Source organism: Candidatus Limnocylindrales bacterium (genome assembly GCA_035626395.1).
In the GTDB taxonomy this organism is placed as follows: Bacteria; Desulfobacterota; Binatia; order UBA1149; family CAITLU01; genus DASPNH01.
Genome location: DASPNR010000042.1, coordinates 576,054 through 806,739 on the forward strand (window position 1 = coordinate 576,054; position 230,686 = coordinate 806,739).

Annotated in this window: 191 protein-coding genes, 2 tRNA genes and 1 pseudogene (1 of these 194 running past the window's edge); 101 read left to right on the plus strand and 93 right to left on the minus strand. The window is 67.7% G+C overall.

Translation table 11 applies throughout. The features are described from left to right. Window positions 1-75: 75 nt before the first annotated feature. On the plus strand, window positions 76-795 hold the full coding sequence (locus tag VEC57_18130; GenBank protein HYC01059.1) for an outer membrane beta-barrel protein: 720 nt from the start codon (window positions 76-78) through the stop codon (window positions 793-795). A gap of 266 nt (window positions 796-1,061) precedes the next feature. Beyond that, on the plus strand, window positions 1,062-1,745 hold the full coding sequence (locus VEC57_18135) for an outer membrane beta-barrel protein (GenBank protein HYC01060.1): 684 nt from the start codon (window positions 1,062-1,064) through the stop codon (window positions 1,743-1,745). Window positions 1,746-1,847: 102 nt separating this feature from the next. Here VEC57_18135 and VEC57_18140 read toward each other — a convergent pair whose 3' ends face one another. The 4 genes from VEC57_18140 to VEC57_18155 all read right to left on the minus strand — a co-directional run bounded on the left by VEC57_18140 (window position 1,848) and on the right by VEC57_18155 (window position 5,359). Next, a complete protein-coding gene (locus VEC57_18140) occupies window positions 1,848-2,681 on the minus strand; it encodes an outer membrane beta-barrel protein (GenBank protein ID HYC01061.1) in 834 nt (277 codons plus the stop codon). Window positions 2,682-2,804: 123 nt separating this feature from the next. Continuing rightward, window positions 2,805-3,470, minus strand: coding sequence for a TetR/AcrR family transcriptional regulator (locus VEC57_18145; GenBank protein ID HYC01062.1), 666 nt, complete (start codon window positions 3,468-3,470; stop codon window positions 2,805-2,807). An 18-nt stretch (window positions 3,471-3,488) separates the two neighbouring features. Beyond that, window positions 3,489-4,352, minus strand: a complete 864-nt coding sequence (locus VEC57_18150) for a MaoC/PaaZ C-terminal domain-containing protein (GenBank protein HYC01063.1) — start codon at window positions 4,350-4,352, stop codon at window positions 3,489-3,491. 95 nt (window positions 4,353-4,447) lie between these two features. Beyond that, window positions 4,448-5,359 carry an SDR family oxidoreductase gene (locus tag VEC57_18155; protein ID HYC01064.1) on the minus strand — a complete coding sequence of 304 codons (912 nt, stop codon included), beginning with the start codon at window positions 5,357-5,359 and terminating at the stop codon, window positions 4,448-4,450. Window positions 5,360-5,427: 68 nt separating this feature from the next. On the opposite strand from VEC57_18155, the gene VEC57_18160 reads away from it, so the two are divergent. The 3 genes from VEC57_18160 to VEC57_18170 all read left to right on the plus strand — a co-directional run bounded on the left by VEC57_18160 (window position 5,428) and on the right by VEC57_18170 (window position 8,322). Further along, window positions 5,428-6,561 (plus strand): acyl-CoA dehydrogenase family protein, encoded by a 1,134-nt coding sequence (locus tag VEC57_18160; GenBank protein ID HYC01065.1) that lies wholly within the window; start codon window positions 5,428-5,430, stop codon window positions 6,559-6,561. Between the two features lie 31 nt (window positions 6,562-6,592). Continuing rightward, on the plus strand, window positions 6,593-7,789 hold the full coding sequence (locus VEC57_18165; protein ID HYC01066.1) for an acyl-CoA dehydrogenase family protein: 1,197 nt from the start codon (window positions 6,593-6,595) through the stop codon (window positions 7,787-7,789). An 80-nt stretch (window positions 7,790-7,869) separates the two neighbouring features. Next, window positions 7,870-8,322 carry a nitroreductase family deazaflavin-dependent oxidoreductase gene (locus VEC57_18170; GenBank protein HYC01067.1) on the plus strand — a complete coding sequence of 151 codons (453 nt, stop codon included), beginning with the start codon at window positions 7,870-7,872 and terminating at the stop codon, window positions 8,320-8,322. On the opposite strand, the gene VEC57_18175 is transcribed toward VEC57_18170, so the two are convergent. Genes VEC57_18175 through VEC57_18185 form a run of 3 tightly spaced genes read right to left on the minus strand, consistent with a single transcriptional unit; the run spans window position 8,279 to window position 14,180 of the window. Further along, on the minus strand, window positions 8,279-11,428 hold the full coding sequence (locus VEC57_18175; protein ID HYC01068.1) for a multidrug efflux RND transporter permease subunit: 3,150 nt from the start codon (window positions 11,426-11,428) through the stop codon (window positions 8,279-8,281). The genes VEC57_18170 and VEC57_18175 overlap by 44 nt on opposite strands. Then, window positions 11,425-12,735, minus strand: coding sequence for an efflux RND transporter periplasmic adaptor subunit (locus tag VEC57_18180; protein HYC01069.1), 1,311 nt, complete (start codon window positions 12,733-12,735; stop codon window positions 11,425-11,427). Before VEC57_18180 ends, VEC57_18175 begins: the two co-directional genes overlap by 4 nt. Further along, complete coding sequence (locus VEC57_18185; protein HYC01070.1) at window positions 12,732-14,180, minus strand: efflux transporter outer membrane subunit; 1,449 nt, start codon at window positions 14,178-14,180, stop codon at window positions 12,732-12,734. Before VEC57_18185 ends, VEC57_18180 begins: the two co-directional genes overlap by 4 nt. Before the next feature lie 197 nt (window positions 14,181-14,377). Here VEC57_18185 and VEC57_18190 point away from each other — a divergent pair, with 197 nt between their 5' ends. Then, the gene (locus VEC57_18190; protein ID HYC01071.1) at window positions 14,378-15,076 is read left to right on the plus strand and encodes a CerR family C-terminal domain-containing protein; all 699 of its coding nucleotides are present in this window, start codon (window positions 14,378-14,380) and stop codon (window positions 15,074-15,076) included. A 48-nt stretch (window positions 15,077-15,124) separates the two neighbouring features. Next, window positions 15,125-16,354 carry an acetyl-CoA C-acetyltransferase gene (locus tag VEC57_18195; GenBank protein ID HYC01072.1) on the plus strand — a complete coding sequence of 410 codons (1,230 nt, stop codon included), beginning with the start codon at window positions 15,125-15,127 and terminating at the stop codon, window positions 16,352-16,354. A gap of 49 nt (window positions 16,355-16,403) precedes the next feature. On the opposite strand, the gene VEC57_18200 is transcribed toward VEC57_18195, so the two are convergent. Beyond that, window positions 16,404-17,330: a glutathione S-transferase family protein gene (locus VEC57_18200; GenBank protein ID HYC01073.1), complete on the minus strand. Its 927-nt coding sequence runs from the start codon at window positions 17,328-17,330 to the stop codon at window positions 16,404-16,406. A gap of 221 nt (window positions 17,331-17,551) precedes the next feature. Here VEC57_18200 and VEC57_18205 point away from each other — a divergent pair, with 221 nt between their 5' ends. Both VEC57_18205 and VEC57_18210 read left to right on the plus strand, forming a co-directional pair. Further along, the gene (locus tag VEC57_18205) at window positions 17,552-18,472 is read left to right on the plus strand and encodes a TIGR03564 family F420-dependent LLM class oxidoreductase (GenBank protein HYC01074.1); all 921 of its coding nucleotides are present in this window, start codon (window positions 17,552-17,554) and stop codon (window positions 18,470-18,472) included. Between the two features lie 109 nt (window positions 18,473-18,581). Continuing rightward, window positions 18,582-18,980, plus strand: a complete 399-nt coding sequence (locus VEC57_18210) for a hypothetical protein (GenBank protein HYC01075.1) — start codon at window positions 18,582-18,584, stop codon at window positions 18,978-18,980. Window positions 18,981-19,072: 92 nt separating this feature from the next. Here VEC57_18210 and VEC57_18215 read toward each other — a convergent pair whose 3' ends face one another. Then, window positions 19,073-19,690 carry a hypothetical protein gene (locus VEC57_18215; GenBank protein HYC01076.1) on the minus strand — a complete coding sequence of 206 codons (618 nt, stop codon included), beginning with the start codon at window positions 19,688-19,690 and terminating at the stop codon, window positions 19,073-19,075. Between the two features lie 73 nt (window positions 19,691-19,763). Between VEC57_18215 and VEC57_18220 the strand changes: the two genes are divergently transcribed. From VEC57_18220 to VEC57_18230, 3 genes are read left to right on the plus strand one after another with little or no spacing between them, the layout of a single operon-like run. Beyond that, window positions 19,764-20,282, plus strand: coding sequence for a hypothetical protein (locus VEC57_18220; GenBank protein ID HYC01077.1), 519 nt, complete (start codon window positions 19,764-19,766; stop codon window positions 20,280-20,282). After that, window positions 20,279-22,006: a GMC family oxidoreductase gene (locus tag VEC57_18225; protein HYC01078.1), complete on the plus strand. Its 1,728-nt coding sequence runs from the start codon at window positions 20,279-20,281 to the stop codon at window positions 22,004-22,006. Before VEC57_18220 ends, VEC57_18225 begins: the two co-directional genes overlap by 4 nt. A 32-nt stretch (window positions 22,007-22,038) precedes the next feature. After that, complete coding sequence (locus VEC57_18230) at window positions 22,039-22,884, plus strand: 2-oxo acid dehydrogenase subunit E2 (GenBank protein ID HYC01079.1); 846 nt, start codon at window positions 22,039-22,041, stop codon at window positions 22,882-22,884. Window positions 22,885-23,059: 175 nt separating this feature from the next. On the opposite strand, the gene VEC57_18235 is transcribed toward VEC57_18230, so the two are convergent. Next, complete coding sequence (locus VEC57_18235; protein HYC01080.1) at window positions 23,060-23,473, minus strand: nuclear transport factor 2 family protein; 414 nt, start codon at window positions 23,471-23,473, stop codon at window positions 23,060-23,062. A 101-nt stretch (window positions 23,474-23,574) separates the two neighbouring features. Here VEC57_18235 and VEC57_18240 point away from each other — a divergent pair, with 101 nt between their 5' ends. The 6 genes from VEC57_18240 to VEC57_18265 all read left to right on the plus strand — a co-directional run bounded on the left by VEC57_18240 (window position 23,575) and on the right by VEC57_18265 (window position 30,523). Beyond that, window positions 23,575-25,476: a sialidase family protein gene (locus VEC57_18240; GenBank protein HYC01081.1), complete on the plus strand. Its 1,902-nt coding sequence runs from the start codon at window positions 23,575-23,577 to the stop codon at window positions 25,474-25,476. A gap of 90 nt (window positions 25,477-25,566) precedes the next feature. After that, complete coding sequence (locus VEC57_18245) at window positions 25,567-26,976, plus strand: OB-fold domain-containing protein (protein ID HYC01082.1); 1,410 nt, start codon at window positions 25,567-25,569, stop codon at window positions 26,974-26,976. A 40-nt stretch (window positions 26,977-27,016) separates the two neighbouring features. Next, the gene (locus tag VEC57_18250; protein ID HYC01083.1) at window positions 27,017-28,189 is read left to right on the plus strand and encodes an acetyl-CoA acetyltransferase; all 1,173 of its coding nucleotides are present in this window, start codon (window positions 27,017-27,019) and stop codon (window positions 28,187-28,189) included. A 163-nt stretch (window positions 28,190-28,352) separates the two neighbouring features. Next, window positions 28,353-29,039, plus strand: coding sequence for a transglutaminase-like domain-containing protein (locus tag VEC57_18255; GenBank protein HYC01084.1), 687 nt, complete (start codon window positions 28,353-28,355; stop codon window positions 29,037-29,039). Window positions 29,040-29,397: 358 nt separating this feature from the next. Then, window positions 29,398-29,598: a hypothetical protein gene (locus VEC57_18260; protein ID HYC01085.1), complete on the plus strand. Its 201-nt coding sequence runs from the start codon at window positions 29,398-29,400 to the stop codon at window positions 29,596-29,598. Window positions 29,599-29,761: 163 nt separating this feature from the next. Continuing rightward, window positions 29,762-30,523, plus strand: coding sequence for a crotonase/enoyl-CoA hydratase family protein (locus tag VEC57_18265; protein ID HYC01086.1), 762 nt, complete (start codon window positions 29,762-29,764; stop codon window positions 30,521-30,523). On the opposite strand, the gene VEC57_18270 is transcribed toward VEC57_18265, so the two are convergent. Next, a complete protein-coding gene (locus VEC57_18270; GenBank protein ID HYC01087.1) occupies window positions 30,486-31,178 on the minus strand; it encodes a nitroreductase family protein in 693 nt (230 codons plus the stop codon). The genes VEC57_18265 and VEC57_18270 overlap by 38 nt on opposite strands. 34 nt (window positions 31,179-31,212) lie before the next feature. Further along, window positions 31,213-31,476: a hypothetical protein gene (locus VEC57_18275; GenBank protein HYC01088.1), complete on the minus strand. Its 264-nt coding sequence runs from the start codon at window positions 31,474-31,476 to the stop codon at window positions 31,213-31,215. A gap of 110 nt (window positions 31,477-31,586) precedes the next feature. On the opposite strand from VEC57_18275, the gene VEC57_18280 reads away from it, so the two are divergent. The 7 genes from VEC57_18280 to VEC57_18310 all read left to right on the plus strand — a co-directional run bounded on the left by VEC57_18280 (window position 31,587) and on the right by VEC57_18310 (window position 38,623). Continuing rightward, window positions 31,587-32,390 carry a HEAT repeat domain-containing protein gene (locus VEC57_18280; protein HYC01089.1) on the plus strand — a complete coding sequence of 268 codons (804 nt, stop codon included), beginning with the start codon at window positions 31,587-31,589 and terminating at the stop codon, window positions 32,388-32,390. Window positions 32,391-32,432: 42 nt separating this feature from the next. Next, window positions 32,433-33,212, plus strand: a complete 780-nt coding sequence (locus tag VEC57_18285) for an SDR family NAD(P)-dependent oxidoreductase (protein ID HYC01090.1) — start codon at window positions 32,433-32,435, stop codon at window positions 33,210-33,212. A 15-nt stretch (window positions 33,213-33,227) separates the two neighbouring features. Beyond that, window positions 33,228-33,983 (plus strand): glucose 1-dehydrogenase, encoded by a 756-nt coding sequence (locus VEC57_18290; GenBank protein ID HYC01091.1) that lies wholly within the window; start codon window positions 33,228-33,230, stop codon window positions 33,981-33,983. A gap of 73 nt (window positions 33,984-34,056) precedes the next feature. After that, entirely contained in the window at window positions 34,057-35,157 is a 1,101-nt protein-coding gene (locus VEC57_18295; GenBank protein ID HYC01092.1) for a phosphotransferase family protein, read from the plus strand. A gap of 82 nt (window positions 35,158-35,239) precedes the next feature. After that, a complete protein-coding gene (locus VEC57_18300; protein ID HYC01093.1) occupies window positions 35,240-35,581 on the plus strand; it encodes a 4a-hydroxytetrahydrobiopterin dehydratase in 342 nt (113 codons plus the stop codon). A gap of 18 nt (window positions 35,582-35,599) precedes the next feature. Continuing rightward, window positions 35,600-35,980 carry a hypothetical protein gene (locus tag VEC57_18305; GenBank protein HYC01094.1) on the plus strand — a complete coding sequence of 127 codons (381 nt, stop codon included), beginning with the start codon at window positions 35,600-35,602 and terminating at the stop codon, window positions 35,978-35,980. A gap of 231 nt (window positions 35,981-36,211) precedes the next feature. After that, window positions 36,212-38,623: a hypothetical protein gene (locus tag VEC57_18310; protein ID HYC01095.1), complete on the plus strand. Its 2,412-nt coding sequence runs from the start codon at window positions 36,212-36,214 to the stop codon at window positions 38,621-38,623. Window positions 38,624-38,817: 194 nt separating this feature from the next. Here the strand turns inward: VEC57_18310 and VEC57_18315 are convergent, their stop codons facing one another. The 3 genes and pseudogenes from VEC57_18315 to VEC57_18325 form a co-directional block, all read right to left on the minus strand. After that, entirely contained in the window at window positions 38,818-39,453 is a 636-nt protein-coding gene (locus VEC57_18315; protein ID HYC01096.1) for a hypothetical protein, read from the minus strand. 53 nt (window positions 39,454-39,506) lie between these two features. Then, window positions 39,507-39,794 (minus strand): annotated as a pseudogene (locus VEC57_18320) (hypothetical protein). A 184-nt stretch (window positions 39,795-39,978) separates the two neighbouring features. After that, window positions 39,979-44,310 (minus strand): DEAD/DEAH box helicase, encoded by a 4,332-nt coding sequence (locus VEC57_18325; GenBank protein HYC01097.1) that lies wholly within the window; start codon window positions 44,308-44,310, stop codon window positions 39,979-39,981. Between the two features lie 181 nt (window positions 44,311-44,491). On the opposite strand from VEC57_18325, the gene VEC57_18330 reads away from it, so the two are divergent. The 8 genes from VEC57_18330 to VEC57_18365 all read left to right on the plus strand — a co-directional run bounded on the left by VEC57_18330 (window position 44,492) and on the right by VEC57_18365 (window position 51,933). Then, window positions 44,492-45,355: an MOSC domain-containing protein gene (locus VEC57_18330; protein HYC01098.1), complete on the plus strand. Its 864-nt coding sequence runs from the start codon at window positions 44,492-44,494 to the stop codon at window positions 45,353-45,355. A 51-nt stretch (window positions 45,356-45,406) separates the two neighbouring features. After that, the gene (locus VEC57_18335) at window positions 45,407-45,784 is read left to right on the plus strand and encodes a hypothetical protein (GenBank protein ID HYC01099.1); all 378 of its coding nucleotides are present in this window, start codon (window positions 45,407-45,409) and stop codon (window positions 45,782-45,784) included. 154 nt (window positions 45,785-45,938) lie between these two features. Beyond that, window positions 45,939-46,571: a hypothetical protein gene (locus VEC57_18340; protein ID HYC01100.1), complete on the plus strand. Its 633-nt coding sequence runs from the start codon at window positions 45,939-45,941 to the stop codon at window positions 46,569-46,571. Window positions 46,572-46,637: 66 nt separating this feature from the next. Next, complete coding sequence (locus tag VEC57_18345) at window positions 46,638-47,225, plus strand: TetR/AcrR family transcriptional regulator (protein ID HYC01101.1); 588 nt, start codon at window positions 46,638-46,640, stop codon at window positions 47,223-47,225. Window positions 47,226-47,351: 126 nt separating this feature from the next. Then, window positions 47,352-48,089 carry a lipid-binding SYLF domain-containing protein gene (locus tag VEC57_18350; protein HYC01102.1) on the plus strand — a complete coding sequence of 246 codons (738 nt, stop codon included), beginning with the start codon at window positions 47,352-47,354 and terminating at the stop codon, window positions 48,087-48,089. Between the two features lie 63 nt (window positions 48,090-48,152). Beyond that, on the plus strand, window positions 48,153-50,954 hold the full coding sequence (locus VEC57_18355; protein ID HYC01103.1) for a hypothetical protein: 2,802 nt from the start codon (window positions 48,153-48,155) through the stop codon (window positions 50,952-50,954). A gap of 44 nt (window positions 50,955-50,998) precedes the next feature. After that, the gene (locus tag VEC57_18360; GenBank protein HYC01104.1) at window positions 50,999-51,325 is read left to right on the plus strand and encodes a DUF3817 domain-containing protein; all 327 of its coding nucleotides are present in this window, start codon (window positions 50,999-51,001) and stop codon (window positions 51,323-51,325) included. Between the two features lie 74 nt (window positions 51,326-51,399). Then, window positions 51,400-51,933, plus strand: a complete 534-nt coding sequence (locus tag VEC57_18365) for a hypothetical protein (GenBank protein ID HYC01105.1) — start codon at window positions 51,400-51,402, stop codon at window positions 51,931-51,933. 1 nt (window position 51,934) lies between these two features. Here the strand turns inward: VEC57_18365 and VEC57_18370 are convergent, their stop codons facing one another. The 4 genes from VEC57_18370 to VEC57_18385 are packed head-to-tail and all read right to left on the minus strand — an operon-like array spanning window position 51,935 to window position 55,297. After that, a complete protein-coding gene (locus VEC57_18370; GenBank protein HYC01106.1) occupies window positions 51,935-52,387 on the minus strand; it encodes a nuclear transport factor 2 family protein in 453 nt (150 codons plus the stop codon). Further along, window positions 52,384-53,334 (minus strand): MBL fold metallo-hydrolase, encoded by a 951-nt coding sequence (locus VEC57_18375; GenBank protein ID HYC01107.1) that lies wholly within the window; start codon window positions 53,332-53,334, stop codon window positions 52,384-52,386. Before VEC57_18375 ends, VEC57_18370 begins: the two co-directional genes overlap by 4 nt. Before the next feature lie 11 nt (window positions 53,335-53,345). Next, window positions 53,346-54,329 carry an NAD-dependent epimerase/dehydratase family protein gene (locus VEC57_18380; protein HYC01108.1) on the minus strand — a complete coding sequence of 328 codons (984 nt, stop codon included), beginning with the start codon at window positions 54,327-54,329 and terminating at the stop codon, window positions 53,346-53,348. Next, the gene (locus VEC57_18385) at window positions 54,326-55,297 is read right to left on the minus strand and encodes a D-2-hydroxyacid dehydrogenase (GenBank protein HYC01109.1); all 972 of its coding nucleotides are present in this window, start codon (window positions 55,295-55,297) and stop codon (window positions 54,326-54,328) included. Before VEC57_18385 ends, VEC57_18380 begins: the two co-directional genes overlap by 4 nt. 118 nt (window positions 55,298-55,415) lie before the next feature. Between VEC57_18385 and VEC57_18390 the strand changes: the two genes are divergently transcribed. Next, window positions 55,416-57,371 carry a PQQ-dependent sugar dehydrogenase gene (locus tag VEC57_18390; GenBank protein HYC01110.1) on the plus strand — a complete coding sequence of 652 codons (1,956 nt, stop codon included), beginning with the start codon at window positions 55,416-55,418 and terminating at the stop codon, window positions 57,369-57,371. Between the two features lie 126 nt (window positions 57,372-57,497). Here the strand turns inward: VEC57_18390 and VEC57_18395 are convergent, their stop codons facing one another. Beyond that, the gene (locus VEC57_18395) at window positions 57,498-58,145 is read right to left on the minus strand and encodes a glutathione S-transferase family protein (protein HYC01111.1); all 648 of its coding nucleotides are present in this window, start codon (window positions 58,143-58,145) and stop codon (window positions 57,498-57,500) included. A gap of 14 nt (window positions 58,146-58,159) precedes the next feature. Continuing rightward, the gene (locus VEC57_18400; protein HYC01112.1) at window positions 58,160-58,858 is read right to left on the minus strand and encodes a helix-turn-helix domain-containing protein; all 699 of its coding nucleotides are present in this window, start codon (window positions 58,856-58,858) and stop codon (window positions 58,160-58,162) included. Window positions 58,859-59,141: 283 nt separating this feature from the next. Here VEC57_18400 and VEC57_18405 point away from each other — a divergent pair, with 283 nt between their 5' ends. After that, window positions 59,142-59,546 (plus strand): VOC family protein, encoded by a 405-nt coding sequence (locus VEC57_18405; protein ID HYC01113.1) that lies wholly within the window; start codon window positions 59,142-59,144, stop codon window positions 59,544-59,546. Window positions 59,547-59,552: 6 nt separating this feature from the next. On the opposite strand, the gene VEC57_18410 is transcribed toward VEC57_18405, so the two are convergent. Then, the gene (locus tag VEC57_18410) at window positions 59,553-60,035 is read right to left on the minus strand and encodes a hypothetical protein (protein ID HYC01114.1); all 483 of its coding nucleotides are present in this window, start codon (window positions 60,033-60,035) and stop codon (window positions 59,553-59,555) included. Window positions 60,036-60,188: 153 nt separating this feature from the next. Here VEC57_18410 and VEC57_18415 point away from each other — a divergent pair, with 153 nt between their 5' ends. The 3 genes from VEC57_18415 to VEC57_18425 all read left to right on the plus strand — a co-directional run bounded on the left by VEC57_18415 (window position 60,189) and on the right by VEC57_18425 (window position 66,887). Further along, on the plus strand, window positions 60,189-60,647 hold the full coding sequence (locus VEC57_18415) for a DUF3192 domain-containing protein (GenBank protein HYC01115.1): 459 nt from the start codon (window positions 60,189-60,191) through the stop codon (window positions 60,645-60,647). A gap of 436 nt (window positions 60,648-61,083) precedes the next feature. Beyond that, the gene (locus tag VEC57_18420; GenBank protein ID HYC01116.1) at window positions 61,084-65,184 is read left to right on the plus strand and encodes an FG-GAP-like repeat-containing protein; all 4,101 of its coding nucleotides are present in this window, start codon (window positions 61,084-61,086) and stop codon (window positions 65,182-65,184) included. Window positions 65,185-65,252: 68 nt separating this feature from the next. Further along, on the plus strand, window positions 65,253-66,887 hold the full coding sequence (locus VEC57_18425) for an acyl-CoA synthetase (GenBank protein HYC01117.1): 1,635 nt from the start codon (window positions 65,253-65,255) through the stop codon (window positions 66,885-66,887). Window positions 66,888-66,891: 4 nt separating this feature from the next. On the opposite strand, the gene VEC57_18430 is transcribed toward VEC57_18425, so the two are convergent. Then, window positions 66,892-67,650, minus strand: coding sequence for a dienelactone hydrolase family protein (locus tag VEC57_18430; GenBank protein HYC01118.1), 759 nt, complete (start codon window positions 67,648-67,650; stop codon window positions 66,892-66,894). A 38-nt stretch (window positions 67,651-67,688) separates the two neighbouring features. Here VEC57_18430 and VEC57_18435 point away from each other — a divergent pair, with 38 nt between their 5' ends. The 4 genes from VEC57_18435 to VEC57_18450 are packed head-to-tail and all read left to right on the plus strand — an operon-like array spanning window position 67,689 to window position 71,365. Then, entirely contained in the window at window positions 67,689-68,045 is a 357-nt protein-coding gene (locus tag VEC57_18435) for a hypothetical protein (protein HYC01119.1), read from the plus strand. 9 nt (window positions 68,046-68,054) lie between these two features. Then, on the plus strand, window positions 68,055-68,849 hold the full coding sequence (locus VEC57_18440; protein ID HYC01120.1) for a glycerophosphodiester phosphodiesterase: 795 nt from the start codon (window positions 68,055-68,057) through the stop codon (window positions 68,847-68,849). 18 nt (window positions 68,850-68,867) lie between these two features. Further along, on the plus strand, window positions 68,868-69,680 hold the full coding sequence (locus VEC57_18445) for a Rieske 2Fe-2S domain-containing protein (GenBank protein HYC01121.1): 813 nt from the start codon (window positions 68,868-68,870) through the stop codon (window positions 69,678-69,680). 2 nt (window positions 69,681-69,682) lie between these two features. Continuing rightward, window positions 69,683-71,365 (plus strand): adenylate/guanylate cyclase domain-containing protein, encoded by a 1,683-nt coding sequence (locus tag VEC57_18450; protein ID HYC01122.1) that lies wholly within the window; start codon window positions 69,683-69,685, stop codon window positions 71,363-71,365. Here the strand turns inward: VEC57_18450 and VEC57_18455 are convergent. From VEC57_18455 to VEC57_18465, 3 genes are read right to left on the minus strand one after another with little or no spacing between them, the layout of a single operon-like run. Continuing rightward, window positions 71,335-72,696: an FAD-binding oxidoreductase gene (locus tag VEC57_18455; protein HYC01123.1), complete on the minus strand. Its 1,362-nt coding sequence runs from the start codon at window positions 72,694-72,696 to the stop codon at window positions 71,335-71,337. The two genes, VEC57_18450 and VEC57_18455, sit on opposite strands and share 31 nt — an antisense overlap. 49 nt (window positions 72,697-72,745) lie before the next feature. Beyond that, window positions 72,746-73,729, minus strand: coding sequence for a fatty acid desaturase family protein (locus tag VEC57_18460; GenBank protein HYC01124.1), 984 nt, complete (start codon window positions 73,727-73,729; stop codon window positions 72,746-72,748). Further along, complete coding sequence (locus VEC57_18465; GenBank protein ID HYC01125.1) at window positions 73,726-74,595, minus strand: PaaX family transcriptional regulator C-terminal domain-containing protein; 870 nt, start codon at window positions 74,593-74,595, stop codon at window positions 73,726-73,728. The genes VEC57_18460 and VEC57_18465 overlap by 4 nt, the downstream gene beginning before the upstream one ends. 160 nt (window positions 74,596-74,755) lie before the next feature. Here VEC57_18465 and VEC57_18470 point away from each other — a divergent pair, with 160 nt between their 5' ends. From VEC57_18470 to VEC57_18485, 4 genes are all read left to right on the plus strand, one after another. Beyond that, complete coding sequence (locus VEC57_18470; GenBank protein HYC01126.1) at window positions 74,756-75,493, plus strand: N-acyl homoserine lactonase family protein; 738 nt, start codon at window positions 74,756-74,758, stop codon at window positions 75,491-75,493. A gap of 108 nt (window positions 75,494-75,601) precedes the next feature. Further along, a complete protein-coding gene (locus VEC57_18475) occupies window positions 75,602-77,521 on the plus strand; it encodes a hypothetical protein (protein HYC01127.1) in 1,920 nt (639 codons plus the stop codon). A gap of 160 nt (window positions 77,522-77,681) precedes the next feature. Continuing rightward, a complete protein-coding gene (ilvA, locus tag VEC57_18480; protein HYC01128.1) occupies window positions 77,682-79,262 on the plus strand; it encodes a threonine ammonia-lyase, biosynthetic in 1,581 nt (526 codons plus the stop codon). Between the two features lie 17 nt (window positions 79,263-79,279). Next, a complete protein-coding gene (locus tag VEC57_18485) occupies window positions 79,280-80,095 on the plus strand; it encodes a DUF2461 domain-containing protein (protein HYC01129.1) in 816 nt (271 codons plus the stop codon). A gap of 84 nt (window positions 80,096-80,179) precedes the next feature. Here the strand turns inward: VEC57_18485 and VEC57_18490 are convergent, their stop codons facing one another. Both VEC57_18490 and VEC57_18495 read right to left on the minus strand, forming a co-directional pair. Beyond that, a complete protein-coding gene (locus VEC57_18490) occupies window positions 80,180-81,169 on the minus strand; it encodes an alpha/beta hydrolase (protein HYC01130.1) in 990 nt (329 codons plus the stop codon). Continuing rightward, window positions 81,169-82,902: an acyl-CoA dehydrogenase family protein gene (locus VEC57_18495; protein ID HYC01131.1), complete on the minus strand. Its 1,734-nt coding sequence runs from the start codon at window positions 82,900-82,902 to the stop codon at window positions 81,169-81,171. The genes VEC57_18490 and VEC57_18495 overlap by 1 nt, the downstream gene beginning before the upstream one ends. Before the next feature lie 138 nt (window positions 82,903-83,040). On the opposite strand from VEC57_18495, the gene VEC57_18500 reads away from it, so the two are divergent. Beyond that, window positions 83,041-83,808: a 3-hydroxyacyl-CoA dehydrogenase gene (locus VEC57_18500; protein ID HYC01132.1), complete on the plus strand. Its 768-nt coding sequence runs from the start codon at window positions 83,041-83,043 to the stop codon at window positions 83,806-83,808. 66 nt (window positions 83,809-83,874) lie between these two features. Here the strand turns inward: VEC57_18500 and VEC57_18505 are convergent, their stop codons facing one another. Continuing rightward, complete coding sequence (locus VEC57_18505; GenBank protein HYC01133.1) at window positions 83,875-84,825, minus strand: Rieske 2Fe-2S domain-containing protein; 951 nt, start codon at window positions 84,823-84,825, stop codon at window positions 83,875-83,877. Between the two features lie 863 nt (window positions 84,826-85,688). Here VEC57_18505 and VEC57_18510 point away from each other — a divergent pair. Together VEC57_18510 and VEC57_18515 are read left to right on the plus strand one after the other, a co-directional pair. After that, on the plus strand, window positions 85,689-89,051 hold the full coding sequence (locus VEC57_18510) for an EGF domain-containing protein (protein ID HYC01134.1): 3,363 nt from the start codon (window positions 85,689-85,691) through the stop codon (window positions 89,049-89,051). A 25-nt stretch (window positions 89,052-89,076) separates the two neighbouring features. Continuing rightward, a complete protein-coding gene (locus VEC57_18515; protein HYC01135.1) occupies window positions 89,077-90,756 on the plus strand; it encodes a hypothetical protein in 1,680 nt (559 codons plus the stop codon). 72 nt (window positions 90,757-90,828) lie between these two features. On the opposite strand, the gene VEC57_18520 is transcribed toward VEC57_18515, so the two are convergent. The 6 genes from VEC57_18520 to VEC57_18545 form a co-directional block, all read right to left on the minus strand. After that, window positions 90,829-91,452, minus strand: coding sequence for a hypothetical protein (locus VEC57_18520; protein HYC01136.1), 624 nt, complete (start codon window positions 91,450-91,452; stop codon window positions 90,829-90,831). Window positions 91,453-91,465: 13 nt separating this feature from the next. Continuing rightward, window positions 91,466-93,085, minus strand: a complete 1,620-nt coding sequence (locus VEC57_18525; protein ID HYC01137.1) for an AMP-binding protein — start codon at window positions 93,083-93,085, stop codon at window positions 91,466-91,468. A gap of 124 nt (window positions 93,086-93,209) precedes the next feature. Continuing rightward, window positions 93,210-93,974 carry an SDR family NAD(P)-dependent oxidoreductase gene (locus VEC57_18530; GenBank protein HYC01138.1) on the minus strand — a complete coding sequence of 255 codons (765 nt, stop codon included), beginning with the start codon at window positions 93,972-93,974 and terminating at the stop codon, window positions 93,210-93,212. A gap of 58 nt (window positions 93,975-94,032) precedes the next feature. Further along, window positions 94,033-95,229 carry an amidohydrolase family protein gene (locus VEC57_18535; GenBank protein ID HYC01139.1) on the minus strand — a complete coding sequence of 399 codons (1,197 nt, stop codon included), beginning with the start codon at window positions 95,227-95,229 and terminating at the stop codon, window positions 94,033-94,035. A 215-nt stretch (window positions 95,230-95,444) separates the two neighbouring features. Further along, window positions 95,445-101,894 carry a hypothetical protein gene (locus tag VEC57_18540; protein ID HYC01140.1) on the minus strand — a complete coding sequence of 2,150 codons (6,450 nt, stop codon included), beginning with the start codon at window positions 101,892-101,894 and terminating at the stop codon, window positions 95,445-95,447. Window positions 101,895-102,171: 277 nt separating this feature from the next. Further along, window positions 102,172-102,930 carry an SDR family oxidoreductase gene (locus VEC57_18545; protein ID HYC01141.1) on the minus strand — a complete coding sequence of 253 codons (759 nt, stop codon included), beginning with the start codon at window positions 102,928-102,930 and terminating at the stop codon, window positions 102,172-102,174. A gap of 85 nt (window positions 102,931-103,015) precedes the next feature. On the opposite strand from VEC57_18545, the gene VEC57_18550 reads away from it, so the two are divergent. The 3 genes from VEC57_18550 (at window position 103,016) to VEC57_18560 (ending at window position 105,155) form a co-directional block, all read left to right on the plus strand. After that, a complete protein-coding gene (locus VEC57_18550; GenBank protein ID HYC01142.1) occupies window positions 103,016-103,435 on the plus strand; it encodes a CbiX/SirB N-terminal domain-containing protein in 420 nt (139 codons plus the stop codon). A 54-nt stretch (window positions 103,436-103,489) separates the two neighbouring features. Further along, complete coding sequence (locus VEC57_18555; GenBank protein ID HYC01143.1) at window positions 103,490-104,359, plus strand: LLM class F420-dependent oxidoreductase; 870 nt, start codon at window positions 103,490-103,492, stop codon at window positions 104,357-104,359. 127 nt (window positions 104,360-104,486) lie between these two features. Then, window positions 104,487-105,155 carry a TetR/AcrR family transcriptional regulator gene (locus tag VEC57_18560; GenBank protein ID HYC01144.1) on the plus strand — a complete coding sequence of 223 codons (669 nt, stop codon included), beginning with the start codon at window positions 104,487-104,489 and terminating at the stop codon, window positions 105,153-105,155. Window positions 105,156-105,221: 66 nt separating this feature from the next. Here the strand turns inward: VEC57_18560 and VEC57_18565 are convergent, their stop codons facing one another. The 7 genes from VEC57_18565 to VEC57_18595 all read right to left on the minus strand — a co-directional run bounded on the left by VEC57_18565 (window position 105,222) and on the right by VEC57_18595 (window position 112,750). Continuing rightward, entirely contained in the window at window positions 105,222-107,117 is a 1,896-nt protein-coding gene (locus VEC57_18565; protein HYC01145.1) for a glycoside hydrolase family 36 protein, read from the minus strand. Between the two features lie 52 nt (window positions 107,118-107,169). Next, a complete protein-coding gene (locus VEC57_18570; protein HYC01146.1) occupies window positions 107,170-108,102 on the minus strand; it encodes a cyclase family protein in 933 nt (310 codons plus the stop codon). Between the two features lie 63 nt (window positions 108,103-108,165). Further along, the gene (locus VEC57_18575) at window positions 108,166-109,404 is read right to left on the minus strand and encodes an LLM class flavin-dependent oxidoreductase (GenBank protein HYC01147.1); all 1,239 of its coding nucleotides are present in this window, start codon (window positions 109,402-109,404) and stop codon (window positions 108,166-108,168) included. Between the two features lie 9 nt (window positions 109,405-109,413). Then, window positions 109,414-109,890 (minus strand): VOC family protein, encoded by a 477-nt coding sequence (locus VEC57_18580; protein ID HYC01148.1) that lies wholly within the window; start codon window positions 109,888-109,890, stop codon window positions 109,414-109,416. Window positions 109,891-109,903: 13 nt separating this feature from the next. Then, a complete protein-coding gene (locus VEC57_18585) occupies window positions 109,904-111,178 on the minus strand; it encodes a hypothetical protein (GenBank protein ID HYC01149.1) in 1,275 nt (424 codons plus the stop codon). Between the two features lie 35 nt (window positions 111,179-111,213). Next, on the minus strand, window positions 111,214-112,341 hold the full coding sequence (locus VEC57_18590) for a homogentisate 1,2-dioxygenase (GenBank protein HYC01150.1): 1,128 nt from the start codon (window positions 112,339-112,341) through the stop codon (window positions 111,214-111,216). A gap of 10 nt (window positions 112,342-112,351) precedes the next feature. After that, window positions 112,352-112,750: a nuclear transport factor 2 family protein gene (locus VEC57_18595; protein HYC01151.1), complete on the minus strand. Its 399-nt coding sequence runs from the start codon at window positions 112,748-112,750 to the stop codon at window positions 112,352-112,354. Window positions 112,751-112,962: 212 nt separating this feature from the next. Here VEC57_18595 and VEC57_18600 point away from each other — a divergent pair, with 212 nt between their 5' ends. Next, window positions 112,963-113,619, plus strand: coding sequence for an O-methyltransferase (locus tag VEC57_18600; protein ID HYC01152.1), 657 nt, complete (start codon window positions 112,963-112,965; stop codon window positions 113,617-113,619). 14 nt (window positions 113,620-113,633) lie between these two features. After that, window positions 113,634-115,169 carry an aldehyde dehydrogenase family protein gene (locus tag VEC57_18605; GenBank protein ID HYC01153.1) on the plus strand — a complete coding sequence of 512 codons (1,536 nt, stop codon included), beginning with the start codon at window positions 113,634-113,636 and terminating at the stop codon, window positions 115,167-115,169. A gap of 201 nt (window positions 115,170-115,370) precedes the next feature. Here VEC57_18605 and VEC57_18610 read toward each other — a convergent pair whose 3' ends face one another. Further along, entirely contained in the window at window positions 115,371-118,073 is a 2,703-nt protein-coding gene (locus tag VEC57_18610; GenBank protein ID HYC01154.1) for a hypothetical protein, read from the minus strand. A gap of 180 nt (window positions 118,074-118,253) precedes the next feature. Here VEC57_18610 and VEC57_18615 point away from each other — a divergent pair, with 180 nt between their 5' ends. Together VEC57_18615 and VEC57_18620 are read left to right on the plus strand one after the other, a co-directional pair. Then, window positions 118,254-119,261: an LLM class F420-dependent oxidoreductase gene (locus VEC57_18615; GenBank protein ID HYC01155.1), complete on the plus strand. Its 1,008-nt coding sequence runs from the start codon at window positions 118,254-118,256 to the stop codon at window positions 119,259-119,261. Between the two features lie 298 nt (window positions 119,262-119,559). Further along, complete coding sequence (locus VEC57_18620; GenBank protein HYC01156.1) at window positions 119,560-120,870, plus strand: hypothetical protein; 1,311 nt, start codon at window positions 119,560-119,562, stop codon at window positions 120,868-120,870. A gap of 156 nt (window positions 120,871-121,026) precedes the next feature. Here the strand turns inward: VEC57_18620 and VEC57_18625 are convergent, their stop codons facing one another. After that, window positions 121,027-121,758, minus strand: coding sequence for a hypothetical protein (locus tag VEC57_18625; protein ID HYC01157.1), 732 nt, complete (start codon window positions 121,756-121,758; stop codon window positions 121,027-121,029). 7 nt (window positions 121,759-121,765) lie between these two features. Continuing rightward, window positions 121,766-122,602: a glucose 1-dehydrogenase gene (locus VEC57_18630; GenBank protein ID HYC01158.1), complete on the minus strand. Its 837-nt coding sequence runs from the start codon at window positions 122,600-122,602 to the stop codon at window positions 121,766-121,768. A 265-nt stretch (window positions 122,603-122,867) separates the two neighbouring features. Here VEC57_18630 and VEC57_18635 point away from each other — a divergent pair, with 265 nt between their 5' ends. After that, complete coding sequence (locus tag VEC57_18635; GenBank protein HYC01159.1) at window positions 122,868-124,091, plus strand: SDR family NAD(P)-dependent oxidoreductase; 1,224 nt, start codon at window positions 122,868-122,870, stop codon at window positions 124,089-124,091. A 109-nt stretch (window positions 124,092-124,200) separates the two neighbouring features. Here the strand turns inward: VEC57_18635 and mtgA are convergent, their stop codons facing one another. The 3 genes from mtgA to VEC57_18650 are packed head-to-tail and all read right to left on the minus strand — an operon-like array spanning window position 124,201 to window position 126,339. After that, window positions 124,201-124,908: a monofunctional biosynthetic peptidoglycan transglycosylase gene (gene mtgA / locus VEC57_18640; GenBank protein HYC01160.1), complete on the minus strand. Its 708-nt coding sequence runs from the start codon at window positions 124,906-124,908 to the stop codon at window positions 124,201-124,203. A gap of 25 nt (window positions 124,909-124,933) precedes the next feature. Continuing rightward, window positions 124,934-125,704 (minus strand): SDR family oxidoreductase, encoded by a 771-nt coding sequence (locus tag VEC57_18645; protein ID HYC01161.1) that lies wholly within the window; start codon window positions 125,702-125,704, stop codon window positions 124,934-124,936. Beyond that, window positions 125,701-126,339 carry a 2-hydroxychromene-2-carboxylate isomerase gene (locus VEC57_18650; protein HYC01162.1) on the minus strand — a complete coding sequence of 213 codons (639 nt, stop codon included), beginning with the start codon at window positions 126,337-126,339 and terminating at the stop codon, window positions 125,701-125,703. Before VEC57_18650 ends, VEC57_18645 begins: the two co-directional genes overlap by 4 nt. Before the next feature lie 66 nt (window positions 126,340-126,405). Between VEC57_18650 and VEC57_18655 the strand changes: the two genes are divergently transcribed. After that, window positions 126,406-127,173, plus strand: coding sequence for an NAD kinase (locus VEC57_18655; GenBank protein ID HYC01163.1), 768 nt, complete (start codon window positions 126,406-126,408; stop codon window positions 127,171-127,173). A gap of 24 nt (window positions 127,174-127,197) precedes the next feature. Here VEC57_18655 and VEC57_18660 read toward each other — a convergent pair whose 3' ends face one another. The 5 genes from VEC57_18660 to VEC57_18680 form a co-directional block, all read right to left on the minus strand. Then, a complete protein-coding gene (locus tag VEC57_18660; protein ID HYC01164.1) occupies window positions 127,198-128,751 on the minus strand; it encodes a PAS domain S-box protein in 1,554 nt (517 codons plus the stop codon). A gap of 306 nt (window positions 128,752-129,057) precedes the next feature. Continuing rightward, window positions 129,058-129,678, minus strand: a complete 621-nt coding sequence (locus VEC57_18665; GenBank protein HYC01165.1) for a choice-of-anchor V domain-containing protein — start codon at window positions 129,676-129,678, stop codon at window positions 129,058-129,060. 2 nt (window positions 129,679-129,680) lie between these two features. Further along, window positions 129,681-130,382, minus strand: coding sequence for a hypothetical protein (locus tag VEC57_18670; protein ID HYC01166.1), 702 nt, complete (start codon window positions 130,380-130,382; stop codon window positions 129,681-129,683). Window positions 130,383-130,442: 60 nt separating this feature from the next. After that, a complete protein-coding gene (locus tag VEC57_18675) occupies window positions 130,443-132,236 on the minus strand; it encodes an FAD-dependent oxidoreductase (GenBank protein ID HYC01167.1) in 1,794 nt (597 codons plus the stop codon). Continuing rightward, window positions 132,233-133,204, minus strand: a complete 972-nt coding sequence (locus VEC57_18680; protein ID HYC01168.1) for a Rieske 2Fe-2S domain-containing protein — start codon at window positions 133,202-133,204, stop codon at window positions 132,233-132,235. Before VEC57_18680 ends, VEC57_18675 begins: the two co-directional genes overlap by 4 nt. A 64-nt stretch (window positions 133,205-133,268) precedes the next feature. Here VEC57_18680 and VEC57_18685 point away from each other — a divergent pair, with 64 nt between their 5' ends. From VEC57_18685 to VEC57_18710, 6 genes are all read left to right on the plus strand, one after another. Further along, the gene (locus VEC57_18685; protein ID HYC01169.1) at window positions 133,269-134,048 is read left to right on the plus strand and encodes an SDR family NAD(P)-dependent oxidoreductase; all 780 of its coding nucleotides are present in this window, start codon (window positions 133,269-133,271) and stop codon (window positions 134,046-134,048) included. Between the two features lie 108 nt (window positions 134,049-134,156). Continuing rightward, entirely contained in the window at window positions 134,157-134,945 is a 789-nt protein-coding gene (locus tag VEC57_18690) for an enoyl-CoA hydratase-related protein (GenBank protein HYC01170.1), read from the plus strand. 64 nt (window positions 134,946-135,009) lie between these two features. Then, a complete protein-coding gene (locus VEC57_18695; protein HYC01171.1) occupies window positions 135,010-136,251 on the plus strand; it encodes an MFS transporter in 1,242 nt (413 codons plus the stop codon). A 68-nt stretch (window positions 136,252-136,319) separates the two neighbouring features. Then, window positions 136,320-137,942 carry a hypothetical protein gene (locus VEC57_18700; protein ID HYC01172.1) on the plus strand — a complete coding sequence of 541 codons (1,623 nt, stop codon included), beginning with the start codon at window positions 136,320-136,322 and terminating at the stop codon, window positions 137,940-137,942. Window positions 137,943-138,126: 184 nt separating this feature from the next. Beyond that, entirely contained in the window at window positions 138,127-139,002 is an 876-nt protein-coding gene (locus VEC57_18705) for a hypothetical protein (protein ID HYC01173.1), read from the plus strand. Further along, on the plus strand, window positions 138,986-140,146 hold the full coding sequence (locus tag VEC57_18710) for a hypothetical protein (GenBank protein ID HYC01174.1): 1,161 nt from the start codon (window positions 138,986-138,988) through the stop codon (window positions 140,144-140,146). The genes VEC57_18705 and VEC57_18710 overlap by 17 nt, the downstream gene beginning before the upstream one ends. Here VEC57_18710 and VEC57_18715 read toward each other — a convergent pair. From VEC57_18715 to VEC57_18765, 11 genes are all read right to left on the minus strand, one after another. Beyond that, window positions 140,086-140,799, minus strand: coding sequence for a TetR/AcrR family transcriptional regulator (locus VEC57_18715; protein HYC01175.1), 714 nt, complete (start codon window positions 140,797-140,799; stop codon window positions 140,086-140,088). The genes VEC57_18710 and VEC57_18715 overlap by 61 nt on opposite strands. Before the next feature lie 481 nt (window positions 140,800-141,280). Beyond that, window positions 141,281-141,829 carry an NADPH-dependent FMN reductase gene (locus VEC57_18720; GenBank protein HYC01176.1) on the minus strand — a complete coding sequence of 183 codons (549 nt, stop codon included), beginning with the start codon at window positions 141,827-141,829 and terminating at the stop codon, window positions 141,281-141,283. Window positions 141,830-141,926: 97 nt separating this feature from the next. Further along, entirely contained in the window at window positions 141,927-142,433 is a 507-nt protein-coding gene (tpx, locus tag VEC57_18725; GenBank protein ID HYC01177.1) for a thiol peroxidase, read from the minus strand. A gap of 30 nt (window positions 142,434-142,463) precedes the next feature. Beyond that, complete coding sequence (locus VEC57_18730; GenBank protein HYC01178.1) at window positions 142,464-143,993, minus strand: tetratricopeptide repeat protein; 1,530 nt, start codon at window positions 143,991-143,993, stop codon at window positions 142,464-142,466. Then, complete coding sequence (locus VEC57_18735; protein HYC01179.1) at window positions 143,990-150,508, minus strand: SpvB/TcaC N-terminal domain-containing protein; 6,519 nt, start codon at window positions 150,506-150,508, stop codon at window positions 143,990-143,992. Before VEC57_18735 ends, VEC57_18730 begins: the two co-directional genes overlap by 4 nt. Window positions 150,509-150,832: 324 nt before the next feature. Next, a complete protein-coding gene (locus VEC57_18740; GenBank protein HYC01180.1) occupies window positions 150,833-151,246 on the minus strand; it encodes a peptide chain release factor-like protein in 414 nt (137 codons plus the stop codon). A 115-nt stretch (window positions 151,247-151,361) separates the two neighbouring features. Next, window positions 151,362-152,969: an NAD(P)/FAD-dependent oxidoreductase gene (locus tag VEC57_18745; GenBank protein ID HYC01181.1), complete on the minus strand. Its 1,608-nt coding sequence runs from the start codon at window positions 152,967-152,969 to the stop codon at window positions 151,362-151,364. A 78-nt stretch (window positions 152,970-153,047) separates the two neighbouring features. Further along, entirely contained in the window at window positions 153,048-153,584 is a 537-nt protein-coding gene (locus VEC57_18750) for a hypothetical protein (protein HYC01182.1), read from the minus strand. A gap of 127 nt (window positions 153,585-153,711) precedes the next feature. Beyond that, on the minus strand, window positions 153,712-155,061 hold the full coding sequence (locus tag VEC57_18755) for a sorbosone dehydrogenase family protein (protein ID HYC01183.1): 1,350 nt from the start codon (window positions 155,059-155,061) through the stop codon (window positions 153,712-153,714). A gap of 113 nt (window positions 155,062-155,174) precedes the next feature. Next, window positions 155,175-155,789, minus strand: coding sequence for a hypothetical protein (locus VEC57_18760; GenBank protein HYC01184.1), 615 nt, complete (start codon window positions 155,787-155,789; stop codon window positions 155,175-155,177). A gap of 12 nt (window positions 155,790-155,801) precedes the next feature. Beyond that, entirely contained in the window at window positions 155,802-156,599 is a 798-nt protein-coding gene (locus tag VEC57_18765) for a hypothetical protein (GenBank protein ID HYC01185.1), read from the minus strand. A 116-nt stretch (window positions 156,600-156,715) separates the two neighbouring features. Between VEC57_18765 and VEC57_18770 the strand changes: the two genes are divergently transcribed. Continuing rightward, on the plus strand, window positions 156,716-157,351 hold the full coding sequence (locus VEC57_18770; GenBank protein HYC01186.1) for a hypothetical protein: 636 nt from the start codon (window positions 156,716-156,718) through the stop codon (window positions 157,349-157,351). Window positions 157,352-157,483: 132 nt separating this feature from the next. Here the strand turns inward: VEC57_18770 and VEC57_18775 are convergent, their stop codons facing one another. Together VEC57_18775 and VEC57_18780 are read right to left on the minus strand one after the other, a co-directional pair. Then, on the minus strand, window positions 157,484-159,106 hold the full coding sequence (locus tag VEC57_18775) for a DUF87 domain-containing protein (protein ID HYC01187.1): 1,623 nt from the start codon (window positions 159,104-159,106) through the stop codon (window positions 157,484-157,486). Between the two features lie 191 nt (window positions 159,107-159,297). Continuing rightward, entirely contained in the window at window positions 159,298-160,833 is a 1,536-nt protein-coding gene (locus VEC57_18780; protein ID HYC01188.1) for a tetratricopeptide repeat protein, read from the minus strand. 92 nt (window positions 160,834-160,925) lie between these two features. On the opposite strand from VEC57_18780, the gene VEC57_18785 reads away from it, so the two are divergent. The 5 genes from VEC57_18785 to rdgB all read left to right on the plus strand — a co-directional run bounded on the left by VEC57_18785 (window position 160,926) and on the right by rdgB (window position 165,294). Then, a complete protein-coding gene (locus tag VEC57_18785; protein HYC01189.1) occupies window positions 160,926-161,999 on the plus strand; it encodes a glycosyltransferase family 9 protein in 1,074 nt (357 codons plus the stop codon). Between the two features lie 169 nt (window positions 162,000-162,168). Then, the gene (locus VEC57_18790) at window positions 162,169-162,831 is read left to right on the plus strand and encodes a DUF4254 domain-containing protein (GenBank protein HYC01190.1); all 663 of its coding nucleotides are present in this window, start codon (window positions 162,169-162,171) and stop codon (window positions 162,829-162,831) included. 33 nt (window positions 162,832-162,864) lie between these two features. Next, entirely contained in the window at window positions 162,865-163,746 is an 882-nt protein-coding gene (locus VEC57_18795) for an alpha/beta hydrolase (GenBank protein HYC01191.1), read from the plus strand. A gap of 182 nt (window positions 163,747-163,928) precedes the next feature. Beyond that, window positions 163,929-164,651, plus strand: coding sequence for a ribonuclease PH (gene rph / locus VEC57_18800; protein ID HYC01192.1), 723 nt, complete (start codon window positions 163,929-163,931; stop codon window positions 164,649-164,651). A 19-nt stretch (window positions 164,652-164,670) separates the two neighbouring features. Then, the gene (gene rdgB / locus VEC57_18805; GenBank protein HYC01193.1) at window positions 164,671-165,294 is read left to right on the plus strand and encodes an RdgB/HAM1 family non-canonical purine NTP pyrophosphatase; all 624 of its coding nucleotides are present in this window, start codon (window positions 164,671-164,673) and stop codon (window positions 165,292-165,294) included. Between the two features lie 135 nt (window positions 165,295-165,429). On the opposite strand, the gene VEC57_18810 is transcribed toward rdgB, so the two are convergent. Both VEC57_18810 and VEC57_18815 read right to left on the minus strand, forming a co-directional pair. Then, a tRNA-Arg gene (locus tag VEC57_18810) sits at window positions 165,430-165,503 on the minus strand. A gap of 15 nt (window positions 165,504-165,518) precedes the next feature. Beyond that, a tRNA-Pro gene (locus VEC57_18815) sits at window positions 165,519-165,595 on the minus strand. 181 nt (window positions 165,596-165,776) lie between these two features. Here VEC57_18815 and VEC57_18820 point away from each other — a divergent pair. After that, the gene (locus VEC57_18820) at window positions 165,777-168,611 is read left to right on the plus strand and encodes a PAS domain S-box protein (GenBank protein ID HYC01194.1); all 2,835 of its coding nucleotides are present in this window, start codon (window positions 165,777-165,779) and stop codon (window positions 168,609-168,611) included. 161 nt (window positions 168,612-168,772) lie between these two features. Then, the gene (locus tag VEC57_18825) at window positions 168,773-169,177 is read left to right on the plus strand and encodes a hypothetical protein (protein ID HYC01195.1); all 405 of its coding nucleotides are present in this window, start codon (window positions 168,773-168,775) and stop codon (window positions 169,175-169,177) included. A 101-nt stretch (window positions 169,178-169,278) separates the two neighbouring features. Here the strand turns inward: VEC57_18825 and VEC57_18830 are convergent, their stop codons facing one another. Further along, window positions 169,279-169,755 carry a PaaI family thioesterase gene (locus VEC57_18830; GenBank protein HYC01196.1) on the minus strand — a complete coding sequence of 159 codons (477 nt, stop codon included), beginning with the start codon at window positions 169,753-169,755 and terminating at the stop codon, window positions 169,279-169,281. Window positions 169,756-169,843: 88 nt separating this feature from the next. Here VEC57_18830 and VEC57_18835 point away from each other — a divergent pair, with 88 nt between their 5' ends. From VEC57_18835 to VEC57_18855, 5 genes are all read left to right on the plus strand, one after another. Continuing rightward, window positions 169,844-171,694: a DUF4215 domain-containing protein gene (locus VEC57_18835; protein HYC01197.1), complete on the plus strand. Its 1,851-nt coding sequence runs from the start codon at window positions 169,844-169,846 to the stop codon at window positions 171,692-171,694. A gap of 163 nt (window positions 171,695-171,857) precedes the next feature. Continuing rightward, on the plus strand, window positions 171,858-174,989 hold the full coding sequence (locus VEC57_18840; protein ID HYC01198.1) for a hypothetical protein: 3,132 nt from the start codon (window positions 171,858-171,860) through the stop codon (window positions 174,987-174,989). Window position 174,990: 1 nt separating this feature from the next. After that, complete coding sequence (locus VEC57_18845; GenBank protein ID HYC01199.1) at window positions 174,991-175,665, plus strand: DUF3313 family protein; 675 nt, start codon at window positions 174,991-174,993, stop codon at window positions 175,663-175,665. A 34-nt stretch (window positions 175,666-175,699) separates the two neighbouring features. Then, window positions 175,700-177,163: a hypothetical protein gene (locus VEC57_18850; protein HYC01200.1), complete on the plus strand. Its 1,464-nt coding sequence runs from the start codon at window positions 175,700-175,702 to the stop codon at window positions 177,161-177,163. Window positions 177,164-177,474: 311 nt separating this feature from the next. Further along, window positions 177,475-178,389: an SRPBCC family protein gene (locus VEC57_18855; protein HYC01201.1), complete on the plus strand. Its 915-nt coding sequence runs from the start codon at window positions 177,475-177,477 to the stop codon at window positions 178,387-178,389. 201 nt (window positions 178,390-178,590) lie between these two features. On the opposite strand, the gene VEC57_18860 is transcribed toward VEC57_18855, so the two are convergent. The 5 genes from VEC57_18860 to VEC57_18880 all read right to left on the minus strand — a co-directional run bounded on the left by VEC57_18860 (window position 178,591) and on the right by VEC57_18880 (window position 182,508). Beyond that, window positions 178,591-179,973 (minus strand): NAD(P)(+) transhydrogenase (Re/Si-specific) subunit beta, encoded by a 1,383-nt coding sequence (locus tag VEC57_18860; GenBank protein ID HYC01202.1) that lies wholly within the window; start codon window positions 179,971-179,973, stop codon window positions 178,591-178,593. Then, the gene (locus VEC57_18865; protein ID HYC01203.1) at window positions 179,970-180,266 is read right to left on the minus strand and encodes an NAD(P) transhydrogenase subunit alpha; all 297 of its coding nucleotides are present in this window, start codon (window positions 180,264-180,266) and stop codon (window positions 179,970-179,972) included. The genes VEC57_18860 and VEC57_18865 overlap by 4 nt, the downstream gene beginning before the upstream one ends. A gap of 37 nt (window positions 180,267-180,303) precedes the next feature. After that, window positions 180,304-181,422 carry a Re/Si-specific NAD(P)(+) transhydrogenase subunit alpha gene (locus VEC57_18870; protein ID HYC01204.1) on the minus strand — a complete coding sequence of 373 codons (1,119 nt, stop codon included), beginning with the start codon at window positions 181,420-181,422 and terminating at the stop codon, window positions 180,304-180,306. A gap of 208 nt (window positions 181,423-181,630) precedes the next feature. Continuing rightward, entirely contained in the window at window positions 181,631-182,056 is a 426-nt protein-coding gene (locus tag VEC57_18875; protein ID HYC01205.1) for a hypothetical protein, read from the minus strand. Window positions 182,057-182,139: 83 nt separating this feature from the next. Beyond that, window positions 182,140-182,508: an RNA-binding S4 domain-containing protein gene (locus VEC57_18880; GenBank protein HYC01206.1), complete on the minus strand. Its 369-nt coding sequence runs from the start codon at window positions 182,506-182,508 to the stop codon at window positions 182,140-182,142. Between the two features lie 113 nt (window positions 182,509-182,621). Here VEC57_18880 and VEC57_18885 point away from each other — a divergent pair, with 113 nt between their 5' ends. Next, a complete protein-coding gene (locus VEC57_18885) occupies window positions 182,622-183,047 on the plus strand; it encodes a rhodanese-like domain-containing protein (protein HYC01207.1) in 426 nt (141 codons plus the stop codon). Between the two features lie 47 nt (window positions 183,048-183,094). On the opposite strand, the gene VEC57_18890 is transcribed toward VEC57_18885, so the two are convergent. After that, window positions 183,095-185,392: a DUF4215 domain-containing protein gene (locus VEC57_18890; protein ID HYC01208.1), complete on the minus strand. Its 2,298-nt coding sequence runs from the start codon at window positions 185,390-185,392 to the stop codon at window positions 183,095-183,097. 163 nt (window positions 185,393-185,555) lie between these two features. Next, window positions 185,556-185,996, minus strand: coding sequence for a PaaI family thioesterase (locus VEC57_18895; GenBank protein HYC01209.1), 441 nt, complete (start codon window positions 185,994-185,996; stop codon window positions 185,556-185,558). A 55-nt stretch (window positions 185,997-186,051) separates the two neighbouring features. Between VEC57_18895 and VEC57_18900 the strand changes: the two genes are divergently transcribed. From VEC57_18900 to clpA, 4 genes are all read left to right on the plus strand, one after another. Continuing rightward, window positions 186,052-187,020, plus strand: a complete 969-nt coding sequence (locus tag VEC57_18900; protein HYC01210.1) for an alpha/beta hydrolase — start codon at window positions 186,052-186,054, stop codon at window positions 187,018-187,020. Next, window positions 187,013-188,167: a GNAT family N-acetyltransferase gene (locus VEC57_18905; GenBank protein HYC01211.1), complete on the plus strand. Its 1,155-nt coding sequence runs from the start codon at window positions 187,013-187,015 to the stop codon at window positions 188,165-188,167. The genes VEC57_18900 and VEC57_18905 overlap by 8 nt, the downstream gene beginning before the upstream one ends. 203 nt (window positions 188,168-188,370) lie before the next feature. Continuing rightward, window positions 188,371-188,700 (plus strand): ATP-dependent Clp protease adapter ClpS, encoded by a 330-nt coding sequence (gene clpS, locus VEC57_18910; GenBank protein HYC01212.1) that lies wholly within the window; start codon window positions 188,371-188,373, stop codon window positions 188,698-188,700. Between the two features lie 109 nt (window positions 188,701-188,809). Beyond that, the gene (gene clpA, locus VEC57_18915; GenBank protein ID HYC01213.1) at window positions 188,810-191,155 is read left to right on the plus strand and encodes an ATP-dependent Clp protease ATP-binding subunit ClpA; all 2,346 of its coding nucleotides are present in this window, start codon (window positions 188,810-188,812) and stop codon (window positions 191,153-191,155) included. A 36-nt stretch (window positions 191,156-191,191) separates the two neighbouring features. On the opposite strand, the gene VEC57_18920 is transcribed toward clpA, so the two are convergent. Next, window positions 191,192-192,247: an NAD-dependent epimerase/dehydratase family protein gene (locus VEC57_18920; protein ID HYC01214.1), complete on the minus strand. Its 1,056-nt coding sequence runs from the start codon at window positions 192,245-192,247 to the stop codon at window positions 191,192-191,194. A 244-nt stretch (window positions 192,248-192,491) separates the two neighbouring features. Here VEC57_18920 and coxB point away from each other — a divergent pair, with 244 nt between their 5' ends. From coxB to VEC57_18945, 5 genes are all read left to right on the plus strand, one after another. Continuing rightward, complete coding sequence (gene coxB, locus VEC57_18925) at window positions 192,492-193,541, plus strand: cytochrome c oxidase subunit II (GenBank protein HYC01215.1); 1,050 nt, start codon at window positions 192,492-192,494, stop codon at window positions 193,539-193,541. Continuing rightward, window positions 193,538-196,078, plus strand: a complete 2,541-nt coding sequence (gene ctaD / locus VEC57_18930) for a cytochrome c oxidase subunit I (protein ID HYC01216.1) — start codon at window positions 193,538-193,540, stop codon at window positions 196,076-196,078. The genes coxB and ctaD overlap by 4 nt, the downstream gene beginning before the upstream one ends. Next, window positions 196,075-196,461, plus strand: a complete 387-nt coding sequence (locus VEC57_18935) for a hypothetical protein (GenBank protein ID HYC01217.1) — start codon at window positions 196,075-196,077, stop codon at window positions 196,459-196,461. The genes ctaD and VEC57_18935 overlap by 4 nt, the downstream gene beginning before the upstream one ends. Before the next feature lie 22 nt (window positions 196,462-196,483). Continuing rightward, on the plus strand, window positions 196,484-197,146 hold the full coding sequence (locus tag VEC57_18940) for a cytochrome c oxidase assembly protein (protein ID HYC01218.1): 663 nt from the start codon (window positions 196,484-196,486) through the stop codon (window positions 197,144-197,146). 77 nt (window positions 197,147-197,223) lie between these two features. Beyond that, complete coding sequence (locus tag VEC57_18945; GenBank protein HYC01219.1) at window positions 197,224-198,375, plus strand: c-type cytochrome; 1,152 nt, start codon at window positions 197,224-197,226, stop codon at window positions 198,373-198,375. A 33-nt stretch (window positions 198,376-198,408) separates the two neighbouring features. On the opposite strand, the gene VEC57_18950 is transcribed toward VEC57_18945, so the two are convergent. Further along, on the minus strand, window positions 198,409-199,218 hold the full coding sequence (locus tag VEC57_18950) for a hypothetical protein (protein ID HYC01220.1): 810 nt from the start codon (window positions 199,216-199,218) through the stop codon (window positions 198,409-198,411). A gap of 201 nt (window positions 199,219-199,419) precedes the next feature. On the opposite strand from VEC57_18950, the gene VEC57_18955 reads away from it, so the two are divergent. From VEC57_18955 to ilvN, 4 genes are all read left to right on the plus strand, one after another. Continuing rightward, entirely contained in the window at window positions 199,420-200,118 is a 699-nt protein-coding gene (locus tag VEC57_18955) for a VIT family protein (protein ID HYC01221.1), read from the plus strand. 103 nt (window positions 200,119-200,221) lie between these two features. Further along, window positions 200,222-200,389: a hypothetical protein gene (locus VEC57_18960; protein HYC01222.1), complete on the plus strand. Its 168-nt coding sequence runs from the start codon at window positions 200,222-200,224 to the stop codon at window positions 200,387-200,389. A gap of 110 nt (window positions 200,390-200,499) precedes the next feature. Beyond that, window positions 200,500-202,179 carry an acetolactate synthase large subunit gene (gene ilvB / locus VEC57_18965; GenBank protein ID HYC01223.1) on the plus strand — a complete coding sequence of 560 codons (1,680 nt, stop codon included), beginning with the start codon at window positions 200,500-200,502 and terminating at the stop codon, window positions 202,177-202,179. A gap of 2 nt (window positions 202,180-202,181) precedes the next feature. Then, window positions 202,182-202,505, plus strand: coding sequence for an acetolactate synthase small subunit (gene ilvN / locus VEC57_18970; GenBank protein HYC01224.1), 324 nt, complete (start codon window positions 202,182-202,184; stop codon window positions 202,503-202,505). A 32-nt stretch (window positions 202,506-202,537) separates the two neighbouring features. Here the strand turns inward: ilvN and VEC57_18975 are convergent, their stop codons facing one another. The 3 genes from VEC57_18975 to VEC57_18985 form a co-directional block, all read right to left on the minus strand. Beyond that, entirely contained in the window at window positions 202,538-203,611 is a 1,074-nt protein-coding gene (locus VEC57_18975) for a phosphotransferase (protein ID HYC01225.1), read from the minus strand. A gap of 133 nt (window positions 203,612-203,744) precedes the next feature. Next, a complete protein-coding gene (locus VEC57_18980; protein HYC01226.1) occupies window positions 203,745-205,181 on the minus strand; it encodes a coniferyl aldehyde dehydrogenase in 1,437 nt (478 codons plus the stop codon). A gap of 140 nt (window positions 205,182-205,321) precedes the next feature. Further along, window positions 205,322-205,969 carry a GNAT family N-acetyltransferase gene (locus VEC57_18985; protein HYC01227.1) on the minus strand — a complete coding sequence of 216 codons (648 nt, stop codon included), beginning with the start codon at window positions 205,967-205,969 and terminating at the stop codon, window positions 205,322-205,324. Between the two features lie 69 nt (window positions 205,970-206,038). On the opposite strand from VEC57_18985, the gene VEC57_18990 reads away from it, so the two are divergent. The 4 genes from VEC57_18990 (at window position 206,039) to VEC57_19005 (ending at window position 208,419) form a co-directional block, all read left to right on the plus strand. Further along, the gene (locus VEC57_18990) at window positions 206,039-206,527 is read left to right on the plus strand and encodes a glutathione peroxidase (protein ID HYC01228.1); all 489 of its coding nucleotides are present in this window, start codon (window positions 206,039-206,041) and stop codon (window positions 206,525-206,527) included. A 24-nt stretch (window positions 206,528-206,551) separates the two neighbouring features. After that, entirely contained in the window at window positions 206,552-206,926 is a 375-nt protein-coding gene (locus VEC57_18995) for an NFACT RNA binding domain-containing protein (protein HYC01229.1), read from the plus strand. A 111-nt stretch (window positions 206,927-207,037) separates the two neighbouring features. Next, window positions 207,038-207,910, plus strand: a complete 873-nt coding sequence (locus tag VEC57_19000) for an MBL fold metallo-hydrolase (GenBank protein HYC01230.1) — start codon at window positions 207,038-207,040, stop codon at window positions 207,908-207,910. After that, window positions 207,895-208,419 carry a gamma-glutamylcyclotransferase gene (locus tag VEC57_19005; protein HYC01231.1) on the plus strand — a complete coding sequence of 175 codons (525 nt, stop codon included), beginning with the start codon at window positions 207,895-207,897 and terminating at the stop codon, window positions 208,417-208,419. The genes VEC57_19000 and VEC57_19005 overlap by 16 nt, the downstream gene beginning before the upstream one ends. Window positions 208,420-208,452: 33 nt before the next feature. Here VEC57_19005 and VEC57_19010 read toward each other — a convergent pair whose 3' ends face one another. Beyond that, complete coding sequence (locus VEC57_19010) at window positions 208,453-209,010, minus strand: hypothetical protein (GenBank protein HYC01232.1); 558 nt, start codon at window positions 209,008-209,010, stop codon at window positions 208,453-208,455. Window positions 209,011-209,140: 130 nt separating this feature from the next. Between VEC57_19010 and VEC57_19015 the strand changes: the two genes are divergently transcribed. Further along, window positions 209,141-210,781: an MATE family efflux transporter gene (locus tag VEC57_19015; GenBank protein HYC01233.1), complete on the plus strand. Its 1,641-nt coding sequence runs from the start codon at window positions 209,141-209,143 to the stop codon at window positions 210,779-210,781. A 1-nt stretch (window position 210,782) separates the two neighbouring features. Here the strand turns inward: VEC57_19015 and VEC57_19020 are convergent, their stop codons facing one another. From VEC57_19020 to VEC57_19030, 3 genes are all read right to left on the minus strand, one after another. Continuing rightward, window positions 210,783-212,198 (minus strand): transporter substrate-binding domain-containing protein, encoded by a 1,416-nt coding sequence (locus VEC57_19020; GenBank protein ID HYC01234.1) that lies wholly within the window; start codon window positions 212,196-212,198, stop codon window positions 210,783-210,785. A 20-nt stretch (window positions 212,199-212,218) separates the two neighbouring features. Further along, window positions 212,219-213,007 (minus strand): class I SAM-dependent methyltransferase, encoded by a 789-nt coding sequence (locus VEC57_19025; GenBank protein ID HYC01235.1) that lies wholly within the window; start codon window positions 213,005-213,007, stop codon window positions 212,219-212,221. 91 nt (window positions 213,008-213,098) lie between these two features. Continuing rightward, the gene (locus VEC57_19030) at window positions 213,099-214,967 is read right to left on the minus strand and encodes a zinc-dependent metalloprotease family protein (GenBank protein HYC01236.1); all 1,869 of its coding nucleotides are present in this window, start codon (window positions 214,965-214,967) and stop codon (window positions 213,099-213,101) included. 238 nt (window positions 214,968-215,205) lie between these two features. On the opposite strand from VEC57_19030, the gene VEC57_19035 reads away from it, so the two are divergent. Both VEC57_19035 and VEC57_19040 read left to right on the plus strand, forming a co-directional pair. Further along, a complete protein-coding gene (locus tag VEC57_19035; protein HYC01237.1) occupies window positions 215,206-216,654 on the plus strand; it encodes a serine hydrolase domain-containing protein in 1,449 nt (482 codons plus the stop codon). Between the two features lie 29 nt (window positions 216,655-216,683). After that, window positions 216,684-218,906 (plus strand): PAS domain S-box protein, encoded by a 2,223-nt coding sequence (locus VEC57_19040; protein HYC01238.1) that lies wholly within the window; start codon window positions 216,684-216,686, stop codon window positions 218,904-218,906. Window positions 218,907-218,961: 55 nt separating this feature from the next. Here the strand turns inward: VEC57_19040 and VEC57_19045 are convergent, their stop codons facing one another. From VEC57_19045 to VEC57_19080, 8 genes are all read right to left on the minus strand, one after another. Further along, window positions 218,962-220,134 carry an acyl-CoA dehydrogenase family protein gene (locus VEC57_19045; GenBank protein HYC01239.1) on the minus strand — a complete coding sequence of 391 codons (1,173 nt, stop codon included), beginning with the start codon at window positions 220,132-220,134 and terminating at the stop codon, window positions 218,962-218,964. 14 nt (window positions 220,135-220,148) lie between these two features. Beyond that, entirely contained in the window at window positions 220,149-221,360 is a 1,212-nt protein-coding gene (locus tag VEC57_19050) for an acyl-CoA dehydrogenase family protein (GenBank protein HYC01240.1), read from the minus strand. 97 nt (window positions 221,361-221,457) lie between these two features. Further along, window positions 221,458-222,009: a hypothetical protein gene (locus VEC57_19055; GenBank protein ID HYC01241.1), complete on the minus strand. Its 552-nt coding sequence runs from the start codon at window positions 222,007-222,009 to the stop codon at window positions 221,458-221,460. A gap of 23 nt (window positions 222,010-222,032) precedes the next feature. Further along, on the minus strand, window positions 222,033-222,587 hold the full coding sequence (locus VEC57_19060) for a hypothetical protein (protein HYC01242.1): 555 nt from the start codon (window positions 222,585-222,587) through the stop codon (window positions 222,033-222,035). A gap of 246 nt (window positions 222,588-222,833) precedes the next feature. After that, a complete protein-coding gene (locus VEC57_19065) occupies window positions 222,834-223,445 on the minus strand; it encodes a sulfotransferase (protein HYC01243.1) in 612 nt (203 codons plus the stop codon). Window positions 223,446-223,511: 66 nt separating this feature from the next. Beyond that, window positions 223,512-224,912 carry a dihydrolipoyl dehydrogenase gene (lpdA, locus tag VEC57_19070; protein HYC01244.1) on the minus strand — a complete coding sequence of 467 codons (1,401 nt, stop codon included), beginning with the start codon at window positions 224,910-224,912 and terminating at the stop codon, window positions 223,512-223,514. A 22-nt stretch (window positions 224,913-224,934) separates the two neighbouring features. Next, window positions 224,935-226,266 carry a 2-oxoglutarate dehydrogenase complex dihydrolipoyllysine-residue succinyltransferase gene (gene odhB / locus VEC57_19075; GenBank protein ID HYC01245.1) on the minus strand — a complete coding sequence of 444 codons (1,332 nt, stop codon included), beginning with the start codon at window positions 226,264-226,266 and terminating at the stop codon, window positions 224,935-224,937. Further along, on the minus strand, window positions 226,256-229,051 hold the full coding sequence (locus VEC57_19080) for a 2-oxoglutarate dehydrogenase E1 component (GenBank protein HYC01246.1): 2,796 nt from the start codon (window positions 229,049-229,051) through the stop codon (window positions 226,256-226,258). The genes odhB and VEC57_19080 overlap by 11 nt, the downstream gene beginning before the upstream one ends. Before the next feature lie 327 nt (window positions 229,052-229,378). On the opposite strand from VEC57_19080, the gene VEC57_19085 reads away from it, so the two are divergent. The 3 genes from VEC57_19085 to VEC57_19095 form a co-directional block, all read left to right on the plus strand. Then, complete coding sequence (locus VEC57_19085; GenBank protein ID HYC01247.1) at window positions 229,379-229,639, plus strand: hypothetical protein; 261 nt, start codon at window positions 229,379-229,381, stop codon at window positions 229,637-229,639. A 144-nt stretch (window positions 229,640-229,783) separates the two neighbouring features. After that, entirely contained in the window at window positions 229,784-230,344 is a 561-nt protein-coding gene (locus VEC57_19090) for a hypothetical protein (GenBank protein ID HYC01248.1), read from the plus strand. 60 nt (window positions 230,345-230,404) lie between these two features. Then, window positions 230,405-230,686, plus strand: the 5' portion of a protein-coding gene (locus VEC57_19095; protein HYC01249.1) for a sucrase ferredoxin. Its footprint extends 720 nt past the window's final position; 282 of the gene's 1,002 nt are visible here — the first part of the coding sequence; its start codon is at window positions 230,405-230,407; its stop codon lies beyond the right edge, outside the window.

Here is a 230,686-nt window from a genome sequence, read left to right on the forward strand (position 1 = left end):
CGACCGTCCGAAAAGGAGGCCTTTTCCCGCAAGACGGTCGCTGTGCTGAAAATCGTAAGGGAAGGGAAGATCATCATGAACAAAAAATTCGCCTCGTTGTTTTGTGCCACCTTGATGGTCGGCTCCGCTTCGTTGGCGTTCGCCGGCGCGTACGGTGAGCGCGAGGAGCCGACGGAAATGCCGGCACCCGCGCCGGCACCGCGTCCTGCGCCGGAGCGTACCGAGGTCGAGGAAGAGTTCCGTGCCGGCCCGTACTTCGGCGTCGGCGGTCTCTACGCCATCGAGTTCTTCGACATTCCTCGCCGCAACGGCGGAGCTCCTTATGTCGTTCCGCGAGACGACGACGAGACTTACGACAACAGCTGGGGCTACAAGGCCTATGCCGGATATCGGGTCGCTCCGATGTTCGCCGTCGAGGCGATGTGGGAGCATTTCCTGAACTTCCGCAGCGATGAGGGTCCGGGGCCCGACAGGGGCGCCGATCAGTACGCCTGGATGCTCAGCGTCAGCGGAAAGTTCTTCCCGATCCAAGGGAATATCGAGCCGTACATCGGCTTCGGCGCGGGCTGGGAGTACACGGATGCGAAGGACCAGCAGAATCCGGTGTTCGGTGTGCCGCGTGGCTTCAACGGCGACGCTCTGGCTCTTCGGCCGGCGGTCGGCGTCGACTTCTACTTCACCGACAACGTAGGTATGAATCTCGACGTCGCGTACATCTGGCCGGTATGGGGCGACCCATCGTCTCGCGACATCGACATCCTGCCGTTCAGCTTGAGCGCGTTCTTCCGCTTCTAGGAGGCGGCAACCGCTTCGACACGAGGCCGGCCCGGGCAACCGGGCCGGCCTTTTTTCATGGTCGGCACGCACGTTCGCGACGCCGGTCGCGGTGCCTGCCGGCCATCCCGTCATGCAGGAGCCGCTGCCCGCTGGCGTTGCCCTCCTGGGCTTCGATAGCTAGACTCGAATTCGGACGCGCGGCGGTGAGGTGGCTCGCAACGAGGCGGTCCCATGGACCGGTGCTCAGCGGCTGCGCGAAATCAGCCACAGGAGGATCGAAGAAGATGAGGTTGAAGACCAGGTACGTCTCCGCGCTTTGCACCTTGGCGCTGGTTGGCACGAGCACGATGGCCTTCGCAGGCGCATACGGCGAGGACGAGACGGCCGTCGAAACGCCCGCTGCTCCTTCGGCTCCGCCAGCCACCGTCACCCAGACCGCGGCGCCCACGGAAATCCAGTACGGCATGGGCCCCTACGTCGGCATCGGTTATGCACTCGGCCTCGACAGCTTCTCCCCGGGCGACTTCATCCAGGACGAGAGGGCCAGCAACGGCTACAACGTCCGCGGCGGCTATCGCTTCCTCAAATGGATGGCGGTCGAGGCGCTGTGGGAGAATTACGTGGAATGGGACTTCGATCCCTTCGGCCATTTCGAAGCGTGGACAGCGACGGTCAATGGCAAGTTCATCTATGGAACGCACGCCGTGCAACCCTATCTTGCCGTCGGCGGCGGTCTGATGCGCGGCCAGCGCTCCTATCGCGACGAGAAGGGAAAGTCGGTCGACCCCAACGCCAACCGCTCCACCGATCGGGACCTGGACTTCCTCCTGCGTGGCGGAATCGGCGCAGACCTCTACCTGACGGAATGGCTCGCCATCAATCTGGAGGCCGCCTACAACTTGCCGTTCGGTGAGCTGGAGGATTACGATTTCGTCGGAATGACGGGAGGTCTCGGCTTCCACTTCTGATCGATCGTACGCGGCGTCGCGAGGCGAGCCCGCAATCGGCATGAAAAAAGCCCCGAGGCATCGTGCCTCGGGGCTTTTTCGTTGCAGCCGCAGGGTCGGCAGCTACTCGACGATGATGCCGCCGAAGTCGCCGCCGCCGCTGATCTCTCCCTGTCCGAAGAAGTCGTAGAAGCCTACGACCACGGTGGCCTGCACCGTGTCGACCGCCTGATCGAGCACATCGAAATAGCGCTGCCATTCGGTGCGGATCAGCACGTTGCGGTGCACGCGGAACTGCAGGCCGGCGCTGACCGTCAGCGCCTCGCCGCTGTCCTCGCGCGGCGAAAGTGCACGGCCGCTGCGGCCGACCAGACCGCAGTCGGTGCCGACGCCGGCGCTGCGGCAGCTGACGTCCTGATCGCTGTCGTAGATGAACACGCCGATGCCGCCGATGCCGGCAACCCACGGTGTGCCGAGGTCGTGCCACACACGGATGCGAGCCTCGATGCCGTTGGCCTCCACGTCGGCGTCGTCCTCGTCGCCGATGACGCCGCCGGCGTCCTCATCGGTGATGCTGAAGCCGCCGAGATCAGTGTAGCCGACTTCGAGGCCGCCCCATTCCGCGATGCGGTAGCCGCCGAAGGCGGTCCAGAGGAAGTCGCTGTCGTCGCCGACGTCGTCGACGGTGAAGCTCGGATCGTACGCGTCGGAATTGTCTTCGGCTTCCCAGAACGCCCAGCCAACGCCGCCGCCGGCGTAGAAGCCTCTCTGCTTGGCCTCCGGCTCTTCGGCCTTCTTCTCGCCGGTGGCGGGATCACCTGGCGCTGCTCCTTCGACGGCCACGCCGCCGGCCGGCGCTCCTTCGACGACGATGTCGTCGGCGGCCTGGGCCCGCGCTGCCAACACGAGCGCCAGCCCAAGAAGCGACGAGCCGAAAACCCATGCCCTCTTCTTCATCGATCTCCTCCTGGATTGTGTGTGCGTGGCGAAATGCCTCGTCCTGGAGGCATCCGTCACGCGATCGAGACGTCAGGATGACCTGCGAGTATTACCATCCAGCCCACCGGTGGGCAATGGCGCCTAGCTGGAGGACGGGCCTCGAGGACGTGCCAGTGCGCCCATGGCACGCACCAGCTGATCGCGCAGTACGGTGTCGGTCTTGGCCGTCCAGCCCGACGTCTGCGCCAGGAACGGCCGCAGCAGATTGAAACCGAGGACCGCGCTCATCAGCAGCGTGGTGGTCGCGGCCGCATCGGTTCGCGTGGCACCGGGCATGCCCTCGCGAAACTTGTCGATCATCGCGTCGAGCGCCGCCCGGTCGGGCTCGTGCGAGCACTCTTCGACCGTCAGCAGCCCCGTCAGAAGGCCCCATGCCAGAAGGCGAGCCAGCCCCGGCTTTCGAGCGAAGGTATCGAAGACCACGCGCACGGCCGGAGCGTCGGGGTCCCAGAAGTGACCGGCGTCCTGGATGCGGCGGATCTCGCGGCCCATTTCGCGCAGCGTGCGCTGCAGCACGGCACGCAGCAGGCCTTCCTTGCCGCCGAAGTAGTGATGGATCAGGCCGAAGGAGATGCCGGCCTCGCGCCCGAGCTCGGCCAGGCCGAAGCCGTCGGGGCCCTTGCTGTCGAGGAGGGCCTCGGCGGCATCGAGGATGTCCTTGATGGTCTGCTCGCGGTTGCGTGGCCGGGGGCTTCGCGCACCGCTGCCCGCGCGCGAAGCCCTTGCCGGTGTCGGACTCTTCGGCACTTCGTTCTCCGTGGCGCGTTACCGGATCGTCGCGCGAGCGTTCTTGACCACCGCCAGCCCGCGCTCCTTCACCTTGGCCTCGCACAGGATGTCGGTGTCCGACTCCTTCCACATCTCCACGACGATCGTCTCGCCCGGCATCACCGGCGCCGAGAACCGCGCCTTGATGGAACGGAAGCGCGTGGGGTCGCCGTCGCAGTAGGCGTCGATGATGGCGCGCCCGACGTTTCCGTACGTGCACATGCCGTGCAGGATGGGGCGCTCGAAGCCGCCGAATGCGGCGAACTGAGGGTCGATGTGCAGCGGATTATAGTCGCCGCTGAGGCGATAGATGATGGCCTGGTGCTGCAGCGTCGGATACTCGCGCACCTCGTCGGCTGGCCGCGACGGCGCCTCATTGCCCGCCGCCGGACCGGAGGGGCCGCCGAAGCCGCCTTCGCCGCGCACGAAGATGCCGAACTCGTTGCGGAACAGCGGCCTGCCGCTCTTCTCGTTCGTCACGGCCTCGAGCGTCACCAGCGCGCCCTTGCCCTTGTCGTAGATGCCGGTGACGGTGGCCGAGGTGACGGTCTCGGCGCGCGTCGGCACCTCGTCGCAGAGGATCTCGGTGGACTGCTCGCCGTGCAGGATCATCATCGGATTGATCTCGAAGCCCGGCACCGACAGCACCCCGGTCAGCGCAGGAAAGGCGGGGATGACGCCCCAGGTCGGAATGACCTTCAATTGGTTCTCGTACGTGTAGCGCAGGACGTTGTCGCTGACCGGCGACTCGCCCACGCCCACGCCGAGCCCGAGCGCGTAGAGAATGATGTCGCGCTCCTTCCAGTCGAAGGGCATGTCGGCCAGCTTCTGCCCCAGCACTCTGTTGACGTCGATCGACATGAAATCTCCTTTTGGAAGTGAATGCGTCGAAGAAGGAGTCGGCACCTTTCCCGGCCTGGCAGGAAAGGTGCCGAAACACTTCTCTGGCAGCGTCGTTACGCCAGGCAGTGCATCAACGTAGCCTGCGTGGACTCACCGATGGAGCGCAGGATCTTCGCATCGGTCATGTCGTTGATCTGCTGCCACGCGGCGGCGACGGATTCGACGCTGATCTCGTCCGGATTCATCGCCAGTCCCTTGCTGCGCAGCCACTCGATGCGCGAGATGGCGCCGGCGCCGACCTCGTAGACCTCGCCGTTGACGTCGATGTTCTCCGAGCACAGGTAGACGACCAGCGGCGAGACGCACTCGGGCTTGAGCTTCTCCAGGATGTTCGGCGGCATCAGCGACTCGGTCATGCGGCTGGCCGCCACCGGACAGATGACGTTGGTCCGGATGTTGTACTTCTCGCCTTCGAGCGCCAGCGTCTGTCCGAGGCCGACCAGCGCCATCTTGGCGGCCGAGTAGTTGGTCTGTCCGAAGTTGCCGTAGAGCCCGGAGGCCGAGGAGGTCAGGATGACGCGGCCGTACTTCTGCTCGCGCATGTGCGGCCACGCGGCCTTGCTGCAGTAGTAGGCGCCCTTGACGTGCACCGCGAAGACCAGATCCCAATCGGCATCGGTCATGTTGACGAACGACTTGTCGCGCAGGATGCCCGCGTTGTTGACCAGGATGTCGACCTTTCCGAAGGCGTCGAGCGCGGTCTGGATGATGCCGTTGGCACCTTCTTCGGTGGAGACCGAGTCGTAGTTGGCGACGGCGTTGCCGCCGGCGGCCTTGATGTCGGCGACGGTCTTGTCGGCCATCTCCGAGCCCTTGCCGGTGCCGTCGTGCTTGCCGCCGAGATCGTTGACGACGACGTTGGCGCCGTGCTTGGCGAACAGAAGGGCGTGCGCGCGGCCGAGCCCGCCGCCGGCGCCCGTGATGATGGCGGTGCGGCCCTTCAGGCCGAAAGAATCAGTAGCCATGGACGAAAATCCTCCGTGAACAGTGGGATGGCGGACCATATGCAGGGTCTTGCAAATAGTAAAATTGCGTGGGAAGACTCGCCGCCATGGATTTCGGCTTCAGCGACCAGCAAGAGCAGCTCAAGGCACAGGTGCGCCGCTTCCTCGACAGCGAGTGTCCGCTCGAGCGCGTGCGTCAGATCATGTCCTCCAGGGACGCTCACGACACCGCCCTGTGGACGAAGATCGCAGGGCTCGGCTGGCCTGCGCTGGCCATCGAGGAGCAGCACGGCGGGCTGGGTCTTGCGTGGGAGGATCTGATCGTGGTGGCCGAAGAGGCCGGTCGCACCCTTTTCCCGTCGCCGCTTCTTGCCAGCGCGGTGGCGGCTCGCGCGATCGGAACGTTGGGAAGCGAGCGTCAGAAAGGGCGCTGGCTACCGGCGATCGCCTCGGGAGAGACCATCGCGACGCTGGCCGTGCTCGAAGAGAGCGACGATCTTTCCGAGGCCGGCGTGGAGACCGTGGCCGAGGCCAGCGGTGAGCAGATCGTGCTCAACGGGACCAAGATGTTCGTCGGCTACGGCCAGTCTGCGCAGCTGCTGCTCGTGGCCGCGCGCGAGAAGGGCGGCACGAGCCTGTTCGCCGTCGCCAGCGACGCTGCCGGAGTCACGGTGACGCCGCAGCGTCTGGTGGATCAGACCAGCCGCGTGGCGCAGATTTCGCTGGAAGGCGTCGTCGTCGACGCCGCCGATCGTCTGGGCGAGCCCGGCGCCGCCTGGAGCGACATCGCCAAGGTGCTCGACGCCGGCACGGTGGCGATGTCGGCCGAGATGGTGGGCGCCGCCGACGCGGCCTGCAGGCTGGCAACCGAGTACGCCAAGGTTCGCAAGCAGTTCGGGCAGCCGATCGGCAAGTTCCAGGGCGTCAAGCACAAGCTCGCCGAGATCTTCGTCGACATCGAGTCGGCGCGATCGCTCGTGTACTTTGCCTCCTGGGCCGTGGATCACCTGCCCGATGCTCGCGGCCACGTGTCGATGGCCAAGGCATACGCTTCGCAGGCGCTGGACCGCGCCGGCGAGGAATGCATCCAGATCCACGGGGCCATCGGCTACACGTGGGAGTGCGACGCGCACCTGTACTACAAGCGCGGCCGCTATTGCCGCAATCTGGCGGGATCGCCGGAATATCATCACGAGCGGCTGCTGGCCGCGCAGGGACTGTAGGCGGAAGGCCGGCGCCGCAAGGAAAGCGCACATGGATTTCTCGTTCACCGAGCAGGAAGAGGCGTTTCGTCGCGAGGTCCGCGAGTTCCTTGCCAGCGCCAACCCGAATGCGGACGGCAGCTCGGCCGATGGCGAAGACATCGAGTCGGCCATGGACCGCCTGCCCAAGCTGCTTGCCTGGAACCAGGCGCTCTACGAGAAGGGCTGGGTCGGCTTCTCGTGGCCGAAGGAAGTCGGAGGTGGCGGCGGCGGACTGATCGAGCAGATGATCCTGAAGGAAGAGACCGGCAAGGCGCGCGCGCCGATGCTGGGGCTTTCGTACATGGGCCTTGCATGGGTCGGCCCCGGCATCATCAAGTACGGCACCGAAGAGCAGAAGCAGCGTTTCATTCCGCCCATCCTGAAGGCGCAGGAGCACTGGTGCACGGGCTACTCCGAGCCCGGCTCGGGAAGCGACCTTGCCTCGCTGCAGTGCAAGGCCGAGCGCGACGGCGATCACTACGTCATCAACGGGCAGAAGATCTGGACGTCGCTGGCGATGTGGTCGCAGTGGATGATCCTGCTCGTGCGCACCGATCCGAGCGCCGCCAAGCACCTGGGCATCACGTGCCTGCTGGTGCCGATGGACTCGCCGGGCATCGAGGTGCGCCCGATCAAGGCGATGAGCGGCGAGACGCCCTTTGCCGAGGTCTTCTTCACCGACGTGCGCGTGCCGGTGGGCAACCGCCTGGGCGCCGAAGGGCAGGGCTGGGACGTCACCAAGCATGCGCTGGCCAACGAGCGCAGCTCGATCGCGGAGGTCACGGCGATGTCCCATGCGCTCGAGGACCTCAAGGACCTGGCCCGGCGGTGCAGAAGCAACGGCCGCTACGCGATCCACGATCCGCTGATCCGCCAGCGCCTGGCGCGCATGGAGACGATGATCGAGGCCATGCGTCTGACGGGCCTTCGCTTCCTGACGCGCCAGCTTCGCGGACAGGAGGTGGGCGCGGAGACTTCGGTGAACAAGCTGCTGCGTGCCGAGCTCGAGGTCGAGATCGGGCGCCTGTCCACGGAGATCCAGGGACGCTTCGGCGCCCTCGCCAAGGGTGCCCCCGGCTCGATCGACAAGGGCAAGTGGCAGAAGCAGATGCTGTCGTGGCCGGCCTACGTCATCGGCGGCGGCACGCCCAACATCCAGAAGAACGTCATCGCCGAACGCCTGCTCGGCCTCCCCCACGACGTCTGAAACGGGGCTTGCGTTAGCGTTTCTCGCGGCGCGGCGGAACGAAGCTCGAATGCAAAGCTGATCTCTGAGGTGCTGCAGCGATGAACAATGCGCAGAAGTTCTGGAAGACGCTCGGCGAGAGCAGCTTCTACAAGAACATGGGCAAGGTGCACACGTGGCTGTACCGACGCTCGGGCGGCCGCTTCGGCCACAAGACCGGACCGTTCTCGAACCTGCTGCTGACCACCAAGGGCCGCAAGAGCGGCCAGCCGCGCACGTGCCCGCTGACCTACTTCGAGGACGATGGCCGCTATGTGCTCATCGCATCGAACGGCGGCAACGACCGGCACCCGGCATGGTACCTGAACCTGCAGGCGGACCCGACCGCCACCGTCGACATCGGCAGCGAGCGAAGGACCGTCACCGCCAGCACCGCCGCCGGCGCCGAGCGCGAGCGGCTGTGGAAGGCGGCAGTCGACATGAACCCGCAGTACGGCGTCTACGAATCCATCACGGCGCGGAGCATTCCGGTCGTGATTCTGTCGCCGAAGTGATTCGCCAGCGCATCTCGACCAGTCGCTGAATCAGCACGAAGAACAGCGGCACGAAAAAGACCGCGAGGAACGTCGCGGCGAGCATGCCGCCGATCACGCCGGTGCCGATGGAACGGCGGCCGGCCGCGCCGGCGCCCTCGGCCAGCGCCAGCGGCACCACGCCCAGAATGAACGCGAGCGAGGTCATGAGGATCGGGCGCAGGCGCAGCAGCGAGGCCTCGATCGCCGCTTCGACGATGCCGCGTCCCTGACGCCGCAGCGTGGCGCAGAACTCGACGATGAGGATCGCGTTCTTCGATGCGAGCCCGACCAGCGTCAGCAGGCCGACCTGGAAGTAGACGTCCTGCGCGTAGCCGCGCAGCAGCAGAGCCAGCAGTGCGCCCAGCACTGCCAGAGGAACCGCCAGCAGCACTGCCACCGGCAGGGTCCATCGCTCGTACTGCGCCGCCAGCACCAGAAAGACGACGATGAGCCCGAATGCCAGGACGATCGGCGCCTGGTTGCCCGCGCGCAGTTCCTGGAAGGAAGCGCCGCTCCATTCGATGGCATAGCCCGGCGGCAGGTGCGCGGCCGCCAGCTTGCGCATGGCATCGATGGCCTGTCCGCTGCTCCGTCCCGGCCCGGTCGAGCCCGTGATCTCGACTGCGGGATAGCCGTTGTAGCGGCTGACGACGTTGGGCCCTGCGCGAAACCTCATGTCCACGACCGCGGACAGCGGCAGCATGTCGCCGTCGCCGTTGCGCACGTAGATGCGCTCGATGTCCTGCGGGGATCGCCGAAACTCCGGCTCGGCCTGCAGCTGCACGCGCCAGATGCGCCCGAAGCGGTTGAAGTCGTTGACGTAGAGCGCGCCGAGGTAGGCCTGCATCGGCTCGAAGACGTCGGCGAGGCGCACGCCCATCATGCGCGTCTTCTCGCGATTCAGCTCGACGAACACCTGCGGCAGCGTCACGCGCAGGGTGGCGCTGACGTCGGCCAGGTCCGGATCGCGGCGTGCGGCATCGACGAGTCCCGTGACCACTTCGGCCAGTTCGGCGATCGTGCCGCCGCTGCGCTGCTGGACCTCGACGGTGAAGCCCGAGCGGGTGCCCAGGCCCTGGATCGGCGGCGGATTGAGGCCGACGACGACGCCGTCGCTGACCGTTGCCATGAGCGCACGGCTGTCGTGGATGACGTCGGCCGCGCTCATGCCGGGGGCGGTGCGCTCCTCGAAGGGTCGCAGCGACGCGAACATAAGGCCGGAGTTCGTGCTCGCCGATCCTCCCGTCATGGCATCGTATCCGGCCAGCGACACGACGTTGTCGACGGCCGGATGCCGGCGGAAGAAATCCTCCGCCTGCGCGATCACCTGCTGTGTCTTGTCGAGCGAGGAACCGTCGGGCAGCACGATGATGCCGATCACGTAGCCCTGGTCCTCTTCGGGCAGGAAGCCGCTCGGCACCAGCTCGCCCAGCCGCCAGGTGGCGAAGCAAAGCAGGCCGAACACGGCCAGCGTCACCGCCGACGCACGCAGGGCCACGCGGACGCCGGCGCCGTACGCGGCAGTCACAGCGGCGAGCGCGCGGTCTATGCCGCGGAAGACGACGTTCTTGCGGCCGGTCCCGCGCCGCAGCAGCAGTCGGCACAGCGCCGGGCTGAGCGTGAGTGCGACCAGCCCGGAGATGGCCACGGACAAGGCGATGGTCACCGCGAACTGCTTGTACATCTGGCCGGTGAAGCCGCCGAGGAAGGCGACCGGCACGAACACCGCCGACAGGACGAGCACGATCGCGATGACCGGCCCCGTCACCTGCTCCATGGCCTTGATCGTGGCCTCGCGCGGCGAGAGCCCTTCCTCGTGCAGGATGCGCTCGACGTTCTCCACCACCACGATCGCGTCGTCGACGACGATGCCGATTGCGAGCACGAGTCCGAACAGCGTCAGCGTATTGATCGAGAACCCGAGCGCGAGCATGCCGGCGAACGTACCGATGATGGCCACCGGCACCGCCAGCAGTGGAATGAGAGTGGCGCGCCACGACTGCAGGAACACGAACACGACGAGGATCACGAGCGCCACCGCCTCCAGCAGCGTCTTGATCACCTCCTGGCTGGACGCCCGCACGAACACCGTCGTATCGAACGGGACCGTCCAGGAGACGCCGGCGGGGAAGGAGACGGCCGCGTCCGCCATCTCCGCGCGCACCGCTTCCATCGTGTCGAGCGCGTTGGCGCCGCTCTGGAGGTTGACGATCATCAGCGTCGTCGGCTGGCCGTCCAGCCGCCCGACCAGGCTGTAGCTCTGCGCGCCCAGCTCGACGCGCGCCACGTCCTTCAGTCGGACCAGCGCGCCGTCGCTGGTCGCGCGCAGGATGATGTTGTCGTACTCGGTGGCATCGCTGAGACGCCCGCGCGTGAGCACCGGCAGCGTCAGCTCCACCGGCTCGCCGGTGGGCCGCTGGCCGAGCGCGCCGGCGGGAAAGACGGCGTTCTGGTCGCGCAGCGCCGCCGCCACGTCGGAGACCGTCATTCCCTTGAGGGCCAGCCGGTCCGGATCGATCCAGATGCGCATGGAGTAGTCGCGGTTGCCGAACACCATGGCATCGCCCACGCCCGGCACGCGCTTGATGCGGTCGAGCAGATTGATGGTGGCGTAGTTGCTGAGGAACAGCTCGTCGTACGCGGCCTGCTCCGAGCGCACCGCCACCACCGCCAGGATGTTGCTCGTCGCCTTGACCACGGTGATGCCGTTGCGCACCACTTCCTGCGGCAGCTTCGGCTCGGCGGTGGCCAGACGATTCTGCACCTCGACGGCAGCCAGATCCTGATCGGTGCCGATCTCGAACGTGACGGTGATGCGCGTGGAGCCGTCGTTGGCGCTCTGCGAACTGAAGTACAGCAGGTTCCTGATGCCGCTGAGCTGCTGCTCGATCGGCGCCGCCACCGACTCGGCCACCGTCTGCGCATCGGCGCCCGGGTACATCGCCATGATCTGGATCTGCGGCGGCAGGATCTCCGGATATCGCGCCACCGGCAGCACGGCGATGGACACTGCGCCGGCGAGCAGGATCAGCAGCGACAGGACGATGGAGAGGACCGGACGGTCGATGAACACCCGCGAGATCATGACTGCGGTCCGCGCGTACTTGCGCCGCCGTCATGCGCGGCTGCCGCGCCGAATTCGCCGGCCGGTGCCGCTTCCGAGGCGATGGTCACCTGCATGCCGGGTCGCACCGTCATCAACCGGTCCACGACGATCCGCTCGCCCGCCTCCAGGCCGCGCTCGATGATCCAGTGATCGCGGCCGGACCACTCGCCGAGCACGACGGGCCGCGACTCGACCACCTCGCCCTTGCCGACAACGAACACCGCGGCGCCCGAGGGGGACTGCAGCACTGCCGATTGCGGCACGCGCAGTGCATCGAGGCGATGGATGCCGAGCACGTTGGCGTGGATGAACTGTCCCGGCCGCAGCGTGCCGGCCGGATTGGGCACCTGACCACGCACGACGCTGGTGCCGGTGCGCTCGTCGACCTGCACGTCGACGAAGTTGATGCGGCCGCGGTGCGGGTAGACGCTGCCGTCGGCGAGCGTGATCTCGAGCTCGGTCTGCTGCGGCTCGGGCGCGTCGATCTGCCCTGCAGCCTCCTGGCGGCGGAACCGCAGCGTTTCCTGCTCGCTCACCGAAAAGCGCACGTAGATCGGATCCACCTGCTGGACCACGGCCACCAGCCCGTTCTGCGCGGCGTCGACGTAGCTGCCGACGTCCTTGAGCGCGCGGCCGATCATCCCGGTGATCGGGGAGGCGATGCGCGTGTAGCCGAGCTGGAGTTCGGCGGCGGCGATGTGTGCCTTGTGCGATTCGACCTCGGCGGCCGCCACGCGTTCCTCCGTCTGCCATTCCTCCAGCTCCCCGGCAGTGGCCGACTGCCGCGCCGCCAGAGCCTGGAAGCGCCGCAGCTGCTGCCGGGCGCGCTCCTGACGGGCCACCGCGCCTGCGAGACGCGCGCGGGCCTGCGTCAGCTCGACCTCGTGCGGGCGCGGGTCGATCTGGAACAGCCTTTGTCCTTCCCGGACACGCTCGCCTTCGGTGAACGTGCGCGCCTCGATGTGGCCTGCCACGCGCGCACGGATCTCGACGACCTGCGAGGCTTCGGTCTGACCGAGAAACCGGAAGGGCATCGGCAGCGTTTCCCGCTCGACCTTTGCCACGCGCACCGCGACGGGAGCCTGCGGCGCGGCGACCTGCTCGTGCGTCGGCGCGCCGTCGCCGCGGCTCCAGAAAAGCCACGCACCGGCAAGAACCGCAGCCAGCGCCAGCGCGGGCAGTCCGCGCCGCACCAGATGGAACGCGAGCCGGTCGCGCGGCGCACGCTCATCGTGCTCGCAAGCTTCCACCCGGTCGGAATGCACCTCGTGATCGTTCTCGTTCATCGTCTCCGCTCAGGGTTGCCTGCCGCCGAAGCGGCAACGTTCGTCGCCGGCTGCTCGAAATCTCCGCCGAGCGCGCGATGAAGGGCCAGCCGCTGGCGAAGACGGTCGGTGCGCACCTGCAGGAGCTGCGCGCGGATCTCGAAGTCCTGCCGCCGCACCACCATCAGCTCGACGATCGACTGCACGCCCGCCTCGTAACGGTCGGCGGCGATGCGGCTGGCGTTGCGCATCCGCGCTGCCGCCTCGTCGAGTTCGGCATGGCGCGCGGCCAGGTGCTGCTCGTTCGCGAGCGCGGTCTCGACTTCCCGAAATGCATCGATGGCCGTGCTCACATAGGCCGCGAGTGCCTGCCGCTGGCGCGCGCCGGCGATCTCCTGTTCGGCCGTCAGGCGTCCGCCCGACAGCACCGGTGCCAGCAGATTGGCGCCCGCGGACCAGATCGCGGCGGATGGATCGAGCAGCGAGCCGAGCGATGCCGTCAGCGTCAGCTGCGGAAGCCGCGCCGCGCGCGCGGCCTCCCGCTGATGGAATGCCGCCGACACGCGGCGGTCGGCGGCAAGGATGTCGGGCCGGCGCTCGAGAAGCTGCGAGGGAACTCCGAGCGTGGGCTCGGAAGCAATGCGCGGCAGCCTTCGCGACACGGCGAGCTCCGAAGCCGGATAGCGCCCGAGCAGCGCCTCGAGCGCCTGCACGAGCTCCTGCTGCGCGGCCTCGTCGCGCGCGACGGCGGCAGCCGCGGCAGCGACGTTGGCATCGCCGAGCTCGGCTTCGAGCTGCGTGCCGACGCCCGTCTCGACCTTGTCGCGAACGATGGTGGCGGTGCGGCGCTCCTCTTCGAGCCGATCGCGGTCGATCTCGAGCAGCTCGCGGGCGGCAACGGCCAGGAACCATGCGTCGGCGACACCCGCGGCCAGCGACAGGCGTGCCGCCTCCCAATCCAGGCGTGCGGCCTCGGCGTCGTCGCGTGCGCCGCGCACTCCGGCACGAAGGCGGCCCCACAGATCGATCTCCCAGGATGCCTGCGCGCCGATCGAGTGGGTTTCGCGGGCAGGAACCACCGCGCCGGCGTCGCCGCCGCCGGCCTGCGCGCCGGCGTCCGCGCGAGGAAGAAGCAGGGAACGCGCCACCGCGATGCGCGCGCCCGCCTCCTCCCAGCGCGCCGCCGCAACCGCCAGATCGGGATTGCCGGCCATCGCCTCGGTGGCCAACGCGAGAAGCGTGGGATCGCCAAAGCTGCGCAGCCACCCGTCCTCAATCGTTCCCTCGCGCGACGGATGCGCTGCCGCGAAACGGGCGGGCACGACGTCGAGCTGCTGGCGCGCAAGGTCGGCGGGAGCGGTGGCTGCGCAGCCCGTCAGCGTCAGCGCCGCAGCGAGCAGAGCGCGCCGTGCCGTCGCGGCCAGCGCGCCGGGCGTTACGGCCGCGGCGAGCGCTTCACGCGGCATGGGCGCCGCGACCGACCGATGCGGGCCGCACGTGCGCAGCCGCGCGCCCGTGCCATCGCCGCGGCCGGAGGGGTGGGAAGGATGAAACACGGGCACGAATGGATATTTAGAAAATGCATTCTACAAATCAAGGTTGTCTTTCGAATATGTTTTCGAATAATGGGCTGTCCTCGCGCACGTGGGGACACGGACGCAGGGTGCCGAACGTCAAAAACAACCTTTCTGCGCAGGACACGCAGCGCAGGCTCCTGGAAGCCGCGGGAATCGTGTTCGCCGAGCGCGGATTCCATTCGGCGACGATCAAGGACATCACCGATCGTGCCGGCGCGGCGCTGGCCTCGGTCAACTATCACTTTCGCGACAAGACGGAGCTTTACGCCGCCGTGATCCGCCGCATCCAGACCGATGCCGCGCGCATCGTTCCGCCGGTGGAGGAGCAGACGGGGCCGGCGATCTCACGGTTGCGCCGCGCGATCCTGCACGTCGTGCAGCAGATGATCCGGCGCGGGCAGCCGCCGTGGGAGCGCATCCTGATGGCGCGCGAGCTGGCGCAGCCCTCGCCCGCGCTCGACCCTCTCATCGAGACGGTGGGCCGTCCGTTGCACGAGCGCCTCGGCGCACTGATCGCCGAGGCCACCGGGCGGCGCGAGGACGACGACGCCGTCATTCTGGCGACATCCAGCGTCATCGGCCAGTGCCTGTATCACGTCGAGCACCAGTCGCTCATCCATCGCCTGCACCCCCAGCTTCATGGTGAACTGGACACGGACCAGATCGCCGATCACATCGCCGAGTTCTCCCTCGCCGGCATCCGCGCCATGGCACGCAGACCCGAGGCGAACGGCCACAAGGCGGCGGCGCCGCGCAAACGTAGGCGGCGCGGAGGGCGCCCTTGATCATGCATGCTTCCTTTCTATAGTCCGCCGCTCTCTCAGGAGGAGACCATGGGAAACGCCTACATCATCGACGCCGTCCGCACGCCGCGCGGAAAGGGCAAGCAGACCGGCTCGCTGGCAAGGCTGCATCCGCATCAGCTGCTCGGCACCTGCCTGAAGGCGCTGACGGACCGCAACGAGTTCGACCCGCGTGACGTCGAGGACGTCGTTGCAGGTTGCGTGACGCCGGTGGCGGAGCAGGGCGGAGTCATCTCGCGCTTTGCCGTGCTCGATGCCGGATGGCCCACGGAGGTCACGGGCGTGCAGCTCAACCGCTACTGCGGTTCGGGTCAGCAGGCCGTCAACTTCGCGCTCATGGGCGCTGCCTCCGGCTTCCAGGACCTCGTCGTCGGCGGCGGCGTCGAGCAGATGTCGCGTCTGCCGATGGGCTCGGACAAGTCAGGGCTGGACGCGCACAACCGCCACCTGCGCGAGCAGCATCCGCTGGTGCCGCAGGGAATCTCCGCCGACCTCATCGCTTCGCGCGAAGGCTTCACACGCGAGGATTGCGACAAGTTCGCGCTGCGCAGCCAGCAGAACTGCAAGCGGGCGATGGCCGAGGGCCGCTTCGACAAGAGCATCATTCCCGTACGCGACTACGACGGCACACTCGTGCTGGACCGCGACGAGTTTCCTCGCCCGGAGACGACGCTCGAAGGCCTGAGCCGCCTCGAGCCGTCTTTCGCCGCGATGGGCCCGTACGTACAGAAGGGCGACACGCTGTCCTTCGACGACAAGGCCAGGAAGGTCTATCCGGAGGTCGCCGAGGTGCGCCACGTGCACACCGCCGGCAACTCCAGCGGCATCGTCGACGGCGCCTCGGCGGTGCTGATCGCGTCGGAGAAGTACGTCAGGGAGCGCGGCGTGAAGCCGCGAGCGCGCGTGCTGTCCATGGCCACCATCGGCGACGAGCCCGTCATCATGCTGACCGCGCCCGCGCCTGCCTCCGAGCGTGCGCTGAAGAAGGCCGGCATGGACTACAAGGACATCGACCTGTTCGAGGTCAACGAGGCGTTCGCGGCGGTGGTTCTGAAGTTCCTGCGCGAGAGCAAGGTCGATCCGGACCGCGTCAACGTCAACGGCGGCGCCATCGCGCTCGGACATCCGCTCGGCGCCACCGGCGGCATGCTGATCGGCACGGCCCTCGACGAGCTCGAACGCAGCGACAAGACAACCGCGCTTATCACGATGTGCATCGGCGGCGGCATGGGCATCGCCACGATCATCGAGCGCTGCTGAACGGGCGGTTGCCGCCGCCCTGTCCGGCGACCTACGCGCGAGGCGCGGGTCAGTGCGTGCCGTTGCCTGCCGGCCGCATGTAGTAGCCGGTGCGGGGAAAGTGCACGGCGACGCGCCCGACCTGCGGATCCTCGCGCGCCAGGACGATTTCGTGTTCCCCCAACGCCGCCAGGCGTCCCACGAATACGTCCTGGGGAAGATCGTCGGAGGAGATGCCGATCGTCGTGCCCAGCGCAACGCCGGTCGGATCGTCCGTGACGCATTCGCCGATGTCCTGCGGCTCGCTATCGCGCGCGGCGGCCATCGCTTCCTCACCCGACATCGGAACGGCGTTGCCGAGACCCATTGCTTCGATGCGCTGCATCCAGTCCGCCAGCGAGGGACGCGAGTAGATGATCTCCCGCGCGACCGGATCGTTGCGGACGAACCAGAACGTGTGAAAGACGGCAGCGTCGGCGATGCTGAAGCGGTCGCCGAGCACGTAGCGCATCCGTGAAAGCGTGGTCTCCAGGTTCGCGCACGCCGACTGCAGCGCGCCGCGTGCGCCGGGTACCGCCGCGCGAAACGTCTCGATGCTCATCTGCGGGAACATCTTGCGCCGATCCTCGAACAGCTCGGGCGGGAGCACGTCCGAGAGCGCGGTGAACACCAGCGGCACCATCGCGAAGAACAGCAGCTTGTCGGCCCACAGCGCAGCGGCTTCCCCGGCGGCGGCATTGCCGTCGATGTAGATGGAAGGATCCGGCGCAACCGCTTCGATCTTGCGCGCGATCAGGGCGCTGTCGCAGTAGATGTCCGCGCCGATCTGCATGACGGGGATTCGCCGGTAGCCGCCGGTCAGCGGCGTCAGGTGGGGCTTGGGCATCCACGCCGGCTGATCCACTTCGCGGTAGGTCAGCTTCTTGTGCGCGAATACCTTGCGGATCTTCTCCGAGAACGGCGACATGGCGTACTGGTGGAAGATGATCTCTGGCATCGGCGCGTTGTAGCGGAGGGCGGTGCCTCATCCAACGCCGGCGCAGCAGCAGGACCTGGTCATGCCGTCTCGCCGACTGACTCATCGTTCAGGCGTGCTCGACGTTGCAGCGTTTTCGCAGGCACGCGGCCGAGCCCGTCATCGCGTTGGAGCGCAATGTCTGCTACGCGCGCCTGCATCGGGCCGGAGACCGCTGGGAGACGGCAGAAGGAGAGCTCCTCATGAAGATGGGAATCGTGCTGACCGGACAGAACGAGACGCTCGAGCAGGCGGTGGAGGCGATCGTGCGCGCCGAGGCCGACGGATTCGATACCGCCTGGCGCCCGCACATCATGGGACTGGATGCGCTGATGGTGCTTGCGGTGGCCGGACAGCGCACCAGCAGGATCGAGCTCGGCAGCGCCGTCGTGCCGACCTATCCGCGGCATCCTCATTCGCTGGCGCAGCAGGCTGCCACCGCCAATGCCGCCACGGGCGGCCGGCTGGCGCTCGGCGTCGGGCGCAGCCACCAGGTCGTCATCGAGAACATGTTCGGCCTTCGCTACGAGAGCGGCATCGCGCACATGCGCGAGTACGTGACCGTCCTTCGAACACTGCTCGACGAAGGCTTCTGCTCCTTCGAAGGAAAGCTCTACCGCGTGCAGGCGCCGCTGGAATCGCGCGAGGGAAAGGGGATTCCGATCCTGATCGGAGCCTTGATGCCGAAGATGCTCGAGGTGTGCGGGCGTCTTTGCGAAGGGACGCTGACGTGGATGTGCGGCCCGCGCTACGTCGCCTCCACCATCGTTCCGCACCTGCAGGCGGCATCGGAGGCCGTCGGCCGCCCCATGCCGCGCGTGGTCGTCTCCCTTCCCGTCTGCGTGACCGACGATGCTGCGGCAGCCAGGGAATTCGCATCCAGCCAGTTCGCGATCTACGGGCAGCTGCCGGTGTACCGGTCGTGCCTGGACGCCGAAGGCGCGGCGGGCCCGGCCGACATTGCACTGGTCGGAAGCGAGTCCGAGGTCGAAGCGGGCCTGCGGCGGATCGCAAGCGCCGGCGCCAGTGATTTCTACGCCGGCATCTTCCCCGACGGCCGCCAGGGCTCCGATTCGGTGCAGCGAACGCAGTCGCTGCTCAAGAGCCTGTGCGGGAAGGTTTGAGGAGCGGTGCCCTGGCTCCCGTGTCAGGCGCACGTTCGATAAGGTGAGCGCCGGCGGCGGCCTCTGCACGTCCAGCCGACGATACGCGGGCGCAGTCACAGGAGGTACGATGAACAGCGATCGAGCCTTTCGCATCTATGCGGTTCTGTTCGGCCTGCTCGCGATCTCGAACCTGACCAAACCGCTGGAGATGAGCCAGGAGGTGGGCTTCGTCTTCTTCGGGCAGCGCCTGAAGGGCACGCCGAACCTGCTCATCGCGCCGCTGTTCGGCCTCTACATGGCCGCGTACGCCTACGGCTTGTGGAAAAAGCGCCGTTTCGCGCTGCCGATGGGCCTTCTCTACGCAGGCTACGTTCCACTCAATCTCTTCCTGTTTCGCGTTCGCATGCCCGAGGAGGCCAGCGCCAACTCCCTGTTCGGCATCGTCTACATGATCGTCGCCATCGGCGTCTCCTGGAGCGCGGCTCTCCTGCTGCTGCGTCGGGCGGGGGAATTGAACGGGCGCTGACCGCGCCGCGCAGTGTGCGGCACGGTCAGCGGCAGCCATCCCTTCGCCGGTGCGGGAGGTTACGGAGACGATCCAGGCCGGCCGAAGGATGATCAGACCGAGAGCAACTCGCGCACGACGACGAAGTAGCTGCCCATCTCCTTGCCGCCTTTGACGGCCGACCCGATGAAGACGTCGCCCGCGACGCGGCGCATGTAATCGATCATGTTGCCGTAGACGAACTGCGTGATGCCGGCGTCGTTGCGCTTGACCGGCGGCCAGGAGGGCAGGCCGCGCCGCGGGACCTGCGTGTAGTCGAACGCCGCGCCGCCAAGCGTGTTGCCCGAGGTGTCGTGCAGGACGTAGTAGCCGGGTCCGATGACCGGACGGATCTTCGTCTCGTTGTAGCCCCAGGCGACGTTGCCGGCGTCGGCGTCGGAGGGACGGAAGCAGATCTTCTCGAAATCGGTGAAGGCGGGCAGAGAATTCTTGCCGTGGAAGATGACCGCGCGCTGGCGCGGATAGTCCGGCGGCACCATGTCGTCGACGCTCACCGGCTGCGCGCTCGCGGCAGCCTTCCACAGCGCGCCCTGAAGCTTGCTGCCCTGCAGCTCGCGCACCGCCGCGATCCGGTCGGCCAGAGCAAGAGAATCCAGATGTGCAGCGATCTCGGCGAGGTCGGGGGACGGGCGCGACAGAAGTGCCTTGAGAGTCTGGCCGGGCTGTGTCATCAAGCGATCTCCTGCAGGCGGGCGACTTTGCAGGCTGTTTTGCCGGCCCCGGATGATAGCAGCGTCCGGTCCCATGGCAACGCAATCTACGCCAACGAACGGTCCATCGGTGCTCGGCAGAACGTCCATGCGCATTCTCATGCACGCCATCGCGGTCATCCGGCCGCGCGGCGGGCCCTTTGATGCGGAGATCGATGGCGACGTCGCACGCGGCGTCCTCAGCTTCCTCCCGCATCTGCCAGCGCCGACGCGCTGGGCATTTCCTCTGGGCCTGCGGTTGCTCGAGTACGGGCCGGTCCTGTTCAAGGAGGGCTTTCGCCGGTTCACCGACATGGATCAGGAGACGGCCGGCCGCTACCTGCATCACTGGGAACGCGCTGGCGGCGCGGCCTCGCTGCTGTTCCAGGGCGTGCGCGCCCTGGTGCTGGTCAGCTTCTACCAGCACCCGAAGATCCTGCATGCGATGGGAGTGGACTGGCAGGCGCGTGCGGACGAGCGAGTTCTCTACCGTGCGCGAGTGCTGCGTACCGTGCGCGATGCGGACGCGCAGCAGCATGCGCCCATGGCAGCCGTACCCGGAGGCCGGCCATGAGCGAGACCGGACCGCGTCTCGTCCATTCGGCCGCCGGCTCGCTGCGACCGCCCGAGCACGACCTGGAGTATCCGAATCATGAAGATGGCATGACGCTCGGCCACGGTCGCGAGCGCCGGCATTTCGCCGCCGACGTCGTCATCGTCGGCAGCGGCGCCGGCGGCGCACCGGCTGCGCGTCTTCTGCGGGAAGCCGGCTACGACGTGCTGATGATCGAGGAGGGCGGCCTGCACCGCACCGAGACGTTCCGAACCGATCCGCTCCCCTCCTTGCAGCGCCTCTACCGCGATGCCGGCACGAGCTCGATCATGGGCCGGCCGCCCATCATGTTCGCCGAAGGTCGCTGCGTCGGCGGCTCCACCGTCATCAACGGCGGCATGTCCTGGCGCACGCCCGAGCGCGTGCTCGAGCAGTGGAGCGGCGAGTTCGGTCTGGAGCAGACCGATCCGGCGTCGATGGCGCGCCATTTCGAGGAAGCGCAGCGCATCCTGCACGTCGAGCACCAGCACGAAGACACGCTGGGGCGCAACGACGCGTTGTTCGTCGCCGGCGCGCGAAAGCTCGGATGGCGCGTCGAGAACAACCCGCGCAACATGCACCGCTGCGTCGGCCTCAACAACTGCGGCCTCGGCTGCCCGACCGGCGCCAAGCGCTCGATGCTCGTCACCGAGATCCCGCGGGCGTTGACGGCCGGGACGCGGCTGCTCAGTCACGCCAAGGTCGATCGCATCCGCTTTCGCGGCGGCCGCGCGGTCGGCGTGCGCGGCCACTTCGTCGACGAGCGCGGCCGTGCCAAGAACAGCGGCGGACGGCGCCTCGGCAGGTTCGAGGTCGAGGCGGACCTGGTCGTGCTCGCCGCGGGCGCGCGCCACACGCCCGGCATTCTCATGCGCAGTCTGATCTTCGGCGGCCAGGTCGGACGCAACCTGCACACGCATCCCAACGCCAAGGTCGTCGGCGTCTTCGAAGAGAAGGTCAACGCCTGGATCGGGGCGCATCAGGCGCACCAGATCCATCAGTTTCTCGAGGAAGGCGTGCTCCTGGCCTACGCCGGCGTTCCGCCTGGCATCCTCGCCACCGGCATTCCCGGCTTCGGCCGCGAGCACGGCGAGCGCATGGCGCTCTACAACCACATGATGGCCGCCGGATGTCTCGTCGAGGACACCGGTGTCGGGCGCGTGGTCCTCGGGCCGGACCTGCAGCCGTGGATGACTTTCCAGCTTTCGCCGAAGGACGTCGAAACGGTGCATCGCGGCGTGCGGCTGGCGGCCGAGCAGATGTTCGCCGCCGGCGCGCGCTCGGTGCTGCTGCCGTTCGGCGACCTGCCCGAGCTGCACGGTCCCGATGACCTCGTGCAGATCGACCGCCGGCCGCGCAAGCGGCACAACATCGAGCTGATGACGGTGCACATCATGAGCAGCACGCGCATGTCGCGCGACAAGCGCGGCGGCGTCGTCGACGCGTGGGGACACGTGCACGGTGTCGAAGGGCTTGCCATTGCCGACGCCGGCATCATTCCCTCTTCGATTGGCGTCAATCCGATGGAGACGATCGTGGCGCTGTCGCTGCGATGCGCGGAGCGATGGGCCGAGGAGCTGGGTCGGCGCCGCATGCGCAGTCCGGTGGCCTCTGCGCCGGCATCGCCGGCGGCGGCATCGGGGCCGCACGCGGACGGCACCGAACAGGCCGGCGCTGCGGCGTCGATGGTGCCTGCCTCGGTCTGAGCCACGAGACATTCGATCAAGGAGACCTGGCGGTGCCGATCTTCGAGCGACCCGTGTTCGAGCGTCCTGACGGCGATTACGTCGGCGACATGCATCCGGTGCGACGCATCATGCCCTTCATCATGCCGTCGCGGAACGAGTCGGCGGTGCTCTGCCGCGAGCAGGTGCTGGCGGGGCCGGCCAGGGCATTTCTGGAGGAACTCAACGCCCGCCGCCCGGCAGATCGGCCGGCCACGATGTTCCATATGGTCCTGCGGGCGCTGGCGCTGGTGCTGCACGAGCGGCCGCGCGTCAATCGCTTCGTCGTCGGCGGGCGCTACTACCAGCGCCGGGGCGCGTGGCTGTCGTTCACCGGCAAGCGCGGCATGAGCGATGACGCGCCGATCTACACCGTCAAGCGCGAATTCCCGAAGGAAGAGACGTTCGAGCAGATGGTCGACGCGGTCTGGGACCGCCAGCTCTTCGGCCGCTCAGGGAAGGAAAGCGAGACCGACAAGGAGATCAGCCTTCTGCTGAAGATGCCGCCGGTGGTGCTGAAGTGGTTCGTGCGCATCGGGCGTCGCCTCAACGAGTGGAACCTCTTTCCGGCTTCCATGATCGCAACCGACCCGCTCTTCTCGAGCATCTTCGTGGCCAACCTCGGCAGCGTCGGCATCGACGCCTGCTACCATCACAACTACGACTACGGCACCATCCCCGTCTTCGTCACGATGGGCCGCATCAAGATGACGCCCGTCGTCGATGAACACGGCAACGTCGTTGCTGCCGAAACTTTCGAGCTCAAGTACACCTACGACGAGCGCACCGAGGATGGCTTCTACGTGGCGCGCGGCCTCGAGTTCGTGAAGAGCTGTCTCGAGAACCCCGAGCGTCTCTGAGGCCGGTGGCCGCGCGTAGCGCCACCGGCTTCGTTGCCCGTCCCGTGCTCGCCCCGGCGGGCCTCCAGCGCGCCTGCGCTGCGTGCGCGCCGAGCGCCTTGTCTCGGGACCACTCTTCCCCGGCCGACGGACCAGATCCTGACACCGACAGCAGGCGATGGCCGCCATGCGGCCATCAATCGCGGGAGGACCATTCGCCGAGCACGCGCATCGTCTCCTCGAAATTGTAGATGTCCTCCTGATACGACCACTGGTTGTCGCCCGCATACTCGCAGATCGAGACGCCGGAGAACTCGTAGAAGCTTCCGTCGGGGCGCTGGCCAGGCAGGCGGTTCCACCACTTGTAGACCAATCGATTACCGTCCACGCAGACCCATTCGATGGGGAAGGTCCAGCCCTTGCACCGTTCCATGATGGGCACGAGCCAGGCCAGGATGGCGTTGCGGCCGCGAAACGTTCCCTCGTGGTGCTCGACGTAGACGGCATCGTTCGTGAAGCACTGGCCGAAGCCTTCCCAGTCGTCGGCGTCCTGAAAGCTCATGCGACGGGCGTGGGCAGCCATGATCTCTTCGCGCGAGTAGTCGCTCATCTTACGGCTCCGGCCTCCTTGAAACGTCTTCCGCAGGCACCTAAGGTGCGGACGGCGCGCAATTTCTGCGATGCCCTCTTTCGGTCTTCGGGGGTTAGAACATGAATCCACGCCTTTTTCTCGTGGCCGCGCTGCTCGGCCTTCTCCTGCCCGCCAGCCAGGCGCTCGCACTGATCTCCTTTGGCGCGCCAGGCGCGCTCAACAGCACCGCCGCCGCCGACTCCGACGACCAGGCCAATGAGGACGTCGATGCCCAGCCCGATGTTGCGAGCGACGGCATCGCGACGTGGGTTTCCGTTTGGAGCTCGGACAACTCGCTGGGCGGAACGATCGGCGCCGACTCCGACATCCTCTTCGCCCGGTCTGCCGATGACGGCGCCACCTGGAGCAGCGCCTCCGCCCTGTTCAGCGGCGCAGCCACCGACGGCGTTGCTTCCGATACCGAGCCGCGGGTGGCGGCGAGCACGTCGGGCGTTTGGGTGGCGGTGTTCGCATCCACGACCAATCTGGCCGGGGGCAGCGGCGACCTCGACGTCTTCTTCTCCCGATCCACCGACAACGGCGGAACGTGGAGCAACCCGGCCCGGCTCAACTCCGACGGCGCTTCGGACGGAATTCTCGACCAGGACTTCCAGCCCTCCATCGCCACCGACGGGGCCGGGAAATGGGTCGCCGTGTGGAAGCTGCAGGCGCTCGGCGGCCCCACCTTCAATCAGACCTACTACAGCGTCTCGACCAACAACGGGTTTTCCTGGTCGTCGCAGCTTCCGCTCGGCTCCCAACAGACGGCCAACATCGGGCTGGGGCAGGGCACGGACGTGGTGTTCAACGGGAGCGACTTCGTTGCGGTGTGGGGAAGCACCGACGACGTCAGCGGCAACGGCATCGACGGCGACATCCTCTACGCGATCATCGATGGCGGCACCCTGACCGCCGGGGCCGAGGGCGTGCTCAACAGCAACGGCGGCACCGACAGCGGCGCCGACATCTATCCGTCGCTCGCCGTCGACGGCACCACCGTCGTCGCCACCTGGCAGTCCAACGAGAATCTCTCGGGGTCGGGGACCGACTCCGACATCCTCGTCTCGCGATCGACCACGGGGGGCAGCTCCTGGTCGGCCGTCACCTTGCTCGCCGACAACGCCATCTCCGATATCGGCGCGGACGAACGCCCGAGCGTAGCCACCGACGGCGAAGAGTTCATCGTCGTGTGGGGGTCGGACGATCCGCTGGGCAAGCTGACCAAGACCGATGGAGACATCCTGACGGTGCGCTCGAGCGACGGCGGCGTGTCCTGGACGAGCGTTGCGCCGCTGGCCTCGACGGCCGGCAAGGACAAGGGAGCCGACAGCCTGCCGGCCATCGCCGCCGACGGGAACAGCGACACCTGGGCCGTGGTCTGGGAGTCCACCGACACGCTGTTCAACACGCTCGGCGTCGACGAGGACATCCTGTTCTCGCACGCGGAGCAGAACTGTCCCTCCGCTCCGGTTGCCGCCGCCACCTGCTTCGAGCCGACGCAGGCCGGCGCCTCCTCTCTCACCATCAAGGAGAACGGCGCCAAGGACTCGCTGGGCTGGAAGTGGAACAAGGGCCAGGATGTGGACAAGGCTGCGGACCTGGCCGACCCGCTGACGACCGCGGACTATGTCTTCTGCCTCTACGACGAGACGGGCGAGACGCCGACCCTGATCGCCGAGCTGGACGTTCCCGCCGGCGGCAACTGCTTCTCCAAGCCGTGCTGGAAGGAGACGACGACCGGTTACTCCTACAAGCACAAGTACGGGTCGGCCAGCGGCATGAGCGTGTTCGCCGGCACCGGCGGGAAGGCCAAGGCCAGCGTCAAGGCAAAGACCGGATTCGCTGCGCCCAGCCTGCCGCTGGATCAGGACAGCCAGGTCAGCGCGCGGCTGCACAACCTCAGCAACAGCAAGTGCTTCGCTGCCGAGTTCTCAGGCAACGCGGCAAACGACGCCGGACTCTTCAAGGCAAAGTCCGACTAGAGTAGCCGGCCACGCGCGACGGGACTCCGACGGCGCGAGAGTGTCTTCTCGCGCCGTCGCCTTTTCCGCCGTCTGCGATACGGAAGCGTCATGGCGGGAATCGTCTCCTTCGGTACCTACGTTCCCTTCCACCGCATCGCCCGCAACACCATCGGCGCAGCTTTGGGCACCGCCGGCGGCAAGGGCGAGCGCTCGGTGGCCTCCTACGACGAAGACGCGGTGACGATGGCGGTGGAAGCCGCGCGCGATGCGTTCCACGGCCGCGACCGCAGCGCCATCCGTGCGCTCTACTTCGCGACCACCGATCCGCCCTACATCGAGAAGCTGAACGCAGCGACGATCCACGCAGCGCTGGACCTGCCGCGCGACGTCCGCTGCCTCGACGTTGCGTGTTCGCTTCGCGCGGGTCTCGGGTCGTTCATCGCGGCCGCCGAGGCGGCTGCCGCCGGCGGTCAGGCTCTTGCCGCCATGGGCGACATTCGCATCGGCGCTCCCGAGGGCGCAGCAGAATCGGGCGGCGGCGACGCCGCCGCAGCGTTCGTGATGGGGAACGAGGATGTCGTTGCGGAGATAGAGGCCACGTATTCGGAAACGCTCGAATTTCTCTCCAGCTGGCGCCTTCCCGGTGAGCGCTTTTCGAAAGGCTGGGAAGAGCGATTCGCGCTGACGCAGGGCTGGGGTCCGCTGCTCACCAGCGCCGCCAAGGGCCTGCTCGGCAAGGCAGGGGTCGAGGCTTCCGAGCTTGCTGCCGTGGTCGTGGATGCTCCCAATCCACGAGCAGTGGCGGCTTTCGTCGCGCAGGTCCGGCTGTCGCCGCAGCAGGTCGTCGATCCCCGCCTCGATACCATCGGCCATGCGGGCGCCGCGCAGGTCGGAATCATGCTGGCCAGCGCGCTCGAGAACGCCAGTGCCGGCGATCGTATCGCCGTCTTCTCGGTATCCGACGGAGTCGATGCCGTCCTGCTGCGCGTCACCGGCGCCATCGCCGGCCGCCGTCCCCGTCACACCGTCGATGGCTGGGTGGCCTCCAAGCGCGCGGACCTTCCGTACACGCGGCTGCTGAAGTGGCGAGGCATCCTGGAGACCGAGCCGCCGCGGCGGCCCGATCCCGAGCGGCCGGCCGCTCCGCCATCGCTGCGGTCGCAGCGCTGGAAGTACGCGCTGGCCGGCAGCCGCTGCCAGGAGTGCGGCACCTCCCACCTGCCGCCGCAGATCGTATGCGTGCACTGCGGCGCCTCGCGCAGGATGGAGGAGGTCGGTTTTGCGGAGGCGCGCGCGGTGGTGAAGACCTTCGCGGTGGATCGCCTCGCGTTCACGCCGCAGCCTCCGATGGTGGCTGCCGTCATCGACTTCGAAGGCGGTGGCCGCGTCCAGAGCGAGCTGACCGACGTGGAGCCGGAAAAGGTCAGAATCGGGGACCCGGTGGAAATGACGTTCCGTCGCCTGTTTACGGCGGATGGCGTTCACAATTACTTTTGGAAGGCGCGGCCCGCGCGCTGAGCGCGGCGACCGGGGCGCGCGACGGATTCAGGAGCGGATCATGGCAAGCAACGGCATCAGGGATCGGGTCGCCATCGTCGGCATGGGCTGCACCGCCTTCGGCGAGCACTGGAACCGCAGCCTCGATGATCTTCTGGTGGAGGCGGCCGAAGCCGCCTATGCCAGCGCCGGCGTCGACCGCGATCGCGTCGACGCCTACTGGCTCGGGACCATGGGCAACCTTTCGGGGCTGACTCTGTCGGAGCCGCTCAAGATCCAGTACAAGCCCGTCACCCACGTCGAGAACTACTGCGCCACCGGCTCCGAAGCGCTGCGCAACGCGTGCTACGCCGTGGCATCGGGTGCCTACGACTGCGTCATGGCCATCGGAGTCGAGAAGCTGAAGGACTCGGGCTTCTCCGGCCTCGTCGTGACGCCGCCGCCCAGCGACGGGACCGCGGCGGCGATGACGGCGCCCGCGCAATTCTCGCTACTTGCGCCGGCATACTTCAAGAAATACGGGCTTGATGACGAGACCGGCAAGGAGGTGCTGTCGCGCATCGCGTACAAGAACCACGCGAACGGCGCCAAGAACCCCAAGGCCCAGTTCCGCAAGGAAGTGCCGCTCGAGCAGATCCGCTGCTCGCCGCGCGTGGCCGATCCGCTCGGGATCATGGACTGCTCGGGCGTCAGCGACGGTTCGGCGGCGGCCATCGTCGTGCGCGCCGAAGACGCGCACAAGTACACGGACCGGCCGATCTTCATCAAGGCCCTGTCCTTCATCGCGGGCCCGGCGGCCGGGCCGTTGTCGCAGGACTACGACTTCACCAGCTTCCCCGAGGTGGTCGCTTCGGCCCACGACGCCTACAGGCAGGCGGGAGTCCGTAACCCGGCCGAAGAGATCTCGATGGCCGAGGTGCACGACTGCTTCACGCCCACCGAGCTCGTGCTCTATGAAGATCTCGGATTCGCCGAGCGCGGCGGCGCCTGGCGCTCGGTCCTCAACGGCGACTTCGATCTGGACGGTCGCCTGCCGGTGAACCCGGACGGGGGCCTGAAATCCTTCGGACATCCCATCGGCGCCTCCGGGCTGCGCATGATGTACGAGATGTGGCTCCAACTGCGCGGAGAAGCCGGGCCGCGGCAGATCAAGGACCCGAAGCTCGGGCTGACGCACAATCTGGGCGGCGCACCTGGCCGCTGCGTAAGCTTCGTCTCGGTCGTCGGTCGCTGACGCCTCCCCATCGGCACGACGCCGACGGAGCAGGTCGAGGATTCGACTGCCCTTCACGCGAAACTCGCGGCATCGCGCCAGCGGCAGCCTTGTTCTTTCTCCTCACGCGCGTCTGTAATGAGGCGGTGGGACAGTCGTCGCCGGCGCGTCGACTGACAGGAGAATGCCTCAAGACGCGACGACCTTGTTTGCCGACCTCGTCAGCCGGGCCGACAGCGACATCCATTTGCCTGCGGCTGCGCTGGCCATCGCGCGCATCCAGTATCCGCACCTGGACATGGACGCCTACCTCGGCGAGGTCGCCGAGCTGGCCCGATCGGCCGCGCGGGCCGTGGCGACGGCGGACGAATCGGATCCGCTCATTCCGCTCCACGAACTGCTCTTCGAGGAGTACGGCTTCGACGGCGACCGCAAGAGCTACTACGACCCGCGCAACAGCTTCCTGAACGACGTGCTGGAACGGCGGCGCGGCATTCCGATCACGCTCTCGGTGCTGTACCTGGAAGCCGGTCGGGCGGCCGGTATCGAGCTGGAAGGGGTCGGCTTTCCCGGCCACTTCATCGTCTACCATTCCACCACCGGCCGTTACGTGGACGTCTACAACCAGGGCCGTTTCCTGGACCGCGTGGCGTTCATGGATCTCCTGCGCCGCCAGGGGATCGCGCCCGAGGCGTGGCGCGACGACTTCCTCGTGCCCGTGTCGCACACGCAGATGCTGTCGCGCATGCTCAACAACCTTCGCCGTCACTATACGCAGGAAGGAAACCAGCGCGCGCTGCTGACGGTCGCCGAGATGACGCACGTCCTGGAGGCGGCTAGGGAGCAGGGACGAGGATCGATGGTGCAGTAGAGGCGGCCGACGCGCATCGCGGCCGATCTGCGTCGTTGCGCGCCTCGTCGCTCACTCCAGCGGGCCTCCAGCCCGCGTACGTTCGCTTCTCGGGGCGCGCCTGGCATGTCGGCCACTCTGCGCGCCGCCTTTGAGACATGCGCGGGAACAGTGCCGCAGGAATGTGCGGGGGGCTTGCCGCAGGGCTCTGCAGCGTCCGAGCCCACGACGCTGCGAAAAGCCCATGAAATCGCGTCGTCGTGCGCTCGGATCTCGACGTCAGGCGATCGTGTCGCTGGCACGATTTTCGGATCGCGTGGCACACCAAGGTCTGGCTGCGACGCTGCAGATCAGCGTGTAGTCGAAGGAGGTTGTCGCAATGCGAACGGATTTGGCGCGCTGGACCTTGGGTACGACCCTGTTTGCCGCGTTCTGGTTCGGGTCGATGCTGGCGGTGGTGACCGTCGGCACGGCTCACGGGCAGGCGGCGGATCGTGACATCCATGTGGCAGGCGCGCATCGGGCGATGTTCACCGTTTCCGACCCGGTGCGCGCAACCTTCGATCCGTCGCCATCCTAGGTCAGGATCAGGTTCTGCATCGCACTCCGTGCAGGGCCTGATCCTGATCGCCGGTGTAGCTTCTTCGGGAATTGTGCTAGCGGGCGCGAGCCGAAACGCCGCGCCTTCACACCGCCGAACGCCCCGGGCTGCGGCGGCGTTGCCGGCGCACCAAGGAGCGCCCGTGGTCGACTTCGAAACTCGCGGCAACGTCGCCATCCTCACCATCAACCGCCCCGAGGCACGAAACGCCGTCAACGGCGAAGTCGCTCGTGGCATCGAATCGGGACTCGACCGTCTCGAATCCGACGAGAGCCTGTGGGTCGGCATTCTTGCTGGCAACGGGCCGGTCTTCTGCGCCGGCGCCGATCTCAAAGCCATCAATTCGGGGCAGGCTGCGGAGCTGGCGACGGCCAGAGGCGGCTTCGGCGGCCTGGTCGCGCGGCAGCGCACCAAGCCGCTGATTGCCGCCGTCGACGGCCCGGCGCTGGCCGGCGGCACCGAGCTGTGTCTGGCGTGCGACATGATCGTTGCCAGCACACAGGCTCGCTTCGGCGTCCCCGAGGTGAAGCGGTCGCTGGCTGCGGCGGCCGGTGCGCTCTTCCGGCTTCCGCGCGTGCTGCCGCGCAACGTCGCCAATTTCCTCGTCGCCACCGGCGAGCCCATCTCCTCCGAAGAATGTGCGCGCTACGGAATGGTCAATGTCCTGTGTGAGCCGGGACAGGCTCTGCAGAAGGCGATCGAGCTGGCCCAGCTCGTGGCGAAGAACGCGCCGCTGGCGGTGCGCGAGAGCATGGCCGTCATGCGCGAGTGCGCACTGGCGGACGACGAAACCGGCTTCCGCCGCTCGACTCAGGCGATGATGACGCTGGCGCAGACCGAGGATTTCTGGGAAGGCCCGCGTGCCTTCATCGAGAAGCGCGATCCGGTGTGGAAGGGGAAGTGACGAGCTTCTCCCAGTGCAGGCAGTCGTCGACGGGTCTGCGCTGCGGGCGCTTGTACGGAATCATCGGCCATCCGATCGGAATGAGCGCTGCCGAGGGCTGAGAAGGCTGCAGACCGAGGTACTCGTCGAGCTCGCGATGGAACGCGAGCTGCATCGTCGTCAGGCACGCGCCGAGCCCGACGGCGCGGCATGCCAGCAGGATGTTCTGGATCGCCGGAAACAGCGCCTGCACCTGCGGCTCTGCGCGGCGCGTCCAACCCGCCACCACCAGATGCACGGGGACCTCGGCGAAGTGTTCGGCCAGATAGATCGCCGATTCCATGTTGGCGCGTTTGTGGCGCGGGTAGTCCGGCGACCGCGCCGCTTCCACGGCCGGCGCGATGTACTCATCGAACGCGCGGCGGTATCGCGCTGCGATCCACGCGCGGCGTTCGGCCTCCGTCACCGCGATGAAGATCCACGGCTGCCGGTTGCCGCCGCTCGGCGCGAACGTGCCGGCCTCCACGACCTTGCGGATGAGCTCGCGCGGCACCGGATCGGGCCGCAGTCGCCGGATCGCCCGCGTGGTGCGGATACCTTCGAGAAGCGGCACGTCTTCGCCGATGGTTGCGACGTCGATGCATTCGGCGTCGCTGCCTGCGTCGCCGCCGTTCACTTCATCACTCCCTCGCCAGCATGGTGCGGCCGGCTCACTGGCATTTCTCGCTGGCCGGCTTCTGGCGGCCGCACGCCATCGAATCGGTGATGCCGCCGGAGATGTACGCGCAGGCATTGGTGATCGCTCCCTGGCGCGCTTCCTCGACGGTTGCCGCGCTCACGGTGCGGCACTGCGAGCGGCCCTGGTACTCCATGCAGATCTCACAGGAGTGGGCGTCGATGCTCATCGAGGTGACGATGACGTAGCCGACGACGACGGCGACGAGAAGAAAGCCGATCATGCCTGCGCGGCTCATGGGGCGCAGACCATAGCCACGCCGCGAGGGCGCGGCAAAAGCGCGAGCGGCGCATTCTCGCGACGCCCGTCGCTTGGAGCCGGCCACTCCTCCCGCTAGACAACCGTGTGGTGTCCGACTCCGACTCGTCCGAACCGTCGTTGCGGCAGCTCGATGGCGAAAGCGCCGGCGAGCTGCGCGCGGTGCTCGCGGCGCTGGAGGGCGGCGCCATCGCTGTCGATCGCGAGGCCGCGGCTCGTCTCGTCGAGCTGCTCGGGCACGCCAGCAAGGAAGTTCGTCGGCGTGCCGCGGGCGCACTGGCCACCGCCGCAGCCAACGATGCGGTGGATGTCGAGCTGGTGCGTGCCGCCTTGCGCGATCCCTGCTCGATGCGCCGGTTCGGGGCGGCGTTCGCACTGGCCAGGGCGGGCCGCACCGAGGCGGCGATCACCGAGGCTGCAGTCGAAGCCCTCGGTGACGACGACGGTGACGTGCGCTGGGCCGCCGCCGGCATCGTCTGCTCGGCCGCGGCGTCCGACGCCGCGCTGAAATCGCGTCTGTACGAGCTGAGCAGCTGCGACAAGGTCGAACGCCGAAAGATGGCGCTGTACTGTCTGCGCGATCTCGGCGAGACCGACCCGGCCCGGTTCCTGCCCGCGCTCGGTGATCACGATCCGAACGTGCGCATGGCGGCGCTGGCCGGCATCGGCCGCGCCGGAAACGCCGCCGAGCACGTGATCGATGCGCTCATCGCCCTGGCACGCGCCGACGGTGTTGCCGGCGTGCGGCGCGCCGCCGTCGGCGTGCTCGGAATGGTCGGCCTGCACAGCGTGCGCGCGCGACAGGCGCTCGAGAAGTTCTGTGACGACCCGGACGCCAACGCGGCGCGCGCGGCGCGAGCGGCGCTGGCAAGGTACGAATCGACTCGAGGATAGCGGCGCCGAACGCCAACGACGGCGCCGGAGCAGGAGGCGGACATGGCGAAGCTGACCAGGCTCAGTCGATCGGTTGCCGGCCGCGTGGTGCTGATCACCGGCGCCGCCAGCGGCATGGGCCGTGCGACGGCCCATCTCTTCGCCGATGAGGGCGCGCGCGTGGCGGTCACCGACATCGGCGCGTCGCGCGTCGACGCGGTGGTCTCGGAGATTCGCGCCTGCGGCGGCACGGCCGAAGGCTGGGAGATGGACGTATGCGACGGTGCCGCCGTGGCGCGAGCCGTCGATCAGGTCGCGGCGACGCTCGGCGGCCTCGACATCGTCGTCAACAACGCCGGCGCAGCGCTTCTGTCGCCGATCGATGCCGAGGACTTCGAGACGACCTGGCAGCGATCCATCGACATCCTGCTGACGGGACAGACGCGAGTGGTGCGAGCTGCATTGCCGCATCTTCGCAAGTCGGACGCGCCGCGCATCGTCAACATCGCGTCCACCGAGGGCCTCGGCGCCACCAGATTCGCCTCGCCGTACACGGCGGCCAAGCACGGCGTCATCGGGCTGACGCGTGCCCTGGCCGTCGAGCTCGGCAGCCAGGGCATCACGGTCAACTGCATCGCTCCCGGCCCGATCCGCACGGCCATGACCGAGGCCATTCCCGAAGAGCACAAGGCGATCTTCGCGCGCCGCCGCACCTGCCTCGGCCGCTACGGCGATCCGGAAGAAGTCGCCCACGCCACGCTCAGCTTCTGCCTGCCGGCGGCATCGTTCATCACCGGGACCGTGCTGACGGTGGACGGTGGCTTGATGATCCGCAATGCGTGAACGGTGAGGTCGGCAGTGGCAACGACGAACCTTTTCGATCTGAGCGGCAAGGTCGCTCTCATCACCGGAGGCAGCCGCGGCCTCGGCCGTCAGATGGCGCTCGCCTTTGCCGAAGCGGGGGCCGATGTGGCCGTCGCCAGCCGCAAGCGCGAGGCGTGCGAGGCGGCCGCGCAGGAGATCGAGGCACGCGGCGTGCGCGCGCTGGCCGTTGCTTGTCACGTCGGGCATTGGCAGTCGCTGCCGGAGCTGGTGAATGCCGTCTTCGAACGCTTCGGCCGGATCGATGTGCTCGTCAACAACGCCGGCATGTCGCCGCTGTATCCTTCGCTCGATCAGGTCGGCGAAGAGCTGTGGGACAAGGTGCTGGCGGTCAACCTCAAGGGGCCGTTCCGACTTTCGGCGCTGGTGGCGCCGCGAATGGCGGCGGGGGAGGGCGGCTGCATCATCAACGTCAGCAGCATCGCCGCCATTCGTCCTTCTCCGATGGAAGCGCCGTACGCGGCCGCGAAGGCAGGCCTGGAGGCAATCACGATCGCGTTCGCGCACGCCTACGGCCCGAAGGTCCGTGTCAACGCGATCCAGGCCGGCCCGTTCCTGACCGACATCTCCAAGGCCTGGCCGCCGGAGATCGAGCGCGCCGTCACTTCGCGTGCGGCGCTCGGCCGCGCGGGCGATCCGAGCGAGATCGTCGGAGCGGCGATGTACCTTGCATCGGCGGCATCGAGCTTTACCACCGGCGCCGTGCTGCGTGTCGACGGCGGTCAGCCGTGAAGGCTCGGCCGCGGCGCAGGAGAAGAGCCTGGTTGCGATGCGACCACAGGCAGAGCAGATAGAGCGATTGGTCATGAGCGAGCGGGAACGAGTCGATCCGTTCGATGCGCCTGCGCCGCAGGAGACCGCGCCCGTGCGCAGCGGCGAGGATCTCGACTGGCACAGGCTTCAGGCTTATCTGCGCGAGCAGCTTCCGGAGCTGAGCGGTCCTTTTGCGGTGGAGCAGTTCCCGCACGGCGCCGCCAATCTCACCTACCTGCTGCGCTTCGGCGACACCGAGCTGGTGCTGCGGCGGCCGCCGTTCGGCGTGCTGGCGCCGGGCGCGCACGACATGCGGCGCGAGCACCGCGTGCTGTCACGCCTGTGGCGACACTTCGATCGGGCGCCGCGCGCATATCTGTTCTGCGACGACCACTCCGTGGCCGGCGCGGATTTCTTCGTCATGGAGCGCCGTTGCGGCGAGGTGATCCGAGGAGTGATCCCGCCCTCGATGCGCGAGCATGCCGACGTCGGCCGCCGCATCGGCTTCGCGCTGGTGGATGCGATGGCCGAGCTGCACCTGCTCGACCCGGTCGCCTGCGAGCTTTCGGATCTGGGCAAGCCCGCTGGGTTCGTGGAGCGGCAGGTGGGCGGCTGGAAGCACCGCTGGGATCTGGTCAAGGGAGACCACGCCGACCCGCAGATGGATCGCATCCATGCGCGCCTTGCCGCTGCCATTCCGCCGGCGCAGCGCGTCTCCATCGTTCATAACGATCTGAAGCTCGACAACTGTCAGTTCGATGCGCGCGATCCGGACAGGGTGACCGCCTTCTTCGACTGGGACATGACCACGCTCGGCGATCCGCTGATCGATCTGGGAACGCTTCTCAACTACTGGCCCGATCCGGCCGATCCGCCTTCGGCTCCGCGCGCGCAGCATCCGGGAATGGAACGGATGGGGTTGCCCACGCGAGACCAGGTCGTCGAACGATATGCGAGGCGGGTGGGGCTCGAGGTCAGCCAGGCGGGCTGGTACGAGGCGTTCGCTCTGTGGAAGACGGTGGTCGTGCTGCAGCAGCTGCACAATCGATGGCTGCGCGGCGAGTCCACCGATCCGCGCATGTCGCAGATTGCGGCGGCTGTTCCCGGCATGGTCGCCGCCGCATCGGCGCGCCTGGACGAGCTGGGCTTGTGACGAGGCTGTCGCGCATCGCATTGGCAGCGTTCGAGGAATCTCCTTTCGCGGCGATGACGCAGGAAGGACAGGAGCATGACCCATGAGCGATCTGGCGAGCAGGAAGTGCGTCCCTTGTCGGGAGGGCACGCCGCCGTTGAGCGAGCAGGAGGCGCAGCGCCTGCTCGGTCAGCTCGATGGCTGGGCCATCGAGAACAACCACCATCTCTCCAAGAAGCTGAAGTTCCCGGACTTCGCCGCCGCCCTCGCCTACGTGAATGTCCTTGGCCGCATCGCCGAGGAGGAGGCGCATCATCCCGACATCCATCTTGGCTGGGGCCGTGTCGGCGTCGAGATCTGGACGCACGCGGCCGGCGGCCTGACCGAGAACGACTTCATCCTGGCAGCCAAGGCCGACCGCGCCTATGCTGCCGTGCGGCGCTGAGCGCCAAAGGAGCCGGCGATGTGGTGGATGCAGCTACTGACGGCCTCGTTCCTTGCGGTGCTGTTCCTGCAGTCGGGCCTGGACAAGGTCAGCGACCGCGAAGGGAACCTCGGCTGGCTGCGCGAGCATTTCCAAAGCTCGCCGCTGGCTGGACGGGTGGAGCAGGCCGTCACCATCATCACCGTTCTCGAGCTGGCCGCCGGTGCGTTCTCGGCGCTCGGCGCGCTGGCTGTTCTCCTTTGGGGGGGAACCACCTTTGCCTATGTCGGAGCAACCCTGTCAGGGATCACGGTGCTGGCCCTCTTCACCGGACAGAGGATGGCCAAGGATTACGCCGGAGCCGCCGTCCTGGTCGGCTATTTTCTCCTTTCCATGTTCGCGATCTGGGTCTTCCGCTGAGTCTCTAACTTCAACGGATTCCGTAGCTTAGCGGTTTCTGACCACCGACGGCCCCTCGTGGGCGCCATCTTGTGCTTACGAACATTCGCGTAAGCCTCTTGCTGCGACGACGCAGTGGTGTACCCGTGGAAAGACAGACCGTTACGCGCTCCATCCTGAGGGGAGCAGGTCGACTTTTACGTCGTCGCCGGGGCACTGCATCGCGGGCTCGGGCGAAAGGAGGACCCGCCGATGGTTTTTGTGCGTCTTGCGACACCGGCTGCTGCCGCTGCGCTGTGCGCGTTGTTCCTGATTCCGTCCCAGGCCCGGGCACTCTCCAGTGCCGAGAGCAAGTGTCGCGACACGATCTCCAAGGGCGTGGCGAAATACGTCAAGTCGGCGTTCTCGATCACCCGTGCCTGCAACAGGGCGCGCAGCGCCGGCGACATCCCGCTGTCGACGAACTGCAACGCTCCGCTTGCCGCCGACACCGACGGCAAGCTGGCGGCGCGTGCTGCCCAGTTGGAGGCGCAGATATCCACGGCGTGCTCGAGCGTATCCTCGCTGCTTTCCGAGTACCCCGCCTGTCCCGAGCCTGCCGAGGACGCCGATGACGGCGGGGATACCGACGGCATCGACGACATCGGGGAAGTTGCCGCGTGCGAGACCGCACTGGCCAACGAGCGCGTCGAGACGGTGTCGACGGACGCCATGGGCAACCCCACGGACGACTTGACGTCGGCGACACAGAAATGCCAGGCCGCCGTCGGCAACGCGGCGGCCAAGCTGGTGAGCACATACATGCGGGAGCGCCGCAAGTGCCAGCGCACCGCCGACTCCTCGTTGAGCGATCCCGACTACACGTGCGATGCCTACGATCCCAACCAGAAGATCGCCGGCGCCCGCGCGAAGATGGCCGACACGATCAACAACTCCTGCCTGCTCTCCTCCGAGCGTCTTCAGACGATGAACGCGTGCGGTGACACGACGGCCGAGATGCAGGAGTGCGCCGTCGACAGCGCCGACGCGCAGGGCGCAGCGCTGATCCGCGAGGTCTATCTGCTGCCGGGCGTCTCGACGACGACCACGATCGAGCCACCGACGACGACCGTCGGACCCACGACGACGATCGAGCCCACGACGACCACCGTGCTGGTGACCACCACCACGCTGCCCTCGTGCGGCGACACGTTCCCGACCTGCGGCGGCGAGTGCCCCGAGGGACAATTCTGCGAGGCCAACGGCGTCGCCTGCGAGTGCGTGGAAGCGTCGGGCGCCTGCGCCAACGCCACCATCATCCGCACGTTCAACGGCAAGAACGGCACGCCGACCACCGAGACGCAGCTCAGCACCGGCTGGTCGGGCACGGCCCACGACCTCGACATTCCCGACGACATCGTCGACCAGGTCGACGTCGACTGCGACGAGAACTGCGAGAACTGCGACGTCTCGCTCAAGATCCGTGATGACGCCACGTCCAACTGCCGCTGCGCCGGCAACCCGCAGGTCACCTGCAATACGCTGAACGGCAACGACCCCGACAGCTGCGGCGAGCTCAATCCCGCCTGCTACTGCTACTTCGGCTCGCCGCTGGGAATCTCTTCGGGCGGCGTTCCGGTCTGCGTGATCAACCGCATCAGGAACGACTACGGCGGGACCATGAACCTGCGTACGGGCGAATGGTATGAGACCACCAATCTGATCTCGTTCGTTCACGTAGCCGGCACGGCCACCAGCCCGTGCCCGACGTGCGACGGCGACACGACCCAGAACGACGGCGTTCGCGACGGCACCTGCAGCGGCGGTGCGCAGAACGGCAGCTCGTGCGACGTCAACGGCAACCATCGAAGCTACGGGCCCACCAGCTTCGACTGCCTGCCGTCGCTCGGCAGCAACGTCAGTGGCAGCGGCCTGCTGATCAACCTGCAGTTCTCGACGGAGAGCCAGCAGCTGGAGGCGACGCTGCCGTGCGATACGCCGTCCGGCGAGCTGTGCCCGTGCCGCGTCTGCAGCGGAAACGGCGCTCTCGGTTGCTCTTCCGACGCCGAGTGCGCAGCGGCCGGCGCCGGCACTTGCACCGACGGCGGTGGTGCAGGCGTCACCAAGAACGAGTGCAGCGACGGCCTGTGCTCTGCGGAGGGCAACTGCCCCAACGGCCCGGTCGACAACTACTGCGACGGCATCACGCATCCGGACGGGCGCGGCTTCATCTCGTGCGTGACCGACGCGGATTGCGCAGCGCAGGGAGCGGGAGCGTGCAACAATCCGGACCTGCGACGCTGCTTCCCCGATCCGATCATGACCTCGGGCACCGCGAGCCTGACCAATCCGCTCAAGGGCGCGATCTTCTGCATCCCGCCCACCACCAGCCCTGCCGTCAACAACTCGGGCGGCCTGCCGGGACCGGGAACGTTCGAGATCGACTTCGACGTCGACGTGCGTTGCCAGAGCGATCCGAACATCGTCTACGAGTTCCCGAACGGCGCGAACTGCCCCGGCTTCGGAACCACCACGACCGAAGGGCCCACGACGACGCTGGCGCCGACGACGACGCTGGCGATCCCGGCGTGCGAGGACACGACCGCACCGATCTGCGGAGGCACGTGTCCTCTGGGATCGGTGTGCACGGACGCGCTCGGCACCTGCACCTGCACGCCGCTGTAACGGCGGTGCGGGCCAGCGGTCACGTCCTGCGTTTGGCCAATCGGGCTCCGAGCAGGCGCTGACCACTGCAGCTTGAAACCGGAAAGGGCGGTGAGGCCGAACTCACCGCCCTTTCTCTTTCTCGCCACCTCCCCGGCAACACGGACAGCATGGCGGGCGACGAACCGCATCGCCTGCCGGCGTCGCGGCTCTCGTCAATTCGAAATGCCGGTTTCGCGAGCGTAGAGGCCGGGCAGGAAGCCCGCCAGGTACGTCATCTCCTCGTGGCAGTGCTTGAGGAGCCCTTCGCCCATGCTGTCCGAGAACACCTGCTGGAGCGTCCGGTAGTCAGCGGTCATCGGCGGTTCGAAGTCGCCGAGCCAGAAGCGGCTGCGCATCTCGCAGCCGTAGTCGGTGTCTCGACAGACGTGCATCAGGTGTCCCGCGTAGACCGCAGAATCCAGCGGGCCCACGCGCGCGCAGACGGCAGCGCTGATGCCTGCCGCCTCGAAACGCGCAACGTCGAGATAGTCACCTGGATCGCGGAAGTTCACCTTCAGCCTGGCAAGGTCCCCGCCGATGTACTCGTGCACGTTGTGCGTGCCGCCGATGTAGCGCCCCGTGCCGCGCTCGCCGATCCACTCGCACCATACGTGGTCGCGCGGGTGCCACCACTTGTACTGCTCGGTGGTGCTGAGGTAGCCGAACCACCAGTCCACCATCGCGCCGTTGCAATGCGGCATCAGCGTCCAGCACGCGACGTAGAGCTGGCCGTCGGCGAGGCGCGCATAGCCGGATTCCATGTCGCAATAACCGGGCTCGAGCAGTCGATTCGCATCCTGGATCTTCATCGAGTCACCGCAGCCGCTCCAAGCATGATGGCCAGGCGGCGCTGCTCATCGTCTCACAGCAGCGTCCGTTCGTACGCACCCTGGTCGAAGCCGACCAGGATGGTCTTGCCGACCTTGAGCGTGGGCGCACGCAGGTTGCCGGTCGGTCCGAGCATCGCCTCGATGCACTCGGCGGCGCTCTTGGCGCTTCCGGTGAACTCGCGCACGTTCTTGCCCTTGGCCACGATCACCCTGCTCGCCTCGCGCGCCAGCTCGGCCGCATCCTTCCGTGCCAGCCTGCGTGAAGCGGAGACGGTCTCCTTCGGCTCGATGCCATTGGCGTCCATGAACTTGGACGCTTTGACGCAGGTCGTTCAACCGTTGCGGTGGTAGTACCAGTCGGCCTTCTTCGCCATCGATCTCCCTCCTTTGCATCGAGCGGCGCCTCGGTATGCGTCGCGCCCGTCCGGTCAGTGGCGCCGCTTGGATCTCCGGTCATTGGTTGCGCCACTTCTGCAGCACCGGTTTCCGGCGTGGCGCCGGTCTTCAGCGGCGCCGTCCCTTCAGCGGCGCCACATACCCGAACCTTTGCAGACGGCTTCGGACCTCGCCGAGCTCGCCGATCTCGATCGGCGCACCGCCGCGGTAGGCAATGACGTCGCGCGTGTACGGCGAGACGCGACCACCGGGCGTCAGGATCCCGACGAGGTTGAGCGGATCGGCCGCCGAGACGATGGCGATCTCTTCGCTGCCGTCGTTCCGGCGCACCTCGCGCAATGCTTCGACGGCATGGGGCAGCGCGAACTGCTCGCCGACGAAGCCGCCCGAAACGAAGCGGCCGCCGCGCACGACTCCCCGCGCCTCCATGCGCCGCAGCGCCCACAGGATGCGGCGCCACGGCGGCAGGTAGCGCTCGCGCAGCACGACGTCGCGGAACACCACGCCGTAACGATGCAGCAGGCGCGTGGCGGTGATGGCATCGGCTTCTTCATCGGGCAGCACCGGCAGCGGCTCGCTGCGCAGCAGCGCCCAGCGGCCTACGGGCATGCCGCGGCGCACGGCGCGGCCGCCCACTGCTCGCAGCGCAGCTGCAGACGGGCGACGAGGCTTTCGCGCGTCATCGGCGCGCAGCAGCGCGCGCAGGCCCGCCACACCGTCGCCGGTGACCAGTGCTGCAGCCACCAGCTCCCAGAGCGCGTCCTCGACCTCGGTGGCGAGCTTGCCGGTGCCCCGCGCGATCTCGGCCAGAAAGGAGGCTCCGCGCGTCTGCAGGTACGAAAGCACGGCATGCGCGTTGTCGGAGAGCGCATGCGCGGGTATGCCCTCCTGGGGCAGCGGCGCGAGCAGCTCGGGAAGATCCGAGCGCAGCGCGAATGCGATCGGCGCCGAGCGCGTCGGCACGCGCGGCCGCCGCCGCTTCGATGACGCCGCCGGTTCTTCCTCGTCGGGAAGGGAAGGGGACAGGCGTCCCCACGCCACTTCGCCCGCCAGGCACAGGTGCTCCAGATCGTTGCCGTCGTAGTCGCGGATGCGCGCCGGCAGGACGTCGCGCTCCCAGGCCGGCCCGGGAAGCTCGAGGCCCTGCAGCTGCGCGATCACGCTGCGCACGCCTTCGCGGCCATGCAGCTGGGTGCCGTCGGCCACGTGCTGCCAGCGCAGCAGGAAGCGCATGAAATCGGTCGTGCTGACCGGCTCGATCTCGCGACGCAGCCGCCCGAGCGTCAGGCGGTGGATGCGCGCGAGCAGCCCGCGCTCGCACCATTCGATCTCGCCGCCGGCCTCGGCAGTGAAGCGTCCCTGCAGCACCGACCCGCGCGATTCGAGCATTGCGAGCGCGGCCTCCACGCGCAGCGGCGGCAAGCCGATGCGTGCGGCCAGCGCCTGAGCCGTCGTCGGCCCGACGCTGTCGATCCACCCGCGCACGACCTCCAGCGACGCCGCCTCCTGGTCGAGCGTGCCGCCGCATCGAGAGAGCAGCCGCGGCGGCGCGGTCACCTCGGGCACCTGCGGCTCGAAGCGTGCGCCAGGGAAGAGGGCGCGTGCGATGCACACGCGCTCGGTCGCCACGTAGGCGGCGGCGCGGCCGTCGATCGTCACGTGCGTGGCGCGGCGCTGCTCGAGCAGCGTCTGCAGGAAGTCCTGCCATGGCTCGCCGTCGCGGACCGGCAGCAGCACCAGCGTCAGCAGGGCATCGTGCGCCTCCTCGGCATCGCGCACTTCGGGCCAGGCCTGCCGCCGTACCTCCTCGATGGCGGCTGCATCGAGCACGCCCAGCTCGCCGGCGCCCGCGGCATCCGTGCGGCGCAGGCTGACGGCGCGTGCACGCCGCTCTTCCAGCGGTGCATCGTCGAGATAGGCGTAGGGGTTGGCGCCGAGCAGCTCGTGCGACATCGGCGAGGGCGCGGCCGTCTCCACGGCCACGGTCCGGATCCGACCGGCATCGATGTCCTCGAGAACCCGCGCCAGCCCGTCGCTGTCCATGGCTTCGTGGAGGCAGTCGTCGATGGTCTCGTCGACGAGCGGGTGCGCGGGCAGCTCGATGGGCCCCGTGCGGTTGTCCTGACAGCCGACCTGGTCGGGAAAGACCGCGGCGAGCAGATCCTCGGACTGCATGCGCTGGATGGCCAGCGGGATCTTCTTGCCGCCGCGGTGACGCAGCAGCACCAGGGCGCGGCTTGCATTCCATCGCCAGCGGTTGACGAACATCGGCGACTGGCACGCCGCCTGAACCAGATCCTCGCGGAACGTCTGCGGCCGCACGAACGAGAAAACCGAGGCCAGCGGGAAGCTGTGCTGCTCGCCGAGCGAGAGCACGATGCCGTCGTCGGTGGCGGCGGCCTGCAACTCGAAATCGAAGGTGACGCAGAAGCGCTTGCGCAGCGCCAGGCCGAAGGCGCGATTGATGCGCATGCCCAGCGGCGCATGCAGCACGAGCTGCATGCCGCCGGCCTCGTCGAAGAAGCGCTCGGCAACGATGGTGTCGCTGGTGGGGACGACGCCGAGAACGTTCATGGTGTCGTTGATGTAGGCCAGGATCTGCGCAGCCGCTTCCGGCGAGACTCGCGTCTCGGAGACGAGCCACCGGATCGCTTCGGCGGGAGCATGCCGGCGCGCGGCCACCTCGCGCCGCAGGTCCGACACCGACTCGGACAGCTCGCGCGTGCGGCCAGGGCCTTCGCCGAGCCAGAACGGAATGGTCGGTGGCTGCAGGCCGGCGTCCTCGACGCGCACGCGGCCGAACTCGACGCGGCGGATCTTCCAGGAGTGGTTGCCGAGCTGGAAGATGTCGCCGGAGAGGCTCTCGATGGCGAAATCCTCGTTGACCTTGCCGAGAAAGGTCCCTTCCGGCTCGAGGATCACGTCGTAGTCGGCGGTGTCGGGGATGGCGCCGCCCGAAGTGATGGCGGTCAGGCGCGCGCCACGACGCGGGCGCAGCATCCCGTTGACGCGGTCGAAGTGCAGGTGCGCTCCGCGCCTGCCGCGCCTGTCGGAGACGCCTTCGGAGAGCATCTCGATGATCGCGTCGAAATCCTCGCGGGCGAAGCTGCGGTACGGATAGGCACGGCGCACGAGCGCGAACAGGTCCTCGACGCCGATCTCTCCGGAGGCGACGATGGCCACGATCTGCTGCGCGAGCACGTCACGCGCGGGCCGCGGGATCTGCAGCATGTCCAGCTCGCCGGCGTAGATCGAGCGCACGGTGGCTGCGCACTGCACCAGCTCGTCGCGCGTCAGCGGAAACAGGATGCCCTTGGGTACGGCGCCGAGCCAGTGGCCGGAGCGCCCGACGCGCTGCAGGAACTGCGCGAGCGAGCGCGAGGTGCCGAGCTGGCAGACCAGATCGACGTGACCGACGTCGATGCCGAGCTCGAGCGACGCCGTTGCCACGACCACCGGAATCACGCCCGACTTCAGCCCCTGCTCGGCGGCCAGGCGCGTCTGACGCGACAGGCTGCCGTGATGAGCCGCCACCTTGTCCTTGCCGAGGCGCTCGGTCAGCGCATGCGCCACGCGCTCGACCATGCGCCGCGTGTTGACGAAGACCAGCACCGAGCGGTGCTCGCGCGCCAGCTCGGCGATGCGGTCGTAGTTGGCCGCCTGCATCTCGTGGCTGGCCACCGGCCCGATCTCGTAATCGGGGATCTCGATGCGCAGATCGAGAGGACGGCGGTGGCCGGTGTCCACGATCGTGCAGCGCGCATCACCGTTGTCATCGAGGCGGCCGGATCCGACCAGAAGCCGTGCGACCTCGTCGATCGGCTTTTGCGTGGCGGACAGCCCGATGCGCTGCAGGGGCATGCCGGCCGCCGCGTCCAGCCGCTCCAGCGACAGGGCCAGATGAAGGCCGCGCTTGTCTTCGGCGGACGCATGGATCTCGTCGACGATGACGCGCCTTGCCTGCGACAGGATCGCGCGGCTGCGCTCGGCGGTCAGCAGGATGTAGAGCGATTCGGGCGTCGTGATGAGGATGTGCGGCGGGCGCCGCAGGTGCATCGCTCGGTCCTTGGCCGGCGTGTCGCCGGTGCGCACGGCGGTTCGGATCTCGCTGAGCGCGACCGCCTGCGCCTCGGCCAGCTCGCGGATGCCGGCCAGCGGCATCGCCAGGTTCTTTTCGATGTCGTTGCCGAGCGCCTTCAGCGGAGAGACGTAGACGGTGTGGACACGGTCGGCGAGGTTGCCGCTGCAGGCCTCCTCGACCAGCTCGTTGAGCGACCACAGGAAGGCAGCCAGCGTCTTGCCCGATCCGGTCGGAGCCGCGATCAGCGTATCGGTGCCGGCGGCGATGCTTCGCCATCCTGCGCGCTGCACTGCGGTGGCCGACGGAAACGTCGACTCGAACCAGCGCAGCACGAGGGGATGAAAGGGCAGCTCGTTCACCGGTTCCCATTATCGCAATCGCCGTCCCGCTCCCACCGGCAGCTGGGATCGACGCAGACAGGGAAGGCAGCAAAGCAGGGATTCGCGCGGCGCCCGCGACGCTGCGCGTTCCGGTCCGGACAGTGGCGGACGGCACGGCGGCGACATTGCCTGGCGCCCGTGATCGACCTACAAGCCGCGCATGCGCATCGGAACCGTCAAGGAAGTGTGGCGCTACCCCATCAAGTCCATGGCAGGCGAGCAGCTGGCGTCTGCCACGCTGGGGCCCGGCGGTATACCCGGCGATCGAGGGTGGGCCGTGCGCGACGAGATCGCGCACGAGGTTCGCGGCGGCAAGAAGCTTCCGATGCTCATGCAGTGCGCCGCCAGGTATCTCCAGGAGCCGACCGCTGGATCCTCGCCGCCCGCCGAGATCGAGCTGCCCGACGGCAGCCGGCTGCGCACCGATTCGAATGAGGTTCATTTGGCGCTCTCGCGCGTGCTCGGGCGCGACGTCACGCTGCATCCGCTGCATCCGCCGGAGGACGCCACGCACTACCGCCGCGGCCTTCCCGATCACGAGGACATGGAGGAGGAGCTGCGCAGCATCTTCGGCCGCACGGCCGATGAGCCCCTGCCGGACCTGTCGGTGTTTCCACCCGAGCTGTTCGAGTTCAGCTCTCCGCTCGGCACGTACTTCGATGCCTTCCCACTGCACGTGCTGACCACGCAGACTCTCGCGGAGCTGGCACAGAGGCGTCCCGGCTCCGACTTCGACCGGCGACGCTTCCGGCCCAACATCCTCATCGACGCCGCCGGCAGCGGCGAAGGCTTGGTCGAGGCGGCCTGGAGCGGCCGCGAGCTGCGCATCGGATCGTCCCGCATCGCCATCCAGATGCCGACGGTACGTTGCAGCATGACCACGCAGGCACAGGCCGGGCTGCCCAAGGACCCGCAGGTCCTGCGCACGATCGTCGCCGATGCGGCGCAGAACGTGGGCGTCTATGCGACCGTCGTCGCGGCGGGTGCCGTGCGTCCCGGCGATGTGGTCGAGCTGATCGACTGACGGTGCAGAAAACGTTTGCAGGCCACCCCGCGCTGATCGTATAGGCAGGCCATGGCAGCACGCAGACCAGCCGACCGGATCCGTGAGATGGTGCGAGAGCTCGAGCGCGCCGCGCGCTCGATGGGCGACGACCTGCGCGCCCGCGCTGGAAAGGCAGGCGTTCCGCCCGATCTGGAGAACGCTCTGCGCACGGTCCTGCAAGGACTGACCAACATCACCGCTCAGATCGAGAAGGCGGTCGGTGAGCTGCGTCGTTATCTGGAGGCCAACGCGAGCGCTTCGGGCACGCGCGGCGGCCGATCCAAGGGCTCCAAGCGCAAGGCGGCCCCGGCCCGAAAGAAGGCGCCGGCGGGCAACAAGAAGGCGAGCAAGAAGAAGCCCGCAGCCAGAAAAGCAGCGAAAAAGTCCGCTGCCAGGCCGAGCGCCTGAGCGCGGACCGCTTCCGTCCCACAGCCAAGAGGCCACATCGTCCTCGCGGACGATCTGCGCTCGGTGCTCGCCTTCCTGCCATCGGCAGTATAAAAGTTGGCGAACACTGACCAGGACCGGCCATTCCATGATGGCATCGGTGACGAGGGAGACCATGAAGCGACACGTTCGTATCTACGCCGCCATTCTCGCCGTGTGCGTGGCCGTCATGGCTGCGTCGGCGCAGGCGCAGGAATCCACCACGACCGTCACGACCACCGAGAGCACGAAGACGGAGGCAGAGCCGCTGTTCGCGTTTCGGGATCGGTTGAACTTCGGCGGCGGCCTCGGCGTCGGCCTTTGGGACGACTTCGACGACGAGAGCTTCGCGTACCGCGTCCATGCGTGGTGGGAGATCATCCCCTGGTTCGCCGTGGAGTTGGAGTGGCTCGACATCGGCCAGGCCGAGATTCCCGGAGGTGCTTCCCCTCTTGCCGGCACCAAGGGCAAGGTCGACGGCTTCAACATCTCGGGCATGCCCCGCTTCCCCTTCGGTGACTTCGCGATCTTCGCCAAGGTCGGCTGCTATTTCTGGGACGGCGATCAGGACTTCTCGGGCGGCGGCGAGCAGGATCTCTCTTTCGGAGCCGGCTTCACCTACCAGATTCCCGGTTGGCCGATCGGCGTGCGCTTCGACTGGACGCGCGTGTACCTGAAGGATGAGGTCAACCCCGGCGGTCCCGTCACGCTGTTCGAGCTCGACGAGAACGTCGATGCGGTGACGGTGGGCGGCTACTTCCACTGGTAGGATCCATCACTGGCGCTTGATCGTGTGCGGGAGGAGCCCGGTGCCTCCCGCATTCTTTTTTCTCCCATGGCGTATCATCACGGCGATCTGCGACGTGCCCTGCTGCAGGGAGCTTTGGAGCTTCTTGGCGAGGGCGGTCCGTCCGCGCTGACGCTGCGGGGCGCGGCGCGACGCGCGGGCGTCTCGCCTGCCGCGCCGTATCGGCATTTCACCGACAAGCGCGAGCTGCTGGCGGCCGTGGCCGAGGAGGGGTTCCTGGCGCTCGATCGCCATGCGGAAGAGGAGATCGAGCGGGCAGGGGCCGATCCGGTGCAGCGCTTCCGCTGCCACGGTCTTGCCTACGTCCGCTTCGCGATCGATCACCCGGCGCATTACCGCGTGATGTTCGGTCCCGAAATCCCCGACAAGCGTTTGTACGCCGCGCTCGACGCCGCCTCGCGCGCCGCCTACGACCGCCTGCGCGACTCGCTGCGCGCCTGCCAGCAGGCCGGCGTCATTCCCGAAGGCGATATCGAGATTCGCGCCGTCCGCGCATGGGCGCTGGTGCACGGACTTGCCTCCCTCTTCATCGACGGCCAGCTGGCCGGGACTGGCGCAAGTGAGCGTGAAGAATTCCTGAAGATGGTCGACACGATCTTTTCGGCCTCCAGCTGACCACGCCGCTGACGTGCGGCACATTTTTGTGCGGCGGAAACGGCGCGGAAACCGAAGTCTCCGGCTTCCGGTGCAGTGCTTCCGGCAGATATAATTCGTCGATCCCGCTCCCCGACGAGGTAGCCGATGAACCGTTGCAACACCTCCCTTCTCGGCCTGGTGCTGGCCGCTGCATTGCTGCCGGCCAGCGCGGATGCACGCAACAACGAGCTCGACCATCGCGCGCGACGCGCTGCCGAAGTCTTTCGTGAGCTGCGCGTGGCGCCCGACAGTGAGATTCCGGAGGATCTGATCGCGCGCAGCCGCTGCATCGCGGTGGTCCCGAGTCTGGTCAAGGCAGCCTGGTTCGTGGGCGGACATTACGGCAAAGGCGTCCTGAGCTGTCGCAGCGAGCGTGCCGATTGGAGCCCGCCGGTGCACGTGATGCTGACCGGCGGGGGCTTCGGTCTGCAGTTCGGCGCCTCCTCGACCGACGTCGTCCTGTTCTTCATGACCGAGCGCAGCGTACGCTCGCTGCTCTCGAGCAAGATCAAGCTCTCGGGCGACGCGGGCGTGGCCGCCGGCCCCGTCGGGCGCAGCACGTCGGCGTCGACCGACATCGCGATGAACGCCGAGATCTATTCCTACGCGCGCTCGCGCGGTCTGTTCGTGGGAGTTTCGATCGAGGGCGGCTATCTCGGCGTGGACGGCGATGACACGCGCGCGTTCTACGGCAGGAACTATCGCGCGCAGACCATCCTGTTCGAAGAAGAAGTGACCAGCATCCCGCGCTCGGCGTGGGAGTTCCTCGGAGCATTGCCGCAAGGTGGCGGTGGTGGTGGCAGCGGTGCGGGAAGCGACATGCAGGAGGAGCCTCGCTTTTAGCAACGCGGCCCCGTCGCGCATCGCGGTCCATCGCATTGCGGGACGGTCCAGGGAAAGGGATTGATGGCAGAGATCGAAGGGACTTCAGGGAACGATAAACTCTCCGGCACCGCCGGCAGCGACACGATCCGAGGGCGCGCGGGTGACGATACGCTGCGCGGCCTGGCCGGCGACGACACGATCAACGGCGGCAGCGGGCTGGACCGTCTGCTGGGCGGCCTCGGCAACGACCGCCTCTCCGCCGGCAAGGACGACGACACGCTGTTTGGCGAGGAAGGCGACGACGTGCTGGCGGGCTCGATCGGCGCCGATGCTCTCGATGGCGACGAAGGCAACGACGTCCTGCGAGGCGGCTCCGGACCCGACACGCTCGACGGCCGCCTCGGCAACGACACGCTCGACGGCGGCGCAGGCAACGACACGCTTCGCGGCGGCAATGACGACGACACGATGCGGGGCGGCGCCGGCAACGACGATCTGCTCGGCGCTGCAGGCAATGACCGGTTGGGCGGCGCCTCCGGCAACGACACGCTTCTGGCCGCAGCCGGCAGCGACGTCCTGGATGGCGGAATCGGCCGCGACCAGCTCGAGGCCGGCTCCGGCGACGACCTGATGGCCGGTGGCGAGGGAGACGATGTCGTCGACGGCGGCGAGGGCAGGGACACCGCCGTCTTCGAGGGCGACTTCGCCGACTACAGCTTCGATGCCGGCGAGGACGGCGCGGTCATCGTTACCGATGACGAGCCCTTGCTCCCCGCGCCCGGCGACGACGACGGTGCCGATACGCTGACGGGCGTGGAGGTGCTCCAGTTCAAGGACCGCACCACCAACGGTGACGGCACCAACTCGTTTCCTGAGGCCGGTCCCGACCAGACGCTGCCGGTGCCGCAGGACTCGGCGCCCGTCCTGCTCGGAATCCAGGAGCCCATCGATCCGGACGGCGACGACCTGCGGGTGCAGGTTCTGGAGCTGCCGAATGCCGCGTTCGGAACCATCCGCGATCTCGACGGGGACCCGGTGCTGGTGGCCGACCAGCCGTCGGTGCAGGAGCTGGTGCGCTTCACCTTCACGCCCGCACCTGGCGTCTCCGGGGAGGCAGGACGGTTCTCGTTTCGCGTCGACGATTTCAACGGCGGGCTCGACACGCAGGTCGTCACCATCCAGATCATCGAGCCGGAGCCGGGCGTGATCGAGCTCGGCGCGCTCAACGGCAACGACGGCTTCGTGCTCGAGGGCGTGCTCGAGGATGACCAGCTCGGCTCGTGCGTGGGCGGGGCACGCGATGTCGATGGCGACGGGTTCGACGACATCGTGATCGGCGCGCGCATGCCGGTCGGCCTGTCGCAGACCGGCAAGGCCTACGTCGTCTTCGGCAGCGACATGCACACCGCCCGGCGCAAGGTCGATCTCGGCGACGACTTCACCGTGCTCGGTCGCGGGCCGAAGGACAGGCTCGGCCTGTCCTGCGCGATGACGGGCGATGCCGACGGCGACGGCAGCGTCGATCTCCTGATCGGCGCACGGGGCGTGGGAAGCGAAGAGACGATGCTGCCGCCGGGCGAGGCGTTCTTCCTGCGCGGCCCCTTCCCGCGTGCCGGTGCGCTCGACCTGTCTTCGTACGACGAGGCCGACGGCTTTCGTGTCGAAGGCAATGCGCCCGAGGATTTCGCGGGCATCGCGGTATCGGGCGCCGGCGACTTCAATGCCGACGGGCTCGAGGACCTGCTCATCGGTGCGCCCGGCGTCGACGCAGCCAACGCCGAGGAGCGCGGAGAGGCCTACCTGCTGTTCGGACGGGAAGGCCTCGATCTGGACGGAATGGATCTGTCGGAGATCGACGAGAGCACCGGCCTGCGTCTGCTCGGCGCGGCACGGCGCGACGCGGCCGGCGGCTCGGTATCGGCGGCGGGCGACGTCAACGGAGACGGCATCGACGACATCATCATCGGCACCTCCTACGCCGATCCCAACCAGACGCGTTCGGGCCAGAGCTACGTCGTGTTCGGCAGCACCGAGCCCAGCGAGAACGGCGTGCTGTCGCTGCTCGATCTGCAGCCGCCGCGCGGCTTCACCATCGACGGCGCCGAAGCGGAGCAGCGAAGCGGCTTCGACGTCTCCGGCGCCGGCGACGTCAACGGCGACGGCTACGACGACGTCATCGTGGGCGCGCCCGGGCTTTCCGACTTCGGCGAGAGCATGGGCGGAGCGTTCGTCGTCTACGGCGGGGCCGATGTGGGCACGGCCGGCCCCGTGCAGCTCGGATCGCTCGGGCCGCAGGAAGGCTTCCTGATTCGCGGCGTCTCGGCGATGGACCTTGCAGGCACCTCCGTTTCGAGCGCCGGCGATTTCAACAACGACGGCTTCGATGACGTGCTGATTGGAGCGCCGGCGGCGGAGCCCAACGGGCCCGGCTCGGGAGCGGCCTACGTCGTATTCGGATCCGAGGAGGGTCCGGCCGAAGGCGTGATCGAGCTGTTCCTTCTGGACGGCACCGATGGCATCGCGCTGCGCGGCCCGGAGAATGGCCGAGTTGGCAATGCGGTGGCTGCCGCCGGCGACGTCAACAACGACGGCTTCGCCGACGTCGTCATCGGCGCCGCTGCCGCCTCGCCCAAAGGCCGGCCGCTGGCGGGTGAGGTGTACGTCGTGTTCGGACACGGCGCCGAGGATGCATCGGCGCAGGCGGTGGCGATGGAGCTGCGGATGCCGGCGGATGCAGCTTCGATCATGGTCGATGCTTCGCTCGGAGCAGCAGTGCCCGGGCCAGCGCCCGTGATCGCTTCGGCGTTTCCCTCGACGGTTCTCGTGGCAACGACGCTGCTGTGGCTGGCCGGGGGCATCCACCGGCTGCGGCGGCGCCGCTGACGAATGCGCTCAGGAGCCGATTCTCGGTACACGTGCCTGTGGCCATGACTTTGTTCGTTCTACCCGCAAGCAGACTGGATACGCCGGTCGCGCGCCTGCGCGTCGTCGCGTTCGTCGAGGGTTGGTCGTATCTGGTGCTGCTCGCCGTGGCGATGCCGCTCAAGTACCTCGGCGGATACCCGCTTGCCGTACGAGTCGCCGGCTCCATCCACGGCGCGCTTTTCGTGCTGTTCTGTGTCGCGCTGGCACACGCGATGATCGATCGCCGCTGGAGCCTCGCGCGGGCAGCTCTTTTCTTGCTGTCCTCGCTCGTCCCGTTCGGAACTTTCGCGGCCGATGGCACGCTGAGACGCGAGCAGGAGCGCTGCTGACGCAGAGCCTCGAGACGCAGGCCTGAGCCCCTGCCGCGGTCAGTGCAAGGCCCCTTCGCGCGCGCGTCCAGAGCGTGCAGGCGACCACGCCGTGTATCGCCGTCGTCCTGCCGGGCCACGGCGCGGTGCACCCGCAGGCGGGGTGCTCGCTCATCGATTCGCAAACCCCTCCCTGTGTTCTCGAAGCCAGGCTGGCCTGCTACGCCAGATCGGCGCCGGCTTTCTCGGCGGATGCGGCGTGTCTGGACGATGCGCGCCGAAAGTTCGCAGCTGCCTACGCCAAAGCCGATGCCAAAGGCCCGTGTCCAGGCGACGTCGGCGAGGAGGGGGAGCGCATCGACGGGTGTGTCGACGAGACGGTCGCTGCACTGGCTCCCGCGCCCACGACCACCACGACGAGCGCTCCCACCACCACCATCGACGCAGCATGCACGGAGGATGGAGCGCCGTGCGGAGAGCGTGTCTGCGGAACCTGCGGCAGCTGCTTCCCCGACTGCATCCGCATTGCGGAATGCATGCAGCCGACGTGCTCGCAGGGTTCGTGCAGCTCCACCGTCACGGAAAGCGAGGTGTGCGGGACCTGCCCTCCGACGTGCACGCCGCTGTGAGCTACTGCTCGGGGAGCCACTTGCAGTGCGCGCGCTCGGTGATCCCCGCCGGCACGAAGAGCTTGCGGTAGGCGTAGAGCGAATCGAGGTGCTCGCGGATTGCGACGATGCGGTCGTCACGCAGGCGGAAGAGGAAGTGGTAGAAGTTCTCGTACGCCTCGCCGCTGGCGGCCGAGCGGCCGCGGATGACGAGCTCGGCCGCGACGCGGTCATCCTCGCCCGTCAGTGACAGGATCTCAACCGCCAGCCCGGCGCTGGCATCGTACAGACCGACGGATTCGGTGAAGAGCTTGAGCACGTTGGTCTTGCCGCGGAACTCGACCCCGTCCGGGAGCGACGGCGGCACCCAGAACACCGCCGTCTCATCCAGCAGGGAACTGATGACTTCGATGTCGCCTGCGTTGACGGCGTCGAAGTAGCGCCGGACGGTTTCCTTGTTGCTCGTCGCGCTCATCTCGCTACTGCCTCTCCGCTGCGCGCTCCGCTGGCAGCGGCCGCCGTCGCACGGACGGTGCCCGTGGCCTCTTCCCAGGCGCGCCTGACGACGAAATCGTGATCGAGGCGGATGAGGAACGGCACGTAGATGTCTTCCATGCCCGCCGCCGTTTTCAGGCGCGTGCTGCGCACCGTTTCCTCGAGCGTCTTGCCGTCGCGTGCGGCGGCGGTTCCGACTTCCCACAGCTCCACCAGGAAGCGCTGGAACTTGCGCAGGCCTTCCTTGTCGGTCACCGGCCCATGGCCGGGGATGATGCGATCGACGTCGAGCTCGAGCAGCCGGTCGATCGTGGCGATCCATTCCTTGATCGAGCCGCCCGCTTCGAGGTCGATATTCGGGAAATAGTTGTGGAAGAACAGGTCCCCGGTGTGCATGACGCGCTCGTCCTCGAAGATCACCACCAGGTCGCCGTCGGTATGGCCGCGCCCCAGATGCAGGCAGCGGATCTTCTTGCCGCCGATGTCGAGCAGCTCTTCCTTCTCGAACGTCCTGCCCGGAAGAAGGCTTGCGGCGTCGCCCTTCCAGTAGTCGCCATCGCGGTCATGCAGGTGCTGCAGCGTACGCGCCGTGGCGATCACCTGCGTGCCCGGCTCGAAGCCCGGATTGCCGTGCGTGTGGTCGAGATGGTAGTGCGTGTTGATGATCGCCACGGCCTTGCCGCCGGTCAGCTCCTCGACGCGCGCACGGATCTTCCTGCCCTGGGACGCCATGGTCATGGTGTCGACGACGACGGCGCCGGCTTGCGTCTTCAGCACGCCGACGTTGCTGCCGAGGCCCATGATCACGTGCAGGTCCTCGCTGAGCTCGTGCACGTCCATCGCATGCACGTTGCGGTAGACGTAGAAGCCGGCGCCGGCAACGACCACGAGCAGGACCAGGACCAACCATCCGAGCGCTCTTTTCATCGCGTGCTCCTCTAGATGCGACGGGCTTCGCGCAGGAACGCGAGCGTATCGAGCAGCCCGCGCTCGAAGGGGCGCGGTGCCCACCCCAGCTCGCGCTCGGCACGCGTGGCCACGGGATGGGCTTCATACTGCAAAAAATGAAGCTGCCCTTTTGGCAGCAGCGGCGGCCTTCCGGTCAGCGCCGAGACCAGCTCGCCCGCGAGCGCGACCGCGTGCGCGACGAACAGCGGCATGACCGGTGGCACCCTGGCGGTGCCGGTTGCCGCGCGAACGTCTTCGGCCACCTGCAGCAGGCTGCGATAGGATTCGCTGAGGATGTAGCGGGCACCGACCTCGGCCTTCTGCTCCGCCAGCAGATGCCCGCCGGCCGCGTCGTCGCTGTAGACGAGCGGCATGCCGCCGGGCAGCAGCATCGGCACCTTGCCTCGGACCAGGTCGGCGATGAGCTGATTGGTGCCGGGCGACGTCTCGGGCCCGGCGCCATAGATGCCCGAAGGATGCAGGAACACCGCCGGGAGCCCGCGTGCGACGGCATCGGTGACGACGCGGTCGGCAGCCTGCTTGGAGCGCTCGTAGGCGGTCGCCTTCGGTTGTGGGTCGATGGAGCTTTCGTCGAACGGTTCGCCGGGCGCGCCGAACACGAACACGTCGATGGTGCTCGTGTAGACGAAGCGCTCCACGCCCACCTCCAGCGCCGCGGCGACGCAGTTGACGGTGCCGCCGACGTTGACGCCATCGAAGGTGCCGGCATCGGGCAGCCACTGCTCGGGCAGGCCGGCGGCATGGTAGAAGACGCGGCAGCCCGCTGCAGCGCTGCGTACCGAAGCGATGTCGGTGACGTCCCCCTGCACGAGCTCGCAGGCGGCCGGAACCACGGCGCGAGCGCGCTCGGGCGAGCGCACCAGCGCCCGCACCGATCGCCCCTGCGCCACCAGCGCCCGGGCGATCGCGTTGCCGAGAAGGCCGGTGGCTCCCGTCAGCAGGATTTCACTCATGAGCTGGCCCCTGTGTCGCCGGCGTGAACTTCATTGCGCAGCGGCTCGTCGCGCAGGTAGCGGGCGAGGTTGTCGAGGAAGATCTCCGTGGCGCGGTCGTTCGATTGGAGGCTGCGGCCGCTTGCGTGCGGCGTCACGATCACGTTCGGCATCGTCCACAGCGGGCTCGACTCCGGCAACGGCTCTTCGGCGAACACGTCGAGCGCGGCGCCGGCAAGCTCGCCCCGTTGCAGCGCCTGGATCAGCGCCGGCTCGTCGACGAGCTCCCCGCGCGCGACGTTGATGAAGAAGGCGCCCGGCTTCATCCGCGCAAGTCGAGACGCATCGAACATGCCGCGCGTCTGCGGCGTCAGCGGGAGCGCCAGCACGACGTAATCCGCGGCGGCAAGGGCGTCGTCGAGCTCCGTGAGCGGCCGCGCCGGAAAGCCGTCGTGCAGGCGTGGCGTGCGAGTCAGGGCAACGACGTTCATCCCGAAGGCGTGCGCGCGCCGCGCCAACTCGTTGCCGATGGGGCCCATGCCGACGATCAACATCGTAGCGCCGGCCAGCTCCTGGACATCGTGCGGCCTCCACGCGCGTTCGGCGCGCGCCTGCTCGTAGCGCCAGAACCGCCGCGAAAGATGCAGCACGAACAGCATCGCCGTCTCGGCGATGGTCGCCGACGATGCGCCGGAAGACGTAGTCAGCCGCACGCCGGCCTCCAGGAAGCGATGGAAGACAGGATGGTCGACGCCGGCGCTGAAGCTGTGGAGCCACTTCAAGGAATGCGCCTCGAGCATCGGAAGGAAAAAGTCTCGCCCGCGCTCGGGATAGAGGTCACCGGAGAAATACGCGATCTCGGCGCCCCCGGGGTCGCCGTCCAGACCGTTGCCGCGCAGCACGAGGCGCGGCATGCGCGGCGCGATGAGTTCGATGCGCCGGCCGAAACGCTCCTCGACGTGGTCGGAGACGACGACGGCACCGCGCATGCGCGAGTCCTACCACAAGCCGCGACCTATGCGAGGCAAACGCACTGGCAGTCTCGCCGGCGCGCGCCTATCATCGCGCGGGATCGGTCGCGGATCGGAAAAGGGGGAAGGTTTCGAAATGGACAGGACACTCATTCGCTGCTTGGCGCTCGCGCTGGCGGTGGCCGCCTTGCCGGCCACCGCAATTGCGGCCGACCCGGACGATCGCTGCGCCGGCTCCAAGCTCAAGGCTGCGGGAACATACTCCAAGGCGTTGCTTGGCTGCGAGTCTGCGGCCGTGCGTCAGGATGCTCCCGTGGACGCGGCCTGCTTGGCCAGGGCGCAGGACAAGCTGACGGGCGGTTTCGTGCGCGCCGAGAGCCGCGGCGGCTGTGCCACCACTGACGATGCGGGCACCGTCGGCGATGCCGTCGAGGCCGACGTCGCCGACGTGGTGTCCGACATCGTCTACGACGACACCGACGATGCACGCTCCTGCGCGAGCGCCAAGCTCAAGGCGGCCGGCAAGCACTACGCCGATCGCATGAGCTGCTACGCCAAGGCCGCCAAGCGGGGAGGCTCGCCCGACGTCGATTGCGCGCCGCGCGCCGATGCGGTTCTCACCTCCGCCTTCGTCAAGCGCGAGTCCCTGGGCACGTGCACGACCGAAGGCGACGCGGCCGAGATCGCTGACGAGAATGCCGCCGGCGTCATCGCCATCGTTGCCGCGGTCTCTCCGCTTTGCGGCGACGACGTGGCCGGTCCAGGGCAGGCCTGCGACGGCAGCGATGATGCTGCATGCCCCGGCCTCTGCACTTCGGCGTGTGCGTGCGAGGTTGCGCCCGACTGCGGCAACGGCGTGGCCGAGCTGCCCGAGGAATGCGACGACGGCGGCAACATCGGCGGCGACGGCTGCTCGGCCGCCTGCGTGCTCGAAGACCGCAGCGCCCTGTGCGACGGCGTCGCTACCGTCGCGGGGACGGCGCTGGACGCGGTGCTGGTTGCCTCGCTCTCGCAACCCATCCACGCCACGGCGCCGCCACTGGACCCGTCGCGGTTGTTCGTGGTCGAGCGCCCCGGTCGCATCCGCATTGTCGAACTGGACGGTGACGTGCTGCTGCCGACGCCGTACCTCGACATCACCGGCAAGGTCTCGGAGAACGGCGAGCAGGGGCTGCTCAGCATGGCGTTCCACCCCGACTTCGAGACCAACGGCTGGTTCTTCGTCAACTACACCGACAACAACGGCGACACGGTGATCGCTCGCTATGACGCAGCCGACCCCGACGCCGACACCGTCAGCGCCGCGACGGAGCGGATCCTCATCGTCATCGACCAGCCGTTCACCAATCATAACGGCGGGCAGATCGCCTTCGGCAGCGACGGCAAGCTGTACACGGCCATGGGCGACGGCGGTGGCGGCGGCGATCCGCTCGAGACGGCGCAGGACGACTCATCGCTGCTCGGCAAGATCCTGCGCTTCGACGTCGATGTCGAGAACGCACCGTACTACGCGGTGCCGCCCGACAATCCGGGTTACGTCGATGGCAGCGACCCGCTCGAGCTGATCTGGGCGAAGGGGCTGCGCAACCCGTGGCGGTTCAGCTTCGATCGCGCGACCGGCGATCTGCTGCTCGCGGATGTGGGGCAGGGGAGCTGGGAGGAGATCAACTTCCAGAGCGCCGCGAGCGGCGGCGGCGAGAACTACGGCTGGGACATCTTCGAGGGAAGCATGTGCTACGAGCCGGCGCCGGCGCCGACGTGCCCGAGCCCGCCGACCGGATTCACGTTCCCGATCCACGAATACAGCCACAACGACGGGTCGTGCTCGGTAAGCGGCGGCTTCGTGTATCGCGGCTGCGCAATGCCTGCTCTGGCCGGGACCTACTTTTATTCCGACTACTGCACCGCCTTCGTGCGCACGTTCCGCGTCAACGGCGGCTCGCCGTCCAATCACGCCAACGTCACATCGAGCCTGACGCCCGAAGGGGCCAGCATCAACTCGGTCGTCTCGTTCGGAGAGGACGCGCGGGGGGAACTGTATATCGCCGACATCGGCGGCCAGCTGTTCCGCATCGTGCCGGCGGCGCCGTAGAGGCGCGGCCGCCATCGGCAGGGTTTTCTGCGCACACCGTGCGCCAACGGAGCTTTCTTCCGCTGGCGCACGATGCGCGCCTTGGATCAGGCCGCTGCGCGCGGCCCTTGCGCGTTCGGGCGGGATCTAGCGCCCGAAGGCTGCGCGATCCTCGGCAATGCACTTGGCGAACGAAGGCCGTTCGAACATGCGCGCCAGATACCTGGCCAGGTTCGGATGCGTGCCGGCATCCACCGTGTAGTTGCCGAAGGAGAGGTTGACGAACTGGCTGGTGACCGCGATGTCGGCCACCGTGATGCCGTTGCCTACCAGATACTCCTTGCCACCCGCCAGCTGGCCTTCCAGATAGTTGAGCAGCGGCGGCATGTCCTGCGTGATCGCCTTCTGCACGGCCGCCTCATCGGTCTGCTGTCCCATGAACAGCGGTGCGATGATGCGCTGGAAGAAGATGACGCCGGTGCCCTTGGCGCTGATGCCGCCGTCGGCGAACTCCTCGAGGAACAGCGCCTGCGCGCGCTGGCGCGGCTCCTTCGGAATCAGCGACGGCGTGGGCTGGGTGTTCTCGAGGTAATCGATGATCACCGAGGAGTCGGGAATGAACTGCCCGTCCTCCTCCAGCACCGGAATCTTTCCGAGCGGGCTGATCTTCTTGAAATCGTCGCTCACGTTGAAGGGCATGACGGGAAGGAGCTCGTAATCGAGTCCCTTCTCGGCCAACGCCACGCGTACCTTGCGCACATACGGGGAAGCACCGACTCCGTGAACCTTTCGCATGGATCTCTCCTTTGTCATCTGGCTCGCGCCTCGCCGCTGCCCGACGAGGCATCGAGTGTTGGTCCGGCCCCGGCGACCGGAATGGTGGGTGGGGTGGGTGAGAAGTCGAAGAGCTCGGGGAGGTGCGCGGCGGCCGTTGCATCGCCTTCGACCCGAATCTGCGGCGACAGGTCCGGGGCGTCCAGACGACGCAGCCCGATGCAGACGAAGAGCATGTCCATGGCAGGGGCCGTGATGGTCGCCTGCGTGCGCAGAGGCTCGCTCGTCACGAGCACGCCCGCTTCGCCGCCGCGAACGAAGACATCGACCGAGTGGCCTTCGCCCGTGATGCGCAGCTGCACGGCCAGACTCGCGGTTGGCGTTCGCCGCGCGAACACCTCCAGGCCGAAGCGAAGCCAGGCCGGCTCCATGCGATCGTCGGGAGAGGGCGGGCCCATGAAGCGCACGCCCCAGCGGGCGAGCTCGATCAGGATCGGACGCAGTGCCCAGCCGGTCTCGGCGAGCTCGTAGACCATCGAGGCCGCCGGCGCCGGAAGCTCGCGCCGTACGATCACGCCGCGCTCCTCGAGACGCGACAGGCGCTCGGCCAGCACGCTGCTGCTGACCCCTCCGAGCGTCGCTTTGAGATCGCTGAAGCGCTTGGGTCCATAGAACAGCTCTCGCACCAGCAGCAGCGTCCATCGCTCGCCGAGGATCTCAACGGCTCGGGTCATGGGGCAGAACTGGGCGTAGCGGACTTCGGGCATGGCTGTGCGTGCATATGCACGATCTGCAGTTCGAAAGTCAAACGGGACGGTTCGAAAAAAGAACCGGACCGTCCGGGCGGTCGGGAAGGTTGCGGCATCGGACCGATGCGCCGACAATCCGCCTCTCTGCGCTGCCGGCCGTGCCGCAAAGAGCGAGCACTCGCGTGCGCGGAGGCGGGCGGCCGGCCGGCTGCGGGTCCGACCCGCCGCAATGGCTGGCGGTTTTCGAATCCTGCTGCGGAGGTACCGCGTGGAAGCCAACCTCGACCACATCGTCCTCTCGGTCCGCGACATGGATGCGATGCTGGGTTTCTACATCGTCGTCCTGGGCCTGGCGCCGTACCGGGTCGACCAGTACCACGAGGGGACGGTTCTGTTTCCGTCGGTGCGCCTGAACGCGCACACCATCATCGACCTGCTTCCGCCGGCGATGTGGAACCAGGGCGATGCCCAGGCCGCCACCTTCCCCAACCTCAACCACTTCTGCATCGCCATCGACAAGAGTCACTGGGACCCGCTGATGCTGCGGCTTCAGAGCAATGACATCGAGATCGACTCGGGGCCGATGAAGCTGTCGGGCGCCGAGGGCGACGGGATCGCGATCTACATTCACGATCCGGACGGGAATCAGCTGGAGATCAGGTACTACGAGTGAGACGGCTCACTCCGCCGCGGCAACCTCCTGCGCGCGGCTCGCCTGCCACTTCCCGTACCACTTGCTCCTCATCCAGCGGAGGTTCGTGCGCCTGCTCTCGATCCAGCGCAGGCCGTACTCGTTCGGGCGCATGGCTTTGGTCACTCGGATCCCCTGGCGGATCTCGGCGATCTCCTCCGGCGTCGTATGCTCGATGAAGACGAACGGCTGACGAGGAACGCGGCGCCTCACGGTCACATAGTACGTCTTGCCCGGCTCCAGCTCGGTCTCCCAGAACTCCATGGTGTTGGACGCCACCGAGAACAGGTGCCGTCCCGGTTTGGTCACATACGCAAGGTGCGCATTCTCGACGAGCTGGCCCACGAAGTATTCGTCGTCGAGAAGCAGGGCACGAATTGCGCCCGAGCCGTCCTGCGGCCGCATGAAGTAGACGAGGCTGGCTCCCGGCGGCGGCGCGTTCAGCCGTTGGTCGGGCGGAACGATATCCATGATGGCGGTGCGCGAGCATCCGGCGGCGAATGCCAGAGCTGCGATCGCGAGACAATGACGAAGACGGCGTCTATTCATCGGCACACTGTGCCTTCCGGGCGAACTCACGTCCAGACTGTTGCATCACTGCGGCCGACCGGGAAATGTGCGGTCATGAAGCAGCGATTCCTCTGCACCGTGATGCCGGCACTGGTGATGCTGTTGGCCGGGTGCGCCCAGACACACGTCGATCGGTACCACCAAGCCGTTCGAGCCAACCGGGATCACATTGCCGAGATCCGCGCGGGCATGACTCGTCCGGAAGTGGAGTCGGTGATGGGACAGGGGCCGGTCGTCGAGTACAAGAAGATCGAGCTGCGCAATCCGTGGCGCACCGATTCCTATCGAAGAGATGGTCGCAGCTTCGACGTCCTCTACTACGTGACCCACGGCGATACCTGGAAGAAATTCCAGCCGGACGAGCAGCTGCTGACGCCGGTCGTGCTGGAGGAGGGAAAAGTTGTCGGCACCGGCTGGACGCTCGTCGACAAGGCGCCGCGCTACGTCAGCGGGCCGCCGGACGGGCCGTCGCAGGAAGCGAGCATAACTTCCGCGCCTGGCGATCCACGGTAAAGGCCCGATTCTCGAACCGCCATGAATCCAGGCCCGCGCGGCCACATCACCGGATGTGCACGTGCCTAAGCGCAGACGCGGGTGTCAGCATGATCCTGCTCCGCGACGCCCAGAATCCATCACTCGAAAACCTCCGCTGAATCGGCAGCCTTCTGCTGCGTAGCAGGGCCCGCACGCAGCACGAGGGCGTGCGATCGGTCGTTCAAGGCACGGGCGCGCGACGCACAGCGTTGTAAGGACGGACTGACGCACCGCGCCGATGGGATGTCCCGGTGCGGAAGGGCGTGACACAGTTCCCCTTGGCCTCTGGTCTTGCCATTGCGTGCAAGGCAGAGTCTCAGCGTCGCATTGGGAGGGAACATCAACGCAAGCTCTCATGAGTAACGGGCCTGCGCCTAGGCCAGCACTCGACCTTCGCGCGAGAATGATGGCGACGATGACGCCATCGACTGCATGCGCGATCCTGCTCGCTGCATGGGCCGGACCGGCGCTCGCACAACTGCCGCATTTCACGGAAGTCACCGACGCCGCCCTTCCCGGTCTGGCTACGGTTGGCGGCCAGACCGGCTCGGCGCCGCAGGTGTTCGGCGGCGGAGCTGTCGGCGACTGCGACGGCGACGACCTTCCCGACCTGTACTTCACTGGCCTGTCGCACGATGTCCTGTATCGCAATCGCGGCGACGGAACCTTCGAAGACATCACGCTGCGCGCAGGCCTGGGAGCGCCCTTCCTCTCCCACAGCGCAGCCATGGCCGATATCGACAACGACGGCGACCTCGACATCCTGACGGCCGCCGGAACCTCGTCGCGCCACCTTCTGTACGTCAACGACGGCACCTGCACGTTCCTCGAGGAAGCGGTTCAGCGCGGCGTGGCCAGGAGCCTCGGCCCCTATACGCGCACCGTCTCGTTCGGCGATTACGATCGTGACGGCTTCCTGGACATCTTCGTGGCCGAGTTCCAGGCCGACCTCGTCAATCCGGGCGTGGAAGGGCCCTTCAGCCGGCTATTCCGCAACCGCGGCGCGAGCCAACCTGGCTACTTCGACGACGTTACCATCGCGGCAGGCCTCGACATGCGATCGGTGGTGGGAACCCAGGACGGAAACTTCGCGTTCAGCGGACGCTTCACCGATCTGGACGGCGACGGTTGGCCCGATCTGCTGATCCCGGCCGATTTCGGCGAAAGCCGCCTGTTCTGGAATGGCGGTGATGGACGTTTCACCGACGGCACGGCCGCGGCGGGCGTCGGCACCGATGAGTATGGCATGGGAGCGACCACGGCCGACTTCGATGGCGATGGCCTGCTCGACATCTTCATCACTTCGGTGTTCGCGCCAGGCGCGCTTCACGGCGACGGCAACCGGCTCTACCGCAACCTCGGCAATCGCAGCTTCCTGGATGTCACCGATATGGCCGGTGTCCGCGATTCTGGCTGGGGCTGGGGGGTCGAAGCGTTCGACTTCGACAATGACGGGAATCTGGATCTGGCGGCCAACAACGGCGTGACGTCGCGCACCGATGTCGACCTCTTCTACATTCAGAGAGAGTTCGGCGGGTACGACACGTCGCACATGCTGCAGGACCCGCCGCGGCTGTGGCGGAACCTCGGCGGCGGAATTTTCGAGGACGTCGCCGCGCAGGTCGGCTTCCTCGACGACGGGCTCGGCCAATCCGTGGTGAGCTTCGACTACGACACCGACGGCGACCTCGACGTGCTGCTCGTCGAAGATTGCTGCAGCGCCACCCCGGTCCGGCTCTACCGCAACGACGGCGGCAATGCCGCCCACTGGATCGACGTGGAGCTGCGCAGCGACGTCGGACACCCGACCGGCGTCGGCGCCGTCGTGACCGTGACCCCGGAAGGCCGCGCACCCATGGTGCAGGAAGTCACCGGCAGCAGCACCTACCTGTTTCAGAACGGAACGTCGCGATTGCACTTCGGATTGGGTGCGGCACCGGTGGCGGTATCCATGGTTCACGTCCGGTGGCCGGACGGCGCCGAGCAGACGGTCGAAGATCCGCCGATCGACGGCCTCGCACGCATCGTTCGCCACTCCGACCGGGCATCGGAAGAAGCCGATTGCATCGTAGCCCTGAACGAGGCCGGCGAAGAGGTGGTCGAGGCCGTCACCGATCGTTTCGTCGGCTGCATGGCACGAGCCGTGCGCGGCCTGCTGCCCGCGGGACAGACGGTCAGCCAATGTCTGCTGACCGATCCGGAGGAAAAGATCGCGAGGGCGCAGGCGCAGACCATCGCAGCCGAGGAAAGCCACTGCACCTCGACGCCGCGGTTCGGTCCGGCGTCTGCCGCCGAGGTCAACGAGGCGATGCTCGAGATCCTTCGTTTGGGCGACCTTTTTGGCGACGACATCGATTCTGCCGTCGTCGATCGGCGCGACGATCGTGCGGCCGCCGCCTGCCAGATGGCCGTGGCGCGAAGCGTTGCCAGGATCGCGCGGGTGCGAGTGCAGGTGTTCAACAAATGCAAGGCCGACGGCGTCCGCAGCGGGAGCATCACGGCGGGAGCCGACCTGGCCCAGTGCCGTGCCACGCTGAGTGATCGGCGCTTCGCCAACGCGGTTGCGGCCGCCGAGCGGCGTGCGACCGCGCGCTGCAAGCAGGATGACATCGCGGGCCTCCTGCCGGGACGCTGCTCCGCATCCGACGCAGAAGCGCTGTTCGACTGTGTTGTCGACCACGTAAGCTGTGGAACGTGCCTTGCCGTCTCGCGTGCGGACCGCGTCGATACGCCGTGCCACCGGTTCGTCGAAGGCGTCGCGTCGGTGTACTGCGGCGATCGGACCGTCAGCACCAAGAGCGTGGCACGACAGTGGAACGAGGCGTTGCTCGATGCCATTCGACGCGACACTCCGCGACCGACGGTGCACGCGCGCAATCTCTTCCATCTTTCCGCAATGACTTGGGATGCGTGGCGAGCGTACGGCGGCGGCGGCACTGCATGGCTGACCGACGAAACGCACGCATCCAATGACCCGCAGCGGGATCGCGAGATCGCGATCAGCCACGCCGCGTATCGACTGCTTGTCGAGAGATTTCGCCGCAGCCCGGGTCGGGCGGCGACCCACGCCGCGCTGCGCGCTCTGATGCTGAGCCTGGGCTTGGATCCCACCTACGCTGCCACCGATGGCGACGGTCCTGCCGCCGTCGGCAACCGCATCGGCGCCGCCATGGTGGAGTGGGGGCAGGCCGACGGATCCAACGAGCTCGCCAACTACGTCGACCACACCTACGCACCGATCAACTTTCCGCTCATCGTCCAGGAGCCGGGCGTCTCGATGATCGACCCCAACCGCTGGCAGCCGCTGGCGCTGGACCTGCTGATCGCACAGAACGGCCTTCCGCTGCCGGGCACACTGCAGACCTCGATCGGCATGCAATGGAACGGGGTCACGCCGTTTGCGCTGACTCGCGCCGATCCGGATGCGCTCTACTTCGATCCGGGCCCGCCGCCGCAGCTCGGCATCGACGATGCCGACTACAAGGATGCGGCTCGCGAAGTGATCGAGATCTCGAGCTGGCTCGATCCGAATGACGGCATCTTGATCGATGCGTCACCCGCCGTGATCGGGAACAATCCGCTTGGCACCAACAACGGTGCCGGCCATCCCGTCAATCCGGCCACCGGTATGCCGTACGAGCCCAATCTGGTCGCACGCGGCGATTACATGCGCGTGCTGGCCGAATACTGGGCGGACGGTCCGGATTCGGAGACGCCGCCCGGGCACTGGAACGTCATCGCCAACGACGTGTCCGATGCTCTTCCCTCCCTGCGCATCGCAGGATCCGGCGCGCCGGTGGATCGCCTGGAATGGGACGTCAAGCTGTATCTGGCGCTCAACGGCGCCCTGCACGATGCGGCAATCGTGGCATGGGGAATCAAGAGGCATTACGACTCCGCACGACCGATCTCGATCATCCGCTACCTCGGCACGCTCGGGCAGAACACGGATCCGCAGCTCCCCGGCTATGAGCCCAACGGCTATCCGCTGGTCCCGGGACTGATCGAGATCATCACGCCGCAGACCACGGCACCGGGGCAGCGTCACGAGCATCTGGCGGGCGAGGAAGGACGCGTGGCGATCTTCGCCTACGGCGGTCCGCCCGCCGATGCGGACGCCGGCCCCGTCGGTGCACGCTGGATTCGGGCAATCGACTGGTTGCCGTATCAGCTCCCGACGTTCGTCACGCCGGCCTTCCCCGGCTACGTTTCGGGACACAGCACGTTCAGTCGCGCGGCCGCCGAAGTGATGACTCTTTTCACCGGCGACGCGTTCGTTCCCGGAGGGCTCGGCCAGATCATCGCGCCCGCGCACGGATTCCTTCGTACCGAGAACGGGCCGAGCACCGATATCTCGGTTCAATGGGCGACCTACTACGATGCGGCCGATCTCGCCGGTCTCTCGCGCCTGGCAGGCGGCATCCACATCACCGCCGATGACTTCCAGGGACGCATCCTTGGCTCCGTCGTCGGCGCCACGGCGTATGACGCCGCGATGGAGCGCATCGCGCAGTAGGGCTCGGTCGGCCACGATCGGCACGCCCGTGCCTGGACTTGCCCGCCCCGCGCGGCTACCTCGCGTTGATGGAATTCCACCTCGCCCAGGTCCACGAAGCCGTTGCCGCCTCCTGTCCGGATCGTGAGTGCCTCGTCTGGCGCGACCGCCGGCTGACGTACGCGCAGGTCACCGAGCGCACGCGCCGACTCGCCAACTATCTTCGCTCGCGCGGCCTCGGCACCGCGCGCGAACGCCGCGATCTGCAAGGGTGGGAGTCGGGGCAGGACCACCTGGCGCTCTACCTCTTCAACTGCAACGAATACATCGAGGGCATGCTCGGCGCGTTCAAGGCGCGCGTGGCGCCGCTCAACGTCAACTACCGCTACGTCGAAGAGGAGCTGCTCTACCTGTTCCGCGACGCGCGCGCCCGCGCCGTCGTCTACCACGCGGCGATGGCGCCGACGCTGGCCCGCGTGCTGCCGCAGCTCCCGGAGCTGACGGTCCTTCTTCAGGTCGCCGACGAGTCCGGCAATGCGCTGCTGCCGGGCGCAGTCGATTACGAAGACGCTCTCGCCTCCGCCTCTCCGGAGAAGCCCGCGCAGGAGCCGTCCCCGGACGACCTCTACATTCTCTACACCGGCGGCACGACGGGCATGCCCAAGGGCGTGCTGTGGCGACAGTCCGACATCTACTTTGCCGCGCTCGGCGGCACCATGCCGGGTGTGGGCGAGCACGAGAGCCTGGACTCGGTGGTCTCGATGGCGGGCGGCGGCGCGCGCGCCCTGGCGGCGCCTCCGTTCATGCACGGCGCCGCACACTGGGCGGCATTCAACACCATGAACACCGGCGGCACGGTGATCATGCAGAGCGACGTGCAGAAGCTCGACCCTGACGACATATGGTCGACGGTGGAGCGCGAGCGCGCGCAGATCCTGCTGATCGTCGGCGACGCCTTCGCGCGGCCGCTTCTGGATCAGCTCGAGCGCAAGACCTACGACCTGTCCTCGCTGGTGTTGCTGGTCAGCGGCGGCGCGGTGCTGAACGTGGGCCTGAAGGAGAAGCTGCTCGAGAAGCTGCCGGACATCACCATCTACGACGGCATCGGCTCCTCGGAGACGGGCAGCCAGGCCGTGAACATGAGCTCGAAGATGGGTGGCGCTTCCACGGGCAAGTTTCTTCCGCAGCCGGGCAACTGCGTTCTCGACGCGGCATTGAACGCCGTCCTGGAGCCCGGCAGCGACGAGATCGGTTGGTTTGCCCGCGCCGGCCGCGTGCCGCTCGGGTACCTCGGCGACCGCGCCAAGACCGAGCGCACGTTCCCGATCATCGCCGGCCAGCGCTTCTCGGTGCCCGGTGATCGCGCGCGCCATCTCGCCGACGGCAGCATCGAGGTGCTCGGCCGCGACTCGGTCACCATCAACTCCGGCGGCGAAAAGATCTTCGCCGAGGAAGTCGAGCAGGCGCTCAAGCATCATCCGTCCGTCTATGATGCCGTGGTGGTCGGGCGCGCCAGCGAGCGATGGGGTCAGGAAGTGGTCGCCATCGTGCGCCTTCGCGAAGGGTGCACCTGCGACGAAAGCGAGCTGCTCGAGGAGGCGGGCAGGCACCTGGCGCGCTACAAGCTGCCCAAGTGCTTCGTTTTCCGTGACGAGATCGTGCGCAGCCCCAGCGGCAAGGCCGACTACCGTTGGGCCAAGGCGCAGGCCGAAGCGCTGCGGTGAGCCCTCAGTCCGTATCGACCAGGTGACGGCGCAGGAAGGCGACGGCACGCGGCCACGCGTCGGCGGCAGCGTCGGCGCGATAAGTGTCCGGGCGCGTCTGATTGAAGAAGGCGTGGCCAGCGCCCGGGTACGACCGGATCTCGAACACCTTCCGCGCCTTCTCCAACCGGCTTCGCAGCTCCTCGACGCCGGCCGCGGGAATGAGAGCGTCGTCGGCTCCGAACAGCCCGAGATACGGACAGCGCAGGTCGCCCGCCATGTCGATGGGGTGGACCGGCTTGATCTCCGAAAGCTGCTCGTGGCGAAGCATTCCGTACCAGCTCACGCACGCTTGCAGGCGCGCGTCGGTGCACGCCGCCATCAACGCGTACTGTCCGCCCATGCAAAAGCCGGTGATGCCGACGGCGCGCCCGGCCACGCTGGCATGCCGTTGCGCGAAAGTGACTGCGGCGGCCACGTCGCCGAGCACGCGGGCGTCGGGCAGCTGGCGGATCCAGGCAAAGACGCTGGGCATGTCCGGCAGGTCGGGTGCGCCCTCGCGGCTGTACAGATCGAGGGACAGCGCGAAGAAACCTTCGCCGGCCAGGCGCACCGTGACGTCGCGGTAGAAGTCGTAGAGGCCGCGCACGTCCGGGATCAGCACGACGGCCGGGACCGATCCTGCAACGCGAGGCCATGCTGCGTGGCCGGCGATCTCGGCTCCATCCCGCGAGCTGGTGAAGTGGACGTCGGCGCGCTCGAGCTCGTTCGAATCCATCGGCATGCGCGTGACTACAACTTCGCGCGCCGAAAATGTATCCCTTGGCCATGGCGATCAGCTGGGAGTCGACTGGCGCGTTTGCCCTGATGGGGGCCGGAGCGGCGTTGGTTCTTCGCAACGTGGTCGCCTGGCGCCGCGCCGCCGCCATGCGCCGGGACCCGGAGCGCGCGTTGTGGCTGGCGCGCGGCTTTCGTACCGGCATCGTTGGCCTTTGTGCCATCGGCGCCGGCGCGGGCTGGCACTGGAACGTCGCCTGGCTGGTGGTGCTGTCGCTGATCATCGCGGGCGAGGAGCTTCTGGAGACGACCGTCCTGGTGATGGCGCTGCGTGATGGGCAGCGCCAGGACGCGGCGCGGGCCGACGCGCAGCCGCTTTCGCAAAAGCCGCCGCAGAGTTAGGCTCCGGCCATGGCATTCCTGGAGGGCGTTCGGCCTCGACTGTTCGCCCATCGCGGCAGCTCGGGCACGATGCCCGAGAACACGCTCGAGTCGTTCATCGCCGCCATCGAGGCCGGTGCCGATCGCATCGAGCTCGACGTGCATGCAACGAGCGACGGCGCCATCGTCGTCCTGCACGACGAAAGCCTGGCCCGCACCACCAATGGCACGTCGCTCATCCGCGAGACGACGCTGGCTCAGGTCAAGCAGCTGGATGCGGGCCACAACTTCACGATCGACGGCGTGACCTTTCCCTTCCGCGGCAAAGGCATCACGGTTCCGACGCTCGAGGAGGTGCTCGAGGCGTTGCCGCAGGTGCCGGTCAACATCGAGATCAAGCAGGTCAAGCCGCACATCGAGGAAAGCGTGCTGGACGTGCTCGATCGCAACGATGCGCGCGAACGCGTCATGTTGGCCGCCGTGGACCAGCGCATCCTCGAGCGCGTTCGCGCTCTGGCGCCGGATGTCGCCACCAGCTTCTCGGCGCTCGAGGTCGCCAGCTTCGTCAGTCTGCTGCAGTCGGAGGCGCTGGAGAACTACGATCCGCCAGGGCTGGCCCTGCAGGTGCCGACCAGCTACGAGGGCACCGAGATCGTCTCGCCAGGCTTCGTCGATGGAGCGCACGAGCTCGATCTCGAAGTGCACGTCTGGACCGTCAACGAGGAGAGCGAGATGGAGCGTCTGCTCGACATGGGCGTGGACGGCCTGATGAGCGATTACCCGGCGCGCGCCCGGCAGGTTCTCGTGCGACGCGGCCTTCGCTGAGGCCGGCCTCCGGTGCCGATGCGCGAGATTTCGCCCACGCCCGATGATCCCTCTGCGGCGCCGGCTGCCGTCTACGACCGCGTCATCGCCGCCTCCCTCGACCGGATCTGGGAGAACGTGCTGGACTGGGAGCACCTTCCCTACCTGCACGCGCAGTCGTTCGCCGCAGTGCGGCCGCTCTCGGCCGGCAACGACGGCTGGCGCGCGATCCTCGATCTGCCGGGCGGGTCCGGCACGACCGAGGTCGAAGTGACGCTGGAACGCCCGCGCCTCCGCTACACCACCGCCACCGTCGCCGGCTTCGGCGAAGGCAGCCGCATCGTGACGACGCTGACACCCGTCGCGCGCGATTCCACCGCGATCCATGTCGAGTTCGTGCTGCCGTGGGCGCCCTCGGGTGCCGCTGCCAGGATCGGTGAGGCTTACAAGGCGATGTACGCGGTGCTGTGGGATCAGGACGAGGCGATGATGGTGCGGCGCCAGCAGCTGCTCGACGGCGTCGGGCCAGTCGCTGCCTCCGACCGCATCGAGCTCGGTCACCTCGACGACCTGCGCGCGCACCTTCCGCTGCAGCTCGAGGTCGGCAGCGCGCGCGTGGTCCTTTTCGAGGAAGCGGGCGAACTGCTCGTGGCCGATCTTCTGTGTCCGCACCTTGGAGGGCCGCTCGAGGCTCGGGCCGACCGTCAGCTCGTCTGCCCGTGGCATGGCTATCGCTTCGATGCTCGCACCGGCGCGAGCTGCGACGGCCGCTCGCTGCGGCTGCGGCGCACGGCGCGCGCGCACGTGGAAGAGGGGGGATTGGTGGTGGTCACTACGCGGAGGGCTTCGTGAGCATGGAAGCGGGGAGCGTGCGCAAGAGCGCAATGCCGCTGCCGGCCGCCAATTCGGCCGCGACAGCCGAGGAGCTGCCGGTGCCGCGCGGCCGTCGCGCCATCCGCGCGCTGCGGATTCCCGGCTGGTTCTGGCTCGTCTTCGCGATCTGCGTCGGCGCCAACCGCATTGCGGCCTACGCCGCGGTGGCATCGATCGCAGCGATGGCCAACGTCTCCGACTTCGCCGAGACGGTGCGGGCGCACAACGTGCAGTGGATCCCGCTGTGGCAGGGGATCGTCTATCCGACCATCATCGCGATCCTGATGCTCTATATCCGGCCGCTGCTGGCCTATTTCCAGGACGGTTGTCCGCAGGAGGCGCCCCAGGTCGTGCAGCGGCGCGCGGTCAGTGCGCCGCTGGCGTTCGCCGCGGCAGGTTTCTGCGGCTGGCTCTTCAGCGTGCCGCTGTTCATGGGGATCACTTTCGCCACCTTCGGCCGCTGGACGCCCGAGCTGGCTTCCCAGCACCTCTTCTCGCCCATCATCAATGGGTACCTGGCCGCCGTCCTCAGCTACTTCGCCGTCGACGCCGTCTTTCGCATGTCGGTCTATCCGCGCGTCTTTCCGCACGGGCGGCTGGCCGATGTGCCAGGGACGTTCCGCCTGGGCGTGCGCGGGCGCGTGGCAGTCCTGATGACGGCGCTCTCCTTCATTCCGATGTTCATCATGCTGGGACTGGCGCGCGCTGCGGCCGTACGGTGGGAGCGCGGCCTGGATCCCCGCGAGCTGCTCTCGGAGCTGACGCGTGCCAGCGAAGCGACGTTTGCGGTCTATGTCCTGGCAGGGATGGGCCTGGCGATGATCGTCACGCGCAGCCTTACGGCTCCGCTCGAGTTCATGGCCACGGCGCTGCAGCGCGTGCAGCGCGGCGATCTGAATGTCCGCATCCCCGTCAGCTCCGCCGACGAGGTCGGCACGCTCGAGGATGGCGTCAACGACCTCGTCGCCGCGCTGCGCGACCGCGAGCGCATCCTGCAGACCTTCGGGCGGGTGGTGGAGCCGAGCGTGCGCGACCGGCTGCTGTCGGGACGCGTCGAGCGCGGCGGCGAGCGTCGCCGCGCCACGGTGCTCTTCTGTGACCTGCGCGGGTTCACCTCGCTGTCGGAGCAGCATGGCGCCGAGGAGGCGGTCGAGACGCTCAACGACTTCTTCGCCGTCATCACCGCCTGGGTGCACGAGTGCGGCGGCTTCGTCGACAAGTTCATCGGTGACGCGGTCCTGGTCGTGTTCGGTCTTTTCGACGACGAGCAGGAAGCGAAGCGCTCGGGCTACGGTGCGGTCGCGGCGGTGCGATGCGCGTGCGGCATCAAGGAACGGCTGAGCGATCTCAACGAACGCCGGCGGCGCGCCGGCAAGCCGCCGCTGGCGGTGACGAACGCGGTGCACACCGGCGAGGTCGTTGCCGGCGTCATCGGCTCCGCCGACCGGCACGAGTACACGGTGGTCGGCGATACGGTCAACGTGGCGGCACGCCTGCAGGTCGCGGCGAAGGACCACGGCGGCACAGTGATCTCGGAAGCCACGTGCGCGCTGGTGCGACAGTCCGGCCAGGAGCTGGACGTGGCCCGCTCGGAGCTGATCACCCTGCGCGGCCGCAACGAGCCGGTGAGCGTCTATTTCCTCAAGGATCTGCCGGCGGCGTAGTCGTCATCCCCGAAGAGCCGGCGTGACAGCGCGCTGCGCAGCCGCAGCTGCGGATCGAGCCACCTTCGCACCTCCAGCCAGTCCGCCAGGCGCGGCTCCATCGCGGCGAAATGCTCCGGGCGCGTGAACGCGTCCTTCGCTAGATAGATGCGACCGCCCGCTGCGCAGACGATGTCGTTGAGCTCGTCGACCAGGCGCTGCGTGCCATCGGTGACCGGAAAGTCCAGCGCGAAGGAAATGCCGCGCTTCGGGAAGGAGAGCATGCCACGTCCCTGCTCGCCGCAATCCTTGACGACGCACAGGAAGGGGCCCTGTCCGTGGCGCGTGGCCGTATCCGCGAGCGCGCGGTAGGTGGTCAGGCTGTCGTCCCAGGGCAGCACGCACTGGTACTGCGTGAAGCCGCGCCGGCCGTAGAGGAGGTTCCAGCGGCGGATGCCGTCGAGCGGATAGAAGAAGTGGCCCGGACTGACCACCGCCTGGCGCGGCAGCAGGCGGGAGGCCTGAAAGCGCAGCTCGTTGTGGGCGGCGATGCTGACGTTCGACAGCAGCCAGGGCGGAGCGGGAACCGGAACCTGGATCGTCCGCGTGGGGCGCGGCGTTTTTCGTGCTGCTTCGTGCGGCTGTGCCCAGCGGCCGCACTGGACGATGCCGCGGCCGCGGCGCCGTCCGCGTGCCAGCATGTCCGACCACGCCACCGTCATCGGCCACTGCGCGCTGGCGTCACGCACGGCAGCCACGAGCTCGCCCAGGTCCGCCGCCACTCGCATCTCCTGGACGATCCATGGCGAGCTGATGCGCTCGAGCCGGAACTCCACTTCCAGGATGTGCCCCGTCAGGCCCATGCCGCCGACGGTAGCGTCGAACACCGTGCCGCCGTCGCCGGCTCGTACTTCGGTGATCGTTTCGTCGGGCAGCCGCAGCTTCATCGCCGTCACGTGCGCGCCGAAGCAGCCCGCGACGTGATGGTTCTTTCCATGCACGTCCGCAGCCACCATGCCTCCGACCGTGACGTCCTGCGTTCCCGGTGTCACCGGAGCGAAGTAGCCGCGCGGCAGGAAAAAGGAATGCAGTCGGTGGAGCGTCAGCCCGGCCTGCACGCGGACCATGGCGGTGACCGGGTCGAACGCGAGAACGCGATCTGCGCGCCGGCTGTTGGCCACGCGCATGCCGGGTGCCGGAGGCAGCGAGGCATCGCCGTAGGACCTGCCGAGCCCGCGCGTCAGCACGACGTCGCGCGTGATCTCCTCGAGCCGCTCGCCCTCGACCTCGAACGCTTCGACGCGCGGGTAGCGTCCCCAGCCGCAGATCGTTCTTCGATGGACGGCGCTCAACGCGCCATCGCTTACCGCGTTCGCGCCGACAACGCTCGCGGCCGCCGCCTCAGGCCGCCTTGGAGGAAGCCAGCGCCAGCACCTCGGCGTAGCCGTGGGCGACGTTGGCATCCTCGAGCAGGCCGCGCTCGCGCAGCATGCGGTGGAAGCGCGGCAGCTTGTAGTGGGGCACCGTCATCAGCAGGTGATGTTCGAGGTGATAGTTCACGCGATTGGGCGCGAGCAGGAGCCGCTCCCACCAGCTGGCGATGGTGGTGCGCGCGTTGTGGAACGGACTTTCGGGCCGTCCCGGCATCGAATGCTCGGCGATGGCACGGATGCGCATGACCAGGCTGTAGGTCGTCATCCACGCGCCGATCCACAGAAGGTAGAGCTCGGGACTTCCGGCCGCGGCGAGCAGGCCGAGAAGCACGAGGTTGGTCAGGATCACGCCGCGCAGAGCCGACCAGGCGCTCTGGTTCTGACGCTTGCTCTTGCCGGCGCTCATCGACAGGTCGCGGCGCAGCGTGGCAACGAACCGCTTGCGGCCGGTCTGCCCCGACAGGTCGCGCCAGATCTTGCGGCGCAGGCTGCTGCGCGTGACCGGGAAGGGCGTGGCCAGATCCAGATCGGGATCTTCGGCCGTCCAATTCTTGGCGTGATGCTTGAGGTGATAGGGGCGATACGGGGCCAGGTCGGTCCATACCGGATAGGCCGCGAGCCAGTTGCCGACCCAATCGTTGAGACGCCTGTCGTTGAACAGCGTGCGGTGCGCAGCCTCGTGCATGATGATGGACATGCCGAGCTGGCGGCCGCCGATGATGAACAGCGCGGCAACGATCGTCACCACGCCGGGCCACGCCGCCACCATCGCCATCGCCGCCAGCACGACGGCCCAGTTCCAGATCACGCTGACCCAAGACCGCCAGTCCTCGATCTCGAGCAGCTCGCGGATTTCCTCGCGCGTGAAGTGATCCAGCCATCGCGTCGGCGCGACGGCTTCCGGGGGGCGCTCGTCGGCAGGCAGGGCAGTGGCGGTGGTCGTCGGCATCATGATGCTACTCCGGGATCGTTTTGTGCGAGGGCCACAGCCGCAGGCGCGAGGCGCTCGCCCAGACGCTGGTCCATGGGCGCAGCGGCGGTGGGCAGACCGAAGCCGCGCATGAAGCGCGCCCAGCAGGCACGGCCGGCAAGGTCGTAGCGCGTCATCGTCGCCAGCAGCGCACGGCGCTCGGCGGCCGGCACCATCGCCTCGGGCAGGAGCGGGTCGAGGACGATGCGGCGGATGGCCTGTCCGCCGAGCAGGAACGATTCGACCATGGCCGCGCCCACTTCCATTGCCGGAAGCCGGGCTGCGCTCGCTTCGAGCTCCTCGATGCACGCCCGATACCCGGCTCGCAGCTCCTCGACCGGCCACAGCCGGCATGCCCTGGCCTGCGCCGCTGGATCCAGGTCGCTGATGCGGAACACCGGCACAGGCAATCCGAGCCGGATCAGATTCTCGCGTGTGGCAGCCAGACCCCCCGTAAGGTTGTCCGGGCGCACCCACAGCCCCGGCGCCAGCTCGCGCATTCCCGTAAATTGGATGGCGCGCTGCTGCAGGCGCTGCTCGCGCCCGCGAACGGCCCTCGCAAAGCTCGCGGCCTGCCACGCGCCGTGCCAGCTCGTCAGGCGTCCTTCGACGTGCCGCCAGCTGCGGACCTGTCCCTGAATGGGCTCGGCTGCAGCGCCCAGGCGGTACGCGCCTCGCTCGTCACGCTCGACCATCCCGGCGGCATGGAGGCGCGCCAGGGCTACCCGGACCGAGCTCTCCTCGATTCCGAACAGCTCGGCCGCGGCGACGAAGAGCCGCACCGGCGCCGGCCGTCCTCGCAGCGTCGAGAGCAGGTCCAGGATGATGCTCTTGGGCTTGGGCGCCACCGGCCTTCATTACGCCGACGGCAGAATCGCGTCAACAATTGTAACGTTCCGACGTGCAGCCAGGGCGTGCGCGGCCGCTCCGGCTTGGCAGGCTCGCGCCAGTCTGCTCTGAGACGGCATGCGCGTCCATGCGCTGACCTGCGGTCGTTTGACCGGTGCCATGTCCGGCTTCGTTGCCGGCGCCGAGGGAACCCTGAAAGTCCCGGTGCCCGCCTTCCTCATCGACCATCCCCGGGGACTCGCGCTGTTCGACGCCGGCATGCATCCGGATGCGGCGACCGATCCGCGGGGGCGTCTGGGATTCCTATCCAAGCTGTTCGAGGTGGACATGGAGCCCGGCCAGAACGTGGCCGCGCTGCTGCAGGACCTCGAGATCGACCCGGCCCGGGTCCGCACGCTCATTCTGTCCCACCTCCATTTCGACCACGCCGGCGGTTGTGAGCTGCTGCCCAACGCGCGTCTGATCGTGCAGCGCCCGGAGTGGGAGGCGGGGGCGGATCCCGATGTCGCCATGCGCAACGGCTTCGACCGCAAGGATTACAGCCTTGGCCACGATGTCCTTGCCGTTCGAGGCGAGCACGACGTCTTCGGCGACGGCCGCGTCGTGTGCTTTCCCACCTACGGCCATACTCCCGGGCACCAGTCGCTCAGGGTCCGTCTGGACGACGGCGCCGAGGTCATCCTGTGTGCCGACGCCTGCTACCTGCGCGAGAACCTCGAGCGCATGGTCCTTCCCAGCGTTGTCCACGATCGCCGGCGGATGATGGAATCGCTGAGCGTTCTTCGCGGCCTGCGTGATCGGGGAGGACTTCTGATCTACGGCCACGACCCCGCGGGGTGGGACGGCCTGGCCGATCACCGCCAGCCGTTGACGCGGGCCTTGCTGACCTGCGCCTAATGCACTAATCAACGAAAATACCGCCAGTTCGGTGATCACAGGCCCGGCTCGCGGTCTTCGAGGGGACTTCACCAGCGTCGTTCGTGCCCGATAAGGAGGGCCCAGGCAATGGCTACTTCGTCACGCGCAAGGAAGAGCCGCGCACCGCGCGCGAGCACTTTCCGCCGCAGAACACTCTCACTGGCGGCCGCAGCCTGCGGCGTCGCGGCCCTGGTCGCCGGCGCGCGAGCAGGCGACGGCAACTTCACGTTCACCACGACCTCCGACTTCGATGCCGGCAGCGTGCTCAACCTCAACACGGACGACAACGAGCTGAAGCTGACCACGGCGACCGAGCCGTTCCCGTTCATCAACGTGGCCGCCTCCGACCGCGGCACCATCGTCCGCATCAACACCGAGACGGGCGCCATCGTCGGCGAGTACAGGTTCGCACCCGACGGTGGAGCCAAAAACCCTTCCCGCACGACCGTCGATCTGCTCGGCAACGTCTGGGTCAGCAGTCGTGACGAGGCCGGCGACAACAAGGGCGCGATTCAGAAGGTGGGCCTGATCGTCGGCGGAACGCGCGCGGATGCGGAAGGCAACCCCGACGAGCTCGGCGAGTATCTGGCGCCGCCGTTCGCCTACAGCACCTGCACCGATCGCGACGCCGACGGCCTCATCCACACCTCGCGCGGTCTCGGCAACATCCTGCCCTGGCCCAACGTCACCGACCTTGCCGGCGGCGAGAACGGCATCGTCGAGGACGCGCAGGACGAGTGCATCCTGATCTACCAGCGCCTCAACGATGCGGTGAACACGCGCCACGTGTCGGTGGACGCGAACAACGACATCTGGGCCGGCGGTTATCCGTTCGCGCAGCGCATGTACTACAAGCTCGACGGCGAGACCGGCGCCATCCTCGACCAGTTCGATGCGCGCAACTTCGGCTGCGGCGGCTACGGCGGCTTCATCGATGCCGACGGCATCCTGTGGTCGGCGTCGATCTCCCAGAACAACATCCTGCGCATCGATCCGGCGACCAAGCAGGCCACCTGCGTGCCCAGCAGCCAAGCCTACGGACTCGGCGTGGACGGCAATGGCTTCGTCTGGAATGCGCAGTGGACGAGCAACGGCCTCAACAAGATCGCCCCCGATGGCACCGTCCAGCCGGGCTTTCCGGTCGCCTCCGGCGGCTTTTCCTCGCGCGGCGTGGCCGTCACGGACGACGACGACGTGTGGGTGGCGCACAGCGGCAGCAACACGGTGACGCGCAACGACAACGCCACCGGCGCCGTCAAGAAGACCATCGCCGTCGGCGGCACGCCCACCGGCGTGGCGGTCGATGCGGCCGGCAAGGTGTGGGTCACCAACTACACCAGCCACAACGTGATGCGCATCGACCCGGCGGCGGGCGATGACGGCCTGGGCGCCGTCGATCTGACGGTGGAGCTGGGCTCGGGCGCCGGACCCTACAACTACAGCGACATGACTGGCGCCGTCTCCCTCGGCACTACCGCCCCGCAGGGCACCTGGCAGCGCGCCGTCGACAGCGGATCGGCCGACTTCGAGTGGGGCCACATCGAGATCAACACCGAAGACGCCGGCAACATTCCCGAAGGCGCGACCATCGAGCTGTTCGGCCGCGCCGCCAACAACGGCGCGGCGCTTTCGGGCCTGCCGTTCATGGAGCTGCAGAGCGGCACTCCCTTCAGTCTGACCGGACGCTTCCTCGAGGTGCGCGCCGTCCTGAAGTCGAACGATGAAGGAGAGAGCCCCGTGCTTTCCGATCTCACCGTCGGCCCGCCCGTCGGCGAGCCGTGCGTGGGCACGTGCGGCGACCCGGCGGTGATCCTCGGCGACATCACGGCCGTGGACGCGGGTTACATCCTGCGTGCGTCGGTCGAGCTCGTGGAATGCGGGCTGTGCCTGTGCGACGTCGACAACAACGGCGAGATCCAGTCGCAGGACGCGCTGCGCGACCTGCAGTTCGCCATCGGGCTGCCGGTCACGCTCAACTGTCCGCCGCCGGGCATCCCCGCGCCGTAGACACACGATCCCATCGTGTCGAACGAAGCGGCCGGTCCCATGGACCGGCCGTTTTCGTTGGAGGCCCACGACGCGCGCCACGCTGCCGCCGGCAACGACGCGAGCACGCGGAGCACGCATTTGTCTCGCCTGCCGTTCACGCTAGCTAGCCTGACCAGCCATGCGCGCCGACCGCGAACAGCCAGTCGTAGCCGACCGCGAACAGCCAAAGGACGCTGACCGCGAGCAGCCGAGCGTCGCCGACTATCTCGAGCGCAGCATCAATGCGCCGGTGTACGACGTGGCGGTGCAGACGCCGCTCGAGCGCGCCTCGCGCCTGTCGTCGCGCCTCGGCAACGAGGTGCTGCTCAAGCGCGAGGACATGCAGCCGATCTTTTCGTTCAAGATCCGCGGCGCGTACAACAAGATGGTGGCGCTGGGGCCTGACGTCCGCAGCCGCGGCGTCGTCGCGTCCTCGGCAGGCAATCATGCGCAGGGCGTGGCGCTGGCCGCGCATCGACTCGGCTGTGCGGCCACGATCGTGATGCCGGTGACCACGCCTTCGATCAAGATTGCCGCCGTCGCCGCCCTCGGCGCGACGATCGAGCTGGTGGGCGACAGCTACAGCGAGGCCGAATCGCATGCGCGCGAGCTCGTGCGCACGCGCGGCCTGACCCTGGTGCATCCCTACGACGACCCCGACATCATCGCGGGGCAGGGCACGGTGGGTCTGGAAATCCTGCGACAGGCAGGCCGCACCCTCGACGCGATCTTCGTTCCGGTCGGCGGCGGCGGACTGATCGCCGGCGTCGCCGCCGTCGTCAAACGGCTGCGGCCGCGCGTGCGCATCATCGGCGTCGAGCCCGACGATGCAGACTCCATGGCGCGCTCGCTGCGCGACACCCGCCGCGTGGCGCTCGACCAGGTCGGTCTGTTCGCGGACGGCGTGGCGGTGCGGCAGGTGGGCGAGGAGCCGCTGCGGCTGTGCCGCGAGCTCGTCGATGAGATGGTCCTCGTCGATACGGATGCGATCTGCGCTGCGATCAAGGACGTCTTCGAGGACACGCGCACGGTGCTCGAGCCCGCGGGCGCGCTTGCGGTGGCTGGCCTGAAGGCGTGGGTCGGGCGCGAAGCCGTTCGCGATCTGTCGCTGGTGGCGGTGGCCTCGGGCGCCAACATGAACTTCGATCGGCTGCGGCACGTGGCCGAGCGCGCGGAGATCGGCGAAGAGCGCGAGGCGCTGTTCGGTGTGACGATCCCGGAGCGGCCGGGCAGCTTCAAGGAGTTCTGCGCGCTGCTGGGGAGGCGCAGCGTCACCGAGTTCAATTACCGCTACTCCGACGCCGGCGAGGCGCATGTGTTCGTGGGCGTGGAAGTGGCCGGCCGCTCCGAGCGCGCGCGAATCGTCGACGCGCTGCAGGCCGCCGGCCTTCCCGCGGTGGATCTCAGCGACGATGAAGCGAGCAAGCTCCACTTCCGGCACATGGTCGGTGGCCGCGCCGACGTCGCCGACGAGGTCCTGTATCGCTTCGAGTTCCCGGAGCGGCCCGGTGCGCTGATCAAGTTCCTGGAGGCGATGAGCCAGGGGTGGAACATCAGCCTGTTCCACTACCGCAATCACGGCGCCGACTACGGGCGCGTGCTGGTCGGCATGCAGGTGCCGGCGACCGAGCGGCCATTGTTCGAGGGCTGCCTGGCCGCGCTCGGATACGATTACGTCGAGGAGACCGGGAACGCCGCCTACCGGCTGTTCGCCCGTTGAGCACGAGGAGATCCTTCATGGCCACAGGCAAGACGGCCGCCAAGGCGGGAGAGACGTCCACACGGCGCGCGGCGCAGCGGAAGGCGTCGCCGGTACGCGGCAAGACGCAGGCGCCGCAGACGGCCCGGCCCGGCGCGTTCGAAGGATTTCCCGCCGACTTCCTCCGCTTCTTTCGCGAGCTCAAGAAGAACAACGAGCGCGAGTGGTTCAACGCCAACAAGGACCGCTACCGCACCAGCGTGCAGGCGCCGATGCTGGCTTTCATCTCGGCGATGGACCTGCCGCTCGGCCGTATCGCCGACTGCTTCGTCGCCGACGCACGGCCGATGGGCGGATCGATGTTCCGCATCTATCGCGACACGCGCTTCAGCCACGACAAGACGCCGTACAAGGACCACGCGGCGTGCCAGTTCCGCCACATGGCGGGCAAGGACGCGCACGCTCCGGGATTCTACGTGCACGTTGCACCGGACGAAGTCTTCTTCGGCGGCGGGATCTGGCGGCCGCCGAGCCCGGTGCTGCAGCAGATCCGCGCCCGCATCATCGACGAGCCCGACGAATGGAAGAGGATCACGCGCGCGCCCGCCTTCCGCCGCCGCTTCGGTGGTGTCGAAGGCGACGCGCTCAAGCGGGCGCCGGTGGGCATCGATCCTCTTCACCCGCTGATCGAGGACCTGAAACGCACTAGCTTCTTCGCCGTCCAGAGCGTGGAGCCGAAGGCGATCCAGTCGAAGGAATTCGCCGGCGAGGTCACGCGCTCGTTCCAGGCGCTGGCGCCGTTCATGCAGTTCCTGACCGAGGCCGTCGGTCTGCCGTTCAAGCTCGACGACTGAGACCGCACGACGCGGCCGTTGCCCACTGCGCGCGGCGCGGACGGCGAACACCGGCCCGTCTGCGCGAGCGCCAACGCTGCAACATCAGCGGGTGACCGGCTCTGCGGCCTGGCCGAGTCCGAACACGAAATCCTCCACGGCGCGGTTCCACTGCGCCGGCTGCTCGAAGTACGGCGAGTGCCCGCCCTCGATCTCCTGCACGCGCGAGGATGGCAGGTGGGAGGCGGCGCGGCGGATGATGGCGGGAGGGAAGATGCGGTCGCGGCTGCCGACCAGGAACAGCGCAGGCACGCGATTGGCCTTCAGCGCCGCGGCCTCGGCGCGCGCTGCCGCCAGCTGCGACGCGATCTCGCCGGGCCTGGGCGAGCCGAACGTGCTCAGCGCCTGGTAGAGATAGCCGAGGTCGGGCCGCGAGCGACTGAACTCCGCATCGAGGGCAGGGTGGACGCCCAGCGGCGGCGGCGAAGCGGACAGCGCGCGCGCCTGCTCGACCATGCGGCGATGGTGGGCGGCGATGTGATCGTCGCTGATGCCGGCCACCGTGTCGGCCAGAACCAGGCCGCGTACGCGCTGCGGATTGCGCAGCGCCATGCCGAGCGCGGTCCATCCGCCCATCGATTGCCCGACGATGACGGCCTGGCCGATCCCGGCAGCATCCATCACCGCCGTCAGGTCCTGCACCAGCACACCGACGTCGAATCTGCCGTGTGCGGGGCCCGAGGGCGCAAAGCCGCGCTGGCTCAGCGTCAGCACCGTGTGGGTCGGCGCGAAGTGTGCGACCTGCTGGAACCACACCGCGTGATTGCCGCCGAGACCGTGGATGAACACGATCGCCGGACCCTTGCCGATGCGTTCGTAGTAGATCCGCGTGCCGTCGGTGGCCGTCGCGGTGCCGGCGACCCGCGCGGGCGCCGCCGCTTGCACTGCTGCTGCGGCTTGCCGTTCGCCGGGCGACCGCGTCTGCACCGTCTCGGCCGCCTGCGTCGCGCCGGGCGGCACGGGCGGACGCGACGCGCAGGCGGCAATGCCGCACGCGACGAGGGCTGCCGCCAGTGCGGTGTGCCTCGCCCGCATCAGTGCTCCAGCTTCAGGTCCTCGGCCAGGACCGCGTCGATGCGCGAGTTCCAGGCAGGGTCGGCATCGGGCCGGTACGCGGGTAGCAGATGGCGCCGGATGAACAGCTGCGCCACCGCCGTCTTGCTGCTGCCATTCCCGAGCGCAATCTCGCGATCGGCCTCCCATAGCAGGCGCGATGCCTGGAACAGGCGCGACATCTCGGTGAGCTGCCGGCGGAAGTGGGTTGCGCCGTACTCGGGCACCGTCAGCGAGCGCGTCATGCGGCCGCCGAGATCGCTCAGCGTTTCGACCAGCGGCGGCACCTCGGCGCGCAGCTCGGCGTTCTCGAGGCTCTCGAGCACCGTCGTGATCTCGTCGTAGACGTTGGGCAGCAGCGCCAGCTTGGCGCTGTCCTTGAGCACCTGCATGCACAGCACGTTGTGCGTGCCCTCCCAGCTCTCGAACACGAAGTTGTCGCGCAGCAGCCGCGGCACCGGCGAGAAATCCTCGATCGCGCCGTTGCCGCCGAGCACCTCGAGCGCGGCATGCGCGACGTCGCTGGCGGCGATGGAGGTGATGTACTTGTTGGCGTTGACGAGGAAGCGATACAGGCTCAGCTCATGCTGATCGGCGGTGGAGGTCTCGACCTTGTCGATCAACGTGGTGAGGAACAGGGTGGAGGAGAGCGCGGCCTGCTCTTCGCACTTCATCGCGGCCAGCGTCTCGCGCACCATCGGATAGCGGCCGATCGGATTGCCGAACGCCTTGCGAGCGGCCGCATAGGTCACCGCTTCGATGTAGGCGCGGCGCATGACGCCGGTGGATCCGAGCGCATTGACCCAGCGTGAGGTGTTCAGCACCAGACCCGCGGCGATCTTGAAGCCATCCTCCAGACGCCCGATGGGGTAGGCGAGCGCACCCTGGAAGTCGATCTCTCCGCTGGCCATCGCGCGAGTGCCGAGCTTGTTCTTCAGCCGGCGGATGCGAAATCCGTTGATGGCGCCGTCGTCCGTGCGGCGCGGAACCAGGAAGGCACCGAGGCCGGCGGTGCCGGGTCTGCCGCCGGCGACGCGGGCCGTGATGAAGAACTGATCGGCGTTGGCCACCGAGCAGAACCACTTCTCGCCGCGGACCCGCCACATGCCTTCGCGCTCCGGATCGGGCGTGGCTTCGACCACGTTGGCGCCGACGTCGGAGCCGCCCTGCACCTCGGTCATGAACTGCGAGCCCATGTGCGCGCGGTCGTAGTCGGGATCGAGCAGCCGTGTCAGGAAGCGCTCCTGGAGCGCGGGCGTCCCGTGCACCTGCAGCGCCTTGATCAGGCCCGAGGTGCAGGCGACGGGGCACGCATGGCCGCCTTCGCCCATGTGTGCGAGCAGGTAGATCATGGCTGCCTGCTCCAGGTTGCGTCCAGGCTTGGCCTGGATCGCCATGATCCCGCTACGCCAGATGTGCCTGCCGGCCTCGCGGTACGAAGGGTGGAACTCGACTTCCTCGGTCAGCTCGCCGATGCCCGACCAGCCGCGCAGCCGCGGCAGGTTCTCGACGCGCTCGCAGTCGACGACCAGCGGATCGACCTTGCTGGCGAGCACGCCCCCGAAGTCGCGCAGCCGCGACCGCATGGCGTCGGCCTCGCCCGCACCGGCGAACAACGCGAGCAGGCGGTCGAGGTTGGCGTTGCAGGTGTAGTAGTTGTCAGGCTTGCTTCGCAGCCAGCCCTGCAGGAGCTGACGGCCGACGTTCTCACTCATGTCGTTTCTCCGCCGCCTCGATGGCGAGACACGACTATCAACCTTCGCCACCCGTGCAACAGGCGCGGGTTGCTCGGAGACACCGGCTTGCTACCCTCGCGCGCCCGCCGCGGTCCCATCTCGAGGAGGAGATCTCGTATGCAACTTGCCGATACCATCGCCGTCGTCACTGGAGGCGCTTCCGGACTCGGGCTGGCCACCGTCGAGGCCATTCTGCAGGGCGGCGGGCGTGCCGCCATCCTGGATCTCGCACGCTCCGACGGTGAGCAGGTCGCCGCCAGGCTCGGCGAGCAGGCGATCTTCGCGCCTGCCGACGTCGCGAGCGAGGAAGAGGTGACGGCGGCGCTCGACAAGGCCGCGGCCGCATTCGGCAACATCAACGTCTGCGTCAACTGCGCCGGCATCGGGACGGCGATGAAGACCGCCGGCAAGGGCGGGACGTTCCCGCTGGCGCTGTTCGCCAAGACGATCGAGGTGAACCTCATCGGCACGTTCAACGTGATGCGCCTTGCGGCGGCCAGGATGCTCGGCAACGAGCCGAACGCCGAAGGCGAGCGCGGGGTCATCATCAATACCGCTTCGGTGGCGGCATTCGATGGACAGATCGGCCAGGTGGCCTATTCGGCGTCGAAGGCGGGCGTGGTCGGCATGACGCTGCCGGTGGCGCGCGACCTGTCGCGCGACGGCATCCGCTGCAACACGATCGCCCCTGGCACCTTCGACACGCCGATGCTGGCGCTTCTTCCCGAGGAGGCGCGCAAGGCGCTGGCTGCGGGCATTCCGTTTCCGCAGCGCCTCGGCCGCCCGGCGGAGTACGCGCAGCTGGCGTGCGCGATCATCCAGAACGCGTACCTGAACGGCGAGACGATCCGTCTGGACGGCGCGTTGCGCATGCCGCCGCGCTGAAGGCGGGCTCGATCGGAAGGAAGGAACGGCGGCCTCGGCAGCCACCGTCCCGGGCGACCGCTCAGATCAGAACGCGACTTCGACTGGCGTCGAGTAGAACTGCCGGTACCACTTCCGGAACCTCGAGATGTCGCCGTCGCCCTCGGCGAGCACGGGCTTGTCGCGGAACAGCTTGTTGTTCCACAGTGGCATGTCCAGCTCCCAGTCCTTGGCGTAGTAGTCGTAGAAGCCCGCCGCCGTTTCAGGGTTGGAGCTGTTGTGCACGTAGTAGTTGTGCGTGAGCAGCATGCGCTCGGGCTCGATGGGCGTCAGCGACTGGACCGACACGCCTTCGATCAGGCCGCTGACGCGCGTCAGCGACAGGCCCGGGCCGAACATGAACGAGCGGATGGTGGCAAGGCCCTCGGCGCTGGATTGCGCGGCGGCGTCGCGCTCGAAGTCCAGGTGCAGCTTACAGATGGGACCTTCGGTGTCGTAGATGACCCCGCGCACGTTCATCTTGTGCAACGTGCCGAAGTGGGCCACGTCGAAGCCGTTCTCGTACAGCTCCTGCGGATGCGAGGTCAGCTCCCACTGCCGGCGGCCGAGCACGTGGTAGTCGGGGCTGGAGGTTTCGGGAATCATCTCGGGCGTCCACTGCGGCGCTGCGCCCTCGGCATGGTTCCAGATGATGATGAAGCCGTTCTGCTCGCGCACGACCGGCTTGCCGATGGCTGCCCGGGGCGGGATCCTCTTCGCATAGGGGATGTCGACGCACTGGCCGCTCTCTCCCGACCAGCACCAGGCGTGGAAGGGGCAGCGGATGTTGTCGCCTTCGACCTTGCCGCCGACGCCGAGATGGGCGCCGAGGTGCGGGCAGTAGGCGTCCAGGACGTGGGCGGTGCCGCCCTCGCCGCGGAAGACGACGAAGTCGCGGCCGAGCGCTCGCACCGCCTTGATCTGCCCAGCCTCGAGCTCATGCGAGTAACAGATGTTGAACCAGCCATTGGGATAGGGGGGCAGGGTGATGCGGGTCATGGCTTCCTCGCGCGGCGGCATCGCCGGGCTAGAACGTGTTTCAATCGGGCGCCATTATAGGCGGCGACGGTCCGTTGTCTATCGGCTGACGGGATTGGGCGGCGCCGGCGGCGGCGCGCCGCGGCCTCCCCGCCGGAGCCACCATACCGGCAGCGCGTTCGGCGGCGATGGGCGCGTTCGCGGGAAACACCGGGCTCGCCGTGCCGTGGCGGGCGACTCCGGCCCGACGCGGGCACACCGCGACTGCCCTTGCCGCGACATGCGCATGTCCGCCGTGCCGACGCGGGCACGCCGCGACTGCCCTTGCCGCGACATGCGCATGTCCTCCGTGCCGACGCGGGCACGCCGCGACTGCCCGTGCCGCGACATGCGCACGTTCTCCATGGCCCGGCTTGCGTCAGTGTTGGCGTCAGAGCAGGTTCGCGATTGAGACACTTGGTGAGACAGGCAGGCGTCGCAGGACGAGGCTGAATGAACGGCGGTCACTGCGGGATTCGGGCGGCACGGGTATCTGGCCGAGGCTTCCGACCGACAATCCTGCACCCGTCTATTGGAGAAATGTGCAGCCTTGCGATTGAGGGGGCCGGTATCCCTTCCCAACGCGTCCGTTAATTTGCTAAACACTCCTTAGACCGAGCAAAAGGGACGGGAGTGCCAGGGGGCACTCTGCCCGCCCGTCGTGCGAGGGGCACGCGGCCGGCCGTTCTACTTAAAAACTTGGGGGGCCCATGGGTCACGAAGTCACTTCCCAACGCCTGCTGCGCTTGAGTGCGTCGACGCTTGCGGTCGCTCTAATGATCGGCCTGGCGACGCCGTCGCAAGCGCAGATCCAGACTGCGGATCAGCGCGCATGCATCCTGGCGATGAATCGGGCAGCGGAGTCCATCGGCTCCGAGCAGCGCCTGCAGGTCCTGACCTGCATCGCCAATGCGCAGGCAGGCCTCCTCCCTCCGGGCATGAGCGTTGCCGACTGCATCGCCGCTCCCTCCGGAAAGCTGCAGCAGGTCATCGCCGCAGCATCCGATTCCGAGCTTCGCACGTGCCTCGACACCCCCGACTTCGGCTACTCCACGGCGCAGGACGTCACCGACGCGGTGCTGGGTCAGGAGATCCAGCTCGCAACGGAGATCTTCGGCCTCGACCAGCCCGGCGCGATCCTTCCGCTCATCGACCGCGCAGGCTCGCGCTGCCAGGCGGCCGTGGCCAAGAATTACCGGCGCCTGGTCAGCGAGCGCATGCGCGCATTCATCACCTGCAAGACCGACGGCCTGGGCGTAGGTCGCATCACGTCGGCCGCGGGACTGCAGGAATGTTTCGATGCCATCGCCGAGGATGCGGACGGCCGCATCCAGAAAGCGTTCCTCAAGCTCGCCAAGGATGTCGTCAAGCGCTGCTCGGTCGTCGACATCGCCGCTGCGTTTCCCGGCGAATGCGCCGACGCTCCGGACTTCCTGACCTGCGTCCAGGAGCGGATCTCGTGTCGCACCTGCATCGCGATCAACGCGGTCGACGGCGTGATGGAGCCCTGCGACGTTTTCGACAACGGCGAGGTCGATCGCAGCTGCGTCGATCCCCGCGCGAACGAGTGCGAAGGCGAGGGTGGCGGCCACGACTGCGACGCCAACGCCTCCTGCACGGATGAAGAAGTCGGCTTCCAGTGCACCTGCAACGACGGCTACCGGGGTGACGGCACCGAGTGCACGGACATCAACGAGTGCCGCTCGGCCGCCAACAACGACTGCCACGCCAACGCCACCTGCACCAACAAGCCCGGGGGCTACGATTGCGCGTGCAAGGCCGGCTACGAGGGCGACGGCTTCAGCTGCTCCGACCAGAACGAGTGCCTCGGAGAAGGCAGCGGCAACAACTGTTCGGCCGACGCCACCTGCACCAACGTCGCCGGCTCCTTCCTCTGCACCTGCAAGCCGGGCTACGCCGGCGACGGCGTGAGCTGCGTCGACATCAACGAGTGCGTCACGGGAGCCAACAACTGCTCCGCCAACGGCTCGTGCACCAACCTGATCGGCTCGTTCTCCTGCGCCTGCAACGCGGGCTTCGCCGGCAACGGCGTCACCTGCACCGACCTCAACGAGTGCATCGGCGAGAACGGCGGCAACAACTGCTCCGCCAACGGCACGTGCACGAACCTGCAGGGTACGTTCTCCTGCGCGTGCAAGGCCGGTTTCAGCGGCAACGGCGTCACCTGCACCGACATCAACGAGTGCGCGCTCAACACCGACAACTGCAGCGTCAATGCGACTTGCACCAACCTCGCCGGCAGCTTCTCGTGCTCGTGCCTGACCGGGTTCTCGGGCAACGGCGTCACGTGCACTGACCAGAACGAGTGTTTCGGCCAGGGCAGTGGCAACAACTGCTCGGTCAACGCCAACTGCACCAACCTGCCCGGAACCTACAGCTGCGCGTGCAAGCCGGGCTTTGACGGCAATGCGGTGGGCGGTACCTGCAATCCCATCAACGTCGCTCTCTCCGCGCCGACGCACGGCAGCTTCACCACGGCGAGCAGCACCACGGCCAGCGGTACCGTCACTGCGAACCCGATCTCCAGCGTGTCGCTGAAGATCAACGGGATCACGGTGCCTATCAATTCGAACGGCACGTTCTCGGCGAGCATTCCGCTGAGCTCGTCGCTGATCTTCAACGGCATCCGTGCCGAGCTGACGCAGAACGCGACCGGCTTCGTCGCGCGTGACCGCAACGTCGTGATCTGGGGCGATTCCTACACGATGGGCGGGTCGGTGCCGCAGAGCGTGGGCTTGCGAATCACGGACACCGGCTTCAACGCGCTCGAGCCGGTGCTCGAAAGCGGCGTCAATCTGGACCTCAATACCCTGATCCCGCCCGGCACGTCGATCATGGAGAACGTGTGCGTGCAGGACTCTTTCCTCGGCTGCATCGCCAGGGCCACGGCGCGGATCAAGCGTGCCAGCTCGACCGGGTTCGGGGTGGACGTCAACTCGCAGACGAACTACGTCTCCGGCGACGTGCGGATCAACGGCATTTCGGTGGACATCGACCTGTGGACGACGATCACCGGCATCACGTCGCACTGCGACTACCTCAACATCTCGGCCGACCGCGTGAACGTCATCGCCGATTACACGCTCGAGCCGAATGCGCCGAACGTCACCGGCGACATCAACGTCAACCTCGCCAGCGACAACAACGTGGTGTGGACGAACTATCGTCGTAACCTCGACTGCGGCGGCACCGGCTTCCAGACGTTCATCATCGACCTGGCCGTTGGCGACGCGAAGGACATGGTTACCGACGGCATCAAGGACTTCCTGAAGGACCCCGATGGCGGCGGCGCCCAGGACGCGCCGATCGCGCAGGCGATCGAAGACGCGCTGGCGGCCATCACGCTGGCGGGCCCCATCGGCGACGCGTTCGGGGTCAACCTGTCGACGCCGCTGTTCTCGCTGCCCGAGGACGTCAACGGCATCACGCTCGGCTCCAACGCCGTCATGACGCCGAAGACCACGGCGCCGGGCGCTCCGGTGTTCTCGCGCACGCTGAAGGTCAACTCGACCTTCCCGCAGTCGCAGCTGGCGTCGGCGACTTCGCCGGGCGGTCAGTCCTACGGTCTGGCCCTCGTCATCAACGACTCGGCCTTCAACCAGGTGCTGGCGTCGCAGATCCAGTCGGGTCTGCTGCAGACGGAGATCAGCGAGATCGAGATCGTCGCCGGCACCGGCGTTCAGCCCATCACGGCGGGCCTGGTGTCGCTGATCATTCCGGAGTTCGGCCAGCTGCCCGAGGACACGCCTCTGCGCATCAAGCTGGTGCCGACCATCGCGCCGATCCTGACCGGTCAGACCGGCCCGGCAGGCGAGTTGGCGGTCCTGAAGATCTCGCACATCCAGGTGCTGGTGCTCGGACCGGGCAATGTCGTCTACGGCGAGATCGCTGCCGACATGGAGACGACCTTCGACATGAACATCGGTCCAGGCAACACGCTCGTCCCCTCGATCGGCACGCCGACCGAGGATGACGTGACGCTGCATCTGTTGGCCAATCCGCTGGGCGCGAGCGAGACGCAGATTCGCGACCAGCTGCTCTCCCTGTTGCTGCCGGCGATCCCGTCGCTCGGCAGCGCGCTGGGGTCCTTCCCGCTGCCGTCGTTCCTCGGAGTCACGCCGACTCCGGTGGAGATCGAGCGTGTCGGTACGACCGGATTCATGGGCGTCTACATGCGGGTTCAGTGACGGAAGGAACGGGGGGAGAGGACCAATGCATCGTTCGTACAAGGTAACGATCGGCAGTCTGGCCGCCGGGCTGGCGCTCGCGATGGCGACGCCGGCGGCGGCCCAGCTGCAGACCAAGAACCAGACCAAGTGCATCACCGGCGTCAACAAGGCGGCGGCCAAGGTGCAGTCGGCGGCGCGCAAGACGGCCGAGGAGTGTCTGCGTTTCGCGCTGAGCGGCCAGAACGTGCTCGACTGCGTCACCCGCGACGAGCGCGGCCGCATCGGTAGCGCCGCCGAGAAGCTGGCTTCCATCGCCAACGCCTCGTACTGCACCGCGGATCCGCCCGACTTCGGCTTCACCTCCGGCCTGCTCGCCAACGCTGCGGCATTGCTGCAGGAGCGCAACCTGGCCGAGGACATCTTCGGGAGTGACTTCCTGACCGGCAGCGCGCCCATGGCCACGGACGCCGCCAGCCGCCTCTGCCGCGACACCGTCGCGCGCGACTATGGCCGCGTCGCTTCCACCGTCAGCAAGGCATTTCTGGCCTGCAAGAAGACGGGATTGAGCCTCGGCTCGATTGATTCCGAGGAAGACCTGGAGGCGTGTCTCGGTCAGATCACCAGCGACTCCAACGAGTTGGTCGAGAAGGCGATGACCACGTTCATGCTCGATACCCTCGGCGCGTGCGACGTCATGCAGCTCGACGAGATCTTCGGCGGCGTCTGCAACGACTCCGTCGGCGTCCTCGCCTTCGGCGAGTGCCTGAACCGCACCGTCCAGTGCCGTACCTGCATCGGGCTGAACGGCATCGATGGCCTGTCCGCGGATTGCGACGTCCACGACGACGGCGAAGCCAACTACAGCTGCCCGCCGGGCAGCGCGCCGCCTACCACCACCAGCACCACCCTCGATACCAGCACGACGACGCTGGATACGAGCACGACCACGCTCGACACGACCACGACGACGCTGGACACGACGACGACCACCACGTCCAGCACGACGACGACCTCCACGACCACCACGACGACCACCACCACGACGCAGCCGGGCGTGCTCATCTGGACGTTCCCGGGTGCCTGCGTCGACGTGACGCTCAACGTGCCGACGCTGGGCGGCGACCAGCAGATCAAGGGCGTCGGCTCGGTGACGGTCAAGGTCGATCTGACCACGCTGCGCGACGCGCCTGGCTCGGGCCGCAACGAGATCGTGGACGTCGAGATCACCAACATCGACTTCAGCGTCGAGGACGAGACCGGCGAGAACTACAGCAAGGTCAAGCTGTATCCGGAAGAGGGCATCCCGCTTTCGGGCAGCGGCTCGGGCGGCATCTACCCGCACATCGAGCCGCATCCGTCGATCGGTACGATCCGGGAGAACAACCCCGGCAACCCGCAGGGCACGTTCGACGTCAAGCCGTACGGATTGCAGGGTACCGGCACCGCCACGGTCACGGCGTTCATCCACGCCGAGATCAAGGCGGCGCTCAGCGAGACGCAGCAGATTCACGAGTTCCTGCACCACGACGTGCCCATGACGCTGGTCGGAACCTTCACGAATCTGCCGCCTGCTCAGGACGAGTTCGTGACGATGACGAACACGTCGCCCATCCCGGTGCGACGCGACGTCAACGACGCGCAGTTCCTGAGCGCGACGATCACGGCGGTCAAGCTGACGTTCGTTCCCTCCGAGTGCACGCCGTCGGCGCCGACGGTGCCGTAAGCGGCAGCGCGATCCTCATTCGCCATGACGAAACGGCCAGTCCCCCAAGGGACTGGCCGTTTCTGCTCGTGCTCAGCTCGCGCGGTAGCGTTGGGGATCGGCGGCGAAAGCAGCCACGCAATCCAGAGAGCAGAAGAAGTGATCGGCGCCTTCGTGGCGCACGTGCCCGACGGCAGCGCGCGGATCGACGATGGCGCCGCAGACGGGATCGCAGGGCAGCGTCTCGACGGCGGCCTCCAGTTCGAGCAGGAAGACCTGCACCGGCGTCACGACGTTGGGCAGCTCGACCAGTCCCAGCTCCTGGACGAAGCAGCCGGCTTCGCGCGCATGGCGCGCAACCTGATCCGTGGCCACCACCTGCCCGCGGCGCGCTTCGGCGCCGATGCGCGCGGCGATGTTGATGCTGCTGCCGAACCACTGGCCGCCGCGCCGCACGGCCTCGCCATGATGAAGCGCAACGCGGAAGGCCAGGTCCGGCTGCGCGAGCAGGCGCGGAAGCGCACGGCGGACGAGCTCGACGGCGGCGGCCGGCGAGCGGGACACGAAGATCGTGGAGTCGGTCAGGGTCTTGGCGATTTCGTCCCCCGGCTCGAGAACGGAGGCGACGATGTCGCGGGCGCGCGCCAGCGGCGAGGAAGGCTCGCCGGCGCCGCCGGCCGCGCCGAGCAGCGAAACGACGCTGAAGGTCGCTTCCACGCGGCGCCGTCCCTCAGACCAGCCCGAGCTGGGTGCGCAGGTCGCGCTTGACGATCTTGCCCATGGAGTTTCGCGGCAGCGATGCCACGAAGTAGAAACGCTCGGGAATCTTGTATCGCGCCAGCTCGGCGGCGCATCGCTCGCGCAGCTCCTCCTCCGTCACCGATGCGCCTTCGGCCAGCTGTACGGCGGCAACGACGCGCTCGCCGAGCCGCTCGTCGGGGATCCCGAGGACCGCGCACGCCGCTACGCGCGGGTCCTGATGCACCACCCGCTCGATCTCGGCCGGATAGACGTTGGCGCCGCCGCGCAGGATCAGCTCGTTGCGTCTGCCGCGAATGTAAAGATCGCCGTCTTCGCCGACGGCGCCGAGGTCGCCGGTGTGGAGGATGCCGTCGCGAAGGGCCTTGGCGGTCTCCTGCGGCTTGCCCCAGTACCCGAGCATTGGCGTGTAGACGCCGGCGAAGAGGCCGTCTCGGGCCGGAGCCACGCAGATCTCGCCGACCTCGCCAGGTGCGACGTCGCGGCCGTCACCGTCGAGCAGGCGGATCTCCACTTGCGGCAGCGGTCGCCCGATCAGGCCGGGCGTTGGCGGACGATCGCCGAGGGAGCGGGTGACGGCGGTGGGAGCCTCGGTCATGCCGTAGCCGATGGAAACGTCGGCTCCGAAGCGCTCGCGGTAGAGCTGAAGGAACGCGGGCGGGCACTCGGCGCCTCCGACCTCGGGGCGCACGAGCGTGGCCAGGTCGTTGCGGTCGACCTGCGGATTGGTCAGCAGGTCGTGGTAGATCGCGGGTACGGCGGCGAAGTGGCCGATCCGCTCGCTGCGCACCCACTCGGCAACGCCGACCGCGTCGATCCGGTCCATGCACACGCAGCAGCCTTGGATCTGGAAGGCCAGCAGCGGCACCAGCACCATCAGGTTCAGGATCGTCAGCGGCAGCAGCACGCCCTGGATCTGCCCCTGCGGATAGGCGGCCGTGGCGGCAGCAACGGCACCGGGGATCAGCAGGTTGTGCTGGCTGTGAACCGCGCCTTTCGGAAAACCCGTCGTGCCGCTCGTGTACGCGATCGCGGCCGGAGCGAAGGGATCGATGTCGACTTTCGGTGCCGGCGACGTGGCGTGGGCCAGCAGGCGGTGCCATTCGCACCCGCCGTCGCCGGCTTCCAGCTCGCAGACGTGCCGCAACGACGGCACATCGTGGCGCCGCGCGCGTACCTGCTCGCACATCGCGCGTTCGCCGAGGAACAGGCACGCTTCCGAATCGGCCAGCATGTAGGCCTTCTCGGGTGCAGCCAGCGGCCGGTTGATGCCGACCCAGATCGCCCCGAGGCGCATGCAGCCGAGAAAGGCGATGACGATGTCGGGATGGTTTCCGGTGCAGGCCGCGACGCGGTCGCCCGGCCGCACGCCCAGCTCCCATAGCGCCGCAGCCGCCTGATCGGCGGCGCGGTCGAGCGTGGCGTAGGTGTAGCGCGAATGGCGGCCGACCAGCGCCTCGCGCTGCGGACAGTTTCGCAGGCCGCGCTCCAGAACCGCGGCGACGCTCTGCGGAGCATCGCCGGGGATGCGGGGCCGCGCCTGCGGCAGGATCAGGCAGCGCTCGCGCACGAGATCGGAAAGCACGTTCATCACGCCGCTCCTGCGGCGGCAGCCGCGGCCGCGATGCGTGCCGCGGCGATGGCGGCGATCGCGGCGAAGGCGCGGGCGCGCCGCGATGCGGCCTGCACGGTGGTTGACGAAGAATCCGCGCCGCTCAAGGCCGCATGTACCAGCCGCCGCTGATGTTGACCGCCTCGCCGGTGATGAAGGCCGAGCGGTCGGAGGCCAGGAAGGCGATGAGCTCGGCAACCTCCTGCGGCTGCCCGAAGCGCCGCAGCGGCGTGCGATCGATCTCCTTCTGGAACTGGTCGGCATAGCGCGCGACGAACTTCGACCAGATCAGCCCCGGCGCCACCGCGTTGCATCGCACGCCGTAGGGGCCGCCTTCGAAGGCGACGCTGCGGGTGAGCGAGAACATCGCCGATTTGGCAGAAGCGTACGGCGCCTCGCGCCCTTCGTTGGCATCGCCCAGCCAGCCGGCGATCGAAGCGACGTTGACGATGCTGCCGCGGCGGCGCTCGATCATGCCCGGCAGCAGAAGGCGGATCAGGTGAAAGGCCGCGGTCAGATCGACGTCGAGCACGCGGTCCCAGTCCTGCATGGAAAACTCGCGTATCGGAGCGAGGACGTTCTCGGCGGCATTGTTGACCAGAACGTCGATGGGGCCGAGCTGCTCGTGCACCTGCGCGACCACTTCCTGCATGCGCTCGCGGTCGGCGATGTCGCCGGGGTAGGGTCGCACGGAGGCGCCGAGCTCGGAGGCGATCTCCTCGGCCACGGCATGGCAGCGACGCTCGTGGATGTCGACGACCGCCACGGCCGCGCCCTCGGCTGCAAGGCGGCGAACCGTGTGGCTGCCGATGCCGGCGCCTGCACCGCCCGTGACCAGCGCGACCCTTCCCGCAAACTCTCCGGCCATGAGGTCTCCTTTCTGCTGCCAGCTGCGAACGGATGCGTGCGCCGCGCGGGCCTTCCGATCAGGAATCGAGCCCGACCAGCCGCCGCTGGTTGTCGCGCATGATCATCTTCTGCTCGGCCGCGCCGAGCTTCTCCAGGCCGCGCGCAAAATCGACCGGGTCGCTGAGTCCTTCGGGATGCGGGTAGTCCGATCCGAAGACGACGCGGTCCATGCCGATCAGGTTGCCCAGAGCGACGATGTCCTCCTCGTGGTAGGGCGAGACGTAGATGTGCTGGCGGAACACCTCGCTCGGCCGGCCATGCCAGCGACCGCCGATCCAGGGGCCGTTGCGTCCCATGCCCTTCATCTTGTCCATCGCCTTGAGGATGTAGGGCACCCACAGCGAGCCGTTCTCGACGCTGAGGACGCGGATGTTGGGATAGCGGCCGAACAGGTTGTGGAAGATCAGGGCCGAGACCGTGTCCATGATGGGACGGTCGCCGTAGAAGTTGCACCACTGGAACGCCGACTGGCTGTGCGAGCTCGGATTGGGCTGCTCGCCCCAGTGCACCGACATCATCTCGTTGTAGCCGGACTCGCTGACGTGGAACGCGACGGCAAGCCTGGCTTCGTTGACCCGCGCCCAGAACGGATCGAAGAGCGGGTCGGCCGGCGACCTGCCGCCTTGCGGCCCCGGACGCATGCCGATGATGCGCGCACCGCGCGAAAGCGCCCACTCGAGGTCCCTGACCGCTTCGTCGACATCGAGCAGGGACATGATCGGCGCCGCGAATATGCGGCCGCGGTAGTCGAAGCCCCAGTCCTCGTCCAGCCAACGGTTGAACGCGCGCAGGTTGGCGTAGCTCTGCTCGATGTCGTCCTTCATGAAGTGCTCGACGCACACGCCGAGCGTGGGAAACAGAAGGCTGGACTCGAGGCGTTGCCTGTCCATCAGCGCCAGGCGCGCGTCGCGATTGACGTACGCGGGCTGCACGGGCTCCTTGACGCCGTCGTCGCCTCCCGCGTTCTCTCCGGTCAGGTAGCGCAGGTAGTCTCGCAGCGAGCCGGGCTTGAGCGTGACGTCGAAGTTCAGCTCCATGTCGGCCAGGAACGTGAACGGCTTGGTGCCGACCAGGATGCGCTCGCGACCGGAGCCGTCGCGGACCACGCGCACCGCCTTGTCGCGGTGCCTGGGCTCGATGAAGCGGGTGAAGGCGTCGCGCGGCTCGTAATAGTGATTGTCGCCGTCGAAGCTCAGATAGCCGAGGTCGATCATTGCTCGCTCCTGCGGTCGATGGCCGCCGCTGGCGCGGCGCAGTGGGCCGTGCCGGTCGACCGCGCCCGACGGCGCGGGGCCGGCCGGCGGGTCGATCGAGTAGAACAGGTTCTACGGAGGCAGACAAGCCGCTGCCAAGGCGGCTGCTGAGCGACCGAGGAGCGGCCGGCTCGGGCCGCGCTTGCAGGCGCCCGAACCGGCCGGTCGACCAACGGTCAGCGCACGACCATCTGGTGCTCGTCGGCGACGGTGCCGGCGGTATCGGTCAGCAGCGTCGTGCCTACCGCCAGGGTCGTGCCCGGCGCCAGATTGGCGTCGGTGACGGCGCGGATCTTGATCGTGCCGCTGCCCGGCTGCACCGCGCTCCAGGTGAGCTGGTTGCCCACGATCTTGCTCGGCGCCGGGATCGACGATTCGAACGTCAGACCGGTCGGCAGCGTGATCACCGCTTCGCTGGCCGTGGCCAGGTTGCGGTAGCGGAACATGAGCTGCGTGCTCAGGCCGGGCGCCACGTAGCGCGCGCCCGTCATGCTCGCCGTCAGCGCGCGCGGCGAGGTCGGCGTTTCCGTCGGTGTCAGCGACTCGACGACGGCCGTGTCGAGGCCGCTCAGCATCACCTGCCCGCTCGTGCTGTCGCGCAGCGAGACGTCCATCGAGGCGACGGCGCCGCGCGCGTCCGCATCCGGAATGCGCGCCTGGCCGCGGATCTTGATCACGCCCGCGGTGCCGACGTTATTCCACACCAGGAGCGAGCCCGACTGCACGCTCGGCGGCGGAATGGCTCGCGTGACCGAGACCGACTCGTTCACCAGTGCGGTCACCGTGCTGGTCTCGCCCACGTTGCGGTAGCGCAACGTCACGTTGACGGCGCCGCCCTCGGTCGCACGCTTGCTGCCGGTGACGCTCAGCGAAGGCGTCCGGCTGGTGCTCGTGGTCGTGTTCCGGCCCTCGACGACCGCCACGTCCGTGCCCGTCTTCTCGCGCAGCGCCGCGTCCTTGAACTCGATGACGTTCTCCAGGACGACGCCGGGGTTGGTGCCCTCGGGAATGCGCACGGTGATGTAGGCCTGGCCTGCGCGTCCCGCCGACAGGCGCGGGATCTCGAAGCGGACCTGATTCGTCGTGTGGTCGATCGTGAACGGATCGCGCGAGCTGACCGATACGATCTCCAGGCCTTCGGGCACCTGATCGATGATGGTGACGCCATGCGCGTCCACGCACGGGTCGCACCACAGGCAGCGGTAGACGATCTCGTTGCCCGCTTGCGTGATGCCGACGTGGCGCTTGCGCATGACGATGTTGCAGTCGGTGCCGGGGCCGCTGGTCGAATTGGACGCCGTACCTTCGGCGGCCAGGCCGCAGCTGTCGTTGGTGCCCGGCCCGGTCTCGCCTTCGGCATGCGCCGTGTTCTCAAACACCGTGCCGTCGTCGGCATTGCCGTCGACCTCGGCGAAGATCTGATAGGTCTCGGCGCCGCCCGGCGGCAGGTCTCCAACGTCCCACTGCACCGACTGGCCCGACTGCTGATCCGGCGCCGGCAGCGCGTTCTGGTAGGTGACGCCGTCGGGCAGGACATCGCTCAGCACCACGTCGTAGGCCGTGGACGCGCCGGTGTTCCGCACCGTGACCGTGTAGGTGATGATTCCGCCGGCCGGAATCGAGGCCGGATCCGCGCTCTTGTCGACCGCGAGCCGGGCGCGATTGGCCGCTGGCACCGATACGGTCGTCTCTTCCTCGACCTGCGTATCGTCTTCGCCGTCGGCGCTCATCACCGCCGTGTTGGTCAGCACGGTGCAGTCGGCCAGGCCCGCATCGACCGTGGTCGTGATGGTTATGGTTTCGACGTCCCCCGGCAGCAGCGTGCCGAACAGCCAGCGGTTATCGCCGATGTCGGGCGCCGGAACGGCCGACACGAACGTGGTGCGCGGATCGTACGTTTCCCGCACCTCGACGTTGTCCAGAGGCACGTTGCTCGGGTTCGAGATCGTGATCGTGTACGTGAGCGTTCCGCCCGGCTGCACCGAGTCCGGATCATCCGTCTTGGTCAGCGACAGCGTACCCGTGGGCGTGGCGACGTCGGAAGGCTCATCGTCGTCGTTGTCGCTCGGGTCGGGATCGTCCTCGTCGGCGCTGACCTCGACCTCGTTGCAGAGATCCTCGGTGCCGTTGCACGAGCCGTTCTCGAGCGTGCCCGACTCGGACGCATTGGAATCCACCGCCACCGTGACGGTGAAGCTCGCGGATGCCGACGCGGCCATGTCACCGAGGTCGCAGGTGAGCACGCCCGCCGGCGCCTCGATGCACGAGCCGGTGCTGCTGACGAACGTGGTGCTTGGATCCAACGTGTCGACCACCGTGACGTTGCTGGCCTGCTGCGGGCCGGCGTTGGCGACGTTGATCGTGTAGGTGAGGTTGCTGCCCGGGGAGACGCTGCTGCCCGAGTCGGTCTTGTTCACCGACACGTCGGCGCTCGGCGGGACCACGTTGGTCGGCTCGTCCGCCGTGTTGTTGAGCGGGGCCGGGTCAGGTGTGGCCGAATCGACCTCGACCTCGTTGCAGAGGTCGACGCCGGCGGCCGGGCAGCTGCCGTTCTGAGTCGTGCCGGCCGTGGGCGCGCCCGGATCCACGTCGACCGTGACGGTGAAGCTGGTCGAGCCGACGGCGAGATTGCCGAGGTCGCAGGTCAGGGTGCCCGCCGGCGCCTCGACGCATCCGCCGGAGGCGGTATCACTGACGTAGGAGGTGTCGGCGTCGAGCACGTCGGTGACTTCGACGGCGTCTGCCTGGTCAGGACCGGCGTTGGTGACGGTGATGGTGTACGTCACCTGTCCCTCTTCCAGAACCGGATCGCTGCCGACGTCGCTCTTGTCGATCTGAAGGTCGGCCTCCGCCACGATGACGTTGGTGGGCTCGTCGTCGCTGTTGTTGCTCGGGTCAGGATCGACGGTGCTCGTGGCCACGGTGACGTTGTTGCAGATGTCCTCGCTGCCGTTGCACGGGCTGGCCTGCAGCGTGCCGGCGGTGGGGGCGGCCGGATCGACGTTGACGCGCACCTCGATGGTGTGCGACTGGCCGGCCAGCATGGCGCCGAGATCGCAGGTCAGCGTTCCCGGCGGCGATTCGACGCACCCGAAGTCGTCGCTGAGGTAGATGGTGTTGGGGTCCAGCGTGTCGGTGACCACCACGTCCTGCGCGTCGTCGGGCCCCGGGTTGCTGATGACGATTGTATAGAATGCATCGCCACCGATCGCGACGGGGTCGGTGACGTCGGTCTTGGTGATCATGACGTCGGCCTCGGCGGGCTCGACGTCGGTGGGCTCGTCGTCGCTGTTGTTGGCCAGGTTCGTGTCCGTCGTGGAAGCCGAGACCGTGACGTTGTTGCAGAGATCCTCGCTGCCGTCGCACGGGTCGAGCTGCAGCGCGCCGGCCGTCGGCACGCCGGTGGGCGCGAACACGGCCATCGTGAAATTGGCCGTCTGCCCGTTGGCCAGGCTGCCCAGGCTGCAGGTGACGGTTCCGAACGGATCCTCGATGCAGCCTCCCGAGGCGGTGTCCTCGAGATAGAATTCGTTCGGATCCAGGACGTCCACGACTTCGACGTTGTTGGCCGTGTTCGGGCCGTTGTTCGTGACCTGGAAGGTGTAGGTCAGCACGTCGCCTTCGCGGATGGGATCGCTGGCGTCGCTCTTGATGATGGAAAGGTCGGCCGTCACCGCCAGCACGTTGGTCGGCTGCGTAGCCGTGTCGTTCCCGGGCGTCGGGTCCGCGGTGGAGAGGGCCGAGACGACGGCCGTGTTGCAGATGTCGACGCCGGCCGCCGAGCACAGACCGGTCTGCGTCGTGCCCGCGGTCGGCGCGGTGCCGCTGACGAGGACCGTGACCGTGAAGCTCGTCGAGGCGCTGACGCCAAGCGCGCCGAGCTGGCACGTCAGCGTGCCGGCCGGAGCTTCGGTGCAGCCGTTGGGCGCCGTGTCGCTGATGTAGGTGGTGTTGGCATCCAGCGTGTCGGTGACGAACACGTCCGGCGAGGCGTTGGGGCCCGCGTTGCCGACCGTGATCGTGTAGGTGACCAGGCCACCCTGATCGACCGGATCGAACGGAGCGTCCGTCTTCGTGATCGACAGGTTCGCGTTGGGCCGCGGAATGTTCGTCGGCTCCGAGTCCGTGTTGTCGGTCTGCTCGGTGTCCTTGCAGTCGGAGCCGTAGGTGGCGACGATCCGGTTGCACAGGTCCTCGGCGCCCGTGCACGGGCCGGTGGACACGGTCGTGTTGGCCGTCGGTGCCGTGGGGCTGACGCTGACGGTGATGTTGCGCGTACGGGACTGGCCGGCCGGCAGGGAGGAGTAGTGGCAGGTGACGAAGCCACCGGCGGCGGAGCATCCGCTCGGGAACGTGTCGCTCACATACGTCGTGTTCGGATCGAGCTGGTCGCGGATGATGATGTCGGCGGCGTTGTCGGGGCCGTTGTTCGTCACCGTGATCGCGTAGGTGAGCGTGCCGCCGGCCGTGGTGGGATCGGCCAGATCGGCCTTGGCGATGCTCAAATCGCAGACCCTCGTGATTGCCGAAACATCGGTCGGCTCGTCGGAGGTGTTGTTGCCCGGCGTCGGGTCGGTCTGGTCCGCGTCGACGGTGGCGACGTTGCAGAGATCCTCGGTGCCGTTGCACGGGCTGACCTGCAGCGTTCCGGCGGTTGGCGCCGTGCCGGAAATCTGCGTGGCGATCGAGAAGGTGGTGCTGGCGCCCACGGCCAGAGTGCCGAGGTCGCACGTCAGGGTTCCGACCGGCGCCTGCGTGCACGGCACGGTCGCCGACGCGAACGTCGTATCGGTATCGAGCACATCGGTGACGGTGACATTGGTGGCCACATCGGGCCCGGCGTTGGTCACCGTCATCGTGTAGGTGAGCGAGCCTCCCTGCACGTTGGGATCGTCCGCGACCAGGTCGCTCTTGGTGATGGAGAGATCGGCCAGCGCCTGCGCGCCGCCGCGGACGAACTGGATCTCCTCGGTGGCCGCATGCAGGCCGCACGTGTCGTTGGTGCCCCCGCCGGTGTTGCCGTCGACGTTGACCTGGTTCTGCAGGATGGTCGCCGTCAGCAGCGAGCTGTCGACGGTGGCGGTGACGGTGATGCTCCCCGATGCGCCGGGGGCGAGGTTTCCGAGGTTCCACGTGTACACGGGAGCCGCCGAGGTGGCAGGGGCAGGGACGGCCGACACGAAGGAAAGGCCGTCGCCGAGCGTGTCGGTCAGGACGGTGTTGTAGGACGTGGCCTGACCCGCGTTCTCGTAATTGATGGTGTAGACGACGTTGGCGCCGGCACCGACCTCGGGGTCCGGCACGCCCGTCTTGGTCACGCGCAGCAGCGCGCTGCCGGGCTGGTCCACCGCGACGTTGGTCAGCACCTCGGCGTAGTTGAACATGCCGGGGGGATCGCCGGGCTGATCGTTGGCGGCCGACACGTCGTCGTTGATGGTGGCGCGGTTGAGCAGCATGTCGCAGTCGTTGAGGTCGGCGTCGACCGTGAGCTGGATCGTGATGACGCCGTAATCGCCCGGCGCCAGCGTGCCGATGGTCCAGTGATTGTCGCCGGCGTCGGGCGCGGGCACCGCGCTGACGAAGGTGGTGCGCGGATCGTAGGTCTCGTTGATCTCGACGCCGGTGTACGTCTGCGAGGTGCTGTTGTTGCCGTACTCGATGATGCAGGTGAGCGTCCCGCCCGGGGTCACCGCGTCGAAGTCGCAGTGCTTGTTGAACTGGATGTGCTCGAGCGGCGGATCCGTCGTGATGTTGACGGTGTCGACGCCGACGTCGGCGTTGTAGTGGTAGCTGGAGCCGGAGAAGTCGTAGATCGTTTCGATGACGCTGGTCGATCCGGCCGAGAGGAACTTGATGCTGTAGATCGTCTGGAGGTCGCCGCCCGCCTTGCCCGACCCGTACTGGATCGGGCCCTTGCAGGAACGGTAGGTGCCCGTCGGAGGCGTGGGACCGATGGCATCGTCCCAGCCGCACGCGTCGGCGTACACCCGGTCATTGGTCGCGCCCGGCGGAGCCGTGTAGGTGACGTCCACTTCCATCACCTGGAAGAGCAGGTTCGAGAAGTTCAGGAACGAGGAGATCTGCTCGTAGCCCTGCGTGGCCGTGTCCGACAGCACCGTGTAGTTGACGATCTGTCCGACGTACACTTCGGTCGGGCCGATCACGCTCAGAACGTCGTTGCGGTTCTGCGAGATGAGATGCTCGACGTAGAGCTCGCGCGGCGTGGGCGTGCTGATGGTGGCGTGATTGCTCGCCGACACCTCGATGTGGAACTGGCGCGTGGTGTCGTACGCCAGCGGGGTGCGCTTGACGCGCAGCAGGAAGTAGAAGTCCTGACAGGCACCGGGAAGCAGGAACGGCTGGGTGAGCTGATCCGTGCCTTTCGGCGAGATGTCGACGTAGGGGTTGGCGGTGTCGAAGACATAGTCGACGACGATGTCGTTGGCGGCATCGGGCCCCGTGTTGCAGACGCGGGCGCCGGACAGGAATTCGTCGGGGCCCTGCAACACCGGGTTGTTGCTGTCCAGGCCGATGACGTGCCACGTCAGCATCTCCATGCTGAGGCTGGGCTGCGCATGCGACTGCGACGGTGCTGCGAAAAGGAAGGCCGCGACCGCGGCGGCCATCGAGATCGTTGCGAGGCGCAGGGCCGGTCGCGTGCGAACACCATCACCGAGGCCCAGGCGGCCGCCGCGAAAAGAAAAGAACATGTTGCTAACCCCCGTCGCACCGCTCCGGCGTCCCACCTCGAGCAGCGCGAAATTCCGGCTCTTTTACACGTTCCGCCGCGCTCACCCAACCATATATCGCGATCGATCCGCGTCATTGCAGAGCGAGCCGAAGACGCGCCATCCCCGTCGCGGCTTCCTTTGGCCTTTCTAAGCGGCCGCTGCAGCCTCGTCGTCAGAAGATTGCGTAGCCGCCGTCGACGCGCAGAGTATCGCCGGTATGAAAATCCGAAGCGTGGGAAGCGAGATAGACGGCAATGCCCTCGAAGTCCTCGGGCCTGCCCCAGCGCCGGGCCGGAGTGCGATGCACGACCGTCTCGCTGAGCTTCTCCCATGCCCGCGCCGTCTCGGTCATGTCGGTCTCGATCCATCCCGGCAGGATCGCGTTGGCCTGGATGCCGTCGCGCGCGCACTCGACCGCCAGCGAGCGGACCAGCGCACAGATCCCGGCCTTGCTCGCCGAATAATGCGCCTGCCGCGGCATGCCGTGCAGCGATCCGATCGATGCCACGGCGATGAGCTTGCCGCCGCCTCCGCGGGCCCGCATGTGACGGATCGCCTCACGGAACGTCAGGAAGGCTCCGGTCAGATTGATGCCGGTAACGCTGTCCCAATCTGAGACGGTCATGTCGGTGAAGGCGACGGCCCTGCCGACGCCGGCATTGGCGAAGCAGGAGTCGACCCGACCGAAGCGCTCGAGCGTCTCCTTCATCGCGCGGACGACCTGCGCTTCGTCGGCGACGTCGACGGGGAAGGCGGCTGCCGGTGCACCCAGCGCATCGAGGTCGGCCACGGCGCGGGCGTTCTTCTCGAGGTTTCGGCCCCAGACGGCAATGCTCGCGCCGGCCTTGGCCAGGCCGCGGGCCATGCCCAGGCCGATGCCTCCGTTGCCGCCGGTGACCACGGCGACGTGACCACGAAGATTGAACAGCATGCCGCGGCTTCTAGCGTGGCCGTGGCCCTGCTCCAACAACGCGCCGCGTGGCCTTCGCGGCGGCTTTTTGACAGGCTCGACGGCGATGACGGCGCCAGCTCACGAACAGGGGACGAAAGCGGCGCTGGTCCTCGTCGATCACGGCAGCCGCTGCGCCCAGGCCAATTCCGTCGTCGAGGACTGTGCCCGCAGCCTGGCGGAGAACGGCCGAGGCCGCTACGTCGGCGTCTACGCGGCACACATGGAGCTGGCCGCGCCCAGCATCGAGCAGGCGTTCGAGGCTGCGGCCGCTGCCGGCGCCGAGCTGGTCGTCGTGGTCCTGTTCTTCCTGGCGCCGGGCCGCCATTCCTCCCAGGACGTGCCGCGACTGGCCGCCGAGGCGGCCGCGCGGCATCCGGGCCTGCGCCATGTCATCACGAGACCTCTGGGCCCCGATCCCGTTCTGGACGATCTGGTCCTGCTACGGGTGCGCGAGGCGCTGGCTGCCGGCCCCCTCGACCGCTAAAACCCTGGGGAAGCCTTCGCACGATTTCCCGTATCCCGTCCAAGGAGACTGCCGGTGAAGTTCGCTACCGCCCTGGCCTTCAACGACCCTCTGCACTTCTGCGAGATGGCCAGGACGGCTGATGAAGCCGGCTGGGACTGGTTCGCCGTCTCCGACCACATCGTCTTTCCCGAGAACATCCGCAGCGCCTATCCGTACGCCAAGGATGGCAAACCGTACTGGGCGAGCTCGACGCCCTGGCCCGACCCGTGGACGGCCATCGCGGCCATGGCCGCGGTGACCACACGCCTGCGCTTCATGACCAACGTCTACATTCTGCCCGCCCGCAACCCGGTGCTGGTGGCCAAGCAGGTCGGCACTGTCGCCTACATGTCCGGAGAGCGGGTTGCCGTGGGCGTGGGCACCGGTTGGATGGAGGAGGAATTCGAGCTTCTCGGCCAGGACTTTCGCGCGCGCGGCAAGCGCATGAACGAGCAGATCGAGATCCTGCGCAAGCTGTGGAAGGGCGGAATGGTCGAGCACCATGGCGAGCGTTACGGCTTCGACAGGCTCGAGCTGAGCCCGGTTCCCCGTTCGCCCGTGCCGATCTATATCGGCGGGGTCAGCGACGCCGCCATGAAGCGGGCCGCACGCATCGGCGATGGCTGGATCGCGGTCCAGCACACCGCCGACGAGATTCATCAGATGCTCGGCCGCATCCAGGCACTGCGACGCGAGTACGGGACCGAGTCGCGGCCTTTCGAGGCGGTGGTCGCCTGCACCGACGTCTTCGACGTCGACGGCTACCGGCGGCTCGAGGACATGGGTGTGGGCACTCTCACGACCGCTCCCTGGGTGCTTTACGGAGCCGATCCGGGCTCGCTCGTGGAGAAGCAGGACGCTCTGAAGCGCTTCGCCGAAGACGTGATCCAAAAGATGCGATAACCTCGGAGGCGGCAAGGGGGAACGGTGGTCCGCGCCGCGGGGGCCAGGGCGGACCCGCGATTGCCGGAATGAATAGGGCTTAGGGAGAAACGCGCGGCCAGCGCCGCGCGGGTTTCGGGGCGGAGCAATGGAAGCGACGAAAGCCAAACGCACGCGGCGCACGGCCGAAGATGCCAAGCGCGTGATTCTGGATGCCGCCGAGAAGCGGCTGCGCGAGTCGGGGCCGGCCGGCATCAAGCTGCAGGAGATCGCTGCCGACGTCGGCGTTTCCCATCCAGCCATCCTTCATCACTTCGGCAGCCGCGACGGCCTGATGGAGGCCGTTGTCCGCCGTGCGCTGATCTCGCTGCGCAACACCATCCTGGACCAGGTCCGCAAGCAGATGACGCGCGAGGTGGACCTGCCGGCGATTCTCGACCTCGTTTTCGGCATCGTGGCCGAGCGCGGCCACGCCCGCCTCATCGCCTGGCTGATCCTGGAAGGCACCGGACTGCGCGACGACACCCGCTACATGCGCGGGCTGGCCGAGGCCGCTCACGTCCGCATGATCCAGGGCGGCTGGACCGAGGACCGGGACTTCGCGTTCGAAGACATGCTCTTCACCGTGATGCTGGTGGGCATGGCCGCGCTCGGGGCCGGCGTATCGGGCGAGGTCATGCGGTACAGCGCCGGCCTCGAGAACGATGCCGATGCGGAAGCGCGCTTCCGCCGCTGGTTCAGCGCCGTGCTGGCCCGCTATCTGGCCGGGGAAAAGGAGTTCGTGCTTCCGCTGCCGGAGATTCCGGCCAATCGCTGACCATCCTCGCGGAAATCCCCGGCGCGCCTGGCGGCGAATCGCCGGCGCGCCTGCTCGCATCGCACTTCACTCGGCTTCGCCGCCGTCGAGCCACAGCAGCGAGTGCGGCGCGACGGTTCGTCCTTGCACCTTCACGGCCGCATCGGCGGCATTGATCGCCACGCGACGTCCCTGCGGCGTCTTCCACAGCACCGGAACGTGCTGATCGCAGCGCCCGAGGAAATGATCGACGATCGCGTTGGCCAGCGATGCCGGCGGCCGCGGTGGATACGGCGACTGCGGCCGTGAGGCCATGCCGCAAAGAGCCATATCCGCCAAGGCCGGCTCCATGCCCCACGAACGTCGCTGCGGCGGCAGACGCGTCAGGTCGTCGGAGAGGAAGAGCGCGCCGCCGGCGAGAGCGGCGACGGCGGCGCCCGCTTCGACTTCGTTGCGCGCAAGCCCGCGCAGCAGCACCGGATCGGCATCGCACAGGGTGGCGTAGCCGGCTGGCCAGCGGGCCGCGATGCTGCGCGCCTGGTTGGCGATGAACGGCCAGCTCGGGCCGAGCTCGTTGTCGCCGATTTTCTCGAGCGCGATGTCGAAGCCGATGCGCCAGCCGTCGGCGTAGGCAAAGGTGCCGAGCATCGGCGCGCCCACCGCCAGGAAGAACGTGTCGCCGGCAGCCTGCCTCAGGATCCGCATGGCGCGAGCGTACGCTTCCATGCCGGTGACATCGCGTGCGCGCCGTCCTTCGAAGGTGCCGGCGAAGAGAAAATCGAGCTTCAGATAGCGGCAGCCCTGTGCCAGCACGTCCTCGATGACGTCGTGCAGATGGGCGGCGGCCTCCTCGTGGGTGACATCGAGGATTCGCATGCGGCCGCGCTTGGCGTGCAGGTAGTCGGCGCCCTGCACGAACCACTGCGGATGCTCGCGAGCGACGTGGCTGCTCTCGTGCGCGAGCAGCGGCGCCATCCAGAGCCCGGGCACGAACCCGTCCGACTCCAGCCTCGCGAAGAGACCGGAGAGGCCGGAGGGAAACTTCCCGTTGGCGCTCCAGTCTCCCCAGCACTGCTGCCATCCATCGTCGACGACGACGTGGAGGCGCGCGGCTCGCGGGCCGACCACCGGCTCGAGCATTGCGCGCGCCAGCCGCGCGTTCTCGAGCACGAGCCGCTCCTCGACGCCGTCGTCCCACAGGCCGTACCACGAGTTCCAGCCCGCGCGCGCTTCCTGAGCGTGCGCCGCGCGACGCGAGGGAAGGCTGCGGCCATAGCGCTCGAGCATCGCATGCAGGTCGGCGCCGGCATCGATGCACAGACATTCCGACCACAGCGTCTGGCCCTCAGCCATGTGGATCCGCTCGCCGCTGCCGCCGCTGACGATGCGAATGCCGATCGTGTCCGCGGCGCCCTGCCACACGCTCATCCAGGACCGGAAGCGGTCGGCCGTCAGTGCGGCCGCAAAGACGGAGCACGCATCGCTTCCTGCCCACGTCATCCACCAGGACATCTCGCTGCCCTCGCGCACGACCTCGGCGTCGCCGCGCGCCATCAGCGCGCGTTGCACAGCCGCGACATCGGGCTCGCCTGCCAGCGCGAGGACGCCCGTCTGTGACCAGGAATGGAAGCCGTTGGAGAGCCAGGCCGCGGCGCCGGGCACATGCCCACTGCCTTCCAGCCCCAGCGCCTCGACGGTGCACGGCGCCGCCGCATCGAAGCGCAGCGCCACGAGCGCGCCCTCGATGTGCAGCGTCACATCGCCTTGGCCGGGGACGCGCATACCCGCGCCGTCACTGATGGGGGCAGCGCGCTCGACACCGACGCGGTGCCAGACGCCGTCGATGCACGCCACCGGCGCCAGCGTCACGCGCACACCGGTTGCCGGATCGTGCACGGTCAGGCCCTCGGGCCCCCACATCGATTTGCCGCCGGCGCGCAGCGGCGCCGCGGCCGGCAAGCCCGCGCGTTCCGCCAGGCTCATCGCGGGCCGCAGTGGCTGGACGAGCCGGATGCGGGCGAGTGCCGGAGCGAACTCACTTGATCGCGACCGGATTGACCGGCGAGCCGATGCCGCCCGTGACCTTCAGCGGCGGTGCGCACAGCAGGAACTCCCAGCAGCCGTCGGCCGCGCAGTCGGCGGCGAGCACGTCGAGGTCGAACATCTCGCCGAAGGGCATTCCCATGTCGCGGATGCACAGGAGGTGGACCGGGTAGAGCAGGGCAGGATCCTCGCACGGCATGACTTCGACGGCCGTCGTGTCCGAGCAGACCGCGGCCAGATCGTGGCGGCGGATCCATTCCACGGCCTCCAGGCCGATACCCGGGCCCTGCCACAGATATGTCTCGCGATCGCCGTCCTGCTTGAAGACGCCGAGGTGGCCGGTGCGCAGGACCAGGATGTCGCCGGGCAGGAGCGAGACGCCCTGGGCTGCGAGCGCGTCGTCGATTTCGGCGCTCGTGATGACGCTGCCGGGCGGCACCCGCTCCAGCCCGCGATGGCGTGCGACGTCGACGAGCACGCCGCGCGAGGCGATGCCCTGTACCGCCAGCTTGTCGATGCCGTTGCGCGTCGTGCCCGAGGCGCTCAGTGCCGTTGCGGCATCGAAGCCGTTGTAGAGCTTCCCGTCGTAGTGCACGTGCGCCAGGCTGTCCCACTGCGTGGCCGTCTGCAGCGGCAGCGACAGCACGTCGTCGGAGTAGTGAAAGCCGCGCGGGTCGTCGCCGATCTGCACGCCGATGGCGGTCATGTAGTGCTGAGGGTTGAACCGCCCGACCACCGTTCCGGTCTGCGGCCCTTCGGCGCCGAGCGACAACCCGAGGTTGAACACCTCGCCGCGACGCACGCACGCGGAGCCGCGCCGGACGACCTCGGGCGTGATCAGGTTCAGCGTTCCGCGCTCGTCGTCGGCGCCCCAGCGCCCCCAGTTCGAAACCCTCTCGGCGATGGCCCGGACTCGATGCATCATCGTGCTCGCATGGAGATGAGGACAGGCGGCTTCACCGGCGGAGCCGAAGAAGCGCCGGCCGCGCTAGTAGTGGAACTCGGGCAGGACCTTGGTGGCGAACAGCTCGAGCTGCTCGGCCTGGACCTGCCAGGGAACCGTGCCCTGGTAGAAGAAGTTCCAAGAGATCCATTCCAGATCGCCGTCACCGTGGCACTTGACCAGCCTGGCGAGCTGGGACTTCACGTCGTCCACCGTGCCGCAAAGCTGGTAGCCGCGCTCGATCATGCGCTTGGTGGCCGCTGCGGCGTCCTTGAACACCAGCGGCCGCACCGACGCATCGTCCTCGGGTGTGCGGAAGACCTCGCCGAAGCCGAACAGGTTGAAGTAGTAGTGATACTCGTACCCGGTGGTCTGCGCCGCCAGCTCGAAGGCCTCGTCGAACGTCTTCCCGATCGTGATGGCGCGCACGGCGCCGAGCCGCTCTCCGAGCCGGAGATCGTGCCCGGCCTTGTTGGCCTCGCTCTGGTATAGCTTGGCCCAGCGCAGGAATCCTTCCGGCGAGGCCTCGAACACCCACGGCATGATGCCGCGACGGGCACAGTCGATGAGCGATTTCTCCGAAAGCGTGAACGGCGCCCACACCGGAGGATGCGGCCGCTGATACGGAGCCGGCACCACGCCGATCTTGCGGATGACGTTGTTGTCGTCGATTTCGCCCTCGGCACCGAACTCGCGCGTCCAGTGCGGCGCCGCCCAGCCCTCGATGCCTTCGTGCGGATACGGAACCTTGTAGTGCTGGCCGTCGTAGTCGAAGCAGTCCTCCTTCCACGCCTTCAGCACGATCTCGAGCTTCTCGTCGTAGACGTCGCGGTTGGCGGTGTCGCCCTTGTCGCCCTGGCCGGTGGCGGATTCGGCGCCCTGGCCGAGCACCTTCATCCACTTCTTCTGGTAGCCGCGCGCGAACGCCACGCACACGCGGCCTTTGGTCAGCTGATCCAGGATCGCGATGTCCTCGGCGACGCGGATCGGGTCGGCAGTCGGCAGCACGATCGACATCGGCGCGAACTTGATGTTCTTCGTGCGCGCCGCGAAGTCCGCGTACAGCAGCGTCGGATTGACCGACACCTCCCCGCCTTCGGTATGGAAGTGGTGCTCGGTGGTCGAGAATGCGTCGATGCCCAGCTCGTCGCCCATCATCGCCAGATTGCGCAGTTCCTCCAGCATCATCTGGTAGCGCTCGGTGTTGCGGCCGATCGGACGCAGCCGGCCGCGTTCCTCGTGCGTGGCGGGAATGGTGGGCATGGCAAAGAGATCGACTTTCACGGGAAGCTCCTATCCTTCGAAGGGTTTGCCGAAGGGGGCGTAGGGGTCGCCGGGAATCTGGACCAGCTCGATGAGCGTCGCATCGGGATCGGTCACGAACACGAGGCGCGAGCGGAACTCGGGGTAATCCGTCAGCGTATCTTCGAGCACGTTGACGCCGGCCGCCCGCATCGCCGCCAGCGTCGCATCCAGATCGTCGACGCGCAGCATGAGCGCGGCCATGCCGACCTCATCCATCGAGCGAGGCTGGTGGCGCGTCGCAGGCGCCGGATGCCGGTACTCGAACAGCGCCAAACGCACGCCGTCGCGCTCCAGAAACACGGTGGTCTGATCGACGTCCTTCAGGCGCAGCAGCCGGTCGGCGTCCGCGCCCTTGACGTCCACCTTGGTCAGCGTGCGGAAGCCCAGCAGGTCTCGGTAGAAGGGAATCGATGCGGCCAGGCTGGTGACGCAGATTCCCAGATGTCCGAAGCGCAGAACGGCCATCGACGTGCCCGCCTCAGGCGGCAGCGAAGCGCTCGCGCAGCCAGCCGGTGACGATTGCCATCGCTTCGTCGCGACCCTTGGCTGCGGGCTTGCACTTCGGCGGCAGGCCCAGGTGGTCGCCGTCGACGTAGTGGATGAGCTTGTCGGACGCTCCGCTCTCGCGGTGAATGGCTTCCAGGTCCGGAATGAACACGACGTTGTCGCTGGTGTAGCTGATGACCAGCGTCGGCACCTGCACCTTGGGAATGCACTGCAGCGTGTTGGCGCGCGAGGACAGGCCCGACCACGTCGACAGCCAGGCGCGCGGCGTCTGGTACTTCCCGAAACCGGCTTCGATGTAGTTGAAGAGGTCGGGACGCGGCGAGAAGAACGAGCCGTAGTCGCGCTCGGAGGCGTGGATCGACATGTCGGTGTAGGCGGGGTTGGCCTCGGTGCGATGGATCTCCATGTAGCGGCCCACCAGGGCCCGGCGCCACACGAACTCCTTCTGCTTGAGCGAGAGGCCCTCGAAGTTCTCATCGGCCATCTCGCGCTGGAAGTGCCGCTGGACGTCCATGCAGTTGCGCGCGATCGCGTCGATGCGCGCCACGCGGTGGCGCTGCGCCGCGCGGTAGCGTGTCAGAAACTCGGCGCTGTACGTGCTCGACTGGCTCGGCTCGGCAAAGCCGTTGTCGGGGTTGTACATGTCGAGCTCGCTGTCGATGGACAGCGCGTCCTCCTCGTGCGTCAGCGACGGATCGATGCACGTCAGCATCAGGCAGCCCTGGCCGAGATGGGTCGCGAGCTGGATCAGGCCGTCGGCCTCCGGGAGCGTGAACGCGTTCAGATCGTAGGGGTCGCCCGCCGCGGTCGTGGTCAGTCGCGCCGGCGGCGGCGTCGACGCCTGCGACTGGTAGAACGTGTAGAGCGCGCCGCCGCCGCTGTTGCCCAGGAGCACGACGTGCTCGAAGCCGCGCTTCTTGAGCTCGAGGATGCCGGCGGCGACGTCGCAGATCAGCGTCTCGTGGACGAGGGCGATGTCGTTGTTGACGGCACGGCCGGCCTGACCGAAGGCGGCGTAGCCTTCCTCGAGCAGATACGGGATCGCGTAGTGCCGGCTCATGTCGCCGCGCGGGTGCATCATGCAGACGACGGTGCGCTCGCCGCCGCGGCTGTAGAGGACGCCATGCGATTCGCCGCGGTCCTGTGCGATCAGCGGGATGTTCTCGACATTGGTGCCCGACGGCAGGCGATCGAAGGACCAAAGGCTAGGCCCGAGCTGCGTGTAGCGGAGAAGCTGGATGGCCATCGGCAAGCCTCGTGGGGAGCGGCGGCGCGGCGGCGCTAGCCGTCGCGCTTCCCGCTGATCAGCTGCACGTCGCTGCGCAGCGCGGCACGCGCCTCGGGCGCGATGGTCAATGGGCGGACCGCATCGATATTGACCGCCTGCAGATCGTAATAGCTGATCGCGTCCCAATGCTGCTCGGCCATCGCGCGGGCCTGCTCGCCGGGGCCGTGCACCGCGCCGCGCGGATGCACCATGAACGTGGCCTTGAGCATCGGGGCGCCCATCATCGTTCCGTCGTGCAGGAAGCCGATCTCGTCGTAGTCCATGTTGCGGTGGTAGTAGGGAAGGCGCGAGACACCGCGCTCCATCTCGGCGGGGCGCGGGACGAAGTTGCAGACGACGAAGCCGGGGCCCTGGAACAAAGCGAACGCGGTGGGCGGCACGTGGTTGCGGTCGCTGACGACCGCCCGGAAGTCGAGGTTGTGGAAGCGGAACGGGAACAGGTCCCCCTTCCAGCCCACGACGTCCAGCGGGTGATGATCGTAGAAGAACGACGTGATCATGCCGCAGCGCTTGACGCGCACCTCGTATTCCCTGCGGCCGTCACCATCGTAGGCCTTGGGCTCGGGTGCCTCGATGACCGTCGGATCGTAGGGATTGTGGCGACCGAGCAGGGTGTGCTCGGCCAGCGCGATCTCGCCGGTGCATTCGATGTGCAGGAAGTAGTTGTCGCGCGTCTCGGGCACCAGGCGGTACGTGACGCCCTTGGGCAGGACGATGTAGTGGCCGGGCCGGAACTCGAGCGGTCCGAACTCGGTCTCCATGACGCCGGTGCCGCGGTGGACGAACCACAGCTCGTCGCCGTCGGCGTTGCGCAGCCAGAACGGCATCGGTTCGCTCCGCCGCGAGACGGAGATGGTGAGGTCGTCGTTGTAGAAGCAGCGCGTCAGCCCGCCGCAGGGATCGGTGCGGTCGCTGGCATCGATGATGGAGCCGTCGACGTCCATCGGCGCGAAGTCCCCTTCGACGCGTGTCCACGCCGTCGGCTCGTGCAGCCGGTAGACTTCGGCCGCACGGCCCTGAAAGCCGCCGCGCCCGATCTCCTCTTCCTTCAGGCCCTCGGGCACCTGCACGTGCGCCTGGCGAGGATAGCGCCCCTTGGCGAGATGAATCCAGGATTTCATGCGCTGGCCTTCATGCGAACAGCGTCCGTTGCGCGTAGAGCGTATCGACGTATTCCTTGACGCCCCTGATCTTCCCGCCGCCGATCTCGAACAGGAAGTGGTAATAGTTGTCGTAGGGAGCGCCCTTGGCGGTGGTGGCCTGGATGCGGACCTCGGCGGCAACCTTGCTGTCGTCGGCGACCATTCCGAGGATTTCGATCTTCATCGGCTGTGGCGCGTACAGCGAGACGCCCTTTCCGAACATGCCGAGCACCTCGTCCTTGCCGCGATAGGTGCCGGCCATGGGGGAGGAGGGCGGCACCCACCATGTGACGTCGTCGGCGAAGCTGCCGACCACCTTTTCGGTATTGCCCGCGCTGACGGCCTCGAAGTACTCGCGAATGAACTGCTTGTTGGCGTCGGCTCCCATCGTGCTCCTTGCAGATCCTCAGAGACGGGTTTAGCAGGGGTCGGGCCGCGAGATGGCCGGCAACGCTCGACGCGGCTCGCAGGGTCCCAGCCTGTCCGTTACGCCGCCGCGATGGTCGTCGCGACGGCAACCTCTGGATGGGCCGATGCTAACCTGACGCAGCCCGCCGAAGCAAGAACACGTTCTACTCGGGAGGCCTCCTCATGTCGGACATGCCCAAAGCCTTTCACCTTACGCCGCAGATCCAGCGTTACGTCGTCGAGCACAGCAAGGCGCCGGACGAGGTGCAGCGGTCGCTGATCGAAGAAACCGAAGCCCTCGGCTTCGTCTCGATCATGCAGATCGCGCCGGAGCAGGGCGCGTTCATGGAGCAGCTCGCACGCGCTCTCGGCGTCCGCCACGCCATCGAAGTAGGAACCTTCACTGGCTACTCCGCGCTCTGCGTGGCCCGCGCCCTTCCCGAAGGCGGGAAACTGATCTGCTGCGACATCAACGAGGAGTGGACGTCGATCGGACGACGGCATTGGCAGCGGGCGGGGGTGGCCGACAAGATCGACCTGCGCCTGGGCCCGGCTGCCGAGACGCTGGCGGCGCTTCCGGCCGATGCGGTCTTCGACCTGGCGTTCATCGATGCCGACAAGGGCGGATACAAGACCTACTACGAGGAGATCCTGAAGCGCCTCAAGCCCGGCGGCGTGATCCTGGTCGACAACGTGCTGTGGATGGGGTCGGTGGTCGATCCCGACAACACCGCCGAAGACACCATCGCCATCCGTGAGTTCAACGACTTCGTCGCCGGCGACTCTCGCGTCGAGGTCGCCATCCTGACCATCGGCGACGGCCTGTCGTTCATTCGCAAGAAAGGCTGAGGCAAAGCAGCGCCATGGCCATCGTTCGTTCGGGCGCGACCAGTGCGCAGGGCCGCCGCGTCCTGTCCCTCTCCAATCCCGCCACCGGCGAGGCGATCGACAGCATCGAGGTTGCCACGGCCGCCGACGTGCAGTCGGCGCTGGAAACGGCGCGCCGCGCGCAAGCCGCGTGGGGTGCGAGGCCGCCGGCCGAGCGCGGCGCGGTGCTCGAGCGGGCTGCACGCATCCTGGCCGGCCGCCACGAGCAGTTCGCGGACGTCATCGTGCGCGAGAGCGGCAAGCCGCGCCTGGAAGCGCTGTTCATGGAGGTGCTTCCGGGTTGCGACGTGCTGCAGTACTGGGGCAAGCGCGCGCCGCGCATCCTGGCGCCCGAGAAGAAGCGCATGCATCTGCTCGGCCTGCAGAAGAAGCTTCGCATCCTGTACCGGCCGCTCGGCGTCGTCGGCATCATCACGCCGTGGAACGGGCCTTTCGTGCTGGCGATCAATCCGGTGGCGCAGGCGCTGGTCGCCGGCAACGCCGTGCTGCTCAAGCCTTCGGAGGTCTCGCCGAAATCCAGCGGGCAGGTGCTCGACCTCTTCCGCGAGGCGGGGCTTCCCGAGGGAGTGCTGCAGGTCCTGTACGGCGACGGCGAGACCGGCGCCGCACTGGTGGAGGCGGGCTGCGACAAGATCTCCTTTACCGGCAGCGTCGGAACCGGTCGCAAGGTGGGCGAGAGCTGCGGTCGCAACCTGATTCCGTGCACGCTCGAGCTCGGCGGCAAGGACGCGATGATCGTGTGCGCGGACGCCGATCTTGAACGCGCCGCCAATGGCGCCGTCTTCGGCTGCTTCCTCAATGCCGGGCAGGTGTGCATGTCGGTGGAGCGCGTCTACGTGGCCGAGGCCGTGGCGCAGGCTTTCATCGACAAGGTCGTGGCCAAGGTGAAGAGCCTGCGGCAGGGAAGCGGTGGCGAGTTCGACGTGGGACCGCTGTTCTGGGAGCCGCAGCTGTCGGTGGTGGAGCGGCACGTCGAGGATGCGCGCAGCAAGGGAGCGCGCATCCTGACCGGAGGCCGGCGCAACCAGACGCTGCCTGGGCTGTTCTACGAGCCGACCGTGCTCGTCGACGTCAGCGACGAGATGGCGGTGATGAAGGAAGAGACCTTCGGACCGGTGCTGCCCATCGTCGTCGTCCGTGACGAAGAGGAGGCCATCGCGCGCGCCAACGCCGGTGCCTACGGCCTGAGCGCCAGCGTATGGTCCAAGGACCGCGAGCGCGCGGTGTGCATCGCCGCGCGTCTTTGCGCGGGCTCGGTCTGCATCAATGATCACGGCGTGACCTACGGCGCGACCGAGGCTCCGTTCGGCGGGCTCAAGGCCAGCGGCGTCGGCCAGGTCAACGGGGTGGCCGGGCCGCGCAGCTTCTGTCATGCCCAGCCGATCCTGATCGATCGCATCGCCCCGGCCAGCGAGCAGGTCTGGTATCCATACACGCCCGCCAAGGAGAAGCAGATTCGCGCGACGATGCGGTGGGTGTGGGGGACCTCGCTCGGCCGCTGGATCTCCTGACGCCGTTCGGCGGCGTCAGGATCGTCGCCCGGATTGCGCGGCCGCGATGGTACGAGAACGCACTGCGGCTGCGGCTGCGGCAATCCGCGCCCGATTCGCCGATGGAGTGAACGAAGCGCTCGCGCAGCAGGTTCGAGGCGGCGGGACTGCACGCGCGGCGGCGAGGCTTCACTGCCGCCGCAGCCCTGCCGGTCGCCGCAGCTACCGGCAGACCAGCCGCGCGGCATCGCCGCTGCACGCGGGTCTGGCCTCACCCGGACCGTTCCATTGTGCCGAAGCGCATTCGGAGTCGCTGCCGAACGTGACGCTGGCCTGCACTGCATCCGCCGAAGGCAACGTCGTCGCCGGGCCCGCGCCGCGCACCTTGAGCTGCAGCCGCCCCGGCTCGGACCCCGATCCGTTCTTGATGCGAATGCTGGTGATGCCGGCGACGGCGCCGGCGGCATTCTCGTAGATCCACCCCGAGCTCTTGAGCGTCCAGCCGGCGCCGCCGGGAATCGTCGCATCCACGAGATCGTCGATGACGATGCGCACGCCATGGACCGTCGGATCGACCGCATCAAAAGGCTCGGGCAGCACCGCCGCTCCGCTCAGCACCAACCGAAACGGCGCGGCCGATGCCCGCAGCCGCGCGCGCTGCAACGGAATGCCGCTCGTGCATGCGTCGCCGCCGCCGCCGCCGCTCGCCCATTCCTGCAGCAGCGACCGCAACGCGAGCGGCTCGTTCTGCGGCTCGCCCTGGCCGTTCTGCGCGGCCGTGTTGCTGCCGTGGCAGTTGGCGCACACGCGGATCTCGCCGGATTGGAAGCTGATCCAGTTGCGCTCGCGCACGATGCCGTCGCCGTCGCTGTCGGTGAGCTGCCAGGTCAGCGCGCGGCGGGCGGGAACGATCGCGGCCATTGATCCGTCCGGCGCCAGCTTGACGGCTCCCGACGGCGAGCCCGGGCTTTGCGAGACGTAGGGACCGTGCATCGGCCGCGCCAGCAGGCGCCGTCCGGCCGACGGAGAGTCGATGCCGCCATAGCCGCGCAGATAGTCGCCCTGGAAGATCTGGAAGTGTGCGACCTCGTAGATCGTGCCGCCGGCCCCGAGCGTCTGCGTCCCGCCCGGCACGGCAAGGTTGAAGGGCTGCTGCAGGTCGCCGCGGTCGCGCATGGTGACGTCGCGGCTGACGATCAGCGCGAGCTCGTGCTGGCGCAGGTAGTCGCGGAACTCCTCGACGTCCACGCCTTCGTCGGCGAATACGGCCGCTTCGATCGCCGGCAGCACCGATTGGCGCGGCGGCGGAACCGGCCGCGCTACGACCTCGACCGGATCGAGCTCCCACAGCGGGCCGTGGTAGGTGGCCAGCGAATCGGGCGTCCACCAGCTCAGGTTCTTGACGATGCCGCCGGTGAGGTTGGCAACCGGAGCGTAGAAGCCGCCCGATGACTCGAGCACCTTGATGCGGTAGGCGTAGTTCCAGTTCGGGGCCGCGGTCGTGCCGAGGTTGGTTGCGTAGCCGGTGGCGGCCGTGTGCACGGCAAGGAGCTGGCCGTCGCTCATGGGCAGCGGGTTGCGGAAGTATCCCGTCGAAGCGGGTACGTCGGTGCCCGAGGTGACGCGGCTCAGGATCATGTTCTCCGGGTTGACGCCGGGAGCACCGGTGATGCGCATGAGAGTTCCGCCCGAGGCGGTGCCGAACTCCTGCGCGTGCGTGGTCAGGAAATCGCCGGGGCTGGTGGGGTCCTCGCGAAGATGGAACAGCCCGGTCGAGCCCTGGATGTAGAGCGTGTTGTCGTGCGTGCTCTGCGGCGTGTAGTAGCTCAGGTTCGGATCGTTGGTGAAGCTGCCGTCGGTGTAGGCGCCGCCGATCTCCTGCCGCCCGATGTGGTTGAGCGTCTCCTCGGCCGTGCCGTCCTGGTTCATCTCCCACGGCAGGAAATGGTTGAACGAATGCGGCGGATGGATCGCCGAGTAGGAGGGGTCGTTCATCGTGCGCGGCTCGGGAAAAACCTCGGCGCCGGCCAATGACGTCGTCTTGGGCGCATCGGCAGCTTCGCTGGCATACGTAAAGGCACCGTAGGTTGCCGCCGTGCCGGGTGCGTCGCCCTGCTGATCGCGCTGCAGATGGTCCCACTTCGTGAAGATCACGCGCCCGAAGCTGTCGAGCGACAGCGAGGTGACGCCGCTCGGCGCATGCTCGAGCAGCACGACCTCGCCGCTTGTCTCGTCGAGCGAGTAGATGCCGGCCACGATGGGCGTGGACTCGTACTCGTCGCGCTGCGGATAATGATGCGGCAGGCCCGTGCTCGGCCGATCGGAGATGAAGAGGATGCGCCCGTCGGTGGCGTAGATCGGCGAGACGTTGTTGAAGTCCTGCGGCTGGCCTGCGACGTAGCGGATCTGGGCGGTCTCGCCTGCGCCGAAGCCGCTGACTTCGTAGATCTGCCACCGGTACTGGTTGATCTGGTACTGCGCCGTCGGCGCTCCGACCACCATGGAAAACAGGGCCTTCTGCCCGCTCCAGTGCACGGTCGGCTCGCGCACGGCGATTGAGCCGGCTCCCTGCATTCCGGCATTGCCATAGCCGGCTTCCGCCGTCAGGAACCGCAGGCTTCCGTCGGGAAGGCGAAGCACCAGATCGCCGCCGCGCGGGGCGCTGGGGATGGTCGCCTGGTGGTTGCCGAAAACCGCGGTCGACGTGCCGAAGCCCGCCACCGGGTTCTGCGTCACGAACAGCACGGGATTGCCCGTGACGACCTGGGCGGTTGCCGTTGCCGGCCATGTCGCGATGAGCATGAGCGCCGCCGTGGCAACGGCAACGGTGGCGATCAGCGCGGCGCGCAGCCACGACCAGTCGGGCACGGATGACGCAGTGCGGACATTTTCCCGCTCCTCGGGCTCATAGGATGTGGAGCTCATCGAATCCCCCTTTTCGACGACAGATCGCGAAGATGGCGCACGGGCCGTCGTGCGCCCGCCGCTGCCTGCCGCCGTCAACGCCAAGGCGTGACGCGGCATGGAACGGCGTGACGTGCGCCGGTGCAGGATTCGCGCCGGTCGTGGTTCGGCCCCGTTCCTGATTTCCGCTAGACGCGGCCCATGAAGCTCGGACTGATGATCGGTTATTGGCAGGGCGGTGCGCCCGGCGATTTCGTCACGTTGGCCAGGGAGGCCGAAAACCTCGGCTACGAGTCGGTGTGGACGGCCGAGGCCTACGGCTCCGATGCCTTCACCCCGCTGGCATGGATCGGCGCCAACACCAGCCGCATCAAGCTCGGCACGGCGGTCGCGCAGATCTCGGCTCGTACGCCGGCCTGCGTCGCCATGACGGCGACCACCCTCGATTACATGTCAGGCGGCCGCCTGATTCTGGGCATCGGCGTCAGCGGCCCGCAGGTGGTGGAGGGGTGGTACGGAATGCCGTTCGCCAAGCCGTTCACGCGCACGCGCGAATTCATCGAAATCGTGCGCACGATGATCAAGCGCGAGGGCCCCGTCTCCTTCGACGGACAATACTACCAGCTGCCCTACAATGGCCCCGGCTCCGTGGGCCTGGGCAAGCCGCTCAAGCTCATCACGCATCCGTTGCGCGACTGCATTCCCATCTACCTCGGCGCCGAAGGGCCCAAGAACGTACGGCTTGCGGCCGACGTCGCCGACGGATGGCTGCCCATGTTCTTCTCGCCATACCGCACGCACGTCTATTCGGAGGCACTCGATCATCTGCGGCCGGGTTTCGAGATCGCGTGCATGGCGCAGGTCGTGGTGGGCTCGGACGTTTCGGCGTGCCTGATCCCGGTGAAGTGGATGCTCGCGTTCTACATCGGCGGCATGGGCGCCAAGGACAAGAACTTCCACGTCAACATCATGTCGCGCATGGGCTTCGAGGCCGAAGTCCGGAAAGTGCAGGAGCTCTTCCTCGGCGGCGATCGTGCCGCCGCCGCCGAGGCTGTGCCCGATCAGCTCGCCGACGAGATCTCGCTCGTCGGGCCGCCCGAGCGCATCCGCGAGCGCCTGCAGGCGTGGAAGGAGAGCCCGGTGACGCAGCTTCTCGCTGGCACGCAGGACGTCGAGGCGCTGAGAGTGCTGGCGGAGGCGGCGGCGTGACCCGCAGCGGCGGCTCGCCGCCCGCACAAACCTGACTGCAGTTCATCGAATCACGAAACCGGGCAGGCACTGCGCCCCAATTCGGACAAATTCCGGACAACGCCTTTTTCGCTGCGCCTCGTGCGCCGCCGGCCGCTAAGGTGTGCCGTCGGTCGGGTTCCCGGCCGCAGCACCACCGTGACCGCCGCCGCTGCGACAATGATGATTTTCACCGAGCCGGAATTGGCGCAGGTGTGACGAGCAGCTAACGGTGGCTGACGAATCGGGCCGAAACGGTCCGCGCAAACGGAGGGCATTCATGAAAAAGGCAATCATTGCCGCAATGATGACAGGGGCGCTGGGCGTGGCGTCGCCGGCACTGGCGATCGTCGACGCGTTCGATGACTTCGACCGGGCTGACGGTCCGCCCGGCACGAATTGGGAAGCCATTACCGTGGCACCGTTTCCGCTGTTCGAGATCAGCGCAAATCAGGCTTGTTCAGACGCGACTGCCCTCGGGCTGTGGCACGAGCAGCTGTGCGGCGACGCCCACACGGTCGATCTCATCATCAGTGCGACCAATGTCGAAGAGCTGCGCAACGACATCATCATTGCTAGCGGTGACTTCGGAAGCGTTGCGCTCGTTGGCATCGATCCTGGGATGAGCTCGGGTGCGAGCGGAACCGGAGTTCTACGCATCCGCGATCCCTTCGCTGAGGTCGACTTGGCGCGCGGCAGCGGCTTCGCCATTGCGGCCGATACGCAGTATCGGGTGAACATCGAGCTCGATTCAACGGGCGACGTGACCGCTACGGTGTCGACCTTGGGCGGGTCCCTGCTGGACACCGTCAGCGCAGCGACCACCGTAGAAGGCTTTTCGCACTTCGGTATCCTCGTCGGCGACAACGAAACCGCCGACACCCGCCGCAGCTGCGCCGACGACTTCACGGTCGTCGTCACCAACCGCGTCACCTGTCCGGAACCGACCACGACCACCACCATCGACGTCACGACCACCGTCGGCCCCACCACGACCACCGTCGGCCCCACCACGACCACGGAGTCGCCGACGACGACCACCGAGGATTCCACCACCACGACGACGCTTCCGACGCCGACGCTGTGCGATCCTGACTTCGACTGCCGCCTCAATGCCGCGGCGCCGGGCAAGAGCAGCATCAAGATCTCGACGAAGGTTGAGTCCAAGCACTCGCTCAAGTTCAAGCTCGGGAAGGGCGACGCTGCGGGCCTCGAAGAGTTCGGAGATGCCACGAGCGAGACCACCAGCTATGAGCTGTGCCTGTACGACACGCGCGGCCTGATCCTGTCGACGCCCATCGAGGGCGGCGAGTTCTGGACGGCTGCGGGAACCGGATTCAAGTACACCAACAAGACCGGCAACCAGTTCGGCATCACGAGCGTGAAGATCAGCGCCACCGGCCAGGACGAAAAGACCCAGATACAGGTGGGCGGCAAAGGCCCGGCGTTCGAGGGACCCGATCTTCCGGTCGAGGGAACCCTGACTGCGCAGTTCATGGCGCAGACGGCGGCTGGAAAGCAGTGTTGGGAGCTCGAGTTTTCCGCGCCGAGCTCGTCGTCCGACAGCGGCTACAGCGCCAAGGCGCCATAGCCGGCCGTGCGGCAGCCGGCCGACTGCTGCTCGGCCGGCTGCGACTCCAAAACCGGCCTTCGGCTCGGCGGGCGCGTGCGGATCCTCTCGCGGCTTGCGCGGGAGGATCCGCACTTCGCCTGAGAGCCGCCTGGAGGCATCCTGCCGCGGCCTGGTTCAGGCCGCGGCACCGAGCTCGCGCTTCAGGATCGACGCCAGACGGCGCAGCGCATCGCTGCAGTCGCCACGAAAGCTCGAACCGTGCATGACCGCCAGCGTCTGCGGCGACAGCGTCGCCAGGCGCTGCATTGCCGCCTCCGTCCGTGGAGTGTACGGCACGTCGTTGGCCAGCGGGCTGGCCTTGCCGCCGACGATCACCGGCTCGACCTGCTCGACGATATCGGCCTGCGTAAGGGCGCCAGGATCGCCGGGCTGGAAGAAAAGGTCCGAGCAGAACAGCGTCGCGGTCGTCTCCTCGAACAGCAGCCCGGCATCCCAGCCGTGCGGCAGGTGCGGCGTCGACAGGAACCGGAAGCGGCGTTTGCCCGTCTCGAAGCTTTCGTCGTCCTGCAGAGTTCGCGGCGGGCGGTCGGCGTAGTCCGTCAGCATCACCATCGCGCCGACGACGTTGCATACGGGCAGGGCATCGGGCGCAACGGCCAGCCACTGGTTGAGCGCGCCGCATTCGTCGGGCTCGAAGTGGCTGTAGGCGATCCATCGAAGCTTCGTCGGATCCATCACCTGCGCCACGGCGGCGCGCGTGACGTCGAAGGAGCGGCGCAGTCCCGTGTGCATGAGCAGCGGCTCGTCGTCGCGGACCAGGAACTGGTTGAACTGGATGCCGTAGTCGGGATGGAACGCGGAGAGCCGAAAGACGTCGGGGGCGATCTCGGTGACGCTCGCTTTCATGTCTGCCTCACATTCCGGTGGTGCCGCGATCCATGCCGCTCGGGAATGCCGCCTCGAACTCGCCTTTGTAGACGTGCGGGCCGGCAGCGGTGAGGCCGCCGTCGACGACGAGCTCGATGCCCGTGACGAAGCGCGCTTCGTCGCTTGCCAGATAGACACAGGCCGCGGCAATGTCGGTGCCGCGGCCGGCGACCTTCATCGGCTGCGCCTGAGCCATCACATCCGTCATCGCTTCCTCGTTTCCGCGGTGCACCAGCGGGGTCAGGATTCCTCCGGGACACACGGTGTTTGCGCGAATGTTCCGCTTGGCCAGCTGCACGGCGGCGGCGCGGGTCAGATTGATGACGGCGGCCTTGCAGGCGGTGTAGGCGATGGGGCCGCATCCTCCACTGAGACCGGCCACCGAGCCGGTGTTGATGATGGAGCCGGCGATGCCGTCGCGCACCATCACGCGTGCGGCGTGCTTCGTGCCGAGGAACACGCCCTTGACCAGCACCGCAAAGGTCTGGTCCCATTTCTCTGCATCGATCTCCCAGATCTTGCCGAGCGCACCGGGAAAGCCTGCGTTGTTGAACACACAGTCCAGGCGGCCGAACTCGGAGACCGCGCGATCGATCATTGCCGCGACCTGATCCTCCTCGGAAACATCGGTGCGCTGGAAGACGATGTTGCCCGCGTGCCCGGCGCTGGCCGCCAGCTCGACCGTCTCGTTGCCGGTGCGCTCGTTGATGTCGCTGGCCACGACGCTGGCGCCTTCGGCCAGGAACCGCAGGACGGTATCGCGTCCGATGCCGCTGCCGCCGCCCGTGATGACCGCAACCTTGCCTTCGAGTCGTCCCGCCATGATCGGCTCCTTTTGCCAGCATTTTCGCAGCCAAGGCCGCTGAGGGAACGCGTTCTACTGCCGGTCCGGTGTGGAGTCCAGACGCTCGTCGCGCCCATCGGACGGACTCCGCTTCACGACCGGTGCGCTCGCTGCTTCGGCTGGATACGGCGTCGGACTCCGCGCCGTCCGCAGGGCCGGTGGCGTGCGTGCACGCAGCATCACCTGTGTTAGAGTCGCGCCGGCTCGCGCGCGCGATGCCAATACACGACGACAGGAGAGAGCGATGGGACGTTTCAGTTCGTGGCTGCGTGAGCGCTTCTCCGCGCGGCCCCTGTGGATGAACGCGCTGATGCTGTTCTGCGCCTATCAGGTCTTCATCTACTCGCCCTTCGATCTGCTGCTCAAGCCCGTCTCGCGAGACGAGGACGTGTGGCTCGGCCTGGTCCTGACGGGTTGGGCCGCCAAGGTCGGCGGTATCGTGCATTGGATCGTCTATGCGCTGGGGCTGTACGGCTTCTGGCGCATGCGGCCGTGGATGTGGCCGTGGGCGTCGGTCTACGTGGGGCAGATGGCGTTTGCGTTCCTGGTCTGGTGCATCGCCTACATCGGCGGTGCGCGCGGCTGGGCCGCCGGCATCCTGACGGGCGGCATCTTCTCGGCGCTGGCATGGGCGCTCTGGAACGCGCGCCCGCTGTTCCGCCCGCGCGCAGCTTCGCTGGTGCGGCGCTACGGCAACTGGGCGGTCATCACCGGCGCCTCTGCCGGCATCGGCCTGGAGTTCGCGCGTGCATTGGCGGCGCGTGGCTTCTCCTGCGTCCTGGTGGCGCGGCGAGAGGACAGCCTGCAGCGTCTGGCCGAAGAGCTGCAGCGCGCGCACGACGTTCAGACGCGAGTGGTCGCCGTGGATCTGTCCGAGCCGGGCGGGCCGGAGAAGCTGGCCGATTCCGTTGCGGACCTGGAAGTGGGGCTGCTCGTCAGCAACGCCGGCGTCGGGTACGCCGGGCGGTTCCTGCTGCAGGACACCGAGCGGCTGCGGCGCATGATCGAGCTCAACTGCACCGGCATCGTCGTGCTGTTGTCGCGGCTGCTGCCCGGCATGGTCCAGCGCCGGCGCGGCGGCGTGATCATCACGGGTTCGGTAGCGGGACGACAGCCGATCCCGTTCCACGCCGTCTATTCGGCGACCAAGGGTTTCGAGCTTCTGCTCGGAGAAGGACTGTGGCTCGAGCTTCGCGAGCAGGGCGTCGACGTGCTGGTGGTGCAGCCCGGGCCGGTCGCAACCGAGTTCGAAGCGGTGGCGGGCGAAGCGCGCGTGGATCGGTCGGCGGAGGAGAGCCCGCGGCACGTCGTCGAAGTGGCTCTGGAATCACTCGGCCAGCAGCCTTCGGTGGTGACGACCTGGTTCAACTGGGTTCGGGCCAACGTCAGCCGCTTCGCACCGCGAACCGCGGTCGCGTTCATCGCGGCCAACATCATGGAGCGTCAGACCGATCCCGAAATGCTGTAGCTCGCATCGGTCCGCGGTGCCGTGGCTCGTTGGGCGGGATCACCGGCGAGAAGGTGCGCGGTTCGAGCGCGGCTCGGCAAGGACACGGCGCGCCGGCCACGCCGCGCCGTCAGCCTTCGGAGCCTGCGAGCTTGCGCAGGTGGGCGCGCCCTCCAAGGGCTGTCATCTGCGACAGGATCCAGCGCTGACGTCGGCGGACGTAGGCCGAGGGCGCATCGGCGCGCAGCACGGCAGGCGAGGGGAGGACGGATGCGAGCAGCGCCGCCTGCTCACGCGACAGCTCGCTGGCGGCCACGCCGAAGAAGCGGCGCGCCGCGGCTTCGGCTCCGTAGGTGAATTCGCCGAACTGCACGATGTTCACGTAGCACTCCAGGATGCGCTCTTTGGACCAGAACATCTCGATGACGACGGTGAAGTAGGCCTCGATCGCCTTGCGCACGTAGCTGCGCCCCGGCCACAGAAACAGGTTCTTCGCCACCTGCTGCGTGATCGTGCTGGCGCCGCGGATCGTCTTGCCGCGCCTGTTGTTGTCGACCGCCTTCTCGATGGCCTGGATGTCGAATCCGCGGTGCTGACTGAAGAGCTGATCCTCGGCCGCGATGACGGCGAGCAGGAGATCGGGGGAGATCCGGTCGCGCGGCATCCATTGGTACTCAATCGGCGCCGCGGTGCCGCGCAGCGCCTCGCCGAGTCGGCTCTGCAGAATGAACGACGTCGTCGGCGGCGGCACGATCCCGAACAGCGCCACCAGCAGCGCGCCGGCGGCGGCGGCCACCAGCACGAGTTGCAGGGCGTGCAGGACGAGACGGTGGATCATTGCCCCGCGCTCGCGCGCGAGCTGGTCAGAGGCAGGTGGCCATGCCGCCGTCCACGGGTATGACGGCTCCGGTCACGTAAGCGCCTGCACGCGAGGCCAGATAGATCGCCACGCCGGCCATGTCCTCGGGCTCGCCGATGCGACCGCGCGGAACCTGGGCGACGATGAGGTCGCCGAAGCGTTCCAGCGTCTCCTTCATCATCTTGCTCTGGAAGGGGCCGGGCGCGACGGCATTGACGGTAATGTTGCTGGAGGCAAGCTGCTTGGCCAGCACGCGCGTCAGGTGATGCACGGCGGCCTTGCTGGTGGAGTACGCGTAGGTCTCCAGCGCAGGAACGTGCAGTCCATCGATGGAACCGATGTTGATGACGCGCGCGGGATCCTGCTTCGTTCCCGCCTTCTCGAGGAGCGGGATCAGCTCGCGCGTCAGGTTGAAGACGGCCTTGACGTTGGTGGCCAGCACCTTCTGGAACGCGTCGTCGGTGTACTCGGCCAGCGGCATGCCCCAGTTCGCGCCGGCGTTGTTGACGAGAATGTGAAGCTGGCTCTCGCGCGACTTCAGCTCGGCCGCCAGCGCCTTGACGCCGGCATCGGTGGAGATGTCGGCCGGAATGGCGATGGCGGTTCCCCACTGGCTCAGCTCGGCCACGGCCGCGTCACAGGCATCCTTCTTGCGCGAGCTGATGTAGACCTTGGCGCCGGCCTCGATGTAGCCCCGCGCGATCATCAAACCGATGCCGCGCGAGCCGCCGGTGACCAGCGCCGTCTTGCCCTGGATGGAAAACAGATCCTTCACGAAAACTCCTTGTTTCGCCGCCGCATCAGGGCGTGCTCGACCAGTACCAGACGATCGTTTCCGAAGTACATGTCCGCGCCGTCGATGAACATGGTGGGTGAGCCGAACCCGCCGCGCTCGATCAGCTCGTCGGTGTTGGCGCGCAGGCGCTCCTTGTATTCGGGCGCGGCAATCTTGCCGAAGAATTCGCCGCGGTCCAGCCCCACGGCCTCGGCTACCTCTTCGAGCACGTCGTCGCGCGAGATGTCGCGCAGATCGCCCCAGTACGCCTCGAATACCTTCCTGGAGTACTCGGAGATGCGGCCGTTCTCCTGTGCGACGAAGGCGCCGCGCATGGCCTTGACGCTGTTGACCGGAAACACCGGCGGCTGTCCGATGCGGATTCGGTACAGCGCCGCCCAGTCCTGCAGGTCCTTGGCGTAGTACCGCATTTTCGGCCACACCGGGTTCTTGCGCTGCTCGTAGACGCTGTCGTTGATGGTGTTGAAGATGCCGCCGACCAGGATCGGCCGCCAGATCAGCTCGGCGCCGGCGGCGCTGGCGACGTCCTCGATGCGAGTGAACGCAAGGTACGTCCACGGGCTGGAGCAATCGTAGAAGAACTCGAGCCTCGGCCGGCCGCTCTCGTCCGCCATCGCACGCGAGCCTGTCACACATCGCGCTTCTGGCCAACCGAGCAGGCGAAGGATATCGTGCGGCTCGTGGCTCGAGAGAAGCTCTGTTTCGTGGCAAGCGACTCGCCCGATGCGCAGCAGGCGCTGGGCGTGCTCAAGAGCCGCTACGGCAACGTGTCAGCCGGCCAGGCCGACGTCATCGTGGCCTTGGGCGGCGACGGCTTCATGCTGCAGACGTTGCACGAGCACATCGGCCACCACATCCCGATCTACGGGATGAACAAGGGCACGGTGGGCTTCCTCATGAACGACTACCACGAGGAGGACCTGCCCGCGCGCATCGCCCGCGCGGTGGCGGCGGCGATCCGTCCGCTCAAGATGCGGGCGCAGTGCGCCGGCGGCACGACCGTCGAAGCGCTGGCGATCAACGAGGTGTCGCTGCTTCGCCAGACCCGCCAGGCCGCCAAGATCCGCATCTCCATCGACGGAACCATTCGTCTCGACGAGCTCGTCTGTGACGGCGTGCTGGTGGCGACGCCTGCGGGCAGCACGGCCTACAATCTGTCGGCACACGGGCCGATCCTGCCCGTCAATTCCGGAGTGCTCGCGATCACGCCGATCAGCGCCTTCCGCCCGCGCCGGTGGCGCGGCGCCATCGTTCCCAGCGACGCCGTGATCGACTTCGAGATCATGGGCGACACCAAGCGCCCGGTCAGCGCCACCGCCGACACCACCGAAGCTCGCAACGTCCACCACGTCCACGTGCACGAAGACAAATCCATCACGCTCGAGCTGCTGTTCGACCCCGAGCACGGCCTCGAGGAGCGCATTCTCAAGGAGCAGTTCGTGCCTTGATGCCGGGCGCCGTCGGCTGCGGCCTCAACGTCCGAGCGTGAAGTAGAACGAGGCGCCTTTTCCAGGTCGGCCCTCCGCCCACACCCGTCCGCCATGGCGGCGGATGATGCGCTCCACCGTTGCCAGGCCGATGCCGTTGCCGGCAAAGTCGTTGCCGTCGTGCAGGCGCTCGAAGGGACGGAACAGCTTGTCGGCGAAGCTCATGTCGAAGCCGGCGCCATCGTCTCGCACACGGTAGACGATCTGGCCGTCCTCGCCGGCGTCGGCGCAGAACTCGATGCGGGCGACGTCCTTCTTGGCCGTGAACTTCCACGCGTTCCCGATGAGATTGACCAGCACGTCGTAGAGAAGGGCGGGGTCGCCCTGCGCCGTCAGCCCGTCCTGGATCGCGAAATCGACCTTTCGCGAGGGCTCGGATGCGGCGTGCTCGTCGGCCACCGTTCTGGCGATGGCGGACAGATCGACGTGCTCCTTGCGCGGCTCGCTGCGCCCCACGCGCGACATGCGCAGCAGGTCGTCAATGAGGGCTCCCATCCTCTTGCTGGCCGAGCTGGCGCGCTGCAGGTATCCACGCGCAGTCTCGTCCAGCGTCGGTCCGTAGTCCTCGAGCAGCACCCTGCAGAAGCCGTCGATGGAGCGCAGCGGCGCGCGAAGATCGTGCGAGACCGAATAGGAAAACGCTTCCATCTCCCGGTTGGCCTCCTCGAGCGCCGCGGTGCGCTCGGCCACGCGCCGCCCCAGGTCCTCCTCGAGGCGCTTCTGGCGCGTGACATCGGTGACGGTGGCGACGTAGCCGACGGCTCGGCCGTCGCCGTCGCGCTCGATCACGGTCTGCGCCTGCAACCAGCGACGCTCGCCCAGGCTCGACGCGGTCCGGTAGAGAAGACGGCCCGTTTCCTGTCCGCTCTCCCGCTCGGCCCACTGCTGCGCGATCCGCTGCCGGTCCTCGGGATGGATGTGCGCGGACCATTCGAAGCCGAGGGGATCCTCGTCGCCGAGTCCGAGCGTGTCGCGCACGCGCTTATTGAGGTAGGTGCAGCGCCCTTTCTGGTCGAAGCGGGCGATGCCGACCGGAACGGTATCGGCCAGGGCACGGAAGAGGCGCTCGCTGGCCTCGAGCTCGCGGCGCATTTCGCGCAGCGGAGTGATGTCGAGGGCCGTCGCGATGACGTCGCCGGAGTCCTCGTGCAGCGTGTAGTGGTTGATCGACGACCACGGCCGCCCTTCGAACGTGCCGCTGGCTTCGAACAGCACCTCCTCGCCGCGCTGCGCGCGCCGGATGTAGTCGGCCACCTCCGGAAACGTATCGAAGATGCTCTGTCCGACCGCCTGCCGTTCCTGCAAGCCGAGCCGCTCCAGCCCCCGGCCTACCGATTCGACGAGGATGCCGTTGCGGTCGACGCGAAAGAGGATGACCGGGAGCGACCGGATATTGTCGAGCGCCTGCTCGAGCGGCAGGCGCAGCTCCCGATCCTTGCTTTCGGCGAGCTGTCGTTCGAGCTCGCGGACGCGCTCCTCGAGCTCGGCGATGCGATCAAGAGCGGGGCCGTCCCATTCTTCGGCGCGCGACGTCGGCATCAAGCTGCCTCGCCGTTGCGGCGCGCGAACGCCTCTCGCAGGCAGCGGCCAGTGCTGCCGTGGATCATGGGTGGTCGCGGGACCGGGGAGCGGCCCCGCCCGCCATGGGCGCCTGACATTGTCCCGCCTCCTGCCGTGCCTCCGACCGGATCGCTGCAAGCTTTGGGACGCTTGCACGAGGCGGGCACCGGCCCATCTCGTCCCCACGCGACCGCGACGGAATCTGCATCTCATCACACGGACATCAGTGGCTCAAGGTTGGGCGCGCGAAGAGGCCGTCGCTGGGAGCGTTTTTGTGCGGGCAGTTCAGTCCGGGGGAGCGGGCTCGGTTACGGCGATGGGCTCGGGAGACTTCGAGTAGATGCGATCGCCCTGGTTGGAGCCGTCGGCATTGGCGGCGTTGGCGACCGCGAAGAACGCGACCTTCCCAGCATCGGCCGCCGGGGCGATCCATGCGAAGCTCCAGGAGGCGCCGCCGCTCTGGCCGATGGCGGTGCCGCCGTAGGAATGTCCGAGGTAGGTGCGCCCGGCAACCATCCCGGTGATCAGCTGCGTCGTGGCGGAATCGGTCACGACCAGCTCGCCGGCACCCTGCAGCGACGGAAGCGAGACCGCGGTTACCTGAAAGCCCCAGCGAGCGACCTCCGGATCAGGATGGGCGATACGGAAGGTCAGCGCGTAGGTCTTACCGGGTTGATAGGCCGCGGGTACGCCTTCGATCGTGATGGTGCCCTTGTCGTCCGGATTCAGCGCCGAGGATGTATGGCAGGAGATGCAGGTCGGCTCGGCCTCCACTCCGGCTCCTGCCGGTATCCCGGAGCTGCCCGGCTGTGGTCCGGTGGAAACGGCCAGCGCCGAGCCCACCGGCGCCGCGGCCAGCGCCGCGGTGATTGCGACGACGGAAAGAAGACTACGGCCCGCGCCCATCCTCACGCTCCATTCACCGGCGTCGCTGCGCGCAGCCACGCCATCGCCGCGCCGCCGGCCGCGGCCCCGCACTGGAAGCCCAAAGACGACAGGCCAGCATCCTCCTCATCGTTTCCCGATCCGTCCAGAGCGAGCAACGCCAGGCGACGGTGCTGCAGCGAGGGCAGCTGCCAGCCGGGAATGCGGGGAACGACGCAGCGGTCGACGATCACTGCCGCGACCTCACCGATGTCATGAGCAGCCAGCGCGAGCGCGAGCGCCGCACCCTGTCCCTGGCCGAGCAGGACCAGCGGCGGGAGCCGCTCCAGCAGCGCCTCGAGTTGCGCCAGCGCATCACCGAAGCTTGCCGGCTCGGGACGCTCCGCCTCGCTTCCGAGATACCAGGCGTAGCCGGCATAGGCGGACGCGCCGCGATAGTTGCTCAGGAGCGGGTTGCAAGGCCGTGCCGCCTGCGGCGCCAGCAGCGAGGGCTGCGCACCCAGCACCATGCGCGCGTAGCGGATCGCCTGCTCGGCATCGCCGCCGCGATCGTGCAGCGCGACGACGAGGGGCAGATCATCCGCAGCGGTGCCGGCGCTCTGACGCGTGAGCAGCGCGAACGAGGCATGCGGCGCCGCGGCCACCATCATTGCCATTGCCAGGAGCAGCGCGAGGAACCGTGCGGCTGGATCGGGCCCATCAACGCCATCCAACGGTGCAGCCATGCCGCGCGGTGCAGCGCGATCCATAGACGTTGAGGGTCCCGCGTCATTGTGGCGCTGGGCTCATGCAACGGCTTTATCAGCTGCCACCGCCGCCGCCTTCGCGGCGAGGTACGCGAACGTCATGGCGGGGCCGAGGGTGCCGCCGCCGCCGTAGTAGTAGGGACCGGTGGGCGAGGCGATGCAGTTGCCGGCGCCATACAGACCCGGAATGGGATTGCCGTTCGCGTCGAGGATCTCGCCCTTGGCATTGATGACGGGGCCGCCGTTGGTATCCAGCGTTCCGCTGGCAAGGATGATCGCGTACAGCGGCCCGTCTGTGGACATCGGATGCATGGTCGGGTTCGGGGTCATGCCGAGCTCGTGCGGCGTGCCCTGGTTCGGGAACGACCAGACGCGAGAGTGCCACAGGCGGTCGTAGAGCATGCGGCCGCGGCCGAAGTCGTCGTCGACGCCGCTGCTGGCGTAGCCATTGAAGGTCGCGATCTGCGATCGCAGCGTGTCGGCGAAGCTGGATGCGAGGGCCAGGCCACCGGTGCGTGTCGCGATCCGTGCCAGGCGGTCGCCGATGTTCCTGGCCAGCTCCTCGACGTTGGCGCCCTTGATCACGTACGGCGCCTGCGTGCCCGCCGGCGGCAGCGGAAAGCGGCCGCCGAACAGCTCCGCCGTGCGCTGGTCATAGACCATGAACAGCACGAGGTTGGTCCATTCGTGGCGCGTGGGATCCCAGATGAAATGGACGCGCGTGCGCTCGTTGTAGTTGCTCGTCTCGTTGACGACGCGCTGGCCGTAGCGGTTGACCAGCATCATGGAGTCGCCGGGCGGCATGAATACGTCATCGGGCGTGCTCGAGAACTGCAGCGCCTGCTCCAGCACGATCTGCGCGCGCCAGGCCGAGCTCATCTGGCCGAGGCGCGCGCCGGCCGCGGTCGCCATGTAAACGAAGTCGCCTTCGTTGGTCGGCACGGCGCAGCCGCCGAATACGGGCCCGGGCTGGAACTGCAGCACCAGGTCCTTGTTGTTGGTGAAGCCGCCGCTGCCGAAGATGACGCCTTTCCTGGCGCGCAGCCGCACCCTGGTCTTGTCCATCTTCGTGGCCTCGATGCCGATCACTTCACCCCTGCCATTGCGCAGCAGCGAGGTGACGCGGTGGCCGAGCAGGATCGGCACGCCGCGCTTTTCGAGGGCGACCTTGAGCTGGCGCATCATCTCGTCGCCGAGCCCGAAGCTGCCATCCTCCTTGCGCGCCCACAGGCGCCGGTCCACCGGCTGCTTGTCCTCGGTGGCCTCTTCAAAGTAGTCGGGCATGGCGCCGAAAGGCTTGTCGGCGGGCATCGAGTGCAGCGCGCCGATGCGATCGAGCTCGTCGATGACGATCGGGCCGTTGTCGTACAGCGCCTCCAGCAACGCCCATTCGTTGTGCGGCAGGCCGGCCCGCGCGTCCTTCTCGTTGAACATGTGCATGTACGAGAAGCGCGCCATCTTGCGCAGCGTCTCTTCGCGCTGCTCGACCACGCCCGCCTCGCGAAGGAAGCGGTTGTTCGGAATCCAGTAGACGCCGCCGGACTTGGCGGTGGTGCCGCCGAAGAGCAGCGCCTTCTCCACGAGCGCGACCTTGGCGCCGGCTTCGTGGGCGATGACCGCAGCGACCGCACCGGCCGCGCCGCTGCCGACCGCCAGGACGTCGAACTCCTGGTCGAAGGTGCCAGCGTCCTGCGCGTGGACGACGGTGGTGCCGAGCGCCCCCGCGCCGCTTGCGCCGGCGGCTGCGACGCCCGCCAGTCGCAGGAAGTCGCGTCTCGAGATGCGCGCAGGATCGTTCGGCTGTGCTTCGGTGTCGCGGTCCTTGCCGCTCACGCTGCCGCCACCGCTTCCGACCAGTCACGCGAGTAGAACTGCTTGGTCCACTTGCGGTACTCGCCGATGGGGCCGTCGGCTTCGCACAGCGACGGGCGCACCTGGAAGCCCTTGTGCTCCCAGATCTGGAAGTCCTGCTGGATCGCGAGCGACTGGTCGTCCATGTAGGCCTTGAGCAGAGCGCGTGTCTCTTCCTCGCTGCGGCCGTCCTTGGCGCCGATGACGCCGAAGTGAATCTGCGTGGTCTCGGTATCGATGGGCGTCAGGCCCGCCACGATCATCGTCGTGAACATCCCGGTGTACTTGAGCCAGTCGAAGCCGAGGCCCCAGTTCTCGGCTTCGATCGTGAAGCTGTCGGTGACGCCCATGGTCTGCACTTCCTTCTTGGTGCCGATCTGCCACTTGAACATGGGGCCGTGGAAGCTGTTGCTGCGGTCCTTGGGCGGATCCATCAGATGCACGAAATTGAAGTGCGGCCAGTCGATGGCGTTCTCCATGATCTCCTGCGGGTGCGTCTTGACGATCCAGGAGTACTTCTCGTAGCTGGACGTCCAGGCCGGGTCGCCCCAGTACGGAATCGTCGGGATCTCGAAGTGCGGCTCCAGTCCCTGATCGTGATACCAGACGAAGATGATTCCGTTGCGCTCGAGCACCGGGTACGCACCGGCCTTGGCCTTGGACGGGATCTTGTCGGTATAGGGGATGTGCACGCAGGTGCCGGCGCCGTTGAACTGCCAGCTGTGGAACGGGCAGGCCAGGTTGTCTCCTTCGACCTTGCCGCCATGGCCGAAGTGGGCGCCGAGGTGCGGGCAGTACGGCTCGAGCGCTCCAGCCTGGCCGTTGTGCCCGCGGAACAGCACGATGTCGCGGTCCAGATAGTGGACGGTCTTGACCTCTCCGCGGGCGAGCTCGTCGGAGTAGCAGACCTGGTACCAGCTGTTGGGAATACCGAACGGGAAACGACCCATGGGGCACCTCCGAGGTGCCGGATTAGAACGTGTTCCAAGAGACTGTGCAACGGAGGGCGTCGTCATGAGCGCAAGGCTGCAAGGGAAGGTCGCGGTCGTCACCGGGGCCGGATCGGGGATCGGACGTGCAACCGCGGCCCGGTTCGTCGCCGAAGGCGCGGCGGTCGTCATCGGTGACGTGCGCGGCGATGCGGCCGCCGATGCAGCAGCCGAGCTCGCATCGAGTGGGGGTAGGGCGGCGGGGCGGCAGGTCGATGTCTCCAGTTCCGAGGAGGTCGAGGCGCTGATCGGGCTGGCTGTCGAACGCTTCGGCCGTATCGACGTCATGATGAACAACGCGGCGCTGCCGCACGGCGCGCTGATCGCCGAAACCACCGATGAGGACTGGCGGCGCGTCATGGCGGTGACGCTCGACGGCGTCTTCTACGGGACGCGCGCCGCGCTGGCACGCATGAAGCAGCAGGGCTCGGGCTCCATCATCAACGTCTCCTCAGGCGCAGGGCTGGGCGGCGAGGTGATGCTCGGCGCCTACGGCGCGGCCAAGGCGGCCGTCATCAACCTGACCAAGACGGCTGCCGTCGAGAACGCGGCGCTGGGTGTGCGCGTCAACGTGATCTGCCCCGGCCCGATCGCCACGCCTCCGCTGGCCGCATGGCTCGCTCACGTGCCGGGCGGCGAAGAAGCGTTCGCTCGACAGATTCCGGCACGCCGCATCGGGCAACCCCACGAGATCGCTTCGGTGGCGCTGTTCCTGGCCTCCGACGAAGCCTCCTACGTCACCGGGGCAGTTCTGGTCGCCGACGGTGCGGTCAACGCCCGCACCGCCACGCCGCGCTTCGACTGAGGCCTTCGTCGGCGCTCGCCGCACGCGCTTTCATCCGGCAGGCTCGGCGGCGTCGGCGAGCACGTGCGCCGAATGGTCCCAGACACCGTTTCTGCTACTAGGACGCCAATGAGCTACGACGACATCCTCTTCGAGCGCGAAGGCGACGTCGCCTTCGTCGCCATCAATCGCGAAGCCAAGGGCAACGCCTTTCGCATCCAGACGGTGCGCGAGATGTGCGACGCGCTCGAATGCGCGCGCCGCGACGCCGACATCCGCTCCGTGGTCATCACCGGCGCCGGCACGCGCTTCTTCTGCCTCGGCGGGGACCACGACCATTCCGAGCACGAGGACGATCGCATCCACTACGGCAACGTCTTCCCCGTCGTGGATCTGTACGAGCTCATCGACAAGCTGCCCAAGCCCGTCATCGCCATGGTGGCGGGCTTTGCGGTGGGCGGCGGCAACGTTCTGGCGCTGATGTGCGACCTGACGATTGCCTCGCGCGCCGCCACGTTCCGTCAGGTCGGTCCGATGATGGGCAGCTTCGATGCCGGCTTCGGCACTTGGTACCTGGAGGAAGCCGTGGGCCGCAAGAAGGCCAAGGAGATCTGGATGCTCAACCGCAAGTACTCGGCCGAGGAGGCGCTTGCGATGGGCCTGATCAACGAGGTCGTCGAGCCGGAGCGCCTGCGCGAACGGGTGCTCGAGATCTGCGCGGAGCTGTCGGATCGCGGACCGCAGGCACTGGCCGCGCTCAAATCGAGCTTCCATGCGCGGCACGCCGGCGTGGGCGGGCTTTCGCGCGTCGCCCTCGACTTGCTCACGCCCAACTACTATCGGAGCGAGGAATCCAAGGAGCTCGGGCGCGCGTTCGCCGCGCGTCAGAGTCCCGACAAGAGCAAGTTCTACAAGTAGCCGGGCATGCCGCGCTCGGACCCCCGCCGCCGGCGGCGGGTCCCGCGCGGCGGAAGGAGTCGTGGTGGCTGCGCGAGCAGGCGGATGGCGGGCGAGCTCTTGGTTCCTGGTGGCGACGCTGACGATCGTCAACACCATCAACTGGGCGGACCGCCAGGTGGTCCCGATTCTGTTCCCGGGCATCCAGGAAGAACTGGAGCTCTCCGACACCGAGCTCGGCGTCATCGGCGGACTGTCCTTCTCCGTCATCTACGCGGTGTCGGCTTTCGTCTTCGGCTACCTCGCCGACCGCGTCTCGCGAAAGCTCATCATTCTGCTCGGCCTGATCTCCTGGAGCCTGGCAACCGCAGCCGGCGGCCTCGCCACGGGCTTCTGGACGCTGTTCAGCGCGCGCTTCTTTACCGGCATCGGCGAGGCGTCGCTGTATCCGTGCGCGATGTCGCTGCTGACCGACCGCTTCGCCGCCGTCGGTCGCGGCCGCGCGGTGGGCATGTTCGGAGCGGCCGCCGCCATCGGCGGCGGCCTGGGAATCGGTCTTGGCGGACGTCTTGCCGAGATCATGGGCTGGCGCGAAGTGTTCTTTCTGTACGGCGGCGCCGGCTTGCTGCTGATCCCGCTCGTGATGCTGATGGAGGAGCCTGCGCGTCCCGATCACGCGCCCGAAACCGAAGTCTCCATCGGCCGTACGATCGTGGAGGCGCTGCGCGACCCGCGCCTGCACGCGGTGTGGGGAACGGGCACGCTGATGATGGCCTCCGCCATCGGCTGGGTGGCGTGGGTCCCGACGTACTTCGTGCGCGATCTCGGCTTCGACATGACGCAGACGGGCCTATTGTTCGGCGTGGCGCAGCTCTTCGGCGGCGTCATCGGCAGCGTCATCGGCGGCAGGCTCGGCGACGCGTACCGCGCCAGGCGCGTGGCCGGACAGCTCGACGTCTCGGCGGTCGCGGCGCTGATCAGCGCGCCGCTGTTGGCGGTCCCGCTGCTCGAGCTGCCCACGCCCGTGCTCATCGCCTCGAGCATCCTCGGGCCGATGGCGATCTTCGCCTATTTCCCGAACCTGCAGACCGCAGTGGCCGAGATCGTCCCGCCGCGCCGGCTCGGCCTGACCTTTGCGGTGCACGTGCTGTTTCTCGGAGGGATCGGCAGCTCCATCGGTCCGTTCGTCGTCGGCGGCGTCTCCGACCTTACCGGAGGGGATCTGCGGCTGGCGCTGTTCGTTCCCATCGTGGGCATGCTGCTGGCGGCGCCCGGCGCAACATGGGCCGGTCGCGTGATTCGCGCACGAGCGCAGCAGGCAGGCTGACCCGCATCAGGCGCACCATGGTGCGACGGCGGATGGCGCGCCTGTAGCCGCTAGGGCATACCGGCATCGTGAGCCTTGCATGGCACTCGCTGCCGGCGTCGGTGCCGGTGTGGGCCAAGGCGGATTCGGTTCCGAGCTGGCTCGCGCTCCGGCAGGGCACGCTGCCGGTCGTGATCGTCGCGCCGCACGGCGGCCGCCGGCGGCGAGCCGTGCGCCGCGGCGACAGCGTCAACGATCTCTATACCGCCGAGATCGCATGGGAGCTGGCACGGCGGCTGGACGCGCATGCGATCGTCAATCATGGCCTCGATCGCAACGACATCGATCTCAACCGCATCTCGCATCTGGCCGATCGCGCGCCGGACGTGCTCGCGCTCCTGCGCTCGGCGGTCGAGCATGCTGCGGGCGATCGGCCGCCGCTCGTCCTGTTCGTTCACGGATGGAACATGGTCGTGCCGTGCTGCGATGTCGGCGTGGGGCTGCGCCTGCAGCTGAGCGATCCGCGCGGGCGCTTTCCGACGCTCAGCCGGCGTGCGTTCGAACAGTTCGTCGTCGCCATGAAGCGCGCGCTGTCCTCGCGCGGGATCAGTACCGGGATCGGACGTCGCTATTCGGCCAGCGGACGTGACAACGCCGCGCAGCTCTTCAGCGGCCGTCATCGCGAGCACGAAAGCGCCGACGTCGCCGCACTGGCCGAGCTTGCGCTGGCGGGCGGCGTCGAGGCGGCGCAGCTCGAGCTCGGCATTCCGCTGCGGTGGCCCGGGGCGCTGCGAGACGCGCTCGTGGATGGCTGCGTCGAGGCGGTTGCGCAATGGCACGAGGCGGCGCGCCGTCCGAGCGATTGCTCCAGCGCCGCCGCGCGTGCCTGGTGCAGCGAGCGCAGCGACGCGGACGGAACGTCCGAGGCCGAGCCGGGCTACGCACTCCAGGCCGTGCTCGATGGCGACGGCGGCGTCGGCTTGTTCTGCGGCGTCGAGCCCACCAGCGCTTCGACGATGGCGGGACGTTTCTGTCTGGTCTGCACCGACGGCTCGATGATGCTGCTCGTGGGCGAAGGCGACTGGAGCGGGCGGCACGGGCACTACGAACTCGAGGGCTTTCAGTGGCGCAGCAGCACCGACGGGGCCGCCATCCGCCTGCAGGTCCACGGCCCGGTCATCCGCTATCGCAGTCACGACGCCTACCTGGATCTGGAGTCGGGCCTGGCCGATTCCGAGCTTGCGCATGCCGACGTCGATCTGACCTTCGAGTCCGTCGACGCCGAAGCCGGACATGGCCGTCTGCGCGGCCGCGTTTCGGCAGCGGGCATGATGCTCGAGGTCGACACGACCGCGTTCGTGGACCGCGGCGGCCGCCGCGGCAGCGCCGCACACCCGCGCATGCGGGTGCTGGCCGCGACCGAATCGGGAACCGTCCGCATCGAGAGCACGGCCGAGGAGGCGACGCTGCGATTCGAGAAAGGCGATTCGTCCGCGCCGTTGGGCAGGATTGTCATTGGTCCGGCCTGTCCGGTGACGCAAAGCACCGTTTTTCTCGCGGCCGTCGTAACCGCGCGCGTTCCGGTATGGCGCCCGGCCGGCGGCGGCGCCGCAGCCCGCTGGACGTTCGGAATGGCGTCCCTGCAGACTTCCCACACCCAGGTGCCGGCGCTGTTCGATTCGCTCGAGGTGTTCTCGCTGCCCGGCCGCTGAGGTGGTCCACACGCCGATTGCGCCGATCGAGGCGCGGCCCGAACCACTCGCAGACCCGCCGCTCCGCACGCTTTCGCAGCACGCTGCCGCCGTCGGCGGTGCCTCCGCCGCACGCCGGCTTGACACCAGCCCGGCCGGCAAGCGATATCCTCGCCACGTTTCGCGTTCGATGAGGGCGGGGATCATGCAGAAGACGACAATCGCACTGATCGCGGCGGCGTTTGCCGCCTCGCTGTGTCCGGCGCCCGTTCCTGCTGCCGATCACGCCGACACGCCCAATCTGATCGCCGTCGCGCGCCACGACGGCCGCCTGACCGATCTGCACGTCTTCATCGTCGGCGATGATCTCGTGCTCTCGCTCGCGACCAATCCGAACATTCCACCGAGCGCAACCAGCTACACGTTCGCTTCCGACACCACGTTTCGCATTCACATCGACCGTCGCCCCGGCGTCACGTTCGAGTTTCCGGAGAACAACACGACTTTCGGGGGCACGCTCAAGAAGCCGCACCGCCTCAAGCCCGACATCACCTTCAAGATCACGTTCCTGGCCGGCTCGCCCGAAGTGGAGGTCGAGGGCAAGCGCATCGACGAGTCGCAGCTGCAGGTGTTCGCGGGCCTTCGTGACGATCCCTTCATCCGCGGCCCGCGCCAGGGGCGCAACGTCGGCGCCATCGTTCTGCAGCTTCCGCTGTCGGCGATCCTCGGCGCCGGCTCGAGCAGCAACAACGTCATCGCCGTTTGGGCCAGCAGCGACGTTCCCACCGTCAACGGTTCCATCGAGGAGCACGCCGGCCGCGCGCTGCGCTCGCAGTTCGGCGAGAACGACGTGCTCAACAACCTGCCTCCGGGCATGCACGCCAGCATGCTCAACATGGTTCCCGACGTGATCCTGTTCGACACGGCGCTGCCGGCCGTCTTCCCGAACGGCCGTCGCCTCGAGGACGACGTCGTCGATCTTGTAGGCCACGGCGATACGCTCGCCACCGACGCGCCGTTTCCGTCGGCCAACGACAAGGCATTCCTGAGCGAGTTCCCTTATCTTGCCGAGCCCTGGTGATCGCCGCGCGCGATCGGTCCTATTCCACGCGCTGCTGACGCTCGGCCTGCTGACCGGCGCCGACGCACGCGCGCACGGCGATGGGGCAGCCGACGCCGACGTTCGCATCGCCTTCGCGGAGCAGCGCCTGGCCGCGGCGCCGTCGCTGCATCCGGCGATGAACGAGCTTGCGCTGGCGTATCTCGACAAAGCCAAGGCCACGTTCGACCCGGCATGGGTCAAGAAGGCGCGCGAGATGACCGACCGCAGCCTTGCGGTGCAGGAGACGTTCGAAGCGCTTCGCGCGCGCATGATGATCGAGAGCTACGCGCACCGCTTCGAGGAGGCGGCCCGCTTCGGCCAGAGGGCTGCCGCCGCCTCGGCCAACGGAAGCGCCGATCCCGACCCGGAGATCCGCGCAGGCCTCGTCGAGATCCATCTCGCGCTTGGCCGAAATGAGGACGCCGAGCGCTACGTTCCGAGCCAGAAGGCCGCCGCCGAGCAGCTCGAAGCGGCATGGGCGCGTGCGCAGTGGGAGATGGCGCGCGGCGATGCCGCCGAGGCCGCACGGCTGTGGACGCAGGCGATTGCGCTCGGTCATCGCGCCCGCTCGGCACAGCACGCGGGCTGGGCGGCGGTCGCGGCGGCGCAGGCCAACCTCGCACGCGGCGATCTTGCGGCGGCCGCTGCGAGTATCGAGCAGGCACGCACGCTGCTGCATGAGCCGGAGACCAGCGCATCCTTCGCTTCGGCGCACGCGCAGTTGCTGTCCGCGCAGCATCAGGATGATCGGGCGCTGGCCGTGCTCGAGCGCGCGCTGACGGCGCGGCCACGTCACGGAGAGCTGCACCGCCAGGCTTTCGCCGTTGCGCGGCGCCTGGCGCGCAGCGAAGCCGCGCGTCAGCATTTCGTGGCAGCAGAAAGCGCGTACCGCGCCGTGATCGATGCCGGCGAAGCCTACACGATCGGTGCGCTTGCGCGGCTTTACCTGGATGCCGGCGAGAAGCTCGAAGAGGCGAAGGCCCTGGCTTTCCGCAACCTGGAGATGCGGCGCGACCCGGAGGCGCATCGGCTCGCGCAGCAGGCAGCTGCTGCGGCCGCGGATCAAGACCTGCGGTCCGGCTCCATCCCCAGCAGCAGGATGTCGATGGCCTGCGCGAGGTAGCCGGCGCCGGTGTCGTGCTCGGCGCCGAACACGAATCGTTGAGCGATATCGGACAGGATGACGCTCGACAGCACGTGTGCGGCGCCCATCGGCTCTACGTCGCAGCGCACCTGCCCACGCTCCCGAAATCCCTCCAGGAGCTGCGCCACTATCAGGTAGATGCGCGCGAACACTTCGCGGTAGATGATCGAGGCCTCAGTTCCCGACAGTAGCGAGTGCACGTGCAGGAAGCGCGTCAGCTCGCGATTGGCTTCGAACAGCGTGATCACGCGCGAGGACAGCTCGAAGAGCGCATCGCGAAGAGAAAGCGAGTCGAGATCTTCGAGAAGATGGTCCAGGCCGGCCGTCAGGTCGTTGCGCTCGAGGATCTCGCGCAGCAGATCGTCCTTGGTCTTGAAGTGGTAGTAGAGCAGTCCCTTGGTCGCCTCGAGCTCCAGGGCAATGTCGTCCATGGTCGCGGCCGTGAAGCCCTTGGCCGCAAACACCTTCAGGCCCGCCTGCAGGATCTCCTGGCGCTTGCGCTCGGCTCGCCGCTCGCGCACGCCTGCGGTGTTGCCGTTGCGGTCGTCGCTGCGCAGTAACCGTGGGGCTTCTGCGGCAACGGCGTTGGTGCGGGGAGGGCGGCCCGAGCGGGCTCGATGGTCCTGAAACATGACGTCCTACTCGTCGGCACGCTTCGTACCTGCCGGTACGAATGAGCAGGACATCCGCGGGGGAAGCCGACAATGGCGTTGCCGACAAAATGTCCGCAATGGCCGCCCCCGCGCCGCAAGCGTGCGATTTCGCGTAGCAGCGCCAACGGCCAGGCTCAGCGCCACGCGGCACTGGCGATTTCCTCCGGCAGACGCGCGGGGGCAAACAAAAAATGAGCGCAGGAATCGCATGCCCAGGCCGAGCTTCCTGGGGTTCGGCGCGTTACCGGTGGCACCGTCAACGCCTACTGGCACGTCCTCAATGCCGGAAGCAGCACCGGGCAAGCGCGACGTCCGCGCGGACGATCGATGCGCAGATCGACGCGCTCAACGAACGCCGCCGCAGGTGGGAAGTTTTATCGAGGTTGTGCCGGCCTTGCTCGACGCTCGACCTTCGCTCGGCGTCAGCGCCCACACACGCGTCGCAGGGGCGAGGCTGCCGTCACTTGCTGCAGAACTCGGCGAAACCCGCCATGAAGCCCTGAACCTGCTTGCGCACCTTCTCGTCGGTGAGCTTTCCCTGCTCGTCGAACGCCTTGTGGCAGCTCGAGACGAAGCCGTAGCTTCCGAAATAGGGCCGGGTCTTCAGTACCCGCAGCGTGTTTAGCCAGGCCTGCTGCGAGTTCATCGTGCCGCTGTTGCCGGGCGTGGCGCCCATCAGGGCGACGCGGCGATCGTGGAAGACCCGTGGAATGTCGGTCGGAGGACGGGTCAGCCAGTCGATGGCGTTCTTGAAGACGCCCGGGACGCCGTAGTTGTACTCCGGCGTCACGAGAAGAAGGCCATCGCAGGCGGCGACTCTGTCCTTGAGCGCGGCGGCGGCGGCGGGATAGTCGCTTTCTTCGAGGTCGCCATTGTAAAGCGGAATGCCATCGATGCTGCCGATCTCGACGGTGCAGCCGGCCGGCGCCAGCTCGGCCGCCGCCTGAAGGAGCATCGTGTTGTAGGAGTTGCGCCGGAGGCTGCCGGACAGGCCGAGAATCGTAGGCATGGGTCTGCTCCGTCGGGCCAGGGGTCCGGTCCGCACTGTGCATTCGCTTCGAATGCACGGTGCAGAACCTGACCCCGTTCTTGCTCAGGTCTCTTGCTCAGCTCTTCAGTGCCGCCAGCGCCGCGTCGTAATTCGGCTCCTGCCCGATCTCCGGAACCAGCTCGCTGTAGGTGATCTTGTCGTTCTCGTCGATCACGAAGACCGCGCGCGCCGTAATGCCCTGCAGCGGCCCGTCGGCGATGGCCACGCCCCAGCGCTTGCCGAAGTCGCGGTCGCGGACGTCGGAGCCGGTCTTGACGTTGTTGAGCCCTTCGGCGGCGCAGAAGCGCTTCATGGCAAAGGGAAGATCGGCGCTGGCGATGACGACGGCGACGTTGTCGCCGAGACTGGTGGCCTGCTCGTTGAACTTGCGCGTCTCGGTCTGGCAGACCGGAGTATCCACGCTCGGCACCACCACCAGGACTTTCTTCTTGCCGGCCAGGCTCTGCTTGGTGATGGGGGCCATGTCGGCACCGGTCAGATTGAAGTCGGGAGCGGTCTGTCCGACCTTCGGCATCTCGCCGGCCAGGTTGACGGGATTACCACGAAGCGTGACTTGGGCCATGAGGGAGCCTCCACGTGAAAGATGTGGAGGCTACTTAATGAGAGCTTCGTACGGCTTCAACGTGGCCGGAAGAGGCAGGTCGTCCACGGCAGCGACGGCCTTGGCGTATTCGTCCCAGAGGATGCGTGCGCGAGCTCGCAAGCGGCGCGCTTCGGCGCTTTCGCCGAGGGCGTCCTTTGTCTCCGCGAGATTGTGAAGACCCCACGCATACTCTGCATGCTCCTTTCCGCGCACCTGCTCCGCCAGACGCAGGTACTCATTCCACGCTGCCAGTGCGTGACCGTGATCTCCGGACGCGTGATGTAGCATGGCGAGTCGAGCCCGACCATCGAGGCGCCACCGGTGGCGAACGTTGAAGTAGCGATCGACCTCGTCGAGGAAGAGTCGGTACTGAGCTTCGGCGTCGGAGAAGCGGGCCGCCGCGGTGTAGAGGTCGCCGAGAACTAGCCTTCCGTCCAGCAGATCCTCGTAAGGAAAGTGCCGCTCGTAGATGGAGTGCTTTTCCCACTCCTTCTCGGCCCAACGCATTGCCGTCTCATAGCTTTCGATAGCTTGTCCGAGCAGCCCTCGCTTCCAGCGGTAGAATCCGAGCGCCTGCCATTGCAGGGCCAGACGATAGGGTGAACGCCAAGTGTCCATTTCAAAATCGATCCGCCTACGGATTGTGAGCTGCGCTTCCGGAGCATCGAGCCACCGATCGGTTTCTTCGCTCCGCAATCTGCTGCTATCGCCGAACCTGCCGAGCCTGTCCGTCACGGAGATGAGTCTTTCGAGACTTCTTGGGGCGATCGAGTGGAAGTCATGGGCAGTATCGACCACAGACATCGAGATGTCGCCGCCCCGGGCTCGATAGACTTCATGCTCACCTACTTCCGCAGGTGGTACGGCTGCCTGCCACAGCTTCCTTGATTTCTCGTAGTACCACAGTGCCTTCCCCAGATCGCCGTACTCGAAGTAGAAATCGCCCAGCATACTCAGTCCGCTGATTTCGAACGTCACAGGGGTCGGCATGAAGGGACGTGCCTCGGACGACAGCAGTAGCGCTTCCGCCCGTTCGTACAGGCCCAGCTGACGATAATGTCGTGAGAAGCCGTATTCCGACATCAATCCGCAAACGAATGTGCTACGGTCAGCGTCGGATATGTGGTTGCAGAGCTCTACGGCTGTATCGATCGACCGCTTCGCCGCTTCTCGTTGCTCTAGGCCGAATTGGATCGTTGCCAGCTCGTAGTATCCCTGCTCGAGTCGATAGTCGCCGCTCCCGAAGAAGGCGACGTCCAGCTCGAGCGATTTCTGCATGGTATCGAGGGCGAGCTGCCCCCTGTCGTTCTCTGCGAGGACATGGGCCTGCTTGCGCAATGCATCGCGGTATTCGAGCGAAATTGGCCCGCTTTTCTCGTGCGTCCGTTCGACGAGCTCCTCTGCTAGGTGCTCGGCGAGCCGGTGGTCGTGCCGGTCGGATGCGCTAACCAGCCGCTGTTCCAACATATTCAAACGGTACTGTGGCCCGCACGCGATCGTCGTCGCCGCTGCTGCCAACACGGTAAAAAGCAGTTTCATTGCGAGTCGTTTCGAAGCAGGTCGGCTAAGGACTCGTGGTACATGCTGTCATGATGAACGAGAAGAGGCGCCGGTACCCACCAGCTGCGGCCGAGAATCACATCGGACCTGAATGGAACTGCGTAGGCTGTGCCCACCCACGTGACCGGATCGAAAAGGTTGACGTGGTAGGCGACGCTCTCCATTACCGGCGGCCGAAGGATTGGAGCGCCCGTAAGCTCCGCCGAAAGCTTCCCCACTGCCGCTTCGTCGAGTTTGTACTTGGTGGGAGCCGCGCGCAGATCCTGAATCGCTTTCAGACACTTGATCGCCCCGAAGCTGTTGCACCGGAGTCTCACGGTCTGCCCGTCCTTGAGCCCGCCGGCCGCCAGCGACTTCACGTCGGAGCAGCCGTTGACGCACGCGCCTTCGCCTTTCAGGAGAATCGTCAGGTTCTCTCGCAGCGCGACGAAGAAGTTGCTGACGCAGCCCGGCCGCGTCGCGCAGATCCCACTGACGTCGATCGTTCTGACGCCGTTGACGACCCCGTGATCCACGATCCCATGTCTAGCATACCGCTCGGCGTCCGTTGTTCCTGGACCCGGATCATTTGCAGTTTCTATTCCGATCAGAGAGGCCGCCGTCAGGCCGGCCGCCACGATGCCGCTCGCATAGCGTCCGTCATCGATGGCCTGCACCGCCTGCTCGAGCTGGAAACCCTGCGTCGCCACCGCAGTTGCCTGCTGCAGCCATACGTTGGTTCCGGCACCGGCGGGTTTGACGATCATCGTCGAAAGCTGGCTCGTCACGAGCACGGTGACGCCGGCGGTGACTCCGGCCGTCAGCGACTGCCCGAGGTTGCCGGTGCTGACCAGCGTGTCGACGAAGCTGGCCGTGCCGACGAGCAACGCCACGATCTCGACCGCGGTCAGCTCGTAGACGCGTCCGTCGGCGTCCCGGCCAAGCACGGGATTGCCATCGGAGTAGGCGTAGGGCGAGGTGAACTGGAACTGCGGGTCGAGGGTGAGAAATGAGCCGGTGCTGGCGTCGTAGTAGCGAGCGCCGAAGTAGGTCAGGCCGGCGGCTTCCTCCTCTTGCTGGCCGGTGAAGCCGTACGGCGTTGCAGGCTCGGTGACGGTGCGTCCCTCGCCGTCGAAGCGCCCACGGATGCGGCCGAAGGCGGAGTAACGCGACCGTTCCATGACGCGGCCGTGCCCGTCGGTCACCAGGCGTGGCGTGCCCTGGTGGTCGCTGTGCAGGAAGAGCGTCGTCGGTGCTCGGGGCGAGGTCGCCGAGTGCGGTGCGCCGCGCAAGGCAACGAGACGGTCGCCGAAAAATATGCTGGTCTCGAGGGTGCCATCCTCGAGAGCGACGCTGCCGAACTCATAGCGGATCGAATCGCTCCTGCCGTCGTAGCGATACAGCCGCGCGCCGGTGTCTTCGTAGCCGAAGCTGGCCAGAACGCCGCCGCCGTCGCGCACCTGGTTCAGGCGCAACAGCCCATCGTAGTGGTACGATCTGTCGCCCAGCCGCTTGCGGTAGCCATTGGCGTCGTGCTCCACTTCGAGAGTCGAGCCGGCGATGGCAACCTTGGAAAGCTGATTCGGCTTTGCCGCGTCCGCGAAGGTGAGGACCGAGTTGCCATTCCGGATCAGGTTGTCGAGAGGGTCGAAGCGCGTGGTCTCCGTCGTGCCGTCACCGTAGGCGACCTGCGTCAGACGGCCGAGCGCGTCGTACCGGTAGCTGCGCTGGTCGTAGGCACGCTCGGCCGGCGAATGCACCAGATCTTCGACCGCCAGCAGGTTGCCGTTGGCATCGTATTGGCGATACCACAATGCCTCCAGGTCGCCTGCGCTGCTCTCACACGCCGTGCCGGAGCTTGGCGTGTGCGTCGTGCGCAGGCAGCGCAGCTGACCGTTGGTGTCAGCGGCATTGTCCCATCGATCATATTCGAAGCGCTCGGAAACGCCGTTGCCGTAGTCGATCCGCAGCAGCCTACCGTGGGCGTCGTACGCCGCATCGACGACATATGCCTGCTCCGGCGAATGAACGGCTACCGGCTGTCCGAACGAGTTGTACTCGGTCATCACGGGCCCGCCGCCGCTGCGCGCGGAGGGATGGTTTATCGAATGGCGGCGGTCCAGGTCGTCGTACCCATACTCGGTCCTCCATCTCTGCGTGGTGTCGCCGCTGACGTAGACTGCCCAGCGCTCCACCGTCAGGCGGCCGCGGTCGTCGTAGTCGAAGTCGTGCCGCATACGTGAGCTGACAGTCCTCGTGATGATGCGGCGGACCTTGCCCAAGCCGCCGCCGCGGGTGTGGTAGCGATATCCCGCTTTGACCCCGCGACCCTCGCGCCGGTGGAGGCGGCCACTGGCATCGTAGGAGGAACGGATGGAGTTGCCGTCAGGCGTGGTGATAGCGAGCAGGCGACGATCATCGTCGTGATCGAACGTCCAGGTGCCGGCGTTGCTGTTGAAGACCGCTACACGATCGCCGACGCCGGAGTACGACACGCGCGTCACTGCATCGCCGGCTGCCTGACCCAGCGCTGCGACGCGACTCTCGACCACGCGGCCCAGTCCGTCGTAGAACCATGCCTCGCTGCGTTGAAGCGAGCCCGTGGGGCACTCGTAAGGCTTTGCAGCCGTCGGGCGGCGCGAGCAACTGTCGCGTTGCAGGCGGCGATTGAGTCCATCGAACAACTCGATGGTCACCGCGCCGGGACCCTCCCCGCTCAGGATGTTGGCGTCATAGCTGAGAAGGATTCCCGGCGTTGTCGGGTCGCGCCGGACGCGACGTCCGTCGGGGAAAGTCGTTTGAACGCGCCTGCCGGCGGCATCGTACGTGTGCTCCATCCATGCGGGCGCATCGGCGATCGTCTCGCGGAGTGCGTCCAGAGCGGTGCTGGCCACCTCGAAGGCGATGGCCTCTTTCGAAACCTGGCCATACGCGTCGTACTTCCTGACACCGCCCACCACGCCGACGATGCTCCCATCCACCTCGGCCAGCGTCTTCCGGCCGGCCTGCCGTCCGAGCCCGTCGTAGAAAGTCGCTACCGGCGCGGTTCCTTTGCGCCGCGCGACCAGACGCGGGACGCCGTCGTCGAACGCGCCGGGTACGTAGGAGTTGGTGGCCAGCGGATCGGCGCTGCTCGTACCCGGCCCCCATGTCGCCAGCAGGCGACCCAGCCCATCGTATCGGGAGTAGAGCGAGTTGCCGTTGGGCGTCTGCGTGTACGTCGGCTTGCCCGTTCGCGGATCGTGCGCGGAAAAGGTGACGGTGCCACCGGGCTCCTCGGCGCTGACGGCAAAGACGCCCAGGGCATCGTACGTCGTGATCGTGCGCTGACCGGTTGCCGATATCGCAGAGACGACATTGCCGAAGCCGTCATGGGAAAAGCGGCGCGTCGACCACCGGCTGCAGGCCCCCTCGTTCCAGGACACGCAGGTCGATGCCGACACGAGCGCCCCGCGCGCCGGCACCCTCCAGTCGTAGTCGAACTCCTTCTCCAGCAGCGGCTCGGTTCGGCCGTCTTCCGTCATGACGATGCGCGCCGGCTTGTTCACGCTGTAGGTGTCGGGCATTCCGCCCGGTTTGTCGGCAACCTTGTAGTCGTACGCGGTCGTCACCGTGGTCGCGGCAGCCAAGGCGGTTTCGGTGGTTCGCTGCCTTTCGTTACCGTAGTCGTCGTGCTCGTAGCGGGTCGTGGTTCGCAGCGCTTCGACGGCCGTCCCGTGCACATACGGCGTACGCGTTTCGCCCTTCAGCAGCACTGCACCGCTCTCGCTCCAGTAGTACTCGTCACTGCCCACGATGGCTTGCCAGGGACTGCACGGATCGGTGGGATCATCCGGATCGGCTGCCTGGCAGGAAGGGCGTGCCAGGAGCGACAGGCGTTGCAGGCGTCCTTGGAGACGCCTGTCCTGGGCAAACTCGCGGACGCGCGTCAGGCCGGCCGCGTCCACCTCCCATACCATCGCAAAGCCGCGCAGCTCGCGCTCGGCGGCATCATAGCGGCCTCCGCGATACGAGATCGTCGTGCTGAGTGGCGGTGAGTCGTAGATGCCGTCGCGAAGCTGGCGCGCGCTGACCGTCCAGAAGGGGAATGGAATGACGGAGTCGGGTGCGGCCGAGGCCGGCGCGTACTGAAGCAGCGTCTCGCCGCCGATGCCGTTGAGCATTGCCACGAGCAGATGCGGCCGCGTGCGCGTACTGCCCGGTCCCTGGCCGCTTCGTCCAGGCGTTGCAGGATGAAAGTAGACGCGCCACGTGTCGAACTCGTCACCCGGCCCGCCTTGCGTGACGAAGTCGACCAGGCCGTCACCGTTGAAATCGAAGAGGTCGTACTGGTACAGCCATGGTCGGCCGCAATCGATCCAGCTCGAGAATGGACATTCCTCGATCCAGCCGCGTGCGGCCGCCGACGGGTATTCCCACGCGATCGGATCGGAGAACGAGGAGCCGGTATTCACGAACACGCGCATGTTGTGGCAGCAGTAGCCTGAGGCCACGGCGATGGATGGCGCCGAATCGGCGTAGCACGAGATGCTGCTGCAGCCCGTGCGGATGCCATCGCGTTCGCGATCGGAAGCCAGGCTCTGCCGCACCAGGTCGGGGCGGCCATCGCCGGTGATGTCGACGAGGTCGGCGAGCGTGCCGTGCTCATCGCTCATGCTGAGGAACCGCGGCAACGTCGCTTCTCCTTCGACCGTCCATGGGACCGGCACCGGGGACAGGCCATTGCCCGTGTTGTAGAAGACGTACCACGCATCCACATTTTCCCATTCGACGATGAGGTAGCCCTCATCTCCCGCGGCGGCGAGGAGGTCGGGAAGACCGTCGGCGTTCATGTCCAGCAGCGAATACAGAAGCGCGCCGTCTTCGGTGCGGCCCAGGTACGGCAGCGGCGCCCGGAAGGACGCGGGAGTTGCCGCGAACCCGTCGCCTTCGTTCCTGTAGACGCGCCAGTACGGCGAGCCGATGGTGAAGCTGGAAGAGTCGACGTAATCGGAGCGTCCGTCGCCATCGACGTCGACGAGGTCGGCCAGCACGCGTGAGCCCGATTTAGCCGTCCTCCGAAGGTCGGAGCCCGGCGCTCGCCAGTAGAACACGGAGTCGGCAAAGCCGGCTGCGCTGCCGCGCCAGACACACCACTTGCCGGAGGGCGCGCCGCATTCGTGACGTGCGTCGACGAGATCGGCGAAGCCGTCGCCGTCGATGTCGAAGACGTTGATGTCGACGTTCCTGGAGCCGTCGATGCGGCGCAGACACGTCGGCGGATTGACCACTTGCGGCGTCGCCGGCCAGTTCCAATCCAACGGCGGTCCGAAGCCCGTGCCCGTGCCCAGACGGACGGTCGCGGCAGTGCCGCGAACTTCGACATGGTCGACGATGCCGTCGCCGTTCATGTCGAGCGTGTCGATCTCGACGGTACGTTTGCCGTAGCGGAGGCGGCCGACCTGCGGAATGGCCATGCCTTCGGCGATGCCCGCGCCTCCGGTCGGCCAATGCCGCGAAACTGCGTCTCCGTAGATGAAGACGGTGCTCGGAAGAGCTACGTCGCCGTCGGCGGTTTCTCCGAAGGCAGTAAGCGTGGCCGCGACCAGGCGTGCCTCGGCGGTGACCTCGTCGATGTCGTAGCTGAAGTCGTATCGCCTTGCCGGAAGATTGCGCGTGGACGTCTCGATCGACGAGAGCAGCACGTCCATGGGCTCGGCGAAGCCTGACCGGAACGACACGGTGGGCGTCGACGGCGCCTGGCGCGGCGACCAGCGGAAGACGATCTCGGCAAAGTGTGCGACACCTTGACCGGCATTGGCACCGTAACGGATGACATCGGGAAGCCCGGATGAAAGCCCGGATGCCGGATCGCTGCGGTAGGAGAAGTCGATGCGGTTGCCCGCAGGGTCCTCCATGCGTTCGAGCAGCCACGAGAAGGTTTCGTTCGTCGATGCTCCGCGCCCGGTGCGCGTCTGGGCCGTGCTGCCGAAGGTGAAGACGGTGCCGCCCTTGTCGATCACCTTCCAGAGGTTCTGCGTGCGATGAAAACCGATGCGAGGAAACGTGGACTCGACCTTGGGCCGGAAGCCCCGCGTGGACCCCGGGATCGGCTCCAGCTCCATCACGCCGCCCGGCATCGCCAGGACGAAAACGTCGTCATCGGTGTATCGCGGCACGCCGTGCTTGGTCGAACGGGCGATTCTCGGCAGCGGCAGCGTCCAGCCGTACCCGTAAGGCCCCGGACCGGAGCTGCTCGAATAGGTCAGCGACAGGGCGGGGGACTGGCCGAGACGGCCCGGCGGCGCTTCGATCGGAATGGCGGCTTCTGCCGCACCGGTGAACAGGTTGGCCTGTGGTGCCGAAGCGATGCCCGTGTAGCCGCCGCCTCCGTCACCGGTCTGCGAGCCCGGAGCTGCGCCGGGCGTCGGTTGCGCGAACGTCGTGTGTGCGAACAGCAGCGCTGCAGCCATGGCTGCGCAGAGGGCGCGCATGATCAGCGGCCCTCCGGTGGGGGACAGGCCACCGACCACCATCGCTTCTCTTGCGGCAGCTCGCGAGCCGCGGCGCGTGCCGCGTCCGACCGGAGCTTGTCCATGCGACGGGCCACGTCCGGCATCCACTGGGTGGCGTGAGCGCGTGGAGCTCTGGTGCGAGCCGCCGCCTGGGCTGCGGCATCGGTGTGCATCGCCGCAGCGATGACGAGCGCAAGCAAGGTTTTTCCGCTCCAGCCTCGGTCCATGATCCACCTCCGCAACGATGCGCCGGACGCATCGTTGCGGAGGTTGTCACGCCGTCGGTCAGCTCACCTCAATGGCCAGGATGTAATGGAGCGCGCACGAGCACTGGGATGTCATGAATCAATCGTCGTGATGGCGGATGCGTCCACGGCCGTGCTTGATCTGCGAGCGGGCGCGCTTCTCGGCAACCGTCTTCTGCTTGGCCTGCCGCGAAGGCCGCCTCTTCTGCCGCCGCTTCTTCTCGGCCGCATCGATCGCCGCCGCGCGCTGCGCTTCCATGCGGTCCTCCACCTTGTCGGCGAGCAGCACACGCGCCTTGTAGCGGTTGAGCGCTTGCGAGCGCTCTTCCTGGCACTTGACCTGGATCCGCGTGGGCTTGTGCCGCAGCACCACGCAGGTGGAGACCTTGTTGACGTTCTGGCCGCCCTTTCCGCCCGACCGAACGAAGCTCTCCTCGAGATCCTCCTCGCGAATGCCGAGCGCGGCCAGGCGCTCCCCGATCTCTCGGGCCTTGTCTCCGGTGAGCGCGCGCATGGAATGGCACCACAATGCCGGCTGCTGCGCCGGTGTGCCAGCAATGTTCGCTGCGGCCGTCCTTTCGCGAAGAGGCAAGTCAGCGCCGCCGGCGATGCTCACCGCGGTTGAGGAATCAGCGACCGGTCCCGCGCATGCTTGCCGCCAGCGACCGCGCCACGCCGATCCCGTCCATCGCGGCGCTGATGATGCCGCCCGCGTATCCGGCTCCTTCCCCGCATGGATACAGCCCAGGCAGCCCGGGGCTCTGCCACGTCTCGGGATGACGCGGAACACGCACGGGCGAGCTCGTGCGCGTCTCCACGCCCACCAGCAGCGCTTCCGCGGTGACATAGCCGCGCATGCGCTTGTTGAACTGCGCCAGCGCGTGCGCGAGCCGCTGGGACAGGACGATGCCGGCGCCATCGAGCACGTCGGCGACGTTGCTGGCGGTAACCCCGGGCTGATAGCTGGTGTCCGAGGCAGTGGTCGAGCTGCGGCCGGCAAGGAAATCCGTGGCTCGCGTGGCGGGCGCCTTCAGTGCCCCGCCACCGGCTTCGAAGGCGAGCCGCTCCAGGCGCCGCTGATACTTCACGCCCGCCAGCGCGCCGTTGTAACCGGCAGCCGCCAGATCCTCCGGCTCGATCGCCACGACCAGCCCCGAGTTCGCAAACGGCGAGTCGCGCCGCGACAGGCTCATGCCGTTGACGACGACTTCTCCCGGCTCGGTGGCCGCGGGCACGATGAAGCCACCCGGGCACATGCAGAACGAGAAGACGCCGCGGCCTTCCTCGGTATGCGCGAGACGATAGGCCGCGGCCGGCAGGGCAGGGTGACCGGCGCTGGCGCCGTACTGGATGGAGTCGATGAGCGGCTGCGGATGCTCGATGCGAACGCCGGCCGCAAAGCCCTTCGCTTCCATTGCCACGCCCATCTCGGCCAGCCAGGTGTAGACGTCGCGCGCGGAGTGGCCGGTGGCCAGCACGACCGCCTCGCAGCCGTGCTCGCTGGCGGCGCCGGTGTCGACGTCGGCGACGCGCACGCCGGCCGCCGCGCCGCCGGCGTCTCTGAGAAGGCCGATCACGCGGGCGCCGAAGACGAAGCGCGTGCCGACCTGCTCCAGGTGCTCGCGCAGCGCGGTGATCACGCGCGGCAGCTTGTTCGAGCCGATGTGCGGGCGCGCGTCGGTCAGGATCGCTTCGGGCGCCCCGTGCACGGCCAGCAGCTCGATGACGTCGCGCACGTCGCCGCGCTTGTGGCTGCGCGTGTAGAGCTTGCCGTCGCTGTAGGTGCCGGCGCCGCCTTCACCGAAGCAGTAGTTGGAGTCGGGATTGACGATGCCTTCCTGCTGCAGGCCGCGAAGGTCGCGCCGGCGCGGCTGCACGGGCTTGCCGCGATCGTAGATGGTCGCGCCGATGCCGTGCCGCGCCAGCTCGTAGGCGCAGAACAGGCCGGCGGGCCCATCGCCGATGATGGCCACGCGTTCGGGCGAGTCGACCTCGCGCAGCGGCGCGCCGCCGAGGTTCTCCGGCAGCGAGGCGGCAGGGCCGACGACGACGTGGAACCGCACGCGGCCGCGTCGCGCGTCAATGGAGCGCTTCAGGACGACGAGCTCGGGCAGCGAATCTTCCGGACGCTGGAGCTGGCGCGCGACGCGGCGGCGCAGCTCAGCGGGCTCCTGCGACTCGTCGAGGCCAAGGTCGAGCGTCAGCTCGTTCGGCAGCTTTCGAGGCGCGTTCGCCATCGAGCTTCTCTATCGCTGCCGCGTGGTTTTTCTCAACTGTAGCGCTGCCGCGCGACAGCTTCGCCGTTGAGGCGGCGCCTACCAGCGCACGTAGCCTCCGGCCGTGAAGGCATCCAGGCTGTCGGTCATGCTCTGGCGGGTCCACTCGGCCCGGAGCCCAAAGGCCGTGTTCGGGATGCCGATCATCACGCCGGTGCCGAAAACGACGTCGAAGCCGTCGATGTCTTCGGAGGATGACGGAAGATAGGTGCCGCCGAACTTCCCGAAGATGCGGTGGTCGCGAAGGGGAATCATCGGCAGCAGCGACAGATTGATGCCGCGTGCATCGACGCCCTTGTAGTCCTGCACGTCCACGTACTCGAGCTCGGCGGCAACGCCGATGACGAACTCCCACCAGGCCTGCACTCGCGACGTGAAGCCGCCATGCAACGCATCGCCGAAAGCGACCCCGATGTTGCGGCGGTCCTTTACGGCGAAGCTGTTCTTCAGCGCCGCGGCGTTTGGCGGAATCGCGTCGCCTTCGGTGGAGGACTGCTGCGCGGTGGCCGGCGAGGCTGTCGCGACGCAGGCGGCGAACGCGGCGGCAGCGAGGATCGTGCGAGATGGACGGGTCACGTTGACCACTCCTGGAGGCTGTTTGCAGGCCTCCTATTCGCCGCGCACGCGCAGAGCCAGTACCGATCCTGTGCGTTACTGAAAGTGTGACAACCTCCACGTCGAGGGGACGTCTCGCACCGGGCGCTCAGAACTCCGGCGGCAGCTGCGCGAGCTTGGACACTCGCCACACCACGTTCCCCACGTCATCCGCCACCAGCAGACCGCCGCGCTTGTCGAATGCAACGCCGACCGGCCGTCCGTACGCCGTCTCCGTGTCCTCGCTGAGGAACCCCGTGAGCACGGGCACCGGGTCTCCGGCGGGCTGGCCTCCCTGGAACGGCACGAAGATCACCTGATAGCCACTCGGCGGATTGCGATTCCACGACCCGTGCTGGCCGACGAACATCCCGGGCGCATAGCCGCCCGGAAGATCGTTGCTCTGCGAGTAGGCCAGCCCGAGCGACGACGTGTGCGCGCCGAGCGCGTAGTCGGGTGGAATGGCCTGGGCGACCAGATCGAGCGCCTGCGGCTTTACGCGCTCGTCGACGTTGGAGCCGTAGTAGCTGTAGGGCCAGCCGTAGAAGGCGCCCGGCGTCACCGACGTCATGTAGTCCGGCACCAGGTCGCTGCCGAGCTCGTCGCGCTCGTTGACGGCGGTCCACAGCGCGCCGGTCTCGGGCACCCACGCCATGCCGACCGGGTTTCGAAGGCCCGAGGCATAGATGCGCTTGTCGCCCGAGCGAAGGTCGATCTCCCAGATGCAGGCACGGCCCTCCTCGTGCTCCATGCCCTTCTCGCCGATGTTGCTGTTGGAGCCGACGGTGGCGTAGAGCTTCTTGCCGTCGGGGCTGGCGATGATGTTCTTGGTCCAGTGATGATTGAACGGGCGCCCCGGCAGATACACGAGCACCGTGGGCGCGGCGGTGATCTGCGTGTCGCCGTCGTTGTAGGGGACGTGCACGATCGAGTCGGCGTTGGCGATGAACAGGTGCTTGCCGACCAGGGCCATGCCGAACGGCGAATAGAGGTTCTGCAGGAACGGCGTTCGCACCTCGGCGACGCCGTCGCCGTTGGCGTCGCGCAGCAGCGTGATGCGATTGGCGCTCGGCACTGCCGATCCGCCTTTCTCCATCACCTGCTTCATCGCCTTGCCCTTGAGACCTTCGAAGTCCTCGGGACGATCGGGGCCGTTGGTTTCGGCCACCAGCACGTCGCCGTTGGGCAGCACGTACAGCCAGCGCGGATGATCGAGCCCGGCGGCGAACGCCGTCACCATCGATCCTGGGGGGCCGGTCGGCTTCATGCCTTCGGGCCAACCCTTGGCCTGCGCGACCTTGACCGTTGGAATCAGCCCGTCCTTCGGTTTTGCCAGCTCCGGATGCGGTCCGAACGTCTTCTCGATCGGGAGCTTGGCCCGCTCCGTGCCGGCGCTGGTGCAGGCGGCCAGGGTGATGGCGGTCAGTACGGCGGCGGCGCGGGCGGGGAGGCTTGCCATGCGCGCGAGCCTACCAATGAAGGTCGATCGAGCAAGACGGCAGGCGCCGGCGATGCCACGGGCGCGGCGTAGTGCACGGTGACCATATCGCGCCACATCGAGCGCCGCATGCGCTAATCCGTCACATCCAGATCCAACTCGCCGGTGACGTACACGGCATCGGCGCCGAAGTCGCTCAGGCGCGCGGCGCCGTGCGGGACATCATGGGGCAGGCCGTCCAGGTAGAGCAGCACGGCCACGACGATCGTCTCTTGCGGCGCGCCGGGCATCGTTGGCACCTCGACGTCGGTGGAGCGGTCTTCGTTCGGGGCGCCGCTGCCGGGAGCGGGCACGTCCTCGGCGATGTTCCACGGGCCCTCGGCACTGGCGCCGGTGGCAACGAGATAGGCGGTCCCCGCCGGCAGATCCTCGGTCGTGAAGGTGACCGATCCGACGCATACGTCCTCGCTCGGAACCTCCGAGCACTCGATCTCGCGGCCCGGCTGCTCGATGGCAACACGGCCATCGTCATCGTCGTCGAGTCGCAGCTCGGCGCCGGAGCCGCAGTACGTGGTGCCCTCGAACTCGAGGCAGATGCCGAATTCGGCGGCGGCCTCGATGGCTGCGGCTTCACCGTCGAAGCCGCTGGAGCCGCTGCCGCAGGCGGCAACGATGGCTAGAGACGCCGCGATAAGAGTGCGATGCAGCGCGGCTAGGCAGGTGCGGCAGGTGGCGATGCGCGCGATCATCAAGGCTCCTCCTCAGACGGTTGTCGCCGTGATCAGCACGTTCAGGAACTCGGTGGTCGCTGCGGGATCGGCGGCGAATTCTTCGACGAGCTCGCGAACGGCGCTGTCCATGCGCGAGTAGAACTCGGGGATGCGTTCGCGCGGGATGTGCAGGTAGTGATTGCGCACGTGCGTGGACGCCGCGCGCTCGGGAATCGTGAGCTTGTCGAGCAGGCTCTTCGAGAAGATTGCAGCGTATTCGGTGGCCAGCGCGCGTCGTTCCTCCGTGCCGCTGGCGACGTAGTGGCGCGCGACGCGCCGCACGCGCGCGCCGCTCTGCTCGACCAGCCCGCGCTGGCGCAGCATCGCCACGACCTTGTCGACGTCGGCTTTGGTGGCCTTGCCGCGCACGGCCGAGGCGATCTGCTCGCGCCATTTCTTGGAGGCGGTCCAGCTTCCGTCATCGGGCAGTGATGCGATGGCGCGGCTGACCTGAACGGCAAGGTCGGCGTCGGCGACGCCCTCGGTTGCCGTCGGGTCGTGCATGACCCGGCGAAGCTCGCGCGCGAACGCGTGCACGATCCTGTCGCGATAGAGGACGGCCAGCAGCGGTCCTGCGGGCTCGCCGCGCACCCTGGCCAGGCGCCGCACGAGCGCCTCGTTCGGAAAACGTTTTCCCTTCTCGATGTAGCCGAGCATGACCGGGTCGACCGCGCCCTCCAGGACCTCCGCGGCGAACCGCTTCACGGTGTAGTCGCGGCCGGTAAGTACCCGGGTTTCGTAGAAATAATCCTTGATCGCCTTGAGCGCGGCGTCTTTGGGCCTGGCCACACTGGCAAGCTAGCCAAAACAGAATTGCTTGACAAGAAAACTAAAGTTGTTTACTCGCCGAACAAGGCAGTGATGGCACTGCCGCCGCCCGCCATCGAACAGGAGGACTGCAACCCATGCGTTCACGAGCCGCTCTACTCATCGTTCTGGCCTTCGGGGCCCTTCTCTTCATCCAGGACACCGGCTCGGCCGGTCCGCGCCGCCGCGCCATTCTCGAGGAGCTGACGCGCCTGCGCGGCGACGTCGCGCAGCTCACCAACCAGCTCAGCTACGTACACGGCGACCTTGCCAAATCGCCGCCGTCGTATCCCGGCGGCGGCAGCACCGGTCTTTGCGATGACCCCTGTGCCGTCGATTCGGACGGCGACGGCGTGGGCGACTGCGAGGACTACTGCCCGTGCGATCCCGACACCGCCGATGCAGACGGCGACGGCGCTCCGGACTGTGCCGATCCGTGTCCGGATGATGCGACCGACGCCTGCGCCGACCCGTGCAACCAGGACTCGGACGGCGACGGCACCGGCGACTGCGAGGATCCGTGCCCGTGGGATCCGGCGCCGCCCGCGGATGCTGACGAGGACGGTGTCGTCGATTGCCAGGACCCGTGCCCGGGCGATCCAACCAACGAGTGCTGGGGGCCGTGCGGCATCGATCAGGACGGCGACGGCGTCGGCGACTGCATCGATGACTGCCCGTACATGGAAGGCGGCGGCAGCCCCACGCGCGAGTGCAAGCCGATGACGGCGAACTGAGCATGGGTGATCGCCGTACGATGCGCGTCACCCGCGCATCGTACGGCGGTCGTTCATTGCGTGACGGCTGTGTGCGGCATCGGCGTTCCACGCCCGCGCAAAAACGATGAGCTCTGGCCTTGACCCGCGGCGCTAGCCGCGGTCCTGTTTGCGCCAGCGTTCGATGGTCTCTTCGATGAAGCCGTTGGCGAGCGGTTCCTTCTGCCACGACGCCGAGAAGTTGGCGGTGCCGCTGCGCGGGCGGAATGCCTCGTCGAGCTGATCCATGTTCAGGCGCACGGGCACGTTGACGCCTTCGCCCACCACGATGGCTTCCTGCGTGCGCAGCGCGGGCAGCGAGTTGATCAGGCCGAGAGCGCTGTCCGGCAAAGCCTTGGCCACGTACTCCTGATCGGGCTGGTTGCTCATGCGCAGCGCGAACAGCGTGTTGCACTGCGAGAGCACGTCGGGCGAAAGCTCGGAAGGCCGCTGCGTGACCAGGCACAGCGAAACGCCGTACTTGCGCCCTTCCTTGGCAATGCGGCCCAGGGCCTTGCGCGCCGAAGCGAACGCGCCCTCGCTGCGCGGCACGTACCGGTGCGCCTCTTCGCACACGATCAGCACCGGCACCGCCTTGCTGCGCTCCGCCCACAGCGCGAAGTCGAAGATCATGCGGCACAGCATGGAAACGACGACCTCGACGATCTCGGAGGGCACGCCCGAGAGGTCGACGATGGTGATGGGCTTGTCGTTGACCGGGATGCGAAGAATGCGCGAGAGGATCTTGGCCATGTTGTCCGAGACGAACATCCCGGAGAACATGAAGCCGAACCGTGAGTCGGCGTTGAGCGTCTCGATCCTGTCCTTGATGCGCATGTACGGCGCGATGCCGTCGGCGCCGCGATCCAGGCGGCCCATCTGCTTGTCCAGGTACTGGATGATCGTGGCCAGCCGATAGGGAACGGGCGTGTCGACCGTGATGTAGGAGGTGTCGCGACCTTCACCGACGTAGCGCCGCTTTCCTTCCAGGATGGCGCCCTTGAGGATTCCGACCTCCAGCTCGCGCGACATGCCGTCGCGCCCGATCAGCACCTCCACCGTCTCCTCGAAACTGAGCAGCCAGTACGGCAGCTCGAGGTTGGCCGGGCTGATGACCTCGGCGCGCTCGCCGAACGCGGTTCGGTACTCGTTGTGCGGATCGAGAAGGACGATGTGCCCGCTGGGATGCTGGTCCAGGATCGCACGCAGGATCAGCGCCACGGTGCACGACTTGCCCGACCCGGAGGTGCCCAGCACCGCGAAGTGCTTGCCGAGCAGCTGGTCGGTAGTGACGAAGGCCGGCAGCGACTTGTCCTGATGGATGGTGCCGATGCGGACGTTGGATGCGGCGGGCCGCGCATATACGCGGCTGAGGTCTTCGCGCGAGGCGGCGTAGATGTCGGCGCCGAGGCTCGGGTAGACCGAGACCCCGCGCTGGAACGTGCTCTCCTTGCCGTTGCTGTCGAGCATCGCCTCGCCGAGCAGCTCCATCTCGAAGAAGCGCTTTTCGTCGGCCACCGGCGGGAAAGAGGGATTCTCGGTGCGAAGGCTCGAGATCATCCCGAAGACGATCGAGTGCCTGGTGGGAATGCGTGCAATGGCGCCGACCTGGACGGCCGAGCGGGCGTCGCCGCCGCCATTGCCGTCGCCGTTGTCGGCGGCGTGCGTCAGGATGGCCGACACACGCGACCCGGCCACGGACACGACGTGGCCGATCTTGCCAGACGCTTCCTGCACGAGGACTCCCCTGAGACTCCGAAGTTCGTCGGCCTCGGCCATGGCGGCCGAGGCGGCCTGATGACGAGGCTTCCGAAAACGGCGGCGATACTAACACGGAGCCGTTTGCCGGTGCGACCGCAAACGCGGCGCGCACCTGGGTTGCCGCGGCGCCCAAGTCCGCGCCGCATCGGGGCGAGCCGCGCCGATGCTCAGAACTCGGGCGCGACGACGACGTTCTTGACCCAGACCGCCTTGGCCTGACGCTCGAGCTGATCCGAGCGCTGGAGCTGGTCCTGGAGCAGCGCCACGAAGGAGAGGTTGCGCAGCGCCCAGGCGTAGTCCGGATTGGAGGTTCCGCGCGCTGCCTGGACGTCGTTGAGGTAACGCACCGAGTACTCCTCGGCACGGCCGAGGTCGCGCATCTCGCGGTAGGTGATGGCAAGCAGGTTGACCGTGTCCAGACGCAGCGCGTCCTTGGCGTCCACCTCCTGCTCGGCCACGTCGATGGCCTCACGTCCGAGCGTGACGGCGTCCGCGAAGCGCCCCTCGGCCCGCGCGATCGCCTGCATGTTCTCGAGCGTGTCGAGGTAGCTTCGCACGATCACGCGGCGCATCGCGCGCTGCATCGTCGGCCACAGTCCGGCCATCCGCGTGCGTGCCTGCGTGTAGTAGACGAGCGCATTCGGGTAATCCCCGCGCTTGAAGTGGATGAAGCCGAGCGTCTCGTTGGCCAGCGCCAGCTCCACGCCGTCCTTTCCGGATGCCGTCAGCGCGCCCAGCGTCTCCATCGCGCGCGGGGCCACCTCCGTGTCGGCCGTCCACAGGCGCCGCTCGTAGTCGATCGCCTGCGCAGCCACCTCCGCCTTGCCGAGCTTGTAGAGAATGGACGGCTGATCGTGCAGTCCGCACGGCGCGGTGAACGGCGCATGGCGCGCCTTGATGCGAGTGAAGTCGGCGTCGAAGGGGCTGCTCTGGTTGGTCTCGAGCGCGCGCCGGTGCTCGGCCAGCGCGTCGTCGCGAAACGTCTTCCAGATGTCGAAGCTGCGAACGTAGAGCGGCCCGCAAAGAGAATACTTGCCCTGGCGGCAGTAGAAGTCGGCGGCTTCGCAGAACGCGTTCGACATCCGCAGATCGTTGGAGCCGACGCGCGCCTGCACGTCGGCGATGCGCTCGAGCACCAGGGGCTCAGCCTCGCCGTAGCGGCCCGTGGCGGTGTAGATGCGCAGCAGTGCGGCGCGCTCGATCTCGCATCCATCCTTGGCGAGCAGGTCGGCATCGTTGCGACAAAGATCGCGTGCGCCGATCACGTGCGTTACTGCGTCGGCGTCGCGGCCCGCGTTCTCGTAGGCTTCGGCAAGACGAAGATGCAGGCCGCGCTGCGTCTTGATCGAGGGCGTGCCGGTGGGCGGCAGCGCGGGCAGGGCGCGCACGGCGTTGCGGGCGGCGTCGTCGAAGCGGCCCTGTCGAATGCGCAGCTCGGCCGCCAGGCCCAGGAGCTCGGCGCGCTGGGCGCTCAGCTGTTCGCCTTCGGCCGGCGGCGGCCCAAGGGCTTCCGTCAGGATCTGCTCGGCCGCGACCAGATCGCCGTCGAGCAGCGCCTTGTCGACGCGGTCGAAGGCCGGCCCCGTGGCCTTCTCCTCCTTGGGTACCTTGGGCGGAGGCGGCTGCATCGGGACGATGAAGCCCTCGCAGCCGGCCAGGATGACGAGTGCCAGAGCGACGAAGCTTTTCCCCCTCAGGCTCACTGCAGACCGGTTGCTCCCTGCTTGTTGGATCGGGTCGAATGGCGGCTGCTTGCCCGCAACGAGTTTCCGACCAATAGCCTTGAGCGGCGACGTTGGCCAATACGGCCGTCATGCTGGACTCCTCGATCTCCAAACCATCGCGCGTCCTGGTCGTACGGCTCGGTGCGATCGGCGACTGCCTGCGCGTCCTGCCGGCAGTGGCACGTCTGTCGCGCGCGCTGCCCGATGCGCAGATCGGCTGGGTCGTCGAGGACTGGGCGGCGCCGGTGGTGCGTGGCAATCCGATGCTGACCAGGATCCACGTGCTCAGCCGAGGTGCGCTCGGCGCCGGGCCGCGCTCGGCATTGCGCGAGGCCGCGCGTCTGCACGCCGAGCTGCAGGCGGAGCGTTACGAGGTGGCCATCGACTTTCACGCGCGGCTGAAGAGCGGGCTGGTGACCTGGGCATCAGGCGCGCCAGTTCGCATCGGCTTTGACCGACACGCCGCGACCGAAGCCAACCATCGCTTCACCAACGTGCATGTAAGCCTCGAAGATCAATGGGAGAACCGGGTTCTGCGCTATCTGCGCCTGCTGGCCCCGCTGGGCGTTCCCACGAGCTTCGATCCGAGCAACACGGGCCTGTGGATCGCCGGCGACGCGGCCGCCTGGGCACGGCAGTGGTACCAGGAGCAGGGCCGTCCGCCGATAGCCGTCTTCACCGGCACCAGCCTTCACCGTCGTGCCGATCGTTGGCCGCTGCCGAAGTGGAAGCAGGCGCTTCGCAACCTGACCGCGGCGGGGCACCGGGCCGTCGTCTTCTGGGGACCGAGCGAGATGGAGGCGGCGGCCGAGCTGGCACGCGAGGTCGGCGAAGGCTGCGGGCTGGCGCCGGCGACCTCGCTCGAAGAAATGATGGCGATGCTCGGCTGCTTCCGGCTCTACCTCGGCGCGAACACGGCGGCCATGCACATGGCGTGGATGCAGGGTGTGGCTTGCGTGGTGCTGCTCGGCGGCCGCCCGGCCCGCACCGATGAGCCGCTGCCGCCGGTGCGTTCGGTGATGCTGTCGGCCGGCGGCGCGCCGCCACAGCACCGCCTCAGCGGCGAGGCGGCGGTTCGCGCCGTGGTCGACATCAGCGTCGACAGCGTGGTCGAGGCCGCGCGGCGGCTGCTCGAGACGAAGTGAGCCATCGGTCGTGCAGGCGCAGCGTCGGTTCACGACGCGGCCGGGTCCGGCCGGCAGCTCGCCATGCGACAATCCGCCTGCCGATTTCCAGCCGCGCTGCTTCGCGGGTGCGACCGCTGCGGCGCCGTTTCGTCCCGAACGGCGCCGTCGATAGATTCGACGCCGTTGCATGACCTTCTTCGGGATAGAGATCGTCGCCCTTCACGACGAGGCGCTGTCGCAGTGGGAGAGCCCCGACCACGAATTGGCGATCGGCGCCGATCCGCCCCCTCCTCCAAGCTCGGATGCATCAGGCGACGCGCGCGCCGGCCTGCGTCAGCTCATCCTTCTCCAGCACCAGGCCAACCTTTCGATCTGGCGGCTCGAGGACCAGGCGCGACGGCGCGACGTCGGCGACGAGGTCATTGCCGGCATCAAGCGCGCCATCGACCCGTGGAACCAGCGTCGCAACGATCTGATGGAGCGGATCGACCTGGCCGTTCTCGCCGCGCTGGGAGCGGGAGAAGGCAGGGCCGCGGCGGGCGAGCAGCACTCGGAGACGGCCGGCATGATGATCGACCGCCTGTCGATCCTGGCGCTGAAGATCCGCAACATGGCTGCACTCGCGGCTGCCACTTCCGATCCAGCGCTGCGCGAAGAATGCGAAGGCAAAGCCGCGATTCTGAAGGAACAGCGCCGCGACCTGGCGGGCTGCCTCCAGCGCCTGATCGAGGACTGCCGGAGCGGCCGTCGGCACTTCAAGATGTACCGCCAGCTCAAATCCTATAACGACCCGCGGCTGAACCCGGCTCTGCGCGCGACAGTGCGCGGCGACGAAGGCCCGAGGTCCTGATGCCTGCCGCGAGTCTTCAGGAGGTTCTGCGACATGAGTGAGCCCAGGACGATCGAGCTACAGGCCAACGGCCTTCGCTTCGCGGCCCTGGAGATGGGGCAGGGCCCGCTGGTGCTGTGCCTCCACGGCTTCCCCGACACCGCGCTGACCTTCAAGCACCAGATGCCGGCGCTGGCGGCGGCCGGATACCGCGTGGTCGCGCCGTACATGCGCGGCTACGCGCCGACCGAGCCCGCGCCCGACGGCAACTACCAGACCGCATCCCTGGGCCGTGACGTGCTCGGGCTCATCGATGCGCTGCAGCCGGGCGCGAAAGCGATCCTGTTCGGCCACGATTGGGGCGCGCTGGCCAGCTATGCGGCAGCCGTTCTCGGCCCCGACAAGATCGACCGGATCGTGACGGCCGCAGTGCCCTACGGCCAGCGTCTGGCCACGGCCTTCGTCGAGAGCTACGAGCAGCAGAAGCGCTCCTGGTACATGTTTTTCTTCCAGGGTCCGCTGGCTGAAACGGCTGTGGCCATGAACGACTTCCGCTTCATCCGCCGGCTGTGGAAGGACTGGTCGCCGACGTGGGATTTCACCGAAGCCGACATCGCCCCGGTCATCGAGACCCTCGGCAAGCCCGGCGTGCTGGAAGCCGCGTTGGGCTACTACCGCTGTCTGTTGAATCCGGCCCTGCAGGATCCGGCGCTGATGTCGGACCAGATGCGCGTTGGCCTAGAGCCGATCGGTGTGCCGGCCATGTACATGCACGGCGCCGACGACCACTGCATGGGACTCGAGATGACCGAGGGCATGGAAGCGTCCTTCACGGCCGGGCTGACCAAGGTCGTTCTCGACGGCGCGGGACACTTCGTGCAGCTGGAGAAGCCGCAGCAGGTAACTGAGCGAATTCTGGCGTTTCTGAGGGAGTAGGTGAGTGGCCGGAGCCCCTTCCGATTGCGAGTCGGTCGGGGTCAATGGCGCGCACGTCGCGGTGCGGTGTTGCCAGTTGAAAGGAAGCTCCGGACCCCCTTGGCCCACCCCTTCGAACGGCGCGGACATTACCATCGGCTTCGAAAGCCGATCCAACACAAAACAGCGAGAGCGACAAAAAAATGACAGTACGAACCGACGGGCGAGGGCCCGGCGACCTGCGGCCGCTGCGGTTGACCACCGGATACATCGAGCACGCCGAGGGCTCAGTGCTCATCGAGATGGGCAGGACGCGTGTCATCTGCACGGCCAGCGTCGAGGAGAGCGTGCCGCCGTTCCTGAAGGGCCGCGGAACGGGCTGGGTCACCGCCGAATACGGGATGCTTCCGCGCTCCACCCATACCCGAAACGACCGCGAGGCGGCGCGCGGGAAGGTCGGCGGGCGCACCATGGAGATCCAGCGCCTGATCGGCCGCAGCATCCGCGCGGCCATGGACATGCCAGCGCTGGGCGAGCGCACCATCAAGCTGGACTGCGACGTCATCCAGGCCGACGGCGGCACGCGCACGGCGGCGATCACCGGCGCCTGGATAGCCATGGCCATCGCCTGCAAGGGGCTGGTGGCGGCAAAGCTGGTTCGCCGGCTGCCGGTCACGCGCGGCGTGGCTGCCATCAGCGTCGGAATGGTCGGCGCCACGCCGATGCTGGACCTGGCCTACGAGGAGGATTCGCGCGCCGACGTCGACATGAACGTGGTGATGACGTCGGAGGGAGAGTTCGTCGAGGTTCAGGGCACCGGCGAAGGCACCACCTTCACCCGCTCGACGCTGGATGACCTGACGGCGCTGGCCTGGGACGGGATCCAGCAGCTCCTGGCCGCGCAGCGCACCGCCCTCGGGTCCTGACACCTTCGCAACGCGGACCATGACTTCACCTCTGCGCCACGTCGTCCTGGCCACGACCAACAAGGGCAAGCTTCGCGACTTCCGCTTCCTCTTCGACGGCTCCGGCGTCGAGCTGCGTCTGCCCGAGGAACTGGGCGTCCGACTGGACGTGGAGGAGACGGGCACGACGTTCGAGGAGAATGCGCTTCTCAAGGCGCGAACGTTCGCCCGCGAGCTGCCCGGCCACGCCGTTCTTGCCGACGATTCGGGCCTGGAGGTCCATGCGCTCGGCGGCCGCCCCGGCGTCTATTCGGCGCGATACGCGGGCGAGCCGTGCGACGATCACGCCAACAATCTCAAGGTCATCGCCGAAGTGCAGGGGCTCGCCGACCGCCGCGCCGCTTTCGTTGCCGTCCTGGCGCTGGTGCTGCCCTCCGGTGAGGAGATCGTCGTCAGCGGGCGCTGCGAAGGCCGCATCATCGACGAGGAGCGAGGGGCCAACGGCTTCGGCTACGACGCGATCTTCTTCCGCGACGATCTCGACTGCACCTTCGGCGAGGCCGCGCCGGCGGAGAAGAACGCGCGCAGCCACCGTGGGGCCGCGGTGCGGGCGATGATGGAGGAGCTGCGACGGCTGGGGCTCCTGCCCGGTGGCGCGCGATAGCGCGCCATTGTTCGCCGCGCGCGTCGGCATGGCAGAGACCGGCCGATCCGATGTGCGTGCACACACTCGACCCGAGCCGCGAGCTGGCGAGCGGCGAGCACGAGGTAATCTTAGATATCGGCTTCGGCAGTTGAGCGCGCCCGGCTGGACTCGAACCAGCGACCCTCGGCTTAGAAGGCCGATGCTCTATCCGACTGAGCTACGGGCGCGTAGGACGGACGAAATGGTCGGGGTGAGAGGATTTGAACCTCCGACACCCTGCTCCCAAAGCAGGTGCGCTACCAGACTGCGCCACACCCCGAAGACGCGGATTCTCGCGTGCCACAGCCGCCGATTCAACGCTGCGCCCACCTTGCCGTAGCCGCGAACGGCGTGGCATAACCGGCCGCTTCTGGCGTCGGGCGGGGATAACCCTCCTCGTTGACCGCTGCGCCGGCGACCATCGGCCGCCGGCGCTCCTTTGCCCCTGCCTGTGGCCGGCGATGAAAGCGACGCTGAAAGAAACCGATACGGGCGATCCAGCTTCCGAGCTGGAGCGGCGGGCACAAAAGCTGGCTGCTCTGTACGAGGCCTCGCGCGACCTGTCCATCCAGACGAGGGTCGCCGACCTCCTCCAGACGCTCATGGAGCGTGTCACCAAGCTGCTCGGCAACTCCTCGACGACGGTCTTTCTCTATGACGCCGAGACCCAGCACGTCGAGGTCGCAGCTACCATCGGCGGGACGCTCGAGATCGGAACGCGCTTCGGGATTGACCAGGGAATGACCGGACGCGTCGCGCGCACCGGGACCTCGCTCATTCTCGACGACTATCAGACGTGGGAGCACCGCATTCCCGAGCTGGCGGCACACGGTGTGCGCGCAATCCTGATCGTGCCGATGACCTGCGGCGGCGAGCTGGTGGGCGCACTGGGCGTCAGCGAGTACACGACCGACCGTACCTACAGCGCCGACGACGAGCGCATCCTCTCGATGTTCGCTGCCCACGCGGCCAGCGCCATCCGCAGCGTGCAGCTGCTGGAACAGGCACGGGCGCGCGCCAGTGAGCTGCAGCGCGACAACGCCGAGCGTCAACGCATCGAGGAAGCGCTGCGCCGCAGCGAGGAGCGTTACCGCAATCTCGTCGAGGAGATGAACGACGTCGTTTTCACGGTCGGCTTCGACGGCGTCATCACCTACATCAGTCCCGCGCTGGAGCGCCTGAGCGGCCACAAGCCCGAGGAGCTCATGGCGCGGCCGTTTTCCGAGTTCATCCACCCCGAGGATCTGGCCGAGCTGCGCACCAGCTTCGCGCGTGTGCTCGAGGGGCGCCGCGAGCCGGTCGAGTTCCGCGTCTTCACCAAGAACGGCGATGTGCGTTGGGTGCGAAGCTCGAGCCGCCGACATCTCGAAGATGGCGTTCCGGTAGGGATCACCGGGTCTCTCACCGACGTCACCGAACGTAAGCGTGCCGAACTCGCGCTACAGGAAAGCGAAGCGCGTTATCGCCTGCTGGTGGAGATGTCGCCGGACGGCATCGCCGTGCATCGCGGCGGACAGATCGTCTTCGTCAACAGCGCCGGCGTGCGGTTGCTCGGCGCGCGCGATGCGTCCGACCTCCATCTCAAGCCCATCCTCGATTTCGTCCATCCCGACGATCGGCCTTTCGTGCTCGCGCGCATCCGCCGCATGCTGCAGGAGCAGCGTCCCGGCGAGCGCGCCGAGGAGCGATTCGTGCGGGTGGACGGCTCGGTGCGCGACGTCGAGGTGGTGGCGATGCCGCTGATGTACGAGGGCGCCGAGGCCGTGCAGGTGGTGGTCCATGACATCACCGACCGCAAGCAGGCCGCACGCGCGCTGGCGGAGAGCGAGGAACGCTTCCGCATGCTGGCCGAAGCCACGTACGAGGGTATCTTCATTCACGACGAGGGCTCGATCATCGACGCGAATCCGGCAGGCCTCGCCATGTCTGGCCATTCCTACGAGCAGGTACTCGGAATGGACGTCTTGAATCTCGTGGCGCCCGAGTCGCGCGAGGAGGTGGCGGCCAGGCTTCGCGCCGGCAGCACCGAGCGCTACGAGGCCATCGGCCTGCGCGCCGACGGCACCCGCTATCATGCAGAGTTGATCGGCCGTACCGTCCCCTACCACGACCGCGAATGCAGCGTCACCGCCATTCGCGACGTCAGCGACCGAAAGCAGGCCGAGGAGGCGCTGCGCGCCAGCGAGGAGCGCTACCGGGAGCTCGTCGAGAACGCCAATGATCTCGTCTACGTGCATGATGTGTTCGGCAACTTCGTGGCGATCAATCGCGCTGCCGAGCGCACCGTCGGTTACTCGCGCGAGGAAGTGGCCGGCTTGAACATCATCGACGTCCTTGCTCCCGAGGACGTTCCGCGAACACTCGAGCTGATGCAGGCCGTGGTCGAGGGCAGGGAAGCTCCGCGCGATTTCGAGGCCGACGTGCTGACCAAGGACGGCCGCCGCCTGACGCTGGAGATCAGCCCACGGGCGGTGATGCGCGACGGCGTCCCGGTGGCGGTGCAGGGCGTGGCGCGTGATGTCACCGACCGCCGAAAAGCGGCTGCCGAGATTCGGCTTCTCAACGAAGCGCTCGAGCAGCGCGTTCAGGAACGGACCGCCGAGCTGGCGGCGGCCAATAAGGAGCTCGAAGCCTTCGGATATTCGGTCTCGCACGACCTGCGCGGGCCGTTGCGCGTGATCGAGGGCTTCAGCCGCCTGCTGCTCGACGAGTACGGGCAGGCGCTGGATGAGACCGCCCGTCACTACATCGAAGGCGTCCACGGCAGCAGCCGGCGCATGGCGCAGCTCATCCAGGACCTTCTCAACCTGTCGCGCATCACGCGCAACGCGATCCAGCGCCGGCGCATCGATCTGGCGCCGGTGGCGCGCGCCGTGGCCGCCGAGCTTCGCCGCTCGCAGCCGGAGCGTGACGTGCAGTTCCTCATCGCCGAGCGCGCGCCTGCCTCGGGAGACCGCTCGATGCTGCGGATCGTGGTGGAGAACCTGCTCGGCAATGCCTGGAAGTACACGGGCAAGCATCCATCCGCCCGGATCGAGTTCGGGGTCACCGAGCAGGACGGGGAGCTCGTCTACTTTGTCCGCGACGACGGCGCCGGCTTCGACATGGAATACGTCGGCAAGCTGTTCCGTCCCTTCCAGCGCCTGCACCTGGTCTCCGAATTCGAGGGGACCGGCATCGGCCTCGCCACCGTTCAGCGAATCGTGCAGCGGCACGGCGGGCGGGTGTGGGCCGAAGGCAGCGTCGAGGGAGGCGCGACGATTTACTTCACGTTGTCGCCGGGGAAGACGGCGTAGGACGCGGCACCCCGAGGGCAGCCGCTGGTTCTTACGCAGCGGCAGCCGCAGTGCTTACGCACTTGGCGGCCACAACGGCGCTGCCGCAACGGACAGGCTGCTTTTCACTCGCATGGCCGCCGGCGGACGGCTAGCGTGGCACCATGCTTGCGCGTTCGATCATGATCGCCGGTTTCGCGGCCGCCGGATCCGTCTGGGCCTATGAGTTGTGGCACTGGGGGAGCGCGACGTGGCAGGCGTTGCCGTTCCATCAGCTGCTCGGCTGGCTGCACATCCTCCCGAAGAACCTCTACGTGTGGGCCTACTGTTCGACCAAGACAGGCGAGGCACGGGCGGCCGTCGAGTTCTGCGCGAACGTTCCCGAGAGCAGCAGCATGCTCGGACGCCTCGTCTGGCTCTATCTCGGAACCGAAGCAGGCGTCGTGGTCGCGGTGACTACGCTGGTGCTGGCGGCCATCGCGATGCTGGTCCAGCCGTACGCCCGAACTGTGCGCGAAGGTCGGCCGGAACGCGGGCAGTGGCCCGAGCCGCCTGCGCCGAACCCGGAGCCGCCGGCCGACCTTTGATCGCGGGGCGCGTCGGTGCGCTGCAGTTGCACTCCCGCAGCCGTTGCCACGCTGCAGCTCGTAAGAAATGAGCGGCCGGCGCTAGAGACGACGCCGGCTGCTCAAGCGCTCTTCCACGGCCGCACGTTGTAGACGAGGGTGCCCAGAGCGGCCAGCGTTCCCGATCCTGTCAGCACCTGCGCGCGGCAGAACACGATCGAGCGGCCGCGCTTGGTGATCCAGCCCTCCGCCACCGCATCTTCGCCGATGATCGGCGCCAGGTACTGAATCTGCATGTCGATGGTGGAGTAGCGATGCGGCTCGTCGTAGCCGCCGCCGATCGCCGGCACCACCACGGTGTCGATCAGCGTGGCGATGGCGCCACCATGCATGACGCCGGCCGGCTGGTTCAGCTGAGGCCGGAACGGCAGGCGCATCCGTGCATAGTCGGTACGGACCTCTTCGAGCTTGATGCCGGTGACGCCGGGGAAATAGTCGGCGCTACCGGGTGTGAACTCGGCGAATCGCGCGGCGCGAGCCTGCGGCAGGGGCGGGAACAGATGTGCGTGAGGTGCCAGGTTCGGTTCGGCCGTGCTCATGTCTTTGGGTAGCAGGCCCACACAGTCGCACAAATGAAGTCGGCCTTGGCGGTTGCCGCTCGGCACAGCAGTGCCGTAGGGTGCGGTCATGCCGCCCACCATTCCTGCCCGCGCGGTCGTTGCTGGCGCGATCTTGGCGGTGCTCATCCGCGCTCCGGCTGCGTTGGCCGGCGACGCTTGCGGCCAGCCCGTGACGGCCGGGTCCACGCCGAAAGCCAGCGACGCCCTGGCCGTCCTCCACGCCAGCGTCGGCGGGGCGCAGTGCGACGGGCGGCCGTGCATCTGCGATGTGGACGGCGACGTGCGGGTGACGGCCAGCGATGCGCTGCGCGTGCTGCACGCGGCGGTCGGGCTGGGGCGTATCCGATCCTGCTGCATGACCGTCGAGCCAGGGTGCACCGCGCTCGACATCTTCACCGCATCCACATCAACGATCGATTATGGCTCGACCGGGATCGCACACGGCAGTCCGGTGCCGGAGGCCCATCTCCTGACGATGCAGGTCGTGCACCGCTGCTCCAGTAGTCACCTGCCGTGCACCAGCGACGGCGATTGTGACGGCGGAAGCTGCAACGCGACGTGCGACTGCCTTGTCGATCCCGAATGCGAGGTGCGCGGGCCGGTTCAGCGGCGACACTGTCGCACGACGCAGAAGGATTGCGTCACCAACGCCGACTGCCCCGCCGGTGTTGCGTGCGTCTCCATGTTCCTGCCGCCTGTGCCGCTTTCGTCGGCAGGCAACCCCATGTGCATGGTCACGGTTGTGGAGCAGGACTTCGTGGGCACCATCGACGCCGCCGAGGGATCACTCGTGCTCGGAGGCGTGATTCGCGCACGAATGTACCTGGGAATTTCTATCAGTCAGCCTTGTCCGCGGTGCGGCAACCCACAGGAGACGCCCGCCGTAGGCGATCAGTTCACATGCGAAGGCGGCCAATTCCCGGGTGCTGCATGCCGGGTCGATGCGGCCGGTCTCTTCGGCGGAACCTCGTTCGACTGTCCACCGCCCCTCGGGGAATCCATTGTGGGCGGCGGCATTGCCGTCCCTTTCCACGAGCTGACCACCGGCGCCGTGGAGAAGACGGCGCAACTGCCATGTGCCAATTTCTCTTTTCAATCTCATCCTTCGCGCGGAAACGGCAGGTGCATCGACCGCATCGGTCCGGAGGACCCCACGTGCACGAGCAACGCCGACTGCAGGCGCTGCACTGACGATGTCACCGTGGCCTGTACGACGGACGCTCAATGCGGCGGCGTGGGCAGGTGCGCGGAAGCGCCAGAGCAGCCCGTCACTTGCGGCTATTGGTGCCATTGCGGCTTTTGCGACAACGATCCGGCTCGTCCGTGCTTGCACGACGACGAATGTCCCGCGGGCCAGAAGTGCCTGATCGGCACCGGGTCCGGTACTGCGCCGAATGCGCCGCAGCAGAAGCCCAACGACTGCTCGCAGGACAGGTTCCTGTGCGACGGCTCGGAGGACGAGAAGTGCAGCACCACCGCGCAAGGTCGATGCGAGCTTCAGCCTTTCCGCAACTGCCAGGAGAGCAGCACCTGCGGGGCTCAGGCTGCCGGTGACTGTCTCTTCGAGAACCGGTCCTGCTTCGAGCCCCGGATCGTACGGAATGGAGCGACGTCGCCACTGGCCGCCTACTGCCGTCACGATCGCACTCCATGCATCTCCAACGTCGATTGCAGCGACGCCGATCTCTGTATCGCCGATTCGCTGTCGCCTCGGCTGGTCTCTATCGGGTGTTTCCCCGGCGGATCATCAAGCACCGTCAACTCCGCGGCGGGACTAACCGGTCCGGCCGTGTGGCACCTCGATACGCTGGTGCGCATCTGCCGCTGCGGCGACGGCGTCATCGGATGCAACGAGGAATGCGACGACGGCAACGCCGCCGGTGGCGACGGCTGCAACGGCCAGTGCCGCGACGAATGAGCGCACCCGGCAGCAGTTCTGGCACAGCGTCCAGAGCACTCGCCGCCGGAGGCAGAGCTCATCGGCTGCGCGGCCGGGGCCGCGTCTTTTCGATGGACACCAGCCAATCTCGCTGTCATTAGAGGCCGGGGGTTCGGTGGGGATCCGGGGAAAATCAGGGTTCGTGTGCGCTGTCGTGGCGGCGATGTCCTGCCACGCAACCGCCGCCCATGCGGTCACGGTCGAACTGAACTTTCTCTACGTGCACGGCGTCCAGAACTGCGACGACAGCCGCCAGAACGCGCATCATGCGCTGGACGAGTTGGAATCGGCCGTCAACGCGTCGCTGCCCGCGCGGATTGCCACCTACCAAGCCGCACATCCCGGCGTCACCGTGGTCGCCAGCAGCGCCCGCGCCAACCTCTACACGGCCACCCCCTCGGGTACCCAACCAACGGACTCGCCCGATCCTCTTCATATGGATGACTGGGAGACTGGCGACCCCGGCTGCAATGCCACGCGCCAGGGCGACCCGTGCACGACCGGCTATGAGTGGCGCTACCGGCTCGTGCAGGAGATCGAGCGGTTTTTCCCCGAGCCCGCGCGCAACCTCATCCTGATCGGCCACAGCGCCGGCGCGCGCGCGGCCATGGAGATCGCGTCGAACACCGGGCCGAACGGCGTCGGCACCTACGACTGGGGCGTCGCCGATCGCATTGCCGGCGTCGTCTCCCTTCACGGCATGATCGATGCGCTGGGCTCGAGCGACTACGACTTTCTCGGCACCACCAGCTTCGAGACCGGCTGCCAGGAGGGCGACGTCTTCGCCAGCGCCATCGACACGTGCACGCCGGGCAACGGCTGGTGCGAGTACGCCGCGCGCATGGACGGCAGCGGCGCCGCCGACATGGTCGCGCAGAACAAGCGCGCATTGATGCTGACGTCGTGGGCGAGCTGCTCGCCGAGCCCATGGACGGGACGCAGCGACGGCGCGCTGCCGTACGACGCGCAGGCCAGTCCCATGGCAGTGGGCCTGGACATGACGCCGGCGCCGGATCAGACGCAGCGGCCGGCTCACGGTCAGCTGTACGGATCGTTCTGCCACAGCGACATCACGCAATCCTCGAGCACGCGCCACGTGGCTGCGCGCGATGCCGTGCGCCAGCGTCTCTTGGACTGGCTGTTCGTGGCTGCGCCGCGCGTAGCCGCCTCGGGCAGCAACTCCACCTCCGGCTCTCTCAGCCAGGGGCAGTTCAGCTCGACGTTCACGATGGGCTCCTCGTGCCCGGGGGGCAACGTCGACGACAATCTCACCTCCGGCACCGAAGGCCTCGGCCTGGACGTCGTCGGGGTGTGCCGGCATCCGGGCTTCTTCGACGGCGACGACCATGCGGTTGCGGCCAGCGAAATCACCGTCACGAACGGTGCCACCTGCAACGGCACGTACCGGTGGCAGCAGAATCACGATGGCAGCGACCCGCACGCCGCAACGTTCTGGTGGAAGACTCGCTCGCTGTACGCCGACGGTCCCGACCTGGTCCATCACGTTGTCTCGCAGGCCCTCGCCGGCTGCGGCAACGGCGAGTTGGACGAAGGCGAGGCCTGCGACGACGGCAACCAGGTCGGCGGCGACTGCTGCTCCTCGACCTGCGAGCAGGATGCTCCCGGCAGCGCATGCACGGCCGATGGCAATCCCTGCACCAACGACGTCTGCAACGGCGCAGGGACGTGCGGCGTGGCCAATACCGCACCCTGCAACGACGGCGTCTTCTGCAACGGCGCCGACACGTGCTCGGCCGGAAGCTGCTCGGTGCACGCCGGCAATCCCTGCAGCGGCGGCGGCCAGTGCAGCAACGTCTGCAACGAGAGCGCCGACAGCTGCCTGGCGCCTGCCGGCACCGCGTGCGCCAGCGACGGCAATCCGTGCACCGACGACGTCTGCAACGGCGCGGGCGGCTGCGGCGTTGCCAACACTGCCCCCTGCGACGACGGCGCCTTCTGCAACGGCGCCGACACGTGCTCGGGCGGAAGCTGCTCGGCGCACGCCGGCAATCCGTGCGCGGGCGGCGGGCAGTGCGGCGATCAGTGCAACGAAGCTGCCGATCACTGCTTCGATGCGGCCGGAACCGCGTGCGCGGCCGACGGCAATCCCTGCACCGACGACGTGTGCAACGGCGCCGGCGCGTGTGGCGTCAGCAACGTCGCGGCCTGCGACGACGGCCTCTTCTGCAACGGCGCCGACACGTGCTCGGGCGGAACCTGCTCGGCGCACGCCGGCAATCCGTGCACGGGCGGCGGCCCCTGCAACAACCAGTGCAACGAGAGCACCGATGGCTGCACCGTGGCCGCGGGCACGCCATGTCCTTCCGACGGCAACCCCTGCACGACCGACGTCTGCAACGGCGCCGGCGTCTGCGGCGCCAACAACATCACAGCCTGCGACGACGGCCTCTTCTGCAACGGCGCCGATACGTGCTCGGGCGGCGCGTGCTCCGTGCATGCGGGAAATCCGTGCACCGGCGGCGGCCAGTGCAACGGCCAGTGCAGCGAAAGCCTCGACTCCTGCGCCGCCGCCGCCGGCACGCCGTGCGCCTTCGACGGCAATCCGTGCACGGACGATGTCTGCAACGGTCTCGGCGCCTGCGGCGTAAGCAACACGAGCACGTGCGACGACGGCGATGCGTGCACGGTCGGCGACCGCTGCCAGGATGGAATCTGCACCGCGCAAGAGCCGCGGACGTGCAGGCCGTGCGAGATCTGCGATGGCACCGCAGGCTGCGTTTCCGAGCCCCGCCTGGATTGCAAGACGGCGCCGAGCGGCGAGGCCGAGCTGCGCATCCGCAACTCCACGCTGGACGAGCGCGACTTCTTCGCCTGGAGCTGGCGCCGGGGCCAGGCCACCGATCTTCTCGACCTCGGGCCGCCCGACGTTCGCAACAATTACGAGCTGTGCGTGTTCGACGAGTCCGAGGGCGAGGCCGCGCTGCTGTTCTCGATGACGGCTCCCGGCGATGCGCTGTGCGGCAGCCGCTCGTGCTGGCGCTTCGGCACCCGCTCGGTCAAGTACAAGAGCACCGAGCTGCTGCCCGATGGCGTGCGAACTCTCATCGTCAAGACGGGCGAGAACGGCAGGGCCAGCCTCAAGATGCAGGGCGCGGGTCCGCTTCTTTCCCAACGCGAAGGCGGAATGACCGAGCTGCCGCTTACTCTGCCGATCACGGTCCAGCTGCGCTCGACGCTCGGCGGATGCTGGGAAGCGAGCTACAGCCAGTCCGAGCTCAACAACCAGACGACCTTCGAAGGCGGCTCGGACTGACATGCGCGCGAGCCGGTCGTTCGGGCATGCGGTCCTCCTCTGCTGGACGCTGATCGGCGCATGCAGCAGCGGGCCGCCCGCTCCGGCCGAGCCCGGCCGGAGCATCCAGGTCACCGAGGTCAACTCCGGCTTCCTCTCCGACTATGGGCGGCTGGCGCCCGCGCAGCGGTGGCCGACGCTGTTGGTGCGCCTGGACATGAAGGCGCGCCCGCAGAAGATCCATCTGCGGCCGGTCGAGATCTGGCGCGGCGGGACGCGTCACGAGGTTCACGAGCAGGACCTGCCGAATCTGGCAGACGCGCTGGCGCGGGTGGTTCGGACGGCGCTGTCGGAGTCGTTCGAGGTGGTGGCGGCACCGGGCCCCGGCGTTCACGAGCTGCGCATGGCGCTGACCCATGCCGGCCCCGACGCGCGCCGCTATGTGAAGCAGGGCGGGCCGCTGGGACGCCGGACCGGCCCGATGGGCATGACCACGCGCAACTTCGTCCGGGTCGCCGCGCTCGAGGCGGAACTGCTCGAGCCGGGAACGGTTCGGGCGACTGTCGCGGTCCTGGATCGCCGCGCGGCCGACGAGCTACCCAAGGGAGCGGCCGAAAGCTGGGAGGACGTGCATCATGCGTTTTCCTTGTGGGGGGAGCGACTTCGGGCTGTCTTCCAGGCGGCGGGTCCTATATGAAGGCGACGTTCGAACTTCGGGGGATTCACCAGAGATGCATGGTTCGAGAATACTTGCGCAGGCGCTGGGCCTGCTCCTGTTGGCTGCGGCTGCCACCGCCGAACGCGCCGAGGCACGGCGCGTTCACCTGATTCAGCAGGCGACCAACCTTACGGTCGGATCGATCTACGAGCCCAACATCCGGCAGGGCAGGGGCGAGTACATCACCTTCACCTCCGACGGCGACGTGCTCGGCTTCGGTACGGCGCACCTCGGCCGCCGCGAGGTCTATCTGTGGAGCCGCGACGATCGGGCGTCGGTGCGCGTGACCGAGTCCGGCCTGTTCGAAAGCTACGATGCCTCGCGCGTCACCGACGATTTTCGCACGCAGAAGCCGTCGATCATCGCCTTCATCTCCACTGCCGACCTGGATCCATCGGTCGGCAACGCCGATGCCAATCCCGAGCTCTTCATCTGGCGCCTCGACAACCAGCAGTTCCGCCAGCTCACCGACACCGTGGCGCCCGTCATCAACGAGCTGCCGCGTCCGTCCGACACGGCCGACTGCATCGTCTTCCAGTCCACTGGAGATCTGGACGACAACGACGGCTCCTTCCCCGGCAGCGCGCCCAGTGGCTTCCACAACGAGGACGGCAGCCTGGAAGTGTTCTACGTCGACTTCCACGACAACGAGCTGACGCAGTTCCACATCACCCAGATCAGCGACGGGCCCGTGGGCACGCGAAGCGAGAACGGCAGCCCGGGCGGGTACTTCTTTCCCAACCAGTGCGCGAACATCGCCTATCAGTCCGATCACGACCAGTTCGGCGACGGCGCCACCGGCGTCAACGTCTACGACTATCGCAAGGGCAGTGCGGTTCGTGATCTGGTTTCGGAGCCGGGAAATCTCGATGGCCTCAACATCGATCCCCGGATGTCGGGCACGGGGGTCAGCTCGGGCGGCCCGTCGACCGTCTTCGCCAGCAACGCCAATCTCTGGAACAACGGATCGAGCGGTTTTCAGATCTTCAAGTTCGCGATCCTGACCGGGGCGCTTCGGCAGCTGACCGGCGATCCGAACGGCGGCCATCGACGCCCGTCGGTCAGCGACGGCAGCACCGTCGTCGTGTTCGAATCCACCGGAGAACCGGCCGATCCGGCGCTCGGCTCCAAGCGCGGCCCCGATGGGCCGCACAACGCCGATGGCAACTCCGAGATCGTTCGTTTCGTGGGCAAGCGTGTGGTGCGTCCGATCACGCGCACGACCGGCTGCACCAACGACCTTCCCTCCATCATGGGCAACGGCCGTGGCATCGCGTTCCGCTCCGACTGCGATCTGGTGGCTGGCCACAACAGCGCCGGCGTCCAGCAGGTGTTCGCGTACTACGAGCTGCATCGCGGCGAGGAGCTGTACCAGATCGACGAATGCGCGATCACCGGCGGGTGCTGCAGCACCGCCAACGGCTGCTACGAAGAAGTGGTGGCGCGCGCGTACAGCGTGCCGCGACCGGGCCAGTGATCTGCTCCAACGCCTGATTTCCGTGCGCGCTCGGCGCGGCGGTCAGGTGGGCATCCCCCGTCCAAACCGCCTCTGCGATGCCATCGGCATCTGAGCCTCGCAGCGTAGGTGCGTCACATCGTCCCTCGGCTGCGGCCTCGTTGGCCCGCCATCGAGTCGCGCGTTCGTGCAATCGCCGCTCCGGGCGTTGACGCCTGCCGTCCATCGGCCCAGCCTCCAACCTTGGAACCGCGCGTGCAGGCTTGAATGTCTGTGCGGCGGGAAAGTCATCTGACCAAACCGCAGCGTCATCGACGCGAGAGGAGACAGACATGGCGAGCACCTCCAGCATAGTAGAAACCATCGACATCGCCGTGCCGGTTCGCACGGCCTACAACCAGTGGACCCAGTTCGAGGAGTTCCCGCAGTTCATGCAGAGCGTGGAATCCGTCAAGCAGCTCGATGACGCCACCCTTCACTGGGTCGCCGAAATCGGCGGACGCCAGAAGGAGTGGACGGCCAAGATCACCGAGCAGATTCCCGACAAGCGCATCGCCTGGACCAGCATCGACGGTGCCCACAACGCAGGCGTCGTCACGTTCCATCGGCTCTCGGACGAGACATGCCGTGTGACGCTGCAGCTCGAGTACCAGCCCGAGGGTGCCCTCGAAGCAGTCGGCGACGCCATCGGACTGATGACGTGGAACACGCGCGAGAATCTCGAGCGCTTCAAGTCGTTCATCGAGCAGCGCGGGGAGGAGACCGGCGGCTTCCGCGGCGAGATCCAGTCGCCCGAGGATCGGCGCGAAGGCACGCATCACGCGCAGCATGCGCAGAGCTCGAACTTCGCCACGCGAATGCCGGACCAGGGGTCGCAGCAGGGGCAGAGCAGCGGCATGAGCTCGCAGCAGGGCACCGGCGGCTTCGGCAAGCAGCGGAGTCAGAGCTCGGGCTACGGCGACCAGAGCGGCATGACCGGCACGCAGCAGGGCAGCGACTTCGGGCGCACCTCCAAGCAGCAGCAGCAGGGCATGGGCATGGGACAGCAGGGTTCCTCGCTCGGCTCTCAGCAGCAGCAGCAGGGCATGACGAGCTGGCAGCAGGGACAGGGCGGCGAAGGAATCTCGGGCGGTGAGGACTCACCCGCCGAAGACATCATGTCGCATCAGAACGAGCCGGCGTCGGCTCAGCGCGGATCGTCGACGCTGGCGAGCAAGACGACGTCGCGCGATCGGCGCCGGCAGTAGAGAGGCACGGGCGGCACATCGCCGCCCCACAGGTCACCCGTACGAATGTCACTGAGCACGCTTCTCGCGAGGGCCTGCTCAGTGATATCTACGGGGGAGCGGCACGGGCCCAACGGCTCGTGCCGCTCGCGTTTTGGGCCGTCAGGTCTGCACCGGGCGCAGCGCCTGGTGAGCTCAGAGGTCTGAGTGTCCTCTACTCCCCTACGCGAGCGCCTGGGCGATCTTCTCCAGCGTGTCCTTGGCGTCGCCGAACACGAGCACGGTGTTCGGCATCGTGAACAGGTCGTTTTCGATGCCGGCAAAGCCGGGATTCATCGAACGCTTCAGCACGATGCACGCCTTGGCCAGATCGGCGTTCAGGATCGGCATGCCATAGATCGGGCTATTGGTGTTGGTCTTCGCGGCCGGATTCACGACGTCATTGGCGCCCACGACCAGCGCAACGTCGGCCTCGGCGAACTCGTCGTTGATCTCCTCGAGCTCCTTGAGCGCATCGTAGGGAACGTTGGCCTCGGCCAGCAGCACGTTCATGTGGCCCGGCATTCGGCCAGCCACGGGATGGATGGCGTACTTGACCTCCACGCCTTCCTTCTCGAGCAGGTCGGCCAGCTCGCGCAGCGCGTGCTGCGCCTGGGCAACGGCCATGCCGTAGCCGGGGCACACGATGACCTTCTGGCCGCCGCTCAGAAGCATCGCCGCATCGCCGACGCTGGCCTCACGCACCTCGGCGCCGGTCGAGGAGACGGCCACCGCGCTCTCGTCGACCTTGCCGAAGGCGCCGAACAGCACGTTGGTGAAGGAGCGGTTCATCGCGCGGCTCATGACGATCGAGAGGATGAAGCCGGAAGCGCCGTCGAGAGCGCCAGCGATGATGAGCACGTTGTTGCCGAGGGCGAAGCCGGTGGCCGCGGCCGCCAGGCCCGCGTACGAGTTCAGCAGCGAGATCACCACCGGCATGTCCGCGCCGCCGATTGGGATCACCAGCAGCACGCCCACGGCGAAGGCGATCAGCAGCATCGGGTAGAGCATCCACGACAGCGCCGGCCAGGCCGTCATGCCCACCAGCAGGAGGACGGCGGTGGCGAACAGCGCGATGTTCGACTCGTTCTGGTAGGGGTAGGTGATGTTGCGTCCGGGAATGACGCCCTGGAGCTTCCCGAACGCCATCAGCGAGCCCGTGAAGGTCAGGCCGCCGAACAGCACCTCGAACCCGAGCGCACCCATGGTGATGCGTGCCAGCTCGTGGCCGAGTTCGTGCGTGTGATGGTAGTACTCGGACACGCCCACCAGCGCCGCCGCCAGGCCGCCGAAGGCGTGGCTCAGCGCGATTCGCTCGGGCATCTTCGTCATCGGAATGAGCGCCGACATGGCGACGCCGATGGCGCTGCCGATGCCGGCCGAGATGATGATCCACTTGTAGGTGACGATGTCGGGATGCATGAGCGTCCCGAGCACGGCCGCGGCCATGCCGGCCTCGGCCATCCAGACGCCGCGCCGCGCGGTCTCGGCGCTGGTCAGCCCGCGCAGGCCGAGGATGAACAGGACCGAAGCGACGAAGTAGAGGAATTCGGCCAGACCGCTCACGCCCTGCCTCCACCACGCTTGCGGAACATCTTCAGCATGCGGTCCGTGATCAGGAAGCCGCCTACGACGTTGATCGTCGCGGCCAGCACGGCGATGAAGCCCAGCACGGTGCTGAAGCTGTTGTACTGAGCCCCGGCCGCCACCAGCGATCCGACCAGCGAGATGCCGGAGATCGCGTTGGTGAACGCCATCAGCGGCGTGTGCAGCAGCGGCGGAACACCGCTGATCACGCCGTAGCCGACGAAGGCGGCCAGGACGAAGACGTAGAGTCCGAAGAACATCTCGGGCGTCATGTGTGCTCCTTGAAAAGACGCGCGGCGGCAGCGGCGCCTAGGCGCCGACGGCCTCGGCGACCTGGCTGTCCGCGATCCTGCCTTCGTGCGTGACCACGCAGCCGCGAACGATCTCCTTATCGAAGTCGTACTGGAGCTGCCCGTCCTTGAGCATGTACAGCAGCAGCTTCTCGACGTTGCGCGAGAACATCGAGCTGGCGTCGCGGGCGGCGTCGCTCGGAAGGTTGGTCGGACCGATGATCTTGATGCCGTTTTCCTCGACGATCTCGCCGGGCCTGGTCAGCTCGCAATTGCCGCCCTGCTCGGCGGCAAGATCGATGATGACCGAGCCCGGCCGCATGCGCCGAGCCATATCGGAGGTGACCAGGCGCGGCGCCGGCCGCCCAGGAATCAACGCCGTCGTGATGCAGACGTCGGCCTTTTCCAGGTGTTTCGCGATGACCTCGTTGGCGCGCCGCTGGAACTCCTCGCCGACCTCCTTGGCGTAGCCGCCGGCGGTCTGAGCGTCGGCCTGGATGCCGACGTCGATGAAGGTGGCGCCGAGGCTTTCGACCTGCTCCTTGACGACGGCGCGCACGTCGTAGGCCTCGACCACGGCGCCGAGGCGCCGCGCGATGCCGATGGCTATCAGCCCGGCCACGCCGGCGCCGAGGATGACCACTCGCGCAGGCTCGATGCGGCCGGCCGCCGTCATCAGAAGCGGGAAGAGCTTGGGCAGGTGCTGAGCGGCCAGGATGACCGAGCGGTAGCCGGCCACGGTGGCCTGCGAGCTGAGGACATCCATGGCCTGGGCCAGCGTGGTGCGCGGGATGCGGTCGAGCGAGATGGCTGTGACGCCCCTGTCGCGCAGGCTGCGAACCAGGTCGTGCTGCACGAGCGGGAAGAGCAGGCTGACGATGGCTGCGCCCTGCCGGATGGCCGCCACCGTCTCCGCCGTAGGCACGTTGACCTGCACGATCGCGTCGGCCTCGGAGAATAGCGCCACTCGCGTGTGGACGATGCGCGCGCCGGCCGCCTGATACTCCTCGTCCGAGAAGCCGGCGGAGGCGCCGGCGTCGGATTCGACCAGGAACTCGACGCCCTTGGCCGAGAGGCGCTTGATACTGTCAGGAACGAGGGCGACGCGGCGCTCGCCCTCGCGGATTTCTTGAGGCACCCCGATTTTCATCGCGCGGCAACCTAGCGGCGAATGGGGTGGGCGGCAACTGGTGTGGGTACAGGTCGGACTCGAGATGTCCTGCGCCGGTGTCCGAGGGGCCGACGCCTACAAAACGAAGGCGATGCATCGCTGCATCGCCCTCGCTTTCGGCAGGAGGAGATTGTGCCGCGTGTTGCGGCACGTGCCGAGACTCTGGCAGCCGGCGTCAGCCGGCCTTGCTCATCGGCTCCTCGTCGAGCTCATCCAGATCGACATCCTCGTCGCGGCGGCGCTCGCTCAGCTCGACGATGCGCGGGGCCTTGCGGACCCGGCGCGCCGCAGTCTGCCGCAGGGGCGCCAGGCCCGTGCGGATATAGTCGGCGCTGACGCCGAGCACGTCACAGATGTTCTCGAAGGAGAAGGGCCATTCGCGGTCGCCCGAGAAGATCCACTCCGCAGCCTCGTCGTGGAGGTCGCGTCCGCGCGGATCGCGCGAAAGGGCGTACTTCTGGTAGCACTCGACGGCATCCCGGAGGATGGCCAGCATCAGCCCCCGCTCATTGGAGCCGCCGGCGTCGCGGCCGAGATTGGCGAAGAACTGCTCCGGCATGAGGGCATCCGGCTCGAAAAGCTTGGCGGTCGTATCGGCCATTTCCGTTTCCTCAAGGCCTCTGACGGCGCGGTCTCTTGAATATTCTCAACAGGGCGAAATTAATCGGCGGTCCCCAAAGGCCCTCAGCGCCCCCGCAACCTGGCCAGCGCGCGCCGATCCCGTTTGCCGGGGCGGCCCATGCCGGGTTGGAAGGCGGCCTTCTCGGATTTGAGCTCGGCTGCCAGCCTCTCGCGCTTCTCCTTGCTCGCCGGCGTCTCCTCGTAGAGCAGGGCCGCCTCCGGAGCACCACGGCGGACGTCGGAGAGCGCCAGGACAATCACAGTTCGCTCGACCCGGCCAGTAGTTACGACGATTTCCTCGCCTATCCGGACAGGTCGCGCGGCCTTCGCTCTGACTCCGCCGACGTGCACGTGCCCGCCGGCCACGGCCTCGCTGGCGAGGGAGCGCGACTTGAAGAACCGCGCCGCCCACAGCCACTTGTCCAGACGCACGCCGTCCTCGTGCCGTGACGGACCTGGCTCCTGTGCTCGTCCCATCGCCTGGAGCGATCCTAGCCCGCATCCGCCGTGTTGCCACCGGTCCAGGCCGCGACTAGCTTCCGCCCATGGCGATCAAGCGAGTGGAACCCGACGAGGCCGCACGCCTCATGAACGACGGCTGGACCTACCTGGACGTGCGCTCGGTACCCGAGTTCGAGCAGGGCCATCCGGCCGGCGCCTTCAACATCCCGCTCCTGGACATGGTGCCGGGCCAGGGGCTGCGTCCGAACCCGGCCTTCGTGGTCGAGGTCAGGAATACGTTCCCGCCCGATGCCCGCCTCGTCGTGGGCTGCAAGAGCGGGGGCCGCTCGGCCAAGGCGGCGCAGATGCTGGCCGAATCCGGCTACACCAACGTCGTCGACATGCGCGGCGGGTTTGGCGGCGAGACCGACGCCGGCGGCCAGGTCACCTGCGCCGGCTGGCAGGCGCGCAAGCTTCCCACCTCCTCGACGGCTGAGCCGGGGCGGTCCTACCGCGAGCTCAAGAAGTAACCCGCCGGGCACCTTCGCGGCGGTGCGAAGGTGCCCCAGCGCCTCGATCACAGCCCGGTGAATCGGTTGTGCGTCAGCACGACATTGTCGCCGAGCTCGATCGACGTCACCGAGCTTCCGCCGCCGAACAGCGCGCCGTCCCAGTCGGTGCCGATCTTGAGGACGATGCGGCCATTCGGGCAGAAGAGCGTGCCGCCGCCGGTGTTGTCCTCGCCGATCTCGCAGCGCGCGTTGCCCGTGCCCTTGCTGTAGATCAGCAGGTGATCGGCCGTCAGGCCGTTCTGCAGATTCCAGATCCAGTTCTGGTCCGAGTTCAGCGAAGTAGCGATGCGCAGGATCATGACGGTGTTGGCGCTGCCGCCGCCGTCCAGATTGATCGTGACGTTGTTTCCGCCGGTGATGTTGTCCAGATCGATGACGTTGAGACCGCCGGGGTTCGTCGCCGTGATCGTCTTGGTCGATCCGCCGGTGATGCCCGTGAAGGTCGCGCCGAGATTCTGCGTCGCGGCCTGGGCATTGAGCAGCCCCGCCGTGCTCGTGGAGATGGCCGTCTGCGCGTCGATGCATTCATCGACACGCACGTCGTCGCCCGTGGTGTCGTAGAACGTCGGTGAAGGCGTCTTGTTGACCTGCTGTCCGGGGCCGATCGAGCTGAAGCCGACGCCGGGCAGGGATGCGCCGGCAACGCCGCTGACGCGGGCGTTGTTGGTGACGATGTCGCCGCCGTCGACGTTGGCGAAGGAGTCGAACTCGGTGCCGGGCGTCGTATTGTCGCCGCGCGTGGTGACGATGTCGCCGTCGGTAACCGAGTTCTGGCCGAAGACGCCGAAGTTGCCGCACCAGTCGCCGGTGCTCTGGACGCCGTTGTTGACGTCGATGCGCTTGTCGTTGTCGGTGCCGGGATTGCCGACGGCCAGCCAGCGGCAGGCCACGCCGGTGACGACGTAGGAGGTGGCGGTGCAGTTGCCGAGGTTGCAGGCCGAGGCGCTGGAGCACTCGTCGCCGTCGTCGCACGCGCCGCCCTGATTGTCGGGCGCCTCGGCGCACACGCCCGCGCCATTGCACTGGGGTGAGGTGCACACGCCGTCGGGAGCATCGGTGCAGGAGCTGCCGGCCGCTTCGAACGTGCAGTCGGCGGCGCAGCAGTCGCCGTTGTCATTGTTGCCGTCGTCGCAGGCCTCCGGGCCCGAAGTTGAGCCGTTGCCGCAGGACGTGCAGGCGGTGGTGCAGCCGTCGTCCTCGTCCATGTTGCCGTCGTCGCATTCCTCGCCGGTGTCGGTGACGCCATCCCCGCAGATCGGCTCGGTGCAGTTCTCGCGGCAGGCATCGGGCGTGGTGTTGCTGTTGCCGAGCCCGTCGTCGCACTCCTCGGCACCGTTGTCGTTGATCGTACCGTCGCCGCAGAACTCGTCGACGCACGCGGACGTGCAGCCGTCGCCGCTGATCTCGTTGCCGTCATCGCAGCCTTCGCCGGCATCGATGACGGTGTTGCCGCAGTCGGGACAGCTTCCGTTGGCAAGCGCGTCGTCGAACAGGTCGCAGTCGCGGTCCAGCGCATAGGCGGCATCGAAGATGCGGCAGACGCGGCATTCCAGGCGCTCGATGCTGCAGCTGGCGAGGCCGGCCGCGTCCGTGTCGTCGCCGTAGACGCCGCAGATGCCGGAAAGGCCGGGGTAGATGCCGGCCAGATCTCCGGCGGGGCACTTCACCGACAGCAGCGCCTGCACGGTTCCGGCCGCCTTGAGCACGCGCCCCTGCGCGTCGGTGGTGATGGAGTCCAGGCACCCTTCCATGCTGGCCGCATCGACGACGGTGCCGTCCTTGAGCCCGATCTTCAGGCAGCGCTCGACTTCCTTGTGCATGGCATCGTGCAGCTTGCGCCAGGCGCCGGTGATGGTGGAGGAGCACTTGCCCTGGGGATCTGCGCCCGAGCTGGCGGCCAGGGTGGCGTCGAGGTCCTCTTCGAACGCATCGTACATCAGACCGAGATTTTCGGTCACGTAGCCGTCCTCGACCGTCGCGGCGTCGGTGTAGCCGAAATCCGGATCGGTCGGGCATGACGTGGCTATCGCCGACGCGATCTTGGCCGCTGCCTTCTGCACCTTGCCCTTGAGATCGGCCGAGAGGCAGTCCTGCGCCGTGACGCCGTCGGGCAACGCGTCCTTGGCTGCGCGGCGAATGCAGGCCGAGGCATCCTTCAAGACGGCGCCGCTGATCTTGCGTGCCGACTTCACGATCTTGTTCAGGCAGGCCTGCTGCGCCTTGTCCTGCTGATCCGCGGGTGCCGTTCCTGCAGCCGCGACCAGCATGGCGGCGGTCAACGCAACGAGACGAATGGCTTTCATTGGTTCCCCCAAGCTTCGATGTACGGGATCGGCAGTTCCCCGCTGCCGGCAACGCCGGACTTTGTATCCCGGTGCACACGCATGGGAAAGGCGGAAAAAAGGGGGCGCGTGCGGATTCTTCGCGTCGCCGAGCGGGCCTCCGGGTGCGCAAACCAGGCCGCGCCTAGGGCGCCGGCTCCTCGATGGGCCGTGAGAAGAACTTGCCGCTCGAGCGCACCAGCCGCCGGCCCTCGCGCAAGATCTCGGCCTCGATGACGAGGTAGCGAGGATGCTGGCGCGAGGCGACGAACGCACGAACCTCCAGATCCTGCTCGACAGGGCAGGGCTGCTCGTAACGGACGTTCAGCTCGCCGGTGACCACACGCACGTTCTCGAGGAAGACGGCGGCCGCGCACGAGAGTTCGTCCAGGATCGTGGCCACGATACCGCCATGGGCGATGCCCGGCGCGCCGTGGAACTTGTCGGGAATACGGTACGTGGTGCGCACCCGGTCGCCGTCACGGAAGAACCGCAGGTGCAGGCCTGCCTCGTTGCTGCGCGAGCAGCCGAAGCAGCCGCCGTCGCCGAATGGAAAGAGCAGCTCGTCCCGATGCGCCTGCGACACGGACGGCGATCTACGGGAAATCGACGCTCGGACCAAACCCGTATAGGAAGGCCTGGTGAGCACGAGCGGCGAGCTGCGGCGCGGTGGCGCGCGCGTGCGCGACCTCGACCTGCGATGGATCGAGCAGGGTCGCGGGCCGCTGGTTCTGCTGTGTCACGGGTTCCCGGAATGCTCGTGGTCGTGGCGGCACCAGCTGCCGGCGCTGGCGGCCGCCGGCTTTCGCGCCGTTGCGCCCGACCTTCGCGGCTACGGCGACACCGTCGGACCGACGGCGCCGCACGATTGCGACGCGGTCGCGCTGAGCGAGGACCTGGTGGCCCTGGTTCAGGCGCTCGGTCACACCAGCGCGCTGCTGGTGGGGCACGACTTCGGCGCGCTGCTGGCGTGGCATGCCGCCGTCCTTCGGCCTGAGCTGTTTCGCGCCGTTGCCTGCCTGTCGGTCGGTTATCCGACGTTCCTGACCGGGGCGCGGCCGCCGATGGAGATCCTGCGGGAGCGGACGGGGCAGGACTTCCACTACATCCTCTACTTCCAGGAGCCGGGGGTGGCCGAGAAAGAGCTGGAGGCCGACGTACGCCGAACTCTGCTTGCCGTGTTCTGGGCCAGCAGCGGGGAGGGGGCGCAGGCCGGCGCGCCGTTCGTTGCCGGCACGCGGTCGCGTTTCCTCGAAGGCATTCCGGCGCGCATGCCGTCGTGGCTCGCGGAGGAAGACCTCGACGTCTACGTGCGGGCGTTCGAGCGCAGCGGCTTCGGCGGACCTCTCTCCTGGTATCGCGCCTTCGACATCGGCTGGCAGCGCCTCGGCGATCGCCGCGGTGCCGACGTGGAGGTTCCCGCGCTGTTCATGGCCGGCGCGATCGATCCTGTTCTCGCCTCCACCGGCGGATTGCTCGCGCGCATGCGCACACGGGTCCGGCATCTGGAGCAGTCGATCGTGCTCGACGGCTGCGGCCACTGGATTCAGCAGGAGCGTCCGAAGGAAGTCAGCGCCGCCCTCGTCGACTTCGCCGGTCGCCATGTCTGACGAAGCGCGAGTCGAGCTGCTGCCCTCCCTCGACGGCGTCGATGCCGCCGAGTGGAACGCGCTGGTCGGCCCCGACGATCCGTTCCTCGAATACGAGTTCCTGCACGCGCTCGAGACTTCCGGCGTCGTGGGCCAGTGCACCACGTGGCAGCCGCGCCATCTGACGGTGTGGGACGGCAAGCGCCTGATCGGTGCGATGCCGCTGTACGTGCGAAACGATTCCTACGGCGAGTACATTTTCGACTTCGGCTGGGCCGAGGCCTATGCGCGCGCCGGCATGCGCTACTATCCCAAGGCGGTTGCGTCGGTGCCTTTCACCCCGGTGACGGGTTCGCGGCTGCTGGTGGCGCCCGACCGCAGCTTCGATGCCGTTGCCGCCGTCATGGTCGATGCTCTTCCACGCGCGGCCGAGGCGCTCGAACTCTCGGGCGTTCACGTGCTCTTCCCGCGCCGGCACGAGCACGACTTCCTGGTCTCTCGCGGCTTCCTCTCGCGCATCACGCACCAGTACCACTGGTTCAACCGCGGCTACCGCACCTTCGACGACTACCTGGCCGACCTGCGCTCCAAGAAGCGCAAGCAGGTCCTGCGCGAGCGCGCCGAGGTTGCCGAGCAGGGCCTGAAGGTGACGCTGATCGAAGGCGACGCCGTCACGCCCGAGCACGTGGCAGCCGTGTGGCGGTTCTACCTGGGGACCGCTGAGCGCAAATGGTCGCAGCCGTACCTGGTGCGCGAGACGTTCGAGACGCTGGCGACCACGTTCCGCAAGAACCTGGTGCTGGTGCTGGCGCACGACGGGCGCCGCTACGTCGGCGGCACCTTCAACGTGCGAGGCAGGAACGCGCTCTTTGGCCGCTACTGGGGAACCATCGGCCATTATCCCTCGCTGCACTTCGAGTGCTGCTACTGGCAGCTCATCGAGTACGCCATCGAGCGCGGCATCGAGCTGGTGGAGGCGGGCGCGCAGGGCGAGCACAAGTTCCTTCGCGGTTTCGTGGCGCGTCCAACCTACAGCGCCCACTGGATGGCCCATCCCGGCGGTTTCCGCGCCATCGCCAACTTCCTCGAACACGAGCGCGAGTACGAGGGGGAGGTGATCGAGCGCTACAACCGGGTCTCGCCCGTCAAGAGCGAACGCTCGAAGTGACCGCTCCGGCCGCCCCAGCGCGCAGTGGCGCCGGCCGGCGCCTGCTTTGGCGTGCGCAGATCGCGAGATGCGGCGCGCGGAAGGAAGGCGCCGTCGAAAAATTCCGTGCGGCCGGCGTTGCGCGTGCAAGGAGGTGCGAGGGATGAGTTGGTCGGCACCCGCCGCGTTGACCGAGGACCCTTCGAGACTACAATCCACCCAGGATGGCCGATCAGCAGGTACCCGTGCGCCGCGACGAGGGCCAGGTCCTCAGCCGAGAGAAGACGCGGCTGAAGCGGCCGCCCATGTATGCCGTCGTGCTCCTCAACGACGACTACACCCCCATGGAGTTCGTCGTCTGGATCCTCCAGATGGTCTTCTACAAGGACCACGCGGAGGCGACGCGCCTGATGCTCCAGGTGCACCACGAAGGCCGCGGAGTGGCCGGGATCTTCACGCACGACGTCGCCCGCACCAAGGCGGTCCAGGTCGAGCAGATGGCGCGCAAGCACGAACACCCTCTGGCATGCACCATCGAAGCCGTGGAAAGCTGACGGGAAGGGGATTCGATGATTCGCGACGGCCGTCCGTCCGAGAACTGACGGGAATTGAAGGTCCGATGGGCGCGGCAGGCCGCGGCCTGAGCAACGAGAATACGAGACGATGCTGATTTCGGAGGAACTGGAAAAGACCCTGCAACGCGCGGTGGACCGGGCCAAGGCCGGCCGGCACGAGTTCGTGGCACCCGAGCACCTTCTCTTCGCGCTCACCTCCGATGCCGTGGCAGCCGACATCCTCGTCCACTGCGGCGCCGACCTGGACGGCCTGCGCCGGGAGGTCGACCGCTTCCTCGAGGAGCACATGCCCTCGTACCCGCCGCACGTGGCCGGACCCGACGGCGGCACTCCCGATCCCAGCTACACCATCGGCTGCCAGTTCGTGCTGCAGCTTGCCGCCTCGCACGTGCAGTCCTCGGGCAAGTCGCAGATCGACGGCGGCAACGTGCTGGCCGCGCTGTTCCGCGACGACGAGTCGCACGCGGCCTACTTCCTCAAGAAACAGGGCGTCTCGCGGCTGGACGTCGTCCGCTACATCTCCCACAAGGTTTCACGCGTGGCACCTCGCGGTCTTCCCTTCGAAGGCGGCGCGTCCGGCAGCGATGAGGAAGGCGAGGGCGGCTCCGGTCCCGTTTCCGATCCGCTCGAGGCGTTCTGCACCAACCTCAACGCCAAGGCCGCCGAGGGCCGGCTCGATCCGCTGATCGGCCGCAGCCCCGAGCTCGCGCGCACGATCCACATCCTTGCGCGCCGGCGGAAGAACAACCCCGTGTTCGTCGGCGATGCCGGCGTGGGCAAGACGGCCATCGTCGAAGGTCTCGCCCTGAAGATTCACAAGGGCGAGGTGCCCGAGTATCTGAAGGACGTGACGATCTACGCGCTCGACATGGGCGCCCTGCTGGCCGGCACGCGCTATCGCGGCGACTTCGAGGAGCGGCTCAAGGCCGTCATCGACGCGATCCAGGCCGACCGCGACCACCGCATCCTGTTCGTCGACGAGATCCACAACATCATCGGCGCGGGCGCGGTCTCGGGCGGCGCGATGGACGCTTCCAACATGCTCAAGCCGGCGCTGGCCAGCGGCGACATCAAGTGCATCGGCACGACCACGTACAAGGAGTACCGGCAGATCTTCGAGAAGGACCATGCGCTTTCGCGCCGCTTCCAGAAGGTGGACGTGGGCGAGCCCTCACACGATGAGTCCATCGACATCCTCAAGGGCCTGCAGGGCCGCTACGAGGACTTCCACGGCGTCAGCTACACGCCCGGATCGATCAAGGCTTCGGTGGACCTGTCGGCCAAGCACATCAACGACCGCTTCCTGCCCGACAAGGCCATCGACGTCATGGACGAGGCCGGCGCCGAGGTGAAGCTGCGCGCGAACAAGGCGCCGGTGTCGGTCGATGCGGCGCTCGAGATCGACGTCGCCGCGGCGGCCGGCGCCGACGACGGCGCCGAAAAGAAGCGGCCGCGCGTGACGACGCGCGACATCGAGAATGTCGTCTCGCGCATCGCCAAGGTGCCCACGCGCAGCGTCAAGGTCGACGACAAGAGGCGCCTGGAGACGCTGGCGCGCGACCTGAAGCTTCTCATCTACGGTCAGGAGCAGGCTGTCGAGCAGGTCGTCAACGCGATCCAGCTTTCGCGCGCGGGCCTCGGCGAGCCCGACAAGCCCATTGGCAGCTTCCTGTTCGCAGGGCCTACGGGTGTCGGCAAGACCGAGCTGGCCAAACAGCTGGCGGCCGCGCTCGACATCGCCTTCGTGCGCTTCGACATGTCCGAGTACATGGAGAAGCACTCGGTCTCGCGCCTGATCGGCTCGCCGCCGGGCTACGTCGGCTTCGACCAGGGCGGCCAGCTGACCGAGGCGATCCATCGGACGCCGCACGCCGTGCTGCTGCTGGACGAGATCGAGAAGGCGCACCAGGACATCGACAACATCCTGCTGCAGATCATGGATTACGCCACGCTGACGGATAACAACGGCCGCAAGACCGACTTCCGCAACGTGATCCTGATCATGACGACCAACACCGGCGCGCGCGAAAGCATGGCCAACTCGATCGGATTCGAGTCGAAGGCCGACTTCACCGGCAAGAGCAGCAAGGCCATCGAGACGGCGTTCAATCCCGAGTTCCGCAACCGCCTGACGGCCATCGTGCAGTTCCGCGCGCTCGGCATGGACATCGCCGAGCAGATCGTCGAGAAGATGGTGGCCGAGCTGGAGGCGCGCCTGAAGCCGCGCGGCATCGACCTGGTGCTGGATCCGAGCGCGCGCGCGTGGCTGGCCAGGAAGGGCTACGACGAGAAGTTCGGGGCGCGCCCGATGCGGCGCCTGATCGAGAACGAAATCTCGCACAAGCTGTCCCACGAGATCCTGTTCGGGCGTCTGGCCAGGGGCGGCAGCGTCACGATCAAGGGCGGAGAGAGCGGGCTGGCGTTCGAGTTCTGAGGGCCCGCCGCCATGACGGCGGGCGCATCCCGCGCCTCACGCCGCCTCCCGGCTCCCCACTCCCGTCGTGATCTCCCACAGCCGCAGCGGCCCCTTGCCGCCCGGCTCCAGCGGCGGCGTGGCAAATCCCGCTCCGTCGCGCAGTCCCGCCAGCAGCTCGCGCAGCGCATCGATGGCCGTGAAACGCGGCGCCCATCCCAGCTCGTCGCGAGCGCGCGCCGTGCTCATGATCGGCACCCGCATCGCCAGGTCCACCCAGCCGACGTCCGAGGGCTGAAGGTGGAGACGCCAGGTCGCCGACGCGGCCATGCGAAGCGGAGCCTCGGGCATGCGAATGGGCCGCGCCGACAGCACCGCGGCGAGCGCCGGTCCGTCCAGCACCGGCTCGGCGGCGACGTTGAAGGCGCCGCGCACCGGCCGAAGCAGCGCCAGGCGGGCAGCTTCGGCGACATCGATGGAGTGCACGGCCTGGAAACGCAGCGTGGCAACGTCCGGCACCACCGGCACCAGGCCTGGACGCAGCAGCACGTTCGGGAAGAAAGGGCCTAGGAAGAGGCGGCGGATGCCGGAGGCCGCCTCGCGTTGGAAGATGAGGCCCGGCCGCAGGCGCACGACACGCACGTGCGCATTGGCCGCTTCGAACACGTCGAGCATGCGCTCGACGGCCGCCTTGTGGCGCGAGTACGGCGAGGTGGCGATTCCTTCGCTCGGCCAGCTCTCTTCGACCGGCCGGTTTTTGGGACCGGGGCTGTACGTGCCGACCGATGAAGCGTGCACGAGCGTTTGCACGCCGGCTTTCGCCACGGCCTCCATCACGCGCGCGCTGCCGTCGATGTTGGTGCGCCGAAGGATGTCCTCACGATGCGAGGGCTGGATGAGCCACGCCAGGTGCACGACTGCGTCGGCACCGCAGAAGTGCGGCGCCAGGTCATCGGCGGCCACGTCGGCCTGAACCCACGACGTCTTGTCAGGCCGCCACGCCGGCAGCCGGCGCGCGATACCGACGATGCTCGAGAACTGCGGATCGGATGCGAGGGCGGAGACGAGGCTGGTGCCGAAGTTCCCGGTTGCTCCGGTGATGACGATGCGCACGATGTGCTCCTCCCTGCCTCGGCCGCGCAGCGGCGGCGCGAGTGTCGGTGACGTCGAATCACGATCGGCTCGCCGTGCTCATTGTCAATGCGAGCGGTCCCTCACTCGGCGCACCATCGCCAACAGCGCACCTGCTCGCGGCATGCCGCTCCCGGCGCATGATTTCCCGGCGCCGACGACCGATTGCGCCCATACCGCGGCGGCAAGTCTTGCTCGCCGCGCCGAGGCGACCTACGCGTGAAGGGTGGACCTGCAATCCGCCCTCGCACCCATGGGGCAGGGCGCCGAGCAGATCGCGCACCTCTTCCGATGGATGGCCTGGGGTGCCGCGGCGATCTGGGCAGCCGTGACGGCGCTTCTCCTGTACTCGATCCACGGACGCCGCCGCCTGCGCGATGAGCATCAGGCGCGGCTGCTGATCATCGGCGGCGGCATCGTCTTTCCCGCCCTCGTGCTGACAACGCTGCTCACCTATGGCCTGGCGCTGCTTCCGGACCTTCTGGCTGCCGCGCCACCGGGCAGCGTTCGCATCGAGGTCACCGGCGAGCAGTGGTGGTGGCGCGTGCGCTATCCATCGGGGCACACGCACATCGAGCTGGCGAACGAGCTTCGCTTGCCGGCGGGTGAGCACGTCGAGCTCGAGCTCCGTGCAGCCGACGTGATCCACTCGCTCTGGATCCCTTCGCTCGGCGGCAAAACCGACATGATTCCCGGCCGCACCACACGGATGCGTCTGGGCCCGTCGCGCTCCGGCGTCTATCGCGGCGTCTGCGCCGAGTACTGCGGGGCTTCGCACGCGCTGATGGCGCTCGACGTGCACGTCGTGCCGCGCGAGCAGTTCGATGCGTGGCTGGCCGCGCAGGCGCGACCGGCAGCGGGTCCGCATGATGGCGCCGGCGGCGAGGTCGCAGCAGCGGACCATGGTGACGCTGGAGCAGCCGCTCGCGGCGGCGCCGGTACTGCAGCGACCGGCGGTGATGCAGCCGCTCGCGGCGGCGACCTGTTTCACCTCTACGGCTGCGGTGCCTGCCACACGGTTCGAGGCACGCCCGCGCGCGGACAGGTCGGTCCCGACCTGACGCACGTGGCCAGCCGCCGCGTTCTCGCGGCCGGCACGATTTCGCATGCGAGTCACACCGGCGCGCTGCACCGCGTCCCCGATCGCCGCGCCGCGCTGAAGCAATGGATCGCACGCAGCGAGTCGCTCAAGCCCGGCGTCCACATGCCGGCCTTCGACATGCTCGACGAACGGGAGCTCGACGCGCTGGCCGCCTATCTGGAAGGCCTTCGGTGAAGACCGACGAGCACGATCCCTCCCCGCTGCGCCAGGCCCCGCCGCCCGAAGTGCGGCGCGCCCAGGAGGAGCGACTCGCGCAGGCATGGAAGCTTCCGGCCGGCTGGCGCTACTGGTCGGCAGTCAACAACCAGGACGTGGGCTTCTGGTACACGACCGCGGCGTTCCTGTTCTTCCTGTTCGCGGGCGTGCTGGCGCTGCTGATGCGCGTGCAGCTGGCGCTGCCCAACAACACCTTTCTTTCGGCGCAGACCTATAACCAGCTCTTCACCCTGCACGGCTCGATCATGATGTTCCTGTTCGCGGTGCCGATCTTCGAGGCATTCTCGATCATGGTGCTGCCGCAGATGCTGGGCGCACGCGACCTGCCGTTCCCGCGCCTGTCGGCCTTCGGCTTCTGGAGCTTCGTCATCGGCGGCGTCTTCTTCTGCGGCTCGATCTTCTTCGGCGCCGCGCCCAGCGGCGGCTGGTTCATGTATCCGCCGCTGACTTCCGGCTACGACCGCGGCATCGGCCCCGACATCTGGCTTCTGGGCCTCTCGTTCATCGAGGTTGCGGCGATCGCGGCGGCCGTCGAGCTCATCGTGGGAATTCTCAAGTGCCGGCCGCCGGGCATGCGGATCAACCTCATTCCGCTCTACTCATGGTATCTGCTGGTGGCGGCGGTGATGGTGCTGTTCGCGTTCCCGCCGCTGATCGCCGGCAGCCTGCTGCTCGAGCTCGAGCGCGCCTTCGGTTGGCCCTTCTTCGATCCACGACGCGGCGGCGACCCGCTCCTGTGGCAGCACCTGTTCTGGATCTTCGGCCACCCCGAGGTCTACATCATCTTCCTGCCGTCGATCGCGATCGTCGCGATGATCGTGCCGACCTTCGCGCGCATCCCGATCGTCGGTTACAGCTACGTGGTTCTGGCCGCCGTCGGCACGGGCTTTCTGAGCTTCGGGTTGTGGGTGCACCACATGTTCACCACCGGCCTGCCGGGAATCTCGCTCGGCATGTTCTCGGCGGCATCGCAGGCGGTGGCGCTGCCGACGGGCCTGCAGATCTTCTGTTTCCTGGCCACGATGCTGGCCGGGCGCATGACGGTCTCGGTGCCGGTGCTGTTCACGCTCGGCGGGCTCTCAACGTTCATCATCGGCGGGCTGACGGGCGTGATGGTGGCGCTGGCGCCGTTCGACTTTCAGGCGCACGACACGTTCTTCGTAGTCGGCCACCTGCACTACGTGCTGATCGGCGGCAGCATCTTCCCGGTGGTGGCGGGCTTCTACTACTTCTTCCCGCTGGTCAAGGAGCGAAAGCTGTCCGAGCGTGCGGGACGCGTCGCCTTCTGGCTGATGCTGGCGGGTTTCAATGTGGCGTTCCTGCCGATGCACTGGAGCGGTCTGCTGGGGATGCCTCGCCGCGTGTACACGTATCCGGAAGGACTGGGCCTGGAATGGCTGAACCTGGTGTCGACCATCGGCGCCTTCATCCTGGCCAGCGGAATCGCCGTGTTCGTCGTCGATGTGTTCCGGCCGAAGAGGAATGCGCCGCCCAGCGAACGCAATCCCTGGAAGGCCGGCACGTTGGAATGGCTGACCGAGATGGCCGACACGAAGTGGGGCATCCGGTCCATTCCCGAGATCGACAGCCGATATCCGCTGTGGGACCAGCCGGACTTCGAGCGCGACGTCGACGAGGGCCGCTTCTATCTGCCCGACGCCGAGGAGGGGCGGCGCGAGACGCTGGTGACCAGCGTCATCGACGCCGCGCCTGCGCAGTGCCTGCGCCTGCCGGGACCCACGTTCCTGACGCTGTGGGCGGCAGTGCTGACGGGCGGCATCTTCATCTTCTCGACCTTCCACCTGTGGTGGGCGGCGCTGGCCAGCGGCGTAGCGGCAACGGCCGTCATCCTGGTGTGGCTGTGGACGGGAACGGCCGACATTCCCGAAAAGGCGCACAAGGATGTGGGGCTCGGGCTGACGCTGCCGCTGTATGCATCGGGGTCGGAGTCGGTTGGGTGGTGGGCGATGCTGATCACGATGCTCGGCATCTCGGCAGCATTCGTCTCCCTCGTGTTCGCGTACTTCTTCTTCTGGACGATTCACGAGGATTTCCCGCCGCGCCAGGGCGCCGCCACGCTTGCGGCCGCCTGCGTTGCCGGTGGAGCGCTGGCACTGCTGTCATGGGCGCTGACGCTGGCGGCGCGCTACTGCAACGGGCGTGACGTCGCCGCCGCCTTCTACGGCGCGATGGCCGGCTCCATTGCCAGCGCCTTCGCCGCCGGTGGCGTGCTCCTTGCCGGCCCGTGGCGCGCCGGACTCGATCCGGCCGCGCACGTCTATCCTGCCATCGTATGGTCGCTGGTGGGCTGGACGGTGCTGCAGCTGGCGCTCGGCGTCCTGATGAACTCGTATTGCATCGCGAGGCGATTGGCGGGGCGCATGACCGCTCGCTTCGACATCGACATCCACAACGTGGCTCTCTACTGGCACTTCGTTGCGGCCACGGTCGCCTTGACGGTGGCCACCGTCGGCCTCTCTCCGCTGATTGCATGAACGCCGACGACGCCGATCTGCTCCATGAGAGCCGGCAGAGCCTCTGGCAGGTCGTCGCCTCTCCGTCCCTGTGGGGCGTGCACTTCCTTGCCAGCTACGGCACGGCGGCGGTCTGGTGTGCGAAGGCCGGCGCGGGCGGTCTTGGTGGAGCGCGTCTGGCCATCATGGCTTTCACGATGATCGCGCTGCTCGCCATGGCCCTCATCGGATGGCGCGGCTATCAGCGCCACCTCTTTGGTGGTACCGGCGGGACTCACGAGTACGACCGGGCCGAGGATCGCCATCGATTCCTCGGCCTGGCCACCGTTCTGCTGACGGGCCTGTCGGCCCTGGCCACGGTCTTCACGGCGATGGCCGCGCTGGCCTTCGAGGATTGCCGATGAAGCGTGCTGCTCCTGCGGCGCCATGCGCTGCACTGCCCAACGAGGGTTGCCGGTGAAACGTGCGACACTTGCGGCCGCGTGCGCCGTGCTGGCCACGTGCTGGATGGGCCCGCTGCCGCAGCTGGCGCAGCGCGCGTTCTTCGCGCACATGGCGGTGCACATGCTCGTCGTGGCCGCGGCTGCGCCGCTGCTGGCGATGTCGGTTGCGGGCACGCGAGCCGATCCCGTCGCGCGCTGGCCGCATCTGTTTCCGCCGCTGCCCGTCTCGCTGGTGGAGCTGGTGGTCGTGTGGGCCTGGCACATGCCGGCGCTGCACCATGCGGCACGTCACGACGGCACCGCCTTCGTGCTCGAGCAGACGACGTTTCTGCTCTCGGGCCTGCTGCTATGGCTGGCTGTCCTTGGCGGCGGCCGCGTGCACCGGGCGGCGCAGGGCGCGGCGGGAGTGGCCGCGCTGCTGCTGACCTCGATGCACATGACGCTGCTCGGTGCACTGTTGGCACTGTCGCCGCGTCCTCTCTTCGCCCATCACGGCTCCGCTTTCGGCCTGAGCGCGCTGGAGGATCAGCACCTCGGCGGCGCGTTCATGCTGCTGGTCGGCGGCCTGACCTACACCGGCGGCGGCCTTTGGCTGATGTCCGAGCTGCTGCGCGCGCGGCGGCGGGAAGGCGAGGCTTTGTCGTGAGCGCACGCGTGCGATCGTTGCTGCGCGCGGCGACGTTTCGGGTCCGCCCTCGCCGCGCTCTGATCCGTGTCGGCTTGTTGGCATCGTTTCTCGCCGTCCTGGTGCTGGTCGTCGTCGCTTCCGGCATCGTGCCGGTGAAGGCGAGCTCGGGCCATTGGAAGGTGACGGACCTGTTCCTGCATTTCGCGATGCAGCGGTCGGTGGCCACGCACAGCCTCGCCGTCGCCGAGCCACCCCGGCTCGACGATCCCGCGCTCATCATGCTCGGCGCGTCGCACTACGAGCTCGGCTGCCGTCCATGCCACGGCCTGCCCGAGACGGAGATGCCGCGCATCCCGCAACGCATGACGCCGGCGCCGCCGCTCCTGCCGCCCACGCTCTCGCACTGGAAGCCGCGCGAGCTGTTCTACATCGTCATGCATGGCGTGAAATTCACCGGCATGCCGGCATGGCCGGCGCCCGAACGTGACGACGAGGTGTGGGCCGTGGTGTCATTCCTGCTCGCGTTCCCGGGGATGAGCATGGACGAATACCGGCGCCTTGCGCTGGCCGAGCGGGAAGAGGGGTCGTTGGTACAGAACGCTGCGTCGGCGGCGGGCGTGACTGCGCAGGCGGATGCTACCGTCCCGCTCGATGACGCTGCAGCGGGCGTGCAGCCGCCGGCGGTTCGTGAGGTGCAGGCAATCGTCGCCAGCTGCGCGCACTGTCACGGAGACGACGGCGCCGGCCGCAGCAACCTGGTGCCCAGCATCGCCGCACAGCGCGAGCGTTATCTGCGCAATGCCCTTGTCGCCTACGCTCGCAACGAACGCAGCAGCGGGATCATGGAGCCGGTCGCCGCGGCGTTGAACGCCGCGCAGATCGAGCAGTTGGCCAGGCACTATGCGTCGCTGCCCGCCAGGCCGGGCGCGGGTTCCGGGCGCGACGTGCGGAGTCGTTTTCGTCGCTCGATCGAGCGCGGGCGGCGCATCGCCGAGCAGGGCATCGCCCGCGAGCGCGTGCCGGCATGCTCGGAGTGCCATGAGCCGCAGGGCCGGCGGTCCAATCCAGCGTACCCGAGGCTGGCGGGACAGCACGCCCGCTATCTCGTCGCCCAACTCGAGTTGCTCCAAAGCGACCGCCGCGGGGGATCACGCTTCGTGCGGCTCATGCGGCCGGTTGCCTCCCGCCTGACGATACGTCAGGCGCGGGATGTGGCGCGGTACTACGAAAGCATCGAGACGCATTGAAGGCGGCCGTGCGGCCACACCCGAACGGCGGAGCTACGATTTGTCGAAGCAGGAGCCGTTCTTTCCGTTGCCGTCATCGAAGGTGTCGCAGTCGAAGCTGAGATTGTCGCCGATCGTCTCGGTCAGGCAGACGTGGCAGCGGACCTGCGCCTGCAGACAGTCGGCAAGCGGGCCGCCCGTCAGGCCATCGCAGGAGCCTTCCGAGAACGGCGTCGCCACGCCGCCGCACTTCTTCTCGACGGTCGTGCCGATCTTGCCGGCGCTCTTCGCAAGCTTGCTCTTGCGATCCTGACTGACGCAGGTGGCCACATCGGCGGCATCGTCGAATGCCGCGCCGCTGTCCTTCAGGCCCTGCTTCTTGCATTTGTTGAACGCTTTCAGGTGCGCCTTGTAGAGCCTGGTCGCGCTCTTGAAGACCTTCGCCTGGCACTTGCAGCCGGCCGCGTCGGTGCCGCACAGGGTCACGCCGCTGTTGGAGCCGAACACGTCCCCGGCGAAGTTGGCGGCCTCGAACTCGGTGCGGCTGTTGACGTTGCCGGCGCTGGTGAAGCCGAAGTCGGGCGTCTGCGCGCAATGCTTGTCCTGCTGGTCCAGGTTCTTCCCCTGCGCGCTGACGAGCTTCGCATCGTTGCCGGCACACGCGAAGATGTCTTGCGGCTCACCGCTCGCGCGGGCCGTGACGCACTTGGAGAACGCCTTGTTGTAGGCGCGGGCCACCTTGGCCATGCCCTTGTTCATGGCATTGATGCACTGCTGTTGGTCCTTCGATTGCTCCTGGGCGAACGCGGAGCCGTGGATCATGGCCACCCCGAGCATCGTGGCCAGCGCCAGCGGATGTTTCATGGACCCTCCTTGCCGGCCGGCTCGTGCCGATGCAGCCGCGCCATGGCAGCAAGCCTTCTCGCCGAGCGCGGCGGCGTTGTAAATGCGTTCGTGAGCCGCGCGCGCCGTTTTACCCGCGTGGGGGCCGCACCGCCTTCGGCCGCGACGGCTCGGCCAGGGCCGCTGCACGCTTCGACTGCAAAGGCGGTGTAGCCTGGACGTGTGGCTCATCGCAGGCACCGGGAGCGGCACTACAACGAGAGGATTGCATGGCTGCGCGCCGCCGTCCTCGGCGCCAACGACGGCATCGTCTCCACCGCCAGCCTCGTCGTCGGTGTCGTCAGCGCGGATCTCGATCGCGACGCCGTGCTGGTGGCGGGGCTGGCGGGATTGGTGGCCGGCGCGATGTCGATGGCGGCCGGTGAGTACGTTTCGGTCAGCTCACAGGCGGACGCGGAGGCTGCGGATCTGGAGCGCGAGCGGCGCGAGCTGGAAGCCGATGTCGCTGCCGAGCGACGCGAGCTGGCGGCCATCTACGTCGACCGCGGCGTGGAGCCGGCCCTTGCACGCGACGTGGCGGTGCAGCTGATGGAGAAGGACGCGCTCTCGGCGCATGCGCGCGATGAGCTGGGGCTTACCGAGATTCATGCGGCCAGGCCCGTCCAAGCGGCGATCGCCTCGGCCACCACGTTCGCGCTCGGCGCAGCGCTGCCGCTGCTTCTTACCTGGCTCAGCACCGACGCTGCGCTCGTGCCCGTTGTCGCGGGCGGCTCGCTGATCTCGCTTGCCTTGCTCGGGGCGATGGCTGCCCGTGCGGGCGGCGCCAGCATCGCCACCGGCGCCGGCCGCGTCACGTTCTGGGGAGCCATGGCGATGGCAGCGACGGCCGCCGTCGGAGCTGCTGTCGGCACCATGCCATGAGGGAGGAGATGACCGCCCCGGCACCACGGTGACGCGCTCGGCCCGCACGTACCGTCGTGCCGAACGACATTCTCGCGGGAGGAGTGCGTCAGCGATTGCGTTGGTGGCGGCGTTCGTTGTATTGGCGTCGCTGGTGCTCTCGATGGAAATGGACACGGACATCCGCACTTCTCTGGCCACCGCCAGCTTCGCGCTCGCGACGCTCGTCTCGGTAGTAGGCGTACCAGCCGTACCAGCCGACGCACCGTCGCGTTCCGGAACCCTGTCGTAGCCTGATCGAGCAACACGACCTTTCCGAAACCCTCGCCGGTGCAGCCGGCGGGGGTTTCCTGCTTCTGGGGCCTCCGCCGTCTGCACTGCGGCATGACAAGGAGCGACTCCATGAGCCAGTCCGCCACAACCTTCACCGGTGCCCAGATCCTCGTGCGCCTGCTCGAACGGCAGGGCGTGCGCATCGTTGCGGGCATTCCGGGCGGCGCGATCTTGCCGATCTACGACGCGCTGTCGCAGTCCGGCCGCATCCGCCACGTTCTGGCTCGTCACGAGCAGGGCGCCGGCTTCATCGCGCAGGGCATGGCGCGGGTGACCGGACTCCCGGCCGTGTGCATGGCCTCCTCAGGGCCCGGTGCGACCAACCTGGTGACGGCGGTGGCGGATGCGCGAATGGACTCCATACCTCTGGTCGCCATCACCGCGCAGGTGCCGCGTGCGATGATCGGCACCGATGCGTTTCAGGAAGTCGACACCTACGGCCTGAGCGTTCCCATCACCAAGCACAACTTCCTGATCGGCCGCGCTGCCGAGCTCCTCGACGTGATCCCGCGTGCGTTTCGCATTGCGGCCTCGGGACGCCCGGGGCCGGTGTTGATCGACATTCCCAAGGACGTGCAGAACGAGCTGGTCGAGGTCGGTCCGTGGCCGGCGCCGGGACTGCGCGAATGGCCGCCCGAGCCCGAGCGCGACCGCATCGCGCTCGCCGCGCAGATGATCAACGAGGCCAGTCGCCCGATGCTCTACCTCGGCGGCGGCGTCGTGCACTCGGGCGCCGCGAGCGCGTGCGTGGCCCTGGCGGAAAAGGCGGGGCTGCCCACGGTCATGACGCTGATGGCGCTCGGCGCGATGGCGACCGATCACCGGCTGTCGCTGGGAATGCTGGGCATGCACGGCGCGCGCTGCACCAACCTGGCTTTGGAAGAATGCGATCTGCTGATCGCGGTCGGGGCCCGCTTCGACGACCGCGCCACCGGCAAGGCGGCCGCCTTCTGCTCGCGTGCCCGCATCATCCACATCGACATCGATCCCTCCGAGCTCGGCAAGATCAAGGCGGCACACGTGGGCATGACCGGCGACGTCGGGCGCGTGCTCGAGCTGCTGCTGCCGCAGGTGCGCATGCAGCGGCGCGGCGGCTGGCTGCAGCGCGTCGATGAGCTGAAGCGTGCGCATCCGCTGCGCACGCCCGGCGCCGACGACATCCGCACGCACTACGGCCTCATCGCGGCCGTGGCGGCGTGTCTGGACGACGAGGCAACGATCGTCACCGACGTCGGACAGCACCAGATGTGGACGGCGCAGGCCTATCCGCTGCGGCGCTCGCGCCAGTGGCTGACATCCGGCGGTTTGGGCACGATGGGATTCGGCCTCCCGGCCGCCATCGGCGCCGCGCTGGCCGAGCCGCAGCGGCGCGTGGTGTGCTTCACCGGTGACGGCAGCCTGCTGATGAACGTGCAGGAGCTGGCCACCGCGGCCGAGCAGCAGGCGAACGTCAAGATCGTGCTGCTGGACAATGCGGCGCTGGGACTGGTGCATCAGCAGCAGACGCTGTTCTACGGCAAGCGGTCGTTTGCATCGAAGTACGCGCACAAGCCCGACTTCCCCGCCCTGGCTCGCGGCTTCGGCATCGATGCCGTCGATCTGGACGAGGAGATCGATGCCCACGCCGCGCTTTGCCGCGCGTTGCTGATGCCGGGGCCCGTGCTGATCCACGCCAGCATCGACCAGGAGCAGCAGGTGTTGCCGATGGTGGCACCCGGCGCTCCCAACCACGAGATGATCGGAGGATGAAGATGAGCACTGCCATGGAGATGACCGACGCCGATGCTCGCAGGACCGCGCCCGCGCATGCCGTGCTCGAGGTCGAGGTGTGCAATCATCCGGGAGTGATGTCGCACGTCGTCGGCCTGTTCTCGCGCCGCGCGTACAACGTCGACGGCATCCTCGTCATGCCCATCGGGGACGGGACGCGCAGCCGCATCTGGCTGCGCGTGGCCGAGGACGCGCGTCTGGAGCAGATGATGAAACAGGTGGCCAAGCTCGAGGACGTGCTCGAGGTGCGCCGTCACGGCGCCGGCCATGCGGTCTTCGAGCGCATCGGGGAATTCTTCCGCTGACGGCGCGCGTGCCGCGCGGGGCAGCGACCGCGTCAGCCGAGCAGATCCTGCGCGCCAAGATCGAGCGCGTGACGGCTGTGCCGCCTGGCCATCGACAGGAACATGCGGTCGCCTCGCTCCGTTCGCTGCACGATCATCGCCGCGATGACGGTGACGACGAAGCCGGCAAAGACGCCGCGGCGGTAGTCGTCCCAGCAGCGTTCGAAGTCGTACCCGCGCACGCCGGCCGCCAGCAGGCCCTCGTGATAGACGCGGACGATGTCGCGCTCGGCTCGGCGGCGATCGCCCGGATCGAGGCCGGCCCCAAGGAAGTAGGCAACGTCGGAAAGCGGGCTGCCGAGCGTCACCGTCTGCCAGTCCACCACCGACACCCGGACTGGCGTACGCGTTCCATCGATGAGGAGGTTGTCGAGACGATAGTCGACGTGCACGACCGAGTAGACGTCCTGCAGGGGCTGGAAGGGCGGACCCTTCGATTCTGCCACCTGCGCGATGATGCGCGCTTCGTCGGGTTCGAGCTGTCCGCGATACCGCTCCAGGAACCCCGGCAACTGCGCCGCGTACATGCCCCGCACCATTTCGATCGAGTCGGCTGCCGGCTCGCCGAGCCACTCGAGGCCGCGCAGCGAGGCGTCGCACCATGTCGGCGCGTGCAGGCCAACGAGCTCGGCCACCGCCGTGCGGGCGATGGGGATGCTGGTGCCGGCGAGCTGATCTCCCTGCTTCGCCGGCGCGAGGTCTTCGAGCAGCAACAGGAAGTCGGGACCGTCCCCGTCGATGGCGGCGAAGTAGCAGCGGGGCGTGGAGATCTTCAGGCGTGGCTGGAGATGCCGGTAGAAGCACACCTCCTTGCGAAAGTTGCGCAGCGCGACACCGGTGGCGCGGCTGGTCGGGTCATCCGAAGGAAACTTGCCGACCAGGCTCCTGGGCGTGGAGGCATCGCCACCTGACACCTCCATTGTAAAGCGGATGCATTTGCCGATCTGGCCGGTGCCGATGCGCGTCGCGGTGACGTCGGCGACGGTGGCGCGGGTGTGGCCGGCCTCGCGTAGCCGCTCGGTCAGCCATCGAGGCGTGATCGTCTCGGGCGTCGGAATGATCGTCACGGCAGCGGCCGTCCGCGCGCTGCCGGCTCGTCCAGCCGCTGCATGGATCCGCTTTTAGCCGACGCACCCACTGTCGCAAGACGAAGAAGGTCGCCGGCGGCCGCACGACGACGGCGACCGCTGGCGGATACGATCAGCGCTTGAACTTCAGCAGAAGATTGAACAGCAGCGCGTGCTTCCTTCCGTATGGAGGGTGGAACTGCTCCACGCCGGGGATCTTCGGCGCCGTGAACACCGGCCGCATCTTGCTGAACTCCACGAACCCTTCGTGCCCGTGGTAGTGCCCCATGCCGCTGGCCCCGACGCCGCCGAAGGGCAGGTCGTGCTGCGCGACGTGGAAGACGCAGTTGTTGATGGTCACGCCGCCCGAGATCGTGCCGTAGAGCAGCCTGTTCTCGCGCTCCTTGTCGTTGGTGAAGAAATAGAATCCGAGGGGGCGATCCTTGGAGTTCACGTACGCCAGGACCTCATCCAGCGTCTCGTAGGTCTTGACGGGCAGCAGCGGGCCGAAGATCTCCTCGCGCATGATGATCATGTCGTCGGTCGGGTTGAGCACGAGGTGGGGCGGGAACTTGCGCAGGCTGTCGTCGAAGCGTGCGCCCTCGACCAGAGGCACGATCTCGGCGCCTTTCCTGGCCGCATCCTCGAGCGTGTTGCGCAGCCGCTTGTAGGACTTCTCGTCGATGACGGACGTGAAGCTTTCCTGGGTCGGATCGGGATAACGCTTGGGCAGGATCTTCTTGCAGGCGGCGACGAAGTCCTGGAGCCTGGACTTCGGCACCATGACGTAGTCGGGCGCCAGGCAGGTCTGGCCGGCGTTGACGTACTTCGCGTACAGGATGCGCGAGGCAGCCGTCTCGACGTCGAAGTCGTCGCAGATGACGGTGGGCGATTTGCCGCCGAGCTCGAGCGTCACCGGCGTCAGGTTCTCGGCTGCCGCCCGCATGACGTTGCGGCCGGCGTCGGCCGAGCCGGTGAAGAGGATGTGGTCGAAGGGCAGGCTCGAGAAGTCGGTTCCCTTGACGCCCGGCAGGATGGCGACGGTGTCTTCCGGGAACACGTCGGCGAACTTGCCCGCGAGGAATTTGCAGAGGTTGGTCGAGTTGGCGGCCATCTTGACCATGCAGCGATTGCCGGCGGCCAGCGCGCTCGTCAGCGGGCCGATCAGGAGGAAGAGCGGATAGTTCCACGGCACCACGATGCCGACCACGCCCTTGGGCTGCGGGATCAGGCGGTTCTTGCCGGTGGCGAAGAGGATGGAGACGTGCCGCTTCTCCGGCTTCATCCATCTGCCCAGCTTCTTCTTCGCGTCGCGGATGCCGTCGACGCTGGTGAAGACTTCGAGCAGCTTGGTCTCTTCGGCGCAGCGATGGCCGAAGTCGCGGCCGATCATCTCGGCGATCTCGTCGACATTGTCGACGATGATCTTCTCGAGCTTGGAGAGGTTCTCGAGCCGCTCCTCCTTGCTCGGGTAGGGATGGCGCAGGTACGCCTGACGCTGAAGGTTGAAGATGCGGTCGCAGTCGTTCTCGACGGAATGGATGACGCGAAGCTGAGCAGTCTGAGCCATGGATGTCCTCGTGGCCCTCTCGCATGCGGCGAGAGCGCGCGGCAGTCGGCGGCATGTTTGCGGGAGCGGCCCGCCGAGACAAGGCGGCTCCCGCTCGACCTCCGGTGCACACCGCGCAGTCGCTCGGCGGCGCCGCCGCTTCAGTGGCCGGGATGGTGCTGGAGGCGCTCCAGCAGCACCTGCAGTCCGCGGCCGGCAGCGCGCAGAAGGTCGAACAGGGGGCCGGAGGTGGATGGCCCTTCGCGCGTGGCCTGCGGAAGATCGAGCTGGTAGGTGGCGACCGGGCCCTCGATGGTCGGCGTGGCGGTCTTGTCGAGCTCATGCAGCAGCGACACCATCGCTTCGTTGTCGGTCAGCACCTGCGCCTGGAACCTGCGGATCCCTCGTTCGCTGGCCGCCCTGGCGACACGGATGAGCAGAAGCTTGCCGAGGCCGCGTCCCTGCATGGAGTCGATCACCGCAACGGCCGCCTCGGCGGTATCGGGGCGGTCGGGCAGACGAATGAAGCGGCCGATACCGACGCCATGGTCGTCCGGCTCGGTGAACGCGACGACGGCAAGCCTGTTCCACCCATCCACGTCCAGCAGATCGTCGAGGACCTTTTCGGGCAGGCGAGGCATGGCCGAGAAGAAGCGGCGATACCGCGACTCCGGCGACAGCTCCTCGAAACCGTGGATGAGGCGGTCGCGGTCGTCGCGGCGCAGCAGACGAAGGCGGACGGTGGTGCCGTCCTCGAGCTGGCGCGTCTCGGAGTAGTCGGGCGAGAAGCGTAGCGGCTGCCGGGCCATGGCTGCTTCGTTGTAGCGCGAGGGCGGCGGCAAGTCGCGTCGACGCCTGCTTCCCGTTAGGCTCGGCTCATGAGCAACCTTCACGACTTCCAGGTCCGTACCATCGATGGCACGTCGCAATCGCTCGCCGACTATCGCGGCAAGGTCGTGCTGATCGTCAACGTCGCATCCAAGTGCGGGTTGACGCCGCAGTACGAGGGGCTCGAGGAGCTGCAGAAGAAGTACGGCGATCGCGGCTTCACCGTCCTCGGTTTCCCGTGCAATCAGTTCGCCGGCCAGGAGCCGGGCAGCGAGGAGGAGATCAAGACCTTCTGCTCGACCACCTACGGCGTCACGTTTCCCTTGACCTCCAAGATCGACGTCAACGGCGACAATCGCGATCCGCTCTACGAGTGGCTGGCCACGCAGCCGACCTCGCCCGACGGCCCCGGCGACATCCGCTGGAACTTCGCCAAGTTCCTGGTGGGCAAGGACGGAAGCCTGCTGGCGCGGTTCTCGCCTACGGTGACGCCGGAGGATCCGGAGCTCGTCGGGGCGATCGAGAAGGCTCTCGCGTAGCACCGCACGCCCGGACGCCGTTCGATGGAGCGCTGGCGCCGCTACGAGCTGCCGGGCGGCTGGACCGTCCTGGCCGGTCGCACCGACGAAGACAACGATTACCTGTCGCTGAAGCTGGCCCGGCCTCGCGACTGGTGGTTCCATGCGCGCGCCGTTCCCGGCTCGCACGTGCTTCTTCAGGCGCGCGATGGCGAGGAGCCCGATCGGGCGACGCTCGAAGGCGCAGCCGCCATCGCGGCATGGCACAGCAAGGCGAGGGCGGGCGGCATCGTTCCGGTCTCGTGCACGCAGGCCTGCAACGTCAGCAAACCGCGAGGAGCCGAACCCGGCACGGTCTCCATTCGCAAGGAGCGCGTACTGAAGGTGCGACCGGCGCTGCCGCAGAAGGAGCCGGCGTAGCCCGCATCGTGCGGCCGGCCACGGAAACGTGGCCAGTGGGCCGCAGCAACGATGGCAGTCGCCGCCGCCCGTCATCGCCTTTGAGCGACAGCCCGGCTACGCTCGCGGCCGATGTCCAGCGAGCGTCCCACGCGCGTCGTCACCAGCTCGATGATCGGGATGGCCATGCCCGATGTTGCGCGCTGGTCGGACCGCGTGGTCGTGGTTCTCGGGCAGAACCCGGGGCCCTTCACAGGCCCGGGTACCAACACCTACATCGTCGGCACCGGGCGAGGACGGATCCTCCTCGACACCGGCCAAGGCGTCGCAACCTATCTGCCGCTTCTCGAGAAGGCGCTCGAGGAAGAGTGCGGCGGCGCCCGCATCGAGCGCATCGTCCTGACGCACGCGCATCCCGACCATATCGGCGGCGTCGCGCAGCTTCGCGAGCGGCTCGGCAATCCGCCGGTCTGCAAGCTGCCGCTGCCCGAGAGCGACCTGGGCATCGAGATCACGCCGCTGTCCGACGGCGACCAGGTCGAAACCGAAGGGGCAACGCTGCTGGCGATCTGGACCCCCGGTCACGCGCGCGACCATCTGTGCTTCCTGCTACGCGAGGAGAAGGTCCTGTTCACGGGCGACGTGGTGCTGGGTGCCGGCACGACCGTCATTCCTCCCGACGGCGACCTCGACGAGTACCTGGCGTCGCTGCGCGCGCTGCTGCGCCTCGATGTCGATCGCATCTTTCCGGCGCACGGGCCGGCCATCGAAGAGCCGCACGAGAAGATCCACGAGTACCTGCGCCACCGCGCCCTGCGCGACGAGCAGATTCTCGACGGCCTCCGCGCGGGCGTCGAACGCACCGCCGACCTCGTCCGGCGCATCTACGTCGACGTTCCCGAGTTCCTGCACCGCGCCGCCGGAGTGTCGGTGGAGGCGCATCTTCGGCGTTTCGAAAAGCTCGGGCGCGTGCGCCGCGACGGTGAGCAGTGGCGCCTGATCTGACCTGGTACTTCGCGTACGGCAGCAACATGCAGCGTGCGACGTTCCGCGAGCGCCGCGCGCTCAGCCCTGCCGACGTGGCGGTGGGCTGGCTCGACGACTACGCCCTGTGCTTCGACATCCCCGTCGGTCCGGGACTGCGCGGCGTGGCCAATCTCTGCCGCGCCGAAGGCGCACGAGTGTGGGGCGTGCTCTACAGGTTGACGCCCGAGCAGCATGCGCATCTCGACGGCACCGAGGGCGTTCATGCCGGCCTCTACAAGCGCGTGGCCGTGCCGGTGCGCACGCCCGCCGGCGCCACGGTTGCGGCCGAGACCTACATCAGCGACCTGCGCGATCCCTCGCGCCGCCCTTCGTACCGCTATCGGACGATTCTGGTCGAAGGGGCTCGCGAGAACGCGCTGCCGGCGGCGTACGTGGAAGCGCTGGAGCGCTGGGAGCTGGCGTGGGACGAGCGCGAAGGCGCGTTCAATCCGCCCGGGCTCAGGCCGCCGGTCCTGCAGGAGGCGTAGGCGCGCCCGCTGCAGAGTCGCGCGACGGCGGCTTCAGAACAGCTCGAGTTGAACCGGCGCCGGCCCTCGCGCCGCGGCGGCGGACGCGGCCACGATCGGTGCAAGCGGTGAGGGCGGCACCAGCGGAATCGGCGCCACCTCCTGTCCCGCACCCTGCCAGAGACGGAACTCACGCAGCCACGCAAAGCCGTGGCAGTTCGCCTTCGTCTCGTGGTCGCGCTTGCGCTGCCCGCTGTGACAGAGGAAGTGCCAGAACTCGTGTCCGGCCACGAACACCAGCAGGTCATCGAGGCAGTCGAAGCGCTCTTCGTGCCACACCAGGCGGTAGGGCACGCGCGCTGCCGACGATGCCGGTCGCGGCACGGTGCCGACGCCGTAGGCCGCGCGCCGCGGGAACTTCAGCCGCCGCTTGACGGCGAGCACCATGCGCCGATCGTTCCATCGGTAGTAGCCGTTGACGTCGCGGCCGCGCGCGCGAGTGAACTTGATGTGGACGCTGAGGCCTTCGGTCGACATCCGCTCGCACTTCGCACGCACGAACGCTTCTCCGCGTTCGAGCATTCCCGTGAAGTTCTTGATGTCCGCCGGCACGCGCGGCGATTGTACGCGTCCGACAGGCACGCGCTCAACACGCAGGCTGCAGCGCTTGTGCGCGTTCAGCGGCGATGGATGTGCGTGGCGGTGGAGTCGGAGCGTGCCGCGGGCTAAGCGCTGACGCGGCATGGCGGAGGAGCGGCAACGCGGGGGTGACGCGGGCAGGGCAGGGCACGCCCCAGAGGACTCCGACGAAAAAGGTGAAGGCGCGGCAGCAGAGCCGGGCGTAGCCGATGCTGCTGCGGGGAGCATCGTTGCACCCGACACTGCGCCGGACGGCGTCAACGACGTTGCACCGGCCGACCTCGAGGAACCGCGTCTGATCGACGCCGAACTCGTCGAAGCCCCTCTCGACCCCGAGCCGGCGATCGAGCCCGCGCCGGATGCCAGCCCGCTGCATCCGCGGCCATCGCTGCTGCGACGCCTCAGCGGCACCAGCCAGGCGCGTGGCCGCGAAATCTGGGCGCTGTCGCTGCCCATCATGATGTCGCAGGTGCTCGTCAGCACCGTGGGCCTGATCGACATTGCCATGGTCGGCCGTCTCGGAGCCGCCGAGGTGGCAGCCGTCGGCTACGCCACCCAGCTCCATTTCATGTCGCAGTCGGCGCTGTTCGCCGTCGGCTTCGCGTGCGTGGCGCTGATGGCGCGCGCCATCGGCGCGGGCAACCCGGCGCGCGCACGTGCGGCGCTGGCGGCCTCGCTTGCCGTGGCGCTGACCACCGCCTCGGCGGTGGCGGCGATCATCCTGTTCGCGCCGCATGCGGTCCTTGCCTGGCTCAACGCGGAGCCGTCGGTGGCGGAGCTGACGATTCCGTACATGCGCATGCTGTTCGCGTCCTCGCTGCTGCTGGCGGTGGCGCTGACGCTCGAGCACGGGCTGCGCGCCAATCGCGACACCAGGACGCCCATGCGCATCGCCGTTGCGGTGACGCTGGTCAAGACGCTGCTGAACTCGGTGCTGATCTTCGGCGTGCTGGGTGCGCCGCGTCTGGGCATCGTCGGCGCGGGCATCGCCACGATTGTTTCGCAGGTCGTTGCCGTCGCGGCTTTCGTCTGGGTGATCCGGCGGCAGCCGGCCGGTGGCCCGGTGGCGCTCGGCATTGCGGATTTCGGGCCGGGTCGCCGCTACCTGCGTGAAGTCGTGCGCGTGGCGATTCCCGGCGTCGGCGAGCGAGTCGTGCTCAACCTGGCGCTGCTCGATTACTTCGCGCTTCTCGGCGGCTACGGCACCGTCGCCATCGCCGCCTACACGGTCGGAGTTCGCATCCTGGCATTCTCCTGGATTCCCGGCACCGGCTTTGGTGCGGCCACCGCCACGCTCGTGGGCCAGCAGCTCGGTGCCGGCGACCCCGACGGCGCCGAGCGCACGGGCTGGCTCGCCGCGCGCATCGCGTTCGTCACGGCCATCGTGCTCGGCCTGGCCGGTGCTCTGGCGCGCGAGCCGCTGGCGCGGCTCTTCACCACCGATGCCGCCACGGTGGAGATGCTGGGGCCGTTCATGCTGATGCTGGCGCTGGCCCAGCCGATGATGCAGGTGCACTTCACGCTCGGCGGCGCCCATCGCGGCGCCGGCGACACGTGGACGCCGCTGCTGGCGGCGACGATGGGCAATTGGGGATTCCGCGTCCCCGTGGCCACTCTTGCCTCGGCGCTCAGCGCGCCGTTGATCTGGGTGTGGCTGGCGCTGGTGCTCGACCACGCGGCGCGCATGATCTTCCTCGGCATCGCCTTCGCCCGCGGCGGCTGGAAGCGCCGCGGACCGCGCTGAGTCAGCGGCGGCTGGCGTTCGAAGCCGCCACGTTCGCGACGGCCTCGGCAATCGTCTCCAGGCGCGCTGCCGAAATGCGATGCTCGGCAAGCGCATCGATGAGCCGCGCCTGCACGGCTTCGACCGTCGCCGGCTTCTCGAGCGCAGCGATGATCGTGGCGATCCTGCTCGTCAAGCGCGACAGCGCGGGTCGCAGCTCGGTGTCCAGATCGTGCAGCGGCACGCTCTCGGTTTGAAAGGCCAGGAGGCCGGTCAGTCGCGACGACAGCGGCTCGGCTGAGGACGGCGCGCCGCCACCGACGGTGCCGTCGGCGCTCTCGCGCGCGGCCCGTGCCTGACGCCGCTGCCTGTCCTCGTCCGCCAGCCTCTGCTGCACGTCCTTGCCTGCCTCGATCAGCGCCTTGAACAGGCGCCGCACGTCGCCGGCGTCCGGCGGCTCCTGCCTGCGAGCGCGTGCGGCTTCGGCGGCAGCGGCGACCGAAGCTTCGAGCACCCGGGCTTCCTGCGCCTTGTCCTCGACGGGCCGGCGTGCCTCGCGCTTGGCGGCCCACACCAGCGGCATCAGCGACATCCGCTCGGCGACGGCCGAAACCAGCGCTGCCAGCGGTTCGGCCGCCGCTGCATGATCACCGGGACCGAGCTTGTCGGCACGCATCCGGGCCAGCGTCCCGTCGCGCTCGCGAGCGAGCAGCCAGGCATCGAGCTGCGCCGCCAGGTCCTGACGGTCGGCGCGCACGAGATAGGCCTTGCGATCCTGGCTCAGGGGGCCGATGCGAACGACGTCGCGCGCGGTCGCGGTCCATGCGCGTTCCTCGAAGCTGTCGGTGACGACAGCGTCCGTCCATCGATCCATCAGTGCCATGTGCACGGCCTGGTTGTCGGGCATGGGAACGATCGTGGCCAGCAGGAACGTGCGGCGGGCGACGCCCTCGAGATAGCCGCCGGCGTTGACCGCGACGCGTCGCGAACGGCGGTTGAGATCGTTGACGTCGTCGATGCCGGCTCCCTTCCATGCCAGCGCCACCGCATGAGAGACCACCACCGGAACCGTGAAGGCTCCGATCACCGAACGGTCGGCGCGCACGGTGACGCCGCTCATTGCCACGTCGAACCTGCCGGCGAGGAGGTCGGCAGACAGCTGCGGCCAGCGAAACGGCACCAATTCCAGGGTGTAGCCGTGATCGCCGGCGAAGCGGCGCGCGACGTCGATGTCGAAGCCGGCGTAGCGGATGCCGCCGGCGCCTGCATCCTCGCCCGCGCCGGCCGGCGCGATGCTCATGCTGAACGGGGCGTAGTCGCCCGAGGTGCCGACCCGCAGCACCTTGCGCTCGGCAGCCTCGCCCGTGCCGGCGCCTGCGGCCAGGAGCAGCAGGCCCGCGCAGCCACGGATCAGGCGATGCCGGAACGCGCCGAACACGGCAGGCTCGGACTACGCGCTCACTTCCACGCGACCAGATACGCGACCCATGCCGGGTCGGCGTCGCCATGCTCGCGTTTCCGATACACGCCGTTTCCTTCGCCGGTCTTGCGGTCGGTCATCTCCCAGTAGACGTCGGCTCCCTTGAAGCCCGCCTCCAGCAGCAGCTCGCGCAGCTCGGGCAGCGTCCACAGCCTCCATTCGTACGTGAACGCGTTCTTCAGCTCCGATCCGTCCTTGAATCGGAAATGGATCGCGTAACGGCAGTGATGGGTGATGGGATCGAAGCTGATCTGATGCCAGACGTAGCGGAAGCCGCGGTAGCTGTGCACGTCCTCGCGATCTTCCTCGAACACCTCCGAGCCGCCGAGCGCGTCCAGCACCAGCAGCCCCTCGGCGGGCAGATGGCGGCGTGTGTGCTGGAAATACCTGCGCATCTCGTCCCGGGTCTCGAAGCAGAAGTAGGAGAAGTTCTGCGCCGCGATGATGTCGGCCTTTGCGCGGGTGGTGCGAACGTCGCCCTGGATGATCTTGATGCGCTTGTGGCCGCCGTTCTTGAGCGTTGGCAGGTACCGCTGCCTGCCCCACTGGATCGGCTCGGGATCCAGGTCGACGCCGATGGCACGGCGGTCGCGCCGACTGTTGACCCAGTCGTAGCAGACCGCGGCGGTGCCGCAGAAATCCTCCCGGAGCACGAGCGGAACCCGCCCGTAGTAGCTGCGGAAGGCACGGTCGAAGAAGGCGACCTCGTAATCGGGTGACTGGACCGAGCGGACGTACAGGTCGTACTTGTCCGCACGGCTGGCCATGGTGCCGTTAGGAGAGCGTCTGTTTCGAGGCATCCGCGCTTACTAGCCGGAGCAAGCGCGGAAGACGAGCGCATAGCCGCGCGCTCTGCGTTCAAGGGCAGGTGATCTGCGTGCCCTTGTATTCGCAGGCCAGCTCGAATGCCTGCGCGCAAACGCCATGCAGATTGTCGCCGACCTGCAGGCGTGCGGTGAGGGACGTCGCGCCCATCAGGGTCTCCAGCTCCTGCAACTCGCCCTTGCCCTTGAGCTTGGCCACGCCCGAGGAAGGCCGGTATTTGAGCAGCATCGAGCGGATGCCCGCGGTCTCGGGAGGGGCGGCGCCCTCGTTGCGATAGCGGAAGGTCGTGCCGTTGCCGGTCAGGTCCTGCCACTGGTCGGCGGGAATGAACGCCTCGTAGACGATGGCATCGCTCTGATCGCGCAGTTCCAGCGTCAGGCCGCCTACGTCGGGCGGGCTCGTCATGTCGGGAATGTAGGCAGCGGCCTTGAAGCTCATCTTGTCGTCCTCCTCGACAGGGCCGATGGAGGCTTTCATGCGATAATCGATGAGCGGCCGGTCGTTGTTCGGAAGCGGCTGGCAGCTGCCGAACGCGCACATGCCGTCGAAAGTGCAAACGTCGCCGTCATCACATGGCGCGTTGTTGAAGGGATGGTTGCACACACCGAGGCCGTTGCAGACGTCGTCGGTGCATTCGTTGCCGTCGCTTTGGCACTGGCTGCCGGAGACCGCGAACTTGCAGTCCAGCCGGCAGCAGTCGCCGTTGAGGTTGTTGCCGTCGTCGCAGTCCTCACCGACGCCCACGATGCCGTCGCCGCAGCCGGGAGGGATCGCCGGCGTGATGCAGGAAGCGGAGCTGACTGCCGGCTCGATGGTGTCGATGCTGCACTGCGAGAAGCCCTCCTGCAGTTCCATCGACAGCGACGGCCACATGACGAAGCCGTAGGACGTGCCGCTGCACGGCGAGCCGGACTGGCCGTCGTGGTAGGCGCCGAAGTTGTGGCCGAGCTCGTGGCCGACCAGCAGCGTCATCAGATGATTGTCGGGCGTGAAGCTCTGCGACAGGCCGCTGCCATAGTAGCTCGCGCACAGCGAGTCGATGTAGGCGATGCCGATGACCATTCCGTCCAGATCGCGGCCGGTGAAGAGGTGGGTCAGCCCGCCGGCGCCGGCGCCGTCGATGTCGTTCATCCGCGCCGAGGCGACCTCGTCGAGGAGGCTGCTCGGACTGGTCGTCGTCGAGAAGGGCTCGATGCCCGGCGACGTGTACAGAATGGTGTCGACGATCAGCAGGGTGACGCCGAGATCCTCGACGTAGAAGCCGTCCACCTGGTTGATGATGTTCTGGATGTAGGCGCCCGGGTTCGCGTGCGTCTGCGTGAACGCGTAGTCGGCAACCAGCGTCAGCTCGAGCAAGCCGGTGGACTGGCCATGGCTGCGCGCCACGGCCCGGTTGGTGGAGGAGCCGGCGCCGGCCGCGTGCGCCGCTCCGCAATCCGAGGGCGGCACGGCATCCGGGTCGATGTCGCTGGCGCGGTACACCACCATCGCGTCGGCCTCGGCGGTTCGCTCGTAGCGCGAGAGCGGCTCCAGGTAGTAGATCTCCTCGTGCGTGCGCACGTAGCCGTCGAGGGCGCCGGACGCGTCAGAAACTCGTACTTCGGCTTCGATGTCGTCGGCCAAGTAGCCGCGGTACAAAGAGTTTGTCGTGGGCTCGACGCGCGTCCCGGAAGCCGAGACGGTGATCGTCCGCGCGTTGGGCGAGAGCACCTTGGACGGCTCGAGCACCAGATCGAAGGTGCGACCAAGGGCCGTCAGGCTCATGCGACGAGCGCCATCGGAAGTGGCCGATCGCTGGCTGCGGGCGCGAGCGATCTCGAAGTGGCGGATGTGCTCGGGCAGCTCGGCCAGGGCGCTGCTCGGGCATACGACGGCAGAAAGGGCGATGGCCGCAGCGGCCAAGCCGGCACGAAACGCATGAATGTGCATGGTGTCCCCGACCAGGAAGGCGGAGCTCCGAACGGCCCGGATGTTAGCGCATGCGTGCCGCGATGGGAACCGGAATTTCCCTGATCGCGCACCAAAACCTGCGCATGCCCGCGACTGCATGCGCTTGGGTTGGCACACTCCTGTAGGCCGACTAAAAGGTCGCTGCCGCGCGCCCGCACATCCCATGGACTTTGCCATCCCACGACTTCCGATGATTCCATCGATTGTTACTCGAGGTTACGTGCCGGCCGACGTGGCCGAAGCCGAAACGCGCGACACGAGGGCCGAATGCGACGCCCGCGACGTGGGCGTGGACCCGCAGGCCATCGAGAACATCTGGGCGTCGGTGCTGTCGTGGTACGCCAGCGGCATCCATCCGGCAATCTCGGTCTGCCTGCGTGTGCGCGGACAGGTCGTCCTGAGCCGCTGCGTCGGATACGCGCGCGGTGCCGGGCCGAGCGACCCGCCCGATGCGCCCAGAGTGCGCGTGACGCCCAAGACCCCGTTCAACATCTTCTCGGCCTCCAAGCCCATGGCGGCGATGGTCATTCACCTGCTCGACCAGCGCCATCAGCTCCACCTGGACGACCCGGTCTGCGAGTACGTCCCCGAGTTCGGCTGCCACGGGAAGGAGTGGATCACCATCCGGCACGTCCTGACCCACCGGGCCGGCATCCCGACGCTGCCCGAGTCGGCCATGGACCTGTCCTACATCGAGGACATCAACAACAAGCGCGCGGTCGAGCTGCTGTGCGAGACGGTGCCCGTATCGAGGCCCGGCGGGCGCCTGGCCTATCACGCCATCACCGGCGGCTTCCTCCTCGGCGAGATCGTCCGGCGCGTCACCGGCAAGAACATCCGGCACGTGGTCGAGGAGGAACTGGCGCGGCCGCTCGGCTGGCGGTGGATGAGCTACGGCGTGCGCCGGCGCGACATCGACAAGGTCGCGCTCAACTACTTCACGGGCCTGCCGCTGGTTCCGCCCATCGGCGCATTGGTGCAGCGCATCCTCGGGATGGATTTCGTCGAGGTGGTCCGCTCCTCCAACGACGAGCGCTTCCTGACCGGCGTCCTGCCGGCAGCCAACCTCATTGCGACCGCCGATGAGCTCAGCGAGTTCTACCAGCTCCTCATGAACGGCGGGGAGCTGCGCGGCGTTCGCGTATTCGATCCGCGCACCGTGTGGCGGGCCACGTCCGAGCAATCCTACGGCGAGCTCGATTTCACGCTCGGCATCCCCCTGCGCTACGGCATGGGCTTCATGCTGGGCGGCGAGTGGTTCAGCCTCTACGGCCTGGACACCGCCCATGCATTCGGCCACCTGGGCTTTACCAACATCGTCGGCTGGGCGGATCCCGCGCGTCACCTTGCCGGCGCCATCATGACCAGCGGCAAGCCGGTGCTGTATCCGGAGCTGTACCGCGCGCTGGCTCTCCTGCACGCCATCGCCACCGCGTGTCCGAAAGACGATTCGGTGCCGCCGTTCGGGCGGCCGGAGCGGCCGCCGCGCCGGCGGCAGACCGGAAAGCGTGACGAGGCAGAGCGGAGCACTGGTTCGACGAAGGCAGCGGCGCGCAGCCGCAACGGGAAGGCCGGTCGCAAGCGTGCCGCCGTCAAGGAGAGGCCGCACAAGAAGACGTCGCGCAAGCGCTCGCGCTGAAGCGTGACGGCCCTGTGGCCGGAACGAGGATGACGGTTTCGCTCGAAGGCCTCGACCAGTATGCGGTCGGTATCGCTGCGGCGCTGGCCTTTCTGCAGCTGGCGGCGGCCTACGTCGCCTTCCGACTCGGTCGTCTGGTCGGTTACAAGAGGCTATGGATCGGCGCCGCCACCGGTCTGCTCCTGCTCGCCTGCTACAGCGCCCTGGAGACGTGGCAGCTTCTGCACGTTCCGACGCTCGCCCAACGCGAAGGCCTGGAGATGATCGTGGCGCTGATCGGAACTGCCGCGCTGGCGCTGGGTCTTGCCGCGATGGAAGGGCCGCTGCGACGCACGCAGGCGCAGCAGGCACAGATGCGCGAGCATCAGGCGCGTCTGAACCTGCTCATCGATCAGCTTCCGGGCCAGGTCTGGACGACCGACGCCGAGGGACGGATGACGTTCATTCGCGGCCGCGGGCTTCAGAAGATGGGGATGTCGCCTCAGGAGCTCGAAGGCCGCAGCATCTTCGACATCTTCGCTCCGGCGGGCCTGGCAGAAGCAGCTCGTACCAGTCACGAAGCGGCCATCGGCGGGGAAACCGTCCCCTTCGTCATGCGCTACGGGCAGCATTCGTGGGAAGGTGCGCTGGCGCCGGTGCTCGACGACGCGGGCTGTCCGGTGGGCGTCGTCGGCGTATCGATCGACGTCACCGCCAGGGAGGAAGCGGCGGCCGCCGCCGCCGCCAACGAGGAGCGCCTCAACGCCATTCTCGACAACGCGCCGGCGCTCGTCTTCATCAAGGACACCGAGGACCGCATCCTGCACTTCAACCGCCGGTGCGAGGAGCTGTTCGGCGTCTCGCGCGAGCACGCGGTGGGCCAACGCATCACGGACCTGGTGCCTGGCGACTTCAACGACGCCTTCGTCGAGAACGATCGCAAGGTTCTGGAGCAGGGCGTTCCCATGACGTTCGTCGAGACCGCGGAGCGCGACGGCGTGACGATGTCGTTCCTGTCGATCAAGTTTCCGCTGCGGCGTTCCGACGGCACCATCTACGGCATTTGCGGCATCGCCACCGACATCAGCGAGCGCATCGAAATGGAACAGGAGCTGCGCCGCAACCAGGCCCTGCTCGATGAAGCGCAGCAGATGGCGCGGCTCGGCAACTGGGAATGGGACGTCGTCAGCGGCCGCCGCTACTGGTCACCCGAGCTGTACCGCCTGCTCGGCTACGAACCGGACAGCGGCCCGCCGCCGACGTTCGAGTCGTACACCGAGCACGTGCCGGAGGAGGATCGCGCGACATTGATGCAGAAGGCCAGCCGCGCGCATCTGCACGGCCGCCCTTATTCGGTCGAGCATCGCATGCGCCGTGCGGACGGCCGCATGCTGTGGGTGCTGGCCAAGGGGCGACTGGAGCGCGACGCAGACGGCACGCCGCTACGGATGTACGGCTTCATCCAGGACATCACCGAATCCAAGAGCGCCGCCGAAGAGATTGCCGCGCTCAACACCCGCCTCGAAGACCGCGTTCGCCAGCGGACGATGCAGCTCGAGGATGCGCTCAAGCAGCTGGGCAGCTTCACCTATGCCGTCTCGCACGACCTGCGCCAGCCCCTGCGGGCGATCGCGGGCCGCCTGTCGTTGTTGCGCGAGGACGAAGCCGAGCGTCTCTCCCCGCAAGCCCGCGAGCACGTCGAGCGCGTCCAGCAGGCGGCGCTGCGCATGGACGCGTTGATCGCCGACCTGCTGTCGCTGTCGCGCGTCAGCTACGGCGCGCTGCGGCGAGAGCCGCTCGACGTCAGCGACATGGCGCGCGACGTCGTTGCCGAGCTGACGGCGACCGAGCCGGAGCGCAAAGTGGAGTGGCACATCGAGGACGGCATGCGCGCGGTGGCCGACCGCGGGCTCGTTCGCATCGTGTTGCAGAACCTGATCGGCAACGCATTCAAGTTCACGCGCCGCTGCGATGTCGCGCACATCGCCGTTTGCCGGGAGAAGGTCGATGGCGAAACGGCATTCGTGGTGCGTGATGACGGCGTCGGCTTCGACGAAGCGCATGCGGCGCACCTGTTCGAACCCTTCCAGCGCCTGCACGAGAGTACGGAATTCGAAGGAACAGGCGTCGGTCTTGCGACGGTGGCTCGGATCGTGGGCCGTCACGGCGGCTGGATCCGCGCCTCCGGCACGCCGGGCAAAGGCGCCACGCTTCGCTTCACGCTGCCCGACAGCGCCGACAGCGTCCCCGCCCTCGACATCCCCTCCGCTTGAACGGGGTCGGGTCCTGCGTTTGAGCATCCGCCCGAACGCGAGACCTGACTCCTAGCTAGGCATCGAAAATTTCGGCGAGTCGCGCGCGGTGGTGGCTGCCGTCTCCGTAGAGGAACTGGTTGTGCTGGAGGCGCTTCACCCAGATGTGCACGTCGCACTCCCACGTGAAGCCGATGCCGCCGTGGAGCTGGATTGCGCGACCCGCCACGAACGCGGCCGCATCGGACGCAGCGGCCTTGGCCATTCGCGCGAGCCTCTCGCCGTTTTCGGGCTCGTGATCGATTGCGCTGGCGGCCGCATACACGAGCGACCGCGCCCGGTCGATCTCCACCATCATGTTGACGATCGGATGCTTGACCGCCTGGAAGAAGCCGATCGGCCGGTCGAACTGCTTGCGCGTTCGCGCGTACTCGGCCGTCGTCTGCAGCAGCCACTCGGCGCCGCCGCAAAGATCGGCGGCGACAATCGTCAGCAGCGCCGGTTCGGCGCGCCGCAAGGCCGCATCGGCCTGTGCGCCGCGTGCCACGACCGCCTGCGCGGGCACCTCGACGTTGGAGAACACGACGCTCGCCTGATCGCGCGTCAAATCGACGATTCGATCGGGATCGATCGTCACTCCCGGCGCGTCGGCATCGACCACTGCCAGCACCGTCTCGTCGCCGCGCGCGGCGATCAGGAAGAAGCCGGCCTTGCGCGCATCCTGCACGAAATAGGACGTGCCCGAGAGCATGACGCCGCCGCTGCGATCCTGCGCGCGAACTGCCGTTTCCGAGACGTCCCACGCCGGGCTGTCGCCGCTGATGGCGAGGCTTGCCGCGCTGCCCGAGGCGATGCGCGCGAGCGCGCCCGCGGCAGCGGCGCCGTCCGGGCCGGCCGCCGCGCTCGCGGCCTTCAGCACCTCGGCCGTGCAGAAAGTCGACACCAGAGGCGAGGGCAGCGCGGCGCGGCCCGCTTCTTCCGCGAGCGCTGCCACGGCAACCAGTCCCATGCCGGCGCCGCCCGCTTCGGCCGGCACGCCAAGTCCGGTCCATCCCAGCTCGGTCGCCGACGCCCACAGCTTCTGGTCCCAGTACACCGGCTGCGTGGCGCTCTCGTAAGCCTCGTGATGATCGCGCGCGACGAGGGCGCGCAGCTTGTCCACGGGCAGGTTGTCCTTGAGAAAGCGGCGCGCCTGGTCGCGCACCATCTGTTCGTCCTGACCAAACCCGAAATCCCTGGGCTGTGCCATGGCCGCGGTCCTCCCTACTTCGACTTGGCCAGGCCGAGCACGCGCTCGCCCAGGATGTTGCGCTGGATCTCGTTGCTGCCGGCAGCGATCGTGAAGCCGTACGAGTTCAGGTACGCCAGCGGCCACTGCCCGCCTTCGGGCGCGCGATCGTCGCCGACATAGAGGCTGGCGTGTGCGCCTTCGATCTCCAGCGCCACCGCCGCCACGTCCTGCATCAGTTCGCTGGTCAGCAGCTTCTGCTGCAGCGGCAGCCGCATCGGATCTTCGATCAGCGCCGGCACGCGCGCGCGGCGCGCGTTCTGTCGCAGCCCTTCGCTGCGAATGGCCAGCGTCATGATCTTGTCGCGCAGCACGGCGTCGTCCCAGGCCGTCTTGCCGCCGCCGCGCCGCGTGTTCTTCGCCAGACGCACCAGGCTGCGGACACGCTCGTCGATGGAGACGCCGCCGCCGCTGCCGGCGCCTTCGGCCGCGCCGCGCTCGTAGGTGAGAGTCGTCATGGCCACCGTCCAGCCTTTGCCGACTTCATCCAGGCGCAGGTTATCGGGCACCACCACGTCCTCGAACAGCACTTCGTTGAAGCCCGTCTCACCGGTGATCTTGATGAGCGGTCGTACCGTGACGCCCTTGGCGCCTTGGATGGGAACGATGAAGTAGGAGAGGCCGCCGTACTTGTCGGCGGTGCTCGTGCGCACGAGCATGATCATCCAGCTGGCGAAGTGCGCCAGGCTGGTCCAGACCTTGTGCCCGTTGATGATCCAGTTGTCCCCGTCGCGCACGGCCGGCGACTGCACGTTGGCAAGGTCGCTGCCGGCACCGGGCTCGGAGAAGCCCTGGCACCAGATCTCGTCGGCCGACAGCAGCGGCGGAAGATAACGCCGCTTCTGCTCCTCGGTGCCGTGCACGAGGATCGTGGGCGCCGCCATTCCCAGACCGATGACGTTGATCATGTAGGGCACGCCGGCGCGTCCCATCTCCTGCGTGGCGATGGACTGAAAGCCCTTGTACCCGTGCCCGCCGTATTCCTTGGGATAGTCGGTGCCGACCAGGCCGGCGCCGTGGCACTTGTTCTGCCACTCGCAAAGGTACTTCCTCTGCTCCTCGGTCATCACCTCGATGGGCGACAGCGGAAGGCGGAAGCTCGGCGGTGCGGGACGGTTCTCGGCCAGCCACCGGCGGCAATGCTCGCGGAACTCGGCCTGTTCAGGCGTGTCGACTCTCTCGGCCATCGCATGCTCCTGAAAAGCGATCGCCGCGGCTGGTACGTCGCGGCGATCGCAATCTAGGGAGCCGAGGCCGGAAAGCCAACCTCAGGAACGCGAAGGATCAGGGACAGGGGAACGCGCAGGCGCTCGCGCCTGGCACCGCAATGCAGAACTGGCCGGCCGGGCATTGGGTGTCGCTGACGCAGCCCGGTGTCGTAGCTCCAGCCTGGCTGACGCACGCGGTGCCTCCGCCGGAGTACGAGGCGCACACGCCATCCCCGCACGAACCGCACGGCATCAGTGGCGTCGAGCAGCTCGGCGGACCGGTCGTGCCGGTCTTCTGCCGCAGGACTTCCTCGGCGACGAATGCATCGACGTCGGCCTCGACGCTTGCGGCGTCGCCATCGGAGACGCAGCCGCCTCGCTCCTCGGCTTTGGCGAAGGAACTGTTGAATTTTTCCTCGGCCTTGGCGTTGCACTCGGGGTCGGCCGACGGCTCCTCCTTCTGGATCGCCTTGGCCTCGCACTTCAGCTTGGCGCTGGTCTTCTTGCCGATGGCCTTGAGCTTGCTCGACGCGCACTTGCGCTCGGCCTTGTCCAGGGTCTGCGCGCTTGCCGGCAGCGCAGAAACGAGCATGAGGCAGGTCAGAATCGTAACGGTGCGAATCATCATGGCTGCTCCTCCTCTGCCTTGCGTCACGGACATGGGAAGGCGCACGCGCTGATGCCGGAAGCCGCAAAACAGTGCATGCCGTCGGGACACTGCGAATCGCTGGTGCACGGGGTCGTGACCGCGCCGCTGCTCTGCGCGCACGCATTGCCGCCGCCGGACCAGGCGGCACAGACGCCGCTGCCGCAGGAGCCGCACGAGGTGCCGGGCGTCCCGCACGACGGCGGAGCGTCGGGGGCGCCAGTCTCCTGGTTCGCCGTCTGTTCCGCGACGAACGAGTCGACGTTGGCCTCGACGGCCGCCGCATCGCCCTCGGAAACGCACCCGCCCTTGGCTTCGGCCTTGGCGAACGCCTTGAGGAACTTCTCCTCGGCTTTTGCAATGCACTCCGGATCAGGTTCGGCCAGCTCTTTCTTGATGGCCGTGGCTTCGCACTTCAGCTTGGCCTTGGCTTTCTTTCCGGTGGCCTTGAGCTTGGCGGCTGCGCACGCGCTTTCGGCGTCGTCGAGGGTCTGCGCATGGACGGGCAGGGCCGTCGCGACCACCAGGCTCGCGAGAATCGCGATCAGATGGAACGACATAGATTCCTCCTCTTTGCTCGCCGCCCGCAGGGCGGCGATGTCATCTTGGAGGGTGAAGCAGAAAGCGTCTGTAGTGTTCGCCGTTGCGATGCGAAATTTCCGCAGGCGGGGGCAACGAAGACGCGACGCTCGCACAAAAGGTCTCCGCCGAGCGTGTCGCGCCCACGAGGCGGATAGAGAGTGGCCGACACGCAGGCGCAGCCTTGGACTGATGCCGCGTAGCGCAGCCGCGCAGTGGGTGCGCCCTCAGGCGTTCTGCGGCGGCGGGAAGTTGTGGTGGAACTCCTCCTTGGTGTTGACGCGCGGGAATTCGGCGTCCGGAACCGGAAGATTCAGGGCGCGGCACAGCGGCGCCCAGCCCTGCTTTGCCGTCCATTCAACCAGCCGCTTCGGATCGGCCGTGGCCAACACGTGCGCATTGTGGCGCTTGTATGCGGAGATGCATTCCTCGCGGTTGCCGAGATCGGTCGTGAAATGCCGGCCGAACATTGCGTCCAGCATTTCGCGCCACGGTCCCTGCGCGGCAGCGGCGGTGGGAAAAATCGTCGAGCTCGCGCTTTCCCACCATGATTCGGGGTCGCGGTTGGAGTGCACGATGATCGCATCGGGGAAAGCTGCGGCGATCGGCTCCCAGAAGGCGGCGACGGGCCAGTCCACCGCCGCGCGGTAGCCTTCGAACAGGCGGCGCCAGTCCGGCAGCTTTCCAAGTGCGGCCTGGTGCCAGACCGGGATGTGCTCGGGATGCTCGATCACTTCGGCCATGTGGTAGCAGGGGCCGCCAAGGAGCTGCTCGAGCGCGAGCTTGAGGGACATGGTTCCGGTGCGACCGAGGCCGGCACCGACGACTCTCAGCGACATGGTACGGCAATACCTGAAGCGGCCGCGCGGGGCACGCAAGCGTGCCGACGTGGCGGCTCGAGGCGCTCAGATGTGGATCGGCCGCCCGTCCACCGCCAGCGCAGCTTCCTTCATGGCCTCGGCCAGCGTCGGATGCGCGTGCACGGAGCGCGCGATGTCCTCGGCACTGGCGGCGAACTCCATCGCCACGGCCGCCTCGGCGATCATCTCGGAGGCGTAGGGGCCGACGATGTGCACGCCCAGCACGGTGTCGGTCCTGGCATCGGCGATGATGCGGACCTGGCCTTCGGTCTCGCCCATGCACTTGGCGCGCGGCGTGGCCTGGAACGGGAACGTTCCCACCTTGACCTCGCAACCGGCGGCCTTGGCCGCTTCCTCGCTCATGCCGACAATGGCCAACTCGGGCCAGGTGTAGACGATGCCGGGAATCGCATCGTAGTTGACGTGGCCTGCCACGCCGGCCATGCGTTCGACGCAGGCGATGCCTTCCTCGCTCGCCTTGTGCGCGAGCATGGGGCCGGCGATGACATCGCCGATGGCAAAGATGCCGCCAACGCTGGTCTCGAAGTGCTTGCCGACCTTGACGCGACCGCGCTCGTCGGTCTCCACGCCGATGTCGGGGAGGCCGAGGTCGGCCGTGTACGCCTTGCGCCCGACGGCGACCAGGACGACGTCGTAGGAATCGGTGGAGGACTTTCCGTCCTTGCCCTCGATCGTGGCCTTCACCGACTTCCCGACAACCTCCACCGACTTGGCGCTGGTCTGCAGGAGGATCTCCATCCCCTGCTTCTTGAGCGAGCGCTCCAGCATCTGTGCGCTGCGCTTGTCGGAGCCCGGCACGATCTGATCCATCAGCTCGACGACGCGCACCTGACTGCCCAGGCGCAGCCATACCGACCCCATCTCCAGCCCGATGGCGCCACCGCCGACCACCAGCATCTTGCCCGGCACCTTGTCCAGGCTCAGCGCTTCGGTCGAAGAAAGGATGCGCTTGCCGTCGAAGCGCATGTGCGGAAGCTCCACGGGCATGCTGCCGGTGGCGATGAGAATGCGCCTGCTTTCGATCTGTCCGGCGCTTTCGCCGCTGATCTCGATCAGCGTGGACGACTTCAGGCGCGCCTTGCCGTGCCAGACGTCGATCTTGTTCTTCTTCATCAGGCCGGCCACGCCGCGCGTCAGCCCTTCGACGACCTCGCGCTTGCGCTTCATCATCGCTTCCAGGTCCAGCTCGACTCCCGACAGCTTGATGCCGTGCTTGTCCAGGCCATGGCTGGCGCGAGCGAACAGCTCCGAAGACTCGAGCAGCGCCTTGCTGGGAATGCAGCCGACGTTCAGGCACGTGCCGCCAAGAGCGGGGTCTTTCTCGACGATGGCCGTCTTCATGCCGAGCTGCGACGCGCGGATGGCGGCCTGATAGCCGCCAGGGCCCGCGCCGATGACGACGAGATCGTAACTCTGCTTTGCCAAGGTGCGCCTCCGCGCGTCGGTGTCAGATTTCGAGCAGCATGCGGCCGGTGTCCTCGAGCCGCTCCTTGACGCGCACCAGGAAGGTCACGGCTTCGCGGCCGTCGACGATGCGATGATCGTAGGAGAGGGCCACGTACATCATCGGCCGCACCACGATCTGGTCGCCCACCACCACCGGCCGCTTCTCGATCTTGTGCATGCCGAGGATGCCGCTCTGCGGCGGATTCAGGATCGGCGTCGACAGCAGCGAGCCGAAGACGCCGCCGTTGGAGATCGTGAAGGTGCCGCCCGAGAGGTCTTCGATGCCGAGCTTGTTCTCGCGGGCGAGCCCCGCCAGGCGCGCGATCTCGCGTTCCAGATCCGCCATGCTCATCAGGTCCGCGTTGCGCACGACCGGCACCACCAGGCCGCGATCGGTCGAGGCCGCAATGCCGAGGTGGACCCTCTTGCTGTAGACGATGTCGTCGCCCTCGATGCGCGCTCCCACCACGGGCACGTCGCGCAGCGCCAGCACGCAGGCTCGCGCGAACAGCGACATGAAGCCGAGCCCGATGCCGTGCGCCTTCTGGAACGCGTCCTTGTGGCGCGCACGCAGCTCCATGGCCGAGCTCATGTCGATCTCGTTGAACGTGGTCAGGATCGCGGCCGTGTGCTGCGCCTGCACGAGGCGATCCGCGATGGTGCGGCGAAGGCGCGTCATGCGCACGCGCTCTTCCTCGTCGGTAGCCGCCGGTGCCGGGCGCGGCGCGGCCGGGGCCTTGGCCTGAACGGGAGCCGCCGGCGCAGCCTGTGCCGAAGCCGCGCCGGCCGCCGGCTCGTGCGTCAGCATGTCGGACTTGGTCACGCGACCACCCGGGCCCGTGGCCGCGACGGTGGATGGATCGATGCCGCGCTCTTCGGCAACGCGCCTGGCTGCCGGACCGAGGCGCGGTTCGTTGGCGGTTGCCGCGTTGTCCGCGATCGCCTGCTCGGCCTCGGCCGCCTGCGCGGGACTGGCCGGCGCGTCGCCTTCGGACGAGGAGGGCGCCATCGTTTCCTTGACCGGCTGCGAGGTCGCGGCCGACGGAGCCTTGGCGGCGGCGGCCTTCGATGTCCTGCGTTCCCTGGCGGCGCCCGCGCCGTCCGCCTCGATCGTCGCCAGCACTTCGCCGACGACGGCCGTGGCGCCTTCCTGCTTGAGGATGCGCAGGACACCGGCGGCAGGCGCGGGAATCTCGACCGTGGTCTTGTCGGTCTCCAGCTCGAGCAGGATCTCGTCGGTGGCCACCGACTCGCCGTCGGCCTTGAGCCAACGCAGGATCTCGCCTTCGCTGACCGATTCTCCGAGCTGCGGGACTACGACCTCAACCGGCATGGCTCTTCTTCGCTACCGCGTGGACCTTGGGAGGCTTGAACGCATCATCGAGGATCTGACGCAGCTCGGCCTGGTGGATCTTGTAGGAGCCCGTGGCCGGGCTGGAGGCCGCGTCGCGGCCGACATACGTCAGCGTGCGTCCATCGTCGAAGATCATGTGGTTGCGATCGGAGATGAACCTCCACGCGCCCATGTTCTTCGGCTCCTCCTGCACCCAGTAGACCTCGGCGTCGGTCGGGTAGGTAGCCAGAACGCCCTGCAGGTCGGCGAGCGGGAACGGATACAGCTGCTCGAGACGCACGATGGCGACGTCGTGGATGTTGCGCTCGCGGCGAGCGACGATCAGGTCGTAGTAGACCTTGCCGCTGCACAGCAGCAGCCGCCGCACGTGCTTCCTGTCGACGTCATCGACCTCGTCGAGCACGCAGCGGAAGTCGTAGTCGGTGAACTCCTCGATCGTCGAGAAGCACAGCTTGTTCCGCAGCATGCTCTTGGGGCTCATGATGACGAGCGGCTTGCGGAAGTTGCGCTTCATCTGCCGGCGCACGACGTGGAACAGCTGCGCCGGATTGGTCATGCTGCAGACCTGCATGTTGCCTTCGGCGCAGAGGGTCAGGAAGCGTTCGAGGCGCGCGCTGGAGTGCTCGGGGCCCTGGCCCTCGTAGCCGTGCGGCAGCAGCATCACCAGGCCATTCATGCGCTGCCACTTGCTCTCGGCGCTGACCACGAACTGGTCGATGATCACCTGCGCGCCGTTGGCGAAGTCGCCGAACTGGGCTTCCCAGATCACCAGGTTCCTCGGATCGGCCGAGCTGTAGCCGTACTCGAAGCCGAGCACCCCCGCCTCCGAGAGATTGCTGTCGATGCAGTAGAAGCGCCCCTGGCTCTCGCTCATGGCATCGAGCGGAACGTAGGTCGCGTCGGTGTTCACGTCGTGCAGCACGGCGTGGCGGTGGCTGAAGGTGCCGCGGCCGCTGTCCTGTCCGCTGACGCGCACGGTGACGCCTTCGAGCAGAAGCGTGCCGAGGCCGAGCATCTCGGCGCAGCCCCAGTCGATGTGTCCGCCGGGCGAGAGCATCTGCGCGCGCTCGGCGTAGAGGCGCTTGACCTTGGGGTGGGGCGTGAAGCCTTCGGGCAGCTTGCGCAGGCGCTCGACGACCTCGTGAAGCTGCTCCGCGGACACTCGCGTCGTCGCGCCCCAGTCGTCTCCGGCCCATGTCATCCCGGCCCAGGCGCCGCCGAACGAGAAGACCTGCTGCTTGGGCATGAAGTCGCGCGCGTACTCGAGCGCGCGCTCCATCTCCTCCTCGATGCCCGATTGCAGATCGTCGGCGTCCTGCTGCGAGATCTGTCCCTGCGCGATCAGCCGGTCGGCATACAGCCTGGACACCACCGGCAGCGCCGCGATCTTCTTGTACATGAGCGGCTGCGTGAAGGTGGGATCGTCGAGCTCGTTGTGGCCGTGGCGGCGATAGCAGACGAGGTCGATCATCACGTCCTCGCGGAAGTGGGCGCGGAACTGCGCCGCCAGCCGCGCGGCCTGCACGACGGCCTCGGGATCGTCGGCGTTGACGTGGAACACCGGCGCCTGCACGAGCTTGGCGATCTCGGTGGGGTAGCGCGTGAAGCGATAGTCGGACGGTGAGGTGGTGAAGCCGACCTGGTTGTTGACGACGATGTGGATGGTGCCGCCGGTGCTGTAGCCGCGCAGCTCGGACAGCGCCAGCGTCTCCATGACGATTCCCTGGCCCATGAAGGCGGCATCGCCGTGCATGAGCACGGGCATGACGAGGCGCTTCTCGCGGTCGTTCAGGTAGTGCTGCTTGGCGGCGACGATGCCTTCGGCCACCGGATTGATGGCTTCGAGGTGGCTCGGATTGAACAGCAGCGACAGATGCACGTTGTCGCCGCGCCCGGTCTTGTAGTCGCGCGAATAGCCGAGGTGGTATTTGACGTCGCCGTCGCCCTGGATGCTGTCGGGCAGGAAGTTCCCCTCGAACTCCGAGAAGATCATCTCGTAGGGCTTGGCCAAAATGTGCGCCAGGACGTTGAGGCGGCCGCGGTGGGGCATGCCCATGACGATCTCGCGCACCCCGTGGTCGCCGGCGGTCTCGACCATCTGATGGAGAAGGGCGATGAGCGACTCGCCGCCTTCGAGCGAGAAGCGCTTGTTGCCGACGTACTTCTTGTGGAGGAACTGCTCGAACATGTTCGCGCGCAGCAGGTCCTCGAGGATCACCTTGCGCCCGGCGGCATCCAGCGGAGGGCGGTTCAGCGTCGGCTCGATCTGGTCCTGGAGCCACTGACGCTGCTCCTTGCTCTGGATGTACATGTACTCGACGGCGATGGTGCCGCTGTACGTGGTGCGCAGCAGGTCGAGCAGGTCGCCGAGCTTGCACGGGCCGTTGCGCTTGAAGCTCGGGCACTCGACGACGCGCTCGCGGTCGTCCTCGGACAGACCGAACTGCGACAGCTCCAGCAGCGGATGGCTGGTCTGGTTGCCGCCGAGGGGATCCAGGTTCGCGATCAGGTGGCCGAGATCGCGGTACGAGTGAATGAGGTCAGCGACCCCTTCGATGAAAGCCGCGCCCCCGGCGGCGGCAGAAGGGCCGGCGGCAGCCGTGATCGGACGAGCGGTTCCGGCCTTGCCGTTGAGGGCGAGCTCGAAGCCCGAAAAGAAGTGCCGCCAGTCCTCGGAGACCGAGCCGGGCTCGGAGAGGTACTTTCGATACAGCGAGTCGACGTAGTCGGCGTTGGAGATGTTGGCGAAATCGGGCTTGCTCATCGACTTGATCTGCCCCGCCTATCACAGGCGCTTCCCGGGGGAAATTTCTCGTTCGTTATTACTGAGTTGGAATCAGCAGAGGCCGACGTCGAGGAAGGCGGGACGAGCAGGATCTGCTGTATGCCGCATTGTAGCCGCCGGCGGGTCGCGCGTGCGAGCGCCGCCGCAGCTTTCGTTGCGGCGATGTGCACGGGTTGCTACAGCGTCAGCGGCCCGATCGCAGTCGGCCGCGCTCGCAATTAGGGTCTCTTACGCCGATGCCAGCGAGGGCTAATCCGAGCCCGTGCTGGTGCCTGCGCCAGTGCGGAGAGCGAGGGAGGTGCTGCCATGCAGATGATGACACGCGCAGAGCTCGCGGCGATTCGGGCCAGGCTGGCCCGGGAGCCGGCAGCCGTCGGCAACGATCGGGAGCTCATCACGCGCCTCATTGCGCAGAGCGAATATGCCCTCGACTGCGCGGCGTTGCTGGAGGAGGCCCGCAGCACTCCCGCCGAGCCGTACAGCGACGCCTGCGCGCTGGTGGCGCGCATCAACGACGGCTTCAACGAGATCTGGAACCGTTACCGCTATCTAGGGGCGCGCGGCTGACCGCGCCACCGCCTCGGAGGTGCGGTCGAGGCGGGCTCGCGTGCGCCCAGCGCAGCGGGCTGCGGAGCCTTTGTTGCCTGCAATCGAGATGGAGGGTTTGTGGCCCGCAGGGGAAGTGGCAAACTTGCCGTCTGGAGCATGCGCATGAACGGACCCACCTGGCACCGAGCCATCCTTACCCTGGCTGCGGCAGCGGCCCTTGCGCTGGTGTCGTCGGCCCACCACGCGCTGGCGGCCAAGGGCGACTGCAGTCAGCCCGTCACCAACGGCTCGACCCCCACGGCCAGCGACTGCGCCTACATCCTTCGCGCAGCCGTCGGGCTGGAGACCTGCGAGCTGTGCGTCTGCGACGTCAACGGCTCCCAGTCCCGAACCGCGGCCGACGCGCTGACGTGTCTGAAGAAGGCCGTTGGACAGAACGTGAACCTGAACTGCCCGTCCTGCGACGGCATCACCACGACGACGAACACGACGCTGTCGACGTCGACCAGCTCCTCGACATCCACCTCCACCAGCTCGACGACCACCACCATGGCCGTGCTGTGCGACAACAATGCGGACTGCGCCGGGCTGCCAGCCGCGTTCCGATGCAATCCCAACAACGGTTTTTGCGAGAAGCCTTGCGACAAGGACGCCGACTGCAGGGACTTCTACGAGTGCAACGAGAACACGCACTATTGCCAGCAGCCCGCGCTGCTGTTCTGAAGCTGCCCTTGCGCATGGCGGCGCGCTCGCGGCGGCAGCCGGCCGTCGGCTGCGGCTGACGTGCCGGCAGTGCCTTGCTCGGTGCAGGCGGCAACGGCCGGCCTGCCCCTGATCGGCACAGCCGGATCCTGTTCGGCCATCGTGGCCATCGAGCTGGCCAGCCCGTGGGCGCCGCGACTGAAGGGGTCGGCATCCAGCGACCCGGGCCTCGACGCTGCCCTGGAGCGCATCGGCGATCGAACCTCCTCCCTTCGGGTCCTGTTCTACGACGGCGACGGCCGCAGCGAGGACGGCCTGCATCGCGTCCTGCTGTTCGACCGCGGCAGCGGCGCCTTCGGCGGT

Excerpts from the sequence above, each read along its gene's own strand:
- VEC57_18130 (HYC01059.1), top strand. The coding sequence starts at position 76 with ATGAACAAAAAATTCGCCTCGTTGTTTTGTGCCACCTTGATGGTCGGC.
- VEC57_18135 (HYC01060.1), top strand. The coding sequence starts at position 1,062 with ATGAGGTTGAAGACCAGGTACGTCTCCGCGCTTTGCACCTTGGCGCTG.
- VEC57_18140 (HYC01061.1), bottom strand. The coding sequence starts at position 2,681 with ATGAAGAAGAGGGCATGGGTTTTCGGCTCGTCGCTTCTTGGGCTGGCG.
- VEC57_18150 (HYC01063.1), bottom strand. The coding sequence starts at position 4,352 with ATGTCGATCGACGTCAACAGAGTGCTGGGGCAGAAGCTGGCCGACATG.
- VEC57_18155 (HYC01064.1), bottom strand. The coding sequence starts at position 5,359 with ATGGCTACTGATTCTTTCGGCCTGAAGGGCCGCACCGCCATCATCACG.
- VEC57_18165 (HYC01066.1), top strand. The coding sequence starts at position 6,593 with ATGGATTTCTCGTTCACCGAGCAGGAAGAGGCGTTTCGTCGCGAGGTC.
- VEC57_18170 (HYC01067.1), top strand. The coding sequence starts at position 7,870 with ATGAACAATGCGCAGAAGTTCTGGAAGACGCTCGGCGAGAGCAGCTTC.
- VEC57_18175 (HYC01068.1), bottom strand. The coding sequence starts at position 11,428 with ATGATCTCGCGGGTGTTCATCGACCGTCCGGTCCTCTCCATCGTCCTG.
- VEC57_18180 (HYC01069.1), bottom strand. The coding sequence starts at position 12,735 with ATGAACGAGAACGATCACGAGGTGCATTCCGACCGGGTGGAAGCTTGC.
- VEC57_18185 (HYC01070.1), bottom strand. The coding sequence starts at position 14,180 with ATGCCGCGTGAAGCGCTCGCCGCGGCCGTAACGCCCGGCGCGCTGGCC.
- VEC57_18195 (HYC01072.1), top strand. The coding sequence starts at position 15,125 with ATGGGAAACGCCTACATCATCGACGCCGTCCGCACGCCGCGCGGAAAG.
- VEC57_18200 (HYC01073.1), bottom strand. The coding sequence starts at position 17,330 with ATGCCAGAGATCATCTTCCACCAGTACGCCATGTCGCCGTTCTCGGAG.
- VEC57_18205 (HYC01074.1), top strand. The coding sequence starts at position 17,552 with ATGAAGATGGGAATCGTGCTGACCGGACAGAACGAGACGCTCGAGCAG.
- VEC57_18210 (HYC01075.1), top strand. The coding sequence starts at position 18,582 with ATGAACAGCGATCGAGCCTTTCGCATCTATGCGGTTCTGTTCGGCCTG.
- VEC57_18215 (HYC01076.1), bottom strand. The coding sequence starts at position 19,690 with ATGACACAGCCCGGCCAGACTCTCAAGGCACTTCTGTCGCGCCCGTCC.
- VEC57_18220 (HYC01077.1), top strand. The coding sequence starts at position 19,764 with ATGGCAACGCAATCTACGCCAACGAACGGTCCATCGGTGCTCGGCAGA.
- VEC57_18225 (HYC01078.1), top strand. The coding sequence starts at position 20,279 with ATGAGCGAGACCGGACCGCGTCTCGTCCATTCGGCCGCCGGCTCGCTG.
- VEC57_18235 (HYC01080.1), bottom strand. The coding sequence starts at position 23,473 with ATGAGCGACTACTCGCGCGAAGAGATCATGGCTGCCCACGCCCGTCGC.
- VEC57_18240 (HYC01081.1), top strand. The coding sequence starts at position 23,575 with ATGAATCCACGCCTTTTTCTCGTGGCCGCGCTGCTCGGCCTTCTCCTG.
- VEC57_18245 (HYC01082.1), top strand. The coding sequence starts at position 25,567 with ATGGCGGGAATCGTCTCCTTCGGTACCTACGTTCCCTTCCACCGCATC.
- VEC57_18250 (HYC01083.1), top strand. The coding sequence starts at position 27,017 with ATGGCAAGCAACGGCATCAGGGATCGGGTCGCCATCGTCGGCATGGGC.
- VEC57_18255 (HYC01084.1), top strand. The coding sequence starts at position 28,353 with ATGCCTCAAGACGCGACGACCTTGTTTGCCGACCTCGTCAGCCGGGCC.
- VEC57_18260 (HYC01085.1), top strand. The coding sequence starts at position 29,398 with ATGCGAACGGATTTGGCGCGCTGGACCTTGGGTACGACCCTGTTTGCC.
- VEC57_18275 (HYC01088.1), bottom strand. The coding sequence starts at position 31,476 with ATGAGCCGCGCAGGCATGATCGGCTTTCTTCTCGTCGCCGTCGTCGTC.
- VEC57_18285 (HYC01090.1), top strand. The coding sequence starts at position 32,433 with ATGGCGAAGCTGACCAGGCTCAGTCGATCGGTTGCCGGCCGCGTGGTG.
- VEC57_18295 (HYC01092.1), top strand. The coding sequence starts at position 34,057 with ATGAGCGAGCGGGAACGAGTCGATCCGTTCGATGCGCCTGCGCCGCAG.
- VEC57_18300 (HYC01093.1), top strand. The coding sequence starts at position 35,240 with ATGAGCGATCTGGCGAGCAGGAAGTGCGTCCCTTGTCGGGAGGGCACG.
- VEC57_18305 (HYC01094.1), top strand. The coding sequence starts at position 35,600 with ATGTGGTGGATGCAGCTACTGACGGCCTCGTTCCTTGCGGTGCTGTTC.
- VEC57_18310 (HYC01095.1), top strand. The coding sequence starts at position 36,212 with ATGGTTTTTGTGCGTCTTGCGACACCGGCTGCTGCCGCTGCGCTGTGC.
- VEC57_18315 (HYC01096.1), bottom strand. The coding sequence starts at position 39,453 with ATGAAGATCCAGGATGCGAATCGACTGCTCGAGCCCGGTTATTGCGAC.
- VEC57_18330 (HYC01098.1), top strand. The coding sequence starts at position 44,492 with ATGCGCATCGGAACCGTCAAGGAAGTGTGGCGCTACCCCATCAAGTCC.
- VEC57_18335 (HYC01099.1), top strand. The coding sequence starts at position 45,407 with ATGGCAGCACGCAGACCAGCCGACCGGATCCGTGAGATGGTGCGAGAG.
- VEC57_18340 (HYC01100.1), top strand. The coding sequence starts at position 45,939 with ATGAAGCGACACGTTCGTATCTACGCCGCCATTCTCGCCGTGTGCGTG.
- VEC57_18345 (HYC01101.1), top strand. The coding sequence starts at position 46,638 with ATGGCGTATCATCACGGCGATCTGCGACGTGCCCTGCTGCAGGGAGCT.
- VEC57_18350 (HYC01102.1), top strand. The coding sequence starts at position 47,352 with ATGAACCGTTGCAACACCTCCCTTCTCGGCCTGGTGCTGGCCGCTGCA.
- VEC57_18355 (HYC01103.1), top strand. The coding sequence starts at position 48,153 with ATGGCAGAGATCGAAGGGACTTCAGGGAACGATAAACTCTCCGGCACC.
- VEC57_18360 (HYC01104.1), top strand. The coding sequence starts at position 50,999 with ATGACTTTGTTCGTTCTACCCGCAAGCAGACTGGATACGCCGGTCGCG.
- VEC57_18370 (HYC01106.1), bottom strand. The coding sequence starts at position 52,387 with ATGAGCGCGACGAGCAACAAGGAAACCGTCCGGCGCTACTTCGACGCC.
- VEC57_18375 (HYC01107.1), bottom strand. The coding sequence starts at position 53,334 with ATGAAAAGAGCGCTCGGATGGTTGGTCCTGGTCCTGCTCGTGGTCGTT.
- VEC57_18380 (HYC01108.1), bottom strand. The coding sequence starts at position 54,329 with ATGAGTGAAATCCTGCTGACGGGAGCCACCGGCCTTCTCGGCAACGCG.
- VEC57_18385 (HYC01109.1), bottom strand. The coding sequence starts at position 55,297 with ATGCGCGGTGCCGTCGTCGTCTCCGACCACGTCGAGGAGCGTTTCGGC.
- VEC57_18390 (HYC01110.1), top strand. The coding sequence starts at position 55,416 with ATGGACAGGACACTCATTCGCTGCTTGGCGCTCGCGCTGGCGGTGGCC.
- VEC57_18395 (HYC01111.1), bottom strand. The coding sequence starts at position 58,145 with ATGCGAAAGGTTCACGGAGTCGGTGCTTCCCCGTATGTGCGCAAGGTA.
- VEC57_18400 (HYC01112.1), bottom strand. The coding sequence starts at position 58,858 with ATGACCCGAGCCGTTGAGATCCTCGGCGAGCGATGGACGCTGCTGCTG.
- VEC57_18410 (HYC01114.1), bottom strand. The coding sequence starts at position 60,035 with ATGGATATCGTTCCGCCCGACCAACGGCTGAACGCGCCGCCGCCGGGA.
- VEC57_18415 (HYC01115.1), top strand. The coding sequence starts at position 60,189 with ATGAAGCAGCGATTCCTCTGCACCGTGATGCCGGCACTGGTGATGCTG.
- VEC57_18420 (HYC01116.1), top strand. The coding sequence starts at position 61,084 with ATGACGCCATCGACTGCATGCGCGATCCTGCTCGCTGCATGGGCCGGA.
- VEC57_18425 (HYC01117.1), top strand. The coding sequence starts at position 65,253 with ATGGAATTCCACCTCGCCCAGGTCCACGAAGCCGTTGCCGCCTCCTGT.
- VEC57_18430 (HYC01118.1), bottom strand. The coding sequence starts at position 67,650 with ATGCCGATGGATTCGAACGAGCTCGAGCGCGCCGACGTCCACTTCACC.
- VEC57_18440 (HYC01120.1), top strand. The coding sequence starts at position 68,055 with ATGGCATTCCTGGAGGGCGTTCGGCCTCGACTGTTCGCCCATCGCGGC.
- VEC57_18445 (HYC01121.1), top strand. The coding sequence starts at position 68,868 with ATGCGCGAGATTTCGCCCACGCCCGATGATCCCTCTGCGGCGCCGGCT.
- VEC57_18450 (HYC01122.1), top strand. The coding sequence starts at position 69,683 with ATGGAAGCGGGGAGCGTGCGCAAGAGCGCAATGCCGCTGCCGGCCGCC.
- VEC57_18460 (HYC01124.1), bottom strand. The coding sequence starts at position 73,729 with ATGATGCCGACGACCACCGCCACTGCCCTGCCTGCCGACGAGCGCCCC.
- VEC57_18470 (HYC01126.1), top strand. The coding sequence starts at position 74,756 with ATGTCCGGCTTCGTTGCCGGCGCCGAGGGAACCCTGAAAGTCCCGGTG.
- VEC57_18475 (HYC01127.1), top strand. The coding sequence starts at position 75,602 with ATGGCTACTTCGTCACGCGCAAGGAAGAGCCGCGCACCGCGCGCGAGC.
- ilvA (HYC01128.1), top strand. The coding sequence starts at position 77,682 with ATGCGCGCCGACCGCGAACAGCCAGTCGTAGCCGACCGCGAACAGCCA.
- VEC57_18485 (HYC01129.1), top strand. The coding sequence starts at position 79,280 with ATGGCCACAGGCAAGACGGCCGCCAAGGCGGGAGAGACGTCCACACGG.
- VEC57_18490 (HYC01130.1), bottom strand. The coding sequence starts at position 81,169 with ATGCGGGCGAGGCACACCGCACTGGCGGCAGCCCTCGTCGCGTGCGGC.
- VEC57_18495 (HYC01131.1), bottom strand. The coding sequence starts at position 82,902 with ATGAGTGAGAACGTCGGCCGTCAGCTCCTGCAGGGCTGGCTGCGAAGC.
- VEC57_18500 (HYC01132.1), top strand. The coding sequence starts at position 83,041 with ATGCAACTTGCCGATACCATCGCCGTCGTCACTGGAGGCGCTTCCGGA.
- VEC57_18505 (HYC01133.1), bottom strand. The coding sequence starts at position 84,825 with ATGACCCGCATCACCCTGCCCCCCTATCCCAATGGCTGGTTCAACATC.
- VEC57_18510 (HYC01134.1), top strand. The coding sequence starts at position 85,689 with ATGAATCGGGCAGCGGAGTCCATCGGCTCCGAGCAGCGCCTGCAGGTC.
- VEC57_18515 (HYC01135.1), top strand. The coding sequence starts at position 89,077 with ATGCATCGTTCGTACAAGGTAACGATCGGCAGTCTGGCCGCCGGGCTG.
- VEC57_18525 (HYC01137.1), bottom strand. The coding sequence starts at position 93,085 with ATGAACGTGCTTTCCGATCTCGTGCGCGAGCGCTGCCTGATCCTGCCG.
- VEC57_18530 (HYC01138.1), bottom strand. The coding sequence starts at position 93,974 with ATGGCCGGAGAGTTTGCGGGAAGGGTCGCGCTGGTCACGGGCGGTGCA.
- VEC57_18535 (HYC01139.1), bottom strand. The coding sequence starts at position 95,229 with ATGATCGACCTCGGCTATCTGAGCTTCGACGGCGACAATCACTATTAC.
- VEC57_18540 (HYC01140.1), bottom strand. The coding sequence starts at position 101,894 with ATGGCCGCCGCGGTCGCGGCCTTCCTTTTCGCAGCACCGTCGCAGTCG.
- VEC57_18545 (HYC01141.1), bottom strand. The coding sequence starts at position 102,930 with ATGCTGTTCAATCTTCGTGGTCACGTCGCCGTGGTCACCGGCGGCAAC.
- VEC57_18550 (HYC01142.1), top strand. The coding sequence starts at position 103,016 with ATGACGGCGCCAGCTCACGAACAGGGGACGAAAGCGGCGCTGGTCCTC.
- VEC57_18560 (HYC01144.1), top strand. The coding sequence starts at position 104,487 with ATGGAAGCGACGAAAGCCAAACGCACGCGGCGCACGGCCGAAGATGCC.
- VEC57_18565 (HYC01145.1), bottom strand. The coding sequence starts at position 107,117 with ATGAGCCTGGCGGAACGCGCGGGCTTGCCGGCCGCGGCGCCGCTGCGC.
- VEC57_18570 (HYC01146.1), bottom strand. The coding sequence starts at position 108,102 with ATGATGCATCGAGTCCGGGCCATCGCCGAGAGGGTTTCGAACTGGGGG.
- VEC57_18580 (HYC01148.1), bottom strand. The coding sequence starts at position 109,890 with ATGGCCGTTCTGCGCTTCGGACATCTGGGAATCTGCGTCACCAGCCTG.
- VEC57_18585 (HYC01149.1), bottom strand. The coding sequence starts at position 111,178 with ATGGCCATCCAGCTTCTCCGCTACACGCAGCTCGGGCCTAGCCTTTGG.
- VEC57_18590 (HYC01150.1), bottom strand. The coding sequence starts at position 112,341 with ATGAAATCCTGGATTCATCTCGCCAAGGGGCGCTATCCTCGCCAGGCG.
- VEC57_18595 (HYC01151.1), bottom strand. The coding sequence starts at position 112,750 with ATGGGAGCCGACGCCAACAAGCAGTTCATTCGCGAGTACTTCGAGGCC.
- VEC57_18600 (HYC01152.1), top strand. The coding sequence starts at position 112,963 with ATGCCCAAAGCCTTTCACCTTACGCCGCAGATCCAGCGTTACGTCGTC.
- VEC57_18605 (HYC01153.1), top strand. The coding sequence starts at position 113,634 with ATGGCCATCGTTCGTTCGGGCGCGACCAGTGCGCAGGGCCGCCGCGTC.
- VEC57_18610 (HYC01154.1), bottom strand. The coding sequence starts at position 118,073 with ATGAGCTCCACATCCTATGAGCCCGAGGAGCGGGAAAATGTCCGCACT.
- VEC57_18615 (HYC01155.1), top strand. The coding sequence starts at position 118,254 with ATGAAGCTCGGACTGATGATCGGTTATTGGCAGGGCGGTGCGCCCGGC.
- VEC57_18620 (HYC01156.1), top strand. The coding sequence starts at position 119,560 with ATGAAAAAGGCAATCATTGCCGCAATGATGACAGGGGCGCTGGGCGTG.
- VEC57_18625 (HYC01157.1), bottom strand. The coding sequence starts at position 121,758 with ATGAAAGCGAGCGTCACCGAGATCGCCCCCGACGTCTTTCGGCTCTCC.
- VEC57_18630 (HYC01158.1), bottom strand. The coding sequence starts at position 122,602 with ATGGCGGGACGACTCGAAGGCAAGGTTGCGGTCATCACGGGCGGCGGC.
- VEC57_18635 (HYC01159.1), top strand. The coding sequence starts at position 122,868 with ATGGGACGTTTCAGTTCGTGGCTGCGTGAGCGCTTCTCCGCGCGGCCC.
- mtgA (HYC01160.1), bottom strand. The coding sequence starts at position 124,908 with ATGATCCACCGTCTCGTCCTGCACGCCCTGCAACTCGTGCTGGTGGCC.
- VEC57_18650 (HYC01162.1), bottom strand. The coding sequence starts at position 126,339 with ATGGCGGACGAGAGCGGCCGGCCGAGGCTCGAGTTCTTCTACGATTGC.
- VEC57_18660 (HYC01164.1), bottom strand. The coding sequence starts at position 128,751 with ATGCCGACGTCGCGCGCCGAAGAATGGGACGGCCCCGCTCTTGATCGC.
- VEC57_18665 (HYC01165.1), bottom strand. The coding sequence starts at position 129,678 with ATGGGCGCGGGCCGTAGTCTTCTTTCCGTCGTCGCAATCACCGCGGCG.
- VEC57_18670 (HYC01166.1), bottom strand. The coding sequence starts at position 130,382 with ATGGCTGCACCGTTGGATGGCGTTGATGGGCCCGATCCAGCCGCACGG.
- VEC57_18680 (HYC01168.1), bottom strand. The coding sequence starts at position 133,204 with ATGGGTCGTTTCCCGTTCGGTATTCCCAACAGCTGGTACCAGGTCTGC.
- VEC57_18685 (HYC01169.1), top strand. The coding sequence starts at position 133,269 with ATGAGCGCAAGGCTGCAAGGGAAGGTCGCGGTCGTCACCGGGGCCGGA.
- VEC57_18690 (HYC01170.1), top strand. The coding sequence starts at position 134,157 with ATGAGCTACGACGACATCCTCTTCGAGCGCGAAGGCGACGTCGCCTTC.
- VEC57_18705 (HYC01173.1), top strand. The coding sequence starts at position 138,127 with ATGCAGAAGACGACAATCGCACTGATCGCGGCGGCGTTTGCCGCCTCG.
- VEC57_18715 (HYC01175.1), bottom strand. The coding sequence starts at position 140,799 with ATGTTTCAGGACCATCGAGCCCGCTCGGGCCGCCCTCCCCGCACCAAC.
- VEC57_18720 (HYC01176.1), bottom strand. The coding sequence starts at position 141,829 with ATGCCTACGATTCTCGGCCTGTCCGGCAGCCTCCGGCGCAACTCCTAC.
- tpx (HYC01177.1), bottom strand. The coding sequence starts at position 142,433 with ATGGCCCAAGTCACGCTTCGTGGTAATCCCGTCAACCTGGCCGGCGAG.
- VEC57_18730 (HYC01178.1), bottom strand. The coding sequence starts at position 143,993 with ATGAAACTGCTTTTTACCGTGTTGGCAGCAGCGGCGACGACGATCGCG.
- VEC57_18735 (HYC01179.1), bottom strand. The coding sequence starts at position 150,508 with ATGGTGGTCGGTGGCCTGTCCCCCACCGGAGGGCCGCTGATCATGCGC.
- VEC57_18740 (HYC01180.1), bottom strand. The coding sequence starts at position 151,246 with ATGCGCGCGCTCACCGGAGACAAGGCCCGAGAGATCGGGGAGCGCCTG.
- VEC57_18745 (HYC01181.1), bottom strand. The coding sequence starts at position 152,969 with ATGGCGAACGCGCCTCGAAAGCTGCCGAACGAGCTGACGCTCGACCTT.
- VEC57_18755 (HYC01183.1), bottom strand. The coding sequence starts at position 155,061 with ATGGCAAGCCTCCCCGCCCGCGCCGCCGCCGTACTGACCGCCATCACC.
- VEC57_18760 (HYC01184.1), bottom strand. The coding sequence starts at position 155,789 with ATGATCGCGCGCATCGCCACCTGCCGCACCTGCCTAGCCGCGCTGCAT.
- VEC57_18770 (HYC01186.1), top strand. The coding sequence starts at position 156,716 with ATGCGTTCACGAGCCGCTCTACTCATCGTTCTGGCCTTCGGGGCCCTT.
- VEC57_18790 (HYC01190.1), top strand. The coding sequence starts at position 162,169 with ATGACCTTCTTCGGGATAGAGATCGTCGCCCTTCACGACGAGGCGCTG.
- VEC57_18795 (HYC01191.1), top strand. The coding sequence starts at position 162,865 with ATGAGTGAGCCCAGGACGATCGAGCTACAGGCCAACGGCCTTCGCTTC.
- rph (HYC01192.1), top strand. The coding sequence starts at position 163,929 with ATGACAGTACGAACCGACGGGCGAGGGCCCGGCGACCTGCGGCCGCTG.
- rdgB (HYC01193.1), top strand. The coding sequence starts at position 164,671 with ATGACTTCACCTCTGCGCCACGTCGTCCTGGCCACGACCAACAAGGGC.
- VEC57_18820 (HYC01194.1), top strand. The coding sequence starts at position 165,777 with ATGAAAGCGACGCTGAAAGAAACCGATACGGGCGATCCAGCTTCCGAG.
- VEC57_18825 (HYC01195.1), top strand. The coding sequence starts at position 168,773 with ATGATCGCCGGTTTCGCGGCCGCCGGATCCGTCTGGGCCTATGAGTTG.
- VEC57_18830 (HYC01196.1), bottom strand. The coding sequence starts at position 169,755 with ATGAGCACGGCCGAACCGAACCTGGCACCTCACGCACATCTGTTCCCG.
- VEC57_18835 (HYC01197.1), top strand. The coding sequence starts at position 169,844 with ATGCCGCCCACCATTCCTGCCCGCGCGGTCGTTGCTGGCGCGATCTTG.
- VEC57_18845 (HYC01199.1), top strand. The coding sequence starts at position 174,991 with ATGCGCGCGAGCCGGTCGTTCGGGCATGCGGTCCTCCTCTGCTGGACG.
- VEC57_18850 (HYC01200.1), top strand. The coding sequence starts at position 175,700 with ATGCATGGTTCGAGAATACTTGCGCAGGCGCTGGGCCTGCTCCTGTTG.
- VEC57_18855 (HYC01201.1), top strand. The coding sequence starts at position 177,475 with ATGGCGAGCACCTCCAGCATAGTAGAAACCATCGACATCGCCGTGCCG.
- VEC57_18865 (HYC01203.1), bottom strand. The coding sequence starts at position 180,266 with ATGACGCCCGAGATGTTCTTCGGACTCTACGTCTTCGTCCTGGCCGCC.
- VEC57_18875 (HYC01205.1), bottom strand. The coding sequence starts at position 182,056 with ATGGCCGATACGACCGCCAAGCTTTTCGAGCCGGATGCCCTCATGCCG.
- VEC57_18885 (HYC01207.1), top strand. The coding sequence starts at position 182,622 with ATGGCGATCAAGCGAGTGGAACCCGACGAGGCCGCACGCCTCATGAAC.
- VEC57_18890 (HYC01208.1), bottom strand. The coding sequence starts at position 185,392 with ATGAAAGCCATTCGTCTCGTTGCGTTGACCGCCGCCATGCTGGTCGCG.
- VEC57_18905 (HYC01211.1), top strand. The coding sequence starts at position 187,013 with ATGTCTGACGAAGCGCGAGTCGAGCTGCTGCCCTCCCTCGACGGCGTC.
- clpS (HYC01212.1), top strand. The coding sequence starts at position 188,371 with ATGGCCGATCAGCAGGTACCCGTGCGCCGCGACGAGGGCCAGGTCCTC.
- clpA (HYC01213.1), top strand. The coding sequence starts at position 188,810 with ATGCTGATTTCGGAGGAACTGGAAAAGACCCTGCAACGCGCGGTGGAC.
- VEC57_18935 (HYC01217.1), top strand. The coding sequence starts at position 196,075 with ATGAACGCCGACGACGCCGATCTGCTCCATGAGAGCCGGCAGAGCCTC.
- VEC57_18940 (HYC01218.1), top strand. The coding sequence starts at position 196,484 with ATGCGCTGCACTGCCCAACGAGGGTTGCCGGTGAAACGTGCGACACTT.
- VEC57_18950 (HYC01220.1), bottom strand. The coding sequence starts at position 199,218 with ATGAAACATCCGCTGGCGCTGGCCACGATGCTCGGGGTGGCCATGATC.
- ilvB (HYC01223.1), top strand. The coding sequence starts at position 200,500 with ATGAGCCAGTCCGCCACAACCTTCACCGGTGCCCAGATCCTCGTGCGC.
- ilvN (HYC01224.1), top strand. The coding sequence starts at position 202,182 with ATGAGCACTGCCATGGAGATGACCGACGCCGATGCTCGCAGGACCGCG.
- VEC57_18980 (HYC01226.1), bottom strand. The coding sequence starts at position 205,181 with ATGGCTCAGACTGCTCAGCTTCGCGTCATCCATTCCGTCGAGAACGAC.
- VEC57_18985 (HYC01227.1), bottom strand. The coding sequence starts at position 205,969 with ATGGCCCGGCAGCCGCTACGCTTCTCGCCCGACTACTCCGAGACGCGC.
- VEC57_18990 (HYC01228.1), top strand. The coding sequence starts at position 206,039 with ATGAGCAACCTTCACGACTTCCAGGTCCGTACCATCGATGGCACGTCG.
- VEC57_18995 (HYC01229.1), top strand. The coding sequence starts at position 206,552 with ATGGAGCGCTGGCGCCGCTACGAGCTGCCGGGCGGCTGGACCGTCCTG.
- VEC57_19000 (HYC01230.1), top strand. The coding sequence starts at position 207,038 with ATGTCCAGCGAGCGTCCCACGCGCGTCGTCACCAGCTCGATGATCGGG.
- VEC57_19015 (HYC01233.1), top strand. The coding sequence starts at position 209,141 with ATGGCGGAGGAGCGGCAACGCGGGGGTGACGCGGGCAGGGCAGGGCAC.
- VEC57_19025 (HYC01235.1), bottom strand. The coding sequence starts at position 213,007 with ATGGCCAGCCGTGCGGACAAGTACGACCTGTACGTCCGCTCGGTCCAG.
- VEC57_19035 (HYC01237.1), top strand. The coding sequence starts at position 215,206 with ATGATTCCATCGATTGTTACTCGAGGTTACGTGCCGGCCGACGTGGCC.
- VEC57_19040 (HYC01238.1), top strand. The coding sequence starts at position 216,684 with ATGACGGTTTCGCTCGAAGGCCTCGACCAGTATGCGGTCGGTATCGCT.
- VEC57_19045 (HYC01239.1), bottom strand. The coding sequence starts at position 220,134 with ATGGCACAGCCCAGGGATTTCGGGTTTGGTCAGGACGAACAGATGGTG.
- VEC57_19050 (HYC01240.1), bottom strand. The coding sequence starts at position 221,360 with ATGGCCGAGAGAGTCGACACGCCTGAACAGGCCGAGTTCCGCGAGCAT.
- VEC57_19055 (HYC01241.1), bottom strand. The coding sequence starts at position 222,009 with ATGATGATTCGCACCGTTACGATTCTGACCTGCCTCATGCTCGTTTCT.
- VEC57_19060 (HYC01242.1), bottom strand. The coding sequence starts at position 222,587 with ATGTCGTTCCATCTGATCGCGATTCTCGCGAGCCTGGTGGTCGCGACG.
- VEC57_19065 (HYC01243.1), bottom strand. The coding sequence starts at position 223,445 with ATGTCGCTGAGAGTCGTCGGTGCCGGCCTCGGTCGCACCGGAACCATG.
- odhB (HYC01245.1), bottom strand. The coding sequence starts at position 226,266 with ATGCCGGTTGAGGTCGTAGTCCCGCAGCTCGGAGAATCGGTCAGCGAA.
- VEC57_19080 (HYC01246.1), bottom strand. The coding sequence starts at position 229,051 with ATGAGCAAGCCCGATTTCGCCAACATCTCCAACGCCGACTACGTCGAC.
- VEC57_19085 (HYC01247.1), top strand. The coding sequence starts at position 229,379 with ATGCAGATGATGACACGCGCAGAGCTCGCGGCGATTCGGGCCAGGCTG.
- VEC57_19090 (HYC01248.1), top strand. The coding sequence starts at position 229,784 with ATGAACGGACCCACCTGGCACCGAGCCATCCTTACCCTGGCTGCGGCA.